The organism is Paenibacillus hubeiensis, assembly GCF_032334105.1.
GTDB lineage: Bacteria > Bacillota > Bacilli > Paenibacillales > Paenibacillaceae > Paenibacillus > Paenibacillus hubeiensis.
Genome location: NZ_JAVYAE020000006.1, coordinates 1 through 230,686 on the forward strand (window position 1 = coordinate 1; position 230,686 = coordinate 230,686).

At 50.7% G+C, this 230,686-nt stretch carries 188 protein-coding genes, 6 pseudogenes, 2 riboswitches and 1 other annotated feature (1 of these 197 cut by a window edge); of the genes and pseudogenes, 73 read left to right on the plus strand and 121 right to left on the minus strand.

Features of this window, described 5'->3' with window-relative positions; translation table 11 throughout:
- Positions 1-125: 125 nt before the first annotated feature.
- From RSX24_RS16940 to RSX24_RS16955, 4 genes are all read right to left on the minus strand, one after another.
- Positions 126-1,307 carry an NAD(P)/FAD-dependent oxidoreductase gene (locus tag RSX24_RS16940; RefSeq protein WP_236413361.1) on the minus strand — a complete coding sequence of 394 codons (1,182 nt, stop codon included), beginning with the start codon at positions 1,305-1,307 and terminating at the stop codon, positions 126-128.
- A gap of 24 nt (positions 1,308-1,331) precedes the next feature.
- Positions 1,332-1,769 (minus strand): DUF1641 domain-containing protein, encoded by a 438-nt coding sequence (locus RSX24_RS16945; protein WP_236413362.1) that lies wholly within the window; start codon positions 1,767-1,769, stop codon positions 1,332-1,334.
- Positions 1,770-2,466: 697 nt separating this feature from the next.
- A complete protein-coding gene (locus RSX24_RS16950) occupies positions 2,467-4,287 on the minus strand; it encodes an RNA polymerase sigma factor (RefSeq protein ID WP_343261261.1) in 1,821 nt (606 codons plus the stop codon).
- A gap of 50 nt (positions 4,288-4,337) precedes the next feature.
- Complete coding sequence (locus RSX24_RS16955; protein ID WP_343261262.1) at positions 4,338-5,270, minus strand: YobF C-terminal domain-containing protein; 933 nt, start codon at positions 5,268-5,270, stop codon at positions 4,338-4,340.
- A 199-nt stretch (positions 5,271-5,469) separates the two neighbouring features.
- Here RSX24_RS16955 and RSX24_RS16960 point away from each other — a divergent pair, with 199 nt between their 5' ends.
- The gene (locus RSX24_RS16960) at positions 5,470-5,643 is read left to right on the plus strand and encodes a CsbD family protein (protein ID WP_339275189.1); all 174 of its coding nucleotides are present in this window, start codon (positions 5,470-5,472) and stop codon (positions 5,641-5,643) included.
- A 169-nt stretch (positions 5,644-5,812) separates the two neighbouring features.
- Here RSX24_RS16960 and RSX24_RS16965 read toward each other — a convergent pair whose 3' ends face one another.
- Positions 5,813-6,811, minus strand: a complete 999-nt coding sequence (locus RSX24_RS16965) for an NAD-dependent epimerase/dehydratase family protein (protein ID WP_339275190.1) — start codon at positions 6,809-6,811, stop codon at positions 5,813-5,815.
- Between the two features lie 155 nt (positions 6,812-6,966).
- Here RSX24_RS16965 and RSX24_RS16970 point away from each other — a divergent pair, with 155 nt between their 5' ends.
- Positions 6,967-7,485 (plus strand): cupin domain-containing protein, encoded by a 519-nt coding sequence (locus RSX24_RS16970; protein WP_343261263.1) that lies wholly within the window; start codon positions 6,967-6,969, stop codon positions 7,483-7,485.
- 54 nt (positions 7,486-7,539) lie between these two features.
- Here RSX24_RS16970 and RSX24_RS16975 read toward each other — a convergent pair whose 3' ends face one another.
- The 4 genes from RSX24_RS16975 to RSX24_RS16990 all read right to left on the minus strand — a co-directional run bounded on the left by RSX24_RS16975 (position 7,540) and on the right by RSX24_RS16990 (position 11,983).
- The gene (locus tag RSX24_RS16975; protein ID WP_339275193.1) at positions 7,540-8,196 is read right to left on the minus strand and encodes a TVP38/TMEM64 family protein; all 657 of its coding nucleotides are present in this window, start codon (positions 8,194-8,196) and stop codon (positions 7,540-7,542) included.
- 209 nt (positions 8,197-8,405) lie between these two features.
- Entirely contained in the window at positions 8,406-9,620 is a 1,215-nt protein-coding gene (locus tag RSX24_RS16980; protein WP_343261264.1) for an HNH endonuclease, read from the minus strand.
- A gap of 489 nt (positions 9,621-10,109) precedes the next feature.
- Positions 10,110-11,285, minus strand: coding sequence for an acyltransferase (locus RSX24_RS16985; RefSeq protein WP_236413371.1), 1,176 nt, complete (start codon positions 11,283-11,285; stop codon positions 10,110-10,112).
- A gap of 215 nt (positions 11,286-11,500) precedes the next feature.
- Complete coding sequence (locus tag RSX24_RS16990; RefSeq protein WP_236413372.1) at positions 11,501-11,983, minus strand: GyrI-like domain-containing protein; 483 nt, start codon at positions 11,981-11,983, stop codon at positions 11,501-11,503.
- A 141-nt stretch (positions 11,984-12,124) separates the two neighbouring features.
- Here RSX24_RS16990 and RSX24_RS17000 point away from each other — a divergent pair, with 141 nt between their 5' ends.
- Positions 12,125-12,847 carry a GyrI-like domain-containing protein gene (locus RSX24_RS17000; RefSeq protein WP_438286851.1) on the plus strand — a complete coding sequence of 241 codons (723 nt, stop codon included), beginning with the start codon at positions 12,125-12,127 and terminating at the stop codon, positions 12,845-12,847.
- 132 nt (positions 12,848-12,979) lie between these two features.
- Here RSX24_RS17000 and RSX24_RS17005 read toward each other — a convergent pair whose 3' ends face one another.
- A complete protein-coding gene (locus RSX24_RS17005; protein ID WP_236413373.1) occupies positions 12,980-13,405 on the minus strand; it encodes an SRPBCC family protein in 426 nt (141 codons plus the stop codon).
- A 136-nt stretch (positions 13,406-13,541) separates the two neighbouring features.
- Positions 13,542-14,576, minus strand: coding sequence for an NADH:flavin oxidoreductase/NADH oxidase (locus RSX24_RS17010; protein WP_343261265.1), 1,035 nt, complete (start codon positions 14,574-14,576; stop codon positions 13,542-13,544).
- A gap of 224 nt (positions 14,577-14,800) precedes the next feature.
- On the opposite strand from RSX24_RS17010, the gene pepT reads away from it, so the two are divergent.
- The gene (pepT, locus tag RSX24_RS17015) at positions 14,801-16,039 is read left to right on the plus strand and encodes a peptidase T (protein WP_236413377.1); all 1,239 of its coding nucleotides are present in this window, start codon (positions 14,801-14,803) and stop codon (positions 16,037-16,039) included.
- 153 nt (positions 16,040-16,192) lie between these two features.
- On the opposite strand, the gene RSX24_RS17020 is transcribed toward pepT, so the two are convergent.
- The gene (locus tag RSX24_RS17020) at positions 16,193-16,885 is read right to left on the minus strand and encodes a Crp/Fnr family transcriptional regulator (RefSeq protein WP_236413378.1); all 693 of its coding nucleotides are present in this window, start codon (positions 16,883-16,885) and stop codon (positions 16,193-16,195) included.
- A 276-nt stretch (positions 16,886-17,161) separates the two neighbouring features.
- Here RSX24_RS17020 and RSX24_RS17025 point away from each other — a divergent pair, with 276 nt between their 5' ends.
- Positions 17,162-18,004 (plus strand): methyl-accepting chemotaxis protein, encoded by an 843-nt coding sequence (locus RSX24_RS17025; RefSeq protein WP_339275202.1) that lies wholly within the window; start codon positions 17,162-17,164, stop codon positions 18,002-18,004.
- A 111-nt stretch (positions 18,005-18,115) separates the two neighbouring features.
- Here the strand turns inward: RSX24_RS17025 and RSX24_RS17030 are convergent, their stop codons facing one another.
- Positions 18,116-19,558, minus strand: coding sequence for an alanine/glycine:cation symporter family protein (locus tag RSX24_RS17030; RefSeq protein WP_236413380.1), 1,443 nt, complete (start codon positions 19,556-19,558; stop codon positions 18,116-18,118).
- A gap of 401 nt (positions 19,559-19,959) precedes the next feature.
- Here RSX24_RS17030 and RSX24_RS17035 point away from each other — a divergent pair, with 401 nt between their 5' ends.
- Positions 19,960-20,892 (plus strand): response regulator, encoded by a 933-nt coding sequence (locus RSX24_RS17035; protein ID WP_236413381.1) that lies wholly within the window; start codon positions 19,960-19,962, stop codon positions 20,890-20,892.
- Positions 20,893-21,024: 132 nt separating this feature from the next.
- On the opposite strand, the gene RSX24_RS17040 is transcribed toward RSX24_RS17035, so the two are convergent.
- Entirely contained in the window at positions 21,025-21,210 is a 186-nt protein-coding gene (locus tag RSX24_RS17040; RefSeq protein WP_236413382.1) for an aspartyl-phosphate phosphatase Spo0E family protein, read from the minus strand.
- Positions 21,211-21,741: 531 nt separating this feature from the next.
- Positions 21,742-26,937: a rhamnogalacturonan lyase family protein gene (locus tag RSX24_RS17045; protein WP_343261266.1), complete on the minus strand. Its 5,196-nt coding sequence runs from the start codon at positions 26,935-26,937 to the stop codon at positions 21,742-21,744.
- A gap of 444 nt (positions 26,938-27,381) precedes the next feature.
- On the opposite strand from RSX24_RS17045, the gene RSX24_RS17050 reads away from it, so the two are divergent.
- The 6 genes from RSX24_RS17050 to RSX24_RS17075 all read left to right on the plus strand — a co-directional run bounded on the left by RSX24_RS17050 (position 27,382) and on the right by RSX24_RS17075 (position 34,185).
- Positions 27,382-28,005, plus strand: a complete 624-nt coding sequence (locus RSX24_RS17050) for an acetate uptake transporter (RefSeq protein ID WP_236413383.1) — start codon at positions 27,382-27,384, stop codon at positions 28,003-28,005.
- Between the two features lie 322 nt (positions 28,006-28,327).
- Entirely contained in the window at positions 28,328-30,106 is a 1,779-nt protein-coding gene (locus RSX24_RS17055) for a cache domain-containing sensor histidine kinase (protein ID WP_343261267.1), read from the plus strand.
- On the plus strand, positions 30,081-30,872 hold the full coding sequence (locus RSX24_RS17060) for a response regulator transcription factor (protein WP_343261268.1): 792 nt from the start codon (positions 30,081-30,083) through the stop codon (positions 30,870-30,872). Before RSX24_RS17055 ends, RSX24_RS17060 begins: the two co-directional genes overlap by 26 nt.
- Positions 30,873-31,024: 152 nt before the next feature.
- Positions 31,025-32,320, plus strand: coding sequence for an extracellular solute-binding protein (locus RSX24_RS17065; protein ID WP_343261269.1), 1,296 nt, complete (start codon positions 31,025-31,027; stop codon positions 32,318-32,320).
- 90 nt (positions 32,321-32,410) lie between these two features.
- Positions 32,411-33,292 carry a carbohydrate ABC transporter permease gene (locus RSX24_RS17070; protein ID WP_236413388.1) on the plus strand — a complete coding sequence of 294 codons (882 nt, stop codon included), beginning with the start codon at positions 32,411-32,413 and terminating at the stop codon, positions 33,290-33,292.
- A 14-nt stretch (positions 33,293-33,306) separates the two neighbouring features.
- Positions 33,307-34,185, plus strand: a complete 879-nt coding sequence (locus tag RSX24_RS17075; RefSeq protein ID WP_339275212.1) for a carbohydrate ABC transporter permease — start codon at positions 33,307-33,309, stop codon at positions 34,183-34,185.
- A 104-nt stretch (positions 34,186-34,289) separates the two neighbouring features.
- On the opposite strand, the gene RSX24_RS17080 is transcribed toward RSX24_RS17075, so the two are convergent.
- The gene (locus RSX24_RS17080; RefSeq protein ID WP_343261270.1) at positions 34,290-35,903 is read right to left on the minus strand and encodes a glycoside hydrolase family 43 protein; all 1,614 of its coding nucleotides are present in this window, start codon (positions 35,901-35,903) and stop codon (positions 34,290-34,292) included.
- Between the two features lie 270 nt (positions 35,904-36,173).
- Here RSX24_RS17080 and RSX24_RS17085 point away from each other — a divergent pair, with 270 nt between their 5' ends.
- A complete protein-coding gene (locus tag RSX24_RS17085; protein ID WP_343261271.1) occupies positions 36,174-37,019 on the plus strand; it encodes an AraC family transcriptional regulator in 846 nt (281 codons plus the stop codon).
- Between the two features lie 412 nt (positions 37,020-37,431).
- Here the strand turns inward: RSX24_RS17085 and RSX24_RS17095 are convergent, their stop codons facing one another.
- On the minus strand, positions 37,432-38,508 hold the full coding sequence (locus tag RSX24_RS17095) for an anthranilate phosphoribosyltransferase (protein WP_438286852.1): 1,077 nt from the start codon (positions 38,506-38,508) through the stop codon (positions 37,432-37,434).
- Between the two features lie 19 nt (positions 38,509-38,527).
- Positions 38,528-39,121, minus strand: coding sequence for an ANTAR domain-containing response regulator (locus RSX24_RS17100; RefSeq protein WP_236413393.1), 594 nt, complete (start codon positions 39,119-39,121; stop codon positions 38,528-38,530).
- 479 nt (positions 39,122-39,600) lie between these two features.
- Here RSX24_RS17100 and nirB point away from each other — a divergent pair, with 479 nt between their 5' ends.
- The 3 genes from nirB to cobA are packed head-to-tail and all read left to right on the plus strand — an operon-like array spanning position 39,601 to position 43,221.
- Entirely contained in the window at positions 39,601-42,045 is a 2,445-nt protein-coding gene (nirB, locus tag RSX24_RS17105) for a nitrite reductase large subunit NirB (protein WP_343261272.1), read from the plus strand.
- Between the two features lie 16 nt (positions 42,046-42,061).
- Positions 42,062-42,379 carry a nitrite reductase small subunit NirD gene (gene nirD, locus RSX24_RS17110; protein WP_236413395.1) on the plus strand — a complete coding sequence of 106 codons (318 nt, stop codon included), beginning with the start codon at positions 42,062-42,064 and terminating at the stop codon, positions 42,377-42,379.
- Positions 42,380-42,432: 53 nt separating this feature from the next.
- A complete protein-coding gene (gene cobA / locus RSX24_RS17115) occupies positions 42,433-43,221 on the plus strand; it encodes a uroporphyrinogen-III C-methyltransferase (protein WP_343261273.1) in 789 nt (262 codons plus the stop codon).
- Between the two features lie 28 nt (positions 43,222-43,249).
- On the opposite strand, the gene RSX24_RS17120 is transcribed toward cobA, so the two are convergent.
- On the minus strand, positions 43,250-43,888 hold the full coding sequence (locus RSX24_RS17120; protein ID WP_343261274.1) for a TetR/AcrR family transcriptional regulator: 639 nt from the start codon (positions 43,886-43,888) through the stop codon (positions 43,250-43,252).
- A 198-nt stretch (positions 43,889-44,086) separates the two neighbouring features.
- Here RSX24_RS17120 and RSX24_RS17125 point away from each other — a divergent pair, with 198 nt between their 5' ends.
- On the plus strand, positions 44,087-44,854 hold the full coding sequence (locus tag RSX24_RS17125; RefSeq protein WP_236413400.1) for an SDR family NAD(P)-dependent oxidoreductase: 768 nt from the start codon (positions 44,087-44,089) through the stop codon (positions 44,852-44,854).
- A gap of 142 nt (positions 44,855-44,996) precedes the next feature.
- On the opposite strand, the gene RSX24_RS17130 is transcribed toward RSX24_RS17125, so the two are convergent.
- The 3 genes from RSX24_RS17130 to RSX24_RS17140 all read right to left on the minus strand — a co-directional run bounded on the left by RSX24_RS17130 (position 44,997) and on the right by RSX24_RS17140 (position 47,361).
- Positions 44,997-45,281, minus strand: a complete 285-nt coding sequence (locus RSX24_RS17130; protein ID WP_343261275.1) for a hypothetical protein — start codon at positions 45,279-45,281, stop codon at positions 44,997-44,999.
- Positions 45,282-45,391: 110 nt separating this feature from the next.
- The gene (locus RSX24_RS17135; protein WP_343261276.1) at positions 45,392-46,684 is read right to left on the minus strand and encodes a sensor histidine kinase; all 1,293 of its coding nucleotides are present in this window, start codon (positions 46,682-46,684) and stop codon (positions 45,392-45,394) included.
- Positions 46,684-47,361 (minus strand): response regulator transcription factor, encoded by a 678-nt coding sequence (locus RSX24_RS17140; protein WP_236413405.1) that lies wholly within the window; start codon positions 47,359-47,361, stop codon positions 46,684-46,686. Before RSX24_RS17140 ends, RSX24_RS17135 begins: the two co-directional genes overlap by 1 nt.
- A 300-nt stretch (positions 47,362-47,661) precedes the next feature.
- On the opposite strand from RSX24_RS17140, the gene RSX24_RS17145 reads away from it, so the two are divergent.
- The 3 genes from RSX24_RS17145 to RSX24_RS17155 are packed head-to-tail and all read left to right on the plus strand — an operon-like array spanning position 47,662 to position 51,522.
- Positions 47,662-48,480 carry a polyphosphate polymerase domain-containing protein gene (locus RSX24_RS17145; RefSeq protein ID WP_236413407.1) on the plus strand — a complete coding sequence of 273 codons (819 nt, stop codon included), beginning with the start codon at positions 47,662-47,664 and terminating at the stop codon, positions 48,478-48,480.
- Complete coding sequence (locus RSX24_RS17150) at positions 48,473-49,153, plus strand: DUF4956 domain-containing protein (protein WP_343261277.1); 681 nt, start codon at positions 48,473-48,475, stop codon at positions 49,151-49,153. The genes RSX24_RS17145 and RSX24_RS17150 overlap by 8 nt, the downstream gene beginning before the upstream one ends.
- A 38-nt stretch (positions 49,154-49,191) precedes the next feature.
- Complete coding sequence (locus RSX24_RS17155) at positions 49,192-51,522, plus strand: carbohydrate-binding domain-containing protein (protein ID WP_343261278.1); 2,331 nt, start codon at positions 49,192-49,194, stop codon at positions 51,520-51,522.
- Positions 51,523-51,643: 121 nt separating this feature from the next.
- Here the strand turns inward: RSX24_RS17155 and RSX24_RS17160 are convergent, their stop codons facing one another.
- Entirely contained in the window at positions 51,644-52,219 is a 576-nt protein-coding gene (locus RSX24_RS17160; RefSeq protein ID WP_343261279.1) for a class I SAM-dependent methyltransferase, read from the minus strand.
- A 33-nt stretch (positions 52,220-52,252) separates the two neighbouring features.
- Complete coding sequence (locus tag RSX24_RS17165; RefSeq protein ID WP_236413410.1) at positions 52,253-52,933, minus strand: FHA domain-containing protein; 681 nt, start codon at positions 52,931-52,933, stop codon at positions 52,253-52,255.
- A 179-nt stretch (positions 52,934-53,112) separates the two neighbouring features.
- On the opposite strand from RSX24_RS17165, the gene RSX24_RS17170 reads away from it, so the two are divergent.
- Positions 53,113-53,253: a hypothetical protein gene (locus RSX24_RS17170; protein ID WP_236413411.1), complete on the plus strand. Its 141-nt coding sequence runs from the start codon at positions 53,113-53,115 to the stop codon at positions 53,251-53,253.
- Between the two features lie 204 nt (positions 53,254-53,457).
- On the opposite strand, the gene RSX24_RS17175 is transcribed toward RSX24_RS17170, so the two are convergent.
- From RSX24_RS17175 to RSX24_RS17190, 4 genes are all read right to left on the minus strand, one after another.
- Positions 53,458-56,055: a DUF2339 domain-containing protein gene (locus RSX24_RS17175; protein ID WP_343261280.1), complete on the minus strand. Its 2,598-nt coding sequence runs from the start codon at positions 56,053-56,055 to the stop codon at positions 53,458-53,460.
- A gap of 248 nt (positions 56,056-56,303) precedes the next feature.
- Positions 56,304-57,620: an MFS transporter gene (locus RSX24_RS17180; RefSeq protein ID WP_236413413.1), complete on the minus strand. Its 1,317-nt coding sequence runs from the start codon at positions 57,618-57,620 to the stop codon at positions 56,304-56,306.
- 269 nt (positions 57,621-57,889) lie between these two features.
- On the minus strand, positions 57,890-58,534 hold the full coding sequence (locus tag RSX24_RS17185; protein ID WP_236413414.1) for a bifunctional 2-keto-4-hydroxyglutarate aldolase/2-keto-3-deoxy-6-phosphogluconate aldolase: 645 nt from the start codon (positions 58,532-58,534) through the stop codon (positions 57,890-57,892).
- Between the two features lie 72 nt (positions 58,535-58,606).
- A complete protein-coding gene (locus RSX24_RS17190; protein WP_236413415.1) occupies positions 58,607-59,404 on the minus strand; it encodes an IclR family transcriptional regulator in 798 nt (265 codons plus the stop codon).
- Between the two features lie 288 nt (positions 59,405-59,692).
- Here RSX24_RS17190 and RSX24_RS17195 point away from each other — a divergent pair, with 288 nt between their 5' ends.
- Positions 59,693-60,277 (plus strand): P-loop nucleotide/nucleoside kinase family protein, encoded by a 585-nt coding sequence (locus RSX24_RS17195; protein WP_236413416.1) that lies wholly within the window; start codon positions 59,693-59,695, stop codon positions 60,275-60,277.
- Positions 60,278-60,372: 95 nt separating this feature from the next.
- On the opposite strand, the gene RSX24_RS17200 is transcribed toward RSX24_RS17195, so the two are convergent.
- Positions 60,373-61,428, minus strand: coding sequence for an LCP family protein (locus RSX24_RS17200; protein ID WP_236413742.1), 1,056 nt, complete (start codon positions 61,426-61,428; stop codon positions 60,373-60,375).
- 115 nt (positions 61,429-61,543) lie between these two features.
- On the opposite strand from RSX24_RS17200, the gene RSX24_RS17205 reads away from it, so the two are divergent.
- Positions 61,544-62,521 (plus strand): aldo/keto reductase, encoded by a 978-nt coding sequence (locus RSX24_RS17205; protein ID WP_343261281.1) that lies wholly within the window; start codon positions 61,544-61,546, stop codon positions 62,519-62,521.
- Positions 62,522-62,632: 111 nt separating this feature from the next.
- Here the strand turns inward: RSX24_RS17205 and RSX24_RS17210 are convergent, their stop codons facing one another.
- Together RSX24_RS17210 and RSX24_RS17215 are read right to left on the minus strand one after the other, a co-directional pair.
- Positions 62,633-63,106 (minus strand): MarR family winged helix-turn-helix transcriptional regulator, encoded by a 474-nt coding sequence (locus RSX24_RS17210; protein WP_236413419.1) that lies wholly within the window; start codon positions 63,104-63,106, stop codon positions 62,633-62,635.
- A 216-nt stretch (positions 63,107-63,322) separates the two neighbouring features.
- On the minus strand, positions 63,323-64,000 hold the full coding sequence (locus tag RSX24_RS17215; protein WP_236413421.1) for a TIGR00266 family protein: 678 nt from the start codon (positions 63,998-64,000) through the stop codon (positions 63,323-63,325).
- Positions 64,001-64,306: 306 nt separating this feature from the next.
- Here RSX24_RS17215 and RSX24_RS17220 point away from each other — a divergent pair, with 306 nt between their 5' ends.
- Entirely contained in the window at positions 64,307-65,152 is an 846-nt protein-coding gene (locus RSX24_RS17220) for an aldo/keto reductase (RefSeq protein ID WP_343261282.1), read from the plus strand.
- A 150-nt stretch (positions 65,153-65,302) separates the two neighbouring features.
- On the opposite strand, the gene RSX24_RS17225 is transcribed toward RSX24_RS17220, so the two are convergent.
- The 6 genes from RSX24_RS17225 to RSX24_RS17250 form a co-directional block, all read right to left on the minus strand.
- Positions 65,303-66,346, minus strand: coding sequence for a pectinesterase family protein (locus RSX24_RS17225; protein WP_343261284.1), 1,044 nt, complete (start codon positions 66,344-66,346; stop codon positions 65,303-65,305).
- A gap of 52 nt (positions 66,347-66,398) precedes the next feature.
- Positions 66,399-67,367 carry a LacI family DNA-binding transcriptional regulator gene (locus RSX24_RS17230; protein WP_343261285.1) on the minus strand — a complete coding sequence of 323 codons (969 nt, stop codon included), beginning with the start codon at positions 67,365-67,367 and terminating at the stop codon, positions 66,399-66,401.
- 21 nt (positions 67,368-67,388) lie between these two features.
- Entirely contained in the window at positions 67,389-68,981 is a 1,593-nt protein-coding gene (locus tag RSX24_RS17235; RefSeq protein WP_236413427.1) for an extracellular solute-binding protein, read from the minus strand.
- 58 nt (positions 68,982-69,039) lie between these two features.
- Entirely contained in the window at positions 69,040-69,921 is an 882-nt protein-coding gene (locus RSX24_RS17240; RefSeq protein ID WP_339275224.1) for a carbohydrate ABC transporter permease, read from the minus strand.
- 77 nt (positions 69,922-69,998) lie between these two features.
- Positions 69,999-70,916 carry an ABC transporter permease gene (locus RSX24_RS17245; RefSeq protein ID WP_236413429.1) on the minus strand — a complete coding sequence of 306 codons (918 nt, stop codon included), beginning with the start codon at positions 70,914-70,916 and terminating at the stop codon, positions 69,999-70,001.
- Positions 70,917-71,220: 304 nt separating this feature from the next.
- Positions 71,221-72,063: an AraC family transcriptional regulator gene (locus RSX24_RS17250; RefSeq protein ID WP_343261286.1), complete on the minus strand. Its 843-nt coding sequence runs from the start codon at positions 72,061-72,063 to the stop codon at positions 71,221-71,223.
- Positions 72,064-72,179: 116 nt separating this feature from the next.
- Between RSX24_RS17250 and RSX24_RS17255 the strand changes: the two genes are divergently transcribed.
- Together RSX24_RS17255 and RSX24_RS17260 are read left to right on the plus strand one after the other, a co-directional pair.
- On the plus strand, positions 72,180-73,409 hold the full coding sequence (locus tag RSX24_RS17255; RefSeq protein WP_343261287.1) for an MFS transporter: 1,230 nt from the start codon (positions 72,180-72,182) through the stop codon (positions 73,407-73,409).
- A gap of 125 nt (positions 73,410-73,534) precedes the next feature.
- Complete coding sequence (locus RSX24_RS17260; RefSeq protein WP_343261288.1) at positions 73,535-74,317, plus strand: ABC transporter ATP-binding protein; 783 nt, start codon at positions 73,535-73,537, stop codon at positions 74,315-74,317.
- 240 nt (positions 74,318-74,557) lie between these two features.
- Here RSX24_RS17260 and RSX24_RS17265 read toward each other — a convergent pair whose 3' ends face one another.
- The 5 genes from RSX24_RS17265 to RSX24_RS17285 form a co-directional block, all read right to left on the minus strand.
- Positions 74,558-75,853 carry a glycosyltransferase family 2 protein gene (locus tag RSX24_RS17265; RefSeq protein WP_343261289.1) on the minus strand — a complete coding sequence of 432 codons (1,296 nt, stop codon included), beginning with the start codon at positions 75,851-75,853 and terminating at the stop codon, positions 74,558-74,560.
- The gene (locus RSX24_RS17270) at positions 75,846-75,989 is read right to left on the minus strand and encodes a hypothetical protein (protein ID WP_236413438.1); all 144 of its coding nucleotides are present in this window, start codon (positions 75,987-75,989) and stop codon (positions 75,846-75,848) included. The genes RSX24_RS17265 and RSX24_RS17270 overlap by 8 nt, the downstream gene beginning before the upstream one ends.
- 20 nt (positions 75,990-76,009) lie before the next feature.
- Positions 76,010-76,885 carry a diguanylate cyclase domain-containing protein gene (locus RSX24_RS17275; RefSeq protein WP_343261290.1) on the minus strand — a complete coding sequence of 292 codons (876 nt, stop codon included), beginning with the start codon at positions 76,883-76,885 and terminating at the stop codon, positions 76,010-76,012.
- 125 nt (positions 76,886-77,010) lie between these two features.
- Positions 77,011-78,114 (minus strand): glycosyl hydrolase family 8, encoded by a 1,104-nt coding sequence (locus RSX24_RS17280; protein WP_343261291.1) that lies wholly within the window; start codon positions 78,112-78,114, stop codon positions 77,011-77,013.
- A 104-nt stretch (positions 78,115-78,218) separates the two neighbouring features.
- Complete coding sequence (locus tag RSX24_RS17285; RefSeq protein WP_236413744.1) at positions 78,219-78,686, minus strand: MarR family winged helix-turn-helix transcriptional regulator; 468 nt, start codon at positions 78,684-78,686, stop codon at positions 78,219-78,221.
- 445 nt (positions 78,687-79,131) lie between these two features.
- Here RSX24_RS17285 and RSX24_RS17290 point away from each other — a divergent pair, with 445 nt between their 5' ends.
- A complete protein-coding gene (locus RSX24_RS17290; protein WP_236413441.1) occupies positions 79,132-79,572 on the plus strand; it encodes a GNAT family N-acetyltransferase in 441 nt (146 codons plus the stop codon).
- 156 nt (positions 79,573-79,728) lie between these two features.
- Here the strand turns inward: RSX24_RS17290 and rlmN are convergent, their stop codons facing one another.
- The 3 genes from rlmN to greA form a co-directional block, all read right to left on the minus strand.
- On the minus strand, positions 79,729-80,814 hold the full coding sequence (rlmN, locus tag RSX24_RS17295; protein WP_343261292.1) for a dual-specificity RNA methyltransferase RlmN: 1,086 nt from the start codon (positions 80,812-80,814) through the stop codon (positions 79,729-79,731).
- Between the two features lie 239 nt (positions 80,815-81,053).
- Positions 81,054-82,409 carry a sodium-dependent transporter gene (locus RSX24_RS17300; protein WP_236413443.1) on the minus strand — a complete coding sequence of 452 codons (1,356 nt, stop codon included), beginning with the start codon at positions 82,407-82,409 and terminating at the stop codon, positions 81,054-81,056.
- A 396-nt stretch (positions 82,410-82,805) separates the two neighbouring features.
- Positions 82,806-83,285, minus strand: coding sequence for a transcription elongation factor GreA (greA, locus tag RSX24_RS17305; protein ID WP_236413444.1), 480 nt, complete (start codon positions 83,283-83,285; stop codon positions 82,806-82,808).
- 163 nt (positions 83,286-83,448) lie between these two features.
- Here greA and RSX24_RS17310 point away from each other — a divergent pair, with 163 nt between their 5' ends.
- Complete coding sequence (locus tag RSX24_RS17310; protein WP_343261293.1) at positions 83,449-84,153, plus strand: 4'-phosphopantetheinyl transferase family protein; 705 nt, start codon at positions 83,449-83,451, stop codon at positions 84,151-84,153.
- An 83-nt stretch (positions 84,154-84,236) separates the two neighbouring features.
- Here RSX24_RS17310 and RSX24_RS17315 read toward each other — a convergent pair whose 3' ends face one another.
- The 9 genes from RSX24_RS17315 to RSX24_RS17355 form a co-directional block, all read right to left on the minus strand.
- The gene (locus tag RSX24_RS17315) at positions 84,237-84,473 is read right to left on the minus strand and encodes an MbtH family protein (RefSeq protein WP_343261294.1); all 237 of its coding nucleotides are present in this window, start codon (positions 84,471-84,473) and stop codon (positions 84,237-84,239) included.
- Between the two features lie 106 nt (positions 84,474-84,579).
- Positions 84,580-91,785 (minus strand): non-ribosomal peptide synthetase, encoded by a 7,206-nt coding sequence (locus RSX24_RS17320; RefSeq protein ID WP_343261402.1) that lies wholly within the window; start codon positions 91,783-91,785, stop codon positions 84,580-84,582.
- A 35-nt stretch (positions 91,786-91,820) separates the two neighbouring features.
- Positions 91,821-92,828, minus strand: a complete 1,008-nt coding sequence (locus RSX24_RS17325) for an isochorismatase family protein (protein ID WP_343261295.1) — start codon at positions 92,826-92,828, stop codon at positions 91,821-91,823.
- A gap of 60 nt (positions 92,829-92,888) precedes the next feature.
- Positions 92,889-94,523 carry a (2,3-dihydroxybenzoyl)adenylate synthase gene (locus RSX24_RS17330; RefSeq protein ID WP_343261296.1) on the minus strand — a complete coding sequence of 545 codons (1,635 nt, stop codon included), beginning with the start codon at positions 94,521-94,523 and terminating at the stop codon, positions 92,889-92,891.
- A gap of 2 nt (positions 94,524-94,525) precedes the next feature.
- Entirely contained in the window at positions 94,526-95,857 is a 1,332-nt protein-coding gene (dhbC, locus tag RSX24_RS17335; RefSeq protein WP_343261297.1) for an isochorismate synthase DhbC, read from the minus strand.
- Between the two features lie 25 nt (positions 95,858-95,882).
- On the minus strand, positions 95,883-96,668 hold the full coding sequence (locus RSX24_RS17340) for a 2,3-dihydro-2,3-dihydroxybenzoate dehydrogenase (protein ID WP_343261298.1): 786 nt from the start codon (positions 96,666-96,668) through the stop codon (positions 95,883-95,885).
- A 136-nt stretch (positions 96,669-96,804) separates the two neighbouring features.
- Positions 96,805-97,665, minus strand: coding sequence for an alpha/beta hydrolase (locus tag RSX24_RS17345; RefSeq protein ID WP_343261299.1), 861 nt, complete (start codon positions 97,663-97,665; stop codon positions 96,805-96,807).
- 320 nt (positions 97,666-97,985) lie between these two features.
- Complete coding sequence (locus RSX24_RS17350; protein WP_343261300.1) at positions 97,986-99,035, minus strand: ABC transporter substrate-binding protein; 1,050 nt, start codon at positions 99,033-99,035, stop codon at positions 97,986-97,988.
- A 49-nt stretch (positions 99,036-99,084) separates the two neighbouring features.
- Entirely contained in the window at positions 99,085-100,299 is a 1,215-nt protein-coding gene (locus RSX24_RS17355; protein WP_343261301.1) for an AraC family transcriptional regulator, read from the minus strand.
- A gap of 393 nt (positions 100,300-100,692) precedes the next feature.
- On the opposite strand from RSX24_RS17355, the gene RSX24_RS17360 reads away from it, so the two are divergent.
- The 5 genes from RSX24_RS17360 (at position 100,693) to RSX24_RS17380 (ending at position 105,612) form a co-directional block, all read left to right on the plus strand.
- Positions 100,693-101,070 (plus strand): MerR family transcriptional regulator, encoded by a 378-nt coding sequence (locus RSX24_RS17360; protein ID WP_236413458.1) that lies wholly within the window; start codon positions 100,693-100,695, stop codon positions 101,068-101,070.
- Between the two features lie 283 nt (positions 101,071-101,353).
- A complete protein-coding gene (locus RSX24_RS17365; protein WP_236413460.1) occupies positions 101,354-102,097 on the plus strand; it encodes an SDR family oxidoreductase in 744 nt (247 codons plus the stop codon).
- 634 nt (positions 102,098-102,731) lie between these two features.
- Positions 102,732-104,186 (plus strand): MocR-like pyridoxine biosynthesis transcription factor PdxR, encoded by a 1,455-nt coding sequence (gene pdxR, locus RSX24_RS17370; RefSeq protein WP_343261302.1) that lies wholly within the window; start codon positions 102,732-102,734, stop codon positions 104,184-104,186.
- A gap of 50 nt (positions 104,187-104,236) precedes the next feature.
- On the plus strand, positions 104,237-105,157 hold the full coding sequence (locus RSX24_RS17375; RefSeq protein WP_236413464.1) for a D-alanine--D-alanine ligase: 921 nt from the start codon (positions 104,237-104,239) through the stop codon (positions 105,155-105,157).
- Complete coding sequence (locus tag RSX24_RS17380; RefSeq protein WP_343261303.1) at positions 105,154-105,612, plus strand: GNAT family N-acetyltransferase; 459 nt, start codon at positions 105,154-105,156, stop codon at positions 105,610-105,612. Before RSX24_RS17375 ends, RSX24_RS17380 begins: the two co-directional genes overlap by 4 nt.
- Positions 105,613-105,676: 64 nt before the next feature.
- Here the strand turns inward: RSX24_RS17380 and RSX24_RS17385 are convergent, their stop codons facing one another.
- From RSX24_RS17385 to RSX24_RS17395, 3 genes are all read right to left on the minus strand, one after another.
- Positions 105,677-107,131, minus strand: coding sequence for a GNAT family N-acetyltransferase (locus RSX24_RS17385; protein ID WP_343261304.1), 1,455 nt, complete (start codon positions 107,129-107,131; stop codon positions 105,677-105,679).
- Between the two features lie 240 nt (positions 107,132-107,371).
- Positions 107,372-109,060 (minus strand): copper amine oxidase N-terminal domain-containing protein, encoded by a 1,689-nt coding sequence (locus RSX24_RS17390; protein ID WP_343261305.1) that lies wholly within the window; start codon positions 109,058-109,060, stop codon positions 107,372-107,374.
- Positions 109,061-109,086: 26 nt separating this feature from the next.
- Positions 109,087-109,215, minus strand: a complete 129-nt coding sequence (locus RSX24_RS17395; RefSeq protein WP_290371420.1) for a hypothetical protein — start codon at positions 109,213-109,215, stop codon at positions 109,087-109,089.
- Positions 109,216-109,312: 97 nt separating this feature from the next.
- Here RSX24_RS17395 and RSX24_RS17400 point away from each other — a divergent pair, with 97 nt between their 5' ends.
- Complete coding sequence (locus RSX24_RS17400; protein ID WP_343261306.1) at positions 109,313-110,584, plus strand: vWA domain-containing protein; 1,272 nt, start codon at positions 109,313-109,315, stop codon at positions 110,582-110,584.
- Between the two features lie 124 nt (positions 110,585-110,708).
- Here the strand turns inward: RSX24_RS17400 and RSX24_RS17405 are convergent, their stop codons facing one another.
- Entirely contained in the window at positions 110,709-111,767 is a 1,059-nt protein-coding gene (locus RSX24_RS17405; protein WP_339275255.1) for an LLM class flavin-dependent oxidoreductase, read from the minus strand.
- 190 nt (positions 111,768-111,957) lie between these two features.
- A complete protein-coding gene (locus RSX24_RS17410; RefSeq protein WP_236413473.1) occupies positions 111,958-112,299 on the minus strand; it encodes a zinc ribbon domain-containing protein YjdM in 342 nt (113 codons plus the stop codon).
- A 279-nt stretch (positions 112,300-112,578) separates the two neighbouring features.
- Between RSX24_RS17410 and RSX24_RS17415 the strand changes: the two genes are divergently transcribed.
- Positions 112,579-113,736 carry a VanZ family protein gene (locus RSX24_RS17415; protein WP_339275258.1) on the plus strand — a complete coding sequence of 386 codons (1,158 nt, stop codon included), beginning with the start codon at positions 112,579-112,581 and terminating at the stop codon, positions 113,734-113,736.
- A gap of 179 nt (positions 113,737-113,915) precedes the next feature.
- Here RSX24_RS17415 and RSX24_RS17420 read toward each other — a convergent pair whose 3' ends face one another.
- The 3 genes and pseudogenes from RSX24_RS17420 to RSX24_RS17430 all read right to left on the minus strand — a co-directional run bounded on the left by RSX24_RS17420 (position 113,916) and on the right by RSX24_RS17430 (position 116,476).
- Positions 113,916-115,373, minus strand: a complete 1,458-nt coding sequence (locus tag RSX24_RS17420; RefSeq protein ID WP_343261307.1) for a carboxylesterase/lipase family protein — start codon at positions 115,371-115,373, stop codon at positions 113,916-113,918.
- Between the two features lie 234 nt (positions 115,374-115,607).
- Positions 115,608-115,814, minus strand: a pseudogene (locus RSX24_RS17425) (hypothetical protein); the annotation flags it as partial.
- 89 nt (positions 115,815-115,903) lie between these two features.
- Positions 115,904-116,476 carry a hypothetical protein gene (locus RSX24_RS17430; RefSeq protein ID WP_236413478.1) on the minus strand — a complete coding sequence of 191 codons (573 nt, stop codon included), beginning with the start codon at positions 116,474-116,476 and terminating at the stop codon, positions 115,904-115,906.
- 99 nt (positions 116,477-116,575) lie between these two features.
- Here RSX24_RS17430 and RSX24_RS17435 point away from each other — a divergent pair, with 99 nt between their 5' ends.
- A complete protein-coding gene (locus RSX24_RS17435; protein ID WP_236413480.1) occupies positions 116,576-117,490 on the plus strand; it encodes a phosphatidate cytidylyltransferase in 915 nt (304 codons plus the stop codon).
- A 216-nt stretch (positions 117,491-117,706) separates the two neighbouring features.
- Here the strand turns inward: RSX24_RS17435 and RSX24_RS17440 are convergent, their stop codons facing one another.
- Both RSX24_RS17440 and RSX24_RS17445 read right to left on the minus strand, forming a co-directional pair.
- Positions 117,707-118,285 (minus strand): hypothetical protein, encoded by a 579-nt coding sequence (locus RSX24_RS17440; protein ID WP_343261308.1) that lies wholly within the window; start codon positions 118,283-118,285, stop codon positions 117,707-117,709.
- 240 nt (positions 118,286-118,525) lie between these two features.
- On the minus strand, positions 118,526-118,897 hold the full coding sequence (locus RSX24_RS17445) for a LysM peptidoglycan-binding domain-containing protein (RefSeq protein WP_343261309.1): 372 nt from the start codon (positions 118,895-118,897) through the stop codon (positions 118,526-118,528).
- Positions 118,898-119,146: 249 nt separating this feature from the next.
- Here RSX24_RS17445 and RSX24_RS17450 point away from each other — a divergent pair, with 249 nt between their 5' ends.
- Positions 119,147-120,226 carry a bifunctional transcriptional activator/DNA repair enzyme AdaA gene (locus RSX24_RS17450; protein ID WP_343261310.1) on the plus strand — a complete coding sequence of 360 codons (1,080 nt, stop codon included), beginning with the start codon at positions 119,147-119,149 and terminating at the stop codon, positions 120,224-120,226.
- Between the two features lie 56 nt (positions 120,227-120,282).
- Positions 120,283-121,053, plus strand: a complete 771-nt coding sequence (locus RSX24_RS17455) for an isocitrate lyase/PEP mutase family protein (RefSeq protein ID WP_343261311.1) — start codon at positions 120,283-120,285, stop codon at positions 121,051-121,053.
- A gap of 147 nt (positions 121,054-121,200) precedes the next feature.
- Here RSX24_RS17455 and RSX24_RS17460 read toward each other — a convergent pair whose 3' ends face one another.
- The 6 genes from RSX24_RS17460 to RSX24_RS17485 all read right to left on the minus strand — a co-directional run bounded on the left by RSX24_RS17460 (position 121,201) and on the right by RSX24_RS17485 (position 126,338).
- Entirely contained in the window at positions 121,201-121,899 is a 699-nt protein-coding gene (locus RSX24_RS17460) for a hypothetical protein (protein ID WP_343261312.1), read from the minus strand.
- Positions 121,896-122,771 carry an ATP-binding cassette domain-containing protein gene (locus tag RSX24_RS17465; RefSeq protein ID WP_343261313.1) on the minus strand — a complete coding sequence of 292 codons (876 nt, stop codon included), beginning with the start codon at positions 122,769-122,771 and terminating at the stop codon, positions 121,896-121,898. The genes RSX24_RS17460 and RSX24_RS17465 overlap by 4 nt, the downstream gene beginning before the upstream one ends.
- Positions 122,768-123,148, minus strand: a complete 381-nt coding sequence (locus RSX24_RS17470) for a GntR family transcriptional regulator (RefSeq protein ID WP_236413492.1) — start codon at positions 123,146-123,148, stop codon at positions 122,768-122,770. Before RSX24_RS17470 ends, RSX24_RS17465 begins: the two co-directional genes overlap by 4 nt.
- Positions 123,149-123,280: 132 nt before the next feature.
- Positions 123,281-123,463, minus strand: coding sequence for an aspartyl-phosphate phosphatase Spo0E family protein (locus RSX24_RS17475; protein WP_236413493.1), 183 nt, complete (start codon positions 123,461-123,463; stop codon positions 123,281-123,283).
- 248 nt (positions 123,464-123,711) lie between these two features.
- Positions 123,712-125,094 (minus strand): helix-turn-helix domain-containing protein, encoded by a 1,383-nt coding sequence (locus tag RSX24_RS17480; RefSeq protein ID WP_339275267.1) that lies wholly within the window; start codon positions 125,092-125,094, stop codon positions 123,712-123,714.
- 326 nt (positions 125,095-125,420) lie between these two features.
- A complete protein-coding gene (locus RSX24_RS17485; RefSeq protein WP_343261314.1) occupies positions 125,421-126,338 on the minus strand; it encodes an aldo/keto reductase in 918 nt (305 codons plus the stop codon).
- Positions 126,339-126,700: 362 nt separating this feature from the next.
- On the opposite strand from RSX24_RS17485, the gene RSX24_RS17490 reads away from it, so the two are divergent.
- The 6 genes and pseudogenes from RSX24_RS17490 to RSX24_RS17515 all read left to right on the plus strand — a co-directional run bounded on the left by RSX24_RS17490 (position 126,701) and on the right by RSX24_RS17515 (position 137,739).
- Positions 126,701-128,215, plus strand: a complete 1,515-nt coding sequence (locus tag RSX24_RS17490; RefSeq protein WP_339275269.1) for a leucine-rich repeat domain-containing protein — start codon at positions 126,701-126,703, stop codon at positions 128,213-128,215.
- Between the two features lie 241 nt (positions 128,216-128,456).
- Positions 128,457-129,794: pseudogene (locus RSX24_RS17495) on the plus strand (glycoside hydrolase family 30 protein).
- A gap of 426 nt (positions 129,795-130,220) precedes the next feature.
- Complete coding sequence (locus RSX24_RS17500) at positions 130,221-131,378, plus strand: 7TM diverse intracellular signaling domain-containing protein (RefSeq protein ID WP_343261315.1); 1,158 nt, start codon at positions 130,221-130,223, stop codon at positions 131,376-131,378.
- Between the two features lie 27 nt (positions 131,379-131,405).
- A complete protein-coding gene (locus tag RSX24_RS17505; RefSeq protein ID WP_343261316.1) occupies positions 131,406-133,415 on the plus strand; it encodes an ATP-binding response regulator in 2,010 nt (669 codons plus the stop codon).
- A gap of 269 nt (positions 133,416-133,684) precedes the next feature.
- The gene (locus RSX24_RS17510) at positions 133,685-135,493 is read left to right on the plus strand and encodes an AbfB domain-containing protein (protein WP_343261403.1); all 1,809 of its coding nucleotides are present in this window, start codon (positions 133,685-133,687) and stop codon (positions 135,491-135,493) included.
- 158 nt (positions 135,494-135,651) lie between these two features.
- Positions 135,652-137,739, plus strand: a complete 2,088-nt coding sequence (locus RSX24_RS17515; protein WP_343261317.1) for a CAP domain-containing protein — start codon at positions 135,652-135,654, stop codon at positions 137,737-137,739.
- Between the two features lie 190 nt (positions 137,740-137,929).
- Here RSX24_RS17515 and RSX24_RS17520 read toward each other — a convergent pair whose 3' ends face one another.
- The gene (locus RSX24_RS17520) at positions 137,930-141,091 is read right to left on the minus strand and encodes an S-layer homology domain-containing protein (RefSeq protein ID WP_343261318.1); all 3,162 of its coding nucleotides are present in this window, start codon (positions 141,089-141,091) and stop codon (positions 137,930-137,932) included.
- Between the two features lie 601 nt (positions 141,092-141,692).
- Here RSX24_RS17520 and RSX24_RS17525 point away from each other — a divergent pair.
- Complete coding sequence (locus RSX24_RS17525) at positions 141,693-142,565, plus strand: GNAT family N-acetyltransferase (protein WP_343261319.1); 873 nt, start codon at positions 141,693-141,695, stop codon at positions 142,563-142,565.
- 98 nt (positions 142,566-142,663) lie between these two features.
- On the opposite strand, the gene RSX24_RS17530 is transcribed toward RSX24_RS17525, so the two are convergent.
- The 3 genes from RSX24_RS17530 to RSX24_RS17540 all read right to left on the minus strand — a co-directional run bounded on the left by RSX24_RS17530 (position 142,664) and on the right by RSX24_RS17540 (position 144,562).
- Positions 142,664-142,951, minus strand: coding sequence for a hypothetical protein (locus tag RSX24_RS17530; protein WP_343261320.1), 288 nt, complete (start codon positions 142,949-142,951; stop codon positions 142,664-142,666).
- Between the two features lie 248 nt (positions 142,952-143,199).
- On the minus strand, positions 143,200-143,463 hold the full coding sequence (locus RSX24_RS17535) for a CD3324 family protein (RefSeq protein ID WP_339278503.1): 264 nt from the start codon (positions 143,461-143,463) through the stop codon (positions 143,200-143,202).
- Between the two features lie 196 nt (positions 143,464-143,659).
- The gene (locus RSX24_RS17540) at positions 143,660-144,562 is read right to left on the minus strand and encodes a helix-turn-helix transcriptional regulator (RefSeq protein WP_343261321.1); all 903 of its coding nucleotides are present in this window, start codon (positions 144,560-144,562) and stop codon (positions 143,660-143,662) included.
- Positions 144,563-144,632: 70 nt separating this feature from the next.
- On the opposite strand from RSX24_RS17540, the gene RSX24_RS17545 reads away from it, so the two are divergent.
- Positions 144,633-145,175, plus strand: a complete 543-nt coding sequence (locus tag RSX24_RS17545; protein ID WP_438286855.1) for a dihydrofolate reductase family protein — start codon at positions 144,633-144,635, stop codon at positions 145,173-145,175.
- A 79-nt stretch (positions 145,176-145,254) separates the two neighbouring features.
- Here RSX24_RS17545 and RSX24_RS17550 read toward each other — a convergent pair whose 3' ends face one another.
- The 4 genes from RSX24_RS17550 to RSX24_RS17565 form a co-directional block, all read right to left on the minus strand.
- A complete protein-coding gene (locus tag RSX24_RS17550; RefSeq protein ID WP_343261323.1) occupies positions 145,255-146,097 on the minus strand; it encodes a TolB-like translocation protein in 843 nt (280 codons plus the stop codon).
- Positions 146,098-146,131: 34 nt separating this feature from the next.
- A complete protein-coding gene (locus tag RSX24_RS17555; protein WP_343261324.1) occupies positions 146,132-147,253 on the minus strand; it encodes an SGNH/GDSL hydrolase family protein in 1,122 nt (373 codons plus the stop codon).
- A gap of 48 nt (positions 147,254-147,301) precedes the next feature.
- Positions 147,302-147,799 carry an SRPBCC family protein gene (locus tag RSX24_RS17560; RefSeq protein ID WP_343261325.1) on the minus strand — a complete coding sequence of 166 codons (498 nt, stop codon included), beginning with the start codon at positions 147,797-147,799 and terminating at the stop codon, positions 147,302-147,304.
- Between the two features lie 206 nt (positions 147,800-148,005).
- Positions 148,006-149,319 carry an ATP-binding protein gene (locus RSX24_RS17565; RefSeq protein WP_343261326.1) on the minus strand — a complete coding sequence of 438 codons (1,314 nt, stop codon included), beginning with the start codon at positions 149,317-149,319 and terminating at the stop codon, positions 148,006-148,008.
- A gap of 307 nt (positions 149,320-149,626) precedes the next feature.
- On the opposite strand from RSX24_RS17565, the gene RSX24_RS17570 reads away from it, so the two are divergent.
- Entirely contained in the window at positions 149,627-150,994 is a 1,368-nt protein-coding gene (locus RSX24_RS17570) for a DUF2252 domain-containing protein (protein ID WP_343261327.1), read from the plus strand.
- A gap of 184 nt (positions 150,995-151,178) precedes the next feature.
- Here the strand turns inward: RSX24_RS17570 and RSX24_RS17575 are convergent, their stop codons facing one another.
- From RSX24_RS17575 to RSX24_RS17590, 4 genes are all read right to left on the minus strand, one after another.
- On the minus strand, positions 151,179-151,889 hold the full coding sequence (locus RSX24_RS17575) for an SDR family oxidoreductase (protein WP_236413519.1): 711 nt from the start codon (positions 151,887-151,889) through the stop codon (positions 151,179-151,181).
- A 31-nt stretch (positions 151,890-151,920) separates the two neighbouring features.
- A complete protein-coding gene (locus RSX24_RS17580; protein ID WP_343261328.1) occupies positions 151,921-152,472 on the minus strand; it encodes an NAD(P)H-dependent oxidoreductase in 552 nt (183 codons plus the stop codon).
- A 68-nt stretch (positions 152,473-152,540) separates the two neighbouring features.
- Entirely contained in the window at positions 152,541-153,119 is a 579-nt protein-coding gene (locus tag RSX24_RS17585; protein WP_236413521.1) for a TetR/AcrR family transcriptional regulator, read from the minus strand.
- A 271-nt stretch (positions 153,120-153,390) separates the two neighbouring features.
- On the minus strand, positions 153,391-154,068 hold the full coding sequence (locus RSX24_RS17590) for an HAD hydrolase-like protein (RefSeq protein WP_343261329.1): 678 nt from the start codon (positions 154,066-154,068) through the stop codon (positions 153,391-153,393).
- Positions 154,069-154,239: 171 nt separating this feature from the next.
- On the opposite strand from RSX24_RS17590, the gene RSX24_RS17595 reads away from it, so the two are divergent.
- Positions 154,240-154,911 (plus strand): class I SAM-dependent methyltransferase, encoded by a 672-nt coding sequence (locus RSX24_RS17595; protein ID WP_343261330.1) that lies wholly within the window; start codon positions 154,240-154,242, stop codon positions 154,909-154,911.
- A gap of 292 nt (positions 154,912-155,203) precedes the next feature.
- Here the strand turns inward: RSX24_RS17595 and RSX24_RS17600 are convergent, their stop codons facing one another.
- Positions 155,204-156,088, minus strand: coding sequence for an AraC family transcriptional regulator (locus tag RSX24_RS17600; protein ID WP_343261331.1), 885 nt, complete (start codon positions 156,086-156,088; stop codon positions 155,204-155,206).
- Between the two features lie 222 nt (positions 156,089-156,310).
- On the minus strand, positions 156,311-158,428 hold the full coding sequence (locus tag RSX24_RS17605) for a TerD family protein (RefSeq protein WP_343261332.1): 2,118 nt from the start codon (positions 158,426-158,428) through the stop codon (positions 156,311-156,313).
- Between the two features lie 352 nt (positions 158,429-158,780).
- On the opposite strand from RSX24_RS17605, the gene RSX24_RS17610 reads away from it, so the two are divergent.
- Positions 158,781-159,860, plus strand: coding sequence for a hypothetical protein (locus RSX24_RS17610; protein WP_343261333.1), 1,080 nt, complete (start codon positions 158,781-158,783; stop codon positions 159,858-159,860).
- A gap of 103 nt (positions 159,861-159,963) precedes the next feature.
- Entirely contained in the window at positions 159,964-163,074 is a 3,111-nt protein-coding gene (locus RSX24_RS17615) for a hybrid sensor histidine kinase/response regulator (RefSeq protein ID WP_343261334.1), read from the plus strand.
- Positions 163,075-163,099: 25 nt separating this feature from the next.
- On the opposite strand, the gene RSX24_RS17620 is transcribed toward RSX24_RS17615, so the two are convergent.
- Positions 163,100-163,936, minus strand: coding sequence for a DUF6597 domain-containing transcriptional factor (locus tag RSX24_RS17620; RefSeq protein WP_343261335.1), 837 nt, complete (start codon positions 163,934-163,936; stop codon positions 163,100-163,102).
- Positions 163,937-164,311: 375 nt separating this feature from the next.
- Here RSX24_RS17620 and RSX24_RS17625 point away from each other — a divergent pair, with 375 nt between their 5' ends.
- On the plus strand, positions 164,312-164,761 hold the full coding sequence (locus RSX24_RS17625) for an SRPBCC family protein (protein WP_343261336.1): 450 nt from the start codon (positions 164,312-164,314) through the stop codon (positions 164,759-164,761).
- A 113-nt stretch (positions 164,762-164,874) separates the two neighbouring features.
- On the opposite strand, the gene RSX24_RS17630 is transcribed toward RSX24_RS17625, so the two are convergent.
- From RSX24_RS17630 to RSX24_RS17675, 10 genes are all read right to left on the minus strand, one after another.
- Complete coding sequence (locus tag RSX24_RS17630) at positions 164,875-168,876, minus strand: collagen binding domain-containing protein (protein ID WP_343261337.1); 4,002 nt, start codon at positions 168,874-168,876, stop codon at positions 164,875-164,877.
- A gap of 280 nt (positions 168,877-169,156) precedes the next feature.
- A complete protein-coding gene (locus RSX24_RS17635) occupies positions 169,157-169,957 on the minus strand; it encodes a transglutaminase-like domain-containing protein (protein WP_339275306.1) in 801 nt (266 codons plus the stop codon).
- Between the two features lie 13 nt (positions 169,958-169,970).
- A riboswitch (cyclic di-GMP riboswitch) is annotated at positions 169,971-170,059 on the minus strand.
- Positions 170,060-170,120: 61 nt separating this feature from the next.
- Positions 170,121-170,208, minus strand: a riboswitch (cyclic di-GMP riboswitch).
- 245 nt (positions 170,209-170,453) lie between these two features.
- Positions 170,454-171,968: a malate:quinone oxidoreductase gene (locus RSX24_RS17640; RefSeq protein WP_339275307.1), complete on the minus strand. Its 1,515-nt coding sequence runs from the start codon at positions 171,966-171,968 to the stop codon at positions 170,454-170,456.
- Positions 171,969-172,223: 255 nt separating this feature from the next.
- Positions 172,224-172,589, minus strand: a complete 366-nt coding sequence (locus tag RSX24_RS17645) for a dihydroorotate dehydrogenase (quinone) (RefSeq protein WP_343261338.1) — start codon at positions 172,587-172,589, stop codon at positions 172,224-172,226.
- Between the two features lie 101 nt (positions 172,590-172,690).
- Positions 172,691-173,512 carry a ribonuclease toxin immunity protein CdiI gene (gene cdiI, locus RSX24_RS17650; protein WP_343261339.1) on the minus strand — a complete coding sequence of 274 codons (822 nt, stop codon included), beginning with the start codon at positions 173,510-173,512 and terminating at the stop codon, positions 172,691-172,693.
- Positions 173,513-173,888: 376 nt separating this feature from the next.
- Entirely contained in the window at positions 173,889-175,616 is a 1,728-nt protein-coding gene (locus RSX24_RS17655; protein WP_343261340.1) for a diguanylate cyclase, read from the minus strand.
- A gap of 298 nt (positions 175,617-175,914) precedes the next feature.
- Positions 175,915-176,697, minus strand: coding sequence for an AAC(3) family N-acetyltransferase (locus RSX24_RS17660; RefSeq protein WP_343261341.1), 783 nt, complete (start codon positions 176,695-176,697; stop codon positions 175,915-175,917).
- A gap of 148 nt (positions 176,698-176,845) precedes the next feature.
- Positions 176,846-178,270, minus strand: a complete 1,425-nt coding sequence (gene araA / locus RSX24_RS17665; protein WP_343261342.1) for an L-arabinose isomerase — start codon at positions 178,268-178,270, stop codon at positions 176,846-176,848.
- A 66-nt stretch (positions 178,271-178,336) separates the two neighbouring features.
- Positions 178,337-179,032 (minus strand): L-ribulose-5-phosphate 4-epimerase, encoded by a 696-nt coding sequence (locus tag RSX24_RS17670; protein ID WP_236413539.1) that lies wholly within the window; start codon positions 179,030-179,032, stop codon positions 178,337-178,339.
- 1 nt (position 179,033) lies between these two features.
- Complete coding sequence (locus tag RSX24_RS17675) at positions 179,034-180,650, minus strand: xylulokinase (RefSeq protein WP_343261343.1); 1,617 nt, start codon at positions 180,648-180,650, stop codon at positions 179,034-179,036.
- A gap of 439 nt (positions 180,651-181,089) precedes the next feature.
- Between RSX24_RS17675 and RSX24_RS17680 the strand changes: the two genes are divergently transcribed.
- Both RSX24_RS17680 and RSX24_RS17685 read left to right on the plus strand, forming a co-directional pair.
- The gene (locus tag RSX24_RS17680; RefSeq protein WP_236413541.1) at positions 181,090-182,181 is read left to right on the plus strand and encodes a GntR family transcriptional regulator; all 1,092 of its coding nucleotides are present in this window, start codon (positions 181,090-181,092) and stop codon (positions 182,179-182,181) included.
- Positions 182,182-182,185: 4 nt separating this feature from the next.
- Entirely contained in the window at positions 182,186-182,530 is a 345-nt protein-coding gene (locus RSX24_RS17685; protein ID WP_343261344.1) for a hypothetical protein, read from the plus strand.
- Here RSX24_RS17685 and RSX24_RS17690 read toward each other — a convergent pair.
- Complete coding sequence (locus RSX24_RS17690; RefSeq protein ID WP_339275320.1) at positions 182,497-183,720, minus strand: ATP-binding protein; 1,224 nt, start codon at positions 183,718-183,720, stop codon at positions 182,497-182,499. The genes RSX24_RS17685 and RSX24_RS17690 overlap by 34 nt on opposite strands.
- Positions 183,721-184,098: 378 nt before the next feature.
- Positions 184,099-185,712 carry a class I adenylate-forming enzyme family protein gene (locus RSX24_RS17695; protein WP_343261345.1) on the minus strand — a complete coding sequence of 538 codons (1,614 nt, stop codon included), beginning with the start codon at positions 185,710-185,712 and terminating at the stop codon, positions 184,099-184,101.
- Positions 185,713-186,189: 477 nt separating this feature from the next.
- Here RSX24_RS17695 and RSX24_RS17700 point away from each other — a divergent pair, with 477 nt between their 5' ends.
- Complete coding sequence (locus RSX24_RS17700; RefSeq protein WP_343261346.1) at positions 186,190-186,699, plus strand: sigma-70 family RNA polymerase sigma factor; 510 nt, start codon at positions 186,190-186,192, stop codon at positions 186,697-186,699.
- A gap of 19 nt (positions 186,700-186,718) precedes the next feature.
- Positions 186,719-188,140 (plus strand): hypothetical protein, encoded by a 1,422-nt coding sequence (locus RSX24_RS17705; RefSeq protein WP_343261347.1) that lies wholly within the window; start codon positions 186,719-186,721, stop codon positions 188,138-188,140.
- An 83-nt stretch (positions 188,141-188,223) separates the two neighbouring features.
- Here RSX24_RS17705 and RSX24_RS17710 read toward each other — a convergent pair whose 3' ends face one another.
- Positions 188,224-188,577, minus strand: a complete 354-nt coding sequence (locus RSX24_RS17710; protein WP_339275323.1) for a winged helix-turn-helix transcriptional regulator — start codon at positions 188,575-188,577, stop codon at positions 188,224-188,226.
- Positions 188,578-188,714: 137 nt separating this feature from the next.
- On the opposite strand from RSX24_RS17710, the gene RSX24_RS17715 reads away from it, so the two are divergent.
- Together RSX24_RS17715 and RSX24_RS17720 are read left to right on the plus strand one after the other, a co-directional pair.
- Entirely contained in the window at positions 188,715-189,074 is a 360-nt protein-coding gene (locus tag RSX24_RS17715) for a DoxX family protein (RefSeq protein WP_343261348.1), read from the plus strand.
- A gap of 341 nt (positions 189,075-189,415) precedes the next feature.
- Positions 189,416-190,264 carry a P-loop NTPase family protein gene (locus RSX24_RS17720; RefSeq protein WP_343261349.1) on the plus strand — a complete coding sequence of 283 codons (849 nt, stop codon included), beginning with the start codon at positions 189,416-189,418 and terminating at the stop codon, positions 190,262-190,264.
- A gap of 150 nt (positions 190,265-190,414) precedes the next feature.
- On the opposite strand, the gene RSX24_RS17725 is transcribed toward RSX24_RS17720, so the two are convergent.
- The 4 genes from RSX24_RS17725 to RSX24_RS17740 form a co-directional block, all read right to left on the minus strand.
- Positions 190,415-191,332, minus strand: a complete 918-nt coding sequence (locus RSX24_RS17725) for a phosphotransferase family protein (RefSeq protein WP_343261350.1) — start codon at positions 191,330-191,332, stop codon at positions 190,415-190,417.
- A 73-nt stretch (positions 191,333-191,405) separates the two neighbouring features.
- A complete protein-coding gene (locus RSX24_RS17730; protein WP_343261351.1) occupies positions 191,406-191,930 on the minus strand; it encodes a hypothetical protein in 525 nt (174 codons plus the stop codon).
- A gap of 115 nt (positions 191,931-192,045) precedes the next feature.
- Positions 192,046-193,074: an SMI1/KNR4 family protein gene (locus RSX24_RS17735; protein WP_438286853.1), complete on the minus strand. Its 1,029-nt coding sequence runs from the start codon at positions 193,072-193,074 to the stop codon at positions 192,046-192,048.
- 65 nt (positions 193,075-193,139) lie between these two features.
- Complete coding sequence (locus RSX24_RS17740) at positions 193,140-193,499, minus strand: MerR family transcriptional regulator (RefSeq protein WP_343261352.1); 360 nt, start codon at positions 193,497-193,499, stop codon at positions 193,140-193,142.
- Between the two features lie 120 nt (positions 193,500-193,619).
- Here RSX24_RS17740 and RSX24_RS17745 point away from each other — a divergent pair, with 120 nt between their 5' ends.
- On the plus strand, positions 193,620-194,258 hold the full coding sequence (locus RSX24_RS17745) for a nitroreductase family protein (protein WP_236413553.1): 639 nt from the start codon (positions 193,620-193,622) through the stop codon (positions 194,256-194,258).
- A 12-nt stretch (positions 194,259-194,270) separates the two neighbouring features.
- A pseudogene (locus RSX24_RS17750) lies at positions 194,271-194,414 on the plus strand (exosporium protein C); the annotation flags it as partial.
- Between the two features lie 140 nt (positions 194,415-194,554).
- Here the strand turns inward: RSX24_RS17750 and RSX24_RS17755 are convergent.
- Both RSX24_RS17755 and RSX24_RS17760 read right to left on the minus strand, forming a co-directional pair.
- Positions 194,555-194,848 (minus strand): annotated as a pseudogene (locus RSX24_RS17755) (MmyB family transcriptional regulator); the annotation flags it as partial.
- 121 nt (positions 194,849-194,969) lie between these two features.
- Positions 194,970-195,953: pseudogene (locus RSX24_RS17760) on the minus strand (FAD-binding oxidoreductase); the annotation flags it as partial.
- On the opposite strand from RSX24_RS17760, the pseudogene RSX24_RS17765 reads away from it, so the two are divergent.
- Positions 195,951-196,325: pseudogene (locus tag RSX24_RS17765) on the plus strand (SDR family oxidoreductase); the annotation flags it as partial. The pseudogenes RSX24_RS17760 and RSX24_RS17765 overlap by 3 nt on opposite strands.
- Before the next feature lie 158 nt (positions 196,326-196,483).
- Here the strand turns inward: RSX24_RS17765 and RSX24_RS17770 are convergent.
- Positions 196,484-198,283, minus strand: a complete 1,800-nt coding sequence (locus RSX24_RS17770; protein ID WP_343261353.1) for a response regulator — start codon at positions 198,281-198,283, stop codon at positions 196,484-196,486.
- A 202-nt stretch (positions 198,284-198,485) separates the two neighbouring features.
- On the opposite strand from RSX24_RS17770, the gene RSX24_RS17775 reads away from it, so the two are divergent.
- Genes RSX24_RS17775 through RSX24_RS17785 form a run of 3 tightly spaced genes read left to right on the plus strand, consistent with a single transcriptional unit; the run spans position 198,486 to position 201,084 of the window.
- Positions 198,486-199,397 (plus strand): ABC transporter ATP-binding protein, encoded by a 912-nt coding sequence (locus RSX24_RS17775; RefSeq protein ID WP_339275347.1) that lies wholly within the window; start codon positions 198,486-198,488, stop codon positions 199,395-199,397.
- On the plus strand, positions 199,394-200,329 hold the full coding sequence (locus tag RSX24_RS17780) for an ABC transporter permease (protein WP_343261354.1): 936 nt from the start codon (positions 199,394-199,396) through the stop codon (positions 200,327-200,329). Before RSX24_RS17775 ends, RSX24_RS17780 begins: the two co-directional genes overlap by 4 nt.
- A 44-nt stretch (positions 200,330-200,373) precedes the next feature.
- Positions 200,374-201,084, plus strand: coding sequence for a DUF4097 family beta strand repeat-containing protein (locus RSX24_RS17785; RefSeq protein WP_236413561.1), 711 nt, complete (start codon positions 200,374-200,376; stop codon positions 201,082-201,084).
- Between the two features lie 203 nt (positions 201,085-201,287).
- Here the strand turns inward: RSX24_RS17785 and RSX24_RS17790 are convergent, their stop codons facing one another.
- Positions 201,288-201,734: a MarR family winged helix-turn-helix transcriptional regulator gene (locus tag RSX24_RS17790; RefSeq protein WP_236413562.1), complete on the minus strand. Its 447-nt coding sequence runs from the start codon at positions 201,732-201,734 to the stop codon at positions 201,288-201,290.
- 175 nt (positions 201,735-201,909) lie between these two features.
- Here RSX24_RS17790 and RSX24_RS17795 point away from each other — a divergent pair, with 175 nt between their 5' ends.
- The 4 genes from RSX24_RS17795 to RSX24_RS17810 all read left to right on the plus strand — a co-directional run bounded on the left by RSX24_RS17795 (position 201,910) and on the right by RSX24_RS17810 (position 205,388).
- The gene (locus RSX24_RS17795; RefSeq protein ID WP_236413563.1) at positions 201,910-202,662 is read left to right on the plus strand and encodes an SDR family oxidoreductase; all 753 of its coding nucleotides are present in this window, start codon (positions 201,910-201,912) and stop codon (positions 202,660-202,662) included.
- A gap of 57 nt (positions 202,663-202,719) precedes the next feature.
- A complete protein-coding gene (locus tag RSX24_RS17800; RefSeq protein WP_343261355.1) occupies positions 202,720-203,640 on the plus strand; it encodes an alpha/beta hydrolase family protein in 921 nt (306 codons plus the stop codon).
- Between the two features lie 291 nt (positions 203,641-203,931).
- Positions 203,932-204,669, plus strand: coding sequence for a glycosyltransferase family 2 protein (locus RSX24_RS17805; protein ID WP_343261356.1), 738 nt, complete (start codon positions 203,932-203,934; stop codon positions 204,667-204,669).
- Positions 204,669-205,388 carry a glycosyltransferase family 2 protein gene (locus RSX24_RS17810; protein ID WP_236413567.1) on the plus strand — a complete coding sequence of 240 codons (720 nt, stop codon included), beginning with the start codon at positions 204,669-204,671 and terminating at the stop codon, positions 205,386-205,388. The genes RSX24_RS17805 and RSX24_RS17810 overlap by 1 nt, the downstream gene beginning before the upstream one ends.
- 88 nt (positions 205,389-205,476) lie before the next feature.
- Here RSX24_RS17810 and RSX24_RS17815 read toward each other — a convergent pair whose 3' ends face one another.
- Positions 205,477-206,418 (minus strand): helix-turn-helix transcriptional regulator, encoded by a 942-nt coding sequence (locus RSX24_RS17815; protein WP_343261357.1) that lies wholly within the window; start codon positions 206,416-206,418, stop codon positions 205,477-205,479.
- A gap of 125 nt (positions 206,419-206,543) precedes the next feature.
- On the opposite strand from RSX24_RS17815, the gene RSX24_RS17820 reads away from it, so the two are divergent.
- Positions 206,544-207,317, plus strand: coding sequence for an alpha/beta fold hydrolase (locus RSX24_RS17820; protein WP_343261358.1), 774 nt, complete (start codon positions 206,544-206,546; stop codon positions 207,315-207,317).
- 55 nt (positions 207,318-207,372) lie between these two features.
- On the opposite strand, the gene RSX24_RS17825 is transcribed toward RSX24_RS17820, so the two are convergent.
- The 7 genes from RSX24_RS17825 to RSX24_RS17855 form a co-directional block, all read right to left on the minus strand.
- Positions 207,373-208,044, minus strand: coding sequence for a YdeI/OmpD-associated family protein (locus tag RSX24_RS17825; RefSeq protein ID WP_343261359.1), 672 nt, complete (start codon positions 208,042-208,044; stop codon positions 207,373-207,375).
- A gap of 161 nt (positions 208,045-208,205) precedes the next feature.
- On the minus strand, positions 208,206-209,870 hold the full coding sequence (leuA, locus tag RSX24_RS17830; RefSeq protein ID WP_236413575.1) for a 2-isopropylmalate synthase: 1,665 nt from the start codon (positions 209,868-209,870) through the stop codon (positions 208,206-208,208).
- A 79-nt stretch (positions 209,871-209,949) separates the two neighbouring features.
- Positions 209,950-210,214, minus strand: a binding site (T-box leader).
- A 62-nt stretch (positions 210,215-210,276) separates the two neighbouring features.
- Complete coding sequence (gene mle / locus RSX24_RS17835) at positions 210,277-211,128, minus strand: alpha/beta fold macrolide esterase (RefSeq protein WP_236413577.1); 852 nt, start codon at positions 211,126-211,128, stop codon at positions 210,277-210,279.
- A 521-nt stretch (positions 211,129-211,649) separates the two neighbouring features.
- Entirely contained in the window at positions 211,650-212,426 is a 777-nt protein-coding gene (locus RSX24_RS17840; RefSeq protein WP_343261360.1) for a class B sortase, read from the minus strand.
- A 19-nt stretch (positions 212,427-212,445) separates the two neighbouring features.
- On the minus strand, positions 212,446-218,862 hold the full coding sequence (locus RSX24_RS17845) for a DUF7601 domain-containing protein (protein ID WP_343261361.1): 6,417 nt from the start codon (positions 218,860-218,862) through the stop codon (positions 212,446-212,448).
- Between the two features lie 720 nt (positions 218,863-219,582).
- Positions 219,583-220,152, minus strand: coding sequence for a YdeI/OmpD-associated family protein (locus RSX24_RS17850; protein WP_236413753.1), 570 nt, complete (start codon positions 220,150-220,152; stop codon positions 219,583-219,585).
- Between the two features lie 98 nt (positions 220,153-220,250).
- Entirely contained in the window at positions 220,251-220,715 is a 465-nt protein-coding gene (locus tag RSX24_RS17855) for a VOC family protein (protein ID WP_236413579.1), read from the minus strand.
- 100 nt (positions 220,716-220,815) lie between these two features.
- On the opposite strand from RSX24_RS17855, the gene RSX24_RS17860 reads away from it, so the two are divergent.
- Entirely contained in the window at positions 220,816-221,724 is a 909-nt protein-coding gene (locus RSX24_RS17860; protein WP_343261362.1) for a helix-turn-helix transcriptional regulator, read from the plus strand.
- Positions 221,725-221,742: 18 nt separating this feature from the next.
- On the opposite strand, the gene RSX24_RS17865 is transcribed toward RSX24_RS17860, so the two are convergent.
- The 3 genes from RSX24_RS17865 to RSX24_RS17875 all read right to left on the minus strand — a co-directional run bounded on the left by RSX24_RS17865 (position 221,743) and on the right by RSX24_RS17875 (position 224,218).
- Entirely contained in the window at positions 221,743-222,342 is a 600-nt protein-coding gene (locus RSX24_RS17865; protein WP_343261404.1) for a uracil-DNA glycosylase, read from the minus strand.
- Between the two features lie 206 nt (positions 222,343-222,548).
- Positions 222,549-223,094, minus strand: a complete 546-nt coding sequence (locus RSX24_RS17870) for a 50S ribosomal protein L25 (protein ID WP_339275374.1) — start codon at positions 223,092-223,094, stop codon at positions 222,549-222,551.
- Between the two features lie 221 nt (positions 223,095-223,315).
- Positions 223,316-224,218, minus strand: coding sequence for an AraC family transcriptional regulator (locus tag RSX24_RS17875; RefSeq protein WP_343261363.1), 903 nt, complete (start codon positions 224,216-224,218; stop codon positions 223,316-223,318).
- A 217-nt stretch (positions 224,219-224,435) separates the two neighbouring features.
- Here RSX24_RS17875 and RSX24_RS17880 point away from each other — a divergent pair, with 217 nt between their 5' ends.
- Together RSX24_RS17880 and RSX24_RS17885 are read left to right on the plus strand one after the other, a co-directional pair.
- Positions 224,436-224,690: an Atu4866 domain-containing protein gene (locus RSX24_RS17880; RefSeq protein WP_236413585.1), complete on the plus strand. Its 255-nt coding sequence runs from the start codon at positions 224,436-224,438 to the stop codon at positions 224,688-224,690.
- A 26-nt stretch (positions 224,691-224,716) separates the two neighbouring features.
- A complete protein-coding gene (locus RSX24_RS17885) occupies positions 224,717-225,454 on the plus strand; it encodes an SDR family oxidoreductase (RefSeq protein ID WP_343261364.1) in 738 nt (245 codons plus the stop codon).
- Positions 225,455-225,695: 241 nt separating this feature from the next.
- Here RSX24_RS17885 and RSX24_RS17890 read toward each other — a convergent pair whose 3' ends face one another.
- The 3 genes from RSX24_RS17890 to RSX24_RS17900 all read right to left on the minus strand — a co-directional run bounded on the left by RSX24_RS17890 (position 225,696) and on the right by RSX24_RS17900 (position 227,904).
- Complete coding sequence (locus tag RSX24_RS17890; RefSeq protein ID WP_343261365.1) at positions 225,696-226,163, minus strand: PAS domain S-box protein; 468 nt, start codon at positions 226,161-226,163, stop codon at positions 225,696-225,698.
- 1 nt (position 226,164) lies between these two features.
- Positions 226,165-227,004, minus strand: coding sequence for an alpha/beta fold hydrolase (locus tag RSX24_RS17895; protein WP_343261366.1), 840 nt, complete (start codon positions 227,002-227,004; stop codon positions 226,165-226,167).
- 261 nt (positions 227,005-227,265) lie between these two features.
- Positions 227,266-227,904: a TetR/AcrR family transcriptional regulator gene (locus tag RSX24_RS17900; protein ID WP_236413589.1), complete on the minus strand. Its 639-nt coding sequence runs from the start codon at positions 227,902-227,904 to the stop codon at positions 227,266-227,268.
- A gap of 194 nt (positions 227,905-228,098) precedes the next feature.
- Here RSX24_RS17900 and RSX24_RS17905 point away from each other — a divergent pair, with 194 nt between their 5' ends.
- On the plus strand, positions 228,099-228,857 hold the full coding sequence (locus RSX24_RS17905) for an SDR family oxidoreductase (protein WP_343261367.1): 759 nt from the start codon (positions 228,099-228,101) through the stop codon (positions 228,855-228,857).
- Positions 228,858-229,014: 157 nt separating this feature from the next.
- Positions 229,015-229,875 (plus strand): SDR family NAD(P)-dependent oxidoreductase, encoded by an 861-nt coding sequence (locus RSX24_RS17910; RefSeq protein ID WP_343261368.1) that lies wholly within the window; start codon positions 229,015-229,017, stop codon positions 229,873-229,875.
- A gap of 324 nt (positions 229,876-230,199) precedes the next feature.
- Here the strand turns inward: RSX24_RS17910 and RSX24_RS17915 are convergent, their stop codons facing one another.
- Positions 230,200-230,686, minus strand: the 3' portion of a protein-coding gene (locus RSX24_RS17915; protein WP_343261369.1) for a helix-turn-helix domain-containing protein. It continues 419 nt past the right edge of the window; 487 of the gene's 906 nt are visible here — the last part of the coding sequence; the start codon falls outside the window, past its right edge; the stop codon is at positions 230,200-230,202.

The window sequence follows — 230,686 nt, forward strand, 5'->3', positions numbered from 1 at the left end:
CCTTCAATCCCTCCACCCGCATAGCAGGTGGTTTTTTGTTTCGCGCGTTTCACGCACTCAACTGGCTAAAGCCATAATCAAAAAGGCGCTCCCGAGGAGAGCGCCCTGTTGCATTGCTACGGTTATTAGTACGCCAGTGCGAACAAACCGTGAATATGGGACAAGTAACGGATGTTACTTGCTTCTTTCATCATTGTTGCAGGCAGGCCTTTCAGGCGAGTCTGGTTGCCGCCGATCATGCCGACAGCGTCTTTGCGACCCAAGCTTCCCAGTGTTCCGGAGAATACCGGCGTGAAGCTTTCCATTGCGCCACCTTTGAACATTACGCCCAGGTTGTGACCGATGGTTTCACCCATTTGCCAAGCCAGTTGTGCTGTTGGAGGGTAAGGACGAGCACCTTCGCTAGGGAAGACCACTGCGCTGTCGCCGGCAACAAACACGTCTTTGTGGGATGTGGATTGCAGAACTTCCGTAACTTTCGCACGGCCGCGATCCACTTCGATTCCGCTGTTGGCAACAACTGCATTACCTTGGACTCCGCCTGTCCATACAAGCGTATTCGTAGGAATGGAGCTGCCGTCTTTCAGCATTACTTCGTTTTCTTTCATTTCGGTGATCGCAACACCGATAATGAAGTTTACGCCGCGTTTTTCCAAGCTTGTTTTTGCACGCTCAACCAGCTCTGGCGGGAAACCGGCCAGAATGGAAGGACCTGCTTCGACCGTGTAGAGGGAGATATCTTTGAAATCGATACCTTTCTCTTGGCATACGCCTGGCAGAAGGTCAGCGAATTCGCCGACAAGCTCGATACCCGTCAAGCCGCCGCCACCGATAACAAACGTAGCGTCTGCTTTGTTGCCGGATTGTTTGTAAGCATCCAGACGCGCTTCAACGTGTGCACGGATGCGGTTTGCGTCGTCAACGGATTTGAGCGTGAAGCTGTGCTCTTGCAATCCAGGAATTCCGAAGAATGCCGTTTCGCTGCCCAGGGCAACGACGAGTGCATCGTAAGAGTATGTGGAACCGCTAGCCATCAGCACTTTTTTCTCGTCAGGTTTGATGCTGTCCACCGTATCGATTTTCAGGTTCACGTCTTTGCCGCGCAGCAATTTCTCCAATGGAAGGGCAACCGCCTTTTCGGCGATGCTTCCGGCCGCAAGACGGTGCAGCTCCGTAATGATTTGGTGCGTAGGGAAACGGTTAACGACCGTAATAGTCGCTTCTTCCGGGGTCAAGTATTTGCGCGCAGTCAGCGCAGTCAACAAACCGCCGTAGCCGCCGCCCAAGATCAAGATTTGCTTCGACATATCCATCCTCCGTTCTTTCTAATCTTAACGCTGTTGTTGACGCTCGTTCAGAACACTCAGGAAAGCTTGAGCGAAACGAAGCGATTTTTGTACGTTTGGATCTTTCAGCATTTTAAGCATACCGAACAGACCGACCGTCGATTGGTCGACTTGTGCACGATCTCCTGCTTCGATGGCAGCGGAAGCTACACCTTTTGCAGTGTTCACTACAGGTTTGGCAAATTCGCCCATTGCGCTCATCGTATCGCTGATCAGAACTTTGTCCGTGGCGATGCTTTGTGCGAAATCGTAAGCTTTGGTCATTACCGTAACCATTTCAGCCAGTTTAGGCAGGTTCTCTACCAGTACGGTAAGGGACTCCTGTACCTCAGGCTTCATCAGTTGATCCAGCACGTCCAGGGACTGTTGCTGGTCGGCGCCTTCTGTTACCGGCACCTCTTGTTGAGTAGGCGATTGTGACATAAGAGAAAGTCCTCCTTTACTTTGGGATAGAAGTCCGCGACTTTCATGATGCCTGTCAATCAGAGCCGAACCAGGAATACAAACGATACAATACCAATGTACCAAATTTCACACAATAGAAAGAGCGCAGCCCTTTGGCCACTCTCACATTATGCATTGTATTTAGGTCAGCATTTTGCATCCTTTCTCTCCAAACGTGGATGGACGCAAAATACATAGGTCTATTGCGGACAACAAGTGTTGACACACAAAACGACAAGCAGGCCGAAATCGAACTCTATATCCTTATATTACACCTCTTGCACATGAACATGAAAAAGAAATTTTTTACACTTGTGAAGATATTGTGAACATTGTAACAAATCCGATTTTTTTGTCAAGTATTGCGGCTCGCCGGGCGGTCCATTTACTTCCATATGCTGCCTTTCACCCTACCATATATGGTATTAGGACAAGCTCCTATATGACCATATGTACGAAGCATCACACCGGTCACGATTTTTTTGAGGCTGATAAGAAGCCCTTCTTCCAAAATCATGGTTTTTCATGCAACGAAATGCGTCACTGTGGTTATTATGCAGCGCGCCTTGCCCGCTTATTCTTCGAAGTTTCCAACAACGTCTCACCAGGCAGAAATAAGGAATGCACGGCGCGCATTCCTTATGCCAATGACATGAATAATCAAGGTTCCTGCCTCTCATTTTCCCCCAAGCAGCTTTCGAGGTCCCTGCGTCAGCTGTTTCGCCCGCCATTCCGCCAGCATGTTCTCCAATACAGCGATGGCGGACCTTTCAAGCGCCTCAACCTGGTCAAGCAGCCTCATCGCCTGATTCGCGTTCATTTCGTCATTCGGGCGTCCGCCTTCAGGAAAAGGAAACAGGCTTGCAAGCCCATCCAGCCTGTCGGTCATCGTGCGGTAGATTCCCTCTGCATCCAGGCAGAGGGCACTGAAGTCGGCATATTCTGGTTCACTCGCCCACTTTTCGGATAGCGTTTTGAGATATTCAGCCGCATAATACCGCGCATCCTGCAGAACGGCCAGATTATAGGCATTGCCATTGGGTTCGATCCGCCCGCAGCGAAAAGCGTTCCGCCAGGCTTCATAAGCCTCCAGACCGCTAACCGTATCCTGCAAAGCATAAGGGTCCTCTCCGCGGTAGTGAGCCAATGCAGCTTCCAGGGCCCCGCCTACGTCCAAAATTCCATTCGAGCCCGCGGCATCGGCCGCCAGCACGAAAATTTCCTGGTTCAATCCACGCCCCAAATGGTCGACCGGATAAATGCCAGCACGAATGTAATCCGCGCCATATAAAGTATGATTTGAACTGTCATATCCGTAGATGAGCCCGAACTCCGGAATATTCAAATCCCAGACAACGGCTGGAACACCACGGTCAATCGAGTAGTGGATCAAGGAAACGGCACTGGCCAACCGCTGGTCCAGGGGCCTTTTTTCCTTCGCTTTGCCTTCGCGCAGCGCCGGATCAAGCAGGTTGGCATTGAGTCCCGCTCCGGTTCCCACCCCCTCGACGGAATGTGAAGGAAACCCCATGAAGCGTAAGGCTCGCGATAGCACTTCTTTGAAATTATATGCGGTTGGACCGGCGATATGGATATCCTGCGGGAAAAGTGTCAATCGAAACGCCAGTCCGCTCATCCCCATCACCGTGGGCAAGGACAAGGCTGAGCCGGTGTACAGCAGCATTTCATGCAGCGTTTCAGCGGCTGAGCTCCAGGATTGCGGGCTGCGAAAGAACCCAGGCTCACGCAAAATGACCTGTTTGCTGCCATAAGGCGCCCGTTCGGCCAGTACATCGTTTAACGAAAGACGGATATGGCGCTGAGCCAGCTTTTTGCGCCCCCGGGACAACAGCTGATACGTGTTGGCGAGAGTGAGGTCCAACGCGGCAGCAATCTCTTGCGGTGAACGCTCCTCCATAAGATAAGCATGCATGACGCCGCGTTCCTTGCCGCTCAGTCCATGAAGCAGTTCGTGAAACCGTCTGAGCTGCTCGCGCTCTGCAAGCCTTTGCTCCGGGTCGGCATCGCCGCTGGTGATGACAAACGAATCGCAATTCGCCCCGTCCCCCCTCCCGTTCCTGTTCCAACAGTGCGGGGGAGCGCCCTCATTGGGCAGGAAGGCCTCCGTTAATGCCGACAAACTGTACTCCTTCTGCCGATCCTGCCGCCGCATCCGGGAGTACGCCTGATTTCGCACGATGCGCTGTACCCAGGCCGAGAACCGTTCCGCATCCTGAAGCTGCTCCAGATAGACAAAAGCCCGAATCAACGACTCCTGCAAAATATCCTCAGCGAGATATGCATCCCTCACCAGGGAACGCGCATAGCCGAATAGCCGGACCCGGTAACGTCGCACCAGCTCTTCGAATGCAGCCGAATCGCCAGATTTCGCCTGCTTGATGAGAACAATATCCTCAAGCACGGATAATTCTGTACACTGCGCATGCGCTTCCCTGTCCAAATGATCCATGGATCGCTTCAGCGTAGATTTGTTCACGTCGATTCTCTCCTTCCCAAGATGCATGTTTCAGACTGGATACAGCAAGGCTACAGCTGAAGCAGAGCCTCTTCGATGGCAGCCTCCGTCTCGGCCAGTGCTTCCATCGCATCTGCCGCCGCTTGCCAGTGACGGGCAGCAAGGCGGGATTGACACTCGCCCAACTGTCGGGATTGCTTGTACTTCAAGCCCGATAGCTGACCATGATTATTTTTGAAAAAGGAGCCGTAATCATGGGCCCGCCGCGCACCGACAGGCAGGGCAAAATATACGTAATGACTCCATTCGTCCATATCAATCGCGCCATCACGGATCTGGTTTGCCTTATGCAGTATTGCCTGTTTTCCTGTCCGCCCGGATTCCGCGGCTTTGGTCTGATACTGATTTTGCATCGTTTCCCTGAACCAGCTCAGCACGCGCTGATGCAGTTCCTTGACGTCAAGTTGCTCAACCCGCTCAGGGCCTGACCAAAAACGATAGGCACCCGGACTCCAAGGAAATACGCCTCCCTTCCATGCCTCGTTCAGCTGTTCCAGTGTCAGGCAGACATAAGGAAAGCCTGCGGGGTCATGGAGCCAGACTTCATGCTCTCGTATCTCCAGCGCCAGCACATAATGGTCGCACCCGCCAAGATTGTTATGGTTCGGGTTATACACCAGTTTGCCCATATCCAGAGGCCCAAGCATAACCGGGCCTTGATCCAGCGCCTCTCTTAGCTCATACAGAGGTAGTGCAGTGCCCTCCTCCTGTACCCGATGCTGCACGCGGAAGCCCAGCAGTTCCATCGCCCTCGTGATGCCCGAATCCGGAGTTTCGGAGCAATTGTCAAAAAAGAGCAATCCACTGGGTATCAGATGCGCTCCCAGCGAGAAACCACTGGCCACTTCGAGCAGTCCCGGCTCAATGGTCTCTCCCTTGGCCGCCAGCATCATGGCTGCCGAGTTGGCGTAGCAGTACGCTCCATTTCCGATATATGCATTCATATCATACCATCCTCCCTTGAAGTTGAAGAAGCACCGCCATTCAGTGCCTATACTTGATTGACTCCGGAAGGGATCGATTTCTGACAACTTTTTCAACAAAAAGACGTACGAAGTGAAGAAAGGTTTCCACGCTCGGCGTTTAAAACATGCGCATCCCGGTTAATAAAGGACTACACTTCCGATGAAGGAGATGATCGACATGAGCAATTCGGCTAGCGACAAGATCAAGGCAGGCGTGAACAAAGCCAAGGGCGAGATCAAGGACCAGGTCGGCAATGCAACGAATGACAAATCCCTTCAGGCAGAAGGCAAGATGGACAAAGCCAAAGGGGCGGTCCAAGACAAAATTGCCGATGTAAAAAAACATCACTAACCGTTCGCCAAGAGGGCGATATCTAATCGTTGCGATTCATCCAACAACAGGATGAGGGCATCCCGGTCCGTTACTACATGTTTTTCGTCCGTAAGTACGGTGCGGACACGTTAAAAAGCCAAGGAAGGCGTTCGGATCCATCGACCCTTCCCTGGCTTTTTTGCTTTTGTCAGACGGCAACAACTCCGTATCTCGCCATATCCACAAGAAAATCGCGGTTCTCTCTGGAGCAACCATACTGCTTTGCGAACTGTCGCACCCAATCCTTATGTGTTTCATACCAAACGAACGTCCGCTCAAGACCTTCTTCAAGCATCGTTTGCGGCTCCCAGCCCAGTTCGGCGCGCAGCTTGCCGGAATCGATAACCAGGCTTGACCCTCGGGAATTGGTCGGCTCTTCTTCAGACAGATTTACCCGTCCTGACGGTTTCAAATTTTGAAGTTCCCGTCCGATCTCTTGCATGGTTGTGCCCACGCCCGAAGAAATATTGTAGACATGGCGCTCCCGCCCATGATGGAGAATCAATTCGATGGCACGCAGCGCATCCTCTATATACAAGAAATCCCGGACGGCAGAACCCTGTATATCCAAAGGAAGGCCGGCGATCATTCTGGCCATGTTGCGGGGCACGACCCGGTCAGGCAATTGCCACGGCCCGTAGAGGTTGGTGAGTCGAAAGACTTTTACGGAAAGCCCGTAACATTGGGCATAGGATTGAGCCAGCATTTCGCAGGCTACCTTGGAGGCGGAATAAGGGGATACCGGCGCATACTCATCCGATTCGCGGTACACCTTCCCATGCTGCCCGCCATACACTTCAACGGAAGAAGCAAGGATAACCGGAATGCGATGATCGGCTGCGTGCTGCAGAACGGACTGAGTGCTTGCCGTATTGTTTTGAAACACTTCAACGGGCCGGTGGTACGAGTAATCGACATGAGGCATTGCCGCAAGATGAATGATGCAATCTGTGTTTTCAGGCCATTTCAAACCGCCGCTTATCAGATTATGAGCGATAAGATGCATCGTTGAGCTGTTCGATCCCATGGAGAATCGCTGGCAATAATCATCGAGATCGATCAAAGTAAGGCCATGTCCCCGCTCCGCCAAATAACGGGCGAGATTGAATCCAACAAATCCGGAAGCACCTGTAATGACAATGTTCACCAGTTCATCCCTCCTAGGCCATCATTGTATGCTTGAATCGTACATGCAATGATTATACCTCAAAACGATACAATTCGTATCGTTTTTTCATGCGTTTTCAGAGTTCTTTGTCCGCAGCGTCGGGAATGGGTAATACTTAGTGAGGTGATGCATAGATGAATTCAAAAGAGGCTGGCGTGGATACCCTGTATTTCAAGGATGACGGGATCATTCCAAACAACCCCATTTTGCCTGTTCTGCTGTACCGGCATGTTTGGGCAGCCCAACCGGTTGAAGCCGAACATCTCCTGAACAGGAACGGTTGGGGAAATAGCTGGACCAACGGCGTATTTGATTTTCACCACTACCATAGCAATACGCACGAAGCGCTTGCGGTCATCCAAGGATCAGCAAAGCTCTTGCTCGGCGGAGAGCATGGGCAGCCCGTTTGGGTTGAAGCAGGGGATGTCATCGTGCTGCCTGCCGGGACAGGTCACAAACGCATGGAAAAAAGCCCTGACTTTCGCATCATCGGGGCTTATCCGGAAGGAATGAACTACAATCTTAAGACTGGCGAACGATCTGAACGACCAGCGGTGCTGCATGAAATTCGGGAAGTGCCCTTGCCTCTTACCGACCCCGTGTACGGCAGTGGGGGCCCGCTGGTAGAGCATTGGGGCAAATTGCGGGGATAGGGGCCGCAAGCAGCCGGCATGGCGCGCGACCTCCTTTGTTTAGGGGATATCCCCTCAGGAGGAAATCGACTCGCCTGCCGGCGGATCCAGCTTGCTCATATCCTCGCGTTCGGAAGAACGGGTAAAGTGGCGTTCCAGCTTGCGGCTGGCCCACAGCGAAATCGCAATGAACAGCAGTACGCCCAGCCAGCGCACGGGATGCTCAAGGAACTGTTCCACGTTTGAACCGATATATGTCACGCAGAAGATCATGATCGCTTTCCCCAGCCCGACTGCCACCAAAAAAGAGGCCAGTCTCATTCTTGCGATGCCTGCAGCCACATTAATGATGACAAACGGGCCCACCGGGAAGATGCTTAGCAAAAACACATATCCCATGGCATTGCGCCGGATCCATACCATGCTTCGCTGTACTCGCGGTTTGTTGGACCAGCGTTCCACGAACCTGGATTTGCCGACTTCCCTGACCAGCAGGAACGTCACCGTGCAGCCCAGCACGATTCCGATCCATGAATACAGGAATCCGGCCCACAATCCGTACACGGCTCCGTTTATCCCCACGATCAGCAAGGTCGGCAACGGCGGCACGAACGACTTCATAAATGTCAGCAAAATGCCCGGCAATGGTCCGAGCGAGCGAAACTTCTCCATCCAGAACCGGATGTTCTCTTCCGTGATGTACGACATGATGTCCAAGGTCGTCAGAGTCATGCTCTCCCTCCATCCGTCAGTATTCAAACCTTTATTCGAAGGCGTTGATTCTCATAAATGCGCTCACCCAAGTATAACGTAGAAGCCAGTCCCGAATGGATGTTAATTTGATGAAATTTTAGTTCTTGGCGTGTTTACGCCTGGCATTAGCGAACCGTTTTTTTATGTACTTGCTGTTTAGACAAAAAAAGAGCCTAATGGCCCTTTTCTCATTCCATGATCACATTCATTTCTTCCTCTATCGTGTTCATCTCATCCTGTATCGCGTTCATCTCTTCCTGATGGGCTGCATTCCATTCGGGTATGCCGGAGCGCATGAACTCGTCCGCATCCATCGCCGCCTTGGACTGGTTGCACAGATTGCAGGCGCACACGCAGTTCATCGGCGTGGTATGACCGCCCTTGGCCCGAGGGAGAAGGTGATCGATCGTGTCTCCATAGGAACCACAGAAATAACAGGTATATCTGTCACGATTCAGAATATATCGTTTGAAGTCCTTGTTGCTGAACAATCGGCGAATCGTATATCGATTGACGACGACGGCGGCCTTCTCCTTCACCAGCGTCACTGCAAGCTCCATCTCCACTTCCTGATGCCAGCGCCGCCCCTTGTCCGTCTTGCCGCGCATGCGTACCAAGCCCTGCCTGTTCGTACGCAAAAACGAAGGGTCTTCCGGGTCCAATACCGAAGGTTTCGCCGCAGCATGGCGACGCGGGCGACCATCCGCGACGGCACTTCGGTTGCGATTGGCATGGGCAGCTGCCGGACGTTTGCCGTCACTCGCATCTGCCGATTCCTTTCGTGCGGGGAATGCTTCTTGACGCCCGCTCTCCACCCGAACCAACGGGCGTGTGCCTGCCTCATCACCTGCAGACTGTTCGGCTATCGCCTGCAGTTCCGGACGTTTGCTTTTGCGTTTGCGCCTTCTCCGCTTTCGTTTGACGGTTGCGGAATCAGCAGCAACAGCAGCTGCAGGTATGCTTGCCGTCCCGGAACCGGGTTCGGTTGCGGGACCTTCCGTGATAACCGGGGATCGTGCAGGCTTCGGAGATGCAGCTGTTGCACTGTCGAAAGCTGCGGTTTTGGCACGTTTTTTTCGCGGTTTGCCGATGGCGGACGCGTCCGATAAATCCTTGGTCTCAGATGAAGCTCGCCCTTCGTCTCGAGCCTGAAGCGCTGCGGCATCCACACTTCTCTGCCCTGACCATGCCGGTCCGCTTGCCAGCCCGGCCATCGGCTCACCCTTATTCGCGCCAAGTTGGCGACAATTGCGGCAGGCCCCGCGTCTGGAGCCGGCACCAGCCCTTTTTCCGGTTCTGCGCCGAAAAGCGGACAACGGGTAGGTATGTCCGCAATATGTACATGTTTTGGTCTGTCTGGCCTCATGTTCTGTCATGCTGTTCCGGAAAGGGGCTGTGCCCATCTCCATGATGTCACCTCGATTCCGTATGAATCCGGTTTCTTTCCATTGTATCACATCCGATAAGAAAACCTCTAACGGAGGCATTCAGGGAGTCAGACTGCTTTTCGAAGACGGATCGGATTAAGATTGCATCGTTAAGCCCTGCCGAACGGTCTAATTCCGGCAATCCTTATACCAGCACTCCTGTGCGATTTCCGGACCGTTCTCCGTTCCGTTTCCCTGCGCTCGTCCGCATTCGCGCAATATATGTTCCACATACTCAAGTATATCTTCGACTGCTTTTCCGCATTGTTCGCATGTCTTCATTCGAATCACCTTATTTCCAAAATTGGTTTCATGTCCACACCCTTCTTACCCATTATACACCAGAACGAAACACCTGTTCTCATTTTTTTTCGAAAAAGGCTGTACAAAGCGTAAACAAAAAAACCGTATCCCTAACCCTAAGGTCGACAAGGATACGGTTTATTATTCCATGCAGGATAGACGTTAACGAACGTCCACCTGTCCCGGATTGCTTTGAGGTACCAAACGCGGTTTGGGCTTCGGCAGATTTCCGAAAATGACCCAAGCGAACGGGATGAACCTCGCTGTCAGGGCAACCACGATCCACGAGGCAACGAGTGCGATGCCGAAACCTCCCGCATACCACAGATGCACCAGCCAAGATGTTCCCGTTTGCGGCGGAAACTCGCGATAGACCAGCAGGAAGAATGGATGAATCAGGTAGATGCCGAACGACAAAGCCCCAAGCGAGCTCAGCGGCTTCACGAGGAATTTCGGACCCTTGCGGTACAGCAGGTAAGAAATCTGGATGAGCACCAGCGCGCAGGCAAAGGTGTGCACATTCCACAACAGCTCATAATACAGCGTATTGTACGTAGCTATTTTCATGCGAAGCAGATAGTAGATGTATACATGGCCGAGACCTGCCCCGATCCATACAATCCACAAGGCAATCCATGAAGCTACGCGGCCTGTGGTCGCATTTTCGCGGCTAACGATAAACCACTGCTTGATCTTCGGAAAATACACCCCGATGAATGCTCCTAGCATGAAGTAGGAGAAGTAAGAGAATGCCCAGCTTCCTTTGTTCGGTACCTGGAATCCGTATTTGTTGCTTACGATGAAGGCCCATTGAATAAGCAGCCCGATCGGCACGGACCATTTAACGACGGCGGGATATTTCTTGAGCAGCCATAATACCAACGGAAAGAGCAGGTAAAACTGCATGTTGATAAACACGAAGTACAAGTGCGTGTAAGCTTTGCCCGTAAACAACTTGCTGATGAAGCTGATGGCCGATTCCCCGAACGGACGCCCCTGATAATGCGTAACGTGAAGAATCACGAAGTAGAACAGGGAGAACAGGAAATAAGGCAGCAAGATATACACGAACCGTTTCTTGTAGAAGTTGCCGATCAACTTCTTGTCGAGCGGACGGGAATAATAGTTATAGAACAGCACAAAGCTGCTCAGAAAAATAAAAGAAGGCGTACCATACTTCATGAAAATGTTAATGAAATTGTACAACCAGTAGTATCCCGATTCCGTCATGTCAACAGTGGCATATGAAGTCGAGTGCACGCACAGAACGCCGATAATGGCCATGGCGCGGACCAGATTCAACTCCGGTATTCGTTCTCTTTTGATCGTTTCTGTCATGTTTTGCGTTTCTCCTTAATTATTTCGTCAATAACGTATTGCGATAATCTCAATCTCTATTAAAAAGCATATAGCTTAATAAGGGTAGTCCAACTTCTTAAAAATTCCTGAATTTTCAACTTTTTTTGCCATCATAAAATTTCACCAAATGCAAAAAAGACCGCAACGACGCGGTCTGGAGGAATAAAGCGGAATCAACCTGTATGCCAAAAAAATTATTGGCTGACGGGGATGAATATGGAAAACTCAGGTTCAGGATCGTACGGGTCCTGATCCATCGGGTACACCTCATAATGGGTAAACGGCTCGTTCAACGCTTTGAAGCCTTGTTGCTCGATCCAGGCATAAATATGGTTGTAGGATGCCTCGATGCTCTGTCCTTTGACATGACTGCATGTGGCATAGGTCTGTGCAGGTACATCCATGCGCAGCATGCCTTCGGGAACCGAAGCCTCTTGTTCCGCTTCAACCTCGACAGCGACAAGATGCGAAAAATGAGTTTCCGTCATATGATAGGACAGACCTAGCAGTTCCTTTGGATGGAGAACACCTTCAATTTCCGGCAATCGCCGTTTGAATTCCATCTGCACGGCTCGAATGCCACCGGCACCCGCCTCCGCAAATGTTCCCTCCCACTTCAATCCGATGACTACCGCGGCATCCTTATGCAGAAGCATCGCTTCGTTGACCTGATTCATCGTTCTCCTCACCCTTTCAGCGTTTGTTCGTTGTTCACGCATGCTGTCTTTGTTGTCGCTAGCCTGACTCTATTTTATACTAATATAATGACAAATTCTGTCACAATAAAAAACATTTCTTCTTAAGGAGCGACCGGTATCATGACCAAAACCCAGCGCTTGATCGAACTGATGATGCGGGTATATGAGAAACGAACCTTTACCGTGGAAGACATGGCCTCCGAGTTCGGCGTATCCTATCGGACCATGCTGCGGTATTTGCACGAGCTCAGCGGCATGGGGGTACCTTTGTATGCAGAGGCCGGCAGGGCCGGAGGGTATTCCTTGCTGCCCTCTGCTGCACGAAAAGGAATCATGACCGATTCCATACAGCCGGCCGCCGATCCATTCCGGCGCGTATTACGTCCCGAGATCCACATTGTCGGCATCGAGTTCCAAGCCCCCTTCACAGCCGTGTATATGGCCAAGGTCATGATCCCCAGGTTATGGTCGGAACTGGAGCGCAGGCGGCGTGAAATCGTTCGTCAAAAGCAAGCAGGGAGCAGTACGGGCGTTACGCTGAGCCGTTCAAAGATATATCGTTACGTGGCCGGGGTGGAGGTGTCGCACCTTCACGAAATACCGCAGGGTATGGTCGGCTTGACCCTTCCTGCGTGCGAATATGCCGTTTACACCCACCAGGGCGGCTCCGACCGGGCTGAAACCGATCAAACCTTCTTATGGTTGGCAGAAAAGCTGAGACAACGCGGGTTGGAGCCGAACATGACAGCTTACTCGTTGGAATCAAGGCATTCCGGCGATGCGCAGTCCATGGACATTTACATCCCCTTACTCGATAACGCTGCAGAAGGCGTAAGCCCATAATCCGTTCATAAACCTCGTTAGCTCCCTGCCGCGAAGTCTAAGGTTCTTATAAAATACAAAAACCACAGGATTCTCCCGGCATTCCGTCGGAGCATCGCTGCGGCTTTTGACATGCTATCGTTCTATTCGGAATCAGGCGTGGCCTTCCACGACCCGACCGAGCTTCTGTACAATTCCAGTCCAGCCCTGAGACATTTTCTCTCGTACGATGGCGTGAGCCTGCCCAAACTCGGTCAGCTTGTCCGCATCCCAGCCGTCGTGAATCAACGTGAAGTCCGTGCTCTCCCCATGCGCTTCAAGCTCGAAGGTCAGCGTCCAATCTTTCCCCCAACGAAAAGAGAGCTTATGCAGCGGCTGCACTTCGGTGACCTCACAAGGGGATTGACCAAATGGTCCTGCTTCCAAAATGAACTTGTGGCCCACCACAGGCTCCAAGTTGCTGGGCATGAACCAGGAAGCCATGCCTTCGGACGTGGACACGATATTCCATACCTTCTCCGCAGGGGCCTGCAGCGTGAGTTGTTGCCGGATTGCCGGCAATGCACTTGATGATTCCATATCTTCGCCTCCTTGGCAAGGTTATTGTTCTCTGTACACTTTGTTTCAAACGTTGCTCCTACCACTATATCCGGGGATCGTGCAAATATGCAAATAAGCCGGTGCATGGCATCTCCATGCATCGGCCCGGCCTCAATCAGTATCCACGCGTATATTGCTGCGCAATGGCTGCCTGCTTGACGTCCGCACCCAACTTCAGTGCGGCATGGTTGGCCCAATACGGATCACGCAGCATGCCTCTGCCTACCGCCACGAGGTCGGCATCGCCGTTGCCGATCACGGCTTGAGCAAGGGAGGCGTCATCCAGCAAACCCACGGCAATGACCGGGACGCCGAGCTCATCTCGGAAACGGCGGGCAAACGGAACCTGGTACCCCGGATAATTGCCCGGCTTCCGCGTTCCAGACGGGCCCTCGCCGCCGGAACTGATGTGGAACATGTCGACGCCCGCTTCCTTGTATGCCCGTGAAATGTCGAGGGTATGTTCGATATCGTAGCCTCCGTCGGCGTATTCCACGGCGGAAATGCGCATAATAAGCGGCATGGTATCCGGCATCACCTTTTTAGCCGCACGAATGATTTCGCAGCCGAAGCGCGACAAATCTTTACCGTATTCGTCCTCGCGATGATTCATCAGCTTGGAATGGAATTGGTGGATCAGGTATCCGTGCGCCCCGTGAAGCTCAATCGCGTCCACACCCGCTTGAACTGCTCGCCGTACGCCGTCCGCGAATTTTTGCACCATGACCTGAACCTCTTCCGTGCTCAGCGCACGTGGAGTCTTGAAGTTTTCGCCAGGGAACGTCACTACGGAAGGAGCCACCGGCTGTTTGGCATCCTCTGCTTTTCGCCCTGCATGCGCGATCTGGATCGCCACTTTGGAGCCATATGCATGCATTCCATTCACAAGCTTGGCAAAAGCGGGAATATGCTCATCGGACCAAATGCCCAGGTCATTGTCGGTAATGCGCCCGTCCGGTTCCACATCGGTCATCTCAATGATGATCAGGCCGGTTCTCCCAACCGCCCGGCTCACGTAGTGAACGTGGTGCCAATCGTTGGGAATGCCGTCTTTCGCCGTTACGGAGTACTGGCACATCGGTGCCATGACCACGCGATTATTCAACTCGAGCCCCTTGAAGCGATATGGCGAAAACAAAGATTCTGTCATTTTCTCATCATCTCCTAAGTAAATCGTTATTTATTTCAATGTCCTGAAACACGATCGGAAAACAACCCATTCGTCATTCAATATCTTATTATGAACCTGATCAGCATAATTACAAGTACGGACATTTTTTACCGCTCTACTCTTTTTATACTTAACCCGGCCCGCGCGAACCCCATCCAAAACATGGTATGATATTTGCAAACCGTTCTGAAGGAGTGATACGGATGAAAGATATTTTAATCCAAAGACTGACCACCTATGCCCAAATGGACACCCAATCCGACGAAAATAGCGAAACCTGCCCTTCCACGCCAGGCCAATTGGAGCTCGGCAAACATCTGGTCGAAGAATGCAAAGCCATCGGTCTGCAAGACGTCACCATGGACGAGAACGGTTATGTCATGGCAACGCTGCCTTCCAACACGGATAAGGACATCCCGGTCATCGGCTTTCTGGCCCACCTGGACACCGCAACTGACTTTACGGGCAAAAACGTCAAACCGCAAATCCTTGAAAATTACGATGGACAAGACATCGTCCTTAATGAAGAATTGGACGTTGTTCTGTCCGTCGCCGAGTTCCCTGAGCTGCATGAATACAAGGGGCATACATTGATGACGACGGACGGCACCACGCTGCTCGGCGCGGATAACAAAGCAGGCATCGCCGAAATCATGACGGCCATGGCTTATCTGATCGAGCATCCGGAGATCAAACACGGGAAGATCCGCGTTGCCTTCACGCCGGACGAGGAGATCGGTCGGGGACCGCACCGCTTCGATGTGGCAGCATTCGGGGCCAAGTACGCATATACGGTCGACGGCGGTCCGCTTGGAGAATTGGAGTACGAGAGCTTTAACGCCGCAGCCGCCAAAATTACGATTCGCGGCACCAACGTGCACCCCGGAACGGCAAAAGGCAAGATGGTGAACTCGGCCAAAATCGCGATGGAGCTGAACAGCCGTCTGCCGATCAAAGAGGCTCCCGAGTTTACGGAAGGCTACGAAGGTTTCTATCATTTGTTATCGATTGAAGGAGACGTGGAGCAGACCCGAATGAGTTACATTATCCGGGACTTTGACCGCAACAGCTTTGAAGCCCGCAAATCCACGATGCAAACGATTGTGGCCGAACTCAAAACCAAATATGGCGAAAAGATCGTTACGCTCGAACTCAAGGACCAGTATTTCAATATGCGGGAAAAGATCGAGCCTGTGAAGCATATCGTGGATATTGCCCATGAAGCGATGACGCGGCTGGACATCGAACCCGTCATTCGTCCGATTCGTGGCGGAACGGACGGATCGCAGCTCTCCTATATGGGCATGCCTACGCCGAACATCTTTACCGGGGGCGAGAACTATCACGGCAAATTCGAATACATCTCGGTCGACAATATGGTTAAAGCAACGAAGGTTATTATTGAAATAGCGAAGCTGTTCGAGGAACAAGACGCGAAGTAAACAACGTCCTTCACTTTCTCGGCAGTGCACGCCTCACGCCGCATGCCAGCTAGCAAGTCAACGCAACCTGCAAAGAGCACCCTCAGCAACGATCGGGGGTGCTTTTATGCATGGGCATCGCTCACGTTGCTCCCGTTTATCCGTTTCGGTCCATTATTCGTACATGTTCCCCCCGGCGATTTCCCGCAGCTGCTCAACATCCCGAACCACGATCTTTTTCTGTTCTTTGCGGATGATGTCCCGCTCGCACAGATCCGAAATGACGCGGTTTAAATGTCTGTAGCTCGTACCCAACAGATCGGCAAGCTCCGTCAAACGGGAGGTCTGGATCTCCTCATTGACTTGTCCCCCTTGCTCCATCGTGGATAACATGTAACTGGCAAAGCGGCTTTCTACCGGATATAACAAGTTCAGGCTCGAAAAATTGGAGAACGTATAAAGCTTGTGGGTTATATGGCCAAGCATGAAATGGAGAAATTTTGGATTGCTGGCATACGTGCTTTGCAGGAAATGGTAGCTTATACCAAGCAGCAAGCTTTTGCTCACCGTTTGCACCGTGTTTTTGGCCTCCTTGCCATTAACGAGCTCCAGATCGCCCACCAAAGCAGGCGGAGTGGAGAAACGAAGCAGCAACGATTTCCCGTTAGGCGACGTCGTATAAATCTTAAGCTTGCCTTCGACGAGAAAATACAGACGATCGGGCCGTTCGCCTTTGGAACAAATGATTTCTCCCTTGGAAGCTTCCAACAGCCTTAACTCGCCAAGGGCAGCTTCATTCAACACCTGATCCAGACCATGCTCTCTCGCAAGCCGACGAACCTGTTGAAAGTCCAATATTTCTTTCATACCGAATAACCTCCTGCGTCATCTTTTGAAGGCCAGTCATGGACACATGTCCTGTTTTTGATATATGTACATAGGAATATCTTGATATAAAAATAGTTACTATTAGAACTTATATCCAGCACCACGATATAAATGGATGTTTCACTGAAAATATTACGTTAAACATTCACAAATTTATCTAAAATACAGTTAATGATAGCGCACTCTTATCCGATGATATATACAGTTTGTTCACCTTTTGTAGACATCACTCCAGCCAGGAAAGGAACATCAGCCATGAATATTATAGAAGCTCTTACGAAATCCCTGCCTTACATCAGCCGAATTCTTAGAGAACCCGTCGGCCTTTCATTATATGATCATGAAAAGGTAGTCGACGTGATCACCAACGAGAAGTTCAGCCTTGGTTTCAAGCCGGGCGAGCCGCTCCTCGATAACTTCAAAAACTTCTCCGCTTTGGTGAATGGTCGGGAAGCCTCGCTTACCAAAGTGCCGGCAGAAGTGTACGGATTCGAAATGGACGTGCTCAGCATCCCGATTTTTGACGACGAAAATAAGGTCGTTGCCGTGTTCTCCGCATCCTACGATCAGTCCAATCAAAATCATCTTGAAGCCATTATCCAAGAAAACCAAGCGATTAACAGCCATCTGGTGGACATGGTGCAGCACGTTGCCGCTCATGCCGAAGAATTGCAAGCGACCAGCGAGCAAATTCTCGAGAACACACGCCTGGCCGTGCAAAATTCGAGTCAGATCAACAAAGTCGCCGGCTTTATTCGAGAGATTTCGGAGCAGACCAACCTGCTTGGCTTGAACGCCGCCATCGAAGCCGCCCGCGTGGGTGAAGCAGGTGCAGGATTCGGCGTTGTGGCGTCCGAAGTCCGCAAGCTCTCGATCGATGCCAAACAAGCCACGACGGATATCGATGCCAGCCTGAAAGACGTGCAGCATGTCATCAAACAAATGGAGGTTGAGGTATCGCAGATCGCGGCTTCTTCCCAAGAACAAGCAACGCTTGTACAGTCTTTCACGGATGTGATCGAAAAGTTGAACGCAACCGGGGAGCGCATGAAACTGCTCGCAGACCAACTCATCAGCTACACGGTTGAAGCCAAGTAATCCGTTATGCAAACAGGACTTCCAGGAAAACTACGTAAGTAGGATCTCCTGGAAGTCTTGTTTACTTTATTTCAATTTATAGAAAACGCATGAATCAACCACGCTAGGCCACTACGAGCGCAGTACCATCTTCCGATCGCTGTTGTCCGCAGATGGCGATTCCGGCTCCCAACATTCAACCTCGCCCGGAATGCGGATGCGGTCGCGGGTGAAGACCGGGTCCCGCCCTTCTGCCTTTTGCCTCTTGTAATCCTTCAACGCTTCAAACGTTACTTTAGACAGCATCAGGATTGCGATCAAATTCACCACAACCATCAGCCCCATGAACAAGTCGGCCAAATCCCATACCAGCTGCACCTTGGCAACGGCACCAAACACGACCATCGCAATGACGCAAACGCGGTATAACCAGAGCCATCCTTTATTGGACTTCAGGAATTCGATGTTTGTCTCCCCGTAATAATAATTGCCGATAAGCGTACTGAAAGCAAACAGAAACACCATAACAGCCAAAAAGCCGGAAGCCCATGATCCGATATGCACGCTTAATGCCGCCTGGGTAAGCTCAATTCCGCCCAAATTCGATCCTTCGTACAATCCGGACATCAAGATGATCATGGCCGTGCTTGTGCAAATGATGAGCGTGTCGGTCAATACGCCAAACGCCTGAATGAGCCCCTGCTTGACGGGGTGCGAAGTATCGGCCGTTGCCGCAGCGTTCGGCGCGCTCCCCATCCCCGCTTCATTCGAGAACAAACCGCGTTTGACGCCATTCATGAGGGCAGCACCGAGCGTCCCCCCCGCCACTTGCTCGAACCCGAAGGCATTTTTGACGATCAACGCAATCATTGCAGGCAGTTCCGTGACGTTCGACAGCACCACGAAGGCAGCCACGCCGATGTAGAGCACGGCAAGCACGATGACGATGTATTCGGAAGCTTTGGCGATGCGTTTGACCCCGCCCCAGATGATCGCGGCGAATATTACCGCCATGATGATGCCCACCGTCAGACGATCCGTGCCAAACGAATTTTGAAAGGCAACGGTGATCGTGTTGGACTGCACCGCATTAAACACCAAACCGAACGAGAGAATGATCAGGACGGCAAACAGCGCACCCATCCAGCGTTTTCCCAACCCCCGTTCCATGTAATAAGCCGGTCCTCCCCGGAAACCGCCGTTGTCCCGGACTTTATAGATCTGGGCCAGCGTGCTCTCCACAAAACTGGAAGCCGCACCGATGATGGCGATGATCCACATCCAGAACACCGCCCCCGGACCACCCAAAGCGATGGCCAACGCAATGCCCGTAATATTGCCCGTGCCCACGCGCGCAGCCATGCTGATGCAAAACGCCTGAAACGGCGATATGGTGCCCGGCTTCTTGCTCTTCGGCTCGGTAAGCACCTTCACCATGTCTCCAATCATGCGAAACTGCATGAATCTCGTTCTCGTGGTAAAATAGACCCCGCACACGACCAACAAAATAATCAATAACTTGGACCATAGAAAATCGTTGAAAAACATGACGATATCTTGTATTGTTTGCTCCATCAGCACTGCCCCTTATCTTCTATAATTCATTCGAATCGGCGATCTGCCCGGCTCTCGGGCTTTCATATACACATCCTGCACTGCCGTTTGCATCATTTCGCATATGCTTAAAGTAACGATGTTACTTATAGTACGGGAACATCTACCGAAATCGACATTTATCTACGTGTGATGGGCAAAATTTTTGTTATAAAGTGATATTCGGCCATTTGTTGTGACTTTACTTGACACGATGAGGATGATAGGCGCAATGACCGCCACTCATCAGAAATGTATGCATGTTTCTGAGACACACCGCCAAAACAGGGCATACTGTGGGCAAAGATAGGATGGGGAGACATCGGATTTTGTGCAAGCCGTTCGCAAATAGGTCGCTTGTGATCAAGAAAGGAGGAAGAAGGTTGAGGTATTTTATCGTGGATGACGATCAAGGAATCCGTTCCATGCTCGGTGATATTATAGAGGATGAAGGACTGGGTGAAATTGCCGGCGAATCCGAAGACGGGATGCACGTACACGCGGAGCTGCTTGAGCTGAACAAAGTGGACATCCTGCTGATCGATCTGCTTATGCCGCAGCGTGATGGTATTCAGACGATCCGCGCGCTTGGAAACCGTTTCGGCGGGAAAATCGTCATGATTTCGCAAATCGAATCCAAAAGCATGATCGGGGAAGCTTACTCGCTTGGCATTGAATACTATATTACTAAACCGCTCAACCGCCTGGAGATCGTATCGGTACTCCGCCTTGTCAACGAGCGGTTGAGAATGCAGCAGTCGATTCAGGAAATCCAGCGCACGCTTCAAGGATTGACAGGGATTCAAGGGTCTGAGCGCCAAAGCGGACAGGCCGCCGAAAAAAACATTACGACCGCGGGACATCATCTGTTATCGGAAATGGGCATGGTGGGGGAAGCGGGCAGCAAAGACCTGCTCGACATGCTGGAGTTTCTGGAGGAAACCGAAACGGAAGAGCATAAGCTATCCCCGTACATGTTCCCTTCCCTTAAGGATGTTTTCCATAACGTTGCCTTGCGCAAACTGGGAGCAGACGCGTCTCCCGCTGAGATCAACAAGGAGATCAAGGCTGCCGAACAACGCGTTCGCCGCGCCATTTTCCAAACGCTCAGCCATGTTGTTTCGCTCGGGCTTACAGACTATACCCATCCCAAGTTCGAAAACTACGCATCAAAGTTTTTTGATTTTACCGAAATCCGCAAAAAAATGCTGGAGCTGCAAAACAACGTCGAGCCATCCTTGTCCCAAACAAGGATCAACACCAAAAAATTCGTTCAAGTGCTGTACCTTGAAGCGAAACGCCTTCTGCAGCATTGACCGCCACATCCACAAACAATGCGGACATGTCCTGACCGGAAGTGCACAGCGCTATCGCTGCCTGCTGCTCCCGGCCATTTGCATGTCCGCATTGGGATAAAGCTATATGAAAAAGAAGATTAGCATGAGAAATTAAATCGGCCTGACCCCAGCCTTGCTTCCATGTTTTCGATGATATTCGTTGATCAGCTCGTCCAATGCCATGGACTGCCGAATGACATCCGGATGCCCTAGCCCACCTTTGTTATGTTCCACCAGCATGTGCAGGTTATGTCTCGCTTTTTCGATTTGACTTTTCAGATCCAAACTCATTACCATCACCCGAGACCTCCTTAATACTGTGATATAGTTTAGGTTTTGCTGTCAATCTTCGGTTGGATTAACATATGGCATCATCGGCTCGGGTGCGGCTGCATCACCCATTTTTTGAGATTCTTTACGGATATAGTAACACATTAAGGCACAATTTGACTCTATAATATCAAAAAATAATGACGAAAAACCCCAAATCCCCCCTCATTCATAGCCATATATGGGATCACATCGTTAATAGGCGTCTATATATTGTGTTCTAGTACAACATGAATCGAATGCTGCAAAATACTAGAAATGGAGTAATAACCCGATGGATTACGATCACAAATTCCAATGTGACTATACTGTGAATATTACCCACTTGTCGCTTTTTATGACATCACATTTGCAAGAAAAATGAATTTCTAGTCCATGCAGACAAAAAAGCACCCCTCTGTCGAGATTCGACCCGCATGGGCCGACCCAGATTGCAGAGAGGTGCTTCTCCTCATTTGCCAACCGATCAATTCGTTATCGCTTTGTGATCTGGATTATTCAAGGTCTGACGGTTACCTTCAAGACATCACTCTTTACCGATCCACTTTCATTGATCCATTCCACAACATACTCATATTCCCCCGGAGCTCTGTCCGAGATCGTCACCTTCGCCTCTTGGGCATTAGGCGTGGCTGCCGTCAGCGTCTGTGCATCGATCTCTGCTCCGTTCTCATACAGGCGATATGAGGTAGCATTGGTGCCCCACCACATATTGATGGTAATGATGTAATTGCCGTCGCCATCCCAATTGTCGGATGAAAGCACAGGTTGGCCTGGCGATGCATCCGCAACCGTCACGGTGAGCGGCGCACATTCGGTCGTCCCTTTGGCATTTATCAGCTCACACGTGTAAACATATGTGCCGTTGACTCGTCCTGAAATGTCCGTGACCGCCTTCTGGGCCGATGGCGTCGACGCAGCAAGCTGCTGGGTATCGATCAGCTCGCCGTTCTCATACAATTTGTATTCGGTACCGTTGTTTCCCCACCACATGTTCATCGTGATCGTATAACTTCCATCAGCGAGGCCGCCTCCATGCGTGTTATTATCGGACAACACCGGCATTCCCGGTGCCCCGTCTGCCTGATCCGCAGTCACGACCGTCACTTCGACCGACAATTCGGTGGCCAGACCGGCTCCATTCACCGCTCGTGCAGTGAACTTGTGCTTGCCGACCAGACCCTTCAGACTGATTTCGTCACCCTGTTTCACCAGCTCCCCATCCCAGGTCAGCACCAGTTGGGTAATGCCCGATTCGGGATCTTCGGCTTGGACGTCCACCTTCAATACTTCATCTTCCTTCATTTTCTCTGCAGGCAGTCCGGAAATGACCGGAGGGGTTGTATCCTCGGGGGCTTGCGGTTCACCGACATAGCGGATGCTCGGTGCTGCAGGCTGTTCCATGCCTACGCCAAGATGAAAACCCGTATGCGGCGGTTGGTTATAGGCAACATTTTGCCATGCTACGCCAAGACGATACACCGGGTCATGCATCAGCGTGCGAATTCTCACGTCCGTCTCATCCGTTGTCGTGTAGATGCGGAGCTCCGAGCTGTCCTCGCTGCGCCACATCACTTCCTCGCGCCAATCGCCGAACAGGTCAGCCTGCAAGCTCGGATTGGCTTTGGTGCCGTTATTGGAGGCTGATCCCGCAGCCGTGAGCAGGTTCACCGTGGTTTGATTTTCGTAGTCCCATTTGTCGACTCGAATACCGTCCTGCAGCTCGCGCAGCAGGTCCCCGTCCCACCAGATGCCGAAATTCGTGGAAGAAGGAATATTCGCGGAGATCAGTTCCCCCTGCGCATTGTACAGACCGGTAATCGGGATATGCTGTTCATTCGTAATGGTTGCAGCCCATACTTCCGATCCCGGGTAATTCGGATCGATGTCTGCCGCCATACCGCGTCCGGTATCCATGCCGGTGAATACGCCCCAAAGCACTTCTCCTGTCGCTGCATCGCGCATTTCCATTCCGTACTGCGAGCTTTTGTTCTCGTGCACGCCGAACACTTCCAATCCCGAACGCGTCGGATCCAGATCGCTTAAATGCATGGCATCCCCGTGGCCGAGCTTGGTGTTGTACAACGGTTTGCCGTCATCATCGATCGCCATGGCACCAAACGTAATTTCGTCCTTGCCATCTCCGTCGACGTCGGCAACCGACAAATTATGATTGCCTTGACCGGCATACTCCGCGTGCCCGTCATCATTGGAATCGAAACGCCATACCTGGCTGAGTTTGCCGTCGCGGAAGTTATAGGTTGCAAGCACGGTGCGCGTATAATAACCGCGGCTGAACATGGCGCTTGGACGTTCCCCGTCCACATAAGCTACCGCTGCCAGGAAGCGGTCTACGCGATTGCCGTATCCGTCTCCCCATGAAGCCACGTCCCCACGCGGCGGATCATAGTCCACCGTATCGAGAGCAGCTCCGGTCTTGCCGTCAAACACGGTGAGGAACTCGTCGCCGAGCAAAACATACCCCGAGCTGTTGCGGTGGTCGGCATCGGCGTCGCCAATCACCTTGCCCTGCCCGTCGACGGTGCCGTCGGCAGTACGCATCATCAGCTCTGCCCGGCCATCGCCGTCAAAGTCGTATACCAAGAACGGAGAGTAGTGAGCCCCTGCGCGAATATTCCGCCCCATGTCGATGCGCCACAGCCTGGTTCCGTCCAGCTTGTAAGCGTCCATGTACACGATGCCCGTGTATCCGGCCTGGGAGTTGTCTTTAGCGTTAGATGGATACCACATCAGCACGATCTCGTACTCTCCGTCACCGTCCAGGTCACCCACGCTGGCATCGCCAGCATGGTACGTATATGGCTGACCATCTTTCGTATAGGCATCCGCTGGCTTCTGCAGCGGTATCGGCAAATACTGCTCCTGCCATACGCCGAACTCCTTGGTCGCCGCTTTTTCAATGCCATTCAACACACTTGTAATGCGGTATTTGGAATTCTCCGTTCCTTCCGCATCGGTATAGTTCGTGCTATTCGCGATCGGCTCCTCATTCAGCTTTTCTCCGTCGCGATATACGTTGAATGCAATGGATTCAGGGTCGAGGCCCAGCATGCGCCAGCCGAGATAGTTGCCGTTATCCGTCCGAACCGCTACCGGTGCGCGATCCAAATACTCCATCTCGCGTTCCAGCTTCGTTGCGACAGGCGTCTCAAGGACGGCCGACAGCTCCGATACGCCGCCCGCATTGACGGAAGCGACTTTGTAGTAATAAGGAATCGTGCTCAGAATCGTGGAATCCGTATATGCCGTTTCTTTGGTTCGACCGATCAGGTCGTAAGGTCCGTCTGCCTTGACCGCGCGATAAATCTGATATGAACGTGCGCCTGCAGCTTCATTCCAGCCGATGGTGGCATCGTTCTTGTTAATGTTCTGCAACGTTAAGCCGGAAGGCACTTCGGCTTTGTCGACGGTGGAATCAATGGTCGATACGGACAAGGCATTGGAAGTTACCGATTCCGTCCCCGTGCTGTCCACGGCTGTAACCGTGTATACATATTCTCCGCCCAGCTCCACTTCGTTGTCCACGTAGACGGTCTCTGCCGTCGTAACCAGCAGCTCGGCCTTGGAGGCTCCGCGGGATTGGCGATACACCTTGTACTCGGCCGCATCCGCCGCCGCTTCCCATGAAAGGGCAGCCGTAATCGGATCGGCGTCGAGGTTCAATTCATCCAGCTTCAGGTTTGCGGGAGCCGTCAATACGGGCGTGATCTCGATCCCGTTCAAATGCGCCGTTTGTCCGCTGAACACCAGATTCATCTGTCCATCCTGAACCGTGACTTGGTTGAACACCTTTTCGGCAATATTTTGGGCTCCGGAGGAGACGGTACCGTAATCTTTGCCTTCGATGTTAACGTTCGTTCTGGCCGATCCGATCCAGTCGCCCGTATACGTCTTCACCGAGTACGTTCCGTTCGGCAAATCCACCTTGAATTCGTACGACCCGCCGAAATAAATGACGAAATCGCGGCGCAGGTCATCGGTGGCGCTGCCACGGTCCCGATCAGCCATATTGGCTGAAGAGGTCAGGCCGTAACCCCGTTCCTGCGTATAAATCGTATTCCGATTGACCTCGGTGTACCCTGCAGCTACCGGCGAGCCGACCGGGCCGAAATCATAACGGTAATTGGCCGATTTGGTCGTAAAGCCGACTTCATCCGAAGCTTCCGATTCGCCGCGTCCGTTCACGGCAGTAACTCGAACGGTGTAGGATTGTCCTTCGGCCAATCCGCTAAGCGTAAGCGTAGGCACGGTGGCCGTTCCTGCCAGCTTGTAGGCTGATTCCGGCTCGGATGCCAGTTTCCGGTACACTTTGTAAATATCAGCGGCGTCATCAGCCGTCCATTTCAACACAGCCCCTGCGTTGCTGATGCTGCCTGCTCTAAGATCCTGCGGTTTGGCCGGCACTTCGGCCGGAACCTGCGCATCCTTGACGGCGGCGGACAACGGAAGGTCCAGCTCACGGATGGCACCGGCAACAAGCCTTGCGATCTGGATCGCTCCGTATTCCTGGAAGTGGGTATTATCCGTTGCGCCGTTCGGGAAGGCCTGGTAGATACCCGCCGGCACATGAAGGAATACCGACAAGGTCGCCTCCGGCCCGATGGAATCGTAATATGCGATGCTAAGCGCGCTGAGATCGATCAATTTCACGTTTTTCTCGGCCGCGACTTCCTTCATCGCCTGCACGTATTCAGGGAAGGACACATTAAATTTGCCCGTATCCGCGTTGAAATCGCGGCGTCCCATCGGCGTCACCAGAATTGGCGTAGCACCCCGCTGCTCCACCCCGTCTATGTAAGTTTTCAGGTAGTTTTTGTAATCGGCGGGTGAGGCGTAGCGATCGGGAACGCTGATCGTTGCGTCGTTATGCCCGAATTGAACCAGTAGGTAATCGCCCGGACGAATGGCGCGCAAAATTTCATCCAGCCTGCCTTGGAAAATAAATGACTTGGAGCTGCGTCCGCCGATGGAATGGTTTTTGATCTCCACGGCATCACTGAAGAACGATGGCAGCATCTGGCCGTATCCGGCTTGAGGTTTCCAGTACGGGTCATACGTCTGCATGGTGGAATCGCCCGCAAGGTACAGCACCGGTTTGCTCCCGGCCTCCCGCTCAGGCAACCTTTCAATCGTAAGCGCATTCAATTTGGCGGCCGTTCCGGCGAACTCAAAGTTCATCTGCCCGTCCACCAGCGCAATGTCGAAGCTCATCTCCAAAAATTCACCAGCCGCTTTGGCCGTGGGCAGCACCTTATCCATGCTCTCCACCTTGATGGCAATGTCCGTATTCCCTTGCGGGTCGCCCGCCACCAGGGAAACGGTGTAATCGCCATTCGGCAAATCAACCTTGAAGCCTGCTCCTTCGGCCAGCAAGGCAAAGTCCGATTTGATCGGATCTTCCGTGCCCCGATCCTGTACCGTAACTTTAGACAGATCCGTGAAGCCGTAACCCGCCCCGGCAGAATAAGCAGCGCTCGCGTCAACCGCCGTATATCCGTCTGCCGTCCCTCCCGAACCGAAGTCGTATTTATGAAAGATTGCATCGGCAGCATCCCCTTCGGAAGCAGCCGCACTTACCGTTGTCATGCCAAACATCGTCCCCCAGCCTATGCTGGAGATGGTAAACACCCATATGAGCAAGATCAAGCCGATTCGTCGCGTCTTCGCGATCATCAATACCCATCCTTTCGTCATCTCATGATTGAATGATTACAGACAAATTGATGAAACCACTAAACAAGTAAGCGCTTGCAATATGTCGTATCCAACGTTTTTCTTCTCTGATTTATGTCATTTCCGGGCCCCGCATCGGCCCTCCCGCTTCCCTCCCCATACCAAAAGTAAATTACTTTCTAGATACTATCCTTTCTCCCAGGGAATGAACATGTAATTTTCCGTCTTCTTCCATTAAAAAACCGATTTTTTGATGTATTACCCTTGCTCAAAACCGTTTCAGTGGATCAGCACCGCCATAGCGATAAATGTCCTTTTCAATCATCAACCATTCAGTTACAATAGGGCAATGTGTGTCCGGACCCGGCGGATACAAAATTAAACCATTCAAGGATGTATGCTTCGCACCATCCGATTTGAACCATTGGAGGCTTATCAACAACTATGCAAACCGATTCACGCACTCAAGTCAAAATCATAAACGCCGATCCCAGCGCGATGGGATTATTCGGGCTGGCCATCGTCACTTTGGTCGCCTCTTCCCAAAAGCTCGGCATCACGGAAGGGCTTAGCTACGCGATCCCATGGGCGATTTTCCTCGGCGCGTTCGCGCAATTGTTCGCTTGCATTCAAGATTCGAAAAGAAATAACACCTTCGGTACAACGGCCTTTGGCGCATACGCATTTTTCTGGTTTGCGATGGGGGCAAACTGGCTGATCAAAATGGGCGTGTTCGGCTCCACTCTTGCGGAACAAACCGATGGCAAGCAGCTCGGATTCGCTTTTGCCGGATATTTGATCTTCACCCTGTTCATGACGCTGGGCGCCGTGGAAGCGAACAAGGTATTGCTGATCATTTTCATTCTGATCGATTTCCTGTTCCTGGGCCTTACCTTCGACGCCTTCGGCATTGCCCCGCATATTTTCCATACCATTGCAGCCTATGCCGAGCTGTGCATCGGAATCGTATCATTGTACGGTACGGGAGCTTCGGTGCTGAACGCCCACTTCGGGCGAACGTTCCTGCCCGTTGGTGGACCATCCGGCATTTTCAAAGCCAAGGCTTAATAATATAGAAACCGTATAACTAAACCACACCAGGCTACTGCGATTGCAGTACCATTTTCCGATCGCTGTTATCCTTTTCGAAGGGGTGTCCCGAAAGTCATCATCGATGACTGAGGGACGCCCCTCTTTTGTTCAATGCTCGAACATTTCCCCATTTCATTCAAGCACTTTTCCTTTTCAAGCATCGGGAAGATGAAGGTATTGTCGAACGAAGAAGAACGAATTAGAATTTGAGAATGTGCAGCTGACGTCACATCGAAGTTAAAAGACCGCTAACAATTAAAATGTAAGCACTTACAGATTGAAAGGAAACGTGAACCTCATGATCGATTCCCGTAATTTAAACACACTTCGCAATCAAATTTTTATCGGGTCCCTATTTGTCATGATGCTTGTTCTCGGCTCCATTGCTTTTATTCTGTATCAGCAGGTTTCCGTTCTGCTTAGAAACAATGCGGAAAGCCACATTGAGCAGACCGCTATTCAGACAACAGGCAAGCTGGAGGCTTTAGTGAGCCAAATTGATACCTGGACCTCTCAAGTCGCGACGGATCCTTCTGTCCAGCTTTACTTGGCTCAGGAGTCCGCAGGCAGGACACTCAGCTTTACAGAGAGACAAAACCTGCAGGAAGAGGTGCGCAAGCTGGAAGCTTACGCAGCCTCCATCCGCTCCATCGAAATTTACACGAAGGAATACCGTAGACTTCTGCCGCTGGATGATGTGCAGCTGGATCAGCGCGTAGAACACGGACTAGTGGATGAAGCAGATCGAGCACAGGGCAGACTGGTCTGGTTCGGCATTGATCCGCGGGATTCTCACAGTGTCGTTGCGATCCGCAACATCAGACTGATCAACCAGTCGTTTGAGGCAGCCGGTTATTTGGTCGTACGTATCGATAAAAGCTACTTTCAGCTCACGGATACCCAATCCAACAGCAATCGGCCGCTGGAGTACATGAATCTGTTCGACGGAGCCGGCAAGCCTATTTCGATCGCTCCCATGCCAGGCATCAGCGCGAATATTCAAGCGCACCAGCTTCAATCTTCCATTCAGCTGGACGGTAAATCGTATATCACGGTGACGAAGCCTTCGGAAAAGACAGGCTGGAACCTGGTCATTTTATCCCCGGCAGATTACAAGGCAGAGGGCATCAGCCTGCTTCAAACCGTCATTATCGTTTCAGGCATTGGAGGCGCCCTGCTGTTCATCATCCTGTCCTTTTTTCTATCTACAATGATTACGAAGCCCATTCTGAACTTGATTAAGGTGATGCGGAATTCCAAATTCGGGACGTTAAAGCCAAGTACAGTTACCTCTGCCACACTTGAAATACGGGAGCTGAACAACACATACAATCAGATGGTGGACAGAATGAATGAGCTCGTAGAGGTCGTGTATCAAAAAGAAATTTTGCAAAGCCGTACAGAGCTTAAAGCGCTTCAGTCTCAGATCAACCCCCATTTCTTGTTTAACACGCTGGAAGCCTTCTACTGGGCGCTTGACGAAAAAGGAGAGGATGAGCTGGCTGAGAGTGTCATTGCGATGTCCGGTCTGTTTCGCTATGTCATTAACCGGGGGGATGAGGACGAGTGGGTGGCTATAGATCATGAGCTGACGCATGCTGAGCGTTACTTGACGATTATGAATATCCGGATGGGAGACAGGCTCTCCTGGAGTATCACATGCGATCCTTCATTACGATCTGTTCCTATACCCAAGCTGCTGATTCAGCCCCTTGTCGAAAATGCCATTCTACATGGAATTGAACAGCAAGTCGGCCCAGGGAGCATTGAGCTGACGGTTTCTCCATCAGAACGTCCGGGATATACGCAGATTATAGTCAAAGACAGCGGACCGGGAATGGACGACGAGAAGATTCAATCCCTATACACGGCCATGAAAGAAGGACGTTCGGCTTCTTCAAAAGGAAAGGGCATCGGCATTGCCAACATCTACGGAAGATTAAAGCTTAGCTACAGCACCAAGGAACCTGAAATGCGTATAACGAGCCAAGCAGGAAAAGGAACCGTCATTGCACTTACGATACCAAATGAACCGGGAGGGTCTTTTTATCATGAAGACAATACTCATTGTGGATGATGAACCGAGAACCAGAGAAGGCATACGGAAAACGCTAGAATCTTGGTCATCCGGACAGCACACGATCCATATTTTATCGAGTGCAGTAGAAGCATTGGCATGGCTGCAGGTGAATCATGCCCATCTTGTCATTACCGATATTCGCATGCCGGAAATCAGCGGGCTCGATTTGATTGAACAAATCCATTCGTCCCCCTCCCCTCCTGTCGTTATTGTCATTTCAGGGCATGCCGAGTTTGATTACGCCCAAAGAGCGCTGAAATACGGTGTAGTCGAATATTTACTCAAGCCGATCGACAAGAAGAAGCTCGTTGCGGCGGCGGAGCTGGCTCTTAAGCGTTATGAGGACCGGAACCAAGTAGAGCAGATGAAAAAGCTGGTCGATCCAAAATTGATGGAGACCGCTCAAGAGAATCGTATGTACAGCACATCGATTCGGGAAGCGATGGATTACCTTGATCAGCATCTGAACGAGCCGGTATCCCTGCGTGATCTGTCCCGGGTGCTTCATATGAATACAAGCTATCTTAGTTCCCTGTTCAAGGAGCAAACCGGCCTTACCTTCAGCGATTATATGACTCGCAAGAGACTTCAACGCGCCAAGGAGCTCCTCGTGAATACGAGACTTTCCATTAACGAGATTTCGGAGCTCGTCGGATACCAGACTCCGAAATATTTTGTGAAAGTGTTTCGAACAGCGGAGAATGTAAGCCCGGGCAGGTATAGAGCGAATCTGCAAACCAGCTCGGAGGAGAAAATCCAATAAAAGTGGTATTACACCCAAAGCCTGTTACGTTATGCGCTTACAAAAGCTTTGCTACAATTCAACTAGAGTCGATAAAGCGGTTTCACAACCGACCAAGATCAATAAGCAAAGGGGATGTAAACGTGTTCAAATCTAGTAAAAAGTGGACGTTTATGATCATGACGCTATGCTTCGCCATCGCGCTTGCCGGCTGTGGCAGCAGCGGCAGCAATGGCAGCGCAAATGGAGATGAAGGTGTCTCGGACGGCGATAAAACAACAATCAGCTTTATGCATCTGTGGCCTGAGGGTGTATCTGCCGGACAAAATAAAATCGTAAATCAAATTATTCAAGATTACCAGACAGAAAACCCGAATGTAACGATCAAGACAGAAGTGCTGGACAACGAACAGTATAAAAACAAGCTGAAGGTACTCTCTGCTTCCAATGAATTGCCTGATGTCGGCATTACCTGGGCTGCAGGCTTTATGGCCCCTTATGTTGAAGGCGGACTGTTCACTCCGTTAGATGATCTGCTGGACGGTGATTTAAGCGGAAAATTTGTAGAAGGAACAACGGAAGCCTTCAATATCGATGGCAAGACATACGGTCTGCCGCTGGAGTTTAACATTACCCCTGTTTTCTACAACAAGGCTATTTTTGAACAGTATGGACTGGAAACACCGCAATCGTATGATGAATTGAAACAGGTTATTACTACTCTTACCGACAACGGTGTTGCTCCCATTGCGCTCGGCAATAAGGACCGCTGGACAGGATCTCTCATTTACATGTTCCTTGCTGAACGCTTTGGCGGACAAGAGGCGCTTGCTAAAGCGATTAACGGCGAAGGCTCCTTCTCCGATGAAGGCTTGCTCAAAGCGGCAGCTGAAGTACAGTCACTCGTAGACAGCAACGCTTTTATTAAAGGCTTTAACGGGCTTTCCAATGAAGAAGCCAAATCCGAGTTCCTGAATGGAAACGCAGCAATGTACATCATGAGTACTTGGGAGCTTCCTAACTTTACAACGAACGAGGAAATCCCTCAGGAATTCCGCGACAGCGTCGGTTTCTTTAAATTCCCTGCAGTCGAAGGCGGCAAAGGAAGCGTTGACAGCTGGGTAGGCGGACCCGGCGTAGGATTGTTCGTATCTGAGAATTCCAAAGTCAAAGAAGAAGCAAAGAAATTCGTAGAGTATTTTGTAGCTAAATGGGGTGAGCAATCTGTTACCGGCGCAGGTGTGATCCCGGCAACTAAAGTAGACACTGCTTCACTTGAGCTCCCTCAGCTGTATATTGACTTGTTCAACGAAATGAACAAAGCAACCAGCATTACTTTGTATGCCGATGTGCAGATGCAGGCATCAGCGGCTGAAACCCATCTGAATCAAATCCAGGCATTGTTTGGCAAAGCGGTGACTCCTGAAAACTTCGCTGCCGAGCATGACAAGGCTATTTCCGGGAAGTAACCAACAAGAAAACCATCAAAATCAGGTGAGCTGGCCCGGTTCTTGCACCGGGTCAGCTTATTATGCAGAACGGAAAGGAGTTTGACTCAAATGGATAAGGTAATGTCTAACAAGAAGATGATCGCACTCTACGTCCTTCCATCCCTGCTGTTAATTTTGGTGCTCGTTTATATCCCGATTCTGTTAACTGGATATTACGGCCTGCATGAATGGAACGGAATAGGCGCCATGAAATTTATCGGATTGGATCACTATAAGGAGCTGCTGCAGGACAGCGTATTTTGGAGCAGCGCTTGGCACTCCCTCTTGCTCGCTTTCTTCTCAGGCTTAAGCTTGATTATATATCTGGCTGTGGCTATGGTTGTAGCGGGTCGCATTAAGGGAGCTAATCTGTTCCGCAAAATCTATCTCGTCCCCATGCTGCTGTCCTCTGTTGCTATTGCACAGTTGTGGCTTCGGATGTACCATCCGACAAACGGGGTTATTAACAGCTTTCTGACGTCCATCGGCTTCGAGGACCCTCCTGCATGGCTGGCAGACCCTTCACTTGTACTGATTGCGCTCTTTATTCCCATCCTATGGCAGTATGCAGGTTTCTATATTCTGATCTACTACTCTGCACTGAAGAACATCCCGACATCGCTTGAAGAAGCGGCAAAAATCGACGGCGCTACAGGCATACAGATTGCCCTTAGAATCAAGCTTCCGCTTATTATGGAAGTCATTAAGGTTACCATCGTGCTATCCCTTGTGGGTTCGCTTAAATATTTTGACTTGATCTACGTCATGACAGGCGGCGGGCCAAACGGCTCAAGTGAAGTTATGGCCTCCTATATGTACAGCGAGGCATTTAAATCCTACGACTTCGGATACGGCAGCGCCATCGGCTTTTTCCTGCTCATTATCTGTCTTGTCGTGACCTGGATCATTCGTAAATTAACAGCGACCAAAGATACGATTCAATACTCATAAGGAGGTAACGCATCATGATGGAAAGCACTGCCCGGCTTGGCGGATCTGCGCAATCCGGTTCCGGTATACTAAAAAAGACCGGATATTCGCTTCTATACATTATATTGATCGGGGTTGCAGCATTCCAGCTGTTTCCACTCGTATGGCTGCTGCTCTTCTCGCTCAAAAATAACCAGGAGGTATTTAACCTGCCTCCGCTGTCTCTACCGGCAAATCCGAAGTGGGAAAACTATGCAAAGGTATGGAACTCAGGCAATATTGATGTTTACTTTTTCAACAGTGTTTGGATAACCGTGGCAGCAACAATCATCACCGTGGTGCTTGGAAGCCTAGTGACCTTTGCCATCACCCGGATGAAATGGAAGGGCAGCTCTCTTGTCCTCGGCCTGTTTATGGTCGCGATGATGATTCCTGTCCATTCCACATTAATTCCGTTGTTCAGCATGTTTAACAAGATCGGCCTGACGGATCATCCGCTTTCACTGGTGCTCTCCTATGTCGCCTTTAATATGCCGATTACGATTATGATCCTGCTGGGTTTCTATTATGCGCTTCCTAAAGAGGTCGAAGAAGCGGCCGTAATCGACGGATGCAGCGTTAACCGAATGTTTTTCCGCATCGTTCTTCCGATGACAAGCTCTGTTATTGCCACAACAGGAATCATCAACATGATTTATAACTGGAATGAATTCATCTTCGTAAATACGTTTATCAGCTCCGATCAATATAAAACACTGACCGTTGGCGTCCAGAACTTTATCGGCCAGTACACAACCGACTGGGGCGCCATCGGTGCGACGCTGATGATCAGTATTCTGCCGATTCTCGTTGCCTACATGTTCCTCAGCGACCGGATTGTTGAGGGAATGGCGGCCGGAGCCGTAAAAGGCTGATGTAGAACAGGCTGTCTATGCGATTAATACAAGAAGCTCCGAACCTCTTGCGCAGGATTAATCCTTTGCGGAGAGACTCGGAGCTTTTTTAACACATGTTTAGATTACGCTTCGTTGCTCTTGTAGATGAAGTAATCAAAGTCGGCAGGCAGGCTTTGGCCTGATGTGTCTTGAGAACGCATGCCCACAAATGCGCCGGTGAAGAAGCCGCCGCCTTGAATGTAATCATCCGACAGCTTGTGAGATTGGAACTGTACTGGAATAGTCGACCAATTCCGGCCATCCCAAGAATAAGAATACTCGTAAATGTCGTACTTCACATCGACACGCAGGTATACGTACTCCGCTTCGTCCGGGATAACAATCTCCTGCCCCTGCAGAGGCTGGGAGAACGTGAAGTTATCACATACTGCAAGCTCCAGCACCCTTCCCTTTTCCTCATTCCAGGTAATCTGGCAGGAGGTCCAGTTCTGGGTATTGTAGTAGTTTGCAAGTCCTGCTGATTGCTGGAAAGTCGTTGGATTAAACGCAACTTTCGTCTCTGCTGTAAAGCGGAAATGCTGCCAGCGTCTTGCGATGAAGGCCTGCGTAAACTTGGACGAGAAGGACTCTTTGCCGTACAATCTCAAATGCCCCGGGCGATCCGTCAATGAGAGAACCGAGCTGCCAAGCGGAATACGCAGGCTTTGGAAATGCAGATTCAGCTCTTCGCTGTCAAAATCGTCTTTTTCCGGGAAGTCAGGATCCCACTTGACCTCTTCCATATTCGGACCTTCGATCTGAAGGGAAGGCTGGTTGCCGCCGACGACGTAAGGCCATCCGTCTCTCCATTCAAGGCGTTGAATCGCTGTTTCACGACCGAGCGGACAGTATCCTCTCGGATCAAGGAGCGGATGTCCTTCTCTCGAAAGAGGTCTTCCTGTCAAATGGACAAGGAACCACTCGTCGGTGTGCGTATGCACGATGGAAGAGTGCCCCGCCTTTTGCAGCGGATTCCTCGGATGTGCAAAGGACGAAATGAGTGGATTCTCCGGATGCACTTCATAAGGTCCGCGTAGATCTCGGGAACGGGCCAGCGTGGAGCAATGATCATACTTCGTTCCGCCTTCCGCAGTGAGCAGGAAGTAAACACCGTCAATTTTGTACAAATGCGGAGCTTCTGTCAGCTTGATACTGGTTCCTTTAAAGATAATCTCTGCTTTGCCCACCAGCTTCTGCTGTACCGGGTCAAATTCCTGCAAAGCAATTCCGTAGAAAGGGTGATTTCCAACACGCTGATCCCAAACCATATTGACAAGGTACTTTCTGCCGTCCTCGTCGTGGAACAGGGAGGGATCAAAGCCTGAGCTGTTCAAATAAATCGGTTCAGACCATTCTCCGTCAACGGTGTCACAGGTAACCAGGTAGTTATGAGAATCTTTCCACTGTCCCTCCGTCACTTTAACATCCGTGTAAATAAGCCAGAACTTCCCGTCACGGTAAGACAATGCTGGCGCCCAAATGCCTCCTGAATCGGGATTTCCCATCATATTCAGCTGGCTTAGACGATTTAAAGGCCTTGATACGAGCCTCCAGTTCTTCAGGTCTCTTGAATGATAGATTCCTACACCCGGAAACCATTCAAATGTCGATACTGCAATATAGTAGTCCTCCCCGGCACGGCAAATGCTTGGATCCGGATTGAACCCAGTCAAGATCGGATTCTGAATAACAGCCATCGTTTTGCTCCTTTGCATTACGGATAATCCTGTCTGCTGGCACTATATTTACCCTTCTTCTTCAACAGGCAGAAATCCGTGAAAATTTAGTAGTATACTGTAATCATAGCAAAGTTATTTATACTTACCCATATCCAGAAGAAGTCACTATTTACCCAAATCAAGCAAAAGTTTGCTGACCTATTGGAAGGTGCATCGATTATGGAACGCAGAGAAAATGTGATAAGAGATCATAGGGGGAACAAAGAGGAATATAAAGGAACTGAGTTTATGCTGCCTGATATGAATTCAACCTTCCGTGTCTTTGCTGCCCATTACCGCACCGTAGATCATCATTGGAGCTATCCTGTTCACTCCCATCCCTTCTTCGAGGTAAACCTCGTTTTATCCGGTACTCAAGAGATGAAAGTGAATGGGCAGCATTTTACACAACAGCCAGGCGACCTGCTGCTCCTTATCCCGGGAGAGGAACACGAAAGCTATGCGGCCGCTCACCGAGGCATGACTTATTACTGCATTCATTTTGATGTAGATGAACCGGATTTCAGAGAGCTGCTATGTGCCAGGGTCAGTCCTTTCTCAGCCTCAGACAGCGAGCTTAGCAACGCGATTCGTCCCGCACTGGACAAACTGATTATGCTTACGCTGGAGGGAGCTGGCGTGAGCGTCCAGTCCCGCATGATAATCCTGTCCGCCTTGTTTGAGCTGTTCGGAACACTCAGCCATGTCCTGTCTCAGGAAGGGCACGGCATCTCGTCGCAAATATCCCCCACCGCTTCCTATGTTGCCTCCAGGCTGGAGCAGATCGTCGGCGACATGGACAGTGAGGAGGGGGAAATTCGAACCCATGAAACGATTGAGTCCATAGCACAAGACGTCGGATACAGCACATCTTCAGTCAATCGCATGTTTACCCGTTCATTCGGCTTATCGCCAAGACAGTACATGTCTATGCTGATGCTCAAAAAGGCCAAGTTGCTGCTCATGAATCCCGAGACGTCCATCAAGGAAGTTTCCTCTAGACTGGGCTATAAAAATATCGCCCATTTCAGCAGGCAGTATAAACGCTGGACCGGGGAATCTCCAAGCCAATTCCGCGACAGATTCCACAAATAATGGACCGCTTACGCACATGGCGAAGACAGGATAGACTAATTCCGGAAGACCGAGGCATTCGGCAGCTTCAGCGGTCGACATCCTGTTTCCGATCGATCGTCGGACTCGGTAATGCTGGGATCTGTTCGCAACCTGGACGGGCCGGAGTTCGATGAAAATATTCGTGTAGGTGATTCGCGAGGATCTGAAGACAGGGGAAAAGAAAATCGCCGCAACGGCCTTTCTTACCTTTGTGGCTTTGACGAAAATAAACGCAAGCTGATCGTACCCAGGATCAATCCGGAAACGGAAGAGGAGAAAAAACGATATGAAACCGCCCCTGCACGGGCAGTCATGAGAAGGCAGCGGCGGGAAGAGAGCAACAAATTTTGCCGACTTCCTGACCGTTAGCTGCCCTTGGGAATAATGCTTCCTATGTGGTCGAAGCCGGATATGTGGACAGCGTTCTGCGATCCGGCAGCTCCCCGCCCATAGCCAGGCACCACTGCCGATAAATGCGGTATGCCGATCCATCCTCAAGCAAGCCCTGACATGTATAAATGCCTTCCTCGATGGAACTGACGCGTCCCATCGCATACAGGCGAAAACCTCCATTAAGCGCAACCTGGTTGATAAAAGCAACATGCGCTTCACCGCTCAATACCGCTTCGGCAACCTCCAGCTGCTTCTTCGCCGTCCACGCCAGCTCGGGTGCAGGGATATCCAAATCGTACGCCGCTGGGTCCACGAGCTCCAGCTGCATCTCCCCGTTTTCCACGCCGTATACCCGCGTAGGCCGATCAATATACAAGTCCTCGGAGCCTTCCATGCCCTGAACGACATAAGCGCGGCGGTACCGGAATCGGGTAAGAAGCTTGGCGATCCGGTCCAGGAACGTATTATGGAACACGCCGAACACGAGATAAGGGGAGTGGTTGAAATCAATCAGCTTCTCCGCCGTATTGAACACCGTACGGAATCCCAATTCCTCCCGGAGCGGTCTAAGCTTACGCAGCGGCGCGCACCAGTCCTCGGACGATACATACATGACCCCGGTCCGCAGCGCAGCTTCCCTTGCATCCTCGCGATCCATCTGCCGCGGATCAATCCCGGCTTCCCGCAGCAGTACCGGCAAAGTCACCCCCCACTTGGGAGGCAAAGGCTCGCTGCCGTGCAGCGTGACCCGTGCCCCTGAAGCGGCAAGCACAAAGGCGGTCGGATACGTCGCCATGAACGATTTGGTTCGGCCGTCATACGGACCTGCGCAATCCAGCCCGTCTTCGAAGACGGCCATTCGCTCCGCGCCGTTACGGCAGGCATGCACAAACGCCTCCAACTCTTCCACGTTCTCCATTTTCATGCGCTCGGCCATCAGGAAGGCGGCTGTCTGCACCGGAGATACTTCCCCATTCAATATTTTACCCGCAACCGCAAACGCTTCTTCGTAGTTCAAATCGCGCGCACCCCGTTTGCCCCGTCCAACCTCTCTAAGTATGGCAGACATATCCACAATGAATCCCCCTTCCGAATTAAGACTGAAGCAACTGATGGGCCTTCACGATTGCCTTAGCCACATCCACCATCCGTTTCCGTTCATCCATCGCTTTCCTGCGCAATTGATCATAGGCTTCCGATTCGGAGATATGCCTCATCTCACACAGAATGGCTTTGGCCATATCGATCCATTTCCGGTCCTCCAGCCTGGAATGGAGCTGCTGGCGTTCCCGTTCCCACTGCTTGCGTTCCATATAATGCCTGGCAGCAAAGTGGAGCGTCCAATGAATCTCCGCCCCCGCCATGGAAGGGGTGAGCATTCCATCGAAGGCAACACCGACCTCGCAAACCTCAGCGGATGTCGAAACCGTATCGGGGGCACACCACCAGAGCAGCGGTGTTCCCGTTTTGCCCTTTCCCAAGCAATCAGCCCAATGTTCTGCCTCGGTCAGAGGTAAATGTAGAACAGAAGCATCCACTTCGCCGGCCAACTTGAGAGCATCTTGCTCATTGCTCGTAACCTGAACATGATACCCGTTAGCCCCCAGCAACTTCTCCGGTGTCGGAGGGATCATGTCGGATGAGGCGAATGGAGGCGGCGACACACGGATGACCAATATAGAACGCATGGCGGATCAATCCCTCCCACTACTTAATCGGAAATTTGCACAAAATCGCAATGTAAGCGTTTCAATCGTTAATTTATGTCACATCGGATGACACTTTTCACTTCAATCGCCTTCATGTAATTCGAGACGAGCTTTTCGTTCAACGACCGATTCTGACGCCTAGGCAGCTCGCTTCATAGAAGCAAACGACCGGCTGATACACCCAATGTAAACATAATTAACTTCAAATTTCAATTACTTTTTTGTGTTAACTATGTTGACATATTGAGATGGATATTCTATAGTTAGCCATAACAACACCATATGATATCGATCACAGTTACAACGGCGTAGCTGGTGAAAACGGCAAAGAAGCCTGTTTTGCAATCTCGGAGTCAAGGGATGCGCATGTATGCGCACTCCTCCGGGGCATGACAGGCTTTTTCTATTTCAGGCAAGGCTGCAGGAATCACGCAGAATGGACCAAGGGGGTTATCGACATGAGTACAATGAAAAAACTGGTGCTGGTCGGCAATGGCATGGCGGGCATCCGCACAATTGAACATATCCTCAAGCTTGCACCGCACGCTTACGAAATTACCGTTTTTGGCGCGGAGCCGCATCCCAATTACAACCGGATCATGCTCTCCTCCGTACTGGCCGGCGGAACGAGCATTGAAGATATCGTCATCAACGACTGGAGCTGGTACGAAGAACATGGCATCCGCGTCTATCCAGGCGACCCTGTCATTCACATCGATGCCGATCGCAAGGAAGTGTTATCCCAAGCCGGCGTGCGGGCGAGTTATGACGAACTGATTCTGGCAACCGGTTCCCAAGCATTCATCCTGCCCATCCCGGGCTCCGACAAAGAAGGCGTCATCGGCTTCCGTGACATCAAGGATTGCGAAACGATGATGCAAGCGTCTCAAAGCTACCGCAAAGCTGCCGTCATTGGCGGCGGACTATTGGGCCTGGAAGCGGCGCGCGGATTGCTGAATCTCGGGATGGACGTTACCGTGATTCATATCAACGGTCATTTGATGGACCGGAACCTCGACCTTCCTGCAGGATTAATGCTGCAGCGGGAGCTGGAAGCACAAGGCATGAAGTTCCTGTTAAACAAACAGACCGAGGAAATTACGGGCAAAAAACGGGTTAAAGCGCTGCGTTTCACTGACCAATCGGTCCTCGAAGCCGATCTTGTAGTCATGGCCGTCGGCATTCGGCCGCAGATCGATCTTGCCCGTAATGCGGGAATCGAGGTGAATCGCGGCGTCATCGTCGACGATTACATGAACACCAGCATCCCGGGCATCTCGGCTGTAGGCGAATGCGCAGAGCACCGGGGCATCGCCTATGGACTTGTCGCTCCCTTATACGAACAAGGGACGGTGCTCGCGAAGCGGCTTGCCGGCGCGGCAACCCAGGGTTACGAAGGGTCGGTGACCTCCACCAAGCTGAAGGTGTCCGGCGTCGATGTGTTCTCGGCAGGTCAATTCAAGGATTCGGCCGATACCCGCAGCATCCGGATCCAGGACGACGTGGACAATGTCTATAAAAAGATGGTGATCAAGGATGGCCGGCTGATCGGAGCCGTACTGTTCGGCGATACGACCGACGGCGCCTCCCTCTTCTCCCTCATCAAAAGCGGGGAGAACATCGGCGGCCGCGAGAAGGAAATTCTGCTCGGCGTGCCTGCTGGAGGCGGATCAGGCAGCGGCCCGTCCGCAGCCGAGCGCATGGCGGCCATGCCGGATGACGAGATCGTCTGCGGATGCAACGGAGTCACCAAAGCGGCCATTGGCGATGCCGTGCTGAACAAAGGCTGCAATACACTTGGCGCAATCAAATCGTGTACCAAAGCCTCCGCTTCCTGCGGCGGGTGTAAGCCCATCGTGGAATCGCTGCTCGTACACTTTGCAGGAGATGCCGTCGGTGAACAGGTGAAAGAAGGCATCTGCGGATGCACCTCCCTCGATCGTGACGAGATTGTCGCAAGCATCAAGGAGATGGGCCTCAAGAGTGTCAAAGAGGTCATGAACGTGCTCGGCTGGAACGAGCCTGAAGGCTGTTCCAAATGCCGTCCGTCCCTCAATTATTACCTCGGCATGATCTGGCCGGGCGAATATGAAGACGAGCGGGTATCGAAATTCACGAACGAGCGGTACCATGCCAACATTCAAAAGGACGGCACATACTCCGTCATCCCACGTATCTATGGCGGCGTCACCTCTCCTGCAGAGCTGATTAAAATTGCCACCGTAGCCGAGAAATACGACGTTCCGATGGTCAAATTCACGGGCGGGCAGCGTCTCGACCTGCTCGGCGTGCAAAAGGAAAACCTGCCGAAAATATGGGAGGAACTTGATATGCCTTCCGGCTTCGGTTACGGTAAAGCGCTGCGGACGGTCAAAACATGCGTAGGCTCCACCTTCTGCCGTTTCGGCACGCAGGATTCCATCGAAATGGGCATCCGCCTGGAGAAGAAACTCGACAAAATGGTGGCTCCGGCCAAAGTTAAACTGGCCGTATCCGGCTGCCCGCGAAACTGCGCGGAAGCCACGATCAAGGATCTCGGCGTCGTGGCGATCGATGGCGCATGGGAAATCCATGTCGGCGGCAACGGCGGCGTCAAGGTTCGCGCGGCCGAACTGTTATGTACGGTGAAGACCGATCTGGAAGTGGAAGAATGGACGTATGCCTACTTGCAATATTACCGCGAGAACGCTCGCTGGAACGAAAGAACGGCAGCCTGGATCGAGCGGGTCGGACTGGACCACGTGAAGGAAGCGCTGGCGGACCGGGACGTGCGGCTGGCCTTGATCGAAAGACTGGAGCTGACACTGGGACATACCGTTGATCCTTGGAAGGAAATTATCGAGAACGACGAGCTGCGCAAAAACTTCACGCCGCTGGCCAACGTGCAGCCTGCAGCCCACTAGAGAAGGAGGAACAGCAATGGATCGATTGCGAATTGGACATCTGGCGGACATCGAGGAAAAGGGAGCTCGCACCTTCATGATCCGCGATACGGAAATCGCCGTATTCAAGCTAAGCGACGGCAGTCTGCATGCGGTGGAGAATCGGTGCCCCCATAAAGGCGGAAGGTTATCGGAAGGCATGGTATGCGGCACGGCCGTTCACTGCCCGCTGCATGACTGGAAAATCGACCTGCGGAGCGGCAAAGTATATGAACCGGACGATGGGTGCCTGAACACGTACAAAACCGAAGTGGATAGCAGCAGCGGCGATATTTACATTACGATTGCAGGATAAGCGACAGCATGGTCGGAAGTAATGGCCGACATTTCATCAAGGAGGAATGGCTCATGAACCAAAGCAACCGAGGCTCCCGGGGGATCGTCAGCATCATCGGAGCGGGCCCTGGCGATCCTGATCTGATTACGGTCAAAGCGCTGAAATGCATTCAAAGGGCCGATGTCATCCTGTATGACCGTTTGGTAAATGACCAGCTTCTCGCCGAAGCGCCGGAGGATGCCTTGCGCATCTACTGCGGCAAAGCTCCTGGCTTGCACTCCATGACTCAGGAGATGATCGGACGCATGCTGGTAACCCATGCCCTTGAAGGAAAAAGGGTCGTGCGCCTCAAGGGAGGCGATCCGTTTGTCTTTGGCCGCGGCGGCGAAGAGGCTCTGGCGCTCGCCCAAGCCGGCATCGATTACGAGATCGTGCCCGGCATTACTTCGGCGACGGGCAGCTCCGCGTCCTCCCAAATCCCGCTCACCCATCGCGGACTCTCCTCTTCGTTTGCCTGCATCACCGGAACGGGCAGCGATGGCAGAGCTTCTTCCGTCCGATGGGACCTGCTCGCGCACGGCGTCGATACGCTGGCGATCTATATGGGAATAAGCCAGCTGCCCCATATTCAGCAGGAACTGCTTCGGCACGGCAAAAGCGGCTCCACTCCGGCCGCGTTGATCGAACGAGGCACCACGTCAGCCGAACGTGTCATTACCGGTACGCTGGCCGACCTGCATATGCTGGCCGTATCCGAAAAGATCAGCAACCCGGCGCTGATCGTCATCGGCGAAGTCGTGAAGGTTCGCGAACAATTGCTGCATCTGCAGTCTTCCGCGGAGTCCTCCATGACAGGTTAAGGTATAGCCCTCACTCCCCTCGTGCTCATTAATCCGACAATATGCGCTCGTGAATCGTCCGACCCTTCTGCCCTGGCTCGATCAGCAGACGGGTCGGTTTGATGTTGATCAGAGCCGTCAATTGTTCTCCCATATAGTGCGCCGAATATTTGAATCCCGTCTCCGCCCAGTGCATGATGACGCCCACAGTAGCCGAAACGAGATAGCTCAACATGATGTCATAGTTGATCGTCTGCTCGCTATCCTCGGTCACCAGCACGAAATCCTTGGTCAGATACGTTCTGAACATGCTGCACAGTCGCGAATTCATGTCGTTATGCATCGTCATGAGCGCCCGAAAGATGTCCTGATGGGCCTCGATATATTCAAATACAGGCATGGTGGAAGGCAGCATAGCCGTCATGTCCACCTCTTTCAAATTCATATACGGTTCGGCATATGCCCTCCCCACGCCTTGCATGAAATCCTCCAACATAAACTCAAGCAGCTCGGGTTTGCCCGGAAAATGCAAATAAAACGTGCCGCGATTATAATCTGCGCGTTCCGTAATATCGCGAATCGTTACCGCATCTACCCCTTTTTCCAAAATCAAAGACACGGCCGCAGCGATAATTGCATCCTGCGTCCTGCGTGCCCTCCGATCCTGAGGATGGTGTATAATCAACATTTTCGCCTCCTTTGTCCATTATTGCAGCCTAAATGAACACCGCTTACATGAATGTACGATAGCGGACATTTTCATCGTCAATGATTATTGTCACAACTTTGTGTATATCTTAACATTAAGACAGGAAGTACAGATGACCATTTGTACCATTCATCAATAGGCCCACCAACCATTTTATACACAAGGAGAGATTTAATCATGAGCACATCCTATACACAAACAGCCGTCATCACAGGAGCAGCCGGAGGCATCGGCAAAGAATTGGCACGTCGTCTCGCCGAACGCAAAATCAACCTGGTTCTCGTCGATTTGAACGAAGAAGCCATCCAACAAACGATTGAAGAACTTCAACTCGACAAAGAACATGTCATCGCGGTCAAAGCGAACGTATCCCAAGAAGAAGACGTTAAAAACTACGTGAAACAGGCGGTTGACAAGTTCGGACGCATCGACTACTTTGCCAACAATGCAGGCATCGAAGGCCCTACCGGCCTGATCGAAGACCTGAGCGTCGAAGCGCTCGACCTCGTGTACAACGTGAACGTACGCGGCGTGTTCCTTGGACTGCAGCATGTCATTCCGGTCATGAAACAACAAAAATCCGGCGCGATCCTGAACACATCTTCCCTCGCCGGCCTGATGGGCGCACCGGCAGTATCGCCATACATCATGTCCAAACATGCGGTCATCGGATTGACTCGTACGGCAGCCAATGAGCTTGCATCGTTTGGAATCCGTGTCAACGCCGTTCTGCCGGGTACAATCAACACACGCATGATGCGCCAAATCGAAGCTAATTCCGGCGACGTGGAAGGTTATCAAGATGCGACAGTAGCCAGCATTCCGATGGGACGTTACGGCGAACCGGAAGAAGTGGCTGCCGTCATGAACTTCCTTCTGTCCGAAGAAGCTTCTTATGTAACGGCCTCGTTGTACACCGTCGATGGCGGGATGATGGGGCAATAAAATAATAAGATAGATCTGCTTGCCTGGAATCCCTCAAACCAAAAGACCTGTATCAGCATCGCCCGCGCGGTGGTGATCCAGGTCTTTCGTTTTCTTTTGGGCATGTGACGACGGCCTCAACACGCCAATTCCTCACAGCTCCTTAATCCACGTATCCGGCGTGTCCTTTCTCGATCAGGTAATCCATTTCGGCATCGAGAATGCTCTCCACCGTCAATTCGTCCAGCTTGACATCCTTGCGGCCAACAATGTAGTCGGCCAAATCGTCACCGTCAATGTCCACGTCGCCTTTGGCGTTCTGATGGGCGCGGTTGATATATTCCTGCTCATGCTTCAGGACAAGCGCGATATCCGCTTGGCCGGCCTTTGTTTTGTTTGCGATATATTGCATCATTTCCTGCTCGTTGATTGCATTTGATTCTGACATGTTATGTTGTCCACTCCCTCGGTTCTTTTCCATCTGCTATTGTAGCATAGCCATGCCCCAAGCAGGCATGCATTATGCCTGCTTCGCCAATTTCGCCGCCATGGTGCTGCTTATTGCGGCAACCGGACATAGAAAGTAGCGCCTTCGCCCACAACGCTTCGGGCAAAGATTTCGCCCCGATGCTGTTCTACGATGGAACGCGCGATGGCCAGTCCGAGTCCATGGCCACCATGCTTTCGAGCCCTGGAAGCATCTGTCCGATAGAAGCGGTCGAAGATTCGCTCCAGATGTTCTGGCGCGATCCCCTCACCGGTATTGGACACGGCAAGCTGAGCGCCGTGATTATGGTATTTTTTCAGCGTCAGATTCACCGCCCCCCGGGGACCGGAGTATTTCACGGCATTATCGAGCAGAATGAGAATGACCTGCTGGATCTGCTCGCTGTTGCCATTCACCATGAGTTCAGGCTCGACGCTGTAATCAAGGGATATGTTTTTTTCGAAAATAACGGCCTCCATCGTCAAAATCACGGTCTCCACCACCTCGCTCAGATTAAAGCGGGCATGGATCATGTTTGCTCGGCTATCATCCATTTCGGTCAGGTACAGCAGGTTGCTCGTCAACCCGGCCATCCGTTCCGTTTCCGATTTGATGTAATGCAGCCATTTCGATTGGTTGGCAATCGTATCTTCGCTGTTGGCCAGCAGTACGTCGGTATTGGTATTAATGATGGCCAGCGGCGTTTTCAACTCATGGGATGCATCGGCAATGAACTGCTTCTGTTTATCGAAAGCTTCTCTTACAGGGGCAATTGACCGGTTCGCAAAATAACGACTCAGGAAAAAAATGACGATCAACATCACCAATCCTACAATGGCAAATGTATAAACCAGGTTCGTCAGAATGCCTTGCTGCGCCGTAACGTCCATAAATACGATCATGTTGCTTGCACTGCCGGAATCGACGACGTACGCCCACTCCGTTCCGTTCAGCGAAAACTGTCCGACTGCACGGCTCGACCGTTCGGAACGGTCGACTTTCGCGAGCGCCTCTTCATAGAAGCTGTCTTCCGCCTCGAATCTGGACTGCTTCTCCGTCATGTTCCACTGGCTGTCCGTCTTTACCATGAACGACAAGGAACGCGAAGGCGGAGAATTGGGGTCGTCCATGGGGCCTCCCCCGAACCCCGGCGAACGCATGTCTCCCAAGCTGCTGTTTCCCTGTCCGTTATGCGACATTTTGGGCGCATGATAGAAGTCGGATACTTTGTACAGCTCCATGTTCGTATCCCGCTGCACGTTCTGATACGTGATCACATAGATGGTCGCGAAAGCAACCAGCATCATGATGGAGATGGATACCAGATTAACGACCAGGAATCGGTTCCGAAGCTGCCGGAACATCAGGAAGTCTCCTCAAGCACATAACCTACGCCCCGAATCGTATTGATCCGAACTTCGGAGTGCAGAAACGTCAATTTTTTGCGCAAAAAGGAGATGTACACTTCGACGTTGTTGTACTCCACGTCGGAGTCGAAGCCCCACAGCTTCTCGATGATCTGTTCCTTGGAGGTAATCGCCTGCTTCCGGGTGATCAGCAGTTCGAGCAGCTCGTTTTCCTTCAGGTTCAGCTTGATCTCTTTGCCTTGTACCTTCAGCTTCAGCTGCGCGGTGTTCAGTTCGATGTCCCCAAACTTCAACGCATCCTCGGGTACTACCTCGCCCTTCCGCCTCAGCGCCGCCCGAATTCGGGCCAGCAGCTCCTCTGTCGCAAACGGCTTGGCGATATAATCGTCTGCGCCGTAATCCAGTCCGGCAACCTTGTCCGAAATTTCCCCTTTGGCCGTCAGCAAAATGACCGGAGTATGATTTCCTTCTGCACGCAGCTTCTTAAGTACGGTAATGCCATCCATTTCCGGCATCATGATGTCCAGGAGCAGCAGATCGTAAATGCCGCTGAGCGCATTATCCAAACCCGATCTTCCATCATGTACGATATCCACGGAGTAATTGTGTTTTTTCAATATTTGCGACACGGCTTCTGCCAGGTGAACCTCATCTTCCGCAATTAATATTCTCATCGTCTTTCCATCCCTCTGCATGTGAATTGGTTTCCTATGTTTTCTTCTATTATACCTGCTCATTGTATCCTTCCAACCTTGAACCAACCTTAATTCGGAGACTCTCCCCCCCTTATCAATAACCGGGTTTGGCCCTTGTTCCAAATTTTTTTCACACAACTATTATAGGAAGGTAAAGAAATGTTAACGGAATGTAAAACCATTTAAGATTCATTCAAGGTTGGCGCTCTAAGATACAGACATAACAGCAAGACATGATGCACCACAACATACAAAACACAGCGAAAGGAATGACATGAAATGGCGATTGAAGTATTCAACCGGTACGAGAGCAAATATCTCCTGACGGATGAGCAATACGAAGCCTTCTACAACGACTTGCTGCACTATATGGAACTGGACGAGTACAACAAAAAACACGAGTTCTACTCCATAAGCAACCTCTACTTCGACACGCCGCAGGATTCGCTGATCCGTGCCAGCCTCTCCAAACCGAAATACAAAGAGAAGCTGAGGCTGCGGGCTTACGGCGTACCCGAACAGAATGCCAAGGTATATCTGGAGATCAAAAAGAAAGTGTTCGGCCTGGTCAACAAACGGCGTACCGCGTTGAAGCTGGACGAGGCTTATGAATTCGTCCGCACCGGACAGGCGCCTGACCTGGCTGATTACATGAACAAACAAGTCGTTGAAGAAATCAAATATTTCCTCCGCCTGTACGACCTGGAGCCTAAAGTTTATCTGGCTTATGAACGCAAGGCGCTGTTTGACAAAAACAGCCGCGATCTCCGGATCACCTTTGATACCAACATCCGCAGCCGCCGATATGACCTGAAACTGGAGCAAGGAGATTACGGCGAACCGCTTGTCGAGGATGGGCGATGGCTGATGGAGGTCAAAGCGGAAAAAACCGTTCCGTTCTGGCTGTCGCAGCTGCTGTCCGAGCACGGCTTGTACCGTGTCGGGTTCTCCAAATACGGCAACGAGTTCAAACGACTGGCGAGAACCACCAACTTGAATTACCAAGGCGAGCGCATGCTCGTACCCGGCACGGACTTCAATCCGGCCATGCAACCAAATCAAAAGATCAGAGAAAGAGAGAGTGTAGTATATGCTTGATTCCATTTTCAGTTCCGCCCTGACCGATACCACGCTGACATTCAGCAGCGCCGTACTTACGATTGGCCTGGCCATCCTGATGGGGGCCATCATCAGCCTCACATACATGAAGACCAACGCTAACACATACTCGCAAAGCTTCACCTTGACCATGGTCGTGCTGCCCGTCATCGTCGCCATCATCATCCTGCTCATCGGCAGCAACGTAGCCCGCGCCTTCAGCTTGGCCGGCGCCTTCTCCATCATCCGGTTCCGAAGTGCGCCCGGCGACCCGAAAGACATTGCTTACGTCCTGTTCACCATGGCTTCCGGTCTTGCTTGCGGCGTAGGCGCATTCGGATATGCAGTCCTGTTCACCATCATCTTGTGTGTATTGATGTTTGTCCTGAGCCACTTCAAATTCGGCGCCAAGAAGAGCCAGCAAAAATTGCTTAAAGTCACCATTCCCGAAAATCTGAGCTATGAAGAAGCTTTTGACGAAGTCTTCAAACAATTCAATGTGCAGTATCAGTTGAACAAAGTGAGAACGACCGAACTTGGCAGCTTGTACGAACTGGTTTACCTCGTCCACATCGGCCAAAACGTCAATCAAAAGGAATTCCTCGACGCCGTTCGTACACGCAACGGCAACCTGGACATCTCCCTGAACATGGCCCCGACGCCAGAATATTAAGCACCACACATTTCTAATAATGAAGGGAACGATATTGTATGAATAAGAAAACATGGATGGCAGGAAGCAAATTATGGTCCGTCGTCATGATTGCCGCCATTGCTACGGCATGCGGCGCCCCCGCAGCAACCAATACCAGCGCCAGCGCGGCAACCACATCAACTGCGGTGACAGCTTCCAAATCGGTTACCGCCAATGAGCAAACTTCCGTTAAATTCGCCGACCTCGTCTCATTGGATGCGGATGACACCAATGTAAGCTGGAGCGAATCCGATGCCACAACCATCAAACTGAACGGCACGACGGCAGCCATTACCGGTTCGGGTGCCAAGGCAGCGAACGGATCGGTGACGATCTCCGAAGCCGGAACTTATGTACTGAGCGGCAAACTGACAGACGGCCAGATCATCGTCAATGTGACCGACAAGGAGACCGTGCACATCGTGTTGAACGGCGTAACGATCCATGACAACGACAGCTCTGCCATCTACATTCAGGAAGCGAAAGGCAAAGCCGTCATTACGCTGCAGGAAGGCACCGTGAACACCTTGTCCGACGGCAAAGAGTATGTATATGCCGACGACGCCACGGATGAGCCTGATGCAGCCGTCTTCAGCAAAGGCGACCTGACCTTTAACGGAACGGGCACGCTGAATGTCACAGGCAACTACAACGAAGGCATTACGAGCAAAGACGATCTGAAAATCGTCAGCGGTACATTTAACGTTAAATCGGTAGGGAGCGGCATCAAAGGTAAGGACATGCTGGCTATCAAAGACGGCAATATTACCGTGGATGCCGGCGGGGACGGTATTAAGTCCAACAATGACACGGATGCGGACAAAGGATTCGTAGCCATTGCAGGCGGTACATTCAACATCACCAGCGCCAACGACGGCATTCAAGCAGAGACAATGCTTGTCACGGATGGCGGTACATTCAATATCGTCACCGGCGGCGGCAGCGCCAATGCACCCGAGAAAGTGGAAGAAGGCCCTGGCGGGGGCGGCTTTGGTGGAGGACGGTTCGGCGACGGCATGACCCCTCCGGATAGACCTTCGGGCGATGGCAGCTCGACTTACGGAACACCTTCATCGGGATCGGCTTCTACCAGCTCCAGCGGTTCGGCAACGGCAGCCCCAACAGCGCCGCCAACCAGCCAAAGCACAATGAAAACGGACACCACTGGCAGCTCCACCGATGCGAGCACGACGGAAACGACGGATACCACCGAAACCGAAAGTACAAGCGCCAAGGCGCTCAAAGCAGGAACCAACATTGTCGTGAATGGCGGTACGTTCACCATCGACGCGATGGATGATTCCGTACACAGTAACGGCAACGTCACCGTGAACGATGGCAAACTATCCATCCTCACTGGCGATGACGGGCTCCATGCCGACCTTACCCTTACCATTAACGGCGGTACAATCGACATCGACAAGAGTTATGAAGGCCTTGAAGGCAGCATCATTAACATGAATGGCGGCGACGTCGATCTGATCGCTTCGGATGACGGCGTGAATGCATCTGGCGATGGAACCGCTGCTACAGCGACAACGGACGCCGCGACAGATACTTCTACAGACACAAGCACGGATGACGCTGCTTCCACAGAAGCAACAGACAGCACAACAACAGCAGATTCCGCAACAGACAACGGCGCTCCACAAGGCTTCGGCGGTCCTGGCGGCGGCGGAAACAGCAATAACGAGCTGAACATCACCGGCGGTACACTGACTCTTGATGCTGGCGGCGACGGGCTGGATTCGAACGGTTCGATCACGATGACGGGCGGTACAGTTATCGTGAACGGCCCGACAACGGACGGTAATGGGCCACTCGACTATGACGGTACCTTCGAAATGACGGGCGGATTCCTCATCGCTGCAGGCAGCGCAGGCATGGCTCAAGCTCCTGGCGACACATCGAGCCAGTATTCTATCGGGATGACATTTACCGATACGCAAAAAGCAGGCACGCTCGTTCATCTGGAAGACAGTGAAGGCAATACGATCATGACCTTTGCACCAAGCAAATCCTATCGCTCCGTCGTCATCAGCTCTCCGGATCTGAAAGAAAACGGAACGTACACGTTCTATACGGGCGGTACATCGACAGGAACCGAAACAGACGGCCTGTACACCGACGGCACTTACTCGGGCGGTACCAAAGTAGTTGAATTCCAAACGTCCAGTGTCATTACCTGGGTCAATGAATCCGGCGTAACGACTGCTCCATCGGGCATGGGCTTTGGCGGTGGCGGTCGCGGCATGGGCAGACCGGGAAGCAGCACCCAAACTCAAGGCGGAACGACGGAAACGACGGGAACCGTCGTGGATAACAGCACGACAAGCTCCGAGAAGTAAGCGCGCCTCCCGGCAGCACAGGATAAAAAACAACCTAAGTCCACCAATATGGGCTTAGGTTGTTTCGTTGTCGGATCATTGTGCGGCCATGTTGTGGCCAATATCAGCCCGAACAAACCTTTTAAAATACATACACGTATACCTTGGTGCGCTGCGCATCCCTGCACGTAATCGTACGCAGCGGCTTCTTGCCCGGCAGCGCAAAACAGACGCTGATCACCCGCGCTCCCGGAGGAAGCTCCTTGCTGAACTTGTCCATCAGCCGTTCCATCGCGCCAGGGAACAAATAACAAATAACCCCGTCGGCATGCTCGTAGGAACTGCTGTAGATATCTCCCCGCAGGAAACGGAGGCGCCCTTCCAGCGACTGGCGCTGGCCAAGCATTCGGCGTAGCCGGATACTCAGGAATGCCAGCAATCGGGACGACCATAGCGGCACAAGCGAGTTTTCGATGCCCAATAACCGTTTGCCCGGACAATGCCGAACGACGTCAAGGCTTAGCGTCCCCCAGCCCGAGCCTGCCTCAATCAAATCGCCGTAACCCGGAATGCGATTGACCTCCCGGATGACCACCCTTCGGACCACCCCGGACGTCGGCATGGGCGAAATGCCGTTTTTCCAACTATAAAGTACGATGGATATGACCGCCAATAACACGATAACAGCCATAATCCACGGGAGAAAATGAATGGCCAAAGGAAACCCTCCCCGGCATGTATTCCTATTCCGTCAGCCGATCGCATTTTGAACATGCGATTTCATGTACACGCCTTTTTTGTACACCGACTTGATCGTGAAATGCTCTCCCAGCTTCCGGTTCGTCCGGTAAATGAGCGAGTTGATCTCGTCGATCCCCACCGGATCGCTCTCGACGATGCTTCGCTCGGGCCATACTTGGCTGACGATCTGCTCCCGGGTCACAAAATGATCGAGCTGGCTGTACAGCAGCTTGAACAACTGGAATTCCTTTTTGGACAGCGGAATCTCCAGCGTGCCCACCTGCACCGTCTGCAAATGATCGTGTACCCGCACACCCTCGCCGAACAAATCCGCGATCCGGTATTCTCTCGTTTCCTCGATGTCGCTCTCGGCGCGAAGCTGGATGAGCCCGTTCACGAGCGTAATGCTGTCCCCTTCGGCAAACGGATATTTCTCGAAAGGAACGAGCCGCTGCCCGTTCAGCTCGGTTCCGTTTTTACTGTCCAAATCCTCAATCCACAACTGATGCAGCCCATCGTAATGAATCCGGCAGTGCAATTTCGATATCAATTGATTGTATACGGATAGGTCCGATTCGCCGCTACCCGTGTATCGCCCCACCGTAATGGATCGGTTCTTGGCAACGTAAGCGAAAGAACCGTCGCTCTCCTGGCCGGGCGTGCGAATGACGATTTTGGCCGTCTCCCGCATGACTGATTCCCCCTTTGAATAGGGCTTTTCCTCTGCCTGGCTTGTCCAATGACAGCTTCATCAGATTTGTTCCATTGTTTGCACGCATTGCGATATTTATAGTGTATACAGGCACCCTTCAGGCCTTTTCCATTTTGGCATTCGCAAACTCAAGCATATCCACCAGAGAGGTACCCCAAATGAAAAAAAAGAACGTTTTGATCTATGTGCTGCTGGCATTTGCCTTGTCCATCACGTTAACGGTATTGTCCCACATGAACGGAGATGACGGCGAGTCGCTCCAAATCACTCCGGCTGCCGAAACGTCCTGGATCAAGTAACCCGTCCATCGGCGCATTGGCGTCAATCCAGCCCACATGCTTTCATTCCATTCTATTATAACGCGAAAAGCGCAAAAAGCGTTTCATTAATGTCATGGAGACGAAACAGGCCCCATCGACTGCCATACGGCAGCCAGGGGACCCGAATCATGTCACTCCGCCATTTCGTTTGATAACTTACGAGGCACGGCCTGCCTGAAGAAACTAAGGAGCAATTCCCCCGTCGCGATCAGACGGCCCCTGCGCAGCATCCCCATCAGGCTTTGCTTTGTTCGGCTGGGCCTCTTCCATTCGGCTCGACACTTTCTGATACAGGTAGGAAATGCCGAGCAACAACACTCCAAAGCTGAAATAGGCGATGATTTTGCTGCCTGCAGTCAACAGGCTAACATCGTAGAACACCATTTTCCCGGTAGACAGCAAGGTTAACCCCAGTCCCAAACGGCGAATCATCACGTATCTTCTGCGGAAACCGTAGGCAATGTACAGAATAGCCAGCAGCAGGTAGACTAGGCTGAACAGCAGGCCCACATCCCCCCACTGGAATTGTACTGTCAAAAATACCGTAATGATGCCCAGCAAGTACACCCCGGCAATCACGGGATACCACTCTATGCTTTTGAACTGTCCGCGTATTCCCGATATCAGCAGATCCCTTCCTGCAAAAAAGACACCTGTATTGAAAATGATGAGCACGATCAATCCCACGATTTCCGCTGCCGTGTGGTGCTGCGTATCCGGCTGAAGCGCCGGCATCGTCAACGTCACCGCCAGGGCCATAAAGCAGCCTACAATGTGTAAAAAGTTCGTATAATACCGCACCCAGCGATCCTGCAGCAGCTTCACTTTGTTCAATCCGTAAGCAAGGGCAATCGTCAGGGCGGCCAACAGGATCAGCTTGTAGAACATGTATAACACGAACGACGCATCCACCGCACGCACATATAGCTCATTCGATTCGTACAGAACATAGAACCAAAGGTTTACAAGCGAGGCATATTTGAATGCAGCCAGCGCCCCGGCTTCGAAAGCGCCGTAGCGCCTTTTTTCCCGAGAGAACGCCCCACGATCTGCCAGCGCGTAATATACCGTGATCCATATCGCCCCCAGCGTGACGCACGAATATTTCAGCATGAAATAGGACCTGTCACCGATAATGAACTGTGCCAGTACGTCATAGTACACAAACGTAAAGATACACAGCAATGTCACGCCCCAACCGGCCCGTTCCACGGCTCTGAACCGTTTCAGATGCCCGAACGTCACGAGCAGGACACCTTCGATGAGCCAGCCCATGGACAACCATTTGGCTCCAAACTGGAACGGAATGATCAGAATGGCAAAGGTTAACGAGGTCACGTAAAACAGCAGCGTAGTCTGTTTCTCTTGAACCATGCTGCGCTGCACGAATCGGGCCAGCCCGAAGTAAACGAGACAAAATACAAGTGCCAGCACACCATGAGCGTCTTCCCAGCCTTGCGCGCCGAAAAGCAGGTACAGCATCAGACAACTGATGCTCGTATTCAGGGCCAGCAAAGCAAAATCCCACCAGGTCAATTTCACCTTGTGTTTGAACGGGTAGGCCAGCGTGATGCCCAGATACAGGGCAAACGTCAAGATGGAATAGCCCATGGCCATGATATGGCTTGGCGAGAGCCACAACAGAATCAGCATGCATGGCGTATTGAACAAAAAGCTGATGTAATGCACGACGGGCCACCGTTTACCGAACGATACCCATGCAATAATGCCGTTTAACAGCAGCAAATAAACCATCGCTGCATACACCGCGTTCCCGTGAAATCCGAAATAGCCCAAATACGAGAAAAACGGCAAATATCCGCCCACCAGGCCGAGCGAACAAATCGTTCTGGATTGGTACCTCAGCGATAACAGCACTGCTGCGGCCGATACCAGCACGGATAGTCCAAGTGCCGGGTACAGCCCTATGATGCCCAACAGGAAATAGCTGTAGAAGATCGAACCAAACAGCACCGAAATACCTCCACCGAGCAAGCCCATGGCAAAGGTTTGCCGTTTGCGCCGGAACAACCACTCGCCGCCCCCAAGCATGAGCAGCCCAAGCAAAAAGAAGGCAGCCCCCTTCATGTGGTCGTTAAACCATGTGGCATACGAGTATCGGAATGCGGCCCCTACACCAAGGATGATGAGCAGGATGGCTACCTTGTTGATCCAGCTCAGCCCGATTCGCATCTCCATCCGATTTTGGCGAATCCGCCGCTGAATCGTTTCTTCGCTCAGTTCTTCCTCCGCCATATGCTCGTATCCCCGTACCATCTGCTGCCGTACCGCTTCCTCCCTTTCCAGCAACGTTTGCCTGCGCGCATCGATACGTCTCTTCACCTCTGCAGCGAGATAAGCGATTCGCTCCGTGAGTTCGCCCGCTTCTTCCTGCAGCTCCCGCTCCGCGTGATGATACAGCCCGTTTAATTGCGCCCTGGTTCGGTGTTCGTGAGCGTCCAGACGATCGCGGTGCACGGCCGTCCTGCCGTGAAAATACGTCTCCATCTTCTCACGGGATACCCGGATCAGGTTGAGCTTCTCATCCAACATTTGCTCCGACAACGCCATCCGCAAGCGGGCGTTCTCTTCCTCCATGCTCCGCATTCTGGCTTCCAGTTGTTCTAACCTAAGCCTGTTGGCTTCATCCTTCTCCCTCAACTGTTCGTTTTGCAGAATCAAATCATCGGACTCATACTCCTGCAGCAGGGCGTTATACTCCCTTACCAGCTGCTTCTGTTGTTCATGGACGTGATGAAGCCGATCCTTAAATTCCCTCATGGACTTCCTCCATTGTTTGTCAAATGATGTTTTCCTTTATTTTACTATATCCATGTCAAAAAATGAGGTTTTAATGCTAACTTTCCATCCCATAGACATGGAGAGCCCACACAACTAATAGACGGATTATCATATAAAAAAGCATCAGCACTCCAGGTTTTTGAAATAACAAACGCCAGGAATATGCTGATGCTTACTTATTTAATCAATGTTGATTTATATAGAACTTATCTTTTCATTCAACAGCTTTAGTGAGCCGCTTTAGGGATAGGTTTTTTCAAGAATACCCCGTAGGATAGTGCACCCAAGAGCAGCAGACCTGCGCCCAGTAAAAATACATTATTAAAGCTGCCTGTCGTATCCAAAATGTATCCGGTTACAATCGGTGCAAGCGCAGCTCCCAGGAATCCGCCAAAGTTCTGGATCGCACCCAAGGAGGCTACTTGTTCACCAGGAGCAATGTCTGCGGCCAGCGTCCAAATCACGCCGGATGGCAGCTGCGAAGCAAAGTAACCCACGGATAACAATACGATGCTCACCACCGTACTATCGATGAACGGTATAGGTGCTACCGAAGCTGCGGCCAGAATGGCTCCGCCAACAATCGGAACCTTGCGTGAGGTGACAGCATTGACCCCTTTACGAATGAAAAAGTCCGAGATCAACCCGCCCAGCAGAACTCCGATAATTCCGGCTACGAACGGAATGGATGCAATCCAGCCGGTTTCTTTCAACGTAAAGCCCTGCTCCTTCTCCAGATAGCTCGGAAGCCATGTCAGGTATACCCAGATGGTAAACATAATACCAAAGTTTCCGACAATCATAAACCAGGTACTTTTATGTTTGAATAATGAACCCCAGTTTGCTTTGGGAGCTTCAACAGCGGCTTTGCCCTCTGTACCCGGGTTCTCGTCTGCAACAGCTTCCGGCCCTTTGATCATCTGCTTCTCGGCAAATGTCGGATCACGGTATACCTTGAGCCAGATCAGCATGATAATCAGACCAATGACGCCGACAAAAATGAACATACCTCTCCATGTCATGGTTAACATCAGAACAGTCAACAGCGGCGGTGCGATTGCGTTGGCGATCTGTGAACCGGTATTAATAATAGAAGTAGGCAGTCCCCGCTCACTTTTGGCAAACCAACGCTCGGTCACCTTCAGGCCGGAAGTGAAAAAAGGAGATTCGGATACACCAAGCAGCATCCGCATCGCGTATAACAGGGAATAGGTGTTGGTGAAAGCACTAAGTATGGTAGCAGTAGACCACAGTCCCGATGCCCATGCAAACATCTTTTTGGGGCCAAACTTGTCCACCAGCCAGCCGGCAGGCAAATTCGCCAATGCATAAGGCCATAGAAAGGCGGACAACAGCAAACCCATCTGAGTGGAAGACAGCCCGAATTCTGCTGCAATGGTTGTATTAGCAATGCTAAGGTTGGATCTGTCCAAATAATTTACAACTGCACCCAGCAGCAATAACAGAATAATTCCCCATCTCAAACCCACTTTCGGAGCTTGAGGTACCGAGGCAGGGGATGGCGATGTTTTTAACGTTGCCATTGAACTCACTCTCCTCAACTTATAAATATCAAATAACTTAAATTATATATAATGAATAAATATGGGAATAAAGGATTATAGCTAAGCCTTACTGCTCTCCAAAAATACGCAGCAGCCATTGAAGTATGCGTTTTCATAACAGTGTTAAAACTTTCGTTAATTCCAGCATTGCTTGCATTCCGTACCTATGCGTTCACAACGGTCAGCATGATTTCTGCCCTGATCGTTGTGAACCTCATTCGCACGGTAATGTATTTGCTTGAAGTTAATTAACGCGCGGCCGCTACTGCCTGCAGAAACTCTTCAGCCGCCTTCGTTACTCGCCCGTAATCACCGGAATCCTTGGCGGCTTTGGTGATATAACTACCCACACCAACACCAACACAACCGGCAGCGATCCATTCATGGACATTTTGCGGTGTTACTCCGCCAGTAGGGGCAATCGCGGCTTGAGGCAACGGCGCAGACATCGCTTTTACATATTGCGGCCCTACAGCTTCTGCCGGGAACAGCTTGACGATATCTGCACCTGCTTCAAGAGTCTCCACGATCTCCTTGGCCGTGAACGCACCACTGACCGTGACCGCCTGGTAACGATTAGCTATCTTGATCATGTCGGGATTAAGCTGAGGACTGACCAGCATCTCTGCCCCTGCCAATATGGCAGCTCGCGCCGTTTCACCATCCAAAATGGTACCTGCACCGATCAGAATACCTTTGGAACAATATTTTCGTGATAAAACCTTGATCACATCCAAAGCTCCCGGCACACTCATCGTAATTTCCAGTGCCCGAATGCCTCCTGCAATTGCCGCCTCTGCAACAGATAGCGCTTCTTCCTCATTATCCGATCGAATGATCAGTACAATTCCGGTTTCGGCAATTGTGTTCATATTCTTCAGCTTTCGCCACATATCTGTGCCCTCCTCATTCCATATGTCTATTGGTAATACCATGTGTATATTGGGTTTTGGGTTCGCTTCGACCTACTCTTGTGTTCGCGGATATAACCGATCACCGCTGTAACCCAGTTGAGCTGAAAGCTTCCATGCCGCTTCTTTGACCAGCTTTACAATGTTTGCTTCACGTTCCGCGGTCATGGTGGAATACATGCTGGCCACACTGATTGCAGCTACAGGTTCGTCCCACTGATCATAGACAGCAGAGCCAATGCAATACATCTCAAGATGATCCTCCCGGTCATCGATAGAATAACCACGCTCGCGAATCTCCTGCATGTCCTGCAAAATATCGGGAATGGTTACTTTGGAGTAGGATGTACGCGAAGGGATCTCTCCTTCTCCCAAAATCTCCAAAACCTTGCTTGTCGGGAGGGCCGCAAGCAGCGCTTTGCCCAGACCCGTAGTATGCATATATCGGCGGGAGCCCAGCTTGGCTGTCGGCCGCATCACCGAATAACTCTCCGCTTTGTCCAGGTAGACAATCCGTCCCTTATCCTCAATGCCAAGAAAGGCCGTGCTGCCCGTCTGACGATTCAGCTCTTGAAGCAAAGGTCTGGCCATGTGAGGAACACCCATGTTGGACAAATAAGCCATGCCTGTCTCAAACACCGCTATACCTAGGCGGTATGTTTTGAGACGCGCATCATCCATTTCAATAAATCCTTTGTGCAGCAAGGTTTGCACCAATTCGAACCCGCTGCTTTTGGGCATGTTCATCTGTTTGCAAATTTCATTCAGTGTTAGCGGAGTACCACTCTTGGCAAATAAAACGAGTAAATCTGCAACACGCTCCGCAGATTTATTCATGCGAATATTGTCCATGTTATCTCCTTCAAATTCTTCGACGTCGAAGTTCGCATATGTGAACTTATTTCACATCACCGAACGATGCCCTCATTATAGATCAGCCCCTCGGAAAATTTCAACCGCTTTCTTAAAACTTTTTTTGTTTATCCTTTTTCCTCAAAAGGGATTGTATTTCCGAGAAAAACAGTATACTCTAGAAGCGAATGTTCACCAACGCGAATCAGGTTCGCATATACGAACCAAAAAAACACAAAAAACACCCATGATCTAAATGGTCTGGGTATCTTTTTAGGGGGGAACCTCATGAAACCTGTTCTGATTTTTCTGATCGGCTCCGCTGGCTCGGGCAAATCCACGATCGGCAAAAAACTTGCCGCCGAGCACCATTTTTGTTATCTGGATAAAGATGTGGTGTGCAACACTTTCACAGGAAAGCTTCTGGAAGCACACGGCTACTCCCCTCACGAGCGCGACGGCAACACCTATTACCGGGATACTGTTATGGATCTGGAGTATGAAACGTTATTAAACGTGGCGAACGACAATCTGCAATTAGGCAGATCGGTCATTCTTGACGCGCCTTTTGTTGGATATTTTCATAAAAGCGATTACATTGATGGATTAATCTCCAAGTATGGCTGGGAAGAGGTTATTCCTGTCGTGTTACGAGTTGATGTGAATGCAGATGTTCTTCAGCAGCGGATCAGAAGCCGTGGCCTGGAGCGAGACAAGTGGAAACTGGAACACTGGGATACCTTTGTCCAAGGAATACAGGCGAATATATGTATGTGGGAAAATATTGATCTCATCGCCGTAGATAACAGCTCAGAGGATTTTGATCTGAGGCATCTGGCTTCTCAGCTGCCTTTATCTGTCGTGCCATCTTGATGTCATAACGAAAAAGTACACGGAACGCGTTAGGCTTCCGTGTACTTCCCTATTTTCATAATGTAAATAATGAAGAGCTTGTTGCTTCTTACGTTCTAGCTCTTATCCGTCGCGCCGGTTTCATCCGTTGATTCCGGTTCAATGACGGTTTCAGCATTCGGGTCCAACCAGCTGGCAATCATGCCTCTCGCATACTCCAGATCACTCTCCGACAGGTCATAGTACCATGTACCGCTTCGCATTGCCCCGTCGCCTTTCAGCATATAATTGCTGATGGCAGGAATGCTGTCCTTCATGTACAACATCTCGGCAAAATCGATGATAAAGTCCGAATTCATGTTGGTCGTAAAATTGCTTCCGGCAATTTTGATGACGTCCGGGATTTTGGTCAAATTTTTGACTTCAAGCGCACGATTCATGAATGCACTCAGAAATATGCGCTGCCGCATCGTCCGGTTGAAATCCGAATCCTCGCGATAACGGACGTACCCGAGCGCCTCTTCCCCGTTATAGATCGGTTTGTTCGCTGCCACAAATAATTTCTCGTGGGACTTTAACTTGTTTTCGATGTCTTTTTTGATCGGCAGCTCCACGCCACCTACGGCATCCACGATATCCTTGAGTCCGTTGAAATTGATCGCGGCATAGAAATCGACCTTGTTTTGCAGCAGCTGCTCCACCGTGTCTATCGCCATTTTGGCTTCACCGTGGGCATATGCCGAGTTGATCTTCGATTTCACGTCCCGGCCGACGATTTCCGTATAAGAGTCTCGCGGAATGGATAACAACAACACCTTATTGTCTTCCGGGCGCACGACAGAATAAATGATGGTATCCGAACGGCTTGGTTCATTATCCCTCTGATCGATGCCTAAAAGCAGCAAGGAAAATGGGTCGGTATGTTTCACCACAGGCTCTTCTTCCGCATCTCCCACAGGTTTGAAGGACTCGTCCAGCACATCTTTAACGGTATCCGATGCGAACAGTTTAAACCCCAGCAGGACCAGATCTTTCCTAAACACGAATCCGAGGCCCCCCAATAAAATCAAAACGCTGAACGCGATCAGCAAGGGTTTCTTCCATGACTTCTTCGGTTTTTGCGGCTTCTTTTTGCGGTCCATCCGGCTTAGACTTGCGATACTGTTTTCCATCATATCTCCTTTGTATACGCGTTAATAGAATCATTTAACTACAATAGTAACGTGTTTTCAACAAAATAAGTTATAATCGGCTATACAACCGTTGACATAAAAAGGAGCGATACCCATGCAATATCGACGTCTCGGAAACAGCGGCCTGCGCGTATCGGCCATCGGGCTGGGCACCAATGCCTTCGGCAAACGGTCGGACGAGCAGACCTCCATTCGCATTATTCATGCCGCACTGGATCGCGGCATCAATTTCGTGGATACCGCCAACATCTATGCCGGAACCGAATCGGAACGCATCATCGGACTGGCGCTGGAAGGCCGCAGAGAGCAAACCGTGCTCGCGACCAAAGCGGGCTTGCCTCGGCATGACGGCCCCCATGGACGCGGCTCTTCCCGTCTCCACCTCCAGCAGGAGCTTGAACAAAGCCTGCGCCGCCTGAAAACCGATTATGTAGACCTCTACCAGATCCATACGTTTGATCCATATACGCCTTTGGATGAAACGCTGCGTACGCTGGACGACATGGTTACTTCCGGCAAAGTGCGCTACATCGGGGCTTCAAACTACGCGGCCTGGGAGCTGATGAAAGCGCTGGCCACGAGCGAATCGAAGGGATACGTACGCTATATTTCCACGCAAACCAGCTATTCGCTGGCAGACCGGACGCCGGAAGTGGAACTCGTTCCCCTTTGCCTGGATCAGGGCGTAGGCATTATTCCGTACTTCCCGCTGGCCGGCGGTATCCTGACCGGCAAATATAATTCCGAATCCGGCGTGCCGGTCGGCTCAAGGGCGGATACGGACCCTTCCTTTAACCGCTTTTTGCAGGAACGGAACATCACGCTCGGCCAGCAGGTCAGCGAAAAGGCCGCCGAATACGGATGCTCGCCAAGCGTCCTTTCCCTGGCCTGGCTGCTGAACCGCCCGGCCGTATCCACCGTCATCGTCGGGGCTACGCGTACCGAGCAGCTAGAGCATAACCTGAGCAGCCTGGAATTGGAACTCACCGATGAAATGATGGACGGGCTGGATCAACTTAGCCAGTCTTTCCGCCATGCCGAACCGTTCGCGACCTATCGCATCGATGGATGACACTTCGCAACCCGAAAAACCCCTTCTGGCTCATTTCAGGCCAGAAGGGGTTCTTCACTATAAGGAAACCCGGATATGCAACCACGCGTCATTAATGATTGAGCCGATCAGTTATTCGGAGGATTCGGTGAACGATGAATGATTGATGAATTGCTGCAACGTTTTCATGAACTCTTCCCTGCGCTCGCCCACCCGACCAAAAAATTCCCGATCCGCGGCCTCTACGACCTGAATTGCCTCAAGCGCCAGCTTCGCTCCCGCCTCTGTCGTGTGAATAATGTTGGCACGCGTATCGGTATGGTGGCGTGACCGCGTGATCAGCCCTCTTTTTTCAAGCGTACGCAGTACTTGCGAGGTTACGTTAACATCCACATTGGCAAATTGGGCAATCTGAACCTGAGTGACTCCCTTTTCTTCGTGATCCCGTTCATTGAGCCATGAAACGGCATGCAGCAATACAAATTGGGGCTGCGTCAGGTTCATGGGCTCCAGCACCCTGCGAATTTCCTTTTGCCACATCGTCGTCACTTGCCACAGCAGGTGTCCGGGACTTTCTTGTGCATTTTTAAACTGTGAGCCTGTCATTTCATCTTCCTCCATCATTGATACTTGGGGCCTGACCGCCATCGCTGTTCGCGTATCAAAACATCACCATGAAAACATGCTTTCAGCATCATTCGTGCCATCCTTCGGCACATAGACTAGGGCGCAGAAGCCTTGGCGATTGGATCCGGGTCCATGTAGTGTAATAACGCCTGGATATTGAAATCCGTTGCAAACCGTATGCGTATTCATCATTTCCTAACGCGAAGGAATGAACTGCTTCACCCATTGCCCGAATCCTTGAGGGTTTCGGCTCTGGATCAGGACGATACCTTCTCCGCGGAATCGGCATACAAGGCCTTCCCCGCTGGTTACGCTGGAGAACCACCCTTGCGAAGCTTTTTCAATCCGGTAGTCCATGTACTGGGGCCACGCCACCAAATGGGCATTGTCCACGATCACTTCCTCACCCGCCGCCAATGGAAGGGCATGAATGGCCCCGTATGACGACAGAAATACCGTGCCCCGGCCGCTGATCTCGACGATAAAGAAGCCCTCGCCCGAAAATAGCCCCTTTTTCAGGTTTTGCATCTTGCTGTGGACTTGAATGCCCTCCGTGCCTGCGAGAAAGCCGTCTTTCTGCACATATAGGGAATACGAGCCGTCCAGTTCGACCGCTTCCACGCTTCCTATGCTGGAGGGCGAAAGCAAAATTTCGGCGGGACCGCCGACTGCAGTTAATTCCTGAAAGAAAAACTTCTCTCCGCTAAGCATCCGGCCAAAACCGGCGAGCATGCCGCCTTCCGCAGAACCTTTCAATTCGACCGTCGGCGTCATGGATACCATAGCGCCGCTTTCCGCCTTGAATCGTTCCCCGCGCTGCAGACGAACGCGAAGCATCGCAAACGCACCCTCATGCAAAATTTCGTAATTCATCGTTCCTCAGCTCCTTGGATGAAATGCATTAGAATCGGTTCCAACAATCATATAACGTCGGTGGAATAAGTACCGAAAGAATAATTCATAATAGCATCTGCAGGGAACAAAAATCCACTGAACGAAAACCTGCGGTCTGTACCCTAGTCTCTTCCAATGTTATATAAACTTTAATTTCGTATTTTACTATATTATAATATATTGAGTCCAATTCAATCTATATAGATTCAATCGGATCATATTTAAATTATTCATCCATATCCCTTTGTTTAGGGTTGGATATATCAATCCAGAGGAGGTCATTCCATGACAGCACAACATCTACAATCGACGGTAAACTTACATAATGGCGTTCGTATGCCTTGGTTCGGCCTGGGCGTATTTCAGGTAAACGAGGGCTCCGAATTGATTGCAGCGGTCAAAAAGGCCATCGAGCACGGCTACCGCAGCGTGGATACGGCCGCCATCTATGGCAACGAAGCCGGCGTCGGCCAGGCGATTGCCGAAGCGATGAAGGAATACAACGTGAAGCGTGAGGAATTATTCATTACGTCCAAAGTATGGACGGCTGATCTCGGATATGAGGAAACGCTCGCTGCCTTTGACGCAACCATGAGCAAGCTGGGGTTGGAATATCTGGATCTGTACCTGATCCACTGGCCAAAAGCTGGCAAATATAAAGGTGCCTGGAAAGCGATGGAGGAGCTGTACAAAGCCGGCCGCATCAAAGCGATTGGCGTCAGCAACTTCCAGATTCATCATTTGGAGGACTTGCTGCAGGATGCGGAAATCAAACCGATGGTCAATCAGGTCGAATACCATCCTCGCCTGACCCAGGTAGAACTCAAAGCCTTCTGCGACCAACACGGCATTCAGCTTGAGGCCTGGTCCCCGCTCATGCAGGGACAACTGCTGGATAACCCGGTCCTGACCGAGATTGCGGCCGCCAAAGGAAAAAGCGTGGCCCAGATCATTCTGCGCTGGGATCTGCAAAATGGCGTCGTCACCATTCCGAAGTCCACCAAGGAACACCGCATTATCGAAAATGCGTCCATCTTCGACTTCGAATTGACGAAGGAAGAAATGGATCGCATCTCCGGGTTGAACGAAAATGTTCGCGTCGGTCCCGACCCGGATAACTTCAACTTCTAAGCCGCGCTAATCAATCACACTAGGCAGCTAGACCAAACAAGCCAATGGATTGCCCGCTTTTCGGGAAGTCCATTGGCTTGTTTGGCGCATCAACCCATATCGCAGTGAAAGAACCCGCACCCCGGCCTTCTGCATCCGTCGATAACCGAATTACCGAGCAAAGGGCCGCCAATGATCCTCTCCTGCCACAACCAAGGCATCTGCATATTCTGCCGCCTCTTCGTCGCTCAGCACTTTGGCCCAGGGCACGCGCTCTCCGGCCTTGGCTGCTCCGGGTCCGCTGCTTTGATATTCGGCGTAGAGCACGGTAGACTCGGCCTCGCTTTTGTTCCAATTATGCCATCCTTCACGCCTTAGATGCGGGCCCATCCAGCAGTGAAGAAAACATGTTTTGGCATCGTTGCGCCATGGCCGACCCAAATAAACGGATTGGGGCGGGGCGTCGCCGGTAAGGCGGCAATTGCTGAACACATAGCCGTACCGGACTCCCTCCGGCGTGGAAGCCGCCGTGATCCAACCGTTCACTTCCCCCTGCGGCATCTCTTGGCCCGAAAATCTGTTCTTGGAGAAGATTTCACACCCTTGAAATAACGCCGTCGCCGAACCGAAAATGAAATCAACGTCCCCTTCGATGTAACAATCCTCGTAATATTGACGAAGCTTGCGCCGCTCCAGCCCATCGCGAGGTCCGCCGAAAAAACTGCGATCCATCGGCTGCTCCGGCAGCGGTCCGGTAAAGAGCGTATCCTGATGTCCGATGAAATTGCAGCGCCTGAACGCGGCCCGGTCTCCATCGACGTAAGCGGCGATGGCCTGACCGACCTGCTTGCCCGGGCCAGCCGCGTTCACGAACGAAATGCCTTCTGCGATAAAATCGTCCGCGGCAATCAAAACGGTATATGAATGGAACGTATGGTAGAGCTCGCCGTTCGGAAAACGTTTAAGTGCGTAGTCATCATAAGTAATGACCGTGTTATCCGCCCCTTCGCCGACAAGGCGAACGCCCTGCCTGTCGATGGTCAGCTTCTCTTTGTACACCCCGGCTCTAATGGATATGACCGCCTCCCCGGAAACATCGGCCGGAATGGCATTTAACGCCGACTGAATAGTGCGATAATCTCCGCTTCCGTCCATGGCCACCGTGCAACGGTATGCCGTCTGCCCTGATCCGTCCATCGGCTGAAACGTCGCCATCCGTTCATCCTCCTTCATTTCATTTCTACGCCATGTTCCTGAGAGTGAAGCCTCATCCCAGGCATGGCCCCACCGAGCTGCGATGGTACAGCCTGGGCTGGATCACGACCGGAACATCCACCTCTTCGTCCCGGATCAACGCTACGATCAACTCCGCCGCTTGCACAGCCAGTTCATCCAGCGGAGGGCCGATCGTGGTCAGCGCCACTTCCGCATACTGCATGTCCGGCAGATCGTCATAACCAATAAGAGAAACGTCCCCCGGAACGCTATAGCCCGCTTCGAGCAGCGCGCGCAGCGCCCCCCGAGTCACCAGGTTGTTCAGACCGATGAAAGCCGTTGGCGAATTCGAATCGAACGCATGCTTGCGGATCGCAAAGTACCCGTCTTCCCAGGAAGAGTGGGCTGGCAGCACATGGCCCGGATTGAACGCCAGACCGGTGCGCTGCATGGCCTCGCGATACCCCTCCAGCTTGATATGCTGGGAGTTTCCGATAAATCCGATGCGCTGGTGCCCCAATCCCTTCAAATGTTCCACCGCGCGGAAAATGCCCTCTTTGCGATCAATTTTAATGTAGGGGGAATTGGGGGTCTCATCCGTGCCCAGCACGAAGCAAGGCATGTTCAGGGAAGCAAAACCTTTCCAGAACGTCTCCCGGTTGTTCAGTGCAAAATCCCACAGAATGCATCCATCCACACGAAGCTGGCTGAAGATGTCCAGACCGTCGTCGGCTACGACGAGAATCATCTGATACCCCCGCTTTTTCAGCTCCGCATGCAGATTCCCCGAGATTGTAGAGAACAAAGGATTGCTAAGTTCGTCCAATACAAAGCCGATAATGCTGCTCCTGCCTGTCGAAAGCTGGCTCGCAAGCATGTTTTTGCGGTAATGATGCTTCTCCGCGATAGCGAGCACTTTCTGTCTCGTCTCATGTTTGATGCGGGGGTCGCCATTCAGCGCCTTGGATACGGTGCTGTAGCTCACCCCCGCCAATTTGGCAATGTCCTTGATCGTTATCAAACGTCCTACACCTCAAAAGGGTTATTTTTGTGCGGCCATGTAGCGGTCATATTGGGCCTGCCTTCCGGCAATGACCTGCTCGACGTTCATGTTTTTCAACGTTTCGATGTAACTGTCGAACTGATCCAGCCCCAGCTCACCGCTGATGAATTTGAAATTCATCTCTTGTACATACGTAGTAATGTCAGGCATGGTTGTGCTTTCAATTGAGGCTTCGTCCGGCAGCGCGTACACAAACGGGAACGGTTCATGCACGTACTTCTCCAGTTCTTTGTCCAAGCTGGAGTGCCACTCCGGCACAACCGCATCGGCTGAGTCGGTGGACTGAATGTTCGGCAGATTCACCGGACCGATGCCCAGCTTCTGAATGTATTCGTTGTCCTTGCCTTTGTCCGTGAATTTCTTCTCGCCATTCTCTTCCGTATACGTATCGTCTTTGATGCCCCAGGTATACATGGTCTGGGCTTCCTCACTGACCCCGTAATCGAGGAATTTGAAGGCGAGATCCGGATTTTTGCTGTTTTTCGAAATGCCGAAGATGCCGCTCACCGGCGTGCGCCCAATGTAGAACTGATCCCCATGCGGTCCCTTCAGCGGCGCGATGCCCTTGAATACAGGCTCTTTGGGATCATAATCCTTGAACAGCGGGCTGTATACCATCGACTGGTACCAACTGAAGTTGAACGTCACCCCGGTCACGTCCTGCGAAATGCGGGAAGTCACCTGATCGCCCGTCGTGCTGGCATAATCAACCGTCAGCAGTCCTTCTTTATAAAGACCGTTCAGATACGCCAAATACTCCTTGTATGCCGGCTCGTAATAGCTGAAATGCACCTTGCCTTGATCATCGGCATAGAAGTTGTTGGACAGATCGAGGCCAAAGGCCGGCCCAAACGCCATCGGAATAAACTTGGATTCCATGGAAAGCGGAATTTCATCGGCTTTGCCGTTTCCATTCGGGTCCCCAGCCTTGAACGCGCGCAGCATGGCGGTAAATTCGTCCAACGTCGTTGGCTCCTGCAGATTCAGCTTGCCCAGCCACCGCTGGTTGATCATGAATAATGGCATATAGTTCCGGGTCAGCGTTTGCTGCGGCACATAATACATTTTACCATCCGGCGTGGTCAGACTTGCCTTAATGGACGGTGATTTTTCATAAATTTTCTTCAAATTGACGCCGTATTTCTCGTACAGCTCATCCAGCGGGAGAAAAAGGCCGCTATTGATATACTTCATTAATTGGTCCTGATCCGGCAAATAAACGATATCCGGCAGGTCCGATCCGGCCGCCAGCCGCGGGCTGACCGCGTCGGCGTAGTTTTGCGGCGGAATGAGGTCCCAATCGACCGTGACGCCGGCATTTCCTTCGATCTTTTTGACGATTTCAGCTGTGGAAAGGTCCACGTTCGTTGTCCAGGCATTGGTCGCCAGAATCGACAGCCTGGCATCCGGCGTGTCGGTCACCGGGCCGGCTCCCGTGTAGTTATAGCTCGACTCTGCTTCCGCCGAAGCTCCTCCATCAGCGCTTCCTCCCGTCCCCCCGCTGCTGCAGCCTGCCAAACTGATCGCCAGCCATGCAAATAATGCGATTTTGCTTGCCCCTTTGAATTTCATCCGTCGACTCCTCCCTTTTCATGAACAACACATGATTAGATATGGCTTGCGGGTAAAGCTATCCTTTCACGGCTCCAAGGGTGATGCCCTTGACGAAATACCGTTGGATAAAAGGGTAGATCATGACGATGGGAACGATGCTGACCACAATGGATACATAACGCACTTGGATGGTGGATACCGCCAGTGCATTGCTGGTCATCGCGCCGCCCATTTTCTGCATGACCTCGGGGGAGGCCATGACAAGCACCCTGCGCAGAAACATCTGGAGCGGCTGCATATCCTGTTTCCCCAAATAAAGCAATGCGGTAAAAAAATTGTTCCAGTGAAACACGGCATAATACAGTGCCAGCACGGCCAACGTAGGCTTGATGATGGGCACGGCCAGCCGGTACAGCATCGTAATCTCATTGGCCCCGTCAATACTCGCGCTTTCGAATATTTCATTCGGAATGCCTTCCAGTGCGGAGCGGCAGATCATAACGTTAAACGTAATGACCAACACGGGCAGTACCATCACCCAACGGGTGTTATACAGGCCCAGCGAGTTAATCAGCATGTATGCCGGAATCAGGCCACCGGAGAAATACATCGTGAATGCGATGAAAAAGTTAAGTTTCCTGCGCAGAAAAAATTGCGGCCGGGATAACGGAAATGCAGCCAGACATGTGGCCACTACATTAAGCAGCGTGCCCACCACGGTATACCAGACCGTATTGTAGAAGGACACCCACAGTTCACGGTATTGCAGCACCATCTTGTATCCGGACAGCGTAAATTCAACGGGGAACAGAAACACCTTCTGTTTGTCGATGGCATCGACGGAACTGAACGAAATGCTGATCACATATAGAAAAGGATACAGGGTGACCACCACGGCAAGAATGGTCAAAATGTGAACCAGAACGTAAAATAACCGGTCGCTTGCGGAAATCTTCATGTTTCGCCTCCTTTGAAGTTAGAAGCTGCGACGAAATCAAGTACCGCTAAGTTTCTCGCAGCTTCTTAATGATGGGCTTACCATAAGGACATCTTGGTCAATCGTCGCGTCAGCGTATTGGCTGCCAGGACGAGAATAAACGTCACGATGGAGTTGAAGAGGCCGACGGCGGTCGCAAATCCGTAGTTTTGTCCGATAATTCCCATACGGTAAACATAAGTGGAGAGAACATCAGCGGTATCGTATGTAGCGGGATTGTAGAGCAGGTACACCTTTTCGAAGCCTACATTCATGATGCCGCCCAACGACAGCAATAACAGGATCACAATCGTGGGTTTGATGCTCGGCAGCGTCAGGTGCCACAGCTCCTGAAATTTGTTGACACCGTCGATTTTGCCGGAATCGTACATTTCGGAGTCGATGCCCATGATGGCAGCGATATAGATGATCGAGCTGAAGCCGAAGCTCTGCCAGATGTCCGAGCTGGTGAAAATGGTACGGAACCACCCCGGCTCCATCATGAAATTGACGGGATCCATGCCAAGCTTCATGATCAGCGTGTTGACGATGCCATCGGTCGGAGAGAGAAAGTTGATGATCATGCCGGCGACAACCACGGTCGAGATGAAATGGGGAAGATACGTCACGGTCTGCGCGAAACGTTTGAACACCCGGTTTTTGATTTCTACAATGCAAATCGCGAACAGGATCGGAATCGAAAACCCGAAGAGAAGCGGAAGGAATGCAAGCAGGAACGTATTCCGCAGCAGCCTCCAGAAATAGATGGAATGCACGAATTGATCAAACCACTTCAGACCCACCCATTCTCCGCTGAACACGCCCTGACCCGGCATAAAATTCCGGAAGGCCAGCAGAACCCCGGGCATTGGAACGTACATAAACACGACGTAATACAGAAAGATGGGCGAGAACATCAGCAGCAGGTATTTGTCGCGCCGCATCAGCTTGAACAGCGCCTCCCATCGTCTTTTCACCTTGAATCAGCTCCTTCCCTTCATAAATTACAACGTTTGAAATTTCGAACAAATGTATAGATAAACCAGATGGAATATCTCATAATTAATAGGATACTCACAAAAATTATGCTGAATGTTTATAATTACAACGTTGTAATTTTATATTAAATGAATACGCTTACATAACATTTTACCCATCATAGCAGAGCCTCCACAATTTAGCAATAAACAAATCCGTCGGAAGCCACTATTTTTTTTGTACAACTAGCCTCTTCAAATCACAAAAAACGTAATGCCTTACGCTCCTTCTACAGGGCAGGCATTACGTCTGACGCCGGTATTCGGTGGGTGTTAAACCCTTGAGCCGCAAAAAGGCCCGATAAAATTGGTCGATGCTTGAGAATCCGCACTGCGCACAAATATCCGTCACTTTTGCCTGCGTTCGGCGCAATAACATCGAAGCCTGTTCCACCCTCAGCCTCAACACATATTGATGCGGGGTCGATCCGGTCATCGCTTTGAACGAACGCATGAAATGATACCTGCTCTGATGCGCAACGGCAGCCATCGAATCAATGTTCATTGCACCGGATGTATAACTGTCGTGAATATATTCAAGCACCCGGGTCAAATGTGTGTCTGCGGTCCCCAGGAAAAAACCGTCCACTCGCGCAGGCTTAGCCGAAAGCAATCCTTCTTCCCGGGGGGAATGCTCCCGCCCCTTCAACAAACCGTCCAGATACCTTTGCACCTTGAATTCAAGCTCCTGCATTTGAAGCGGTTCCGGTGCATCCTCCAGCAGAATGGCGCTACAGCTTCTGAACAACGTGTTGATCTCCCGCGTATCGAATACATGCAGGCTCTTCACCTCCTGCTGCCGATGTTCCCGTTCTCCATCCTTCCCACCGGCCGCAGGAAGGCTGCGAAATTTGATGACGATAACGCTCGTATCCGAATCCATCTGAAAAAAGTGCTCGGTTTGGGGATGCGCCACAATGGCCTTTCCGGCAGCGAGTTGATAGGCACGGCGTTCCTGAACGAAATCGCATATTCCGCTCACGGGCATCGTGACCTGATACCAGTCGTCATGGACATGCGGTTCATTGGCAAAACGGCCCGAAGCTTTCCATAGTTCCAGATCGTTCATCATTATGTTCAATTCCATATTGTTCTCACCTGCTGACATTATAGCAAAAAGTGCGTACTTTCCCAGCACTTTTCGCAAAGACAAACCGTTTGCGATCTTCTATGATGAGTAGAAAAATCTTCGAGGTGATTTCCATGGCCCAGACGGCCTACATGAAATTGCAAGTGAACCACGCCGCAAACTGGGCACTGGCCGGCGTAAGCTTCGCTCATCTGCTCAACGACGCGATGCAGACGGTCGTTCCGGCATCGTTCCCGCTCTTCCAGCAAACGCTGCAGCTGAGCTTTGCGCAAATGGGATGGATCGCGTTTATGCTGAACATTACCGCATCCGTTCTGCAGCCGTTGATCGGCTATATGTCGGATCGCAAACCGATGCCCATTCTGCTGCCTGGGGGCATGCTCTGCTCGTTGCTCGGCATGCTGGGATTCGCGCTATCCACCGAACTGTGGATGCTGCTTGTGTCGGCAGCCCTGCTGGGCGTAGGCTCTTCCGTGCTCCATCCGGAATCTTCCCGGGTTGCGCACATGGCAGCAGGCAAAGGACGCGGGCTGGCCCAGTCGATCTTTCAGGTTGGAGGCAATACCGGGCAAGCTTTGGCGCCACTGGTCGTTGCTTACCTGATCCTGCCGCGCGGGCAGCACAGCTTCCTGTGGCTTATTGGTCTGGCCCTGGCGGGCATGCTGATTCAGACCTATGTCAGCCGGTGGTACAAAGACAGGCTGGCCCTGCAGCAGGCGAGCTTTGAAGCGAAGCGGTCCGTTAAGCGCCAGGAACAGGCCGGAGGCTCTGCAGTATACAGCAAAACGTTCATTGCCTTTACGCTGGGCATTCTGATCCTGCTCCTCTTCTCCAAGTTCGTCTATTTGGCAGGAATGACGGGATATTATTCGTTTTATTATGCCGACCATTACGGCGTATCGTTGTCCCAGGCGCAGATTTGCCTGTTTATCCTGCAATTTGCAGGCATGGTCGGCACTCTGATTGGCGGTCCTTTGGCCGACCGATTCGGACGTAAGCCGATGATCTGGTTTTCCATTGCAGGCACGGCCCCTTTCTCGATCCTGCTCCCCTATGCGGGTCCGATCTGGGCCATGGTGCTTTGCGCATGCATCGGCATCATCCTGATGTCCGGATTTAGCGTAATTATCGTCTACGCGCAAGAACTGCTGCCAAATCACATCGGTACGGTATCCGGCCTGTTTTTTGGACTTTCCTTCGGCATGGCGGGACTGGGGTCCGTCGTGCTGGGCTCCCTGATGGATGCCACCAGCGTCGCTTGGGTCATCCAGTTGTGTTCTTTCCTGCCGCTGCTGGGCGTATTCGCCATCTTTCTGCCCAAAGGAAAGCAGGCAACCGCCTGATTGCGGTTGAACATTGGCGCGCATTCGGTCTACAATGTACAAAAGCTGACATATAAGCATGGATCGCAAAGACGGCATTTTTCAGGATATCGAGGAATAGGTCAATGGAAAGAAGGGTAACTGACATGATGATTGATGTGCAGCATGTAACGTGGAAAAGAGGGCCGCTCACCTTGCTGAACGATGTGACCTGGCAGGTGGGCGATGGCGAGCACTGGGCCCTGCTTGGCCTCAACGGGTCGGGCAAAACAACGCTACTCAACATGATTACCGGTTATTTGTGGCCGACCGAAGGCAGCATCTCGGTGCTGGGGCACACGTATGGAGACGTCGACTTGCGTCAACTACGAAAGTCCATCGGCTGGGTCAGCTCCTCCCTGCAGGAGAAGCTGCACGGAACGGATCGTACGCAATACGTCGTGATCAGCGGCAAACACGCCACGATTGGGCTGTACGACAAGTTGGATGATAATGACCTCGATCAAGCCAAGCATTGGATGAACACGCTCGGCTGCGGGCATCTCTGGGACCGCGAATACCGCACCTGTTCGCAGGGAGAGAAGCAGAAGCTGCTTATCGCCCGCGCGCTGATGGCCAATCCGCGCATTCTGATTCTCGACGAACCGTGCAACGGCCTCGATCTGTTCTCCAGGGAACAGCTGTTGAACAGCATCAGTGCATTGGCTGCCAGGGAAGATACGCCTTCGCTTATTTATGTCACCCATCATACGGAAGAGATTCTGCCGGCTTTTCGGCACAGCCTGCTGCTGCGCAGGGGCGAGGTGGTGGAGCGCGGACTCACCAAAGACCTGATGGACGTGGATGTGCTGACCCGTTTTTTCGAAGCTCCGGTAGAAGTCGACTGGCACGGCGAACGCGTGTATGTCCGTGCCGCGCAGCCATCGTAACCCAAGCCATTTATCCATACGATGTGTACAACCTGTGCAGAAACTCCTTTGTTATGCCCCGAATGATTTATCCACATGTGGATAGATATCGGGGCTGTTCCCTTTTCAACGGTTATCCCCACAAATTGTGCATACCTCTCCCGTAAATGTGCAAAACGTCGCGCAGTATGGTACGCCTAACGCAAAAAGACCGTCCCCGGAATCAACCGGAAAACAGTCCTTTACGTTTAACAAGCGACATCAGCCAAAGCGCTGGGTTTTGTACCACTTTGTTTCCCTGCGGAGAATTTTGTCCCCGATCAGGGAGATAAATGCCTTCACGGAGATGATCAGGAATAACTGAGCGTACGTGAAGTAGGATATACATGCCACGATAAAATTCCGTGTGTTCAACTGCCCGATATCGGCCGAAAGCGCCAGCGTGATTTGCAGAACATAAATGTAATACATAAGTGCCCAGGCAATCACGAGATATACGTATACGTCTCCGGCAAACTGGAACGGCGAGACGACATCAGGTTTGAATAACGCAACAATCTGATAGATGATGTTGGATACAAAAATGATGTCCGATACGAGAATGGCGATCATGAACCAAAAATAGCTTGCCGCATAATAAAGCACGTGCAGCTTGATTCTCCAACTGGTACGGTCAAACAGGTGTTTCACATTATCGATGACCACCTGGTAGTTGCCTTTGGACCAACGCTGTCTCTGTTTCATGTAAACCTGCAACTGCTCCGGCTCCTGCTGATAGGCCTCGGCACGCGGAGCCAGCGCGATAAGCTGCCCACGCGTGAGCACATCGAAGGAAACCGCCGTATCCTCCGTAATCGCGTCCGGGTCCCAGCCTCCGATTTCCCTGATCAACTGGGATTTGATGATATAGTTGGTTCCGGGAATCGTACCCAGCTTGAACAGTTCCCACAATCCGGTATGGTGGACGCGCTGCACGGTCACAAGCTCGAGATTGATACAATGGGAGAGAAAGTTCTGTCCACGATTGCGGGCTTTGTTCCGGCCAAAAACAGCGCCGTGCTTCTCCGGGTTTTCGAGCGCTTTTTGCACCAGAAATAACAATGCGTTGCGTTCAGGCGCGGCATCGGCATCATATACGCAAATCCATTCGCCCGTGGACATTTGAAGAGCGTCATTCAACGCTCCGGATTTGCCGCCCGCGCCGGTTCGCTCAAGAATCGTGAAATCCCGCTCGGCATAGCTCGTATTGGCCTTCAGTTTTTTCAAGCGTTCGGCCGTATCGTCCGTGCAGTTGTCAGCAATGACAATGACCTGCACCTTATGCTCAGGATAATTCAAACGTAGAATATGCTCCACGGTAGACACAATGACAAGCCCTTCGTTATGGGCGGGCACCAACACCGACACCGTTGGAAAGTGATCCATATTCACGGGAATTTCGATGGGTTGCTTTTCCTGGCGATGAATGAATCGAATGGCCCCGGCCATGATGATAATGGCTTCGGTCACGGAGATCCAGATGCTGAGAATGGACAGCAATAACACGGTATCAGCCATTCATTCTCCTCCGATCATATTTTCTGTTGATCCGTTCCCGGAAACGCAGCGTAGCCACGGTCAGTATAAGGATCGAGATGATAAAAAAACTGCTTACCGCAATGCAAAGCGGGATAAACCAGGATACATAATCCATGGATGATCCTCCCCTTCAGTCTAGATGTATTCTCCAATAAGGTCCGTTTCCGTGTTGCGCTCAAGAGCGGCGATTACCGCATCGACATGTTCGTACTTGTCAAACTGCTCTTTTTGGAACACCAATGCCCCGGACTTGATCACGGTTTGCAGCTCGTTTCCTTTTTTGTCGATAAACTGGAGGTTCATCATGGCATCTCTGATTCGCTTCGTCATCTCCGGCAAAAAGTCCGCATTGGTCATCGGACATAAAATAACGAAACGTCCGCGATCCACGTAAAACTTATAATCCTCATACCGGATCTGCTTCTGAATCGTATTCGATAGTTCCTGCAAAAATTGGGCATAACGGACGGAGCCGAGCGATTCCTGTACCAGCGACAAAAACTCGATTTTGAACATGGCCATGCTGAAGCCGTATTGGTCCGAGTAACGCTTCGCCAAATTGCTCTGTTTGATGACCGTATCGGCAAAAGCCTCGCGATTTCCCAGCGACGTATCGAGGTCAACCTCGGGATTGCGGTCCTGCAGCTCCTGCAATCGCTCCATCACGCGTGCGCTGCGTACGAGCCCTACCTTGATAAAGGCTACCACAGCCACGTTAGCCGGAATGAGCAGCCACCAGGAAAACGAGATGACGTTCACATCGGCATACGTTACAAGCCATACAAAATAAGACACCAAATAAATAAATCCAATGACGACAGAGACGCCTACCGGTATGACGAAACCAACGACCAGCGCGCCAAGGGCAGCGATGCTGAATACAACATCAATAAGAGTGTAGCTTTGATTGAGATACAGCTTGAGATAAACGAGCAGCTGTTGAATGACCGCTAACCCGATCAAAATGGCATAACCCCAAGCCATGCGAAGGATGGGCGCTTTGTTTCTCATGGTTCCCTTCTTTCCAGACGTTTTTCCAAACGTTATTTCGCTAATTTATGACACCGTTTGACAATTATATACTAGCATAAACAATCGTAATTGAAATGAAAATTTTTATATACTATTTTCATATACTATTTCAAGAAATGATACAATTTCGTCTCCCCGAGCAAAGCGACGAGGTTATCAAACATATGCGTATTCCCGCCCGAAACGTATCCTCCCGGATAGCGGGAGTCTTGATCCCGCAATTTCACCATCTGTTTGTACAGCTGCTTCGCCCACTTGGGATCGTCTGCCCGAATGGCTAGCTCGATGGCAAGACCGTAAACGGCAGGCGACTCATAAGTAACGGAAGGCGTGCGCTGGGTACGGTTGTACTGGCCCGGAAGGTAGTGCAGCCGGTTCATTTCCTTTTTCAGAAAAGTGATCAGTTTGTCGGGTTTGCGCGGGGTCTCCATCAAATGGTTGGCAATGATCAATTGGTCAATCAAATTTACCGTATCGCTATATGCAAATTGTTTGGTCGATGGATCAAAGGTTTTGGCATAAAACACGCCATCATCAGGCATGCTTTGAAGCAGGCTTTTGTATTTGCCATAGGTCCCCGGCTGCAGCATTTCATGCGACTCCATCGCTTTCAGGGCAGGCAGATCCACATAGACCAGGCTTAATAGATCCGACGAATAACCATTGGAGAAATCATGGAAATCGACATAGTATCCATGCTGCTGCACGAATTCCGTCAACACGCGAGAGATGGCGGCTGCCGTTTGCAGCTTGTCCTCTCTCCCGTCGGCCCACTGGTCGGCTGCGGCCAACAAGGCATTCACGATGCGGAAATCATCGCCAAGCGCATTGGTCGTCACATGCGATGTTCCATCCGCATCCAGCTTCCAGGCTATGTACTTTTGCGGCATGAGAAAATACGTTTTTAACAATGTATAACTCTGCTCAAACATGGCCTGATCATTTTTGGCCACCGCATATTGCATCCACAGGCCGATCGACTCGGACAGTGCTTCACGTCCTGCGACGATATCGGGATTCTCCGAACGCGCGTCCTGTAAATAAGAGGCCAACGTGCCATTGGGATTGGTCATATGATTTTGGATAAACGATGCCGTGGGGGAGTTTTCGTTCATCACGAATCTTTCCTTTAACATAAAAGTCACCGCCACCAGCACAACGGTTGCCACCACCAATGCTGGAATCCAGATTCGCCATGTACGTTTCATACTTTCCTCCTGATTCTGAATCTCGTGTGCCGCCTTCTGATCACGAGCATCCCCGAAACAAGTTCGGCGCACGCCCAAGGGATGTAATTCAGCATGTGTAGGCTTCATTCGGTGGAATCCATGTAGGCTCTTCGGCCGCCTTTCTTGACGAACTTCCAATCCACTTCAATATTGTGGCGCATCCGGCGCAGCAATCGGACCGCTGTTTCGATCTCTTCAGGCGTAAATCCGGCAAGCGTAACCTGGTCCGAATGCACGCCTTCCCGGCGAATGAATTCCCAAGCTTCCAGTCCCGCCTCGGTGGGATACAGCAGCTTGTTCTTTTTATTGCCCTGCTGAGGCTTCTTGACGATAAAACCGTCCGACTCCAGTTTACTGATGGCCCGGGCAGCCGTCGTCCGGTCAACCTTGATCAGCTCGGCCAGCTGATTGGGGATAATGCCGGGATTTTCGCAGATGCGATAAAGATAAAGGTACTGCCCCCGGGACAGGTTCAGGTGCTGAAACTCGATGTTGCTGATGGAATCGAGACAACGGGCAATCATGCCGATTTCGCGCAAGACCTCTTTCAAGCTCATTCACGCCCTTCTATGCTTTTTGTTGCATTCGCAACATAGTTGGTGTTATAACTAAAACATCCGATTGATGCAATTCTCAGGAGACAGACCACGCTTAGCGGTTGTTTTACTTGCAATATCAGGATGCATAAGCCCCGATGTCGATTCTTGCTGATATTATAACTAAACATCTGATTGATGCAACTCACAGGAGACAGACCACGTTTAGCGGTTGTTTTACTTGCAATATCAGGATGCATACGCTCCGATGCCGATTCTTGCTGATATTATAACTAAACATCTGATTGATGCAACTCACAGGAAACAGACCACGTTTAGCGGTTGTTTTACTTGCAATATCAGGATGCATACGCTCCGATGTCGATTCTCGCTGATATTGCAGGACAAGTTCAGTGTACCATGCCGAAAAGGGTTATTACCGACCAAAGGGGACATTTTCATGAATACTACGGTGACAGAAGTTCAAAATCAGGAACAATTGGAAGCCTGCTTTGCCATTCGCAAAGCCATTTTCGTTGAAGAACAAGGGGTGCCGGCAGAAGACGAGTTCGACCAGTACGATGCGCTTCATACGGAAGCCCGTCACATCCTTGTACATGTCGATGGGGAGCCTGCCGCCTCGGCCAGACTGCGCGTTGTCGAGCAAACGGCCAAGCTGGAGCGAATCTGCGTTATGATGGAATATCGCAAGCACGGTCTTGGAAGAGTGCTCATCGACAAGCTGGAACAGATGTCCTTGGATCAAGGGCTGGTCAAAGCGAAACTTCACGCTCAGGTACAGGCCTCCGGCTTCTACGAACGACTTGGATACGCCCCGGCTTCGGACGTTTTTCTGGAGGATGGCATTCCGCACTTGCTCATGACCAAAACATTGAATTAGGGCTGTTCGCGAGCGAAATCGCCACAATACGCCCAAAGATAACGCAAAAACGCCTATGCACCTACTTCTACAAAGTGGAGTGCATAGGCGTTTTATTCGCTTTAGTGCCTTTGCAGTAAGCCCGCAGTCACAGCTTCATTGGCATGCGCCCAGACACTACTGCCCCAGCGCCAGTTGACCTGGCTGCTGTTTTTTCATCTGTTTGCTGCGCAGCTGTCCGCAAGCGGCGTCAATATCTGTGCCGTGCTCCATACGCACCGTTGCATTGATGTTGTTTTTCTTCAGCGTATCATAGAATCCGAGAATCGATTCCTCCGTACTTCGCTGATACTGGCTGTGTTCATCGACCGGGTTGTACGGGATCAAGTTCACGCTCACCATGCTCTTCCGGCTGGAAAGCAATTCGGCCAGCTCGGCCGCATGCTCGCGTTGATCATTGACATCGCGCAGCAAAATATATTCGAACATGATGCGTTTGTTCGTCGTTTGCAGGTAATAATCCACGGCGTCCATCAGCTGCTCAATCGGGAACGCACGGTTGATCTTCATGATCCGTGTCCGCAGCTCGTTGTTCGGCGCATGCAATGAAATCGCCAGATTCACCTGCAGGCTGCTGTCGGCAAACTCCTTGATTTTGTCCGGCAGTCCGCTTGTGGAAACGGTAATGCGTTTCGCCGCAAGCGCAAGACCCTTCCGATCCTTGATCACTTCGATAAAATCGGACATGTTCTGGAAGTTGTCGAACGGCTCGCCGATGCCCATCACCACGATATTGGTGACGCGTTCGCCTTTGCCGGCCGCATCCAGATGACGCTGCACGTGCATGACCTGTTCAACGATCTCTCCGGCAGACAAGTCCCGGCTCTTCTTGATCAGGCCGCTCGCGCAGAAGCTGCAGCCGATGTTACAACCCACCTGCGTGGTTACGCAGACGGTCAAGCCGTATTTTTGCCGCATCAAGACCGTTTCGATCAGATTGCCGTCATAAAGGCGGAGCAGAAATTTGACCGTGCCGTCGGCCGACTCCTGCTTCACGTGTTCGCTGACCGAATTCATCGTAAAATGCTCGGCCAGCACGTCAAGACACTCCTGGCGCACATCGGTCATATCCGTGAAATCGCGAGAGCGCTCCTGATATAGATGTTCCCAGATCCGGGAAGCACGGGATTTCTTCTGTCCATGCTCCGGCAGCCAGGAACGCAATTGATCTAAAGTTAATCCATAGATGGATGGTTTGTTCATTATGCTATCCTCTTTTCGCAAAAAGCATATGGTCTATTGATGAACCGCAAGCCAAACGTCTTTCGATAAACTTCCTAATATGGAGACAGACTGCGCTTCGCTCAAAAAACCTCTACACCTTATTGTCCCAAAATTGCAAAGGGAACACAAGGCCTTTCGCTTTTCTTCCAAGAGGTTTTATGGTTGGTAAAACTGAACAATACATGTCCAGGGTGCGGGTGAATTGCCCGCCCTTGGTTTTAAAAATGAATGATGCCTGAAGTATGCAGCAATACCAGGAACACAAGAACGGGCGCTACATACCGAAGCATGAACAGCCATACTTTGAACCAGCCGGCGTTCAAGCCGGAAGCTTCGGCTGCATTTTTCCAGAAGTAACCTGCAAAAATGGTCACCAGCAATCCGCCAATGGGCAGCAGGATGTTGGAAGCAACAAAGTCCATCCAGCTGAACACGTCCGTGCCATTGATTTTCAGCTCCGGCATAAGTCCCATCGACAATGCGGCCGGAATGCCTACGATAAAGACAGCGAGGGAAAGCACCCAAACGGAGCGGCTGCGGCTCCACGACAGTCTTTCCATAAAGTATTTGACCGGCACCTCCAGCAGCGATACAGCCGAAGTCAACGCCGCAATGGCCAGCAGCACGAAGAACAGTCCGCCGAACAAGAAACCCAGCGGCATCGCCGAGAAAGCCGCAGGCAAAGCGATGAAGATGAGCGATGGTCCTTGGTCAGGCGCAATGCCGAACGAAAACGTCGTCGGGAAGATAATCAGCCCTGCAATGAAGGCATATAACAAGTCACCCGCGCCGACGGCGACGGTAGCCGCTCCAAGGGATTGATTCTTGTCTACATAAGAGCCGTATGTGACCAGGATCCCCATCCCCAGCGACAGGGAGAAGAAGGCATGTCCGAGTGCCACAAGCGCCGATTCGGTCGTTAATTGCGAGAAGTCGGGGTTCAGGAAGAACGATGCTCCCGCTCCTGCTCCAGGCAATGTCAATGCGCGAACCATCAGCACGAGCAACAATACCAGCATCGCCGGAATCAATACTTTGTTGAATTTCTCGATCCCGCCGGATACCCCTTTGGCAACGATCAAACCGGTAATGAGAACGGACACGAGCTGCCAAACGATCGGCAAGTATCCGCCCATAAAGGAACTGAATTGCCCGGCAAAGTCCTGATTGTTGTACAAGGCTCCGCTAAAGGATGTTACCGCGTAATGCAGGGTCCAGCCTGCAATGATGAGATAAAACGACAAAATGATGAACGGCGTCAGCACCTGCAGCAATCCTGCAGCCAGCCATCCCTTGCCTCCGCCTGCCTTGATGAAAGCCGTGGCGGCGCTTCCGCGGCCGCTGCGTCCAATCGCAAGCTCAGCCAGCAGAACGGGCAGACCGATCAACAGAAGACAGACGATAAAGAGCAGGAAGAATGCCGCTCCCCCGTTTTCCCCCGTGATATAAGGGAACTTCCACATATTTCCCAAACCCACCGAGCTGCCGATCGCAGCCAGGATGAAACCTGCGCGTGAGAAGCGTTCCCCCTTGCCGGAGCTGTTTGGATCCAAATTGGAATGACCTAAATTCATGTATCTACTCCACCTGTCCTAAATTTATTTCGTTATTATATACTACTCTCCGTGTCAGGTCATTCAAAAAATCGAAATAAGTCAAAATGTTATTTTATTACAATGACTTGGCACAAAAATATGCTGCCTTGCCCTCTATTCAGATTAACCAAATTTGGCCATGATGCGCTTTTTGCGACTCATTTTCTTTTCCCCATGGTCAAATACAATCCGTTTCCTCCGGGATCGTGTTTCGTTCTCGGAGAGCAATATGGAGTCTCGTTATGTTCCCTCTTCAAAAGCAGTGTGGGTCAATGTCCTTGCCTTTAAACAACAAGTTGCCGCGAATGTAACCAAACCACAATAAAGAAGGGGCGAACAACCAAAGAGATGGTCGTTTGCCCCCAAGAAGTCAGGTCATACCGTTTTGATTTCAAGCAGCTCGTATTTGATGATGCCCATCGGCGCATTGACGTGAATGACGCTTCCCACTTCTTTGCCCATTAATTCCTTGCCGAGCGGGCTTTCATAGGAAATTTTGTTGTCCGCCACGTCCGCTTCTGCCGGACCGACCAGTTGGTACTCCAGTTTTTCCTTAAACTCGATGTCATTTAATACCACGGTAGAACCGATGCCCACCCGGTCCGAATTCAGGTTGTCGGCCGAAACCACCCGCGCCTTGGTCAGCATCTTCTCCAACTGCAAAATCCGAGTTTCCATAAATGCCTGATCGTCTTTGGCTGAATGATACTCACTATTCTCCTTCAGGTCACCGTAACTGATCGCAAGCTTCAGACGCTCAGCCAATTCCTTGCGCTTGACCGTCTTCAATTCCCTCAGCTCGTCCTCCAGCTTTTGCAAACCTTCCTGCGTCAAAATAACTTCATCATTAGCCATATTTCACATCTCCTAATCGTGCATTCTTCTTCTATTCTAACCTATATCCATTCCAAACGGGTAAAATACCCGTGAAAAAGAATTTAGGCCGTGTAAAACGGAGGGCATTTCCTTAAAGGAAAGCCGCTTCCGTATGCCGAATACAACCGTTAGGTGATGACATATGACAATGACGATGAACATGCATATTCTCTCTGTCCCAGCGGTACTAAACGAAGAACATTGGAACCTGCTTCTCTCTCAAGTCTCTTCCGAACGACGGGAAAAAGCGGCCCGCTTCGTGCATCGGGTCGATGCGTACCGCTCTGTACTCGGGGAAGTACTCGCAAGGGTCACGCTGGGACAAAAGCTTGGGCTGCGACCGGATGAATTGTCCTTCACGCAGAATGCCTACGGCAAACCGTCCCTGCTGACCCGCGATCCGGATGGCGATGTGCCGTTCAACCTATCCCATTCCGGCAGCTGGATCGCACTTATCTCGGGCGGCCGGGCTCCGCTTGGCGTGGATGTAGAGCAAATCGCGCCGATCGACATGCACATTGCGGAACGTTTTTTCTCTAAAGAAGAGAACGGCTATTTGGCCACATTGCCTGCAGCGGCTCGGCTGGAAGCCTTTTACCGGTTATGGACGCTTAAAGAAAGCTACATCAAAGCCGTTGGCACAGGGTTGTCCATGCCGCTGGAGTCGTTCTCCATCCTGCCCGACGGAGCCGGGCATTGGCATTGTCCCCAAACCAGGGCGTATCGCTTCTTCAGCCAGCGTCTGGATGACAATCACATGCTGGCAGCCTGCTCGACCGCGGGAGAGCTTCCGCAACAACCGGAGATTGTAACGATGGAAGAAATCCTTGAGAGACTGGTGCGTTGATATGCGCATCGTTCCCCTGGTTCATATTGAACTTCACATCGTTCCATTGCCGATAGCGAATCAAATTCCTCGTGGCGCGCTTCTCAATTCACCCCCTCGTGTACCATACCAGGCGCGCCCTGCTCGTCAAATAGGCTGATCGGCTTCAGATCGGTCCACTGCTCGGCGATATAGTCCAGGCAAACCCGCCGTTTGGCCTTGCCCAGCATCATCGTCCAGCCCGCCGGAATCTCAATGGATGCCGGCCAGAGCGAATACTGGCCCTCGTCATTCATCAATACCACGTAGTTGCCATCCTCCCGTTCAAACGGGTTCGTCATAGGTGTATCCCCCTTTAAAGCGTATAAAAGCAAATGGATCGGATTCAAAACGCAAAGCTTTGCCCCGCCCGTCCAAGGGGCGAGCGGAGATCCGCTTCGGCTGAACTTAGCCGTCGCTGCGTTTGCCCAGTGCATCGAGTTTGGCCGCGAGTGTGCGGCATATCTCCGTAAGCGGCCCGGGCTGGCACAGGTCCTTGTGCCTGCAATGAATATCGTGGCGCTCCATGCCGCCGCCGACATATTCGTTCCACATCTCGGGATCGATGGGGTCGAACCAATCGGGAATGATGGTGGAACGGAAGAAAAGCAGCTCGCCATCGAAGCGCGACGGCTTGTATTTGCCCAGGATGCGCACGGAATTTTCGTATGTCCTGCGCAGCTTCATGATCGTTTCCTCGTCGAGGCTGGCCAGCGCACTGCCCTCGCTGCGCAATATGCGCATCGCCGTAGACATGTCCAGCGGCGCATCGCCGATGCTGTCCGGATCGTATCCGCCCAGTGCCAGCAAGGCGGTCAGCGCCTCTTCCTCGTCCGGTTCGCCCCGGATCGGCAAGTAATGGCTCGGATACGAATCGAGCATGGCCAGCAGCTCGACTTCCTCTCCCTCAGCCTGCAGCTGCACGGCCATGGCTTGGGCGACATTGCCGCCCAGCGACCAGCCCAACAGGCGATATGGCCCTTGCGGCTGGATGGAACGAACGTGGCGGATGTAATCCGCCGTCATCGCATCCAGCGTGGCCGGCAGGTCTTCGGCTTGGGCGATGCCGCGGGCCTGTAACCCGTAAATCGGAACATCCATGCCAAGATGCTTCATCAACCCGGCATAACACCAGCTAAGTCCCCCGGCAGGATGGATGCAGAACAATGGCGACTGCTCCCCATGTGGTCTGAGCGGCAGCAGCACTTGAAGCGAACCCGTGCCCGATTCGCCATCCATTTTCAGCCGCTCCGCCAAACCTGCCACGGTCGCCGTTTCGAACAGGATGCCGATGCCCGGCTCCTTGCCGAGCGCTTCCCGAATCCGGCTCATAAGACGCACGGCCAGCAGGGAATGCCCGCCCAGTTCGAAGAAGCTGTCGTCGATGCTTACACCGCGAAGGCCCAATACCTCGGCGAACAGGTCGCAAAGAATCTCCTCCTGCGGATTACGCGGTGCCCTGCCGCCTGCGGCGAGCTGCATCTCCGGCATCGGCAGGGCTTTGCGGTCCAGCTTGCCGTTCGGCGTCAGCGGGATCGCCTGCATGACAACCACTGCCGACGGCACCATGTAGTCCGGCAAACTTGCCGATGCATGGCGACGCAGCGCAGCCCACTCCGGCGGCGATGCGTTGTCCGCTGCGGGCACGACATACGCGACGAGGCGCTTGTCTCCAGGCTGATCCTCCCGCACGACGACCGCTGCCTGAGCAACGCTCGCATGGCGGGCCAGTACAGCCTCAATTTCGCCCAGTTCGATCCGGAAACCGCGAATTTTCACCTGCTGATCCGCGCGGCCCAAATAATCGAGCGATCCGTCATGCAGGCGTTTCGCCAGATCGCCCGTCCGGTACATCCGGGCTCCCGGCGGTCCGTACGGATCGGCGATGAATCGCTCTGCAGTCAACTCCGGCCGGTTCCAATATCCGCGCGCAAGGCCGGCTCCGGCTACATACATCTCGCCCGCGACTCCGGTCGGCACCGGTTGCAGCCGCTCATCCAGCACGTACACCCGCAGATCGGGAATCGCGCAACCGATCCAGCTGCTCGCCCCTTCGTCCGCGCTGCCCCGATGCAGTTCCTTGTAGCTCACATGTACCGTCGTTTCGGTAATGCCGTACATGTTGATCAGCTTCGGCGCATCGTCGGCATGGCGTGCGTACCAATCGTCCAGCCGTCCCAGTTCCAGCGCCTCGCCGCCGAAAATGACGTAACGCAGCGACAGCTCCCTTCCGATGGCAGGCTCCTCGCGATCCGCCTGCATCAGCTGGTAGAAAGCGGACGGCGTCTGGTTCAACACCGTTACCCGCTCTTCGGCGAGCAAACGAAGGAATGCTGCGGGCGAGCGGCTGATTTCGTGCGGAACAACGACAAGGCGTCCGCCGTGCAACAAAGGCCCCCAGATTTCCCAAACGGAGAAATCAAAAGCATAGGAGTGGAACAGGGTCCACGTATCGCTTGCATCGAATTGATACCAATGCTGCGTGGCATCCAACAGCCGAATGACATTGTGCTGGGGTATGACCACGCCTTTTGGTTTGCCTGTCGATCCCGACGTATAAATCATGTAGGCCGGGCTGAACGGCGACATGCGGCCGTTACGCTCGTCGTCAGACACATTACGAGCTGGTTGGGCGTTCAATCGTTCAACAGTTTCCTCATCGTCCATGAGAATGCAGGACACCGATTCGACGTTCGGAAGCAGCGCCCTTACCCCGCCGATGGCAATCAGGACGCGGGGATTCGCGTCGGTCAGCATGTGAATCAGCCGGTCTTCCGGATAATTCGGATCAAGGGGGAGGTACGCGCCCCCTGCCTTCAGGACGGCGAGAATGCCGACCACCATATGGATGGACCGCGGCAGCGCAAGCGCAACCATCTGCTCGGGAGCGACGCCCTCGGCGATCAAAAGCCTCGCGAGCCGGTTGGCACGATCGTTCAGCTCCTGGTATGAGATGTGCTGCTCCCCATGAATCAGCGCGACATGGTCCGGATGAGCGGCCGCCTGCACCTCGAAACGTTCGGCAATGGTCGCTTTTGCTTGCTCCGTTTCATCGATTTGGCTCGCCCATTCTTGCTGGAGCGCAGCCCTCTCCTTCGGTGTGATCACCGGGAAGGAGCCGATGGCCGCATCCGCGTGCCATGCGGCATGATCCAGCACTTGCCGCAACCGTACAGCTATTTCTTCTGCCGTGGAGCGGCGGAACAGGTCGGTGCTATACTCCAGCACGCCCGATATGCCAGCTGGCGAGCCGTCATGCCCGCGCTGCTCCGTCAATTCGACCGTCAGATCGAACTTGGATGCGCCAACGCCATGCACCAGCGTTTCTGCCGTAACTCCCGGCAGATCAAGCGGGGTGTCCGGCGTATTTTGGAGCACCAGCATGATTTGGAACAACGGATGTTTGGCGCGGGAACGCGGAGGATTGATTACTTCCACCAGCCGCTCGAACGGCAGATCCTGATGCTCGTATGCCCCCAGATCCACGGTACGCACGCGTTCCAGCAATTCGCGGAACGTTGGGTCACCCAGAGTGCTGGTACGCAGGACAAGTGTGTTGATGAACATGCCGACCACCTCGTCGAGGGCATCGTCGTTCCTGCCGGCGATTGGCGTTCCGATCACGATATCCGTGCCTGCACCCATGCGGGTCAGCAGCACGTTCAAGGCGGCATGCAGCACCATGAACAGGCTGACCTTATTCTCGCGTGCCAATGCCATGAGCTGGCCGTGAAGCTCAGGGCCGATGGCAAACGGAACCGTATCGCCCTCATAGCTGGATACGACCGGACGGGCATAATCGGCAGGCAGCGTCACCTGCTCCGGCAGACCGTCAAGATGATGTTTCCAGTAGTCCAGCTGCCTCGCGATCAGGCTGTCCGCACGCTGTTCGTCGCCAAGCAGCCTGCCCTGCCATGCCGCATAATCGGCATATTGAATGCGCAGCGGGCTCCATGCCGGCGCTTGTCCCAGCAGCCTTGCCCGATATGCTTCGGATACGTCCCGCAAGAGCGGCGATAGCGACCAGCCGTCGCCTGCGATATGGTGGAGCAGCAGCAGCAGCACATGCTCCTTTGGAGCGATCTTGAATAGCATTGCGCGGAGGCAGGTTTCCTCCGACAGCTCGAAGCTGTAACGCGAGGCTTGCAGCAGCAAACCTGGCAGCGTATCCTCCTTGGCCGAAACGGTCTCAAATCGAATGCGGGTACGCTCGTCGGTTTTCGGCAAAATGCTTTGGCTCGCTGCGCCCAGTTGTCGCGGATATAGCGTTCGCAGCGGCTCATGCCGATCGATGACGTCCTGCAGCGACGCACGCAGGACGGCTTCATTCAGAACGCCCGACAACCGCGCCACAAGCGGGATATTGTAGGTCGGGCTGGGTCCTTCCAGGCAATACATGAACCACAACCTTTGCTGCGCAAAAGACAGCGGAATGCTGCCCTTCCGGGAAATCGGCTGAATGGATGGCCGTGCCGTCTGGGCATGATCTAGCCTTCTTGCCAGGGCGGCCGCCGTCGGAGACTCGAACAGAACGCCGATGTTCAGCTCGACGCCGAATATATCACGCACGCGTGCCGTCACTCTTCCCGCGAGCAGGGAGTGGCCGCCAAGCGCAAAGAAATCGTCGTCGATGCCGACTCGGGCAACGCCAAGCACTTCCGCGAACAGGCTGCAGATCATCTGCTCCTGCGGCGTCCGCGCGTCCCTGCCTTGGGATGGGGACAGGACGGATGGAATTGGCAGGCGTTTGCGGTCGATCTTTTTATTTGGCGTCAGCGGCATTTCAGACAGCTGCATCCATGCAGCCGGTACCATGTAGTCAGGCAATGCCTCGGCCACGCGGCTGCGCAGCTCGGTCAGTTCCACATGCCCGGAGGCCTCGTCCGCAACGACATAGGCAGCCAGCCGTCGCTGCCCGGGCTGATCCTCTCTCGCCATGACCGTGACCTGGGCGATGCCCGGAATCCTTGCGATCACCGACTCGATCTCGCCAAGCTCGATGCGAAAGCCGCGAATTTTAATCTGATGATCCGCGCGTCCCAAATAATCGATCTCCCCATCGGGAAGCCATCTGGCCAGGTCCCCCGTACGGTACATCCGGCTGCCCGGCAATCCGTACGGATCGGCAACGAAGCGCTCGGCCGTCAGGTCCGGTCTGCCCAGATAACCGCGAGCAAGTCCATCTCCGGCGATGTACAATTCACCGGCTACGCCCGGCGCCGCTGGCTGCAGCCCCTGATCCAGCACGTAAAGGCGGGTATTCCCGACCGGACCGCCGATCGACGGTTTGCCGGAATGCTCCGGCTTCATGCGTCCTGCCGTGGAGTAGATCGTCGTTTCGGTTGGGCCGTACTGGTTGTTGACCTGACAGCCCATCTCCTCCAACGCTTGCTTCAGCTCGGCCGTCAACGCCTCGCCGCCGGTAATGACCGTCAATCCGTCAAATCGTCCGGGACGGCTGTTCACCAGCGACTGCCATAACGTCGGGGTTGCCTGCATGATGGTCGTTCCCTGCTCCCTCATTTGCCGGGCAAGGGCAGCCGGGTCAAGAATCGTTTCCTTCTGTGCCAAGTCGAGCCGCGCGCCTGTAACCAGCGGCAGGAACACCTCCATGACCGAGATGTCGAACGCAATCGTGGTAACGCCCATCCAGCGATCATGAGGACCTACCTTCAGGCGGCCACGCATGTCCTGAAGCAGGTTGGACAACCCCCGATGGGTCACGGCTACGCCTTTCGGCTTGCCGGTGGAACCGGAGGTATAAATGATGTATGCCGGATTCTCCAACGATGCCGGAACCGTCCGATCCTCCTGCTCGGGATTACAGTCGGGCTGCTCTTCCAGCTCGGCCTGAACGGCAGGATCATCCAATCGCATGACAGACACTTGCATATCGCGCAAACGGTCTGGCATACTGTGCTCCACCGTGATCAGGCATGCCGGTTCGGCATCGGACAACATGTAGTTCAGCCGATCTATCGGATAATCCGGGTCAAGCGGAAGATAAGCTGCCCCTGTTTTATGAACCGCCAGGATTGCTACGACCACATTCAGCGATCGGGGAAGGGCAATAGCCACGATTTTCTCCGGACCAGCCCCGAAACGGCGGATCAGCGCATGTGCGAGACGGTTGGCCTGTTCGTTCAATTCGGCATACGTCAGCGTATGGCCCTCGCAGGTTACGGCCTCCGCGGAAGGCGTCCGGCGAACCTGCTGCTCGACCATGGCTGCCGAATGCAGCTGGGGAACGCCCTGATCGGTCGCATTCCACCCTTCAAGCACTTGTTTCCGCTCTGCCGGAAGCAGTACATTCAGATTGCCGATCGGCTGGTCTGCGGCGTTCTCTTGAACAATGGTGTCGAGCAAGCGTAAATATCGGAGCTGATGCGACCGCAGCTCCTGCTTGCCATAGATCAACGGATTGGCATCCATATCAACGCGCAGTCCATGACCATGCCCCTGATCCACCACATGGATGGCCAGATCGTCTACGGGCCCTGTCGATAGATTGTGGATCATGCCGGGTTGCCCGGCAAAGTTCAGCTCATGATGAAAAGGCATCACGTTGATCATCGGGCCGAACAATCTGCGATGTTCTCCGAGAAGTCCCAGGTCCCTGCGCAGGTCCTGATGACGATATCGCTGATGCTTGCGCACGTTGCGGATCTCCTGCACGATCTGCTTCAAGAGACTGTCCAGCCGTTGTTCCGGCTCCACGTTCAGGCGAAGCGGCAGCACGTTCATCACCATGCCGGGCACCCGCAAAGATGACGTTCCCAAACGGCTCATGACAGGCAGCGCCAGAACGACGTCTTGCGTCCCGGTCATGCGGTGTACGTAGACGGCGGCCGCGGCTACGAGCAGATCCGGCCAGGTTACGCCGTACCGCGAAGCCGCGGACTGCAACCGTTCGCGATCCGCGTGGGACAACACGGCACTCTCGCGCAGGAAGCTGTCGGCCGTTCGCGGCGCGCCTTCGCCGAGACTCACGATGTCCGGCGCATCGGCGAACCGTTCCAACCAGAACTGCCGGTCCCGCTCCCTGGCGTCGGATGAATGATAGGCGGCATCCTCGTCCAGAACGGAGCATAGCGGGCCAAAAGAAATTCCAGTCTGCACGGCTTCATCGTTTGCCCTGCCGTCCACCATTGCCGTGTACAGCTGGGCCACCCGCCGTGCAAGGAGCGAGACGCCATAACCGTCGATCGCGATATGGTGCACGCGCTGATACCAGTAATAACAGTCGTCCGAGATGCGGAAGAGCGCCTCCCCGAAAAGCGGACCGACGGCGAGATTGACGGTCTGTTCCATATCCCGTTTCATCCAAGACCATGCCGCCTCGTTCGGTTCCGGTTCGTTCCGTACGTCGATGACATGGAATGGCCATTCCTCTGAGCCGCCGTTCGGCGCCTGCCAGGGTCCCTGCTCATTTTCGCCAAACACCATGTTCAGCGATTCGGCCTCGGCAACCGCCTGACGCAAGCTTGCCTCGAAACAAGCGGCATCCACATGCCCTTGAATCACGACGTATTCGCCGGTGTTGTACATCGGATTATCCGGGTGCAATTGCTGCGCATACCAGATGCCGGCTTGGGCGGAGGACAACGGCATCATGGCATTGCGGCGGGGAGAGAGCTTCGCAGCCCGGCTCAAAAGTAGTCTCCGTTCGGCAGTACTTTATGCGGCGCTCCCGCATTCATCAGGCTTGCCCATGCTGCCAGCGTCGGGGTTTCCGCCAAATCCACGAAGCTCACGTCTCTGCCCGCCATGCGGAAGCGCTCGGCCAGGCTCATCATTCGAATCGAATCCAATCCCCACACCTGGATCAGGTCGTCTTGGTCGCCAAGGTGCTCCGGCTGCTCCTGCAGCATTTCCGCTACCTGGCTCCGCAGTTCATGCAGCGTCGCCGATGCCGCCGCATGTACGTCCAGAGCCTCGGCGTTCGCAATGGGCGGCTCGCCTGCCAGTCCGCTCTGTCCGCTACCCTTGCTCGCCCCGGTACCGTAAACCGTGCCGGCGGATGAGCCCAGCGCAGCGGCCGCTTTCTGCGTGGTCAGCGTGACCGCGCAGCGCTCGGCAGCATACGTCAGTGCCATGCGATGCTTCTCCGCGGAAAAATCGGCGACCGCATCCGCCACCAGAAACGCCTGGATATCTTTCATGAATGCCTCGCAGGACGTCATCAGGCAGCCGATATGGGCATATATGCCGCAGATGATCAACTGATCGCGCCCCTGCTCCTGCATCCATTCCAGCAAGTCGGTCTTCTGGAAAGCGCTATAACGCCACTTGGTCATCAGCGTATCCTGCGGAGCAGGCGCCAGCTGTTCGATGACCTGCTTTTGCACCGGACCGCCGTCGATGCCCGCCCCCCAGAAATCGAGCTGCAAGCCGCGCTGCTCCGCCGTCTGTCCGCCAGGCTGGGCCGAATACACGACAGGGATGCCGAGCTCGTGACACTTCGAGCGAAGCTGTGTTATATGCTCGATCAATTCGGTAACGGGAGAAGCCCCGGCCGTAAAAGCATCCACGAAATATTGCTGCATGTCATGAATCAGCAGCACTGCGCGTTTCGCATCCGGCGTCCAGGCCACCTTGTTGACAGGAAGCTCCGATTCAGTAGGCATGGCATATGGCTTAATCACTGGTAGTCCCATGAATATCCCTCTTTTCAGCATAAATTTGGATTCATCCATCCATGATCGCATGACCAACGTTTAGGATTGGACAAAGGAAGATGGGTGCAATAACCGCTCGCGCAGCGCCTTTTTGCTGACTTTGCCTACGCCCGTCTTGGGGAAAGACTTCACGAATTCGAAGCGGTCGGGAATTTTGTAGGCAGCCAGCCCGCGTTCACGCAAGAATGAACGTAATTCTGTCGCTGTCGGCATGGCCCCATCTTCTCCGTTCGGAACGATAAAAGCGCACGAGCGCTCGCCCAGATAATCGTCAGGCATGGCTACCAAGGCAGCGTCGTGAACCCCTCCATGCGCCAGCAGGTGATTTTCCACTTCCTCCGCAGCCACTTTGTCGCCGCCACGGTTGATCTGGTCCTTCGCGCGTCCCTCGACCACGAGATATCCATCCTTCGTAAAGCTGGCAATATCCCCGGTCCGGTAGAATCCGTCCGCCGTAAAAGAACGGGCATTATGATCCTCGGCTTTGTAATATCCGCGTATCGTGTAAGCTCCCCGTGCCAACAAATGCCCGGATTGCCCCTGTTCTACCTCAACGTCCTCGTCATCCACGATTTTCACCTCGTCGTACGGCGACATCGGTTTGCCCTGGGTATGGATAATGACGTCCTCGGGATCGTCGAGCCGCGTATAATTTACCAGCCCTTCGGCCATGCCGAACACTTGCTGCAAGGTGCATCCCAGCACCGGTTTCACACGTCCTGCCACTTCAGCGCTGAACTTGGCTCCGCCCACCTGCAGTACTTGCAGCGAAGGGAATCTCTTCCCTCTAGCGGACGCGGCGTTAAGCCATACGAGCGCCAAGGGAGGCACGAGGGCGGTGATCGTCACCTGGTGCCTGTCAATCAGCGGAAAAGCCTCGTCCGGACTGGAGCCGCGGGACAGCACGATCCGGCCTCCGGCATAGATCGTACCCAGAATACCCGGCGAGCTGAGCGGATAATTGTGGGCGACCGGCAGTACGGCCAAATACACGCTGTCCGGGCTCAAACCGCACACCTCCACGCTTCTGCGCAGACTGTAGATGTAATCGTCGTGCGTGCGAGGGATCATCTTGGGCAAACCCGTACTACCGCCCGACAACTGCAGGAAGGCCACATCGGAACTGAGCGGCCGCTCCGCTTCCGGCAAAGCGACCGGTTCAACGTACAGATCGGATAGCGCCGTGTATGGGCCGGCCTCTCCGGCAACGATGACATGCCGAAGCCCGGGTACTTCCGCCTGAACCTCTCCGGCCAGCCCGCTGTAATCATAACCGCTGTCGATGTCCGGAATGACATATGCCTCCGCTTCGGCAAAGCGGGCAAAATATGCGATTTCGCTTTTCCGATGCAATGGAAGAGCAAATACGGGCAATGCTCCCAACCGAAACAACGCAAATATCACTTCAATAAAAGCCGTGATGTTGGGCAGCTGCACGATGACCCGATCCTGCTTTCGAATACCCGTCGCATGAAACCCTGCGGCGAGCCGATTCACCCGTTCATTCAACCCTTCATAAGTTAACGCTCCATCGTCGCCAATAACGGCTACCCGATTGCCATATAATGCCGCCCGCTGATGCAGCATCTCGCCAAACGTGATGCCTTCCCAGCAACCCGCCTGGCGATACTGTTCCGCGAGTTCCTCCGGCCAACCCTGAAATCCTGGCAGCATGCTCATTCCTCCCCTGTAGCTCCTGCTGATTGCAATCCCATCGCACGCAGCATCGTGCCAAATTTCGCCGCAGTCTCCGCAAGTTCTGCTTCCGGCGTGGAGCCAGGGACAATTCCAGCTCCTGCATACAGCCGGAGCTGATGACCCTGCACTTCGGCACACCTGATCGCAACGGCCCATTCGCCATCGCCCCTGCTGTCGCACCAGCCGACCATTCCGGTGAACAGCCCCCGGTCAAACGACTCTTGTGCCTGAATTTCATCGCGTGCATCTTCCACGGGCGTGCCGCAAATGGCCGGCGTCGGATGAAGGACAAAAGCCAGCTCCAACGATGTTGTGGCCCCATCGGCAAGCTCTCCGTAAATATCCGTGGAGAGGTGCCACATGGTACTCGTCTGAATGAGCGATGGCTCCTCAGGCACGGTTAGCTCTTTGCACAGCGGGCGCAATGCAGCAGCAACCGCATCAATGACGACGGCATGCTCGTGACGATCCTTGGCTGACGCCAGCAAAGCTTCGGCACGGCGTCGATCTTCTTCCGGGTCACCACTGCGTGCAGCCGAACCCGCCAAGGGATTGACTCTCACCCGCGTTCCGCTCCGGGTGACCAGAAGCTCCGGACTTGCTCCGAGAAACGTCCGTGGTTTGTCTTTTTCGCCCACACTATTGACGTGATTATCCGTTGTTACTATACTTTTTGATAATTGCGATTTACGCATCGGGACGGCAAATGTGTAACCATGCGCATTATCCCTGAAGAGGTTACGCAGCAGTTGATGCGTATCCACCTGCGTCTCCGACGTCACGCACAGGGTGCGTGCCAGAACGATTTTGCTCAGTTCTCCCGCATTCAGACGGGTCAGGACGCTCCGTACGCTTTGTTCATAGACCGCCGCGGCCGGCTCTTCTTCAATGCTGCAATTCCCTGCTGCCGGCAGCCTCTCGCGCATGCGGTCCGAGTCTGCAGGCGGCTCCGCCCACTGCACGCTTTCGGGAACATACAGTTCCACGTCAGCACGCCGCGGATTGAAAGGGATGGCTCCAACCGCAACCGGGTTTACTCTCCCTGCCTGCTTCGCCTCGTTCAGCAGCCCCTGAATCCGATGCAACAGACCTTGAATCGGCTCGTCATACCGCAAGCCGGGATTGGGCTGTTCATCCGTATCCAGAGCATTGCCCCCTATTGACGAAGATGGTGCATCAGACAACCTTTTCCATTCCCCTTGAGCCAGCATCGTATGCAGCGGCGATGACCAGAAAAAGGATTTTCCTTCTTCGTATTGCTCCAACAGGCGAAGCGCGGAAGTCGCAGCAACAGCACTTGCTTTGGACATTCTCATCATCTCCTTGGATTTGGTTTCAAGCACCAAGTGTGGCGCCTCCATCGATGCGCATGTCATGCATCGTGATATGTCTGGCCTGGTCGGATGAGAGGAAAAGCACCGCATCGGCAATATCCGCCGGATCGGCCAGCCTGTTCAGCGGAATGCCTAATCGATACGCATCCAGCGAGCCGGCAATGGCCGCTTCTGCGCCATGCTCGTCCTTCCACAATAAACGCTGCATCTCGGTATCGGTCGAGCCGGGCGACACCACATTGCAGCGGATATGGTCCCGTGCATGTTCCAACGCAAGGCACTTGGTAAACTGGGTGGATGCCGCTTTCGAAGCCGCATACGCCGACATGTGCATTCGCGGTACGGCAGCGGCGTTGGACCCGACAGTGACGATGCTCCCGCCCCGCCTTGCAGCCATTCTGGCCACAACGGCGCGCGATACGTAAAATACGCCATGCGTATTCACCTCAAAGGTTCGCAGCCACTCCTCATCGCTAAGTTGGCCCACTCTGCCCATGTGCAAAATCCCCGCCGCATTCACCAACATGCCAATCGGCCCGAGCTCCTCTTCAATGCAAGCAACGCCATTCTCCACAGCTATACGATCGGAGATATCCATTGGATAAGCGGCTGCCCGGCAGCCTTGAGCACGCAGGTCGGTAACCGACAGCTCAAGCCGTCCTGCCTGAAGGTCAACCGCCGCCACGACTGCTCCCTGTGCAGCGAACGCCTTGGCTACGGCCTCACCGATGCCTTGGGCTGCTCCGGTAACCAATACCACTTTGCCCTCGATTCCCGTATAACTCACCAGACATCCTCCATTTCTCTGTATCGATTCAGCTTCCCGCTCTGATTTGCAGCCCTTATCCCTGCTCGTGCTCCCTCTTCATATCGGTTCCTTCATTTGCGTGTATCTCTCCGCCACTCTCCATCCGCCGCAATTCTCACCTCTCCGGGCTGCAGGCAAAACGGATCGTACGGCTAATCAGAAACGGAAGCACCGAAACATGGTTTTCATCCTCGAACTCGGTATATCTAATCTCCAGCCCCGTGAGCTTTAACGAGGATAAGCGGTCGGCAAGGCTGGAGGCCTTGTCGTTGTTTCGCGCGGGATGGGTTTTCTCATGCTCCCCCATGCCGATCCAGACCCTCGCGTCGACCGGCTCCTCCTTCATTCGTTCAACGAACCTTCGCTCTTCCGACTGCATCACCTCTTGGTTCCAATGGAGCGATGGGCTGCCTGCAATGTAGTACCGAAACGCACCCGGCCTCGTAAACAACGCATGGATCACGAAAAGCCCGCCAAGCGAATGGCCGAAAATGGCCTGCCTGTTGCGATCGATCCGGTACTGCTGCTCAATGTCCGGCTTCAGCTCCTGCTCGATAAAATTCAGAAACGCATCCGCGCCCCCCTGTTCCGGAATGGGCGTCCCATCCGACTTGTGGGTGTACGCCGTCGTCGCCTGCGGCGTGAAATCGTAGTACCGATGCGGAGAAAACGGACCTGCCGTCTCGTAGCCGATGCCTACGACGATCGCAGGAAGGGCTCCGGTCTTTTCCGGCCTGCGGCCTTGGATGCGTACCGCTTCAACCATCGTGCCGAACACGGAGTTGGCATCAAGCAAATAAATGACCGGATAACCATTTGGCGGCGGCGGTTCTGCCGGTTGGTGCACCATGATTCGGTAGGCATGCCTGCCGGATTGCGATGTCATGGTCCATTGTTCGGAACGCGGTACGAGTATGGTACTGCGGGCAATCGGGTTAAGGGTTCCGGTAAGGGAAGAGTCGGGTTGAAACGTCATTGCAGGTGGTTCCTCCTTGTGATTCGGCTTATATAAGACAACGATCGTTTATATGAGATTGATTCTCATTACCAATTATAAGAGAGTCATGCAGGTGCTCCCATGGACGATATCCAGAAATGATTTTGACTATCTCCATATCTTGATCCGATCGATTCAAATGCGTGCCTTTTACTTGCATGAAAAAAAGCCCGGCCACAGGCAGACAGAACGGAACATGCCTTCGTTCCCTCTGCTGTGGGGGCCATTGGTTGTATACCTTGCGATGCTAAGGTCCACGAGATCTCTTGGACCAATCCGAACTTAAGCTCTCCTGATGGTTACTGCTGTGTGATTGCTTTCAACGTTTCGTCAATGACGTGACCGTAAGCAATCAGCCCGCTGCCAAGCCATGGCGCAGGATCGACGTTGTACACCTTTCCATCTTTGACTGCGGGCATGCTCTTCCAGACGGCGGTATCGGTCATTTCCTTCATGCTGCCCACGCCTTGTTCCACGGTGAAAATGTAGTCGGCATCGATTTCCGGCAGCACTTCCGTCGATACGATCGCGCTGTTCTCCGTTTCGACCAAAGCAGGCTTACCCAGACCAAGCTGCTGATATACAACGTAGCCGCTGAAATAGTTTCCGCCCATCATGCTGATGCCGCGCGGAGCAAACCGAATGATCGCCGCCTTTTTACCTTCGGCCACTTTGGCGATCTCGGCTTTGGCTGCATTCACCTTGGCATGGTACGTTTCGATGGCCTGCTTGGCTTCAGCCGTCTTGCCCAGCAGGTCACCAATGATCTCCAGCGATTTTTCCACATCGCCCGATGCATTGTTGAACACGTAGGTCGGCGCGATTTTGGAATAGCTCTCATAAACGCCGTTCTCCGCATAGTTGGCCGTATGCAAAATGATGAAATCCGGATTGTACGCCATGAGCGCTTCCGGCGAAGGCAATCCGCTGGAGAAATCGAGGGTTGGCACCCCGCTTAACTGATCCTGCAAATAAACGTGCCCCTGCGTACCTGCCGCCCATTGGGCTACCGGTTTGACGCCGAGCGTCAGCAGCGAGTCTTCAAGATAGGGGGCAAACACACGCTCCACCTTGGCAGGTACTACGACATCATGCCCCAGTTCATCCTGCACCGTTCGTTCGCTGGCCTTTTCTGCCGGCTGTTCTTCCTCCACAACCGTCTCCGTCGATGCCGGGGTGGTTGCTTCCGCGGTCTGCTGCTCCTTTCGGGTCTCGCCCGACTCGGAACCCGAACCGCAAGCAGCAAGCAATCCTGTCATTAAAATCAACACCAGCAACATCAGGATTCGGGTGCTGCAGAAGGTGCGAGCACCCGACCGATGAACAGGTTTTTTTCTCTGTTGAAACATTGGACATCCCCCTTGATAAACATTCTCATTTAGATAGAAGGATTATATGTCATGTCGCCCGGGAATCGCCATGGACGGTATCCAGATGCCGATTTGGACAATATCCCGTAAACATCAGCAGAGCTTCTTCCAGCATACGCATCACCCCGACCGCAGAATAATCAAGCCAGGGGTCGCCTGCGATCAGGTGTACTTTATACTGACGCACAGCCTTGAGCCCGCGCCATGCAGGAGCATGCTGCAAACTGAGCCAATGTGCACGTGAAGCCGCCTCGGGGCACACCATCACCATAATCCGGTCCGGATTCAGCTCTGCCAGCTGCTCTAGCGTCAAAGGGGCGTTTGCCCTTACGTCAGGGAATGTATCTAAACAAAGATCGTGGTACAGCACCTCTCGGATGCCGGGATTGCTATAGAAATATAAATACTGTCCGTAAACACGGATGACGGCGACCTTTTCGCGGCCTACCTCCTTTTGTACGGCTTCGCGTGCCTGGCCCACCCTGCTATCATAAAGTTCAATCCATTGCTTGGCCTGTTCCTCCCGCTCAAGGAACGAGGCAATCGTGCGTAGTTCGCCGCGCCAATCCGGGTTGTTTCTGTGCACGATGCAGCATGGCGCAATTTTCCTCAATTTGTCCTGATCGGCCGCGCTGATCTGGTCCGTGCCGATAATAGCATCCGGACGAATGTGGACCAACCTTTCGACATTGGCATCGAACCGCCAGCTCGTATACGGGTCTGTCAGCTTAAGATGGCACTCGATGTCTGTGCGATGCGCATTATAATAATAAGCCGTCCACTTGGGATCAATGGGTGCGGCGACAGGCATGATTTGCAGGGCAAGCAGTTGTCCCGTCACGCAGGAGGAGCAGATTGCTATCCGTTTGCGAGCCGTCTTGGCATAATCGGAAGGAGACACGCCCACTTCTTTCTTGAACTTCCGGCTGAAATAGAACTCGTCGCTATACCCTACCTTGAGCGCAATGTCCCGCAGCTTGTGGCCTGATTCCTTCAAATAACGTTTGGCCCGGTTGATCCGGAGATCCGTCAAATACTCCATTGCACTCTGCCCGTACGTCTTTTTGAACAGATCCACGAAATATTTCGGGCTGATGCTGGCTTCCTGCGCCAGATCGGCAATCGTCAGCGGTCGGTCGAAGTGCTCATCCATATATGCTTTCACCTTGGCAAGATCCGTCTTGGGGCTGCGGCCGGCAGCAGGCACGGAACCGTCTGACCGCGAACCATCCTCCAGTAACATGTGGCCACTCCTTTCGATCTGCTTGATGAGTATGAAGATTCGATAAAACTGTGATATCATTCATAACGAAAATGATAATCATTATCAATAAAATTATCATATTCTTTTCATCTCAGTCAATCCATATATGGAAAAAATAACACACCTGATGGCATCAGCATCAGAAGCTTACAGGAAAGGGGGACGCGCTGATTTCATCCTCCACGGCTTCATTGTTCTGTGAATTTTGTATTGAATACATATTAATCCATACAGTAAACTCCAAGGTGAACGTTTGTTGAATTCGCCATTAAATGAGAATCCCTTTAATAATCTCAGCTATTAATGCCAGTAATATGGAAATGAATGAAGGAAAAAGGTTAGAGTTTACTTTGATGACTGGAGGAGAAAGCGATGTCCACGATTAAAGAAATTTCGGAGAAAACCGGAATTACCCCATATACTCTTCGATTTTATGAACGGGAAGGAATTCTGCCATACGTCAAGCGCGATTCGAGTGGCAATCGATTGTATGACGAAGAGAGTATGGAATGGCTGAATTTTATTTTGGCGCTGCGAGCGACGGGCATGCCGCTTGCCGAGATCAGGAAATACGTGGATTTATACCAAGAAGGCGAGAGCACCCTTGAGATACGTAAACAAATGATGCTTATGCACAAGGAAAAAGTGGAGAAGGACCTCTCGGAAACCATTAAATATTTGGAGCAAATCAATTACAAACTGGCACTTTATGACATGCAGGAAAAAGGATTGGCCAAGATGCTGCCCTAGATGTTGGTTTGCAGCATTTCACTCTAAAATGGAGCGCGTTTCCCCGATGGGGACGCGTCTTTTTTGGTGCTTATATTAGAGTAAGCTCTAATATATTTTGCGCTTTTATCCCCTTAAAATTTCCATTTTATGTCCTGTATCATCAAAAATACCACGAATTTATGGGAATTCCGCCTATTCAAATTATTTAATATTCGAGACTTGACTTATATTAAACTCTAATTGATAACCTTGAAGCAAGCCAACGATAAGTGGCTAAACCAAGAACAAAGGAGAAGTACATATGAACACAAAAGTAGCAATCATTACAGGTGCAAGCAGCGGAATGGGAGCGGCCACGGCGAAACTTCTCGCTCAACACAACATTAAAGTCATGCTTGCCGCTCGCCGGGAAGACCGATTGCAGCAGCTGCAAGAAGAAATCCGTAACGCTGGAGGTGAAGCCAGCTACAAGGTGACTGACGTCACTTCGCGTGTTGATCTGGAAGCATTGGCGGATGAAACGATTAAAGTTTATGGACAAATTGACATTTTGATTAATAATGCGGGGATCATGCCTCTTTCGTTCTTCAAAAATTTGAAAGTCGACGAATGGGAGAGAATGATCGATGTGAACATTAAGGGCGTCCTCTATGGGATGGCGGCAGTGTACAAACATATGGAAGAACGTAATGAGGGACATATCATTAATTTCTCGTCCATTGCGGGACATATCATCTTCCCTTCAAGCTCTATTTATAGTGCGACCAAGCATGCTGTACGGATCCTAACAGAAGGTATGCGAACCGAATTGGGATCCACACAAAATATTCGGACAACACTCATCTCCCCCGGTGCGGTGGAGACCGAGCTGTACGATACCATTACTGATAACTCCATTTATCCGGCATTGGAGAAATTGGGCAGCCAGGAATGGAGCCAACTTGACCCAAGCGACATTGCGAGAACGATACTATTTGCAATCCAGCAGCCGACTAACGTAACTATTAACGAACTGATTGTACGCCCAACGTCTCAAAGCTTATAACATTGTCGCCGATCGCCAAGAACATGTCATTTCATAGGATAAAGAGTCAAAATTCACGCTAATTTCAATTTTTGCGACAAAAATTTCAAAATAGTGGTTAACTTCCCTGATTTAAAGTGGTACTATAGGGGTATGAGGAAGAAATTGGGCACTATGACACATGTTTTTTTATCAACTTCGTTCATTTGAACTAACCAGGTTGGCCCTCTTTTTCATACTGAACGCTGTGAAAAGCGCGCATATCGGTCGTTCAGTGATAGTTTTTCAGATTTCCCATCCATTCGACAACAATTGGAAGACCCATTAGAACGAATGTAGTAGTACCATAGATTTACCATAGCAATGCCACATTCCCTTAGCAAGCAAGATTTAAGTTTCAATATAGCCATCCATGTAGCACGAATCAGAGGGACAGATAGCTATCGAATCCAGATCATGTAGCCTGATAACGAGAAGTGGGAATTTATAGCGTTAGAATTCTAGAAATAAGGAAGCAGTCGTCATCAGCCCGGCAGAAGCCAGGGCTTTTTGTCGTGCCTGTATAACCTGGACCACTCCGGCACAGAATCGGAGGTATCGTGGTTCTTTCTGGCGGGTTTATAATATGGCAAGATACCATTAAGGGAGTGATGGGATGTATTCCGATCTGCAGTTGACTTTTGACCGCCCTGTATATATACAAGTCAAGGATTACATGAAACGGTTGATGCTCAAAGGCGGCCTGCAGGCGAAGCAAAAGCTTCCCTCCACCCGTGAACTAAGCACCCTCATGAAAGTGAGCCGCAGCACCGTCCTGCTCGCCTATGCCGAGTTGGAGGAAGAAGGGCTGATCTATGCGGTCAAAGGAAAGGGCAACTACGTCAGTCCTTCCATCGGGACCCCGGAAACGGAGACGCCGCCCTGGGAACCGGACTGGTCTGACCGTGTCAGCGACTACGCCGTTCAAGCTGAACAGCTTGACCTGATGAAGCACGGATCCGGAGCGGAGCGAGGCGAAATTTCCTTTACCAGCATCGCCCCGGACGAGAAGCTGTTCGACCTGCATAACGTGAAACGGGCCTTTCTCGACCGCATGTCGCTGGAAGGGGAAGTTCTGCTTAATTACGGGTATGCCAAAGGCTATCGCCCTCTGATGCAATATTTGCTCAGGTACATGGAAAACAAAGGCGTCGATTTGGAAGGCAAAGATATTTTGATCACCAACGGGTTCACCGAGGGTTTTGACCTTGTGCTGAGCGCTTTGCGCAAACGAAGCGGCCGGGCATTATGCGAAAATCCGACGCACCATACGGCCATTAAAAATCTCAGGCTCCATCAGTTTGAGCTCACAGGCGTCGATATGGAATCCGATGGGCTGAATTTAAAGCAATTGGAAAACAAGCTGGCCTCGGATGCTTACGACCTGGCTTATCTCGTGCCGTCCTATCACAATCCGACCGGCATCGTGACCTCACCGGCCAAGCGGGCCGAGATTATCCGGCTCATGAACCAGTACAAGGTGCCGGTCATCGAAGACGGGTTCAACGAAGAACTGCGCTATTCCGGATCGCACGTTTCCCCGCTGATTACAAGTGTTGGCAAGGGCTCTGGACTGATCTACCTGGGCAGCTTCTCGAAGGTGCTGTTTCCGGGGCTGCGAGTAGGCTGGATAATCGCTGATCAAGCATTAATCGACTTTTTGGAGAGCATGAAGCGTGCGCGAAGCATCCATACCTCGACGCTGGATCAATCATTGCTTTATCAATATTTAAGCAATGGCCATTTCGAGAAATACCTGAAACGGGCACGCACCGAATACAAACGCAAATACGAGCTGGTCGTGCGCTGTCTTAAGCAGCATCTGCCCATGTGCAGAATATCCGGGGAAGGCGGACTTCACTTGTTCGTTCAGTTCCCTGAGGCGTTCAGCACGCGAGAGCTGCTGGAAGCATGCAAGGCAAAAGGGGTTACCTTTATGCCGGGCGATACTTTTTACTTGGAGGAAGGCCAGGGACAGAACACCATGCGTCTCGGCTTCTCCAGGGTGAGCGACGAAAACATACGCAAAGGCATTCGCATTATCGGTGAAATAGCGGCCAAATGGCGCTGATCCGACATGGGTGCAGAACATGCACCCGAAATCATAAGGGAGGGCATTACATGAAAGTGGGCGTGATTATGGGCGGAACATCTTCGGAGCGGGATATTTCCCTGCTGACCGGAAAGGAGATGATTGCCCATCTCGACAGGCAAAAATACGAGGTCGTCCCGGTGGAGATTAACAGCAAACGCGATCTCATTGACAAAGCAGCCGGTTTGGATGTGGCCTTGCTTGCTCTCCATGGAAAATACGGGGAGGACGGCACCGTACAAGGCACGCTCGAATCGCTCGGCGTACCCTATACGGGATGCGGCGTGCTCGCAAGCAGCCTGTGCATGGACAAAGACTTGTCCAAACGTATTATCCAACATGCGGGCGTAACCACCGGAGCATGGCTGCAAGTGAGCAGCCTGGATGAACTGTCCGGGCCTTCGGTACAACAGCTGTCGTACCCGGTCGTCGTCAAACCCAATTCGGGCGGCTCCAGCATCGGCACGCAGATCGTGCGTGAAGAAGCAGGACTGCGCTCTGCGGTAGAAGCAGCTCTGGCTTGGGACGAAACGGTGATGATCGAGCAATATATCGAGGGCGACGAGATCACCTGCTCCATTCTTGACGGCCGTATGCTTCCGGTCCTGTCCATTCGCACGAACGCAACGTTCTTCGATTATGAAGCCAAATACAGCGACGGCGGGGCCGTCGAACAGGTTATCGAACTTCCGGCCGATCTGCATCAGCGCGTGGAAGCGGCGGCTCTCGCCTGTTACCGGGCCTTAAAATGCAGCGTCTATGCACGCGTCGATATGCTGATTAGGGACGGCATCCCTTATGTGCTTGAAGTGAATACCCTCCCTGGCCTTACCAGCAACAGTTTGCTTCCCAAAAGCGCGGCAGCGGCCGGTTTATCGTTTGCGGGTTTGCTAGATTCCATTATTGATTTATCGTTGAAACAACGGGCGAAGGAGGCTGCATTGGCATGAGCCTGGATGTCAGCATACGGCACAGTACGGAAAACGATATACAGGACATGGTTATTCTCATGGATCAACTTGGTTATCCAACCACCTATGCCGAAATGAGCGAGCGTTACCGCCATCTTGCGTCAGACGCCAACTTTACTACGCTGGTCGCCGAAGTACGGGGACGCGCCATTGGGCTAATCGGTCTGCAAACCTCGTATATGTATGAAAAAAACGGACGCCATTGCCGCATCATGGCACTGATCGTGCATGATCAGTTCAGAGGTTCGGGCATCGGCACCCGGTTGATTCAAGCCGCTGAGCAATGGGCAGCGGAGCAGGGCGTATTCTCCCTGTCCCTGAACAGCGCCAACCGCGAGGAGCGCCAGGCTGCCCACCGGTTTTATCGCGCGATGGGATATACAGACGGCAGCACCGGCTTCAGCAAAACACTGCGAGTTCCGCAGCACGTTTAACAAATGGATCTTATCCTATTGAAAAGCCCGCTCCCGCCATCATGCCGGAAACGGGCTTCTTTTTTCAATCGTTTTTTTCACCCGATTTGCATCTCTCATAAGCCGCCAGCAAATCCTCCACAGCTACCCCGTCGATCTTCATGCCTTTCACGCTGCATCCGTCCAGCTGCACGCCGGACAGATCGCAATCCCGGAATACAGTACCGGCAAGGTCGCAGCGCTCCCACTGCATGGGCCTTCTCTCTGCGCCAAGATGCGTATCGCGAAAATGGATGCCATCCAGCGCACCCCATTCCACCACGCTTCCGCTTAAACGCAAATCTGCTAGCAGCATGTCGGTCATGTTCAAATTCGTAAACCGGCTGCCGCTCAAATTGCAATCCGTGACGCGCAGGCGGGACAGATTGCTGCTGCTGATTCTTCCCTCTTCCAAATGAGCCTGTATCCATTCGACGGAGCCTTCATCCAACATGGGTTTCGGAACAGACCGATGCAAACGTTTCTCATACCCATACTCATCCTTGGAGCTATATAACCGCTCATACCCCATCTTCTCGTAAAAGTGGTGATTGTTCGGTTGCCGCCCGGACGTCTCCAACCTCCATACCGCAACCTCGGGATATGCGGCCTCAATAAGTCTCACGACCTGAGCCCCGACTCCCCGGCCCTGCCACGCGGGATCGATAAAGATTTTGTCGAGCCGCGCATAAGCACGCCCCAACACCTGTACGCTCACTCCCCCGATCAGGCAATCACCCAGTTCGACCGTAAAGTAATCCCACTCGCGAATGACGTAACGATGCATGTGTACCGACGAATAGCCGGGCGGACACAGGTTGGGGTCCAGATCATCCGGCCCTTTGGACCATTCTTTCATTGCTTGGTCAAATGCGCGGGTACAAGTCTCCGTCAGCATGGCGGCGTCTTCCATCTGGGCTCGGCGCAGACGTACCCGTGCTGGCGGTTGATCATTGCCTGTCTGGCCTGATTCCTTGCCGATCAGTTCAAAATAATCATAATCCGCTCCATCGGCCAGCCTTCGGCGTGAAACCAATCGAAAGCCCGCGTGCTCCAGCACCTTGCGGGAGGCCATGTTAAATGGTTTGACGATGCCTACGATTCGTTCCAAACTCGTATGCTCGAACAGATGTCGGCTGATGGCCCGAACCGCCTCGGTCATGTATCCCTTGCTCCGATGATCACGGGAAATCGCATACGCGACTTCACGGTCGGAAGCGTCCAGCATGTCGTTGGGAAATACGCCGCACCAGCCGATCACGCGTTGATCCACATTGTGAACCACGGCCAGCAGTACACGCACATCTTCCGGATCAAATTGCCCGTAACTCCCGATGACAAACTGCAGGAAGCCTTCCAGTTGCTCGGCAGTCATCTTCCACTCTGGCAGAACATCCGTAATCTCCGGTTGGGCAATCAGGCACATCAGCTCAGCTTGATCTTCCATGGTAAACGGGCGAAGCGAAATACGGCTGCTCTGGATAAACAAACGATGGTTCATATACAAACACCTCTGGGGATTATTTTGGTGATGACGCAAAAAAGGCACCTCCAATCGAGGTGCCCCTTCGTTTCATCGTTTCAGAAACGCCGAAGTTCCTCGCAATGGATAAAAAAGGACACACGTATCCCGTAGACCCATCCACGGAATTTTTTAAATGTGCTCTTCATCACCATTACAAGAAATCCGGCATATTCCGAGATCCCCTTTCATGAACATCATTGCAAATGAAATCAAATCTTACTTGCGTTCGATCCAAAGCCAACCTGCATCGTCCTCCGTCACTGTTGCACCAAGCGATTCGGCTGCAAACTGGAGCGGCACATAGGTTTTACCATCTCTGCCTACAAAGGCAGATCCCGTCATTCTCACTTCTTTCCCCGCTACGGTTGCCTGATCCGAATTCAGAGTCAAGACAACCTCATTCCCGGTAATGTCGTCGATGACGACGATTCGATCCGATCCTTTGGTCCACTTCACTTCGGCATCCAACTGCTCGGACAGGTAACGAACGGGAACAAACGTGACTCCGTCAACGTCGACTGCACCCGAATATTCGTCATCCGTTTGGAGCATAACCGTTTTGCTTGTAATGCCTGCTTCGTTTTTGAGCAAGTCATAGATGACGGAATCCGACTCGAAGTTACGCAGGAATTGGCCTGGCGTAATACCCGAATCTTCCACATCGATCACACCGTTCGTTGTATCGACCGCATTGACCGCAACCGCTCCGCCAATGTTCCACATCTCGCTCACGCTCGACAATGTCGCGGATTTAATCGGCAGGAACTCGGAAGCCGGCAGCGCCACTTTCAAGTCAAGGCTTTGCTTGCGGATGTTCTGCGCACTGTCCAGATAGAGGTCCAGCTTCAGTACGGTGTCTTTGCCAAGCACCGTCTTCAGCTCAGGCGTGTCCGCGAGAAGCTGCTTCAGCCCCTCATCGTAACTTGCGAGCAATTCATCCAAGCCTGCTTTTACCATGCCGTACATTGCCGTTACTGCCGCATCGCGGGATTCGGGCACAATCGCAGCAAATGCGTCATCTTCGGCGCCCTCCACCGTATTCACGGCTTTAACCAATGGATAGAATACGTCATACAGGTCTCCAATCAGACTTTTGAGTCCTTCTTCATCCTTCGCCACACTGGTGAGGAACGGCTTAACCAGCGCCAGCAGTTCTTCACCGTTAATCTCCACGTGCAGTTTGGAAAGGCTGAGCGATTCCCCGTGAACCGTTTCCTGTACAGAATTCACGGAAATGTTTGTTGGATTGGACAGATGTTTCAGCATAAATGCCAGCAATTTCGGAGAGAGCTCCTCGATTTGCTTCTCGAACGCGGCCGTATCCAAACCGAGCAGGGCATCATTGCCTGCAAGCGATATGTAGAGCGGCTTTTTCGCGCCATCTACATCAAACACGATGGCCGACTCGTCCATCGACAGATGGAAAGGCAGCTTTTTGTCCTGAATGCTCAGCGCGCCCTCAATGGAGGCCGTCTTGGAATCTTTCAATTTGGCATCCGTAATATTCAGGGATAACGAATTAATCAGTTCTATCATCTCAAGGTCATCGTCCGAATCGATCCATTCGGATGCCGGTTCGAGCTTTATGTTCAGCGTTTGATTGGATTCAGCGGATTTCACTGTTGCATTGTTCTCAATGGCTTTACCAACGTCAACCCCACCTACGGCTTGGCACCCCGTAAGCGTAACCATAATCAAAATGAGCGGTATGGCGATCCATTGCGCAAATTTGCGGTTAATAATACGATCTCCTCCTTTTTCATGGGCGAAATGTCGTTCATTTCTATTATGGAGGCAGAGGTAATTGTTGTAAATGATATTGATGCAAAAATTCCAAAAAAAGTTAAACATCCGGCGATCATGTGAACGAATCGGGATAATACGCAATGGATCAGATCCATTCATCAGGGATCTCCCATTTAACACAGACGTCAAAGTACTGCATGTGTCGGAAGATACCGCATCCATTGCAGCTCATTGACGGCAGGACGTTCATCCGCCTCGGGATAGAGGGTGGACCACAATGTGGTTTGTTCGACCACAAGTCCCGCTTCGTTCATTCCGCCCCTCATAAAGGCGCATTGACTTATGGAAACATCTGTATGAGAATCTAAATAGTCCAACCTTTTCAACCTAGCCTATAAAAGGAGAATGCATATGATGTCATCCCCCAACATTCCATTAAGCACCGGGCAGAACACAGCCATTCCGTCAGCCGCCCAACTGCAAGTAACGATCCAATGCGATTCGGGGCCATCAACGCTCGATGTCAGTTGTTTCATGGTCAACGAGCGGGGCCATGTTCCTTCCGACGACTACTTTGTATTTTACAACCAGACCTCGGACCCTCATCGCAGCGTAGAGCTGCAACAGATGGAGGCGCGCAAAACTACTTTTGCAATCGACACTGACAGACTTCGCCAGGCCCCCGTCGAAAAGTGCGTTTTCACCGCTACCCTGGATGAAGGCGGCACTTTCGCTCAGGTCCGCAACTGCCGGGCCATTGTACAAGCAGGGCAACAGCAAATTACATATGAGATTACCCAGGCAACCGCCGAAACGGCATTGATTTTCATCGAAGTTTACAAACATAACGGCGAATTCAAGGTACGCGCCATTGGACGTGGCTTCTTCGGGGGGCTTAAACCACTCGCTGAATCGTTCGGCGTAGAAGTGGAAGGCAACCCTGGACCTGAGGTGGCTGCTGCCACAGAGATTCCTGTACCGCCTGCTGCCGAACCTGAGCCAGCCCCGTTAAACCTGACCAAAATCGATTTGCTTAAACGAAAAGTGAATTTGTCCCTGCAGAAGAAGCAGTCCGAACCGATTCGGGCACGCGTAGCGGTTGTATTCGACGCCTCCGGCTCCATGTACCACCTGTATCGCAACGGAACCGTGCAAGAAGCGTTCGAACGCATTCTGGCCATTGCTGCAGCCTTTGACGATAACGGCGAACTGGATGTTTGGTTTTTTGCCAAAGACTTCTTGCGTGCACCGAGCGTAACCGCGCAGGATTATGAAAACTACATCAATCGCGCATATACTTTGGGAAGCAAAGGTGGAACCAACAATGAGCCTCCTGTAATGGAAGACGTCATCCGCAAATATACGGTGGAGGAACCCAATGTGCAGATCCCAACGTATATTATCTTTTTCAGCGATGGGGGCGTAGGCAACAAAGGAAAAATCACACGGTTGATCACCGAAAGCTCTACCAAAAATCTGTTCTGGCAATTCGTTGGCTTGGGGCGAGCCAATTACGGCATTCTTCAGAAGCTGGACGACATGCCCGGCCGATTCATCGATAATGCCAACTTTTTCGAATTGGACGATATCTCACGGATCAGCGATGAAGAATTGTATGACCGCCTGCTGGGCGAATTCCCTGCCTGGATTAAGGAAGCTCGTGCCAAAGGCATTCTGGCTTAAAGATGGAGCCTTGCAATCATAGGTACATCCCCTAAGTCCTTTTCAAATTCGATATCACCAAAAATAACTGCAAAAAAGACGCTAACCATGAAGTAACCACGGTTAGCGTCTTTTGGCGTTTATGTTAAGCTTGGGCTTGCTCCGCTTCCCAACGTGCGATTTCGGTCCGTACTTTCGGCGCAACTTCTTTGCCGAGCAGTTCGATCGCTCTCATGACATCGGCATGAGGCATCGTGCCGAGCGGGGTATGCAGCATGAAACGGGTAATGCCCACTTGTTTGCGCAAATAAATGATTTTTTCGGCTACGGTATCGACATCTCCGACATACAACGCGCCTTCAAGCGAACGAGCGGCGTCAAAGGTCGCCCGACTGTAATGTCCCCAACCGCGCTCGCGTCCAAGAACGTTCATGACGGCTTGCGTTGGCGGGAAAAACTTCTCTACTGCCTCTTCCGTCGTATCGGCAATGAAACCATGCGAGTGCGAGGCGACCGTCAGCTTGGATGCGTCATGTCCGGCATGTTCCGCCGCTTTCTTGTACAGCTGCACCAGTGGCGCGAATTGGGTTGGGCGACCGCCGATGATGGCCAGCACAAGCGGCAATCCGAGCAAACCTGCGCGCACGACCGACTCCTGGTTGCCGCCGCTGCCAATCCAGACTGGCAGTTTTTCTTGTACCGGGCGCGGATAGATGCCCAGGTTGTTGAAAGAAGGACGATGTTTGCCTTCCCAGGTTACTTTTTCGGAGTCCCGCAGTTTCAGGAGCAAATCCAACTTCTCGTCGAACAGTTCATCATAGTCGTTCAGGTCATAACCAAACAGCGGGAACGATTCGATGAACGAACCACGTCCGGCCATAATTTCCGCGCGCCCGTTCGAAATGCCGTCCAGTGTGGCAAAATCCTGATACACCCGCACAGGGTCATCCGAGGACAATACCGTCACTGCACTTGTCAGGCGAATACGTTTCGTTTGGGATGCTGCCGCTGCCAAAATAACGGCTGGAGAAGATGCCGCATAGTCCACGCGATGATGCTCGCCTACTCCGTATACGTCCAAGCCTACCTCATCCGCAAGAACGATCTCTTCCACGACTTCGCGAATGCGCTGCGCATGGCTGATCACCTCTCCCGTTTTGACGTCCGGCGATGTTTCTACAAAGGTACTGATTCCGATTTCCATGCCTAATTCCTCCCTTATGATTAATGTTCCGTATTTACTGCTCATCTATTTCTAACGTATTGTAAGCTAATAACATTTCGTTAATAACTACTCTAAACGATTTGAGATAAAAAAACAAGTGCCCTCTGCTCAGGTACGCAGAGGGCTTTGCAAGGATCTACCACGCAGATTGTTTAGCTGCTGATCCTGCCTAGATTTTTTTCACAAACTCCGACTTCAGCTTCATTGCGCCGAGGCCGTCGATCTTGCAGTCGATGTCATGGTCGCCTTCGATCAGGCGGATGTTTTTAACTTTCGTCCCCATTTTGACGACGAGCGAGCTGCCTTTCACCTTTAGTTCCTTAATGACGGATACGGTATCCCCGTCCTGAAGCACATTGCCGTTCGCGTCGCGGACGACCTTTTCCTCTTTCCCGGCCGTTTGTTCGGATTCCGGATTCCATTCATGTGCGCATTCGGGACATACCAGCATGAAACCATCCTCGTACGTATACTCGGATTTGCATTGCGGGCAATTTGGCAAATTGGACATATGTATTTAGCTCTCCATTTCTATGATGGCTTCCTCGCAAGTATACGGGAATATGCGCCGTTGTTCTACCTCTGGATCGAAGGTTAATGGAAAGAAGGAGTACTTGCCATCCGGGAACAAGACCATCTGGCTCATCGTTTAAACTAAATTTAAGGTTGGCACGTTCCTTGATTTAAGGTAAACCGCTTATGATGGAGATCCGGAACAACTTTCCATGTTAATATTGTAAGCATGCAGTCAGAACATATATGATTTTTTCAGAAAAAGGAGCTTCCCTGTATGACACCCTATGTGTTTCCCGTTAAAACCGCTTTTTTCATTTTTCTTATCGCTGCCATGTTTTTGTTGATTCCTTGGCTCATTTACGGCTATCGCAAGGACGGTTTTTTTAGCTGGTCCCGCTTTGCGATCAGTTTTTCGTTTGTTTTCTATATGCTTGCCGCCTACTGCCTCGTTATTCTGCCGATGCCCGAAACCCGCAACAATTGCGCACAGCAGGCGGCGGACGCCGTTTATTACAACCTGATCCCGTTCACCTTTATCAGCGACATGTTCAAAGAAACGCCGATGAACTGGTCGCAGCCGTCCAGTTATATGGCAATGATCCGCAGCAGAGCTTTTTTGCAGGCCCTTTTCAACGTATTTCTGCTCATGCCGCTCGGAGTATATATCCGTTATTTCATGCAGCAACGATCCCACTGGAAAAAGGCGCTGATCGCCGGATTCGGACTCTCCCTATTTTTCGAACTCACGCAAATTACGGGTCTGTATGGCTACTTTGCCTGCCCTTATCGGCTGTTCGATATCGATGACCTGATGCTGAATTCGTCCGGCGCCGTGCTTGGTTTCCTGATTGCGCCTATTTTGCTGGCCATGTTCCCTTCCAGGGCGCGCCTTCAAGCCAAAACCGAGCAGATTGTCGAGCAGAATAAAGTATTTCCGGTAGCACAGCTGCTTGCGTTAATGATCGATGCGGCAGTCATCGCGCTGTTATCCAACCTGTTTTCCATATTCAATTTGGCTTCAGGCAGCAATGTTGTCACCGGGGCCGTCAACACAACGCTAGCCATGATGATCCTGCTCTTTTTCGTTCCAATGGCACGGGGTGGCAAAACGCCAGGATCCGCATTTATGCGCTTCCGTTACGTCAATATCAGCACAGGGCAGCCTTCCTTCAAAACGTTGTTCAAAAGATGGCTGGCACTGTATATTCCCTGGCTCATTCTTAGCGCGATCCGAATCATGAACGAGTATGCAGTCATCCAAAATGCATATATCCCCGAAACCTATCAGGTGTGGATATCGGTCGGCATATATGGCCTGTACATGCTTGCCTGCATCGTTCTGGCTTTCCATCTCATACTCGTCCTCTTCTCGCGGGGTAAACGCAACTTCTATTTTGATGAAGTGTCCGGCACGAAACCTTCGCGTAAATAGTGTACTTGAGTAAAAAACGCCTCCGTCGTAAAGACGTGAGGCGTTTTGCGCATTTACTCCATGCTAATCATACTTTATTTGATTTGCGGCTATATGGGGACAAGAGCGATCGAAAGATGATTCTGACCACGTAGTGACCTATTGTGATTGATTAGAGCGTTTTCTAAAGATCAAATCACCTAGACACCCAACCGTTTACGTTTCTCCGCTTCCGGATCGTGTTCGAGCTTGATCTCGTGATTAAAGATCATCGTTGCACGATCCTGTTCATACGTCGGCCATTCCATGCCGGCTACTTGAGGCTGACCCGTTTTGGCAAAAGCAATCCATGCATCCTGCACCCGAAGCGCGAGCGCGGCGGCAGCCGCGTCCGGCTCGGCCTTCATGAATTTCAATGCATGCAGCGTATTGAAGACAAAGAACATTTCGATGCTGTGAATCGCTTTTTTGAGAAGCGGGTGCTCCGGCATGACCCAATCAAAACGATACATCCACACCGGTGCATGCTTCTGCTGGGCAGCAGCATATTGGAGCGATGAACGCCAGAAGAACATATCGGTCATGGCCTGGGCCTGTCCGTCCGCCGTTTTGGGATAGCTGTCGGCAATAGCCTTGCGATCGGCAAGGTCCGGCGCCATGAAGTCGACTCCGCGCACCATGTCGATCTGCTCGGAAAATGGCGTATCGGGCTGGATAAACAGCGAACCTTCATCGAGCGTCGTACCGATCAGCACCGAAATATCCCGGGCTGACCCTGCGGCAACGGCCTGAAGCGGAGGTTGCGGAAGCGTATCGCCATCCAGCACCGGCTGAAACAGCAAGGCCATTCCTACACCGCTTTGCTCTTTGAACCTCTCGGCAGCTTCGACGATCCGCTCCGCCGGGATGTCCTGCAGCTTGTTCAGCTCGTCCGCACCGATGCCAAGCATCTTCAGCACGCCTTCACGCACCGCGTTAGCCTGCTCGGCAGGCATGAACTGCGATGCGCCGCTTTCCATAATAGCGCGCCGGAACAGGCCCTTGGCCGCAGGCATCGCCATCAGGGCAGCAATGCTCATGCTGCCCGCCGATTCACCGAATACGGTAACGTTGGCCGGGTCCCCTCCGAAAGCGGAAATGTTATCCTGCACCCATTGCAGCGCAGCGACCTGATCCAGCAATCCCGCATTGGTGGCGTACGATTCGCCGAGCGGCGACATATGCAAAAATCCGAGCGCCCCGAGACGATAATTGATCGTGACTACGATCAAATTGCCTCGTACGGCCAAGGACGTGCCGTCATATACGGGTAAGCTGCCCGAACCGGTAACGAAGGCACCACCATGAATCCACACCATCACCGGGAGGGGTTGATCGCTTTCTTTTTCCGGAGCCCAAACGTTCAGATACAGGCTATCCTCGGATTCCCGAATCGCTCCCTCAGCTTCTTTCAGGTGAGAACTGCGCGGCTGAATGTTTTCCGGCCCGTAAAACCGGGCTTCGCGCACGCCTTCCCATGATTCCGGAGGAACCGGGGCTTTGAAACGCAGTTCATCCACTGGCGGCTTGGCATAAGGAATGCCTTTCCATGCGTTCGCTCCATGCGAATTTTCGCCCTCCACAATCCCGTAGCTGGTCATCACTTGAAGTTTTCTCATTCCGCGTCTACATCCTCTCTATTGAGTAGTGTTCCGACATGTATCGGTACGATCAACTTGCAGCAATCCATGGAAAATTTTATCTACCTTTTGAGTATAGAACGCATATGTACCCTTTTACAACTTTCCCCAATTCACGCTTCATCCAACGTTTCACGTGGAACTTTTTATGACACCGGCCCTTCGTGCGCACGATTCCATGTGATCCAAATGATGATCACGAGCGATTTTAGTTCAAAGTCTGCTGTCCCTCAAATAGTTCACCGTCAACTCAGCGCCCTCAATCCAGCTCCCTTTCACGAAGTCCCTGCCCTTCACGACGACGCGATCCGCATAAACCTCCACATGCAGCCCTTGGCTTCCTTCCAAATGTTCATCATCGTCCGTCCACAAATAGGCGACAGAGGAGGCGTTGAACATCGTTGGCATGTGATCGCCGCCTTAATAAAACGAGATTTTTTTATCCTGTTTTTTTTGCTGACGTATAACTTCGATGATCCGAAAGGCTTATTCCGAGTTTTGGCGCTCCATCATTTTGAGCCGGGATCGGCATGCTCCTGATCTTTACGCGGTCTATAATCCCGCAGCAGCCCCTCATAGATCAACTCCAGCCGCTCGTTTTGACGAAAATCATCCGGCGTCACCAATGCAGGCAGCTTGTTCCACAGCTTGATCCCCGATCGCTGCAAAATTTCAGCCACAAACTGCGAGCAGAAATACGAGTTGCTGAACTCCACCGGTTCTTTAAGCGTGATGCCAATGACGCCGAGCAGATTGTACATGAACTTCTGGCGGCTGCGGATGAAGATGTGCAGCACGCGTTTCATTTTTTCCACCTCGCGCTCGGTCACCTTCAGCTCATAAATGACACAAGTCGTGTCCGGAAATTTGCTGAACGTGCCCTTCTGGATATCTTCTTTCACAAAGCCGCCGCTGAGCGGATTGTTTGGATGTTTGCGCCCAAAGCTGTATAACTCGGAAAGTTCCCGATTGAATGAAATGGATGCATGATTATAGGGTGCGCGCGTGTAAGTCTGAATCATTTTGGTAAACAAAGTACCTGTATTAGTCAACAAAATATAAACCGAACGATCCGGTGTCATCGCAAAATTACCCCTTATCAAGTGTCGAGTATTCCTTCATAATAACATAGGAACCCTATAATGGAATCTCACATCCCGACAAGCAGGTGATATCGCCAAGTGAATAGCACGCTTTTTACGCTTACGCTCATCTTTTCAGCATTACTACTCGTACATATCGGTTATAAAACCGTGTCCCGACTTCAACCGGACAAGGATTACTCGGGCATCGGCAATAAAATCAAAACCTGGTGGGGCATGTTCGTTATTTTTTGTCTCGCCACATTGTTCAACCCCATTGTCTCCCTAATATCGCTCATGGTACTGGCGTTTTTTGCGCTCAAGGAGTATTTCTCCATGATTCGCACGCGCAAAGCGGACCGCCGATTGTTTCTATGGGCATACCTGGCCATACCGGTGCAATTTTACTGGATCTACATCGGATGGTACGGCATGTTTATCGTATTTATTCCGCTGTATGTCTTTCTCGTGCTGCCGCTGCCGAGGCTGATCAACAAAGGCACGGTCGGTTTCCTTCGCAGCGTAAGCTCGACCCAGTGGGGCCTCATGTTGATGGTGTTCGGGTTAAGTCATCTTGCGTACTTTCCCTTTGCCACGCCGGAATACGGCTCCAAGCTCGTATTGTTTCTGGTTGTGTTGACGCAGCTGAACGATGTGGTGCATTATTTGGCTTCTCTCTATTTGGGCAAACGCAAAGTGGTGCCTACCGCCAATCCTTTTTTGACCTGGGAAGGGTTCCTCTGCTCCTTCGTTGTGACCACGGCCGCATCTTACTTTATTCACCCATATATGACACCGTTTAATTGGGAGTTCTCCATTTTTATCGGTATACTGATCGCGCTCGCAGGATTTTTCGGCAGCTTGACGGTATCCGTGTTGAAAAGGGACCTGTTGATCGGCGACGACACCAAATTCGACGCATTGAAAAAGAGTTACCTTAGCCGGGTCGACAGCTTGACCTATACGTCCCCGGTCATGTTCCATGTCGTTCGTTATTTCTTTGACTTCATGTAGCGTTGTGAAATCATATCTCGTTTATCAGCAACGTTCGGACTTGATGATAAAAGCAAAAGCAGCCCGCCGGGCTGCTTTTTGCATGCGCTTTTCGGTACAATCTCGAAGCTTTTTGGCCTCCCTGACCGCCTTGAATGTGCCGACAGCGACCGTCTTTTGGCACGACCGAACGATGCACATCACACACTGGCAATCATCTGAATAAGGCTCCCGCCGTTAAAGAGGCAATGCCACTTCGGTTTCGACCCGGACCTCATCGCTGCCTTGACCATCCGTATAAACCAGGGTCACTTTTCCGCTTTCCCCTTTCATTTCGCCCGTGTATCGGAAGCCTGAGATCTGACGCTTCTCGTCAATATAAAAACCCTCTTTACCGCTTTTGGCGTGCTGAACCGCTTGTCCGTAATTATCGATGACCGTAATCTGGTTGGATGTCCAACGCAGTTCGGATAGTGTATACCCTTCAGGCACCTGTCTGACCGTGAATTCGAAACGCTTGTGTTTGGCCAGTTCGTCCGTCTGATGAAGTTCAATGGACATCAACGAGCCGACTCCTTCCGAATCGTTGGCCTCGGCAGACAGCCGTCCTTCTTCAACCGCTTCCGGGTTCTTGTTTTTGGCAGCCGCATTCGGAACCGAGTTTGGACCCGCTTGCTCAATGGGCTTTTTCGATTGGGGATACGCGTGTTCCTGCACCGACTCCTTATTGTTTATGGCGCCGCATCCGCTGACCAGCAACGTCGATCCCAGAATCAGCACGCCAAGTGCGTTGATGTTGAACCTGCTTTTATTCATCTAAAGCTCCTCCATCCTGTCTGTAATCCTTTCGTCGTGGCAACAAGCCAAACGTTCCCTATATTCATTCAATACCCATATCATTCCTCATGAAGCTCCTTGATATGTAAGCAGAAGAGACATATGCTTTTCCGCGCAAAAAAAACCGGCTATCCGGCAAAATGGCGATGATGCTCCATCTTTCGGATAACCAGTAGTATATTTGGACTATATGTAAGTTAATTGCTCATGCTGTTTCGATCAGGGTAACGTCAGAACTTGTCCAACCTGAATGGAGCTGGAAACCAGTTCATTGTATGCTTTGATCTCTTCAATGTAATCTCGCGTATCCATATCATCCGGCTTATACTTCACTGCAATATTCCAGAGCGTGTCGCCCTGAGATACGACGAGTTTGCCTCCAAGTGCCAGACGGTCCTCTTTGCCTCCAGCAAATACATTCAATACCGTGCTGCATCCGATGAGGATGATCAAAAAAACGATCAAGCTTTTTATCAAAACTGTGGGCATTTTCATACGCGGCCATTTCCTTTTGAAATCGCCTATGCCAGATTGGGCCGTTTCCGGGTTTACCGATTCGTAAATGCTCTGATACGTGGAATATCTCATCATCCAACCAACCTCCAAACCTTTGTTTCACAATGGCGTTAATAAACGTGGATCGAATCCCCAAGGGCACATGGACCTAACCATTTTCTTTTTATAGGTCTATAATACCATCTGCATCTCAACAAATTCTAAACAACGACAGGAAGCGTCAAATCGCTCGACAAAAAAATCCGTGCCTGAATTTCGGCGATGCAAAAATCATATTTGGGTATAATCGAGATACAAACTTCCCGGTAAGGACGTGAAAGCCCGATGCTCGACTTCGAAAAGAAAAAAATTTATTATCAGGCCCTGCTGGCCAAGGATACGGAATACGAAGGACTGTTCTATGTTGGCGTCAAAACGACGGGCGTGTTCTGCCGTCCCACTTGTCCGGCTCGCAAACCCAAGTTCGAGAACTGCGAATTTTTCGATACTGCGCAGCAAGCGTTGTTGGCCTCATATCGCCCATGCCAGCGTTGTCGTCCGTTATCCCATCCCAACCAGGTGTCGGACATTGTCCGCCTGCTGGTGGAAGCGGTCGAGAACAATCCGGAGAAACGTTGGAAAACCGAGGATTTCAGACAACTATCCATAGATGAATCCACGGCAAGGCGACAGTTCAAGAAGCGGTTCGGCATGACTTTCGTGGAGTATGCTCGCGCCCGCCGTATGGGGCTTGCCCTGAAAAACATTCGTTCAGGGCGACCCGTGATCGATGCGCAGCTGTCCACGGGTTACGAATCGAGCAGCGGCTTTCGGGATGCCTTTTCCCGAATCATGGGTGCTCCACCCACACAAATCGATGACGAGCATGTATTAAAGGCGGCCTGGCTGGATACCCGGCTTGGTCCCATGATGGCGATTGCCGATGACGATGCCTTAGTTCTGCTGGAGTTCGTGGATCGCCGGGGATTGGAACGGGAAGTGGAGCGATTGCGGCTGCGAACGAAACGCGCCATCGTTCCCGGCGTTACCGGCCCCATTATGTCGATCGAGAAAGAGCTCGAAGAGTATTTTGAAGGTACCCGCACCGAGTTCCACACCTCGTTGTCCTGTTTAGGAACACCATTTCAAAAAAGCGTATGGGAGCAGCTGGTCGCAATTCCATCAGGAGAAACACGTTCCTATCAGGATATTGCCGTCATGTTGGGCAAACCGTCCGCATGCAGAGCCGTCGCCCAAGCCAATGGAGCCAACCAGCTGGCCATCGTCATTCCATGCCATCGCGTGATTAACGCCAGCGGCGATTTGGGTGGATACGGGGGCGGGCTGAATCGTAAAAGCTGGCTGCTCCAACATGAAAAACGGATGGAAGAAACGATCCGAGGAATAGATCGGGGACAAGCATAATCCAACGTAAAACACACTACTCCAAAAAACGCAGCATCAAAGGAGAGAACACATTTATGAATTCCGCCGCAGAGCAAGCATTGTCATTTCGCAGCATGCACGTCAAAGGAGATCCGCTTATCCTGGTCAATGTATGGGATGCCGGAAGCGCGGTCGCCATTCAATCAGCCGGAGCCAAGGCTATAGCCACCGGCAGTTGGTCTGTTGCAGCAGCTCATGGCTCGCAGGATGGTGAAGCACTGCCTTTCGAACTGGTCATTGCCAACCTGAAGAGGATCGCGGCAAGCGTAGATCTGCCTGTTACGATCGATATTGAGGGAGGGTATGGAAGGTTTGTGTCAGAAATTAGCGAAAATGTGCAGCATACGGTCGAATCCGGTGCCATCGGCATTAACCTGGAAGATCAAATTCCGGGTGGGGAGGGCCTATATACAATACAAGAGCAGCATCTGCGATTAAAGGCAGCCCGGGACGGTGCCGATCAAACCGGTGTGCCCCTGTTCATCAATGCCCGCACGGATGTCTTTCTCCAAGCTCCCCCGGCTAGTCATCGTGAATGGGTCGCAGACGCCATAGAGCGGGCTTACGCTTATGAACAAGCCGGGGCGGACGGATTGTTCGTGCCCGGACTGCAAGATCCGGATTGCATCAGGAAGCTGTGCGAGCAGTGTGCCCTGCCCGTCAATATAATGCTGACTTCACGCAAGCCAACACCTGCTCAACTTGGTGAATTAGGCGTTGCCCGCGTCAGCTACGGGCCTTATCCTTACCAACACATGATGGAGGAACTTTCAAGGTTGGGCCAAGAACTTTTATTGCACCGCTAAACTCGGATATCCCGTCCACCATGTATAATTAAAGCGAAAATAAAGCAGCCCGGTATGGACTGCTTTATTTCCATTTATATTTTATGAATCCAGTGTTTACCTAACGGCAATTTCCTGCAATCGTTTTATACGTTCCATTTACCAGTGTCAGCTTTTACGCCCCTTCATCACAAGCGGAGCATTCTTCATCATGGGATAGGTCGCGAGCATCATCCCTAGACCCAAAACGCCGCTCACGATGAACAATACCGTTTTATTGGCTTTCATGATCCATTCAACAAATAAGCTCCAATCCACCTGCGTAAGTACAAGCGTTAAGACCACACTCAGTCCAAAGAACAAAATCAGAAAATTGCGCATCCCCAATCGGAGCCAGCCTACCGTTATAAATAACGATAATCCCAGCAGGAAAAATCCAACCATTAGATCGGTCCACAAGTAAGGAAAGAAGTGAAAATCTTTTACGTACAGAGCCCCAGCACTATAAAAGGTGACGCCCAACGAGCCGTATTGATGAAGCAGATCCATAATCAGATAGATCAGGTTTAACGTCGTAATGGCGACAACAACCATCCAGACCGAGATCAAGTAGAACGACTTAAGAAATTGAGTCCGCGTGCTCCCCATGCCAATCGCAACCGGGTACACGTTAACGATCCCCACGATGGCAAATGCAATGATTCCTCCATACATCGGGCCGAAAAGCGTTGTCGGGAAAGCAGCACCGAAAATGTATCCTATCGCAAGATAGATGGCCGTCAGCGCAAGCGTGATGTACGCAAACATTTTATAATGCCACACCATGTCTTCCATGATCATGCGATTCGTGCCTTTTGCAACATTCATGGACGAACCTCCTCATGCTTTCTGGTTACGTTAACCAGGTAATCCTGTATTGCCGCCTTTTCGATGGTTACCCCATATTCGCTGGCCTTTTCTCTCAAGGCTCCAGAGTACACTGCGTCGATCATGACTTTGTGCGTGCTGCCCAGCCGGGATGATTCCAGGACAGGGGAACCCACTGCAACTCGTTCAACAGCGCCAATATCCCCTGTTAGAAGAATACCTCTCTCGCGCATTTCCTCCATGGATTGATGCAGCAATATGTTGCCCCCATGAAGAACGATCAAGGATTCGCATAAAGGCTGAATTTCCTCAATATGATGGGATGACAGCAGCATCAATCGCGGCTGATCCTCGTACGTTTCCAGCAAAGCGCGATAGAAAAACTTCCGCTTCTCAGCGTCCAAGCCATTGGTGGGCTCGTCAAGAATCGTAATATTTGCGCGGCTGGATAATCCAAGAATGATCTGGGCCGCCGTTTTCATGCCTTTGGAAAATTTAGCGATTTTCCGCTTCAGCGGCAGTTCAAACATATCCACCAGTCGCTCTGCCAGCTCCTGATCCCATTCGGGATGAAAATACTGGCCGTATCGCATCAAATCAACCATGCTCCAGTTTCTCCCGAAAGGATGATTCTCCTGGACATAACACAGATTCTCCTGTGCAGCCAAATTGTCGTACGGCTCATGACCCATGATCCGAATCGTTCCCTGCTCCGGCCGCTGCTGGCCTGCAAGCAAACTCATCAGCGTCGTTTTCCCTGCGCCGTTCCTCCCCCACAATGCACTGATGACCGGTTCGTCTTCCCGCAGCGTGAGGTTCTTCAAAACAGGCGTTCCCTGGTAACCGTACTCCACTTGTTCCACGTGTATCATGACTCACTCTCCTTATCGCTCTTGCCTTTGATCAGGTCGATGATTGCTTCTTCACTCATGTGAATGCGTTTGGCTTCCTCAAGCAAAGGTTGAATGTATTCCTCGTAAAAATGCTGCCTTCGTTCTTGAAGCAAAGTATCCCGCGCTCCTTTTGCGACGAACATGCCCAGTCCCCGCTGTTTGTAGATAATGCCTTTGTCCGCTAACGACTGCAGCCCTTTCCGCGCCGTAGCAGGGTTGATATTGTAAAACCGCGACAGCTCATTGGTGGAAGGAACCTGTTCCTCAGCCTTTAAGCGGCCTTCTACGATGTCATCCATAATCATCAGGGCGATCTGATGAAAAATGGGCTGTGATTCGTCCAGATTCGATTTCATGCAAATCCAACTTTCATCATTGAATTATTGATTCAGGCCAAGTTAATCGGTTAGTTACTCATGTAACTAACCATACTACAAAGAAGCCACGATGTAAATAGTCCTTTTTCTTAAACGCGCCCATTTCTTTCGCTACGTCTGCGGTTTATGGATTGGACTTTTTTTCGTGGCACGATAATATTTATTCATCAGCTCGTCCAGCACTATAGACTGCCTTATCACTTCCGGATGCTGGAAACTCCCGTACTCCCGTTCCTTCACGTACAGCAGTTCCCTGGCAAGTTCAATCTCCAATTTCAATTCCGTACAATCCATAACCTCCTCCTTCTGTCACATTTTAACGGAATCTGTCGATCGCAAGATTGTACGGGATATCGCATACTTATTCTTCCAACAAAAGAAAAAAACGTCCCCTGGCAAGCTGAGGACGTTTTCTGCCGGCATACGTTTTTTACGATCCGAATCCATGGTCTGCGGTGCGCATAATATCCGGATTGGACGTCGTCAGACCTCGATCAGGACCATCAGATTGAGCACCAGGAGCTACAATGGCAATAACAATGCTAAACATGACTATCAGCGAAGCAAACTTCCTCATCATTGAGTTTCTGCACCTCACTAATCAAATTTTTGTATTGCTGCATTGCTTCATCGGTCGCATAATCCCTATACTGTTCAAACAACCCGATACTTTTAAGCATACCCCGGCCATCATGAATTTCAAGAGCAAACTTCATACTATTCAAGGCATACTGTAAACCTTTGATAAAATCGTCCTTCCGTAAATAATATGAAGCTAATCCTCCCATTAGACGAACATAGCGATCATCGGTAACCTGTTTGCTCACTTTGCCGATCCGGTTGCTTTGCTCCTGATATGACAAATGTGATTTAAACTTTTCAAGCACGAAATCGATGTTCATATCGTAGCGGTTGGCGGCCGTCACAATGTCGCAAAGCGCCGGAAAGACTTCATTTTCCCTGTTGGAGATGTACCCTACATAATCGGGCAGCACCTCGAAACGACCGGCCATCAATTGATATACATAGCGATTGCCCTCAGCCCATTCCTGGAATTGATGCATTACGATTCGTTCTTCCTCATCAGGCTGCTTCACCCAACTGCTGTCTGCGTAACGAGAAACGAAATCAAGCGCCCTGTCGTACTCCTTAAGATGATAGAACGCGCTTCCTGCAGCCAGATCGGAATATAAAATATAAAAAATAATCGGTTTTTTCGTTTCTTCCTGCTTGTTTCTCCCATTCAGTTCATAATGAACCTTAGCCTTCACCTTTAATTTTTCGGACAATTCCTGGACCTTCATCCAGCGGTGCAGCGCTCCGAACGCATTGATCAATTCGTTCAGCGCATCCAGTTGATAGCGTTCATCCAATCGATCGACGTAATACTCGAACCTGGAAGCGATAATAAGGTTCTTCTGGCGGTCTTTGCCAAGGCCCAGCTTAAATAGGCGATATTGGCAGAGTGCAAGCCGTTCCGAATGCTGCATTTTTTCACTTTCGGCAATCGTTTCGTACAAAAGAACGGCCGCTTTGAATTTTCCGCCACCGTAAAACTCCTCTGCGACTTCAAATAACAAAGGTATATAGGACAGATTATCCATCATCAACCGGATAACCTCTTCAATGCAATTCAATTTGTCCAACTCTGCACATCGATGGAGGAATGGACCAAGCCTGCGCCAGTCCGGCGTGGAGTGAACGAAACACTCTTCGATGTACAGTTCGTAATAGTAGCCCTCATCCAGCTGCATGGCCGCCGTAATACGGTCCAGCTGCTGCATCGAGATCGGGCGGTTTTTGTTTAATATGTTGCTAAGCGTGCCTGAATTGATGCCTGACAGCTCGGAAAACAGACTGATCGACATCCGTTCCCTTTTCAAGTATGATTCCAAATGATCGCGTATCGTGGTTGCCGACTCCAAACGAACACCACCCTCCAAAGTAAGCAAAACGCCTATTGACGTACATTTAAAGAAGACAGACCGCGACTTGCGGTTCTCATAAAAACCATAAACAGGATCAACGACATTTCAAAGTAATTATATGTAGGAATTGATCGAGGGTCAATAAGTTTCCTTTCAACTAATTTGTATTTATTACAATTTAATCCTTTTAAATGTACAAATCTCTCATTCTATTTTATACGCTGGAAACTACGGCAATCAATATCAAAACCAAATGAAAAACACGAGCAAAACATGCCCGTGCTTCCCATGTTATTCAAGTATTCTACATCCACGAATCTCGCTTACGGCAAAATGTTGCCTGCTGCGCGATAAATGTCATACCATTCCTGACGGGTAAGATCGATCTCGCCGGCCTTGATGCAGTCTTGCAAACGGCTAACGGTCGTCGTTCCCGTCACCGGCTGCATTTTGGCCGGATGACGCAGCAGCCAGGCAATGGCAATCGTTGTATTGGTCACACCGTATTTCGCGGCAATTTCGTCGATCTTGGCATTCAGCTCCGGGAACTTCTCGTTGCCAAGGAATACGCCTTCGAAGAATCCGTATTGGAACGGGGACCATGGCTGAATCGTAATGTCGTGCAGACGGCAATAATCCAGCACGCTGCCATCGCGGTTGACGGCGGCGTCGTTCTCCATATTCACGTTGATCCCGCTGGAGATCATCGTTGTATTCGTAATGCTCAATTGAAGCTGGTTGGCAACCAGCGGTTGTTTCACATATTTTTTCAACAGTTCGATCTGGTTCGGATTTTGGTTGGACACCCCGAAATGGCGCACTTTGCCTTCGCGCTCAAGCAGATCGAATGCTTCGGCCACTTCCTCCGGCTCCACCAGAGCATCGGGACGATGCAGCAGCAAAACATCGAGATATTCGGTTTTGATGCGTTTCAAAATACCGTCCACCGAATTCAGGATATGTTCTTTGGAGAAGTCGAACATGCCCTTGCGAATGCCGCATTTGGACTGGAGAATCAGATTTTCCCTCACTTGGGGATTCATCTGGACAGCTTCGGCAAAAATCTCTTCGCACGTCCCTGCCCCGTAGATGTCGGCATGATCAAAGAAGTTTGCGCCCGCTTCGATGGCCGAGTGGACGAAATGCTCCGCTTCCTTGCTGCTCAGTGCATTGATTCGCATGCAGCCCACGGCTACAACCGGCACCTCAAGCGAGCTGCTTCCAAGCTTTATCGTTCTCATGATGATTCCCCTCCATATCAAATCGTAATGATCCTATGAACTACCAGATGGCTTGCACAGAAGATGTTCCTCTATGATTGTGACATATATGCGCAACCGTTTTCAATGGATTTATGGAAAACTTATATGGAATAATGGACGATTTACGGCGAATGAGGCCTGCAACGCATTTTTTTGCGGCAAGGTTCAAGAAGTGTGCAGGCGGGGGCTGGTTTCGTATAGAATAGAAATGTAGAAGACGGAACGCTTTTCGGGGCTGTTCCTTTTCCGTGGAGCCTGGTTAATAACTAAGAAGTGATTTTTACATAGACCTTGCGTGTTTGCTAAACGAATCTTGAATTCAGGCGGAGGGAGTTCATGCAATGAAAAGAATAGCTCTTTTATTTGTCATATTGATCCTCTCGATCGGAGGAGCCGGACAGGCGATGGCCTACCCCATGTCCGAGCAGAAGAATAGTATTGTGGAAGATTCCGCATTGGAAACCGGGCTCAAGCTCATTTTGAATAAACCCGTCGATGCCAGCCTGACCCCGTCCGACCTTCAGCAATTGACCGTAGTCGACCTGAGCAACATGGGGATCCAGAGTCTCGCCGGGCTTGAGTATGCAACGAATCTGACGCATCTGCGCTTGTACGGCAATGAATTGAGTGACCTCACGCCAGTTGCCCATCTGACGAAATTGCGGGAAATCGACGTGCGCAACAACTATATTACATCGATTGATGCTCTTGGCGAATTGCAGAACCTTGGACGGCTGTACATCAGCAACAATTCGGTGACTTCCATTGCCGTTGTTCGGGCTTTTCCGAGACTACATACATTCTTCGCCAGCGGAAACGGGATAACGAGCATTGCGCCGCTGGAACATGCGCATGATTTGAAACGGGTCGAGGTTGCCAACAATCAGCTCACAGACCTTTCGCCCATTAGCGGCCTTACCAAATTGCAATCCCTTAACGTTGCGAACAACCGGATTGGATCATCCGGCTCCTTGTCCGAGCTTCCGGAGTCGCTGCTCCAACTCAACGTCGCAGGCAATGATATCGTTGATGCCGAACCGCTCGCCCATTTGACCAACCTGCGGTCGCTGGACGTATCCAACAATCGGATCGAACAAATCGAGGCCTTCGGGGCATTGAACAGCCTGAAGGAGTTGAACGCGGAATCCAACCAGATTTATGATCTCCGACCGCTCGCAGCGCTGAAAAAATTGCAATCGTTGAAGCTTGCAGATAATCGAATATGGGATCTGAGCCCGATTGCGAAGCTGAATCTATCCCCTGGACTGACGAATGGCGTGCAGGATATTTCTGCCTCATCATCCGCCATAGGCTCTCTCGTCCCGATCAATGAAATCGAGCCTGCACCATTGACGATTCAGCATAACTACCTGGACATTTCCAGCGGCAGCCAAACCATGCAAATGCTGAACCAGCTTAACGTTCGCGAGCAGAAACGTTCTCCGCAGGGCAGTATTCAAAGGTTGACCGAAGGGTCGACCACGGCATACGTCGGAGAAAAACCCTATGCATTGGATGCTGCCCCTTTCATCGATAAAGGCAGGACTTACGTTCCACTGCGCTTTGTTTCCGAGCATCTGAACGCAAGCGTGGACTGGCATCCCGCCACAGAAGAGGTCATTATTTCTCAGGGCGATCAGGTCATTCAATGGGCGGCTGGCCACCGGCAAGTGAACGTGAACGGCAATACCATCGTAAATGATGCCCCATTGCTGATTCAAAACGGCAAAGCGTTCGTTCCGGTCCGGTTCATTTCCGAGCAGCTGGAAACGACGGTCGGTTATCTGGCCGACAGCAGAACCATTCTGATTTTCGCAAACAAACCACCGGCGCAGCAGCCGGCTTTGCAACCTTAATCATAGGCGCAGCAGCCGGCTTTGCAACCTTAATCATAGGCGCAGCCGCGTACCCGTTTATTTCAATATCAGTGAACTCCCTGCCAAGCTTCGTTTTGGCAGGGAGTTTGGTTATCCATCCAAAAGCATAACCGTGGATTTGGGTAAATTTCACGTGGTTTGGCACATCCTTTTTTGATCAGCTAACTGATATACTGACTGTATTGAAACATACTATGGTTCTCGCGAGGAGGAACTGGACATGTCCCTGAAGGTGCGCGCGTATTCGACGACGCCGGATACCCCGTGGAAGGAAAGTGTATTAAAACCAACAAATGAAAGCGCTAACTTAAAAATGTCGAACGAACTTTACCAGGAGGTGGAGGGGTTTGGCGGATGTTTTAACGAGCTTGGGTATATAGCCCTGTCCCATCTGAACGAAGAGCAGCGGCACGAACTCTTCCACTCCCTGTTCCACCCTGACGGTGAACATAAATTCACGATTTGCCGACTGCCCATCGGTGCAAGCGATTACGCGGCAGAATGGTACAGCCATAACGAAACCGATGGCGATTTGGCCATGGAACATTTTTCGATCGAACGAGATTTCAAATATTTAATTCCTTATATCAAAGAGGCCTTATCCTACAATCCGAACCTGCAGCTATTCGCTTCTCCATGGAGTCCGCCGACCTGGATGAAAACGCCGAAAGCCTACAACTACGGCACGCTGCGCTGGGAAAAGGATATTTTGGATGCATATGCGCTGTATTTCGTGAAATTTGTGCAGGCGTACCAAGAAGCCGGGATAACCATCCATCAGGTCCATGTGCAAAACGAGGTTATCGCGGATCAGAAATTCCCTTCCTGCAAATGGACGGGCGAACAGCTGCGCGAATTCATTGCGGAGCACCTTGGGCCTGCATTCGAAAAGCACGGCCTGGACACGGAAATCTGGCTGGGCACGATCAATGCCCCCGATCCCTAGGAAGAGCTGATCCACAAAAAAACGAACGATTTCGACGAGTATGCCGGGCTTGTCCTTAGCGATCCCCAGGCATACTCCTACATTAAAGGCGTCGGTTATCAATGGGCGGGGAAACACGCCATACAACGCACGGTAGCGAGCTATCCCGAACTCCGGTACATGCAAACCGAAAACGAGTGCGGCGATGGAAACAACTCCTGGATGTACGCCAAGTACGTATTCAACCTGTTTCAGCACTATTTCGCCAACGGAGTGAATGCATATGTGTACTGGAACATGGTTCTTGAGCCCAAAGGTCGCAGCACATGGGGATGGGAGCAAAATTCCATGGTTACCGTCGATCCGGCAACCCAACGGCTGATCCGCAATCCGGAATACTACGTCATGAAGCATTATGCCCACCACATCGTTCCCGGTGCGCGCCGCGTCGGGCTATCCGGCCCCTGGAGCGGCAAAGCTACGGCTTTCCGCAACCCGGATGGGAGCCTGGTCGTTGTTATCAACAATCCGTTCAGCGATAACCGGGAGCTGCTGCTTGCCCATGCGGGCCAGACATTCCGAATTGAACTGGAAGCCGAGTCTTTTAATAGCATCGTCCTTTCGAATTCTTGATACGGCGCTGCCATATTCGTCAATAAAAAATGGAACCAAAAAACAACCATCATCGGCCCGAAAAGGCATCGAAATGGTTGTTTTGTATGGTTTCGATATTGACTCCGCTTGTCCCCAATGTCCTTTCGCATCATCAAAGTCCTGCGGACTCCAATTGACGGACCAGGACGCTTGGGGATGTTCCTCATTGGATTGCTATTTGCCAGCCCCTCCTCTCATGTTGTTATTTAGGGAATTCAACACTTTAATTCGAGGCCATGGAAAATAACAAAATTCTCCATATCAATTAATACTATATCATCGGCGCCTTGACAAAAAATAGACGAATATCGACAGTTTGCTGTTGTCGTTCTTTGGAGTAATGTGTAAATTGCGCAAGCGATTCAGCAGGAAACACAGCGATTTTTGTCGAAAGTAACACCCACTATGAAAAAATCAAACACGTCCACTCATCTCAAAATGAAATATATATGGATCATCTTGATGACCTTTACGGTGTTAGTCGGCATGCGCTGGTTCTGGACCCAGCAAATGTTCCCCATTCTGCGAGATCATTCTCCTGTAAACGGCGAGCTTGATTTGCGAAATGTCGATTTGGGCAGCACACCGTTGATGTCCCTGAACGGCGAATGGGATTTCTATCCTCATCAGCTGCTAACCCTTCAGGAAATCCGATCCGGAAAATACGATTCCATCCCTATACAGGTGCCCGGAGACTGGGGAGATGCGCTTAACAACAGCGATAATACCTCTTACGGGTACGGTACTTACAGGCTGCAAATTCGGATGAACCCGATTCCGCAGCCCGTTTCATTTTGGTTCAAGAAACTCCAGGCATCGTCCGAAGTGGAAATCAACGGCGAAACCGTATCTGCACTAGGTACAATCGGCGATACCCCCGAGCAATACAAACCCAACAGTCTATCATTCACCCCTTCTTATGACGGGAACACAACGAAGATTGACTTGGTCGTTCGGATTGCCAACTTTGATAGCCCGCATAAAGGAGGGATCATGGTGCCTGCCTATTTCGGATCACAGGCCGCCATGGACTTTTCCCGCTGGTATTCGATCGGCTTTCAGCTCTTTATATTTCTCGTGTTGATGCTTCACGGGATCTACGCCGGCATCCTTTTCTTGATCAACCCGTGCGAAAAATCCTTATTATACGCCTTGTTGGTTACCGTATCGGTAGGTATAGCCATTTTGTCCGCACACGATAACATTCTGATGCTGTGGTTGCCGCTCAATTACACATGGGGACTGAAAGTTCACCTGATTGCTCTGTTAGCCCTAAGCATGTTCATTATTTTATTGTTCCGAAAATTCACGACGCGACGTTCACCCAGCCGCTGGACCCGCATATACCTTGCCATGCTGCTTGCCATGATGATCCTGACTACCGTTTCGCCGGCGTCCTTCATTTACGAAATCATCCATTATCGTATCTTTGATTGGCTGTATTGCACCGCATTCGTCTGGTTTATAACGCTCTCGGTCAAAATGGTCGGACAACAGCAGAACGACCAAGACATCATTTTCATACTGGTGTCCGCTTCCTGCATCATTTCCAACCTGTTATGAAGCTTTGCGGAACTGTCATTTAACGTCATGACGGTCTTCTATCCGTTTGATTTGGTCATGGCCCTCGCGGGATTCTCGACGTATTGGTTCAAAAAATACTTCCGCAATGCCAGATTGAACGTCGAGCTGAATGAACAGCTGATCAAAGCGGACCGCATCAAGGATCAGTTTCTGGCGAATACGTCCCATGAGCTAAGAACTCCCTTGCACGGCATCATGAATATCGCCCACAATGTCGTCTCGCAAGAGAAAGGCCGGCTGCATCCCGGCAGCCTGCAGGACATGAATCTGCTGATCACGATCAGCCGCCGCATGTCGCATCTTATTGGCGATCTGCTCGATGTCGTCCGGCTCAAGGAGCACCGCATCAAGCTGCATCCCGAGCCGATCCGGGTTCAGTCCATTGTGCCCGGAGTCATGTCCATGCTGCAGTTTATGACTGAACGCAAAACCATAACATTGCATAACGACATTCCCGATTCGCTGCCCGCTGTCATGGCGGACGAGAAACGACTGGTGCAAATTTTGCACAATCTGATCCATAATGCCTTGAAATTTACGGAGACCGGCATGGTGACTCTCTCTGCAGAGGTACGGGAAACAAAGGCGATCATCCATGTTTCGGACACGGGCATCGGCATGGACAAGGAGACCCTTTCGCGCGTTTTCTCCCCATACGAACAAGGCCTGTCCGGAGATGGCCATGAACAGGGCATTGGGCTCGGGCTGAGCATCTGCCAGCAGCTCGTTGAACTGCATGGCGGTACGCTGAGCGCTCGCTCCGAACCTTCCAAAGGTTCAACGTTTACGTTCAGTTTGCCGCTGGCCAATACGGATCTCAGCCAGGTACGACCGGAAATACGGATGGAGCCGTGGGAAGAAGCATCCTCTCCCTCCACGAAGCTCTCTGCCGCGGCGAAATCAGGTTCAGAAACCAATGTGGCCGAATGGTCCGAGCAGAACACGAAGGCAGCTCACGCCTCACCTGCGGTTCTTCCTTTGCTGCAGGAAAGCCCGATTCACATTTTGGCCGTCGATGATGATCCGATCAACCTGAAGGTACTCGTCAGCATGCTTTCGTCTGAGCCTTATACCGTGACGACGGCCCATTCTGCCCGTGAAGCGTTGGAGCTGCTGGACACCCGACAATGGGACCTGCTGGTCACCGACGTGATGATGCCTCAGATGTCCGGATACGAGCTGACTCAAAGAGTACGTGAACGCTACTCCGTCTCCGAGCTGCCCATCTTGTTGTTAACGGCTCGCAGCCAGCCTTCGGACATCTATACCGGTTTCTCGTCCGGAGCGAACGATTACGTGACGAAACCAGTGGATGCGCTGGAACTGAAATACCGGATTAAAGCGCTGATCGGGCTGAAACAGTCCATCAACGAACGGCTTCGGATTGAAGCTGCCTATCTGCAGGCCCAGATCCAGCCTCATTTTCTGTTCAATACGCTGAACTCGCTCATTGCATTAAGCGATATCGATACAGAGAAGATGCACAAATTCGGGGATGCGTTTGCCTCCTTTCTAAGAATCAGCTTCAACTATCTCAATACGGGAAAACTGGTGGAACTCCCTCATGAGCTGGAGCTGGTTCAGGCCTATCTGTACATTGAACAGGAACGGTTCGGGGAACGATTGTCCATCATCTTGAATATAGAGCCTGGCCTGAACATCTTGCTGCCTCCGCTTTCCGTTCAACCCTTGGTCGAGAACGCCGTTCAGCATGGGTTGCTGGGCAGGGCGTCGGGCGGAACGCTAACCCTCACCATTGCCCGTGAGAAACAGAGTCAGGCCGTGCGGGTCGAGGTTCACGACAATGGCGTCGGCATGGACTCCCAATTGGTCAAGCAGCTGCTGGACGTTTCGATGCAAGGGAAACAGGGCATCGGGGTTGCCAATACGAACCGCAGGCTGATTCAGCTCTACGGACAGGGGCTGACCATTCGCAGCGAACCGGGTGCAGGTACATCCGTCTCGTTCGTTATCCCTTATCAACAGCCTGAATCCCATGAACATGCCAGGTCTTGACCATGACAAGACCGGAAACCTGCCCCCTTCGTCAAGAAGGGGGTTTTTGCGCTCTCCAGCTGCCCTTGGGAAGGCGCTCTTCCCGCTGCAGCTCGCCCGAACCAGATTTAATTCACTCCGGCGAGGAATGTTCACTTGCCTATTTGGCCATTTTTTGTAAAATAATTTATGTAAGCGCTTTATTTCAAACTCTTGGGGAGGTGCTTGAGATGGGAAACAGGAAGACGGCTTGGATTCTGGCTTTCGCTTTGACTCTCACGCTGCTAGGCATGTATGCCGAACGAACGGAAGCGGCAAGTGCAACGATCACCAACGGTACCGATTGGCTTGATACCGCAGGCAACCCCATTCACGCCAACAGCGGCAACATTCTCAAAGTAGGCAGCACGTACTACTGGTACGGCGAACACGCCGTGAGCGGCAAGTTTGACAGTGTTAATGTATACACATCCACCGATCTGAAAAACTGGACGTTTCGGAACGCCATCCTGACCAAAGACTCGGCAACCGAACTGGCTTCCAGCAAAATCGAACGTCCCAAAGTGATCTACAATCCCTCGACGGGCCAGTATGTACTATGGGCACACTACGAAAACGGCACCGATTACAGCCTGGCCAGGGTTGCCGTAGCCACCAGCAGCACGCCGGACGGCAAATTTACGTATGAGGGCAGCTTCCGCCCCATGGATCTTGAATCCCGCGACATGACCGTATTCGTGGATACCGACGGCACGGGTTACCTCTTGTCGGCTTCTCGCAAAAACGGCGGGGCTAACGATACGATGGCCCTGTTCAAAATGAACGACAGTTATACGGGCGTGGATTCCTTTGAGGGCTGGCTGTTCGAGAACGCCTACCGCGAAGCCCCGGCCGTCGTCAAAAAAGGCAACCGCTATTACCTCTTCACCTCCCAAGCCTCCGGCTGGTACCCTAATCAGGGTGCATACGCCACAGCAACATCCATGTCGGGACCCTGGTCAACGCTCACGCCTTACGGAAATCCTTCTGCCTTCGGATCGCAAATCCATGATATTGCCACCATTACAGGGAGTACGACAACGACCTACATCTACATGGGTGACCGCTGGAATCCGCTCAATCTCGGCGAACACAAGCATATATGGTTGCCACTCACCTTGAATGATAACAATGGAACTGCCTCTCTGGAATGGAGCAAAGAATGGAGCATCGATGCGGCCAGCGGAGTCGTGACCCTGCCCAATCTAGTCAATCACGCCCAAGGCAAAACAGCCACAGCCAGCTCCGTCGCTTCCGGCTCTTCTGCTTCAAATGCCAGCGATGGCAATTACCAGACTTCATGGGCGGCATCGTCCAATACGTGGCCAGCCTGGTGGCAGGTCGATTTCGGTTCACCCCGAACGATTACCGAAATCGACATCTCCTGGTTCATGTATAAAGGTTCCGAAGGATACTACAAATATAAAATCGAAATCAGCAACGATGGCATCAACTACTCCACCATTGACCGCACGACCAATACAACATACGGCTTCACCACGGACGCAGTCCATTTTACGGCCCGTTACGTGCGTATCAGCATGGTTAATGCTGTTCTGTGGAACAACCCGAGCAACTGGTACACACCGACGCTGCACGAAGTGAAGATGCTGGGCCCATCCACGCCCGATGCCGTCAACTACAGCCGTTTCAGTTCCCAGAACTATCCTGACCGGACCATCCGCCATGCCGATTTTGCGGCCCGGATCGATGCAAACGTCTCGCCCGAACTCGACTCCCACTTCAGGGTAGTACCTGGGTTAGCCAGTTCCAGCGGCGTATCCCTGGAATCGATCAATTATCCGGGCTACTTCCTCAAGCGCAATAACAGCAACAAAATCGTGCTTGAAGTTTACAGCGATACCGCTGAATACAAAGGCGACGCCACCTTTCTCATCCGTCCGGGCTGGGCCGATCAAACGAAGGTATCGTTCCAATCCTACAGCCAGCCTGGCAGCTACATTCGGCATTACAATTACGTGCTGCAACTCGACACCGTGACCGCGTCCAGCAGCGCCACGTTAAAAAGCGATGCCACTTTCGCAAGAACGGACTTCTAGGACACCATATTCGCCACATAAATAAAAGGTCGCTTCCGACCCGGATTCAGGGGGAAGCGGCCTTTTATCCATGATTCCCATAAACTGTATGGATGGGCGGATAGTTGTGCTGTATAATTTTCCCCAAACCATAATGGAAGGAGATGTTGTATTTTCTAATGAAAACGAAAAGTTCCACACCGAGGAAAAGACGTTTACCTGCAATCCTTGCTTATAGCTTCGCCGTTCTTCTTTTAGTATCAGGCACGCTGGGAGCCTTTGGACCTTCCAACCTACCCAAGGCATACGCGGACGGCAGTGTCACCACAGGATACTCCAAAGATCAGCTGGACGCGTTAAATTTTCTGAACGAGATCCGCGCCAAGGTCGGCGTGCCGCCCGTTCGTTTGAATCCGTATGTCACCCAGGCAGCGGAAGCCCATGCTTCATACTATAATAGGAACCATGCCCAGCATCCCAATCTGAGTGCCCACTCGGAGCAAGCGGGAATGCCTGGTTTTAAAGGCGTAAATATCAAGAACCGCATCGAGGCGGCCGGATTTGTCGCCCAAAATCGCGGATTTGCCTATGGCGAGGTCATGCATTACCATCAGAAAAGCAGTTCCCAAGCCGTGCAGGGATGGCTGGATACCGCTTATCACCGCAAAATCATACTCGATCCCAGTTATGACGAGGTTGGCATCGGTCTGGTCGACGGCACGGCCGTAATGGATTTTACGGGTTCAGGTTCCCAGCCGGACAATGGAAACATGTCAGTTTACCCCTATGACCGTCAAACCGATGTACCCGTTGGTTTCTATGGGTTGGAAAGTCCGAATCCATTACGGCAGTTCAATGTGGAATTCTCGGGCTACATTATCTCTGCGTCTACAGCCGCAACCATTAACCGTTACCAGGCAAAAATGACTGACCAACAAGGAAACGAGGTTCCTTTGCATGAAGAATTGTACGGGAGCACATTATTTCTGTATCCAAAATCCGTTTTGAAAGGAAACCACACCTACACCGTAACGCTTGAGCTTTTGAGCGGTAAATCAGTGGAAGCGCTGCGCAAAACGTGGTCATTCACTACCGGAAAAGGTCATAGCTTGACCGAACTTGGTCCATATATGAAGGAAGTCACTCTGAACCAGGGAGAGCAGCTTCAACTAAAATGGAGAAGTTTTTATGATGATGGATCATGGGAAGATGCAGAGACAGGAATCAGCTACATAACGAGCAATCCCAAGGGGCTTAAAGCATCCGCAAATGGCATGATTCATGGCATATTGCCTGGCGAGTACACGCTGAAGGCTACGCTCGAAGGGAAGTCAGCGCAGGCTAAAATCAAAGTTTACCCCAAATGGAAGACTAAAACGTACAGCAAACCAATTAACAAGCTGCCTTCCGACATTCAGGGACATTCCCTTCAGGAAGCATTGGAGTGGGGATTGCGCTCAGGCATCGTGAGCGTTGATGGCCAGGGACAACTCAAGCCTGATTCAACCGTAAGCGAGTCGGAATTCTGGATCATGTTGCTGAAAACGTATAACGTCGACATTCAGTCTTATCAGAAGGGAAAAGAAAGCCTTGCCGACACTGCTTACCGAATCGCCAAAGACCGTAATTATCCGCTGCTGGGCCTCAAAACGGCTTCATTACGCGACAAACCGATCAATCGCCAGCGCATTGCCGAGATCGTGTCCGCTGCAGACGGCATGCATTTCATCGGCTCCAACGCGGTCAGGTACGTGCTAGCCAAGGACTACGTCCGCGGAGTCACGGAATTGTCTTACTCGGGATATGAGAGCGAGAGCACGGTAACCCGAGCAGAAGCGTTGAACATTCTGAAACGCCTTCAGAGCTCCCTGGGCACATTGAAAGGCAGACCGGCGGAACCGACAGATCAATTGGCTCTGCCTAAATTGCCGGAAAAGGTAATGTATGTCAAACCGGCCGTTTTCGAGGAACAAAGCTTGTTTGCCCAATATGACAAAGGTGGAAAGCTGATTGTGGAAGGCCAGTTTTCACAATTGAAAGACAGAACGATCCTGTTCAAGGTTCAAGAACACACCGTTACCGGTTCCCAACATATTGAGGATGTGCAGGTTACCTTTGATAGCAAAGGATACTTCCATATCGAGCCTGGCACGTATTCTCCGGACCAGCTTAACCTTTACTTGTATGCACCGTCCGCCACCTTTTTTATATCTGTGAAAAAGGACACGATGAATCTGTCGCAATATTCTACGTCGGCAGTCAATTAAAACGAACGAAAAGACGATTCCTATATCGATAGTGTACAGGAGTAGAGAACGGTTCCTTCCACTTCTTCTGTTGTTCCCGGCCTGCCTCCTTAATCCAGTCTAACCGGGCATATTTGATAGAAGACAGGGGAAAAGAACGACAAAAACAACCACTGACGGTTTTAGTCAGTGGTTGTTTGAATAAACTTGCTTACTTGTCAATCAAATTGGTCGTTTTCAGCAATCTTGCGATCAGCGCCGTCACTTCCGCACGCGTCATCGTTGATTTCGGGCTGAGGGTGGTGCCTTCGCCCTGAATGATCCCTGCTTCGATCAATTGCGCCACATCCGCCTTGGCCCAGTTCGATACGCTCGCACCGTCTTTATATCGGGACAGAGCAGAAGTATTCTGACTAGCCGCAGCTTCGGATTTAATCAGGCGATACGCACGGGCTACCATCGCGAAGCCCTGCTCTCTCGTAATTGGCTGGTTGCCGTAGAAGTTGCCATCATCATAACCGCGAACGATATCAAATTCATCCGCAATCGCGAGGGCATTTCCGTACCAGGCGGAAGTCGGTACATCCGGGAAGTTAATCTGCGACGCTTCCTGACGCATCAGACCCAGGCCGAGGACCACGATCTCCGCGAACTCGGAACGGGTTATGCTGCGATCCGGCGAGAACGTGTTATCCCCGTTCCCCTTCAGATCCAGTCGTGCGGCAACGTTATTCACATCCGCTTGACCCCAATGGGTTTTCACATCCGTGAAATCCTGCGGATTCCAGATTACCGAGTACGTACCGCTGCTGCGCAAATCATGGATTTGTGCATAATAACGATTGCCGATCTTCGTTACAACGGTTGGCAGGTGATATACGCTGCCGTCCGGATTCACTACAACGCCTGTCGTAATCCGGTTCGGATCGATGCCTTCCGGCAGGGCGATGTATTTGGCCGCATATCCGTTCAATTGGCCGGATCCTACGGTTTTACCGCCATGGTTAAATGTCAGATTCAGATCAACCGGATCAACCAGCAGCTCATAACCTCCCGCCGCTGCCTTGTTTTTCGCAGCTGCAATCAAGGCATCCGAAGAACGCTTGATATCGATGCGAACCCCGATATCGCTCAGCGCTGCATTGCCCAATTGACCAGCGACGGAATTCAGGTTCATTTTTCCGACAGGTACCGGATAAATGGCCAGCGGGTTGCTGATTTTCAGGTTTGCGCCCTTATCGTTCAGTTTCTTCAAGATGTCCGCCGTCAAGCCGTCAACCGTCATATCCCCTTCATTTGGCGAGTGAACCGTCAGATCCTGGCTTGTACCTTCCGATACAGCTTCACCCAGCTTGTTCGGGTCTACCTTAACTGACGTTGTCGTACGGCCGTCTGAGGTTGAAGTTGTGCCTGTTGCAAACGGATTGTCTTTGCCGTTCAAAGTTACGTCCAGATTGCCTTTTGGAGCTTCAGGCGTACTTGGTGTTGCTGGAGTAGTTGGCGTTGTTGTTGGAGTCGAGCTTCCGCCACCTCCGCCTCCACCACCGGTGTTGCCGTTATTTCCATTATTGACTACACGGAAGACGGTCAGCGTATAGATCTTCTCCCTACCATTAACGGTAACCTTGACATTAATCGTGTTGCTGCCTTCATTCAAAGGCAATTCACCGTTTTCTTTACCGCTCGTCGCGTCCGTCCAGGCACCATTGTTGAGCGAAAACTCAATTTTGGCGTTCGGATCCAGACCTGCAAGCGAATCCAGTGTTGGTGTGAAATATACACTGTACGTTGCAGTAGTCGCGGTGTAATTGTACGTGTTCTCAGCAAAAGCCGGTGACAGAGGTATCGAAGTTTTATCATTGGCGTTCAGCTCGAGACCGACAAGATACGATTTTTGAGCAGAATCGACTACGATTGTTTTGGATTGTTTGGTTACTTTTCCATTTCTCACTGCCGTTACATCAACCGTATATTTTCCATCCGGCAGTTCTTTCGATGGGGTAAAGCTCCAGTTTCCATCTTGATCCGCTTCCACTTCCCTTGTTTCAATCACATTGCCGTTCTCATCCTTCAATTCAACGGTGACTTTCGAATCCTGGTCTGCCACGCCTTTGAGTTCAGGCTTGGACACGTTTACCAGCCCACCGCTCGGCTCGGTGATCAACAAAGGCTTCAGAAGCTCACGCGCTGCCTTTAATTCCTCAAATGCTTTATTGACTTCTTCTTGTGTTTTGTTTTTGTTGTCAAGCACGGCTTTGGCGTCTTCCAGAGCTTTTTGATACGCTGGCCATTCCTCTGCCATATAATCTTCCTGGTTCAGTTGATTCCCTTCTTCAACGGCCTGCTTAAGATCGGTAATGTTAACAATGGTAACGGATTTCTCGGCGATGATATCCAAATTTTCGTCGTCCTGCATGCCGCCGTATTCAATGACGTAGCCTGTAACATTAGGGTTGGTAGGGGCATAATCATTCCATTGTCCCGAATTGGTGTTACCTGGTCCAAAAATATGGGCTACTGATTCTGTACCACCCGTATCGTTGGGTTCGCGAGCTACCCAGTTTGAATACTCGCCATCTATTGTTTGATGAGCGATTACATAATAACCTTGATAGAATTTATGACCGTTCCCGTTATCCTCCTGACCTTCCGGTCCGGTTACCCAACGCCAGTCACCTGTGTTTCTCGGTTCCCCATTTTTACGCTCGATATCTTGCGCGCCAATCCAGCCAACGCCCAATGTTTTATCTTTTACAAACTCGTTCTCTTGTGCATCCGTAATCGTGACCAGATATCCTTCACGTCCAAAATAATTAGATTCTTCAGCATCTGCTTTCGCAGCATCCCAGGTAATACCAACTTTCTTATCAACAAATTTATAAAAATGACCATTAGCATCATATGGAATGGCATCACCCAAGGCAAATCTAACGGTTCTGGCAGACGTATCGCTGGAAGTGGTTGAGAACTTGACGCTGGACAATACCTTCATGTAATCTTCCGCCGAAGCAATCCCTGTCAATGTCAAGATACCATTCTTCGCTTCATAATTTCCTTGAATTCCTGCCACTGCGGTATATGACAACAAATCCCCTGCCTGAAAATTTTCAATCATCACGGTGGCAGCGTTCAAATTGGTTGTGTAAGAGGAATCCTGAATCTGAATTTGAGGATCAATAACTGAGCCTGACGATGTCTCTCCGTCAACAATATCGTAGCTGGTTGTACCACCAGATGTGGAGATTAAAGCTTCGCCTGCATCAGCCGCGCTGACATTCGTCGGGACTACCGGTAAACCGCCAACGGTCAAAGCAGCTGCGAGAACTAATGCTCCATGCTTTTTCTTAAGAGACTTTTTGCTTTGTTTGGACACGTTCTTTTCCCCCAATTCCTTTATTAGACTGTTCGATATGGATGAATTTTTTTTTGACACCTTTCTATGGGAAAACGTTTTTCTTTTTCGCAACCTCCTTATTTTTTTTAACGTTTAATCTGGTTGTTTTCAGGGTTGGGATTGCAAAAATAGAATTCTATTCTCATAAATCCCTATTCAATTTACCTGGGATCCTATGGTCGGCAATCCCGCAGTTTCTGTAATTCCAATTATAAAGACCCAGTCTATACAAAAACTATACAAATCATCTAAAGCGTTAAAACAAAGAAGCCGCCATTTTGGCGACTTCTTGAGCGACGATGATCTTGTCTCTAAGGCAGTTCCTGCAGCAAGGCAGACGAACAACCGACTCTATCGGTTTTTAAACAAAATCGTTTGTTTCCTGGCATCCTCATCAAGAACATTGCGAGTTTTAGATGTGAACACGGAGCCGGGAGCGTGTATAATAAACACAACCTGTAATGCTCTGGAGGAGATAAGATGACAACATTTCTGAACCTGACTGGACCCATTCTGGAAGGATAGCGCTTGCCCGGTCCGTAAACTGCGTGTTTCCTTCATGAACGAAGGTGCAAAACTCATGATTCATCATCAGGTTATTCCCATGAAATACGACAATGGTGCCCAAATTAACGATATCGTCGCGCTGGAGCAGCAGTGCAAGCAGCTCGATTCCGCTTACCTCAAGGCCGATCTGGAGCATCTGACCAAGGAAGACGGCGACCATGGGCTTTTGTGCTATAACAACGGTCAATTGGTCGGACTTCTAAGCTGGTATCCATCGGAAGGCACAACAGGAAGCATCAATGCTGTGGTTCATCCACAATACCGACGACAAGGCGTCTTCCATAGCTTGCTTGAACGAGCAAGGGAGGACATGCGACCTCTCGGCATCCATCAGCTAAGCTACCGCGTGCCGCAAAGTCATCCGGCTGGACCGGCTTCCGCTCACGCACTTGGCGCAGCATATGACCGTTCAGAATATGCGATGAAGCTCCAGAATGATGCGCCTGCAAAACAAAGTCAAACGGTTTTGTCTTCCGGGCTTGCTCTGACCACCGCAGAACCAGAGGATTTGGAGTTCATGATCGCCTGTTCATCCGCTGCGTTCGGCGATCCGGAAGATTGGACGCGCGGCTATTTCAGGCACACGGATGAACCGAGCCGGCCCACCTATGTGATTCGCAAAGAAAATGAGCGCGTAGGACTGATCCGGGTCAACGTCATCAACGATTCGACGGGGTTCATTCACAACTTCTGCATCCTGCCTGCGCGTCAGGGAGAAAAGCTGGGACGCGCCGCGCTCACTTTGATGGTACACCGATTGCTGGAGCAAGGTTATGCGGACATTCGGCTTTCCGTCGTAACGGAAAATGAACGTGCCCTAAGCTTGTACCGGAGCGTCGGATTCGACGTGACCACGGAAAATAAATATTTCATCGGCCCGATCTGAACGGGCACGGAAAGGAGATGTTCATCCCGCTAAGGGAGGACATCTCCTTTTTTCACAATGACCCGAAGTTTCCGAAACGAAAGGCCAGCTTCTCTCCGTCAAAAGTATGCTCCTGTATTTCCTCTCAAAGCAAATCCGGCAGGGAGATCATCTGCGGTGATGAGAAGCGGATATAGGCAACCTTTTTTCTCCCACCACACATTCTGAACGTCATACTGATCCTGCAATGTTCTGTATTCATTGCTGCTCTCGAAAATACCGTGACGATTCGGCATATGGCCTGCAGCGCCTCCGTAATGCTCGGACAGATCGTGCAGATATAATGGATACATGTTTTTGATGATGTGCGCCTCGCGCTCCCCGGTTAAAAGCGTTGCTACGTTCATTAAGGAAGCCCTCCTTCTCTCGTTATGCATGTACGCTGTGTTTGCAAAACTGCATCACCCTACGCATCCATTTTATCGGCCCCTCTGTTTACCCTATAGATAACAATCGATTCATAGCCAACCTTTACGCCTTCAGGGGTGACAAAAACCTTAAAAAACCGCATCGGGTTTAACCGATCCGGTTTAAATAGTGCCAATTATGGTGGAATGATCGTGCAGGTTCATGCTTACAGCATGAATCGGCTTGGTCATGTTTCCTTTTTGCCGTACACGATTTTGCGGATGCTATCGTCCGAAAGGCAAAACTGTCCGGCCAGGTCGGCCATGCTTGCACCGTCCGCAAATTGGGCGCGAATCTGCTCGTTTCGTCGTCGGACCAACGCCCTGGCGCCGGAGTTCTCGCCCCATTTTCGATGCATTTCCTTCGGTTTCGGAATATAGATCAACCCGCCCGGAAAATGCTGCTGCACCAGCTCCACAATTTCCGCAGGCAGTACGGTATGTGCATTCACGTATTTCAATTCGCTCCACTCCTTAAAATAAAGTTTTAAGGGAGCAGAGTCCTGAAATGAACGTTTGCCGCTAATCAGGCTTGGCGGTGGTGTTTATTAAGCTCCATGCAAAACAGCCGCCGCTGTTCATCCTGTGGACTCTGCATGGAGCGGCGATCCAATCTTCTTATGGGTTTTACCATGGTATCCCCCCCTTCTACAAATATTGGTTCAAGCTGCTCGCGAGCAGTTCCTTGACGGCTTCCTTCAGCCCATCCGGGCGAATGACCTCCACCTCAGGACCGTAGGATAGCAGCCTGCGAGCCGTGTACGGCATCTCTTCATGCGGCACCCGTCCGCGCCACGTATTCCCTTCAACGGTTTGGAACAATGGATCGGACCCGGCCAAGCGTTGGCCGAAATCGGTAAAACGAAGCACCACCTCTTCGCCAGAACGCCCATCTTCGGCTCGAAGCCATGCTTGCAAATGCGGAACCGTGTCATCCGTCTGCTCAAGCAGCCGGAGCGCCTTCATGCGATCCGTTCGGTACAGCAGCACCCGCTCGCGTCGCCGGGCCGGCATATACCAATACCCGTCATCGAAATAGATGCCGAGCGGGTACGCCTCGACTGTTTTCTCTCCGTTCCGGGAGTGATAGGTAAACGCAATGGCCCTCTTTTCCACCGCCGCTTGCAAAACGCCAGTCGTCACCGCTTCGGGCGCAACCGAGGGACGCTGCATAAACGTGATATGCCGCCTCATCCGTGCGATCAGTTCCTGCACATCTTCGGGCAAACTGCCGAAATATTGCTCGGCCAGATGCTCACGAATGGAACCATAAGGGAAGTCCGGAACCCGTTCCAGATACTCCAGCATCATGAACAACCCGAGCGCCTCGGTTTGCGTCAATTGCAGCGGGGGCAGAATGCGGTTGGGGAGCACCCGGTACCCGCCATGAACGCCTACCTCGGCGTACAGGGGAAAGCCCAGCTCCTGCAGATCGTTCAGGTCGCGTTGAATCGTCCGGACGGACACTTGAAATCGCTCCGCGAGTTCGCGGGCGGTAAACTTTTTGCGCGAATCCATCAGACGCATGATGGCCAGTTGCCGATTATTCATTTTACCCCGCCTAACTACGTCATCTTATGTCGTAATTATAGTTTACCATAGTGTTATATCGAAAGGAGTGATCAATACTATGCCAAAACGTAAAACGATTCTGTACATTGCCGCAAGTCTCGATGGATACATCGCCAAACCGGACGGTTCGGTGGATTGGCTGCACGACGTAGAAGGAGATGGCGGGGATAACGGCTATGGGGCCTTTTACGCCAGGATCGGAACGGTGGTTATGGGGCGCAGCACCTATGAAGAGGTGCTCACGCTTACGGATGATTTCCCTTATGTGGGTAAACCGACATATGTCCTGTCCCGTACGCCTCAGCCTCCCTCTCCGCATGTGCAATTTACGGGCGAAGACGTCGCGACCCTCATCCCGAAGCTGCAGCAAATCTCCGAAGGCGATGTCTGGATTGTCGGGGGCGGAAAGCTCGTACAGACGATATTGGAAAAAAGACTGCTGGACGAGATGGAAATTGCCATCATCCCGAAAATTTTGGGCAATGGCATCCCCTTGTTCCCTGTGGGTACCCTCCCCAGCCACTGGACGATGGTCGGCACGCAAACGTTGGGACAGATCGTATCGGTCCGGTATCAATCGAAGGCAAACTAGGCGGGGAATCCCGCCTTTTCGTTGGGGAATACATCCGTGCCGCGCTACGTCCAATCCATCGATCTCGGGGGGCGCCAGATCAAAGGCTCGGATATTTATCCAGCTTAAGCCAATCGCCCATCTGTTTCCGGGTCAGCTTGCGCACAGGTTTAACCTTTTCGCTCTTCGCGTCATACCGGAACAAAATGAAGCGGTCAGACGGGTGCTCGCTAATAAAATCGAAGGCTTTCCCGTTCTTATGCCACAAAATCAGGCTTGTGCTGATATAGTTGGTCGTCCGTGGCAGCCGAAGTACGCTGTCTTTCGCGGCATCATAGATCGCAAGGGTGCTTTTGGACGGATCCCCATAGGAAAAGGCGATCTGCTCTCCCGTCGGGGACCATTGATATGCCGTAATGGTTTCGAGGGTTCCCTTCACCTCTTGTTGCAGGCGATCGTTCAAGACGACGCTTTCCCCCGTGTCCAGGTTAACCAGCAGCAATGATGCCCCGGCGCTGCGGCTTGCCTGAATGGCCACCCATCCCGTGGCAGGCGATTCGGCGACGCTCGCAAGGTCCAGCCAGGAATCGTCGTAATCGGCCGTGTCGAGCTCGTGCCGCACTGCGCCCTTCTGGATCACGATGGATTCGATGACGTTCTGTTCAAAGTCCGCTTTATCTTCCTTTACAACGGTATGCGCGGTTACGGTCAAGCCTTTGCCTGTCCAAACGATGCTTCCGGGTGCTGTTTTTTTGGCATATTGAGTTACGTTCTGGTACACCACTGACGAAGCAGCGCTGACCTGGGATACAGCCTGCTTTGACGTCTGCCCTTGTGCCGATGCCGCTAGCGTTGAATTAGGGATTGTCCCCAACACTCCCGCCATAACGACAGCTCCGCACAATAACAGCACCGACGCCTTTCTGATCGCCACGTATTTCATTGGCCAACTTCCTTTCTCCACCGAAATTATAGGTTTAGATGATGCCTTCGAGATAATCGCTTAACGCTTCGGCCGCCCTGCGATGGGACGACTCCCCTGGATGGCTTCTGGCTCCCATCGTTGCTTGCGTCGTGTCGGGAAGCTGGAAAATGGATACCTTGCGGTCTCCCGTCCGGTGGACATAACGATCCACAGCACGGTAAATCGCCGGCATCATCGGCGAGCCGAGCATGCCGTAAGCCCATACGATCCAGGCCTTGGCATTGTTGTCGCGCAGCTTGCCGAGAAACCGTTCAGCCGCCCGTTCGAACGCGGCCAGATCATCTTCGTTAAAGGTGCCGTCGTCATTCAATCTTTGCTTATGCACCTGCCCGGTCACCGGGTCCTTCCATGCCGGCGTCCGAAATGCGCCGCCATCGTTGCTGCCCAAGTTGACCACAATGACATCGGGCTGCCATGACGAAAAATCGTGAAGATTGGCTGCGCCCAGTTCCCGGTTGGTCTCTCCTGTGAGCAAGCCGCATACTTGCTCATAGTAATCCGGGATGTTGCCGTGCGGATTGTTGTCCCAACTCGTCATCACGCCCCACCCGCTCTGGGAAATGACCCGATACTCCGCATCCAGCGCAGCTGCGGTCAGGAACGTGTAATTTTGTATTGCGCTGAACCACATCGGAATCCAGTCTTCTTCCTGCCTGGCACCGATGGCACCCTCTCCGGAAGTGATGCTGTCTCCAATGAATTCGATCTTGCGCGGGCGTTCGCGCACCGGCAGAAATTCGCCATCCGTTCGCACGGCATGCATTTGCAGTACGCAGCCGGGATCGGCACTCATGGCCTGCACCTCCTTGACGATCCGCACGTTTGTCGCTTTGAGCGGATTCATTCCCCGAAAGAGGCAGATCCAATTCCGGCCTTCCGCCAGCATCTGCCTGCTGACCGGCACACCGTTCACCAGTACGCTGATCCAGGACTCGTATAGTTCATAACGCGACTCGACCTCAAGCCACAGCTCGCTTCCTTGCACATTCAATTCCAGTGCGCTTCCCGTCCAGAACAGGGTCAAGGGCGACAAATTTCCCGTCGTGCGGCCATGCACCTTGAGATGTTTCACTTCTGTTAGCTCGAAATGCTGCAAACGATCATTGGACTTCACGCTAAATCCTCCCGCCGATATGGAATCTGTTTCTATCATAGTGAGATATCATAATTCATTTTCATTCGTTGATATATAACGCTGAAAAAGCAGCTTGTACTTTTCATACCAGTGCTGCCATTCCTCTGTTCGAGGCTCTACCGTCCGCCCGTCAAGAAGCTCTTCAATGACGCGGAGGCAGACATGCCAGCCTGCAACGTCTTTGGGCGTATGGCTTGTCACACGGCCGATCGATTCCAGCAGCAAGAGGCGGCAGCCTTCCGTTTCAGGGTATAGTTCAAACCTCACCAGATCCTCGCCCCATGTAAATTCGAGCACCGAGTTCGCCTGGACTTCCGTAATCTTCATTTCCTCAAACGTGCCGTCCTGCATGTCAAACCGGATCACGCCGCCGGTATCCAGTTCTATGACCTCCAACTCGGGAAACCACCATTTTAGTTTGTCATTGTCCGTTAGATACGACCACACGTTTTGAACCGAATGCTTCCATAGACGTTCGAATCGAACAACCACACCCTTCAGAGTTTGCTCCACTTCCGCGATCATGATCGGCCTCCTTATTTGTATATTCGTATGGCATGTTCAACATTTGTTGAAATCGTACTTGCGAATGCTTCCACCCGCCAATATCATCCATATATTGGTGGATTTTGTTTGTCCTGATTGTTGCACAGCCCTGGCGTAAAAGCAATACAGCGCTTTCGGCCTTTCCGGAGCCCGTGACACCCCGCGATCTGCCCTGCCTGCCCTATCTACTCCGAACCAAACGTATCGTGCATCTCAGATGACTTCAGCAGCTTCGCCTTCGGTATGCATACATCGAATTTGGCCCCCTGCTCTCCTTCCACACCGTCGCTGACCGTGATGCTTCCACCCAGGGACTGCACGATATCCCTCACATGGGATAGACCGATACCGGTGGCCGCAATGCCTGCCTCATTGAACTTTGTCGTGTAACCCGGCTCGAAAATGACTTCGCGTTTGGCAGCGGGAATTCCCTTTCCGGAATCCATGACGGTGACATGCAGGTTCTCCCCCCGCTCCAGCACGCGGATGTCGATGGTGCCGCTTTTGTCGACGGCCTCTACGGCGTTCGCCAACAGATTGTTCACTACCGTCAGCAGCGGTATGTAATAGGCCGTCTCGCAATCCATCTGCTGCTGTACGCGGATCTGAATCCGTTTGCCCAACATTTCGCCGTATTTCCGGTTTCCCCTTATCGCAAAATGAATAACCTCGGACACGCTCATATGGACGGCTTTCCCGTTATCGTACAGTTTCAACAACCCCGCCAGTATGCGTTGCGAATCCTTCTTGACCTCATGAATCTGCTGAGCAATTCCCAGCATGCGCTGGCTGTACTGCCCCAGCCCCTGCTCACGCAGATCGCGATAAAGCTCATAGCTGTCCGCGGCGATGCTTTCGATCGTTTTCATCGACTTCTTAAGGTAAAACACTTCACCATACAGGCCCGAGTCCACGCTGAGCATCTGCTCCATCCGCTTTTCCTGCTCCGCATGGAGAAGGCGCATCTGTCGTACGGTGATGCTGCTATACAGACCAATCACGAAGTAGCTTCGCAAGCAGGCTACCACAAGCAGATACAGCCATCCGCGGATGGAAAATATATCCGATCCCACCAGCACACCTCGAAAAAGAAGCTCCACGAGGTTGGAGGAAAAGTCGATGACGGCAATCATTCCTCCCAGCAGAAGCGGCTGCAGCTCGTTAAAGCGATACTTGAGCTTGCTCAGCATCCACGCGAATACGATGTAATACATGCCGGCCCCGATATTGTTCAGCACGCCTTCCAGAATGGACCAGTCATGCTTCTGGAGCAGCCAATCGCCCGTCTGGAATGCAAAGCTGGCAGCCCCCGTCATGATTCCGGTCTTCAGGTAAGGCAGATTGGGCAGAATCATCAGCAGCAGCAAAAAAATGCTGACGCCCAGACCGATGCGAAACACATCTTCCCGAAAAGGGTAAATTCTGAATTGTGCGCCGACTGCCGTAGCCAAGGCTACCGCGCTCATCTGCACATTTTCGTTTCTGAACCAATTGCGCATAAGATCCTCCGACGATTTCTTGTTCCGCGCCGCTGTTTAACGCAGCGACTATGAGATTACACCATCTAATATACAGCAGTCTTAGCATGATCAAGCAAAAAATAAGTGCCGCGCATCGCGTAATCGTTAGAAATTTTCCGAAAACCTTGTTATGCTGCACAGGAATCGGGCTTCTTTTGTCCAATATTTCTCAATATCTGGTTTGCCTTCCGATTTCCCAGGTCCAAAAGAGCGTGTATGATGAAGGTAGAAAGTTTAGTTCAGATTCTCGGCTTAACATGTCCAGTTACATAAGGGAGAGATGAAGATGGTGCATGAATCGATTACAGAAGGTGTTATGCGCACGCGCAGCAAGCTGCGGAAAGATTTGCTGGTTTCGGTTTTTAACGAGTTCGACGAAAGCATGATGCAACTGGACTCTCTTAAACGAGAGGAGAAGTACCGCAAAATGTCGCTGTCTCCGTTTTCTTTTTTCCGGGGAAGTGCCTACCTGTTCTATTTCGATGCCACGCGGCAGTATTTCCCCTATCACACGCGGGCGGACCGTCCAACCTGGATTCAGGGCGACCTGCACTTCGAGAACTTCGGCGCGTTCCATATTCAAGGCAGGCAGATCGTATACGACGTCAACGACTTTGATGAAGGGTACCTGGGCAGTTATCTGTATGACGTGCTCCGCATGTCCAGCAGCGTGGCTCTTGTGGGCAGGCAGTTCGGTTATGCCGAGGCGGAGCAAAAGGAACTGATTCAAACCTATCTCCGCGCCTACGCGAAACAGATTCGCCGTTTTGCCGCCGGAAAGGACGACCCCGCCACCTTTATGATGAACGTACAGACGGCGAAGGGTCCTGTACGCAAGCTGCTGCGCAAATTAGAAAAACGCAAGCAAGCCCATTTTCTCGAAAAGGTTACGGCACAGATGCAGGACGGCCGCGCATTCCTGGAAAATTCCGAGCTGGTCGTGCCGGAAGCATCGGAACAACGCCGGTTGGAGCAAGCTTGGACCGATTATCTGGATACGGTGGCGGAGCGGCATCCCGACGATGGCCATTATGCCATTAAAGATGTTGCGGTCAAACACGGCTCAGGCACGGCTTCCATCGGCCTTGATCGGTATTATCTGCTGATCGAGGGCGAGAAGGGCCATAACGATGAGGACGATACGATTCTGGAGGTCAAAGAGGTTCGCGTGCCGGTTCCCGCCTATTTCCTGCCCTATTCCGAGTCATTCTGGGCGCATTTCGGACATCAGGGCAAACGTGTGGTTACCACCCAGCAGGCGATGCATCATCAGGCCGATGCTTATCTTGGCTATCTCACTGTCGAAGGCCGCGATTTCTATGTCCGGGAACGCTCGCCTTACAAAAAACGGCTCAAGCCGCAAAACATCCAGAGCATTCAGGATATGCGCCAGGTACTTCGAGCTATGGGCAAATTAACGGCCAAAATGCACGCCCGCGCCGACATCGATGTCGCGAGCGGCATTCTTTCTTACCATAGCGAGCAGGAAATCGCCCACGCCATAGGAAGCGATACAGATGCTTTTGCCCGCTATATCGCGGACTGGAGCTATCTGTACGCGAATCAAGTGGAGCGGGACTATGCCTTGTTTACCGAGTGGATTGAGGAACGGTTCGGCATTGCCAAAGAGGAGAAGCTTGTGCCTAACATGTAGGTTCTGTCATCTTCAAAAAAACAGTGGTTGCCTGTAGGAAGCGCTATGCCTCCCCGGCAACCACTGTTTTTTCATGATCATCCCGTATTTCCTAAGGCTCCGCAGGTCAATTCGGCAATTCGGGGCACCGGGACGTCAGCCCCATTCAGCACGGGAGGGTGCATTTACTGCAAAAGCATAATTATCACCACGGAAGCTCGTTATCCATATAGTAGAATCCGCCGGTAGGGCCGTCCGCAGGCAAGGTCGCGAGGCGAACCGCCGTTGTCGCCCCTTCCTCTGGCGACAATTCCGCTTTGTTCCCGCCCATCTGCGTTTTCACGAGGCCCGGATGTACAGAGTTGACCTTCACGTTGGTTTCTGCTGTTTTCTGAGCCCAGTAGGCAGTCAGCATGTTAAGCGCGGCTTTGGACGCTGCATAGGCCGGCGTGCCAATCCGCTGCACAAGCGCTTCCGTGGACATCATGCGGATGGAGCCGATGGCACTGCTCTGGTTGACGATTCTGCCCGCTTCGCTCTTGAGCAGCAAGGGGAGCAAGGCCTCCGTAATGTAATAGGGAGCGAACGCGTTGACTTCAAATGTATCCCGGAACGCATCCCCTGCGTAATCTGCATTTTCAAGCCATACCCCTGCATTGTTCACCAAAATATCGAGTCGGCCATACGTGCTTGCGATATGCTCGGCTAGCGCTTCGATATGGGCAGCATTGGTGACTTCAAGCTCTACTCCGCTCGCCGCAATTCCTTCTTCCCGGAGCCTGGCTGCGGTTTCGTCCGCCGCCGCTTGGGTTCGAGCCGCAACCAGTACCGTAATCCCTTGCTGTCCCAACTGTCTGGCCACCTCGTAGCCGATGCCTTTATTCGCTCCGGTAATTAATGCGATTTTATTTTCCATTTCAATCTCCTCCTCTATGGTTAACCACGTTTTATTTGTTGATGGTGATCAGACCGCCTGTTTGAACATGACGGACATGCTTTGCATAGGCGATTTGGCTTTCCTCGATCTGTTCGTCTGAAATGTGGTTGGCATTATGCACGGCAAAAGGCGGCAAATAATGTGCGCTCACATAGTTGGCCAGCGCCTCCATCGGCTTCGCGATATCGCGAATGGTGAACAGATTGTATCCTCCAGGCTGATATGAAGCCGCTGTGCCCGCCGTCGAGATGGCGATGCCGATTTCCTTGCCTTTCAAATGTTCTCCCTCCGGGCCAAAAGCCCACCCGTATGCCAGCACTTCGTCGAACCATTGCTTCAACAACGGTGGCGTGCTGTACCAAAACAACGGGTATTGGAAAATGATCCGGTCATGGCTGTCCAGCAGTTCCTGCTCACGTTCCACATCAATCTTCCCATCGGGATAAGCCGCATACAGATCGTGTACGGCAATGTCCGTTTCTTTTTGTATGGCTTCAACCAAAGCGCGGTTGACGCGGGAATGCTGTAAGTTCGGATGGGCAACGACAATCAAGGTGTTCATGGTTATCTCTCCTTCACATTTTATTGAGAATGATCATTCTAATTAGGCGAAAAAAAATTGGTCTCTGCTTATTTCTCTAAAATTCGCATAGCCTGATTGGCAATCCGCTCAATCTTTTCCTTGGAAACCGAGGTCCGAACCATCACCCGAATGCCGGTCATGGCATTGTGCAACGATTCAGCGAGTTCCTTTGCTTCATAATCTGTGGTGAATTCGCCGTTTTGCTGGCCCCATGATACGATTTCGGTGAGCAGCCCTTCCGACTTTTCGAATGCGCACACCGCTTTGGCATCCACTTCGCCATCCCGCATCGCCAGCTCTGCCGCAGAATTCACGATCATGCAGCCGGGCGGGACGTCTTCTTCGCCGTAAATCATGAAATCAAACACGAACCGAACCGCTTCCTTCGCCGTCTTCGACCGCTTTACCCCAGCCGTTAATCTGGCGCTAATACGCTCGTCGAATCGATCGATGGCTCTCAGGAACAACGTGTGTTTGTCCGTAAACGTGTCGTATAGGCTCCTGCGGTGAATGCCCATATGTTCGACGAGATCGTTCATTGACGTTTTCTCGTACCCTTGTTCCCAGAAAAGCTTCATGGCCTTATCCAATACGGCTTGCTCTTCGAACTCTTTGCTTCTGGCCATTTCATTTCCCTCCAGTGATCTCATCTTAGCATATTGGGAACGATCAGTAAAGAATTATTTTTACTGATCGTTCTAATATTGCACTCTAGCCGTTGGTGTCAGACTTTTACGTCTATATACGCCACACTATTTAATCACACAAGGCCACTGCGAGTGCAGTACCATCTTCCGAAGGGGAAAATCTGGTGATAAGCTATGCTTCCGATGCAGCTTTCTTTCAGAAAGCTTTTAGGCGAACGCTTCGCTTCTCCAGATTGGTTCTGCCTCTCCGTTAACGTGTGTTTTTTTGCAATTTATATAGCTTCGGCAAAACGGTGAGCAGTTCCCGCAAGTCATTGATCACAATGTCCGCTTGAGCCAACTCGTCCTCTTGGGCAAAGTCGAAGCTGCACCCAATGGCCGTCAGTCCGTTGTCTTTGGCGGCTCGGATATCCGATAAACGGTCGCCGACTACGGCCCCCTGTTCGATCTCGTATTTTCGCAAGATACTGCCTACCAGGTCCGACTTATTCAAGGATGGAATGCGCTCAATGCTGAACACTTCCGTAATCCAGCGAGTCAGATCATAGTGATCCACGATGGTTTTCAAGTATTTTTCCAATCCGTTGCTGGCTATAAAAATGGAATATTGCTGTGCCCGCAGGCCGCGGAATACCTCCTCGACATGGGGATACAGTTCTCCCTTGCCCGCCTCGATATTCGAGATTAACCTTTCTAGAAAAAAAACGTCCGTCTGGGCTCGTACATGCTGATCGTGCTCCGGCAACAATGTTTCCCACACTTTTGGCAGGGGAGCTCCCATGATTTGACGGTACTGATCGATCGGCGTCTCTCCAACCCATACACCCATGGAACGCAAACGTTCAAACGTGTCTTCCAAAGAACATTCCAGAATCTTATCGGTTTGAAACAACGTCCCGTCCATATCGAATATGATCGATTTCTTCATGCTGCTCTCTTCCCTTCATATGGATACGGATAAACGTATCGCTCACTATTTGGTGTTCATCATTAGATTATATTTTTTGATGATTTAGAAGATATCCCCATACTATCATTTAACGTAAATATACAAGGTGGATTTCAGAAAAAAATCATATGAAGCAAACTGGGACACCTGTTGGACATTGGAACAGGAACGGGAAAATTCATCCCCACCCTGCTGAATGCATTTCGGAATGATTATGCTCGAATTACAGGAATCGATACCGATATCCGAGCCATAGAACAGGCTAATCAGCAATACAGCGATGACGGTAACATCCATTTCCTCGTCATGGATGTGGAGAGTTTGCAGTTCGGCGAGCATACCTTCGACACCGTGTGTATATCGAACACCTTGCATCATTTGCCCACCCTCACAAACGCTCTGACCGAAGCCGTCAGGGTGCTTAAACCCGATGGCCTGATGTTGATCAATGAAATGTTCCAGGATCACCAGACGGAGGCACAACAAAATCATGTCCTGTACCATCATCTGGAGGCGGACATCGATTCGGCCCTGGGCATCTTGCATAGACACACCTACAAGAAGCAGGAAATTCTCGATCTGATCGAAACGCTGAATGTAACGATTATCGATACGATAGAGTACGTGGAGCCCAAATCAGACTTAAAAAATGAGCAGGAAATGACCATCGTGGCACATGCCTGCGACAACCATGTTGCTCGAACCATTCACCTGCCCAACCACGAGCATTTCAAACGACGGGGCGAAGAATTCAAAGCGAGACTCCGTGCATATGGCATTCTGCGCGCTACGCAGTTGGTTGTAATATGTACGAAACACTAAATAAGAGTTCGAGGGGCGACGCTGCACCTTGTCGCTGCGGGAACCTACGGTTCCGCTTATGAAAAGAAACGCCCATTCCTAAGGAATGAGCGTTTCTGCCGTGACCTTTACTATATAGATTGAACCGTAAATTTACACGATAACGAAGAGGGCAGAAAGAATCTGGAGAAGCGAAGCGGTCGCATTTATCACCGGATTTTCCCCTTGAAAAAGGGGATCAAAGAAATCAGGGGATAAGAGCGATCGAAAGATGGTTCTGACCGCGTAGTGACTCTGTGTAAAAATCATTGGTTCAACCTATATAGCTCTTTTTCTGTACAGGTATCCAAATCTCGCTTCGATATTGCGGCGAAGTCACATCCGGGTGTTCATTCCACAGCATTTCCGGTCCTTCCGCCAATTCAAAATTCGATGAAGGAAGCCATTCCGCAAAGATTCGCCCCCATACCTCCTGAAGCGTATCGGGAAAAGGACCAACGGCAGTAAACACCGCCCACGTTGAAGCCGGCACCTCCAATGCTGCCAAACCCTCCGGAGCTTCCAACGTCGTGGCCGCTCCTATGAAATGATCCAGCTCGCCCTTCTCCTCCATCCTTCCCTCACCAAAGTGAGAAGAAGCACTGATGATGCCTGAAGGTTCGATATTGGACAATCCCTTGATCGTGCTGATCAGCTCCGGCGTCAAGCTCTGGTACATTGCAGCGATATCCGGGTTCACTCCATGAAACACGATAGGTACCCTTTTGCTGATGCCCACGATGCGAAATGCTTCCTTTTGCTCCACACGGTAATTCATTTCTCCGCCTCCCTGAATGGTCAATTGAAATGTCATCCGCGGGAAGGCTTTGAGCGATGAACCACGGCCCCTAGCCTCGGAGGGCGTAACCCCATGCACGGCCTGAAAAGCTCTCGCAAACGAATCCGGCGAAGCGTATCCGTATTTGATCGCAACGTCAATAACTTTGCTGCCGTCCCGGCTTAGATCGAATGCAGCCAGCGTCAACCGCCGGCGCCGGATATATTCGGATAACGTCATGCCGCTGAGAAAGGAAAACATGCGCGTGAAATGGTATTCGGAACAGCAGGCAATCCGAGCCACCTCTTTCATATCCAGCGTGCTGTCCAGATTCTTTTCCACGTACTTCAAAGCTTCGTTTAATCGAGCCAGCATATCCATGCCCTCACCTCCCCGTACATTCAGCATAACAAAGCCATTCGCTGCCGACCCGACATTCCCTGCACCATTTTGCAGGCTGCACCGCTTTTGTTGCCGACTCAAACGGTATGAATAAACCAGGCGGATACAGAAAGACAGGCAAAAGAGCAGCCTTGCAGCAACGCCCGAATGCCTGTTTTGCCTTCGCAATGATTTTTGACAAATCTCAAATCTCTCGCAATTTCACATCAAATACTCTGCCATGATCCGCTCAATTTCAAATGGTGTGATTCCTTGATCCACCGCATAGACGGTATCGGCCTGATCCGCTGCATCCACCAGTTCACCCCGGGCCTTGGCATGCAGCATGAACAGCTGGTACAGGTCCGGCTTACGCAATGACGTCATCGCTTTGCCGATCAGCACCATACCTTTCTGGTTGCCTTCGACGTTGTTGGAATACTGGGGTTGGCTCGTCAGCGCCAGATCGGTCCAAATGACCGTTCGCTCTACCAGATCGAGAATGACGGGGATCGCAATCTGGGTGTCGGCTGCAACGTCGATTTTGTTCGATACCGTCTTCGGCTCAAACGCCTCGCCGGAACCCGGCTTTTTGCGCATCATCCAGCCCACGAAGCACTCCGGCAGGTCGCAATACGGATGGCTGGTGTACGAGAGCAAACTCGCCACGACATAACGCCCGCCATACTGGACGATCGAAGGAATATGCAGATCGATGAACTCGCACGCGCCATGTGGCGCAGTCACGATATCGCCGCTGTGGACCGCCTTGTACTTGGAGGAGCGCAGGTTCGTATATGAAATATGCTCGACGTAGTTCCACTGGTCGTCATACATTACCGCAGACAGGTCAATATCGACACGTCCGGTGTCCTGTCCATTGACCTTGCCTTCTTTCCACCAGCTGAAAAAACGGATGGTGTCCCCCTCAGCCATCGGCATCCGAGACCCGCGTACGACTGTGTGCAGTGCCTTGCTTGCGGATCTTTGAGAAAATGGCACAACATAATCATTCAGACGCGGATCAACATACGTCTTCCCAAGCGCAGGCAGGTCAGTGAATCGCCTGATCAGTGCCTGCTCGCACAACTCGACCACGTCCCGGCAGGTCTCCTCATCGATGACAGGCAGCTCATCCGGAATGGCAAACGCTTTGGCGACATTGCCTTTCGGGAAAAACACTCGTAAATCCTGCGGTTCATTCCTGCGCGCAAAATGCTCCTTCACCTGCAGCAATACAGGTGTCGATACCTGATGCACGACTTCACCAAACGCCAGCAGCACATACACCTTGTCTTCGGTTAACCGCAACAGCTGATCCAGTCTTCTCGCAAATTCGCCAGGGCGCTGCGACAGCAGGTCGATCAGGCTCCACACATTTTCATACTGGAACGCCAACTCCACACTACCGTTAAACGTGGTGAAAGGTTTATCGTTCCGCAGGACGTCAAAAGCCTCCTGACAGCGCGGATAACGATGCTTATACTCGGAAGGATGCAAAATCTCGCCGAGGCGAATCCAGCGTTCTTTATAACGAAGCATATCCTCGGTCATTGAACCGCATTGCTCCAGTAATCCAAGCAAAAAGCGCCGCTCACGGCGTTTGAATTTGCGAAAGCGCGAAGCCGAGGCAAGGCTTACGTCGCCATCTGACCAAGCAACGGCCAAGCGAAGAACATCCGTGGCTGTTTTAAAATAACCCCCGACGAGGTCCATGCTTGCCTTTTCGTGTCTCAATAATGCTGCTACGACGAATCCGGCGTTTTCCTTGAACGGGATCTCGTCAGGCAATAACGCCTGCAGCTGTTCGGGACCGGCTTGCTCCAGCACCGCATCAATGTCTTTTTTGTCCGTTTCCGAGATGGAGCCCTTTGCTTCGATCAACTGGCGGATCAGGCCAATGAAATGATGCTCGCTTCCCAGGTCGATGACTTTCAAGTCCACACGTTCCAACAATGGCAGCGGCTCTCGTTTTGACACCTTCTGTTCCGGCAGGATATTCGTCAGATAATGAAGGATGGCATTCAGGTATAACTCGGCTTCGTCCGCCTCCATGACTTGTGCCGGAAATCCGGCATACATCGGTTTGTACTTCACATGCGCTCCGACCATAAGCTTCAAATCGACGACAAGCTGCTTAACCAACGCTTCGAATTGATCCTGGGAAAGCTGGCGAACAGCCTGGATTAACCGATTCGAGAAGGTGAAACCAAGCGACTCGATATTTTTCAGGGCAGTGGCCAGCATGTCGTTTGCCACCCGGTTCTCCTTGTTCGTTTGTTCTATATACGGTTCTACAATAAGTTTTTTTGCTCTTCTTACATAAATGGTATTCATCATGATTAAAGAGTCCAGGAAAGCCATGTCCCTATCAAACATAAAGGTTTTGGGTTAGAAGGAAGGAACATGATAGCCTGGACGCCTCCTCTCTGAAACAGAATCTTCAGGAGACCTGCAACCCTAAATCTCCAATGATGTAGAAGGAAGGATCGCAATAGCCTGAAGACCAAAGACCCGAAGCTCGTGGTCCGAACCTTTGATGAACCCATCTTCCCATATTCCTGCAATTCCCAACAGGGCAAAAGTATTACGACTCGAAATGGACGCTCATGGTTTGATGACGATGAGGGATTCATGTACACTTTTAGATGTGATTTCCAATGAATCTGATAAGAATCGAGGATAAGATTCGATGCATATACAACATCTGTATCATAGTTATTTGAATATGAAATACAACCGGGCGCTGCCGTTACTGGAAACCCGACCATTCGAGTACGCTTTATGCGAAGACGGCGGGGCGGAACTGTTTTTCACCGATCACCCGGAAGAAACGTTTGCAGAGTGGCTGTCGGAGCTGCAGCCAAGAGATCCGAATTACGTTGCAAACCCGGATTGGAAGCCCATGCTTCATGAGCAATTTGCGCAACTGGACGTTTATGAGGAGCTGATTCTGTATTATCTGCTGTACACCATCAACGCCACAACGTCGATCGCCAGCCTGAATCCGTACAATGCCATGAACGACTTTATGAAAAACTATGCTTTCTTTCAACTCAACCCATTGACGGGCATAAGCAGACTCAGCGATGAGCAAAAAGGACAGTTAAGGGAATTTTTCTTCTTTTTCTATCTCTACGCCCATCCCGTAAACGAGGAGACGTTATACGCCTTTTCGTTCAAGGGGCATACACTCGTCCATAACAAGACTAATATCGAGGTAGAACGGTATATTTCCGCATTCCATGACCATTGCATCCACAACTTTGCGGATTTCGAAGACCGGCTGTCCGTTCTCCCGTCCAACATCAAGGCGTGCAAACAACTCACGCTGGAATTGCTGCGATCCATTGAAGGCCATGCGCCCAAGCTGACCATGCCGCCGGAAGAGGGAATCGAGACCATATTGCGCCTCATCAACGACGTCGATGAAATGCTGCGCATGCATTCGGAGAACAACGCCGAGTTGTTTGCGGTGATGCGTGATTTTATGGAGAACAACCCCGGCGCTTCAACTCCCTATTCCGAACACTGTTTCCGCATCCTGTTGCAAAACTATGTTTCGTACATCCTCTTTTTTAACTTCGATGCCATTCGTGATCTGGTGAAGTACTTCAAGGATGACCCGCTGTGGGGCAAAACGATCATCAACCATATGTTCACGGACGCGATTTTGATTCAAAAAATCATGCGGCAGCTCCGGATTGATCTTGCCTTCTACCCGGAGGTCACTGCATTGTTCGAGGAGCAGGCGCGCCGGATTTATTTGTGAGTCCGTCCTTATTCCTTAAAGCGCATTCCCTCCAAAAGACGTTTGAAAGGATGGCTCTTTATATGCAGGATTTTGGCTTATTATGTCGAAAAGCATGTGTACTATGAAACCATTAAAACGTATGCCCATCCCTAGATATGTAGTCTTGTCCATCCTGTTTCTAACCCTTTTGCTTGGATCCCGCTTCGTTTGGTCGGAAGGCTTCACCATGCCGCCATCGCCGCAGCCGATGAATGGCACCTTGGATTTGCGCGGCTGGGATCTATCATCCGCATCGCCTGTTTCGTTGGACGGGGAGTGGATGTTTTACCCGAACGCCCTGTTTTCCCTCCAGAAATTACTCTCGTCCCCCAATCCACCCCGATCGATTACCGTGCCCGGCGATTGGCAGAGCGAGATGTCCACCCCATCTTCGTCGTTCGGGTATGGAACGTATCGGCTGCGCATCCTTATCGACTCTTCGGTGAAGGACGTCGCCCTCTGGGCCCAAAAAATCCAGGCCTCCTCCATCGTGGAAATCAACGGGAATACCATCGCCGGATTCGGCCGTCCTGCCGTCCGCGAGCAGGACTACAAACCCGAAAGAACAGCCTTCACGGCAACTTACGCCACGAACGGAGCCACGGAGCTTGAGCTTCTCGTGCAGGCGGCGAACTTCGATGATCCGTATAGCGGCGGTTTAACGCGCTCGCTCTATTTCGGCACCCCGGAGGCTATTGCCCGCGATCACGGTCTCTCGGTCGATTTGCAGAAAATCACGTTTGCCATTTTGCTCTTGCATAGCTTGTATGCCCTTGCCATGTTTTTTTTCAATCGCAAACAACGCGCATTGCTGACATTTTCCCTATTGACCTTTTCAGCGGCGCTTACTGTCGTATCCGACCATGACGGCTTATTGCTGAGCTGGCTGCCGCTTAATTTTACTTGGATGGTCAAGGCCAAGGCGCTTTCCTATCCGTTGTTTTCGTTTTTCATGCTGCTGCTGGCCAGAAGCTTTTCCAATAGCTCCAAAGCCATTTCGATATTTCGCATGTATGCTGGATTGCTTGGAGCCCATTGTGCATTTTTGCTGGTTGCTCCGGTGCGCAGCATCTATGTCTGGCTCGAAACCGGAATATCCGATGTGCTATACCTGTTCCCGATCGCATGGTCGGTCGTTCTGTTCATGAAAATGGCTGCCGACAAACGGGATGACGCGACATTCCTTCTCTTTGCAGCGACAAGCAGTCTGTCCAGCGTGTTATGGGGAATGGTTAATTCGCATAACGAAATTACCAACGTCTACTATCCCATCGACGTCATCGCTGCCATATTCGGCTTTTCCGCGTACTGGTTCAAGAAGTATTTCCGAAACGCGTCGAAAATCCAACATTTATATGATCAGCTCAAAGAAGAAGACGCGCAAAAAGATCAGTTTTTGGCCAACACGGCCCACGAGCTCCGCACGCCGCTGCACGGCATGATCAACATTGCCGAAAGCATTGCCGGGGAGGAGAGGCGCCGTACCGGAAAAGCGCATTCGGAAGACATGAAATTGTTGATTACGATTGGCCGACGGATGTCGCAGCTGGTCGACGATTTGCTTGACGTTATTCGGCTCAGGGAAAAACGCATCGAGCTGCAGTATAAAGACGTGTCCCTTGCCTCGGTCGTTTCGGGCGTGGTCAGCATGTTCCGATATATGGCTGAGGGCAAGCCAGTCAACATCGTCATGGAAATTCCGGATACGCTGCCGCTTATTCAGGCAGACGAAAGAAGACTGGTTCAAATCCTGTACAACCTGCTGCACAATGCCCTCAAATTCACCGATGAAGGGACGATTACCGTTGCCGTCGAAGCAACGATGGGAGTACATGCAACCATGCGGGTCTCCGATACGGGCATCGGCATGAGCGAAGAGATGCAAAACAGGATATTCGACGCTTATGAACAAGGGACTTCCAGTGCCCGCCTGAGCGGAGGACTTGGATTAGGGTTGAGCATTTGCAAACAACTCGTTGAGCTGCACGGAGGGAGCATTGCGGTACATTCCGTTCTTGGACAAGGTTCTACCTTCGTCGTACATCTCCCATTGGGGCAACCGGCTGCTCAGATTATTCCACCGGGACAACGGCAAACGCCAATCCGCCATGAACCCACGGAGACCAGTAATCATTTGGATGATGAAAACACATTTCCCCAGCCCCACCCTTTCAACGCAGAATCCCATGAAAGGGCGGCAGCTCGAATTCTCGTCGTCGACGATGACCCCGTCAATCTGCGTGTGCTCGTATCCATGTTATCGAGCGAGTCTTATCTGATCCAGCCTGCGGCCTCTGCGCGGCAGGCCCTCGAATGGTTAGAGGGGAAACATTGGGATTTGGTCATTGCCGACGTTATGATGCCGCAAATGTCGGGTTATGAACTGACGGAGAAGCTGAGGGAACGATTCTCGGCTTCAGAGCTTCCAATTCTGCTGTTAACGGCCCGAAACGAACCAGCCGATATTTATGCAGGCTTTCTGGCAGGAGCTACCGATTACGTGACCAAGCCGGTAGATGCCATGGAGCTGAAACATCGTATCCGATCGCTGGTCGATTTGAAACAGTCCGTCGATGAAAGGTTCCGGATGGAGGCCGCGTATTTGCAAGCCCAAATCCAGCCCCACTTCCTGTTCAATACGCTGAATTCCATCATGGCGCTGAGCGACCTGGATACGGAACGGATGCAGAAGCTTGGCGATGCTTTTATTTCATATTTGCAGACGAGCTTTGACTTCCTGAATTCCGAAAACCTGGTTCATATCCAACATGAACTGGAACTTGTCCGGGCCTACCTGTACATCGAGAAGGAGCGCTTCCCTGACAGACTCAACATCGTATGGGACATACCGGATACCATTGACGTGCTCCTGCCCCCGTTAACGATCCAACCCCTCGTTGAAAATGCGGTGAGACACGGCGTTCTTAGCCAAGCAGAAGGCGGGACGCTCCGCATTCAAATGGAGGAGCAAAAGGACGGAATTCTCATTGAAATCCAAGATGACGGCGCAGGCATGGACGAGTCCCGGATTGCACAAGCGCTCACTTGGCCCACGTCAAGAACCGGGCAACCGGGCGGGATTGGATTAACCAACACGAATCGAAGGCTCAACCAGATTTATGGTCAAGGGCTTCATATCGTCAGCAAACCAGGGAAAGGTACGAAAGTTTCCTTCATCATTACGAATGGTTGAAATGTGCTCTCAACTTCAGATCATTTTAAAGCCTCAATGTCTGCTCCAATAAATACCGCTCAGGCGTTTTGCCGATCACAGTCTTGAAATCTTTGCTGAAATGCGCCTGATCATGATACCCCAGCTCCACGGATAAACGCGCGAGGTCGGTGACCTGTCCAAGGTCCATCGCCTCCGCTGCGTTCTGCAACCGAAACAGCCGAATCACCGACTTCGGGTTAACGCCAACGTATTTCGAGAATAGGCGCTGCAATTGCCGGAGGCTGATATCGAAGCACTGCCCCAGCTGCTCCACTTTCGTGATCTCCCGGTTTCCTTCCATATGGTCGATGATCTGGTTAACAAGCGTAATGTTCTCGTCATACCGCGGCACTTTGGCTGCGAAACAGTCATCCAACACCTTGACCATCCCCGCATCATTGGACTGTGCCAGTACCCTCTCTTCCAATTCGGAACCCTGGATTCCCAGTACAGCAACCACGTCGATGGGTTTCACGGTACATTCCGACATCTCCCTTTTTATATACGGGTAAAGCCCTCCCGGTCTGAATTTGGCACCAAAAACGACTCCTCTCCCTTCCAAACGCTGGGTGTATCGGTCCTTTGCCGGCCCATAGAAACACGTTTTCCCTTTTTCCACCACCAGGTTGGCGCAAGGGTTGGGGACAACATCTTGAAGGTGAGGCTGCTCCCCCTCCAAGTTCCATTCGACGATCCAGTAATGCTTGATGAATGGGGATATCGGTCCCGTAGCGGGATAACGATCCAAACGGAATTTGCCCCCGGCTCCGTAAAGTCCAAGAACGCCCATACTCGGGCGGGATTTCGAAATGCCCATGCTTTCTTCGCTCCGTTCCGTCAAGATTGTGATCCTTCAGTAATAGGGACAAGTTTCTGTCGCGTTTTTACAATACGTCTGCGTAAGGGTCAATTTATAATGAGTGTACCACACAGCCTCTGACAAACGCAGAAGTTATCTATATAAACCGCATAAAACAAACACACGTTAACGGAGAGGCAGAACCAATCTGGAGAAGCGAAGCGTTCTAAAAGCTTTCTGAAAGAAAGCTGCATCGGAAGCATAGACTGTTCACCGGATTTTCCCGTTGAACAAGGGAATCGAAAAAATCTGGGGATAACAGCGATCGGAAGATGGTACTGCACTCGCAGTGCCTTAGTGTGAATGATTAGTGCGGTTTATATAAAAAAAGTTGCACACTTAAGGAGGAGCATGATTATGGAATTACAGTACATTTTTTATATCGGCGCAACGCCAGAACACGTATGGAATACCCTGGTGAGTCCGGAGGGCACGCGCAGCACGTTTTTCGGCGCTGCCCTCAACACAACCCTGGAACCGGGAGCAGCTTTCCAGTATGTAGGCCCGGGCAACGACGGGGACGAGACGGTGCATGTCTACGGCACCATCCTGCAAGCCGTTCCCGGGAAGGTGCTCAGCTACCTTGAACATCCCGGAGCATCCTACCGTGAAAACCACGCCGATCTTGAATCACGGGTAACTTTTACCTTGGAACCCGTAGGCGGCTGCACCAAACTGACATTGACCAATGACCAATGGACCCCTGGGCACCCTTCCTTTGCCAATGCGAAGGAGCATTGGTGGATGATACTTAGCAGCATTAAAACGTATGCCGAAACGGGAAAAACGTTGGACTTCGGCTGGTAACGGACGGGATCAAACGTATTGACGCTGGACCGGCGTTGATTATGAATTAATACGCCAAAAAAGCCCCTATGTCCTGTCTAACAGAACAAAGGGGCTATATTCAATGCACAATGTTATGATTTCATAGCTTTTCGTTGAAGACCTAACCATGCTCCGATCAAAATCAGCCCCACACCCGCGAAATAAAACGGATATCTGCTTGCTTCGCCCGTTTGCGGAAGCGTCTTGATCGTAATTTCCGATGACGGTGTTTGTGGTATTGCAGTCTGCTGATCCGGCGTTTGCGGTTTCGCAGGCTGCTGATCCGGCGTTTTAGGTTCATTCGTCTGCGGTTCCGGCTCAATGCCGCCGCGCGGAATCTCACCCTCATCGATCTCGATGGTCGGTGTCTCCGGATCGTCCGTCGAAGGCGTTTCTGGTATCGACGGTTCACCTCTCGGGGTCTCTTCATCCGGTACGTCTACTTCATCAGTCGGCGTTCCTGGCGTTGATGGTGTCCCCGGATCCGGCGTATTTCCAGGAGTTCCGGGGTTAACCGGAGTACCTGGATCCGTTGGTGTGCCCGGATGGGTAGGATTCGTTGGATCTGTCGGATCCGTTGGGTCCGTTGGGTCCGTTGGATCCGTTGGGTTCGTTGGATCTGTCGGATCCGTCGGGTTCGTTGGATCTGTCGGATCCGTTGGGTCCGTCGGATCTGTTGGATCCGTTGGGTCCATCGGATCTGTTGGATCCGTTGGGTTCGTTGGGTTCGTTGGATCTGTCGGATCCGTCGGATCTGTTGGATCCGTTGGGTCCGTCGGATCTGTTGGATCTGTTGGATCTGTTGGATCTGTTGGATCTGTTGGATCCGTTGGATCCGTCGGATCAACAGGCTCTTCTTTTTCGTTCGTTACAGTTAATTTCACGACATTGCCCTTACTCACGATACTGGAGTCAATCTTGACGTCCCAAGTTGATTGACCAATCTTATATCCTTCCGGAGCCGCAAGCTCCTCCAACACATAATCATCATAGAGCAGTTTCGTAAACAGGATCTTTCCTTCTTCATCCGTCGTTTTCACCATTGGGGCGCGTTTGCCTGCTTTGTCGTAAAGCACGAATTTCGCTCCTGCCAACAATTTCGTATCGTCATCCTTATCCACCTTCGTCACTTCCAGGCTGCCTGTTACGCCGCCGCCGGAACCCGAACCCGAAGAGGTACGAACGATGATTTCTTTCGTCGTTTCCCGCATCTCCGTCTTCAGCTGGTCGCCTTCAAGTGCCACCTTATTTCGCACGGCTTCCTTGTCTGCGGCAATAATGAATGACTGATATTCCAGAATATAGGCTGAAGAGATATCGTTCTTGAATTTCAACTCGAATATTTCCTGATCGCCTTCAAGTCTCGTGAACGTTAACGTATAATCTTTTCCTTCAGTCAACTCTCCGGCTTTGACCGCTTCTCCATTCTTATTAACGGATGTTGCATACAAATGGAAAGAGTCCTCGATCAAGATCTGATTTGCACTCGGCTCGTCAATGATCTTGGCGTTTGAAATATGGGATTGGCCTTCATTGATACGAATCGACCAATCGATCTTATTTCCATTTTGGGCACCGCTTTTTGTTACATACTCACCGCCGTGAGGAACAGATACCTTAGCATTCCAGGTAGCGGCTTTGTCGCCACCATTCCACAGTTCGGCCGTGTTATTCATGTCTTTGGTGATCACTGTGCCTTGCAGCGACGTTTTGAACTCGATCCAATACGCCGAGGAGGTTGGACCCTTGAAATGAACGGACAACTCGTTGCCATTCGTTTCGGTAGGTTCGGTCACTTCATACTCGGAAGCCGGTACCTCGGCGCCTTTCGAAACACCGTTCCACCACCCCAGCAGCTTCATCTCGTATACTTTGACCGAGTTCGGGACAAGCTTTTGCCCATCCTTCAGAACATCCTTCACAATCGCATCATTCAACGTGTTGAGGTTGTAGTTCATCTTGATGTTCCATGTGATTTCCTTGTCGACAGGATTGTAGCTGCCATCTTTCCCGCCGTTGTTTTTGGTATATCCGTCGGAGGCAAAGCTCGCATCCCTTTGAATGGGTCCTTTATCCACTCCGTTTTCGCTCCAAGTCATTGAAGCCCTGTTCATGTAATCCAAATTGCTTTTCGTCAACCATTCAATATTAAACTTGGTTTTGTATTCAATGGTATATGTGGTCTTTATGGTATTGAGGAACTTAATGACAAAACCCTGACGAGCATTATCATACGCGACCTCATATTCACGATCGGAAACCTTGGTCCCATCCGCTTTAACGATCACCGAATCGGGAATAAATTCAAGACCGCCCTGCGGGAACGTATCTTTAATGACTACGTTTTCCATATGGTATTTGCTGCCGTCCGGTTTGCTGTCGCTGTTAACCGTAATCATCCATGTTGCCGTTTTGCTGGCAAAATCGATGTTCCATGTTCCTTTCGTCAGCGCACGGCTGCCTTGAGCCGGAACCGTCACTTCTTTAATCGAATCGCCGGAGGTGACTTTATTTCTGACCTCTTTGCCGTCGGCAGTCGAACGATCGACCGGTTGGGTTTGGTAAACGATAGTGTATGCGGAATCAACATCATTATTAAATTGAAGTTTGAATCCGTTCGTTCCCACGGGCACGGCTTTATATTCCGTCGATGCCAACAAATTCTTCGCGTCGGTAGAATTGCCGTTATACACTTTCAGCGAATCGGCAACCCATTCATGAACGTTGCTGAACTGATCCGTGATGACCGCCTGTTCTTGTGGAACGTGCTTTCCATTGAAATTATATTTGACCGTCCAAGTGATAACCCCTGTGTCGTTATTTTGCTTATATGTCTTATCCAGGAATTTCCCCAAATCCACCGTTACCGTTGCGGTCGCTTGGGCATCCTCGATGCCTTCGCCGGACAATACGGCCTTATTCTCAAAGCGGGCCTGTTCGCCGATTCGATTCGTCGTAAAACGAATTTCATACGCCTTGTTGATCGATTCGTCCTGGAATGCCAGTTCCAGCTTGGTGCCGCCGTTCGATTCAACCGTGTACTTTCCGGCGTCTACCTTGCCCCCTAGGACGGTCGACCCGTCACCATTCACCTGCAATTGATACACCTCGACAGTGTCGGGTGCAAGCTCCAGACCTTCAGGCATGACGTCGGTAACAACCGCATGGTTGATCTTATTCAACGATTTGTTGATTTGAACCGTCCAATCAATGCGATCTTTACCAACCGCTTTCCCCTGTTTCTCGATCAATTTGCCGCCTTGCGGCTTCAGGTTCACGATAATCGTCTGAACTCCGCTTCTGACCGGAATAGCGATAACGACCTCCGTGCTCCCTGTAAGAACTTCTTTTTTGAATTCCGTGCGGATTTCCAGTTTGCCGCTGATGTTGGAATGACTCTCGACGTATTCATTGAAAGTCATCACCACTTTGCCGCTCCGGTCCACCGTGAATCGGCCGACTTCGCCTTGGTCAGCAACGAGCGGTTCGTCGATCTCCGTGTAAATTTCGAACTGCTGCGGCAGATCAAACGTAAACGTACTGCCATTCTTATACCCGTGTCCGTTCGGGAGTTCCCATTCGTAACTCAGGTTTACCGCTGCGCCAATGTCCAAAGTGCTGTCTGGATTATACACTGCATCAATGACGGTACCGTTAATATCGGTTAGTACCAGTTTGGTTAAAATATCGTCTGAAACCGGAATTGTCGCATCGTCGTTGTTACCAGCTTCCGGTTTCTTGATTTCTTCATCTACCGCCTCGTCCGTATCACTGCCCGGTTCTGCGGCATCCACAGATCCCTCAGTGCCCTTGCTCGGATCTTCTGTTTCATCTACCGACTCATCGGTGCCCGTACTCGGGTCTTGAACTTCGTCTACCGATTCATCCGTACTGCTACCGGGTTCCTGATCATTGTCAACCGATGGTTGGACGCCTCCCGGTACTTGATCGCCATTTTCCAATTGCTGGGCCCCGACATCCGTTCCCTGCCCCTGCACGTTTTCCGCTGCACTGGCGATCCCAACAGATGCGCCAAACAGCGTTTGGATCATAAGCAGCAGTACCATTACGATTCCACTTACTTTTTTCTTCATAATCTCTCCCTCGGACTCGTCATTACCCTCGTTTTTTCGGTTCCAATCTCGCTTTTGGTGCGCAATTCGAGACATGTATCCAGTGAACTACATGCCTATAAGGGACGTCTGAGTCCATCACCTCCACCTCGTTCAATTGGCGCACGATTCAAATGGTGTCTATATTTTCGTTCAGAACCAAATGGGCTTCCTGCATTATAACGCCATCGCATAGACATTTTCTTAACAAACCCGAAAAAGCCTTGGACATGTGCGTCCAAAGCTTATATTCACGAGAATATTAGTAAATTTTCGATGCTGTGTAGTGCGAAGCGTCTTTAATCATTTTGAACGAAGTACCTTGCGTTTTCCAAGCGGCATCGACGGTAGTATCGATGGTGATCCACTGCCCGTTGAGGTAAACTTCATTCCATGCATGGTATACATCTACATAATCCGAAGTACCCATTACCAATTTGGTCGGTATATCGAGACTCCGCAGCATGGATGCAAGCAAGGAAGCATAATCGTAGCACATCCCTTTGAGATCCATGATCGTGCGGACGTTATCTGGAAGATAGTCCGTTAACTCTCTCGATGCAAGTACTTTGTCATAACGAATGTTACCGATCACATAGTCGTATACAGCTTGTACTTTTTCTTGGTCCGTTTTTGCAGACCGGGCTAACTTTTTAGCAAGCTGTGCAGCTTGTTCATTATCAGACCAATCAATATTCTGAATCGAGTTCAGATATACGTTGTTGCTGTCCTTCAGATGAAGCTTGACGGCTCCTTCTTGAACGACCTTGTATTTGGTGCCGCTGACTTGTTCCAACACAGTGATTGTATAGTCTCCGTTCCCCATTTGCAGCGGGAAAACGTCCCGAGACTTACCCGGCAGCAGCGTATATGTATATTTTTCCTGTCCTTTGGCGATCATAAGCTTAGTCTTTACATCGGATTTCACGTCATAATGGATGACAACTGCTCCGCGATCAAGCTGGTCCAAACCCAGCCAATCTTCAGACTGCGCAGCTTGTACAACCGGTGCGCATAAGAGTAAGACAAATAGTCCTACAATGGCGAACACAGCGTTACGCATGCTGTAAACCCCCTTCGGTAGCCAGGCTGCCATTTGATCATGCATCAAGAAGGCCCTATAGCTTTGCGTCCCTGCCTTTCGACAGGTTTGCCATTATCGTTATTGAGTTTTACTGCGTTTTAGTGGATATTTGTCCAATAAAAAAACAAAAAAAGCACTTTCGTTCGGTAGCTGGCTGCCATTTGACAATACGTCAAGAAGACCCTGTAGCTTTGCGTCCTTGCCTTTCGACAAGTTTGCCGTTATCGTGATTTGCTTTTGGTGATTACATCATATCAAATACCGCCCCATTCGACAAGTAGAAATCTTCCAAATCGCGCCGCTTTTGTCGAATAATCAAGGTTACATTTCGAACGTTCCCATCTCATAGACCAATGGTATGCTGCCAGGGAGGAATTGTTGGGAGATTCGAACCATTAATATAAAAAACAAAGAGCTAAGCGCGGCTTGAAACCGGCTTAGCTCTTTCCTTGTATATGCACTTCAACGACAACGGTTACCCGTTCATCACCGAACTGGAGCCCCTCTTCTCTGCCAGGCCTAGGGCTTTGGCGGTCGAAGCATGAATTCTGTTGAGCAATTCCACGTTCTCCACCAATGACTGGCCGTAGGAAGGGATCATCTCTTTGATCTTAGGCTCCCATGCGCTTATATGCTGCGGGAAGCAGCGCTGAAGGATTTCCAACATGACATGCACAGCAGTGGATGCCCCCGGAGAAGCCCCCAGCAAGGCAGCGATCGAACCATCCGACGCAGTCACTACTTCCGTACCGAATTGAAGCGTGCCTTTGCCGCCTTGAGCGGTATCCTTGATTACCTGCACGCGCTGGCCGGCAACGACCAAATCCCAATCCTCGCTTTTGGCATCCGGTACAAAGTCACGCAATTCTTCCATGCGCTGCTCTTTGGACAGCATCAGCTGCTGGATCAGATACTTCGTCAGCGAAATCTCCTTCACGCCGGCTGCCAGCATGGTCAACAGGTTATGCAGTTTCACCGAGGTGATCAGGTCAGTCATTGAACCGGTCTTCAGGAACTTCGGCGAGAAACCTGCAAACGGTCCGAACAACAACGACTTTTGGTTATCGATGTAGCGGGTGTCCAGATGCGGCACCGACATTGGCGGGGCACCTACCGAGGCTTTGCCATATACCTTGGCATGGTGCTGCTCGACGACCTTCGGGTTTTTGCAAGCCATGAAAATACCGCTTACCGGAAATCCACCGATGTGTTTGCCTTCCGGAATACCCGACTTCTGCAGCAAATGCAAGCTGCCTCCGCCCGCTCCGATAAAGACGAACTTGGCCCTGTGGCGCTCGGTCGCCCCGCTCTTGAGGTTTTTCACCGTCAATTCCCATAAGCCATCGCTCGTACGTTTCATGTTTTTGACGCTATGCTGATAGTGGATACCCACATTGCTTTTCTTCAATTGTTCCATCAGCATACGCGTTAAAGCACCAAAGTTAACGTCCGTACCCGAGTCAATTTTGGTCGCTGCAATCGGCTCGTTTCCGGTACGCCCTTTCATCATCAGAGGAATCCATTGCTTCAGCTTCGCCGGATCGTCCGAAAACTCCATGCCTTTGAACAAAGGATGGTTCGACAAGGCTTCATAACGTCTTTTCAGAAACTGGACGTTCTGCTCGCCATGTACGTAACTCAAGTGGGGAAGCGGCATGATGAAATCCTGCGGATTTCGAATCAGGCGGCTGTTGACGAGATAAGCCCAAAATTGCCGTGAAATCTGGAATTGTTCGTTAACCTTGATGGCTTTGCTTATATCTACGGAACCGTCCGGCCGTTCGACGGTATAATTGAGTTCACATAGCGCAGCATGCCCTGTTCCGGCGTTATTCCATTCGTTGGAGCTTTCTTCTCCCGCAGTGGCGAGCTTTTCAAATACCTTTATCTTCCAGTCGGGTGCCAATTCTTTCAGCAAGGTTCCCAATGTTGCACTCATAATTCCGGCACCAATCAAGATCACATCTGTACTCGTTTGTCCGTGGCTCATTATTAACCGTCCTTATACCCTAAGATTTGCCGAAAGGATGTAAGCGCTGTCGATATGGCATTGAAGCAAGCCGGTCTGTGGAGCTGGCTCACACCTTTTCTGTATAAATAATGCTCTACACATAGTGTATCAATATTATGGATAGAGTTAAATATGTAATTTGAAGATATTTGCTCTAATAGTCAGTATACTCTAATTTGTTCCCCTCCGCTAACCCGCTTATATCCCTGAAAGATTTCTTTTTTCAAGTGAAGCTTACTCATCAGCAATCCATACAGATTCGTTTGATTCCCAGGAGTTGGACAATATATTACAAAGCTCTACAAGTAAGTCCTTGGCCTCCGCATTCAAATGCTCGGTTTTTATTTCTTGTAGCTGTTTTAATACGATTTGTATATTTGGAATCTTCCATGGTTTTTCCCACCAAGGCTCTTCAACATGGTAATAATATGCCAAACCTGTCCACCCGTCTTGCTCCGGCTGTATTCCCCCCATTATTTCGTCAAAATAACCATCCCATATTCTTATTACATACTTATCTCCATTTGAGAGGTGCCTTATAAACTGTATTTCTCCTTCCCCCTCATAACCTTCATAATATTTACTGTTTATTATTTCCATAGTCCTATCTCCTTGTTACGATTGTTACATAAAGAAACCACAATACGGACGGATCGCCCATATTGTGGCTTGGCAAGTTGTTTGGACAAACTTTTGTTCGACTACATACCTAATCTGTTTTTTATTATTTCTAATGAAGCATTAACTTTATTTTTATCTTCTGGGTGCTCTTCAAGATGTCTTGCACTAAAAATCATTAAATAGTTATAAAATTCATCATACTCCATTACCGCCATTACATCTTCGTCATAAGCTGGCGGCTCCCCAATAAAGCATACCTTCTTATCTCCAATGTAGTATTCCTCATCTGACTCATGATAGGATGAAAATTGTAACTCTAGTGGACCTGATCCATACCCATGTCTCTCAACGTCCCCAAAATACTGCAGAGCTCTTAAGAAATCAACAACCCAGAAATAAGATTCAACCAGTTTATCAATTTCGTCTTTTTCTTTAAGTATTCTGTACATTTCTTTTTCTCCATCGATCGCTACGATTGTTTCGTTTATCCAATCTTCGAATAGTTCCGCATGTCCTTTATCCATGACGCCTCGGTGTCTTTTATATTGAACATTTCTCTTGGCCCACACAAGAATTATTCTCATGTATTCTACTGTATCAATAGTACACGTAGGATCTTCCACGCCTTCTTCAGCGAATATGTCTTCAAAAGTAGTGTACTTCGCATCAGAATGGATTAGGTTCACATTGCCACCACCGCCATATGAGGCTACTTTCCCTGTAAACAACTCGAGTAACCCCCTGATCTCTTCCTGAATAGCAGCAAGATCTCCAAAGATATCAGTCCCTAGCGAATTAGTGATCAGATAACCATTTTTTAATGACTTATCCAAACTAAAATCGAGTATCACTTCGTTGAAATGCTCATTATATTCAATACTGTATATATATCTAATATTCATACTCCCCCCAAAACCAAAACTCACCCTTTTAGTGCTTGTATTTTATAAAATAAAAAGTAAAACACGGGTAACTGACGCATCTCTAACTCTCGAATATTGGGCGCAATCTTTAGAATGTATAAGCTGCTGACCCTAATGGTATATCTGAGCGCTTTATTGATTCACCTAGACGTATGCCTCCTATTTTTTTGTCAGTTGGTGAGCTAGTGAGATGGGTAAGGCTCCTGAGACCGTCCCGTCTTGTCACAAGCATATTCTGATACAACGAAAAATACAGGCCAATTCTTTGACGAATGGCCTGTAAATAACAAAATAATGCTTTCATCACAGCGGCTTTATCACCATAGGCCACAGTCCCGTCGGCAGCCTTCACTTCTCAAGAGACTTCCGTCTCAGACGAACCATCTCCCGCTGCAATCCATTTCAACTCCGCAAATTCAACTCGATTTCGTCCGTTATGCTTGGCTTGGTACAAGGCTTTGTCCACGGCGGCGAACAATTGAACCAAAAATCCTTCCGGACTGTCAAGCACTTGAACGGTTTGGAAATCCTCCACCGATAAAATTCCCATACTCACTGTTATGGAAACCGGTTCCTCGTCCTCCCCCAGTGCCATAGGATTTCTTTCCACCGATAATCTCACGCGTTCCGCGACCTGTTTGGCCAAATTGCTACCTGCATGCGGAAGATAGATCATAAATTCCTCCCCGCCGTACCGGGCCAGAATATCGGTGCTGCGGATGGACTGTTTGACGATGAGCGCCATGCGATGGAGAACTTCGTCGCCGATGACGTGCCCGTGCTTATCATTAATCCCTTTGAAGAAATCAATATCAAAGAGAATCATTGAAAACGGGATTCTGTACTGCATGTTAGTGATCACTTCATGCGTCAACTGCTGGGTCAAGTAACGGCGATTATAACTGTCCGTCAAACTGTCCGTAACGACCAGTTCTTCCAGCTTCTGATTAGCTTTGGACAACTCGCTGCTAATGCGGTCCAATGAATGGTTTCGTTCTTGAAGCACTATGTTCTGTCGATTCAATTCTTCAACGAGATAACGCTCCTGCGAAACATCCTGAAACGTAAGGATATGTCCGATAGGGACAAGGCGCGAATCAACGATTGGCGAGGATTGCAAAATAAACCGGCGAACAAAGTCCCTCTCCACGATGATTTCGATTTGGGACAAAATGTTTTCTTTTCGTTTGTAATGTTCCGCAAACTCGCGGACCTTGCCCTCCGCCCGCACGGATTCCAAAAACGCATCCAAATCAAACGTATCGCCCACGTTCATATCCATGAATGACCGCAGTGCCTTGTTGACTTCAACAATGGTTTCGTTCTCGTCCAATACAAGAATTCCATGGGGAATGGTGTTAATGACATCCTCGTGCGCAATGGAGACGAGATCAAACACGTTGTATTTTTTAATGACATAGACAAAGAACAGCCCGGACAGAAAGATTCCCAAGGAGGTCAGTCCCGGAATAATCGGCAACCATGGTCTGAATACGACGTTAAGCAAGGCATCCAAACCGGCAAATGCAGCCAGCACGAAGAGACCCCACAATGTGAACACGACCTGCTTCTTGATCGCAGGCAGCGTCCGGGAAGAACGAAGCGCTCCGAACAAGACGGAGAGGGATGCCAGAAAGTAGCTCACGAGAATTGCAAGGATCACCCAAAACCATGGGCCGTAGGAACGTTCTGCATATCCGCCGCCCAGCGGCGTCACGAACCAGTTCCACGGATTCAGCACGACGCCTATAGCTCCAATGACCGCAGGGACGAACAAAAAGACGGTTTTCCTTTTCCTATTCCTTAATCGATCTGTTTCGCCTGTCAGGAAATAGGTTAGCAACAACCACCCGCTTCCGAGGAGCGATACGGCAACAAAGGAAAGCGTCACGTAAAACCATTGCAAGCTGAGATTGCCCGTCAGGTCAATGGCAAACTGGCAGAACGGCCAGATCATCATCAAACCGTGAAAAAGAAAGTACACCTTATGTAAGTTCGTAATTCTAACGGTAACAAAAACATAGACATATAACGCAAACAAGAGGACGAATAGAAAGAGATCATACCACGCTGATGGGCTCACAAATCTTCTCCTTTGTCGATTCAACAACTACGATATCATGGAACAGTATACTCCTTGAATCTGAAATGAACCTTTAATAAGACTTCAATAGCCTTCAGAAAGGATTGCCTCACAGTTGTTATTGGTTAATTAAACCACATCTTATCACACCGCAAAGAGACTGAGTAGCCCACACAATGGCAGTCCAGCCAACCTCTGAGCATTTCTGAAATCAATTCCGTGAAGTTTTGACGACTTTTGAACGTTTCAAACCAGGCTTGGCACACCCGGAGGAAATTCCGCGATTCATGGTCCTCCGTTACCGCGTATGGTCGTACAAATCGTCTTTCAGCGGTTCATTATCCGAGAACAGATCGGGATTTTCCCGCAGCATCCCTGTGATCACCTCTGCTACTTTTGCAGCATTACAAACCCTCACCACCGCATCGCCAAGTTTCCCTTTGTACATCGCCCCTTCTCGCTCCAGCACCTCGTCCACCTTCCAAAAGTGCTCTGACCAGGACAATCCGCAATGTCTGCGTGAAGGTACCTGTATCTTCGTTCCATCGGGCAGAACGGTGCATAACGGTTCATGTCCGTCCGTCAACCGACCTGGGATGTCCACCCACTCCTCAACGCCATGGATAAACGTATTCCGTTTCAGATCTACGCCCACCAAAATAATGGTCGCTTGCCGATCCAGCAGTTTGCCCCATGCCGAACCTCTCGCACAAGGCGTGTCGAACAGATGATCATCTTTCGTAAACGCTTCTGCATCCCGACCGAGAGCGGCTACCGAGTGCGTCGGATGCCATGAACGAACCACGCCAGGGCGTTTGCGGAAAAGCTCTGGCAAAATGCCGACGCAGCATGGCGATGATTCCACGTGGAACATTGGGTTACTCGCATTGATCGTGGACCACGTATGCGTGGGCAAAACGAGCAGTCCCTCTTTCATGTATTCGGTTAACGCATCAAGTACCGTGTCGGCTCCGCCCTCGACTTCACCTATGCTTTTCATGGAAGAATGCATGAGCAACGTGCCCTTGCCGTCGATGCCGAGCTGTTGGAGCTGCTGAAGCAAGCTTGCTTGGGTATGCATAACTATCAATACCTCCTTTTAAGTATTATAAAAGAAAACCGTTGACCGTTGTACAATGGAAGGATAAATTATCCAACCACATAAGAAAGGGCCGGAGGGTTGCCTCCGGCCGCTTCATAAGAAATCGTATGCGTGAATGATGGCCAAATTACTTAATGACCACGTACTCCAAATTAACCAGTTTGGCATAGGTCACGATTTGATCTGTCGTCAAATTCAGGGATACCACGGTATGATGACCGCCGCCATTTTCGATCCAGGCTTTGACCCCATCCTGGAAGTTCGGCTTCACGTTCCAAAGTACGCGGGCCACCGGCAGTTTTGGAGCCGGAACCGTCGGTTCGAAGGCAGAGACTTCGTTAATCAACAATTTGTAGTGTGTCCCGAAGTCAGCCATGGAAACAACTACGCCTTCGCCGGCTTTACCGTCAAATACGAGACGTGCCGGATCTTCGCGATCGCCAATCCCAAGTGGGGACACGATGATTTTTGGCTTGTTGCTCGCCAGCGTCGGATCAACTTCAAGCATGTGGGATTGCAGAATCGCTTCCTGACCTGCTGCCATCTCGTAGGTGTAGTCTTCCATGAAACCGGTGTTTTCGTTATGAGCCATCACTTTCAGCAAACGGTCAAGCGCAGCCGTTTTCCAGTCGCCTTCGCCGGCGAATCCGTAGCCTTGGGCCATCAAACGTTGAACGGCCAGACCCGGTAGCTGCTTCATGCCGTGCAGATCTTCGAAGTTTGTCGTGAAAGCGGTGTATCCGCCATCATCCAAGAAACGTTTGATCGCGATCTCGTAGCTCGCTTGCACGCGCACGCTGGCTTCCCAATCTTCTTTACTGTACGTGCCGTAGTCGAATTCATACAGCTCTGCATACTCGCTCATCAGATCGTCGATCTCTTGCTCGGTCACAGCATTCACGTACTGCACGAGGTCGCCGATGCCGAAGTAGTCCACGGTCCAGCCGAACTGGATTTGGGCCTCCACTTTGTCGCCTTCCGTAACGCCCACGTTGCGCATGTTGTCGCCGAAACGAGCCACTTTAATGTTGAAGCTTTCGTTATAAGCAACGGCTACGTCCATCCAATCCGCGACTTGCTTCTGCACTTCAGGACGCTCCCAGTAGCCAACGACGATTTTGTTTTGTTTTTTCAGGCGGGCATTGATGAACCCATACTCGCGGTCGCCATGCGCCGCCTGGTTCAAGTTCATGAAGTCCATGTCGATCGTCGCCCAAGGGATGCTCTCATTGAATTGGGTTGCCAGATGGAGCAGCGGCTTTTGCAGCAATTTCGTGCCGCGGATCCACATTTTCGCCGGGGAGAACGTATGCATCCACGTGATTACGCCCGCCACCTCGTCGCGATAGTTGACTTCCTTCATGATGCTTGTGATTTTGTCCGCGCTGACGGCCAGATCCTGCAATACGAGCGGGTATGGCAGAACGCCGCTTGCGTTCAGGGCATCCGCGATTTTTTGCGCGTTCGCTTTAACCTCGCCCAGCGCTTCTTCCCCATACAGATGCTGCGAACCTACGACGAACCAAAATTCTTTAGCTGCTGTTGCTGTCATATCGATCATCCTCTTTTCCATGGTTTATGTTTTTCAAGCATTGTTCCGCTTGTGCTGATGTCCGATTTATTTCTGCCCGTAATAGGCGTCTTTGCCGTGTTTGCGCAAATAGTGTTTATCCAGGATGCCTTGCGGCAGCTCCTTCGCAAAGTTGTTCAATTGACGGGCGTACAGATTCATTTTGCACACTTCCTCCAGCACGACACTGTTCACGACCGCCGACTTGGCATCTTTGCCCCAAGTAAACGGTGCATGGCCATGAAGCAGTACCGCCGGGATCGCCATAACGTCCAAACCGCGTTGTTCGAACGTTTCAATGATGACGCGGCCGGTTTCGGCTTCGTACCCGCGGTCGATTTCCTCCTGGTTCAAAAAGCGTGCGCAAGGCACGGGGCCATAGAACGTGTCTGCATGCGTCGTACCCATCACCGGCACGTCCAGTCCGGCTTGCGCCCAGATCGTCGCCCATGTGGAGTGGGTGTGCACGATACCGCCGATCTCCGAGTAATGCTTATACAATACGGCATGCGTCGCCGTATCGGAGGAAGGTCTCATCTCGCCTTCCACCACGTTGCCGTCGAGATCGACAACGACCATGTCGCTTGGTTTCATTTTGTCATAGCTGACGCCGCTCGGTTTGATGACGAACAGACCGCTTTCCCGGTCGATCGCGCTGACATTGCCCCAAGTGAATTTGACAAGGCCGTGCTTCGGCAATTCCAGATTCGCCTCGTAGACTTCCTGCTTCAGTTGTTCCAACATGTTAGTCCCTCCCGTTCTCTACCAGATGGTCGACAGCGGCCTGCTCGATGGCCAATCCCTTCCGGTAGCGCTCGATAAATGCTTCGAATCCTTTGACGTCGGATGCATCCGGCGCAACTTCCTCTCCAGCAACATCGCTGAACACTTTCTGCTCAAGGAAGACATCCAGGCTCTCTTCTTGATCCTTGTTGATCAGGTAGGAAGCCAGGAGCGCCATGCCCCATGCTCCGCCTTCGCCTGCGGTGGACATGACCGATACCGGCACGTTCATGGCCGCAGCCACGATGCGTTGTCCGACGACAGGCGTTTTAAACAGCCCGCCATGGGCCAAAATGCTATCAATGGCCACATTCTCGTTCTTCGTCAAAATGTCCATCCCGATCTTCAGCGCGCCAAAGGCGGTAAAGAGGTGCGTGCGCATAAAGTTCGCCAGGTTGAAGCGGCTTTCGGGCGAACGGACGAACAACGGACGGCCTTTGTCGATGCCCGTGATGTTCTCGCCGGAATAGTACCCGTAACTCAACAAACCGCCGCCATCCGGCTCTGCTTCAAGCGCCTTGTTGAACAGGACGCTGAACAGCTTGCCGGTATCGGCTTCGAATCCCATCGCTTCCGAAAATTCGCGGAACAAGCCGATCCATGCGTTGATGTCGCTCGAGCAGTTGTTGGCATGCACCATGCCCACAGGGCTGCCGTCCGGCGTCGTGACCATATCGATCTCGGGATATACTTTGGACAGCTCCTTCTCCAATACGATCATCGCAAATACGGACGTGCCGACCGAGATGTTACCCGTGCGCTTTCTCACGCTGTTCGTCGCAACCATGCCGGTTCCGGCATCGCCTTCCGGAGGACAGAGCGGAATGCCTGCCTGCAAATCGCCCGATGGATCGAGCAGCTTGGCGCCCTCCTCGGTCAAGTCGCCTGCACGTTCTCCGGCGAGATAAACTTTGGGAAGCAGATCCTCGACCTTCCATGGATATCCTTTGGCAGCAATCAGCTCGCTGAATTGCTTGATCATGGATGGATGATAGTCATGCGAGGCCTCGTCGATCGGGAAAATCCCCGAAGCATCGCCGATGCCGATCGCTTTGCTGCCCGTTAACAGCCAGTGGATGTATCCGGCAAGCGTGGTCAGGAAATCAATGCGAGGCACATGTTCTTCCCCGTTCAGGATGGCTTGGTACAAGTGGGCAATGCTCCAGCGTTCTGGAATGTTGAACTGGAACAGCTCGGTCAACTCTTTCGCTGCGGCGCCGGTCGTGGCGTTCCGCCATGTCCGGAACGGCACCAGCAGCTCGCCTTTGTTATCGAACGCCATATATCCGTGCATCATGGCGGAAAATCCGATGGAACCTACGGTCCGCAGGGTCACTCCATACTTTTGCTCGACCTCTTGCTTCATTTCGCGATAGGCCGTCTGCATGCCGGCGATGATATCTTCCTGGCTGTATGTCCAATATCCGTCTTTCAGGAGATTCTCCCATTCGTAGCTTCCGGACGCGACGGTTTCAAAACGCTCGTTGATCAACACGGCCTTGATCCGCGTAGATCCAAATTCGATCCCAAGCGAAGTCGCTCCCTTGGCAATCGCTTCTTTCATGTCCACATGACTCATGATCACGGTTGTCCCCTCTCTGATCGCAAGTTTTAAATCCGAAGGATGGCATCGCTAAAAAGCGCAAAAAATATATTGAATTCATGAATTCGTATCGAAAATAAGCGGCCTTTTACTCGAAGAACTTTTTCGTCCCCTTCAAGAAGGCGCTTTCTCCAACTGACAGCCTTAGTATATTTTTTGTACGTACATTTGTCAATAAAATATAATAGTTATACCTACATAGTCCGTGAAAATTGCCGCAATAGTGGACTATTCTTACATTTACCAGGCTATACTGTTAAGTACACATCCCTGTTTCACCCGAAAATTGTACGGTTCATTTCGAAAATGTGTACCTTTCGTTCCCATCCCGCCGCAATCATGATAAAATATGTACGTACAACTATTTCGATAACGACTTTTTATATATGAAACGACAATGAAAGAAGTGGATGACGTGAAGCCAAAGTATCAAATCATCATCGATGACATCAAAAGCGATATCCTCGCCGGGACATACAACGTGGGAGAACAAATCCCGACCGAGTCGGCGTTGCAGGAGAGCTATAACGTAAGCCGCCAGACCGTACGGAAAGCCATTTTGGAGCTGTCGAACGAAGGTTTTCTGCGAAGCGAAAAGGGCTCGGGGACCTATGTAAGCAACCAATACAGGCTGCGGTCCGGCGGCCACGCCTCGAAAAGAACGATCGGTGTCATCACGACTTATATCTCGGATTACATCTTTCCTTCCATCATCCGCGGCATTGAAAGCCGATTGAATGAAGACAACTATTCGCTGCTGCTTGCCAGCACCAACAATGATGTCGCCCAGGAGAAAAAGGCGCTTGAAATGATGCTGTCCTACGGCGTGGACGGTCTCATTGTCGAGCCTACCAAGAGCAATTTATACAACCCTAATATCGCGTACTATCTTTCTTTTAAAGAACAGGACGTGCCGTTTACGATGATTAATGCCTATTATGAGGAGCTGGAGGTGCCCTTCTTCTGTCTGGATGACGTGCAGTCCAGCTATCTCGCCACGCGGGAACTGATCGCCAAGGGCCACGCCCAGATCGGCATTATCGCGAAAATGGACGATTTGCAGGGGAAATACCGGATGAAGGGATATATCAAGGCCCTGGGAGAAGCCAAATTGCGTTTTCATCCCGAGCAGGTGCTTTCGTTCGATACCGCATCCAAACCGGATCTATCGACCAGCCTGGAAACATACTTAAGCGAAAACAGGGACGTTCTGACTGCCATTGTCTGTTACAACGACGAAGTGGGGCTGGAGGTGGTTCATACTTGCCGCAAACTTGGCATTTCGATCCCTGACGAGCTTTCCATCATCGGCCAGGACAACTCGTATATCGCCAAAAACGCCAACATCAAGCTCACGACGCTGACCCATCCCCAAGAGCAGATGGGACGCGACGCCGCAGACTGGATCATCAAAACACTGCAAGGCAAGAAAGACTTGGCCGCCCATACCTATTATCAGCCTGTGCTGGTCGAAGGGGAAACCGTTAAGGAAATCGAAGTGGAGTAACGCAGTGGCAAACGCCAAGGCGGATGAGTGGCAGAAAGCATGCATGATTGGTTGCGATCTGCAAGGGTGTTATCCCGCACTGCATGATACATTGGGATTCAGAGGGAGGGAAGCGGAATGGCATGGTTTGGACGGCAGCATCGACAAGCTCGTTCAGTCCACCGGACAGTTTGGCGAAACGGCAACCGAGCTTTGTCTGGTCAATGCCATTTGCGATTACCGTGAAGTGGAAGGCGAACATACCTTTCCGTATATGCTGTTCGCCCACAAAACCGACAATGACGGAGATCTCTGGGAGATCTCCTTTTTGGTTGGTTATGGGCGGCTCCCCTTTGCTGCAGGAAATTGAATCGTAACCGTGGTGCCACGCCCTTTCGCACTGTTATAGCGAATCTTTCCATCATATTTTTCCACGATGTTAAAACAGATCATCAATCCCAAGCCGGTTCCGCTGCTTTTCAACGAATAATAGGGCGTGCCCAGCGACCTTACCTCATCTTCGGACATTCCACTTCCTTCATCCATGACTTTAATCTCAATAAATTCATGCTCTCTCTTTGCCATCACCGCAACCGATTGTCCTGCATCGGAAGCTTCCAACGCATTTTTGATCACATTCATGAGCAGCTGCTTGAATTCGATTTCGTTGATGAAAATCAAGCAATCTTCCTCCGCTTGGATACGGAGGTGTTTGTCGGACAGCATCGCGTAGGAGCCGATCAGCCCCTCAACGCTCTCCACGACATCCTTTACATTTACCTCCTCCGGACGCTGGTCTACACTGGGCTTCGACAAGGTCAGAAATTGGGAAGTAATATGTTCCACCGTATTCAGTTCATCGATCATCAATTGAAATTTGTTCTTGGTTGACTCGGAGAATGAAGGGTCCTCTTTAAAAAACTGCAAGAACCCCCGGACTACCGTAACCGGGTTGCGAATTTCATGGGCAACGGCGGCCGTCAAATGCGCGACCATTTTCAGCCGCTCGGATTGTTGCAATTGTTCGTAATAGTGCTGCTGTTTCCGCATCCTCACGAAGGAGAGATGAAAGATCAGGAACATTAATAGTTGAATCGCCACGATGTTGATCAGATTGCCCACCACGTCCTGGTGCAAGTAGGCATAGGCATTGCGCTGATCCACCAAAAGGATGTACGAGAACGTGAAGGCGATTAAAATGCCGTTGACCGTGAACGAGAAATAGAACAGCTTGGAATCAAAAAACAGGATCGATAATGCGGGAAAGAGAGAAATGAAAATATACGTGGTCCACGTCTCCGGATACATAAAGAACAGGGTGTAGAAATAAGCAAACCCCGCCAGAATGATCACTTTTCGAAAAAAATGGGTCTCGCGCCTGGGATACATCCATAAACATGCCGATATTCCTGCTACGCACAACAAATGGATGATGTATCCGAGGTTAATCTCCTCCAGCTCGGTCGTAGACAGAATCAATCCGCCGAACATCAGCACGATGACGACAGACATGATGATATAATATGTTTTGCGGTTCACTTGACTGTAAAATTCCTTCATGAATTCACCACTTAACCCTTTTATTGATGTCCTTCCTTTGCAATGAATGAAAAGATCATCCATATAGCCCAGTTTCATCTTTGGTTGTGTACAATATAACAAGCTTTTTATTATTATGTAATTTTAATTTTTCCACAGCTGGGCAGGAAATACAGGGAGTTGCCATGAACCTCTTTATTATTACGAGTTGTCAGGAGGTTGTTACGTGCAAAAGGCATGGGGTTCAGTGTTATTTGAGCAAATATTCGGGGAAAACGTGAATCGGGAGGCCGGTCCATCCAAACTTGTGGAATTTGCCGAAACGATGCTGGCAAAAAATAAAGCGGGAGTTGGCAAACGCATAGCGTATTGGTTTGCACCCCCGCTTCAAACTATGTTTCAATGCAGGTCCACCTTCGAGGAAAATGAAGTTGGTTCTATTTCGGGCGTGGATATCGACCGGGAAATCAGCTCGCGAAGCCGTTTTTTGTCTACCTTGTCAACGATCGTTCGAGGCAACGTATCCAGAATGATCAGATGTGCCGGCCACTTGTGGCGAGCAAGGCTTTTTTCGCAGAACGCATGCAATTGTTCCAGACTCAAGCTGTCCCTCTTTTTCTGCAATACTACGCAAGCGACGAGAGCCTCTCCCTCCAGAGGAAGCGGGATTCCCACCACTGCCACATCAGCCACTTGGGGGTGAGCTAAAATCGCCTGCTCCACTTCGGCGCTGTATACATTGGAGCCGCCAACGATCACCATATCCTTCAGCCGATCCAACACATAGAGATACCCTCCCTCATCCACATAGCCAAGATCGCCGGTACGGAGCCAGCCGTCGATCATCGCTTCACGGGTGGCCTCCGGCTGACGCCAATATCCGATCATCGTCTGCGCGCCTCGAACGACGATTTCGCCGGGTTCATTCACTTGCGCCTCCCGCCCATGCTCGTTCACGATGCGTACTTCGAAAGCCTGCTCGCCTTGAAGTCCCAAATCTGCAGGACGTCCTACCGATTGAAGCCGGATCGGATCATGCAGATGTTGAGCGGGAAACAGCCTGCTGATCGACATGCCGCATTCGGCCTGCGAGTAGTTGTTGACCATCAAGGCGCCAGGAAACTTCGCAACCGAATCCCGCAGCGTTTCCGGTGCGATTATAGATCCCCCGCAGCCGATCACCTTCAGGCTTCGCCTATCTCGATCGGTCGCGGAGACCTCACGATTGAGGTCACGGAGCAGTTGTCCCACCGTGCTTAGATGTGTAATCTGGTCGCGTTCCACCGCTTCCAGGATGCGGTGTACATTTGCCGGATATTCATCCAAAAAGATAAGACATCCTCCTGCAGCCATAGTGGCCCATATCTGAAACTGGCCCACCAAATGCGAAATGTTGAGTACCAGCACGCGACGGCCAATGTCATATCCGAAACCGGCAGAAGGCGTGACCTGGTTCCAGGCAGCGATGCCGCGATGCGAATGCATGACCCCTTTCGGTCTGCCCGTCGTTCCCCCCGTATAGACCAATACGGCCACGTCGTCCTCACTTCGTCCGCAAGTGCTAACGGACGACGTTTCGATGCTGCTTTCGTTAAGGGAGTCCGCGAAAACAGCGACTGCTCCCTCCTCCGCGGTAATGAAGCGGGGCGGATTCGCCAGCAACGCTGCCGCCGATTTCGCAGCATCGGCATAGCGGCGATCGTGAATGACGATCTTTGGTTCGGCGTCCTTCAGAATGGCCGCAAGCTCTGGAGCCGTCAGTAAAGGGGATGGTACCAATGGGACGGCACCAATCCCTACAGCGGCATATAAGGCAATGACCAATTGAGGATCAGGGGTGCCCAACAAAGCGATGCGATCACCAGGCCGCACCCCCTCTGCATAGAGGACTTGGCCTACTTGTTCTGCATTTTGGTGAACTTCCCTATAATTCATAACTTTACCGTGCCTTAAAAGCGCTGGTTCCTCAGGGTATAGACTGGCTGCCAATGGCAGGCGTTCCGACAGAAGCATAGTACGGCCCTCCACGTATGGGATTGAATAACCGGATCAGGAAACTCGGTATTGCTCGAACATACCACACATAAGGAGTTTATAGGCATATATTGTTTTGATCGAATTGATTAGTAATTGAAATAAATGGTTTGGAATCCTATCTAGCACAGTGCTGAATAGCAGTCACGAGTGGAATTAGGTCCCTTCCCCTACGCTTTGTCCACTCCAAACCGTCATTTTACCCGCCATTTAATTGGACCAATTTTACATAAAGGTGAGCGATTTTCATGCAAACATATACTTCCATCGGCAGATAAGCCTCTGTTGGCCCGTCCAGCCACAGCAACCCATTCACCGTGAGGTGGGTCGTCCAGAGAAATACATTTTTTGAAAAGTTCATCGTTTTCCCGTGCTGACACGTCTTGCATATGAACAAAATTTCAACGGGTTTCTGCCGCATACCGGAACAAAAAAGACAGAAGGGGGCGGTGAGGGTTGGAAAACACGGGAAATCAATACGTAGAAGATACGCCATTTTCGATCATGGATGAAGATGTTTTTTTCGAACGCTTAACCCGAGAACAGCACAAGTTGTATTCCGTCGCCTACAGCTACATGCGGAACGAAGCGGATGCGCTGGAGATCGTACAGGAAGTGGCCTGCCGGGCATGGATGAAACGAAAGAAGCTCAAAAACGAACAGTCGTTTACGCCATGGCTGATCCGAATCACGACGAATTGCTGTATGGACGAGCTTCGACGCCAAAAGCGGGTTTCCCCGACGGATACGATACATGAGGAGGCCACCCAGGAAATGAAGCATAACGACCAGATCGATTTGGAGCGGGCCTTCGTGAAATTAAAGCCTAAGCACCGTCACGTCGTGATGCTGAAGTACTACCAGGACATGACGACCGCACAGATCGCCAAAGTGCTCCAAAGGCCCGAAGGCACGATCAAAAGCTGGCTCCGGGAAGGGCTGAAGCAGCTTCGAAAATATCTGTAGAGACAGGAGGCGTGTCCATATGTCGGAAAAAGAACAGCGCATGCTGGCGCAAGATTCCAGGGACGTACATAGAAAGGCACAGATTGCGGAGATCAAACTATCGACGGCGATCCGCAAAGGAATAGCGGAAGGCAAGAGACGCGAAATGAAACGACGCAGGGTTGCATACGGAGCCGGGGTCATTGCAGCCGCTGCGGCAGCCTTGTTCTTCACGACTTCACCGCTGGGGGCTCCCTCGAGTGAAAAAACGTATGAAGTGGTCCAAACCACAACTACGCAGCAGCCGATCGATGTCGAGCTGTTCCGGCCGATGGCCAAACAGGATCAAGGCATTGCAGCCGCGCTGGATCAGGGGCTTGTAAAGCCGATCAACCAAAGTGTGGAGAAAGACGGATTCCGCATCGATGTTGCGGGTGCGTTTACGGATGGACGTAAATCGTACATCATGTACAGCGCGCAAAACAATACCGATCATACAGCCTATCCCCTGATCGATTCGCTGGCCTTCGGCGGCGTCGAAGCCTCCTCCTTTAAAGCACAATCCATGCACGCCACGAGCAGCAGCGAGCTCCTTCCCGGCGAAACGGGTTACTACGTGTACACGGCCAACCTGGAACCTGCTGCTTCCTACAAGGAAGGTGCCACGATCGGCTTGAAAATTTGGGATGCCGTAAGCAGCGAATACCGGAGCCGTTTGAAGTTCACGATCCCGCTTGAACCTGACCTGCTTGAGGAAAAGGATCGAATTTATCACCCAAGGAGCACACTGGTCGTGGATGGGCAAAAAATAAACGTGAGCCAGGTTCAATTCACTCCACTGAATACGTATGTCGATCTCGAATATGACGCAAGCAATGACCATCAAATTTTCAAGCTGCTGAACCCTGTCCTGGTCGGCGAAAAGGGGGAGGAACGGGAGAAGGTATATTACCCGGACACCATGTTTTCGGACGACTCCAAGGTCACGCTTGTATTCAGAAGCAACTCATTCGATCACATGGACGGCGTTTCATTGAAGGTATCCGGCATTGCCGCGCTGCCTAAAGAAGAGATGCACATCGCCATCGACCTGGGTCAAAAACGGATCGTTGCGGCGCCGGACCAATACGTTCAAATCATCGAACCCGAAGAACCGGCGGCAGATGGAGAGATTTTGCTGTATTTTAAACGTGAAAAAGCGATGGCTGCCCAAAGCTTCGGCATGTCGCTTGAGCATAACTTCACGGATGCGGAAGGTAACAAGCACGATATGCTATCACCGGAAACCATCAAGCAAGGCGGGCATTCCGTGTCCACTACAGCCGATAGTTCCATTGAAGACTACTATGCCGTAAATTTTGGAAAAGAGGCTTTGGATTATCCGCAACCTTTAACGATTGCGATCGATCAATACTGGAATCCGATCATGGATTCGCAGTCTGTTGAACTGATTTCGAACTAAGAAAACATGTAACACAACAGAAAGGCATGATGGGGGGATTAATCTCTCATTCATGCCTTTTTCGGGTGCGCCGATAAGCGGCTTCATTCCGATTTCTTTTCTAAAGGATCGTTTTTATATAACTTGCTCATATGTTCAAGATGAGTGGCGCCCCAATCATTTAATGCCTGCAACACGGAGCTTAAACCTCTGCCGTACTCGGAAATGGAATACTCCACCTTCGGAGGAATCTGATTGTACACCTCGCGATGCACGATATCGTTGTATTCCAGCTCTCTTAATTGCTGAGTGAGCATTTTTTTGTTGATATCCGGTATCGCCTTTTGCAGTTCGCTAAACCGCATGGTGCCTTTCGAAATAAGCTGCAGCAAAATGACCGGTTTCCACTTTCCCACCAAAATGTTCAATGCCGATTCGAATTTACAATATTCTTCCATGGAACGCTTCACCCCTTATGTTTCATAAGGTCACTTTTTGTTAACCAGGTTTAGATAAAGTGCCTACTTCCTGAGTCTTGTCGTTAGGCTCTATTATACCTTGTGTAACGAATAAAGTGATCAGGAGGTCTATGTTCATGAATGTTGTATTATGGATAATTCAAGGGGCTGTGGCATTCGGCTTTGTTTACTCCGGGTGGTTGAAGGCGTTTCAGCATGAAAAAGCCAAAGCATCGTGGGGGTGGGTCAAAGACCTCCCCAAAGGTCTCGTCATCATGATCGGATTGGCCGAGTTATTAGGAGTGCTAGGCGTTATCCTGCCTCAGGCCACGAATATTTGGCCTGTTCTGACGCCAATCGCCGCGACTGCGCTGGCAATCATCGTTCTTTTGGGCGCTCTGCTGCACATTACACGCAAGGAATATCGGGAGATCGGCGTGAACGTCGTCTTTTTCGTCCTGGCTGCATGGGTTGCCATCGGTCGTTTTTTAGAATGATATGCCCTTCTGATGGCGAAAAGCATCGTATGAGCAGCGCTTTGATTGTTTTTACTGCGCTTTAATGGTAATCTGAACCATAGAGATGCAAATAAAGGAGCATATACCTTACCATGTGGACTACGCTGTAGAGATTACGAATTCAAAAGGATGCCACGAATTATGGGTGAATACACTCGTTGATTTGGCATGCTTGGAATTCATCTTGCAGGGTATGCAGGAAAGGTGCATCATACACCCATTCTGCGGATACTGACGGTATCTGCTTTTTATTTTTTGGGAAACCGCGTCTCTATGATTCTTGCCTGCTTATCCTCCCACCACGAAGGAGGAACTTGATTATGCAATCGAAATTAGTGCTCATCGAAGGGCTGCCTGGTTTCGGCAAAACGACAACGGCTGGGCTCGTCCATGAAATTTTAGCGGAAATGAACGTTGCATCCCGATTGTTTCTGGAAGGCAATTTGGATCATCCTGCCGATTATGATGGCGTTGCCTTTTTTATAGAGCATGAATTCATTGAATTGCTGCGTTCATATGGACCATTTCAAGATCTATTGAGCGATCACGCTATTCGAGAGGGTCATCATTACTTTTTGGAATATCGAAAAATGCAAAATAAATTCGGTGAGAGCTTGCCCGATGAATGGATGAAATCCATTTTCAAACACGATATCTACGAGCTGCCATTTGAACAGAACAGAAAGCTGATCACGGATCGGTGGAAAAGGTTTGCCGAGAGCGCGTGGGCCGGCCCCGATCCCTTTGTGTTTGATTGCTGTTTCATCCAAAACCCTGTAACGATCGGGATGATTAAGCATCATGCAAAGAAAGAAGACGTAATGGGCTATGTTACGCAACTGGCGCACATCGTGGAACGTTTGAATCCATTATTGATTTACGTGGAACAGCAGGATTTGGGTTGTTCTTTCAAGAAGGCCATACAAGAACGGCCGCGGGAATGGTCCGAGGGGTTTATCGATTATTACACGAACCAAGGGTACGGCAAACATTACAACCTCACAGGCCTGGAAGGCACGTTAAAGGTTCTTGAAGCACGGCGTGAACTGGAACATGACATATTCGCCGGCTTACATATAGCCAAGAGAAAAGTCGACAACTCGTCCTATGACATGGAGGAATACAAACACGCTTTACGCGAGATTTTGGTGGAACATTTTCATGGATAAATGATGTTTCCGTACATGATGTAGAGCCAAAACGTAGGGCCATCCTTTAGAGGATGGCTCTTTGTTTGAGAAGCGGATAATTTTATCACCTCCTTGTTGTACGTATACTGCTTGAAGGAATATGGAGGTAGGTTTGTATATGTAAAATGGTTATATATCTCCATGTAGTAAATGTCGTTTCTTCTGAAAGCCATCCACTGCTTTGCGCAAAGTTAAAATATTTTCCTCCAGAAACGTTCGATTTTTTTCGATCCCTCTGTTCTTACACCAAACCACTGCACTGAAAGCATCGTAAAAATCATAAAAGGGCAGCACCGTTTCCAGATCCAACATCGGTCGAATCGTTTGATAACCTTCGATGTACGACGCTTTTGTTCCCGGATTGACCTCCCAAATGTACCGATTAACCTTCGTAAAATCGATTTCCGAGGATCCGCCGCGAGCGCTCTCGAAGTCGATCATGCCAGCAACGTCGCTACCGTTCACCAATATATTGGCGGGTCTGAAATCCATATGAACAATGCATGGTCCATCAGGATCGGGCAAAGCTGAGAAAACGCGATCAAAGTGCAGAACACTTCTTTCGTATAATTCGGGGTCAAGCATTTCTTGGCATGGCTCTTTCCACTTTTCAAAATTGCTTTGGATATGCAGCCGCCAATCATTTGGATCAAAAACTTTAAATCCATCGGTCACATGGCAGCCGTACCCTGGCATGCTGACTTCATGGAGCATGGCATGATGCATCCCGATCTGAAAGGAAAGTTTCTCGTCAATGTTTTCTGTACAGGGCATCCCTTGAATCGCCGAAAGCAGCAATGCTCCAGTCATATGTTCATCCCCGGACCAAAAGTCCAACACTTCTGGAACAGGCAGCACGTTCTTCAACGTCTCAAGCATCTGAAATTCACGAAACAGTTTATTTCGGTTAAACGGAATTTTGACATAAACATGTTCACCGCCAGCAAGCGTAAGTTTGTACACTTCTGAACTAAACGAATCCGGAACGCCGTCGATGCTTAACACGTTCAATTTCATCTTTTCAATGACGTTCATAATGGAACTCATGGGGCACCTCCTGTTTAAATATAGCCTCAAAACGGAAAAGCCCCTTCCGTCTCCAAAGGGGCTGAGTATCGGACTATCCCTCTTGCTCTTCGTCCTGACTAGGCGGAGCCATCAGGCTTTGGACGGCACCCATAAACGGCCGGATGGACTTGATCATGCCATACCCCATCTTTACGACCGGGACGAATCGTTGAATCATGCCAAACAGCCGCATGCCGTTGCCAAGTAAGCCTCCAGCCGAAGCCGCACCGCCAAGTCCTCCGAAACCGCCGAACAGCGAACCGATCATGGGCATAAAAGACGAAACCTGCGCGCGCTGTGCCTTGCGCGAATGGGTTGGCATCTTGCGTATGCCGTTCACCCGTCCCCGGTTCTGCGAACGAGCGCCCTTGCTGCGTGAACCGGTCTTGCGCTTGGAAGAACGTGAACCCTCCCCTGTCGCCTTGTGCGGTAGCGTTCCCCCACCGGTAAGCACTACGCCTCCGTTATTAACGTCAGTGATATAACCGACGTATGTCTCGCCACTGTGAAGAGTGACGCAGACAGGCCGATTTTTGTACCGCTTAGCCTTTACGCGTATTGAGTTGGTTTTAGCCATGAAATCTCACCTCGCTCCACTGAAATCTAATTCAGTTTACGCGCTGGGTGGACTACTTGCCTGTGCGAATAGGACATCCGCATGCCGAAATGGCCGGGACAAGAGTAGTTCCGTCCTATCCAACATCATGTTCACAAGCCTCCAAGATATACCCTGCATAACGCAGCGTTTCCTGGTCCTCAACCCGGTCAAGCTTTTTTAAAATCACGGGAATAAACCCCGTCAAATCCTCGGTTTTACTGTACGCGTGCAGAATCCTTAAAGCTTCCAGAAAACCCCCATGCTCATCTGATTGCAATAGTCTCAAAAGATATTCTGAACCTGCACCAAAAGAAGTTTTGCAGATGAGCCGAATGGCTGTGGCGTGATTTTTGGAGCCTTGAGCCGCGATATTTTGCAAAAAACCAAGGGTTTCCTGAGAGACCTTCTTAAACTTGAACATTCCATCAAGCGCCTTAGCCTGGATTTCTTCGTTTGGAGCGGTTTCATAAATCCTAATCAACGCCTTCTCGTCACCCGGCATTCGGCTGCCAAACCACCCGATATCATAATCCAGAATAATTTCATCCAGCCAGCGCTCATACCAGTCCAGAAAGCTGTCCTCATAGACAAAGAAAAAGGGATGATCGGGATGGAAATCGGAAGTGTATACTACTTTCCCCCGGTGTTTTCCTTCAAGTACGAGATACATATCATATTCGCAGCCTTGTGTACCTATGCACAGCATGCCGCCCAGCACCTTATTACGGGTATCGTCGTATTCCTCATCCGAGATGTCCTCATCCTTGGTCAGAGGTTCAATCAGATCGTTCCATTCCTCCTTAGCCATCCCGGGATACAGCACGGATTTTGTAAGGAGAGCCTGACTTTCGGTATAGGAAGTCGCCTTTTCGATCGAATAGATTCCATAATAGGGTCCGGCGCCTCCATTGCCGACTTCTGTCAAAAACGATGCGAAGGGCTCTGGCAGGTTGACCTGATTACGGGCTTGCCATTCAGCCAGCTCTTTTGCTGTAAGCCTATCCTTCACTCTGTACCGATGTGAGGATGCCCCAAACACGGAGAACGATGTGTCTTTGCACATGGCTTGATTCAGTTTGTCTTTTATGCGCTCCAGCTGCGTTTCTGTATTCCCCAATCCCATCGATCGGCCCCCCGTTAACTAGCCTGTTTTCGTATTCATTTTCCTTTTCCTCTTATTCATCCATTTTAGCATTTGGTTTGGAAACTTGTTTTTCCTTCCAATGTGGCCTGCAGGAATTTTTTCGACTTTTTCAACCGCTTCTGAATCTCTTCAATTTCTTTGATTTTCTGTTCAACCAGCTCTTTCTTTACCTCATACGATAGATTGAGTTGTTGATCGACTAGTGAACGTAACTCTTCTACAGAAAATCCTACGGATAAAAGGGCCTTCACATCCTCTAGAAACTCAACAATATTCTCCGAATAGATTCGATAGTTATTTGCATCCCTCTTAACAAAGGTGTCTGGAATCAGGTTTTTCCGTTCATAAAATCTCAATGTCGATATAGGCAGGCCCGTTAATTTGGAAACATCATTGATTTTCATCCTATGGCCTCTCTTTATTGGTTTGCTATAAACCTAGGTTCATAGTCCATAATGCGAATATGATAACGAACGACATACTCAATGTCAAAAAAATTGGCCGTTATCCAAAGGAGAGATTTGATGTTTAACCACATTGTTAATAACGATTTCGCAAGTATAGTCAAGGGACGACGTTCTGTGCGTCATTATGATGAACATATTAAAATATCGAAAGAGGAGCTCAGCGAAATCATCTCGGAAGCTAGTTTGGCTCCATCGTCTGCAAATATGCAGCCATGGCGGATCGTTGTGGTTGAAACGCCGGAAGGAAAAGAGAAGCTACGACCTCTGATGCGTTTCAATACCTTACAAAACGATACTTCATCTGCCATGGTGATCATTTTCGGTGACACCCAGAGCTATTTACATGTTGAGGAAATTTACAATACAGCCGTGGAACAAGGAAAAATGCCAGCTGAAGTGAGAGACAGCCAACTTGAGACCATTCTATCGATGTATCCAACTCTCCCCCAACATATCAAAGTTGAAGTTGCAAAGATCGATAGCAGCCTCTTTGCTATGCAGCTCATGTTAGCAGCGCGCGCACATGGGTATGATACGAATCCAATGGCAGGCTTTGAAATGGATCAAGTCGCACAAGCCTTTGATTTGGATGGAGAACGCTATGTTCCCGTCATGGTTATTTCTATAGGTAAAGCCAAGGAGGAAGGATATGAGTCCGTTCGATTAAGTTCCGACAAGATTACTTTTTGGAGATAACCATCATCCTAAATCTATTTCCAGGCTGAAGATCGAAATGTCGAAGCAGGCACGCATGCGTACACAGTCACGGCCGAAAACCGTACTCCAAATACAAGAGTAGATGTCGTAGGACCCATATCATTTAGCGGGTTGGCGGTTAAAACCAGAAACTAACACCGCCTCTGATCCTCGACCTAGCTCTCAATATCTTTCTGCTGCTTAAGATGGTTCGAGCAGGAAAAGCAAAAACAGTGCGCCTCAATAGAAGGTGCACTGTTTTCCTGCTTCTTGTGGTATGGTTCAGCTTAATCCAATTACCTCATACTAAACTCTTGGGAAAGTTCAAGCTCCCCTGAATGCTGGCTCCGATAATCGAATAACAGGCGCTGCATTTTTTCTACGGTGCCGTCTCGATGGGGAACATGAATGGAAACAGTCAAATTGGAATCGTTTAAATATTGAAACGAAACCATGTCAAAATTCAATGTCCCGAGATTCGGACATTGGAGTGCCTTTGGGGCATCGATGGCATCCAGAACCTCATAGGATTCCCAGAATTCCCGAAACTCGCTGCTGGCTTCGCACAGCGCCTCGAACTGCTCTGACCACCAAGTCTCTTTGTAACTCGCTCTCTAGCGATACGTTTCACCGTAACAGGTCTCTCGACGAAATGGCCAGAGGAGCTGCGCCCGACAGCTCTTTTTTTAAATCGATCTGGTGTGCATATTGTTATTTTCTGACCTGTTTGCCCACTGGAATACTCTGAGCAAAACGAAACACATTATGAGGATCGTACTTTCGTTTCACGTGCTTCAATCTGCCAAAGTTCACGCCATAATATGCCTTGGGCCAATTCTTAATCTGCAGGTCGGGAAAATTCACATAGTCCCCTTTAACAAAGGGACGCAACGCTCTACGGAACCTTTTTACCCACTGAATATTCCGCTTCTGCTCCTTGTCGTTTCTCCAGCGGGCTGACAGTTCGTAGATTGTCTCCGCCTTCCGATGAGGATAAGCTGTTGCAGTAGGCGATACTCGACTCACCGCGCTTCTTGCACCACCCAAGCTTTGACTCCACACGCTAGAATGCCTGTTAGGTGCTTTGGATAAAAAGTCCCGTATAATTCGTATTCCTTCAGGCGGCAAAGGTTGGAACCCGTAGGCCCCGGTTATTTTAAATTTCGGTTCCAAGTTCAGGTCAGATTCGGCAAAGAATTTGGTTGCTTCAATAAAAGGTACAGTCTTCACCATCACCTTCACCGGCGTGCCTGCTCGCAAGAGCGGCCTAATCCATCGACGCAGCTCCTCTGTACCGCCAAGCAATTGCCCGGTAGATACAATGGTTCCTACCTGCTTGGCAGCTACCTCAATGGTTGAGGTTAAGCGGTTTGTAACCGATGGCGCCCAGCGCTGCCAAGCTGGTAACACTTTCTCAAGATCACTCCATTTCCACGTAATGCTGTATATAGAAACCGATGAAATCGGTCTAACCCGAAATGTATATTCTGTGGCAACGCCAAAGTTCCCTCCCCCTCCGCCTCGTGATGCCCACAACAGATCGGAATGTTTCTTTCGGTTTGCCACAATCGTCTTTGCCCCATACCGCCCCGAAGCTACGACCATCTTCACTTGTTTCAAGTTATCGCACGTAAGTCCATATTTGCGGGAAAGCAGTCCAACGCCACCACCCAGGGTAAGCCCAGCTACGCCCAGGCTTTGCCGTGGTTGAAGGACGGCGGGCGCATCATTAACATTTCTTCCCTCGTGACGCGGGCAGCTTCCCCGGGTGTCTTCACTTACAGCATGACAAAGGGAGCGATCAATACCTTTACGCTATTGCTGGCCAAACAATTGGGGAGCCGAAATATTACGGTCAACTCCATCTTACCCGGCATCATCAACACCGAGATGAATGAAGGAACGTTGAGCGATCCAGACGGACAGAAGTATGCGGCAGATCTATCCGTTTTCAACCGGTGGGGAGAACCCGAAGACGTTGCGGATATCGCCGCTTTCCTCACTTCTCCGGACAGTCGCTGGGTAACCGGTCAGTTGATCGATGCAAGCGGCGGTTCGCATCTGTAAAACACGGAAAACAACACGCGTGTATGTCACACTACGTGTTGTTTTCTTCGTTAGAATTGGACTACTCCAGTTGATCATATTGTTAGGCGCTTTCCACAATTAAACTCTTCGCTGTAACTTATGATACGGTTCCCCGTAACGGGTCGATCGGCCAAATTTTAGGGGGACCTGTTAAGCAGCAGAAATTCTGCCTTTACCTTCTCTACAGCCTCTTCGCGGCCACCTACCTGCAGTTTCAGGTAGATGGATGAGATATAATTCCGAATGGTTCCCTCCGATAGATGCAGTCTCTGCGCGATCTCCTTGTTACGAAGCCCTTCTGTCAGGCACCGGAGAACATCGATTTCCCGTTCAGTCAGCTCGTACGGATTCGGCGCTTTATCCCCCTTCTGGTTTTGGAATAATTGATGGGCTACATCTTGCGAGATAAACGTCCCCCCGCCGTATATGAGCCGGATGGTTGCTGCCAGCTCCTTAGGGTGTATGGATTTCAGCATATAGCCTTCCGCCCCGATTCGAAGCGCCTCCGACGCCAAAGAAATATCTTCAATCGTTGTGATCATAATGATCCGAATGTCCGGCCATGTCTCTTTAATGGACCTGGTAGCCGCGATGCCATCCATTTCCGGCATGTTGATGTCCATCAAAACAATGTCGGGACGATCTTTCCCGCATTGTGCAACGGCCTGCTTGCCGTCGCCAACAACCACGACTTCAAAATCCTTCTCTTCCCCTAACAGGAGCCTCAGGCTCTCACGGATCAACGGTTGGTCATCAGCCAACAGAATTTTGATCTTCTGTCCGCCTTCACGAGATGGATTGGGAATCGTGCAGGTGACCATCGTGCCCGCCTCCGCTTGCGAATGGATATAGAGTTGGCCTTGCAATGGGGCCAGTCGCTCCTTCATGCCTGTCAGACCAAATCCATATTGAAGGTTATCGTCGCCTTTGCCGTTATCCTGGACCTGCAGCATCACCTGCAGATGATCGTACTGAAGCAGGACTTGAATCGTGCTGGCTTGCCCATGACGGCTGGCATTGGTCAATGCTTCCTGGAGGCAGCGATACAAAACAAGCTTGACTTGCTTCATGACAGGGTAAGGCTCGCCCATCGTACGAAATACGACCCGAATCCCGGTGTTCTCCTTGAATTCGTCCAGCATCTGAAGCAGCGATCGATCCAAAGGCAGCGCCTCCTCAACCGGATCCATCTGATGCACCTGATGGCGAATATCGTCCAGCCCCGTTCTCGCCAGCTTGAGCATGCCCTGCAGCTTGGCTTCTCCCTCATCCGAATGAATATGGGACTTCAATGTCTCCATCCCCAAAATCAAGGAAGTAAAGGTGTGTCCAATGATATCATGCAGCTCGCGAGCCATGCGGTAACGTTCCTCCAGCAGCGTCATTCTTTCGATCTGCGAGGAATAGTGCTCCAAAATCGTATATTGTTCTTTGATTAACGCCAGCTTCTGCCTGATGGCATTGATCGCCAAAGCCCCCTTTTGCAGCGCATAACTGACACCGTAGAGGATCATCGCGTCGAATAAGCTTTGCCATATGACAGAGTGAGACAACGACGAAATGACGGAATTCCCCGCGCTCAGAACAAACAGCGCTACGGCTGCAGGCAGTGAGTACCAGTGAGCTCGCCTCCGGCTATAGAATGCAATCGTAAAGAGAGCAGGCGGGAACAACCTTATCAAACCAAGATCGTAAGCAAGAAATATGGATACTCCTCCAGCCAGCAAGCACTCCGCAATCAGATATTGGTGGTACTGGCCTTTCACAAAGAAAAAGGGGATAAGATTGCATAACAAAAGTGGAACAAACACCATCCAAAAAGGAAAGGCAGGCTGATCTTGATACATCAAAATGATCACGGCGACGACCCATAAGATGCGAATGGCAAGCATGGTCCAATCCTGCCATGACCACTGTTTTGGGATAAGAAAACGCATATGTACAACTCCGTTCACTCTTTTTGAATTGAGCGACAAAACAGCGGGACAGGCCCGATTTTACTTGTCATTCGAGAGTATGACTCCTTGTCACTCGGCTTTATGACAGCTGTTCTGTTACGTTGAGGGCGGTTGAGATGAATCCCCTAGAATACGGAAAATTATATCTCATTCCAATTGCCAATAAAAGGAGCTGGTTGCATTGTCGCTGCTGCAAATTCGCGAACTCACAAAAAGGATAGGAAACAAAGTCATTGTTGATCGGGTAACGCTGGGTATGGAAGAGGGGGAAATCGTGGGACTCCTCGGCCCGAACGGAGCAGGAAAAACGACGACGATTCGGATGATCGTGGGCCTCATGTCCAAATCGGGAGGTGAGGTTCTGATCAACGGTATGGATGCTCATACACATTTTGAACAAGCCATGAAACACGTTGGCGTCATCGTGGAAAATCCGGATTTATACAAATATCTATCAGGTTATGACAATTTGATTCACTTCTCCCGCATGACGCCGGGCGTGACAGAGGCAAGAATCCGGGAAGTCATCGCTCTTGTCGGGTTGGAGGTCAGCATTAATGATAAAGTGTCCACCTACTCTCTAGGCATGCGGCAGCGGTTAGGCCTTGCCATCGTTCTCGTCCATAAGCCTTCCCTGCTTGTCCTTGATGAACCAACTAACGGACTCGACCCGGCAGGGATCCGGGAGCTGAGAGGCCACTTGAAGCATCTCGCGCATAAAGAAGGCGTAGGCATTATGATCTCCAGCCACCTCATGTCCGAGATGGAAATGATGTGCGACCGGGTCGCGATTTTGCAAAAAGGGAAGCTGGCAGGCGTTCATCAAATATCGGATATGGCGGACGACGAACGAACCCAAGTCCGATTCGAGGTCGACCGGCCGGATTTAGCAGTACAGATCCTGCAAGCGATCATGGCAGGCGATGAAATAACGGCCGATCAACACCACATTCAAATCCGTATCGCCAAAGGGCATATCCCTGAGATTAGCCGAAAGCTGATGGAAGCCGGAATTAATGTGTATGGTGTGAGCACGATCAAGAAGACGCTGGAAGACAAGTTCATGGAGGTAACAGGAGGAGAACAACATTGATTCCACTCATTCGCAATGAAAACATGAAGATTTATAAACGAAAGCGTACGTGGGTGATGATTGCCATCGTTTTGTTATACGTGCTGCTTCAAATCGTGAATTTGAAGACCGCCGGAAGCGGCATGACAGGTGACAATTGGCGAGCACAGCTGGAACAAGAAAATGTGCAATACAGCCAGGAAGCTGCCAAGCCGGATGCGCTGAAGATTGAAATCAAACAGGCCGAGAAACATATCCTGCTGAATCAATACTATTTAGATCGCAACATCCCGCCTAGTACTAATGCCTGGAGCTTTGCAGTAGGCCAAGTGCAGAATATCATTTTTGCGGCTTCTTTAATTTCGGTCATTATTGCCGGCGAAATCGTTGCCGCCGAATTCGTATCCGGCACGATCAAGCTGCTGTTGACCCGTTCCGCCAGCCGCACCAAGATCTATCTGTCCAAGTACATCGCCGCCATTCTGTTCGCCCTGTTGTTATCTGCGGCCGGCATACTCTTGGCCACCATCTTAGGGGGTTTCATATTCGGTTTCGATGGATTAGCGGACAGCTATTTCTATGTCAAAGACCAAGCCGTAAGGGAAGTACCCACGCTGCAGATTTTGTTGGCTGGATATGTTCTTCATATTCCATTCTTGCTGATCGCAACTACGCTCTCTTTCATGATTTCCGCTGCTTTCCGCAGCACGACCTTCTCCATCGTGATTTCCCTGCTTGTTGCATTGGCTGGATTCGTAATCGCGATCGCGATGGACGGCTGGGCATGGACGAAATACTTCGTCTTCTCCCACACTGACCTAACACCGCTCCTGTACGGAAATCCTTCTGTTGATGGGGTAACGTTAGGATTCTCCCTTGTATTTATCGTGCTTCATCTCGCACTCATGCATTTGATATCATACCCCTTGTTTGTAAAGCGGGATGTAACCTAAGAGCAAACCTGTTTAAAAACCTCATTAAGAAAAGGGTGATATATATGAAAAGAACGAGATCAATCCAAGGCTTGATGATTTTAGCGGCATTATTGCTGCTGATAACAGCCTGCCAAGCAAAAGAAGAAGCGGAGAAAAAGACCCTGGAATTACCCGCAAACAATTTATCCAAGCTCGTCATTGACCATCGAAATGGGGAAATTCAGATTACAGGCAGCGCCGATTCGGATAAGATCGAAGTGATTGCTCTTGCTAAAGCAAAAGGAATAAGTATGGACAAATTGAAGTTTACACTGGAAGCGCAGCAAGAAAATGCTTATCTGGATGCTCGGTTTGGAGAGCAATTCCTTGCCATGGGGTCTGGAGCGGTCGATTTGGTCATCAACATTCCGGAACAACTCCAAGTGGACATTACTTCACATCGCGACGGAAATATTCACCTCTCGGATTTATCATCCAGCGCCAAGCTCGACAATATCAATGGCGATATTCACGTGTCGAACCTATCCGGGTCCCTTGAAATCGACAATCGCGACGGTAACCTGACCGTTCAAGATATCGGTTCAGATGTAATCATTCATAATATCAATGGACATATTCAGATCGATCGCGTAGATGGTTCAGCCGAGATACATGTCGGAGACGGCAGCCTGGATATGGATCACGTGATGAAAAATGCAACCATAAAGCAATCCGGTAACGGAAAAATCAACATCGGCGAGGTCAAGGGCGAAATCTTCCAAAATAAAGAATAGCAAATGAACCAATCTACTCCATATGTGGTTTATTTCCCGCCTGTAGAGGAAGGCGTCCTCATCACATAAAAAACAAATAAAAGGAGCTGCGTATGGCAGCTCCTTTTATTTGGATTCGAGATCAGTCATTCAGGGGTTTTCCTGATGAAAGCAAAAGCCCTCCGCCGTTTCGGGGGAAGGGCCTGTTCATATGTCCATCATGATCAAGGCGACGGGGCATTGCAAGACGAAGACTTTGTTTTTTCGGCCAGCCTGGAAATTGACTCGATGTCTTGCTCCGTTAATTGATCAAAAAAATGTCTGCGTATTGCCTTCGAGACGACGGGACGTGCATCATCAAGCGCTGATTTCCCTGCCGGAGTGATGGTGACTTGAACGCCACGATCCGTGTTCAGCGGTTTCCTCTTCACGAGTCCACGTTTCTCCATCCGCGTCAGATGATGTGACAATCGGCTCTTATCCCAACCCATCGAGTCGGCTAAATCCTGCTGGCGAAGGCTGCCTTCCCCTAACAGGTCTAACCGGTCCAAGACTCCAAAGTCCCCTTCGGATAGCCCTGTATTCTCAGACATGTCTTTGATTACGCGGCCGAAGATGGTCTGGAAGGAACCCTTCCACATATGCCATATTCTCATTTCTTCTTTGTTCATCTCGTTCTTATCCATGAAAACATCATATCATGGTTGACGCATCAACCACAACATGTTACAGTGGATACCAGGTTGACATATCAACAATAACAAATTCTGATCATCAAGTTGATACATCAACCTTAAGAAATTTACTAAATACACACTTCGATACACAAAAAAGGAGACGATTACGATGCAAAATAAACCGGTCGCCCTGGTTACCGGGGCCAACAAAGGAATCGGTCTTCAAATTGCAAAGGATCTCGCGGGGCACGGCTTTACCGTGCTCGTCGGATCTCGCAATCTCGAGAATGGAGAAACGGCGGCGAAGAGCATCGGAGCGGATGCCCGCGCCCTCCAACTCGACGTCACGAGTCAGGCCTCCATCGCAGCCGCTGCAGAGCGCATCGGCAGCGAGCTCGGCCGTCTTGACGTGCTCGTCAACAATGCCGGCATCTCTCACGCGGGCAAGCCAGGCCGGACGCTTGAGGAGATCGGGAATTCAGGTCGGCCTAGCGCTGCGTCTCTGGACGAGGTGCGGGCAGTGTTCGAGACGAACGTGTTCGGCGTGATCGCCGTCACGCAAGCGATGCTGCCGCTCTTGCTTAAGGCACCGGCTGGACGCATCGTCAACGTATCAAGCGGCGCAGGCTCGCTGACGTTGAACGCGGACCCGACCAATCCGCACCGTCCGATGTTCGGCGCCGTTTACAGCCCGTCCAAAACCGCCCTGAATGCGATCACGCTCGCTTTTGCCATCGAACTCGAGTCCACAGGCATCAAGGTCAACGCCGTATGCCCGGGCTTCACTTCCACGGACCTCAACAACTTCGAGGGTACGGGCAATGTCGAGCAGGCCGCACGTCAACCTGTGCGCCTCGCACTCCTCGATGAGAACGGCCCGACGGGTACGTTTTCGAACGAGAGCGGCCTGCTCCCATGGTGATACAGCCTGGACGTTATGACTTAAAACCAATTTCTCTCCAAGAAAGGAACCTTATTTATGAATATCAACGTTAATACGCCTACTCCGGTCATTTCAATAAAACCGGTAGTTCTATCCGCCCCGGACCGGGGTGAGGATCTGCAAGTGCGGGTATCTGCGCCCGCGACGGGACACAACCTGCCTATTGTGGTTTTCTCCCACGGCTTTGGCTCGTCGATGGACGGTTACGCCCCGTTGGCTGACTTCTGGGCCGCTCACGGCTTCGTGGTCATTCAACCCACCCACCTCGACTCCAGAACGCTGAATCTTCCTCCTGAAGATGCCCGAACACCACTGATCTGGCGCGTTCGAATCGATGATCTGAAACGCGTCCTCGACCAGCTTGACCAGATTGCGGCTTCTATTCCCGGCCTCAGCGGGCGCCTGGATCGAAGCCGCATCGCCGCAGCCGGCCACTCTTGGGGAGGCCAGACAGTGAGCACGCTGCTCGGCGCGCGGGTCCTCGATGCCGACGGCGAGCCGGGCGAAGACATGTCCGATCCGCGGATCAAGGCAGGCGTGCTGCTTGCCACGACGGGCAAAGGTGGAGCTGATTTGACCCCATTCGCAGCCGAGCATTTTCCTTTCATGAACCCGAGCTTCGAGGACATGAATACGCCGACCCTCGTGGTGGCAGGAGATAAGGACCAGTCCATGCTTTCCACTCGGGGACCGGACTGGTTCGCCGACCCGTACTTTCTGAGCCCAGGCAAGAAGAGCCTGCTTACCCTTTTCGGGGGAGAACACTCGCTTGGCGGAATCCCCGGGTACAGCGTCACGGAGACAACGGACGAGAGTCCCGAACGGGTCGCCCTGCTCCAACGAATCACATGGGCTTACCTGCGCAGTGCGCTGGGCATCGACGATTCCAGCTGGCAAGCAGCCCTGGCAGATCTTGAAGAGGACGACAATGCTCTGGGTCGCATCGAATCCAAGTAAGGGCCTGGCGGCTATACCGACTTTATGCAATGACCATGGAACATAGCAGATGCACCATTTCGAAGGTGCATCTGGCGAACTTTATATACCGTTTCCACGGGTACAAATCCAAAACAATACTCTTGAGCGGACACTCTTAAAGTGTTCGCTCTTTTATGCTTTTTCCTAATTGCTTTATCGCGCAGTCAAGCTTGAAGATGATTATCTACTAATAGCCGTTCCTCTTTTCTACCGTTCACATAGATTATAGGAAGATAGTAAACGATCATCACTGGTAAGGGGAGCGATAGGATGGGAACCCGCACAGGAAACACCATAAAACAGCAGGGAGTCTCTATTATTGCCTGCACGAAACGCCAAAGCTATATACGAAACTTGTTTAATAATTTCAGCCGGCAGTACCATGCAAAGAAAGAGCTTATTATTATCGTCAACAACGATAAGATCCCACTTGAACCTTATCAGACGTTAGCCAAAAAGCATCAAAACGTACAAGTCTATCGGGTTCCGGAACGCTCCTCGCTCGGTGCTTGTCTGAACTTTGCCGTCAAGAAATCAAAGTACAGCTATGTGGCCAAATTCGACGATGACGATTATTACGCTCCCTACTATTTGACGGAAAGCCTTGAGGCCTTTCAAAGAACCAACGCCGATGTGATCGGAAAGCGGGCGCATTATATGTATTTGCGTGGATCAAATACCCTGGTCCTTCGTTTCCCGCAGGATGAGAATCGCCCCGTAACCAAGCTCCCTGGCGCAACGCTTGTCATTAAACGGAACGTTCTTAACAACGTTCGCTTCCCGGATCGAAATGTCGGCGAAGACGATCTTTTTTGCTTAAGAAGCAAGCGGAAGGGGTACAACGTTTATTCTGCTGGAAAGCATAATTTTGTCGCCATTCGCAGGAAAAACTCATCCAACCATACATGGATCATCAGCGATAAAAAGATCCTCGCTCACAGCAGAAAAATTCCGCCTGTAAAAAATTACGAAAAGTTTGTGCAGAAAAAGCCAAAGGGTGCATTATAATGCCAAACCCGGATATTTCCCGTGAGAAGAATGCTGTTTCCATCATTACGTGTACCAAAAGGCAGCAGTGCATGGATACCCTTTTTCATAACTACAGCAGACAAAATTATAAGAATAAAGAGCTGATCGTCATATTAAATCAACGTAATCTGAAGGTCAGCGAGTATATAAAGGCGGCAAATCAACATCCAAATGTGAGGATCTACAGCTTGCCGGAGCATGTATCGCTTGGCCATTGCCTTAATTACGGGGCCTCTTTAGCTAAATACGGGCTTATTGCCAAATTTGACGATGACGACTATTATGCTCCCGGCTATTTAACGGACAGTGTGCGAACCCTGTTAAAGACCAACGCCGATATTGTGGGAAAGCGGGCCCACTATATGTATTTGAGCGGCAAAAAACTCCTCCTGCTTCGCTACTATAACAGGGCCAATCAATATGTTTCCCTCGTTCAGGGAGCAACCCTTCTCGTCAAACGGCATGTGCTAAGCCAGGTTGGGTTTCCCGATCAAAATCGAGGGGAGTGCGTAAAGTTTTGTGCCGACTGCCTTGCAAAGGGGTACAAGATTTATTCGGGCAGCCCATCCAACTTCCTCGCGATTCGCAGCAGGAACGCCCAAGACCATACATGGATCGTAAGCGAAAAAGAGCTTTTATCACGCAACGTTAAAATATTGAAAGCGAGAAACCCCAAAAAATTTGTATGTCAAAATTAAATTGATCGCCCTATTGGTGAAAAATACAAAAGGAGCTTGTCGCAACCCGACAGCTCCTGAAAAAACGCTCCATGATCGACGTGAATGTCTAGCTGTATAGCAACCGTATAGCCTCTGCTTTTTCCTGAATGTACGTTATCGCTTCGAGCGGCCCCTTTATTTTGACTTCACTGCCGAGATTCCAGATCAAGTCTACATAGAAATGCAAATCCTCCGTGGCGATCTGTACCGCTGCCGTTCCGCTCCCGTCTTCGTTGCGCTGTATGCCTGAAGCAAAACGGGGATTGGATTCCAGCAGCCATATCCCCTTCCGTGTCAGCTCCATATGAAGCGTCGTCTGATCCAGATGCCCTTTTTCCGGCTTATTCATCAAAGTCATCTTGCGGATGTCCTCCCGCGAAGGGACCGATTCGTTGAGTGATACAGAAAGGATCCGATCCGCCCTGAACTGGCGAATATCTTCCCGATGGAAGCAATAAGCCGGGCAGTACCAATAACCCGAGCTTGTATAGAGACCAATGGGCTGAACATTCCTCAGGCCAACCCCGCTGCCGGAATTGTACTCCAGGGTGACCACGCTGCCAACCATGATGGCCTGCAGCAGTGTTTGAAGAATCCCCTGGGCCATGGAACGGTACGGACTCCACAACATGATTCTCCCCTTCAGGCGGTCGATCTGTTCCTTAATATCGGCAGGCAGATAATGATAGAACTTGTGCAATGCAGACTCGGCCCCATCTCCAAAAGGCAGGGAACTGAAGAAATCCAATGACTGGCACGCAAAAAACATGGCGATGGCTTCGCTCTCAGAAAGGCTGATAGGCGGGAGCATTCTTTCTTGAAGCAGTTTATACCCTCCGCCTCTTCCTTGGATGGAATAGATCGGTATACCGAGCTCACTCAGTTCCTGCAAGTCCCGAGTAATGGTTCGGGTGGATCGCCCAAATTCATCGGCAAGTTCCTTCACGGTAAATGACTTTTTGGCATTGATCGCCATAATTAATTGAATGAGACGCTGGGGCTTGTGCATGGTCATCTCCTCCTCAAGGTTTTTCCATTATACCCTCCAAATAAGACATGAACTGTCTTATTTATGTGATACGCTCTTCACGTAAAGCATTCTCAACCATTAACCTGCGAGGAGAGTTAACTCATATGCATAAGCACACAAATGAAGAAATCGGTTTTGTATTCGTCCATGGTGCGGGATTAGGGAGCCAAATATGGAGCAGCGTCGTGAAAGGACTGGATCATCCTGCTTTGCTTCTTGAGTTTCCTCTTAGAGACAGCTCTGCGGATTCCGGGAGCAGTCTGACTTTAGAAGATTATGTGGTCCATATGAAAAAACAAGTGAATGAATGGAGCATTCCAAGGTTTGTTATCGTAGCCCATTCGCTTGGGGGAGTTCTTGCCCTGAGACTCGCATCGGAGTTCGCTGATCGAGTGGCGGGATTTATTGCTATAGGGGCGGCTATCCCCAAGAACGGCGGTTCATTCGTATCTGTCCTTCCATTCCCGAAAAGAATGATCATGTCGGCCATAATGCGCAGATGGGGCACAAAACCTCCCGAATCCGTAATCCGCGCGGGATTATGCAATGACTTGTCCGAGGATCAGACAACGGAAATCGTAAAAGGGTTCATCCCCGAGGCCGTACGCGTATACACAGACCGGGTTGATGCAGGCGTCCCGCTTGTTCCCAAGCTGTACGTCAAGTTAACGGAGGATAAGGAATTCCATCCTTCCTTTCAAAATAAAATGATCGCAAACCTTTCCCCGCAATCTGTCCAGCATTTGCAGGCCGGGCACCTGCCGATGATCAGCAGTCCGGATCATTTGAGGCAGCTATTGCGGTCTTTCCTGAACAGCCTGGATGAATCGCGCAGGCCCGCTGCCCAATCGTTCAATGCCCGTGAACAGCGAACGTAACCCTTTGCCCTGATCCGGAACCAACCGGCCTTATGCCTGCAACGGTCTTCCTGCTTTACGGGTGGTCTCTTCGGTAAGTATCGATGCTTTTGTACCCTTCGCCTAAAATCTTTTTCATTTCGGTTCGTCGTTTGGCCCGGGTTGACTCCTGTACGGCACTGTAGACATAACGGGCCCAATCCTTCCGGTATCCGGGAGTAAGGGATCGATAGAAAGCCAGTGCCTCAGGACGATCGCTCAAATCCTTTTCTATAGCAGGAATCAGCGCTGCATAATCATCCACGCGTTGACTTGGCTTAGAGGGTGCATCCTTCTTCTTTTGTGCCTCCGCTTTGAAACCCACAACGGTAAACACATCGTTCAAACCCACCATACGTGCAAACTTCAGGCTGCTCGTTCCAATGTAGCCGTCCTCATCGGCTCCCACCCCTTCAAAAAGACTGTCTCTATGAATATAGGTTGAGTACACTTTGTTCCCCTTCTTGGGGTAAGCTGCGTACAAATAGCCTCCTTGATTCAAGCTGTTCTGATCAATCACTTGATGGACGAGGTCCCGAAGCGATTCGATATTAAACACGTAAGCAAAAATAAGATCATAGGGTCCGCCCGTTAATTCGGTATCATAGTCAGATAACCCCGATAAGCCGTGTTCACTCTCCGGTCTGTACAACACTGCAACCCTCTTAAATTTATGCAGATTCAACTTTTCCACAATCGTTTTTGTCATGTACAAAGCCCCCTTCGTAAATATCTTGATTATACGAGATAGAAAATATGCATTCCAGTTAACTACCCCGACCTTTCCTTCATGGCAATGAATAAGAAAGAAAATCCCCGTCTGGACGACCAGACGAGGAAATTATGCGAGACGAATTTTTGTATTATTGGCTACGCATTACGGCTGAATTGATTCACTGCACTGAACAGGGCTTTTACGGATGAAGTCATGATATCAACGTCAATGCCGCAACCCCAGTATACGCTGCCGTCGGAAGCCGTGACCCCGATATACGAGACCGCTTGGGATTTGGAGCCTGTTTCCAGAGCGTGCTCCGTATAGGTCAAATCGCTATAAGCCGTTCCTAGCTCGGTTTGCAGAGCATTGCTGATCGCATCAAGTCTTCCGTTTCCGGTACCTGTAATTTCCTTGATTTCATCGCCGACACGGATCGTAACGATCGTTTGAAACTCCTCATCGTCCGCAGAGCGGTATTTGACAAACTCCACCGGGGTTTTTATGTTTACATATTCCTTCAAGAAAATATCGTATATTTCATCAGGCATCAGTTCCTTCTGCTGCTGGTCCGATACGTTTTTAACAAAGTATCCGAAATTTTCGCGCATTTTCGCCGGGAGATCGAGCCCGTATTTCAGCTGCAGCACATAACCGATCCCGCCTTTGCCGGACTGGCTGTTGATGCGAATAATGTCGCCTTCATACTCCCTGCCGATGTCCTTGGGATCAATCAGCAAATAAGGGACCGACCAATGCTGAGGCTCCTGTTCCTCGCGATGCTTCATTCCTTTGGCAATGGCGTCTTGATGAGAACCTGAGAAAGCGGTAAATACCAGCTCGCCTCCGTACGGATGTCTCTCGCTTACTTTCATTTTGGTCAGCCGTTCATAAACGGAGATGATCGCAGGGATATTCTCAAAATTCAGCTTCGGGTCCACCCCGTGAGAGTACATGTTCAGAGCCAGCGTCACAATGTCCACGTTCCCTGTTCGTTCTCCGTTTCCGAACAACGTGCCTTCAACGCGCTGGGCTCCGGCCAGCATGCCCAGTTCCGCGTCTGCGACACCGGTTCCCCTGTCATTATGCGGATGGACCGACAAAATAACATGCTCACGGAAGTTCAGGTGCTCGCTCATATATTCGATCTGGCTCGCGTAGACATGCGGCATCGACATGGATACCGTCGCGGGGAGATTGATGATCACCGGGTTCTCCGCCGTCGGCTGCCATATGTCCAGCACGCTGTTGCAGATGTCCAGCGCAAACTCAATTTCTGTGCCTGTAAAGCTTTCCGGCGAATACTGGAACTGGAAGTTCCCTTCCGTTTCCTCCGCGCACTGCTTCAACAGCTTGGCACCGTTCAATGCGATGTCGATGATTTCTTGTTTGGATTTGCGGAATACCTGTTCCCGCTGTGCCACGGATGTCGAGTTGTACAGATGTACTACGGCCTTTTTGGCGCCTTTCAACGATTCAAAGGTTTTGCGGATAATATGTTCTCTCGATTGGGTAAGCACTTGGATCGTTACATCGTCCGGGATCAATTCCTGCTCAATCAATGTGCGCAAAAAAGCAAACTCCGTTTCCGATGCTGCCGGAAATCCGACTTCGATCTCCTTGAAGCCGATATCTACAAGCAATTTGAAGTACTCCAGCTTTTCCTCCAGATTCATCGGAACGATTAATGCCTGGTTTCCGTCACGAAGGTCGACGCTGCACCAAATCGGCGCCTCTGTAATATACTCCTTCCGAGTCCAATTCAAGCTTGTCTCCGGCGGCATGAAATACCCTCTGGCGTACTTGTTAACATTTTTCATGGATATCCTTCCCTTCATCGATTTTCCTGTGCTTACCCGCCTAAGATGGAATGCGCAAAAAAAGCCTTTCATCTCTTTAAACAGAGACGAAAGACTTTGACATCCTACGCGGTACCACTCCGAATTCATGCCATCACCGGCATGCACTCTACGGATCCGAGGCTGCATAAACGAACAAACCTTGGTTCCTCCTGATGATAACGGTCAGGCTCCGGCTCCACCTACTTAACGGGTTCAGTGAGCAACTCCAAGGCGAGTTCCGATTTCCTCCACGGCTGTTTCACACCATCCAACAGCTCTCTGTTCGCTTGGAAAACCGTACTATTCCTTTTCAACGTAGTTTAATTATTAGGAATATGCTATATCACCTATACTCTGGTGTCAAGTGTTAATTGACAACGATCGGTTAGCTGAGCGAATTTGGAATTGAAGTAAGCTTTGAAATCGCATCGATAATTATTCCCCAGTCATCCTCATGTAGCTCATGCCCTGCACCTTCCAGTGTCAATAAAACCGCGCCCGGAATTTCACTCGCTATATGTTTTCCATGTTCATAAGGGATAATGGGATCTTCCGTACCGTGTATAATCAGAGCGGGTACATTGATTTCACTCGTCCTAACCAGATAAGATTCTCCACCAGTCACCAAGCCGTGATTGCTCATGCTGGCCATATTGTCACTTCTTGCGAACTCTTTTCCGGCCAACATGCCCACTTTCTTCTCATTAAAAATATGCTTTGAACCAACCAGGATTCGGGACCGATCAATCGCAAATTTGATTACCGATTCGCTGTTAGTCCAATCGATCGCCCCCATATTCGAGAAAAAATCCATAACCCTTTCCTCCATCGGGGGGAGATGAGGCGCAAAATTGGACGTTGCCAGGAGCGTAATGGTTAGAACTCTCTCCGGATGCCGTAAAGCGATCATTTGAGTCAGCATACCGCCCATGGACATACCCATGATATGCGCTTGCTCAATCTTGTAAGCATCCAGTACTCTAACGGCATCATCGGCCATATCTTCGAAAGAATAGCCCGGCTGACCCGGTTCGTAAGTGGTTGAACGTCCGACATCGCGGTTATCATAACGAATAACAAAACGCCCTGTGTCTGCCAGACGTTGGCAAAACTCTTCTTCCCACCAAATCATTGACGATTGAGCACCCATAATCAGCAAAATAGCCGGATTACTTGGCTCTCCAAAACTGTCTGTACATATATGAATTCCATCTACCTTTACGAATCGTTCGTTCATATTCGAATCCTCCAATGACTAAATTAAAATAAAAAAACACAGGCTATTGGCCTGTGCAAACTGTAATCGAATTAGAGAATTTGAAAATGAACGCAATAAGATCATATTCCCTCTGGAGGACCCGAAGTTCGGTCACGGGACAGATCGCAAAAGGTTGCATGACATGTTCTTCAAATTCAGTTTATATGACAAGAAGGAGGAATTATTCCCTACCTTCAATTACATATAACAATCCAGGTTACCGTAAGGCAAACCATTCTTCGATTACGATGCACACTAAATAGCCTTAAACCACCGTTTAATTCATTGTGCAAAGAATATCGAAGAATTAGTTCAACACACGTAACCCCTCCGTTCATATCGGTTAGGCTGATCCTAACATAGGGTACGGATCTTTGTCAATACATGGGAATCCACCCCGAGATAACATAGTCTGCCCAAAAAGAAGCCTAAAAAAAACGCGTCCTCCAAGGGAGAACGCGATATTAAAACAGCTTGTCGCCGGGTTTCAACATAGTCATTTACCGTTTTCGAGCGATCACTGCTAAACGACCGTTTTCGGTCGAGTACTCGCAGGTAGACAGTACAACAAGCTTGTCACCATATTGGGCATTTACGCCCGTGTCATAAAGAGCAAGTTTTTTGATGTTCTGAACATACGAATCGAACTCGGCGGGCGTATTTACATTCTCAATCTGGTAGTATTTAAAAACGTCGTCCGATTTTCGATAAACTTGGGACAAGATTACGGCAACAATCTCATACTCTTCCTTTTCGTAAAGCGTGCTGAACTGGAACGCAGCATGCTCTTTATAGAAGCTTTCGTTCTTGTACTTCATTAAATCTTTAAACATCCAGCCGCTTTTCATGTGGTGTCCATGAATCAGCAAAATGTCCGAACCGTTGACCCGGCTATGCTCGTCCAAAAAGGGGAGACCGCCTTTGTTTTCCTTTTGATCGAAATCATGATTGAGATAGTACCCCGCATCCTGCGGATTCTGCATAACCGGGTACTCAATTCGAGTGCCGTCAATCTTCAGCCAGCCGACAATGTCCGAGTTTCTCTCGTAAAGCGCTCGAAATTCGGGAAGCATGACCGGCTCATTCTCCGTATTGAACAAAAGGGAGGGGAATGCATCCCCTCCGCCTTTGTCAGACCCTTCCTCCCAAACCTTGGTCAACTCTTCGATTTTCTGTTTCTCCGCATAATCCCCCAGAAAGGTTCTTGCCAGATTAACGAGGGAAAATACCAACACAAGGGAGGAAACGGCGATAAGAATTTTTTTGGTTTTGCTCATTTTCTTACCGCCTTTCCGGTCATTGGATGTGCTTTCTCTTTTTGTTGCCGAGCAGACAGAATCCGATGATCACCATGGACATCAGCGCCAAAACCATATAGAAGATTGGCGATACGCTGTTGTCTCCGGTTTGCGGAGCATCGTCCAGCTCGTTATTTGCATTGCCCGCACCCTTATCGGCCAAGTCGCCGACATTACCAACTCCGTTGTCATCGTGATCAGCCACGTCGTCGATGTTGTTAGTCCCATTGTTGACGCTGCCAGGTTGGTCAGGAACAGGGCTGACAGGACCCGGATTCACCGGCTCTGGTCCAGGGTCAACTGGGCCCGGATTCACCGGCTCTGGAGCAGGGTTGACAGGGCCTGGATTCACTGGCTCTGGTCCAGGGCTAACAGGGCCTGGGTTCACTGGCTCTGGTCCAGGGCTAACAGGGCCTGGATTCACTGGCTCTGGAGCAGGGTTAACAGGGCCTGGATTCACTGGCTCTGGAGCAGGGCTAACAGGGCCTGGATTTACCGGATCTGGTCCAGGGTTAACAGGGCCTGGTACGCCGCCGGTGTTTATCGGCTTCATTGGCACGTCTTTTCTGACAATGTCAAAATCGACAGAAATCGTTTCACTCTTGTACGTCTCGTATCCGTCTTTCGTTACGATCAGATAGTAATCCGCTTCAGGAAACACCATGTATGCATAGAAGCCATTTGCGTCGCTATCCTGCTCCGGACTTTTGTTGTCGTGCGGCGCAAAATTCGGAACCGGAGGAAGCGTTACTTTCGTATCCGGAGTACGGCCTTTATCTCTATTCCGCTGCGTATCCGCATAGTACAGGGTAACTGTGGCTCCTTCAATTTTCTTGCCAGTGATGGCATCTCCTGTCGTTTCATCATAAACCGTACCGTAAGGGTCGACCAATGCCTCGGAAATATTCAGCTCTCCGTTAGCCTTCACGTTCAGCTTCGTCACGTTGAAGAGAAGTTCCTCGCCGGTCTCAGCTTGATAGCGAACTTCCATGGTGTACTGCTGCTCGCTTAACCCTTCCACGGAGAAGGTTCCGTTCGGATCCATCGGAAATGCCTTAGGAAGATAATTGCCGTCCTTGTCCTTCAAATAGATACGCATCTGGCTGGTAAACGAATCATTGAATAGCTCTTTGGTTCCATCCAGCTGCTTGAACAGAACGATCCCTACCGCCGTAATGTCCGCCGGAACGGTCTCGTCCGTCACGCCGTTGTTCACGTTTCCTTTTTGGGTGAACTCGACAGGGACATCCTTCCCGCCAACGTGATACAACTTCGTATATGTGATCGTATAGTTGGTATCCGCTGCGGCCAGGACCGAATATTCACCATTTTCGTTCGTCCAAATCGTTTGCTGTTCGTTGGTCTTCTTGTTCGTCACGATGATTTTCGCGTTCGGAATGATTTCGCCTGTGTTGTTGTCACGCAGCACGCCTTCCAGAACTGGAAGCTGACGGGTATTAACAAAGTGTGCTTCAGCCGCGCTTTTCGCCGGAATGGAGCCCGTGCGGACGAAACTTTCAGGATCCGTCACATAGCCGTCTTCCGAATAATCATCTTGGGTCACCTTGTACTCGAGATACGTTGGAAGTCCTTGCATAACGAGCGTCTGGCTATCAGTAAGCTCGAAGGTATCCCCGCTCTTAATCTTGCCCTTGGTGCCGTCCGACTTAACATAGTCGTAGGATTCGTCTGCTCCCTCGCCTGTGAAGACGACGGTGTACTTGAACACCTTCGTTTTGTCGCCGGCATTACCTTTAACCGCGTTGCTGATGAGCAGGCCGCCCTTCAAGACTCGCGTGTTCGTGAACGGGGCATCTTCATCAGTGCCTTTCATAACTCCGGTATGGTTCCGCTCCTGAGGAGTAGTCACGTACTCATCCGCTGTGTAGTCTTTCTGGGTAACCGTGTATTTCAGATTCTTCGGCAGACCCACAATTTCCAGTGTCTCTCCATCCTTGAGTGTGAAGGAGTCGCCAGACTTGATCGTGCCCGGTGTACTTGTCTCGCCATCCGACTTCGTATACGCGTAGCTTCCATCCTTGCCTGCATCCTCAAAAATGACGGTGTACTCGAATTCCTTCGTTTTGTCGCCGCCATTGCCCATGACCGTATTGCTAACGGTCAACTTGCTGACAGCCCGTTCATTCACGAAATCTGCCGTGCGATCGGCGCCCGCCATAACTCCCTCATCAGACAGCGCAGGAGTGGTCGCGTAGCCGTCGTTCTTGTAATCGTTCTGGGTAATATCATACTTCAGATTGTCGGGAAGATCCTTAATTATAAAGGTCTCACCATGCTTGAGCTCGAAAGTGGCGCCGGATGTGACCGTGCCCGTCGTGCCGTCTGAAAGCTCGTAATTGTAAGTTTGACCCTTACCTGCACCGTCAAAGGTCACGGTGTACTTGAACGGCTTGTCCGATTCTGCGCCGTCCCCGGTTACGGTATTGCTGACGGTCAGATTATAAACGTATCGTTTGTTGACAAAATCTGCTTTGTGATCACCTTTATTCTCGATCTTGCCTGACAACTCTCTCGTCTCCGGCTCAGTCGTATAACCGTCAACAGTCGTATAATCGGCCTCGGTTACGGTATAGACCAGACCCGCAGGCAATGTCGGAAATACAACAGATTCCCCGTTCTTGAGGATGATCTTATCTCCGCTCTTGAACTTAACAGCGCTAACTTCACCATCTGGCTTCTTAAAGGTGTACTCTCCGTCCTCGCCCTCTCCGGTGAAGTTCACGGTGTACTCGAACTCTTTGTTCGGATCGCTGCCGTTGCCTTCGACCTTATTGGTAATGGTCAGCTTGCCCTGGGCCGGCGTAGGCACGACCAGCGGACTATCAGAGGTTACTTTCACGCCGTCTACCCAGATGGGCTTCCCAGGCGTATTCCCCACATATACTTGATAAACTCTTGTAGTAGGCAGCCAAGTATTGGTGTCAATATAAGTTTCCTTCAGCTCATAATAGCCTGGATCTGGGAATAGGAGATTAAGTTTCCCTCCGCTATCGGTTGTTCCTTTGGCGATTTGAGTTCCGCTATCCTTCTTATAGAGCGTAAACTCTACGCCTTTTAGCGGATTGCCATTGGGATCTACCTTTTTCAGGGGCAGCAGGGCGTTGGAGCTTGAGCTGCCAGCTACGTCTGAATTGTCCAGCGTGCTTTCGCTTCTAGCACTGACAGATTTCAGATTGTCATCGCCCTCCAGTTTTACCTCGTTGCCCATTTTGTCTCCGGCTTTCGCTTTAGATGGGTCAACCTCTGTTTGGTACACAAACTGGTAAAACTTGTTAGGGTTTTTCATTTTGAATTTTAGAACTGTGGTGCCTCCTGCGCCTGGTGCAGCTTCTACCTGAACTTCAGCATTCGGATCGCTAAGATCCAGTGCTGCACCCTCCCGTTCCAGAGCACCGCTGGCAGTGAGTTTGGCAGGATAGACTGCCATACTAGGCGCTGTCAGCACAAGCTTTCCGTTTTCTTCATAACGCAGATTCATGCCTGCACCTAGAGTATCCTGCAGGTAAACGTCCTGCTTCATGTTAAATGGCGGGGTATAGTTTACCGTCCATTCAAGCACCCCTGGAACTGGCTTCGTTACCGACTTGCCCAAGGTCTGAATAGGTAAGATAATCTTACGTTGTTCGGTAAGAACTTTCTCCACTCCGCCCCATGTCATATGAAGGTCGGCTTTGTTATACAGCACCTGCTTGTCTGTGCCGTTGGTCGTGTACTCGTCCAAATATTCCGCCAAAGCTTCATTCGAAGGTCTTGCCTTTACCAAAATGACATAAGGACCTTCCAATTTAGAGAAGGTGAAGGTGCCTTCGTTGCCGCTATGGGAGAAGTTTACGACATGAGCAGGGTCGTTCGGCTCGATGATTGAAACAGCGTTGTTTCGAACCCCATAACCGGTGCCGCTGCCATTATCCGAAAAACCTTTCCAAAGCTCAAATTCCTTCTCCTCGGAAAACGGAACGAACTCCCATCCTGCCGGCAAGGTGTCCACCAGCTTCACATCGGTGATGACCCGGCTTCCACCACTTTTCGCCATTTCAACCGTGTTGTAGCCCGGCATATTGACGCTTAGACGGAAGGTGACCGTCTTGGTTGTTCGGTCATAACCAGCCAAGGTGTATTCGTCGCCGCTTGATGAACCATCATAACCGATATAACGGTTAACGTTGTTCGGAGTATACCAAGTGTCGGCCGTCCCGTCCTTCTTAATAGGATAGGATGCCGTAAGCATATCCTTGTTCAGCATACGCAGATGAAGATTGGTATTGTTTTCCGCTTTTTTTACGGCTTCGCCGTCAAATAGCAAAGCCCGATTCCAGCATGTTTTCTCTGTGTTGATATCCTGCCTGAAGAGGACATCCGGGTTGGTTTCAAGTGCACGGAAGCTGAAGGATGCAGCTTGGTCGGTGTATCCCGTCACCTTGATCAAATCTGCCACGACTTCTCCGTCCACCGTCAAAGGAATGGCTTTCATGGTCAAGCTGCTTGCATTGGTTACACCCTTCAAGGTTCCCGCATGATACTGCTTCCAAAGCTGAGCAGTATTGACATTTGCCTTGATTTTCGCAATCGTTTCCGCGCTAACCTCGCCGGTTGCATCCACTGCGTGATCCAAGACGTTCAAATCCCCGCCATGTACCAGCACGTCGTATACTACCGCATTTGGCAGAGCATACTGTGGCGCTAGATTGACAGTCCATGTGATGGCGCCGAGGTTGTAATCCTCCGTCGAAACAGCTCCGCTTTTTGTAAAAGTATGCGCACCGATCGTTACGATTGCCTCGTCAGTTACCGCGACAGGTCTTAATCCAGTTGTCGCATCATTGTTCTGAATACCGCCTGGCGTGTCTAAATTCCAGTTGGCACGAGGGTCGATTCTGAAGTCGGAGCCGCTTGTTACCTTACTCTTAATCACCAGTTCGACTTTACCATTAATATCCCCAAAGGAATAAACGCTGTTCTCATCCGGTGTAATTGGTTTTACCTCAGATGCAACGCCATCCACCCATGTCTGCCATTCAGCTGATAAAAAGTCCAGCCCAGCAGGTAATGCATTTGTGATGGTTAAGTCCTTTAACCCTTTTTTGTTATACTGGTTAACAGTGATTTTCCATGTGATTGTTTCATTAGGATTGTCATACGAGGCGCTGGCTTGAATCCAGTCGGGAGCAAAAACAATTTCCTGATTTCTATTCGCAAGCACAGCATTGCCATCTTTGAGCTCCACTTTGCCATTCATGTTCACAGCGCGACCAGGATCGCCCGATGGACTCCGATGCTCGTAATAGTAGCCTCCCTTTGGAATCCAGGTTTTATATTCGACCTGTGGATCTACACCCGTTCCCGGCGGGAAGACATAGCTTAGAGCGCCATTGGCATCGATGGTTGGTTCTACCACCTCATTATTTACTTTGAATGAACCTGGCACATAGATACCACTGACTCGATACGAAGATGAAGGCGAATCCATATTATAGGATGCAGGGTTCGTATAGAACGTCTTCCCATCCAACGGTAGTTTAATTGTATTATCAAACTGATCGGAAGCAGACACAGTAGACTGCCAAGTAATCGCTCCCGCTACAAAGAAATCGGGGTTAATTATGCGATAAGCCCAAGAACTATTTCTCATTCCCGGTGAGGTCAATGTGAGATTGTATTTCGCTGTAACATCCGGGTTCTTTAGCTCATACGCTCCCCCGAAAATCGAGATAGGCTTTGTATCGCCGTATTCTATCCCATTCAAATCCGAATTGGCAGTGGTATCAAAGCCGAAGGTAACTGCTACTCCAATACCATTGAAAAACGAATCATCACCATTAAATACAATCTTGATGCTGTCCGGAGTGAAATAGGCGGTGCCCAGCTGTTTCTGACCATAATCAGTTGTTGCCATCAAGGTTTTGGTAGCTGTCGGCAGCACCACTTCCTTGAAGTAGTCTTCTCTTTTCAGCTCGATTGAGTCGCCCTTCTGAATGTACTTGGTGGTGTCATTTTCATGCTCCGTATTGGCAAAATCGCCTCTCACCGGAACCTTGAGGCCCTCAGATTTGAGAGTAAATGCCTGTCGGCCCTGAATCGTACCGCCTGGGGCAATGTCAGTTCCCTGCGTCACCTTCAGCGGAAAGGTTGAATTAGCTTCCATAAACACCGCTGTTTTGTCCGTCGGAACTGCCGCCATCGCTACGAAATTGTTCGGCGCATCATACACTGCCTCAGGTACTGACAGCGGTTCGTCCGCGCTCGGCGAGGCAGATTCACTGACTGCTTCCGTCGCTGAATCGTTTGGCACACTCTCCGCATATGCGCCAGCAGAGAACATCACTGTCTGCAAGACAAGCAAGATTGCCATAAATAAAGACAGCAACGGTTTACCTATACTGCGTTTTTGTTTCAATACCGAAACCTCCTCCATTCCCTAAATCTCTGGAATACTTTGGTGACAACAAGATCATCTACACGATATAACGGCTAACACAAATAAATATATGCTGTTTGCCTAGGTCCAGCGCCCCTTTCCATCGTCGAAATCCCGAGGAGTTCGAATGAATGCCGGGGTGTGTAGGCCGTTGACCTTGCCTTAGTACTTTCTTCCCCCTTTCTTTCGACTCTTCGCCACGTACATACTGTAGTGGCAAAATACGCCCAATTTACAAAGCGTGCCCTTCTATTATATGAAGGAGGACCTATACAAAAAATAGACAATGCTCGACAATAAAGCGTAAAATTCGGTGTCCAATCTCATAATCGGAGCAGATCCGATCAACAACCAAGGGCAAAACGAGAAAAAAGCCCTAAATCCTGTCTATTCCCAGTCGGTCTATGCTCTTTATAGGCACAAAGAAACATTCAAAAACGGTATTCAGGGCCTATAAAATTTTCGCAAAAACGAACAAAAAGATAGGGATTATGGAGCCGTGCCATTATTTCATTCCGGGATTTACACGCTTAATGAATTTAAAGAGATGGAGGCATTCAAACTACAGTCCTCGGCTAAACGTTGTGGAGTTACGAAAGTGGAAAAAGCCCTCTAAATGTGGTCAAGCTTTTTAATCAAACTTTGTATAGTGTAAACGTTGCAATGTGTACAGTGTACGATCCCAACCTTGGGCATATATTAATAGTCTAATAGGCGGCCATCATCGTTCCATTGACCATACATTTTGTTTTCTCTCGTGTTGGATATAAATTTGTCTAATCTGCTCTTAAATAATTCCGGCTGCTTCTTATTGCTCTGTATCGTGTCGATCCGAACCCTTTTATAAAGATCTGGAAATGACAGAAAATTTTCATATACCTGCTTTTCCTCTCTTAGCCTGTGCTCTATAACCGGATCGATGCGAAAAGAATCGTAATCCATCTCAGGTAGAACCTTTCTCCCTTCGTCTGTCATCAACCCCAACTTTTCGAGGCGGCGGACACGCTCTTTATTCAACTCAGTCCATGAGCTTTTTTTGCTTCGAGGGGACAGTCTCTGAGCCAGCTCCGTTTCGGATATTTTCTTCTTGACCCCATCAATCCATCCAAAACACAAAGCTTCCTCGACCGCATCCAAATACAAGAGCGTATCCGATTTGGGCTTCATACGAACCAGGACCCAACAAGACTTTTCCGTCTTACAATGGTTCTGCAGCCAAATCCTCAAATCTTCTCGTGATTTTACCGGAATGATATGATCCATCTCCATATTTGAAAAAGAAGAATAGCTATTTTTCATAAATCGTGCCTCCGTCGGTGTAATATAAAAAATGGCCTTTAGTTACAAGACCATTTTTTAGAATGCGTTTATTTTTTATTTGAAATTACGCTATCCAGAAACTGATCTGCATCACGATTAAATTTCCAGCAGACTCCAAACTTATCCACCAGCATTCCAAAGCACGAAGACCAGGGAGTATTGGATAACGGCATGATGACATGGCCGCCAAGAGACAACTGGCTGAAGTATTGTTCCAATTTTTTCCTATCGTCGATGACCAGACTAATCAAGATATGATTCCCTTTCACCAGCTCGCCTGTTACCGCCTTCATCGAAGGCAAAATGTCCGACATCATGATTCTCCCGCCTGCGAATTCTATGGAAGACTCCATGATCATATTTAATTCATCTTCCGACATGGGGTGGTTTGGATCTTGCGGGATATCCCCGAATTTCACTTTTTTGACTTCAGTTGCGTGTAAAGCCTCAGCATAAAATTCAATCGCTTGTTCTGCAGTTCCATCAAAATTTAAGTATGCAATAGCTGACATAAAGTAGTCCCTCCCTCTTCTGATGAATGTAGTATAATTCATGATAGGTGACATATGTATGGCACCATTCGACGACGAGACAGAAAAATAAGGAGATCCTATGGAAAAGGCTGAGAGATTAATCTCGATCATCATGATTTTGCTGAAAAAAGATATCGTTTCCTCCAAAGAGCTCGCACAATTGTTCAACGTTTCCAAAAGAACCATTCTTCGCGATATGGAAACGCTGAGTTTATCAAATATCCCGATCTACTCTGTCAATGGAGTGCACGGCGGCTACGGTCTTATGGAGGAATACAAGGTCGATAAGCGTCTTCTGAACAGCTCTGACTTGGAGAATATACTAACGGCGCTCAGCGGATTGGAACAAATTCTAATTAGCGAGGAGGTTGGCGTGACGATCAAAAAAATAGAGGCAATGGTTAACCCACTTTCTCCGAAAGGTTCCATACAACTGTCGTTTTACGATTGGGAAGGTCGGTCCGAAATTCGCCAAACCTTGAAAATATGCCAGGAGGCCATAGCCAAGAGAAGATTGGTTTCATTTGACTATATGGATAAAAACGGCGCGAAAACACAAAGAATCATCGAGCCGGTTCAGCTTCATTTTAGTGAAATGAGTTGGTATTTAAAGGGGTTCTGCCTGCAGCGTATGCAATATAGGACCTTTAAATTGTCCAGGATCGATCATCTCGATTTGGATAAGAAAACCTTTAACCCTAGGGATGATTCATTAGAGCAAGAGCGCGAAGCCGATCATCCGCAACTAGTCGCTGTAAAAGCATTGATTTCGCCCGGCATAAAAGATCATTTCATAGAAAGGTATGGCCGAAAGAGCATTGAAGACTATAGTTCTGAACTACTCTTGGCAACAATCGCTGTTCCTCAAAACAGTATTGGATTTCAATTTTTATCCGGTTTCGGTACGAATCTGGAAATTGTGGAGCCCCAATCATATGTAAACGAATTTCGAGAGTATTTGCTTGAAATCGTAAATAAATATTCCTAAAAAGGATCCCTTTTATCATTAAAGGTTGGCGGGACCCTTACTAAGTTGAATCTCCTTCCACTTCTCCTTCAAGGCTTTCAAATCTTCTACGAAGAACCTGAGTAGATTGGGTCGTCTTCTTACTGCAAGCGGGTGATAAGTGAAGCTGATGGGCCTATCCTGCCACTCATACCAGCTGCCTCGTAACTCCTTAACAGTGGCACTCTCCATATCTGTGAATAATGTTTCCGATACGACATTGCCAAATCCAAATAATACAAGCGGCCTCTTCTGAAAGATCTGCAGTTGTAAGTGCGGGAGACAAGCCGCTCTAGCCCCGGGTTTATTGTAGGCGCGCATCGGTCGGCATTTCAGCAAATAGGTGACATATACATCGTTTACATCGATCCCCGCTTCTCTCATGCCGAATTGGAGCGTTTCTCGGGTACCGCATAAAAACGAATTCCCTTCCCGGTCCTCTCGGGCTCCGGGGTTATCCAGAATCAACATAAGCGGGGCCTTCGGATTTCCTTCCCCCCAGACGACACGATTCCGCTGTTTGGATAGTTCGCAAATTTCACAGTGCTCTATACCATGGGGCGCTTGTTCTTCAGGTAAGATTACATAAGGATGATCCATTTCCTTGTCGTGGCGTCTCCTTCCTTTTACACGTAATGAACCTATTATGCCCACTCAAAACAAAAACTTGCCCTTATTGATGATACGGTTCACCGTAACGGACCTACCGGCACAAAAAACAACCACTGACGACTTCATGTCATCAATGGTTGTTTGCATTGCTATATTCATGCACAAAAGGCCACCGATATACTGCCTCTATCTCATTAAGGCTTCGATACGGATACGAGAAGCTCGTTTCCCCCGGAGATGACCGTCACTTCAGGCGGCAGGATCAGGTCCTTCACGAAGCGTGTATCTCCGATTTCCATCGCACTGATGTCCAGTTCAACGGTAGACGGCAGGTCTTTCGGAAGGGCCTCTACTTCAACATAGGGATCCTGGATTTGCACAACGCCGGCCGACTTCGTTCCGATCGGAGTACCTACGAACTTCACCCCGAGCTTCGTACGTATGACCTCGCCTGTCTGAACGAACTGAAAGTCGACATGCACAAGCGCGCCGGTTACCGGGTCTCGCTGAAGATCCTCCATCAGCACCGTCATTGACCGCTCACCTTCCATCTGCAGCTCAATAAAGCCGGACGCCCCTTTTCTCAGCCATTTTTCAAATTGTTTAGCGGAAATATGAATGATTTCGTTATCAGCGTTTTTGCCGAACACAACCCCTGGCAAACGCCCCTTTTGACGTAAATGACGTAGTCCCGAAGAATTCAATCGTGGACGTCTTTCTGTATGAATGCATGCATCCATGCTCTACCTCTCCTTTACATGAGTGATCTTAGCGCGCTACAGCCGCCGTCGAACCTCCCCTGCCGGGGATCAATAGAGAAACATAGCATCCAGACCTCCATCCTTTTAGATAGATAGAAATACACATTAAATGTAAAAACCCACAAATATAGACGAAGGCACCCCACTCCGAAGAGTGGAATGCCTAATGGGTTTCATCTACTATATCATAGATTGGCTTGTCAAACCATAGAGCTCCGCAATCGACGTACGTCACGGATTGGCGGCATTCCAAACATCCGTGCATATTCCCTGCTAAAATGCGATGGGCTCTCGTACCCCACCTGGAACGCTGCCTCCGCCGCATCGATCGATCCAGAGAGGAGCAGCCGGCGCGCCTCCTGCAATCGGATTTGCTTTTGGAACCGGATCGGGCTCATGCCTGTGACTTCCTTAAAATAATCGTACAAAGACGAAGCGCTCATACGGGCCTCCGCTGCCAATTCATCCACTCGGAGGGGTTGGGCAAACTCGCGATTAAGCTTCTCAACGACCCCCGCGATTCGCTGTGCATGGCTTCCGACAACTGCAAATTGCATCAGTGATGCGCTGTTTTCGTTCTGAAGCACCCGGTAAATGATTTCCCGCATGGCATAAGGCGCAAGCACCGGGATATCCCGCGGCGTTTCGACCAGTTTCAGAAGCCGCAGCACGGCATCCAGAAGCGTATCGCTCACCCGGCTTACCTTCAACCCCCGGCTGGTCTCATTGCCTGGTCGGATGGCATCGCCGGATGCCTGAATGACATCAAGAATTTGGCTCATATCAAAAAGGATCTGCAGGCTCAAGTACGGCGCTTCCTTCGAAGCCTCTACCACTTGCCCCGTAATCGGTAAATGTACCGAAGCGGTTAAATAGCTGCTCGGGTCATACCGATACACCTCTTGTGCTAGCATGACCACTTTGGAACCCTGCGCCACGACGCAAAGGGAAGGCTCATAGACAGAGTATACCGGCTCGGATAACCGGGAAGAACGAATCAAGCGCAACCCGGGAACTTCCGTATCATGCGTACCGTCTTCCGGTGTGAACTTCTCGATGATGCTCAGCATTTCTCTCCTTTGTTTCTCGAACCATTCCTCCATCCCTTTCTCCCCCTTTTATCCATAAGATTAACTTAAATTTATCCTCTTCTGGAGGATTAGGCAATCATCGTGTTTGATCCGGCTACCGACTTGCTTCCCGAAAGAACGATAATGAACATGTAAGACATGCGATACACCCGGCACGGAGGTCCTAACCGCAGGAAACGAGTGGCGGGCAGGATTCAGTTTAGCATCACAAATGGAAGGAGAATATTCAATGAGTACTCAAAACGAACAATCCCATCCCTATGTCGGCATGTGGGTGACCAAAGATGGTTATATCCGGCATGAGCTGCTGCCGAACGGGCGGTATGACGAAGCACGCGGAAAACAAAAGAGCGCTTACCAAGGCAGATACACCATCGTAGGTGACCATATCGAATATGTGGATGATACAGGGTTTACAGCGGACGGCGATTTCCGTGATTCTGTGCTCTACCACGCCGGCATGGTTCTCTATCGTGAAAAATGAATCAAATTGAAAAGGGGAAATGTGCAATGTCTGAAATCCATGGAAAAGTCATTTTGATTACAGGAGCAAGCAGCGGAATCGGCGAAGCAACAGCGAAGCTTCTCGCCAGCCGGGGGGCCCATGTCGTCATTGGAGCCAGACGCGTGGAAAGACTGGAAGCTCTGGCATCCCTCATTGAGGCCGAAGGAGGCTCCATCGCTTATCAACAATTGGACGTTACAAATATCGATCAGATGCAGGCATTTGTCCTCTTGGCGCAAAGTCGGTTTGGTCGTGTAGATGTGGTAGTGAACAATGCCGGCGTGATGCCTCTCTCTCCTTTAGAGGCCTTGAGAATCGACGAATGGAACCGGATGATCGACGTCAATATCCGAGGGGTTCTCCACGGCATTGCTGCGGGTCTCCCCGTGATGAAAGAGCAGCAATCGGGTCACATCATTAATGTGGCCTCCATCGGTGCCTACGCAGTCTCACCGACGGCAGCGGTATATTGTGCGACCAAATACGCCGTTCGCGCCATCACGGAAGGTTTGCGGCAGGAGGTTGGCAGCAGCATCCGGGTAACGCTCGTTTCTCCCGGCGTGACGGAGTCCGAGCTCGCGGAGAGCATTTCGGACGAAGAAGCGAAGGCCCTCATGAAAACGTACCGACGCGACGCCCTCCCGGCTGCCGCCATAGCCCGTGCCATCGCTTATGCGATAGAACAGCCGACAGACGTCGACGTGAACGAGCTGGTCGTTCGGCCTACAGCCCAGCTTGCCTGACGCTATCCATTGATCCCACTAACCTGCCGCTCCAAAGCGGTTGATGTGGTTATATTTCGAAATTTAGAAAATACTTGCCGGAGCTGTCGTCCCTTGTGGTACGGTTCAGCCTTCGCGAATAAATCCCCTACTACGGATGTCTTCAAGGAAAAAGCCGCCATATCGGCGGCGGCTGCTCCGGTTATTTTCTAGAATTACTGACTTGCCTGAGTATAAGTGCATGAATACGAATCGATAAGAGTTAGACCCTGGGATTCAATAATGATGCAAGTTCCTCCTTCTTATCTTTCAGCTCCTGTTCAATCCGCTGCAGCTCACATTGCGCCTTCCGATAAGCACCCTCAGCTTGTTCAATCTGCTGTTCATACTCCTTCCTGCGCAATATGGGAATTAAGACACAGTCGTGGAACGATTCGTCTTCCCGTTCTCGAACCACCGCGTTTAGAAGAACGGGAAGTGTTCCGCCGCTGCCTGTTTTCATCATTAAATACATTTCATCCACGTGGCGATTCAGATTAATCAACGGCAAAAAGTAAATCCGAAAGAAAATTTGGCTGGACCGGGTTAGCAGGGATTCAAAGCTGGTGCCTATTACCCCTTGTTTTTCATATTGTAACAAGTGACAAAAGGTCGCGTTGACGGCGCGGATCGTCCGATTTTGATCCATCGATAAGTAACCGCAGGGAGCATGATCCAACCGTTCGTCCATTTTAGGTATGCAGCTCGCTTTCCTGTCTCAATTCCATTGAGGCGAAATATTCACGGATGAGACGAATGGTTTCATCCGGATGGCTCAGGTGCGGACAATGACCCGTTGCATCCATCAGTCGAAACTCGCTCCCCTTCATCTGCTGATGGACGTAAGCACCGGCTTCCAACGGAGCGATCATATCATCGGAGCATTGCAGGATCAACGAAGGCACCACGACCTTGCCGAGTTCCTTACGGTAATCAGAGAGAAAAGTGGCTTCCGCAAAATGGCGGGCTATCTTGGGATCGGTTGCGCAAAAGCTCGTTTCCAGCTCTTCGGATAGTTCCGGCCGGTCTGCATTTCCCATAATAACAGGTGCCAGATAATTCGCCCATCCTTGAAAGTTCAAATCCATCATATTCAATAAAGCCACCAAATCTTCCCGTTCAAACCCGCCGATGTAATCCGGCAGATCGTTCATATAACGCGCAGAAGGACCTATCAGAACAAGCCGCTCAAAGTAATCCGGCCTTTGAATAGATGCCAGCATACCGATCGTTGCACCGACGGAGTGACCTACCAGAATGGCATCCTGCAATTCTAGTGCTGAACAAATGTCCAAGATATCCTGGGCATAACCGTTCAGGTCATGATAACGAGATGGATCATAAGCTTGAATATCGGACCTTCCAGAACCCACGAAGTCAAACAATATCACCTTGTACTTCTCTTCGAAAGCAGGTGCGACAAAGCGCCACATATTCTGATCACAGCCAAAGCCGTGAGCAAATATAAGAGCCTTCGAACCATAGCCGGTTACCTTGACGTTGTTTCGGATGAGAATCTGCTGGCTGTCCATTGTCTCTTCCTCCTAGTTGCGATGAACTCTAGCTCTAAAAGTACATTATACCACTATATCAAGATTTACAATTTAATGCTAAAGCCCTATCCGTTGCTTGGCTCCTCGCGTGTACCCATCCCAACTAGTTGAATAAACATGGCGATCTCCCGCATCTGCCTCAAAATATATTATGATTTTGCTTTAGTTCCGGCCGCAGCAAAACGTTGCCCCAGAAATCGAACGATCCATTTTCCCCATTAGCCGATGGAGGCGACTCACTTATGAGATGGTTTGCAAAATATGAACGATTTGCCCCTCAATATTGGAATCGTCGATCATCTTGAGGTATTCAGGTTTTATCAATTGATACTGCTTCATGCGGTAGAAATCCATAATTGCTTGTTTCAAGGTGATATCATACTGAATCGAAAATGATGGCTCGATAAAGCGCCGCAGCACGGCGTCATCTTGAACCATAAACAGCACGGCATTCAATCTGTTGAAAATCTGCTGCTCCATTCCTGATTCAAAAAAAGCTTGTAAGTTTTTATTCCGATTTTGCAGGGCAGCTGACAGATTCTCAAAATGGTGGGGATAAAATTCCTTAAGATCTTGCAGGAACAAATCAGAGATATACATGGCACACATCAAAGATTGTAAAAACGTAATTTGAAACCGATCCAAAAAAGAGACGGACTCATCATTGGCCGTGGCGTCAGCTTTCTTCGAATAATCAATGTAATAATCTACAACTTGTTCGATGATGTCATCTTTGGAGGCAAAATACTTATATAGCGTCACTTTGCTGATATCCATATATTTTGCGAGATCGTCGACTTTCAGTTGGCTGAATTTTGTTCTTCTAAGGACAGGTTTTATTTTTTCTATATATGTCTCCACACTCACGGCTTTTCTCACGAATACATGCCCCTTCCTGTGATACGTATCAAATGCATTATAACAAATTTGCCGTCTTATTATTTACACCAATAATTAAATGAATTAAGTTAACTAATTTAGTTAAATGAGTTTACTTAGTAAACTCACTGTTGTATAATCGTTCCTGTACCTAATCATCCGATTGCGGATTATACAAAGGGAGGACGATTCAAATGGAACGATCCAGTAAAGGCAAATTCTCCGGCAAAAAAGTCGTGATCACGGGAGGCAGCAGTGGAATCGGCCTCGCGACAGCGAAGCTGCTCGTGGATGAAGGAGCACATGTGCTGATAACCGGACGTACTCAGGCGACGCTTGATGCGGCTCGCGAACAGCTCGGCAACAACGTAATCGCGTTCTTGAGCGATGCCGCCTCATTGAAGGATATCGCCGCGTTAGCCGATCGAGTGAAGGTTGAATTCGGAACGATAGATGCCCTGTTCGTTAACGCAGGTGTCACCGGCTTTGTCCCGTTCGAGTCAACAACCGAGGAAACGTACGACGAGATTTTTACGGTCAACGCCAAAGGGTCGTACTTTACCGTACAAAAACTCTCTCCACTTCTAAGCACAGGAAGCGGGGTAGTACTGACTACTTCAATCGTAAACGTTGTAGGTCTCCCGATGCTCAGTGCGTATGCAGCTAGTAAAGCGGCGCTGCGCTCCATGACTCGAAGCCTGGCACGCGAGTTATTGCCTCGAAATATTCGCGTCAACGCAGTCAGTCCTGGCGTCATTGACACAGGTATCTTAGAGAAGGCGATGCCGAAAGAAGCTGCCGAACAGACAAAGGCACAGATGACACAGCAGATCCCGATGCTGCGTTTGGGCGATCCCGTCGAGGTTGCCAAAGTCGTAGCATTCCTAGCATTTGATGCTACCTATACCACCGGGGCTGAGTTCCCCGTCGACGGAGGCGGCTCCCAGATCTAAGGAATCCAGCATCTAACCCTGTGACCATGCGGCCGGTTCGCTTCCGTGACTACGGGGAACCGGCCGATGTCTTGCGTTTGGAGAGTTGGCAATCCCAGAACTAGGCCCGGGACGCATACGCTTGAGCGTATTTTGAAATATGAGGGGGGGACATCCATTGAATACGAATCAACGGGAACATATCGCATTGATTACAGGCACGAGCCAGGGAATCGGCTTGGCACTAGCCCGAAAACTTCTATCGCAGAACTGGCAGGTCATTACTTTGAACCGTTCCGATTTACCGGCGGACGATATGCTCATACAAAATGCCCTCAAGAACGGATGGCTCCGAACCTATAAAGTGAAGGATCTCACCGATTATGGCAGCTTGAGACACACTTTGGAAGAAATCAAAAGCAAAGAGCAGCGGATCGATATGTTGTTCAACAACGCTGGAGGAGGCTTAAGTGAGCTGCGCTATTCGAAACAAGGCCGCGAAATGCATTATGAGTTGTTGACGGTCGTTCCTTATATCATTCTGATGGAATTGAAAGAGCTTTTGAAAAAAGGCAGTTTAAAAACGGTGATTAACACTTCATCGCAAGTGTTTAGATTTACGAAGGAGTTTTCGATCGAAAACTTGGAGCATCCCACAACCTTCCGCAAAATGTACGGCCCTTATGCAACTTCAAAGCTGGCTCTTTCGTTGTGGACCCAAGCCGTCGCACCACAACTTGCCAAGGAAGGCATCAAGATCCGCAGCGTTGATCCGGGAATTAATAACACGCTAAGAAAAGGGAAAGATTCCGGGCTGACCGGATCGTTTGGACTGTTTATGAAGCTCTTTGCCTCTCCGCCTACCCATGGCGCCAACCTGTTATTTGAAGCAGCCCTCGGTAAACACCGCAATGAAACCGGCGTGTTTTTGTTGAAAGATCGGGTGACCGACTTGAAGTTTACAGAGCACGCGCAGGGTGTGCTGGACAGAATCTCTGACATATATAGCCGTGAGTTTCTTGGTGGGAGCGTTCTTTAAGCCGAGCCGAGAAATATGCTCTGGCGCGTCTTCGAGGTAGAGGACAACAAGTCTCGGATCGTTAACTGGGAGAATGTCAATGACAGGGGCGAGGAGTTCGGAACGTTAGGGTGTTCATGCCACTTGAAAACTCGGGGACCGACGAACAGTTGGAAGAATTGCTAAAGTAAGTTCATGATCCCAAAACAAACATTTCTTTGCTGCCGCAGTTTTCTGCATGAAGACCCTATGTTATCGTGAATGAAAAAGTACCGCACATGCAAAAACCGCACAAATCCTGATCACGCTAGGTGGCCGGACTCGGGCGGTTTTCATTTTGAACAGCTAAATCTTCTTTTTTACCGGCCGTAACACTGCATAACCATATCCCTCTGGAAAATGCCGCTGGTAATCCTGTTTGATCTCCTCATCCCATTCATATCCCATTTCTTCGGGGTCGAATTTCGATGCAGCTTCTTCAACGGTTCTCATCACAGCACCATTATCCTTTAGGTAATCGAACGGCGGATGGAAAAAGACCAGGTACTCCGATTCCGGGATATCCCTGCATTCCATTCCTGCCGGAATGGGTCCATCGTACTCCGATGAAACAGGGATTCCATACAAGTATCCCTTCTGACCGTTCTGATAAAACCATCCTGCCGTCTGACCGAGCTGTCCGGGGAGGACGTGGTTCGACATACTCTCTAAAGTGCCACTGATTTCATCACAATTGTGGCCATTGTTCCAGAAATCTCCGTAGTTTTGTACACAAATGTCCCAGATGCCGATAAATTTGTGCGCCGGAATGAACTCGACTTTGATCCCAACC

Bases quoted from the DNA above. Each gene is read 5' to 3' on its own strand.
- RSX24_RS17405 (WP_339275255.1), bottom strand. From the start codon at position 111,767: ATGGAAATCGGAATCAGTACCTTTGTAGAAACATCGCCGGACGTCAAA.
- RSX24_RS16960 (WP_339275189.1), top strand. From the start codon at position 5,470: ATGAGCAATTCGGCTAGCGACAAGATCAAGGCAGGCGTGAACAAAGCC.
- RSX24_RS17385 (WP_343261304.1), bottom strand. From the start codon at position 107,131: ATGAACCATCGTTTGTTTATCCAGAGCAGCCGTATTTCGCTTCGCCCG.
- RSX24_RS17130 (WP_343261275.1), bottom strand. From the start codon at position 45,281: ATGTCAGAATCAAATGCAATCAACGAGCAGGAAATGATGCAATATATC.
- RSX24_RS17615 (WP_343261334.1), top strand. From the start codon at position 159,964: ATGAAACCATTAAAACGTATGCCCATCCCTAGATATGTAGTCTTGTCC.
- RSX24_RS17820 (WP_343261358.1), top strand. From the start codon at position 206,544: ATGCATAAGCACACAAATGAAGAAATCGGTTTTGTATTCGTCCATGGT.
- RSX24_RS17720 (WP_343261349.1), top strand. From the start codon at position 189,416: ATGCAATCGAAATTAGTGCTCATCGAAGGGCTGCCTGGTTTCGGCAAA.
- RSX24_RS17005 (WP_236413373.1), bottom strand. From the start codon at position 13,405: ATGGAATCATCAAGTGCATTGCCGGCAATCCGGCAACAACTCACGCTG.
- RSX24_RS17200 (WP_236413742.1), bottom strand. From the start codon at position 61,428: ATGGAAAACAGTATCGCAAGTCTAAGCCGGATGGACCGCAAAAAGAAG.
- RSX24_RS17125 (WP_236413400.1), top strand. From the start codon at position 44,087: ATGAGCACATCCTATACACAAACAGCCGTCATCACAGGAGCAGCCGGA.
- RSX24_RS17470 (WP_236413492.1), bottom strand. From the start codon at position 123,148: ATGAAATCGAATCTGGACGAATCACAGCCCATTTTTCATCAGATCGCC.
- RSX24_RS17195 (WP_236413416.1), top strand. From the start codon at position 59,693: ATGAAACCTGTTCTGATTTTTCTGATCGGCTCCGCTGGCTCGGGCAAA.
- RSX24_RS17895 (WP_343261366.1), bottom strand. From the start codon at position 227,004: ATGGACAGCCAGCAGATTCTCATCCGAAACAACGTCAAGGTAACCGGC.
- RSX24_RS17690 (WP_339275320.1), bottom strand. From the start codon at position 183,720: ATGAAGGAATTTTACAGTCAAGTGAACCGCAAAACATATTATATCATC.
- RSX24_RS17500 (WP_343261315.1), top strand. From the start codon at position 130,221: ATGAAAAAATCAAACACGTCCACTCATCTCAAAATGAAATATATATGG.
- RSX24_RS16985 (WP_236413371.1), bottom strand. From the start codon at position 11,285: ATGACAGAAACGATCAAAAGAGAACGAATACCGGAGTTGAATCTGGTC.
- RSX24_RS17165 (WP_236413410.1), bottom strand. From the start codon at position 52,933: ATGCGGGAGACGGCCAAAATCGTCATTCGCACGCCCGGCCAGGAGAGC.
- RSX24_RS17625 (WP_343261336.1), top strand. From the start codon at position 164,312: ATGGAATTACAGTACATTTTTTATATCGGCGCAACGCCAGAACACGTA.
- RSX24_RS17395 (WP_290371420.1), bottom strand. From the start codon at position 109,215: ATGAACGAAGCGGGACTTGTGGTCGAACAAACCACATTGTGGTCCACC.
- RSX24_RS16955 (WP_343261262.1), bottom strand. From the start codon at position 5,270: ATGAATGCATATATCGGAAATGGAGCGTACTGCTACGCCAACTCGGCA.
- RSX24_RS17785 (WP_236413561.1), top strand. From the start codon at position 200,374: ATGAAAAGAACGAGATCAATCCAAGGCTTGATGATTTTAGCGGCATTA.
- RSX24_RS17645 (WP_343261338.1), bottom strand. From the start codon at position 172,589: ATGGAAATAATAAACAGTAAATATTATGAAGGTTATGAGGGGGAAGGA.
- RSX24_RS17745 (WP_236413553.1), top strand. From the start codon at position 193,620: ATGTTTAACCACATTGTTAATAACGATTTCGCAAGTATAGTCAAGGGA.
- RSX24_RS17440 (WP_343261308.1), bottom strand. From the start codon at position 118,285: ATGAATAAAAGCAGGTTCAACATCAACGCACTTGGCGTGCTGATTCTG.
- RSX24_RS17010 (WP_343261265.1), bottom strand. From the start codon at position 14,576: ATGACAGAATCTTTGTTTTCGCCATATCGCTTCAAGGGGCTCGAGTTG.
- RSX24_RS17465 (WP_343261313.1), bottom strand. From the start codon at position 122,771: ATGATACACGTGGAACAAGTGGAGTACGGTTACCAGGGAACGCCTGTT.
- RSX24_RS17030 (WP_236413380.1), bottom strand. From the start codon at position 19,558: ATGGAGCAAACAATACAAGATATCGTCATGTTTTTCAACGATTTTCTA.
- RSX24_RS17400 (WP_343261306.1), top strand. From the start codon at position 109,313: ATGATGTCATCCCCCAACATTCCATTAAGCACCGGGCAGAACACAGCC.
- RSX24_RS17635 (WP_339275306.1), bottom strand. From the start codon at position 169,957: ATGCGTAACGCTGTGTTCGCCATTGTAGGACTATTTGTCTTACTCTTA.
- RSX24_RS17525 (WP_343261319.1), top strand. From the start codon at position 141,693: ATGATTCATCATCAGGTTATTCCCATGAAATACGACAATGGTGCCCAA.
- RSX24_RS17570 (WP_343261327.1), top strand. From the start codon at position 149,627: ATGGTGCATGAATCGATTACAGAAGGTGTTATGCGCACGCGCAGCAAG.
- RSX24_RS17860 (WP_343261362.1), top strand. From the start codon at position 220,816: ATGGAAAAGGCTGAGAGATTAATCTCGATCATCATGATTTTGCTGAAA.
- RSX24_RS17870 (WP_339275374.1), bottom strand. From the start codon at position 223,094: ATGGATGCATGCATTCATACAGAAAGACGTCCACGATTGAATTCTTCG.
- RSX24_RS17045 (WP_343261266.1), bottom strand. From the start codon at position 26,937: ATGATCGCGAAGACGCGACGAATCGGCTTGATCTTGCTCATATGGGTG.
- RSX24_RS17355 (WP_343261301.1), bottom strand. From the start codon at position 100,299: ATGTTACTGGAGGATGGTTCGCGGTCAGACGGTTCCGTGCCTGCTGCC.
- pepT (WP_236413377.1), top strand. From the start codon at position 14,801: ATGAAAGATATTTTAATCCAAAGACTGACCACCTATGCCCAAATGGAC.
- RSX24_RS17315 (WP_343261294.1), bottom strand. From the start codon at position 84,473: ATGACGAACCCGTTTGAACGGGAGGATGGCAACTACGTGGTATTGATG.
- RSX24_RS17070 (WP_236413388.1), top strand. From the start codon at position 32,411: ATGGATAAGGTAATGTCTAACAAGAAGATGATCGCACTCTACGTCCTT.
- RSX24_RS17840 (WP_343261360.1), bottom strand. From the start codon at position 212,426: ATGAGCAAAACCAAAAAAATTCTTATCGCCGTTTCCTCCCTTGTGTTG.
- RSX24_RS16945 (WP_236413362.1), bottom strand. From the start codon at position 1,769: ATGTCACAATCGCCTACTCAACAAGAGGTGCCGGTAACAGAAGGCGCC.
- dhbC (WP_343261297.1), bottom strand. From the start codon at position 95,857: ATGTCCAAAGCAAGTGCTGTTGCTGCGACTTCCGCGCTTCGCCTGTTG.
- RSX24_RS17790 (WP_236413562.1), bottom strand. From the start codon at position 201,734: ATGAACAAAGAAGAAATGAGAATATGGCATATGTGGAAGGGTTCCTTC.
- RSX24_RS17350 (WP_343261300.1), bottom strand. From the start codon at position 99,035: ATGTTTCAACAGAGAAAAAAACCTGTTCATCGGTCGGGTGCTCGCACC.
- RSX24_RS17275 (WP_343261290.1), bottom strand. From the start codon at position 76,885: ATGAGAAACAAAGCGCCCATCCTTCGCATGGCTTGGGGTTATGCCATT.
- greA (WP_236413444.1), bottom strand. From the start codon at position 83,285: ATGGCTAATGATGAAGTTATTTTGACGCAGGAAGGTTTGCAAAAGCTG.
- RSX24_RS17220 (WP_343261282.1), top strand. From the start codon at position 64,307: ATGACAGCACAACATCTACAATCGACGGTAAACTTACATAATGGCGTT.
- RSX24_RS17560 (WP_343261325.1), bottom strand. From the start codon at position 147,799: ATGATCGCGGAAGTGGAGCAAACTCTGAAGGGTGTGGTTGTTCGATTC.
- RSX24_RS17390 (WP_343261305.1), bottom strand. From the start codon at position 109,060: ATGAATGGATCTGATCCATTGCGTATTATCCCGATTCGTTCACATGAT.
- RSX24_RS17450 (WP_343261310.1), top strand. From the start codon at position 119,147: ATGCTCGACTTCGAAAAGAAAAAAATTTATTATCAGGCCCTGCTGGCC.
- nirB (WP_343261272.1), top strand. From the start codon at position 39,601: ATGAGTACAATGAAAAAACTGGTGCTGGTCGGCAATGGCATGGCGGGC.
- RSX24_RS17150 (WP_343261277.1), top strand. From the start codon at position 48,473: ATGCTTGATTCCATTTTCAGTTCCGCCCTGACCGATACCACGCTGACA.
- RSX24_RS17155 (WP_343261278.1), top strand. From the start codon at position 49,192: ATGAATAAGAAAACATGGATGGCAGGAAGCAAATTATGGTCCGTCGTC.
- RSX24_RS17865 (WP_343261404.1), bottom strand. From the start codon at position 222,342: ATGGATCATCCTTATGTAATCTTACCTGAAGAACAAGCGCCCCATGGT.
- RSX24_RS16940 (WP_236413361.1), bottom strand. From the start codon at position 1,307: ATGTCGAAGCAAATCTTGATCTTGGGCGGCGGCTACGGCGGTTTGTTG.
- RSX24_RS17590 (WP_343261329.1), bottom strand. From the start codon at position 154,068: ATGAAGAAATCGATCATATTCGATATGGACGGGACGTTGTTTCAAACC.
- RSX24_RS17050 (WP_236413383.1), top strand. From the start codon at position 27,382: ATGCAAACCGATTCACGCACTCAAGTCAAAATCATAAACGCCGATCCC.
- RSX24_RS17510 (WP_343261403.1), top strand. From the start codon at position 133,685: ATGTATGCCGAACGAACGGAAGCGGCAAGTGCAACGATCACCAACGGT.
- RSX24_RS17075 (WP_339275212.1), top strand. From the start codon at position 33,307: ATGATGGAAAGCACTGCCCGGCTTGGCGGATCTGCGCAATCCGGTTCC.
- RSX24_RS17325 (WP_343261295.1), bottom strand. From the start codon at position 92,828: ATGGGACTACCAGTGATTAAGCCATATGCCATGCCTACTGAATCGGAG.
- RSX24_RS17585 (WP_236413521.1), bottom strand. From the start codon at position 153,119: ATGGCCAGAAGCAAAGAGTTCGAAGAGCAAGCCGTATTGGATAAGGCC.
- RSX24_RS17670 (WP_236413539.1), bottom strand. From the start codon at position 179,032: ATGTTGGAACAACTGAAGCAGGAAGTCTACGAGGCGAATCTGGAATTG.
- RSX24_RS17270 (WP_236413438.1), bottom strand. From the start codon at position 75,989: ATGGATTATGTATCCTGGTTTATCCCGCTTTGCATTGCGGTAAGCAGT.
- mle (WP_236413577.1), bottom strand. From the start codon at position 211,128: ATGAACGAACGATTCGTAAAGGTAGATGGAATTCATATATGTACAGAC.
- RSX24_RS17250 (WP_343261286.1), bottom strand. From the start codon at position 72,063: ATGGAATTGAACATAATGATGAACGATCTGGAACTATGGAAAGCTTCG.
- RSX24_RS17145 (WP_236413407.1), top strand. From the start codon at position 47,662: ATGGCGATTGAAGTATTCAACCGGTACGAGAGCAAATATCTCCTGACG.
- RSX24_RS17530 (WP_343261320.1), bottom strand. From the start codon at position 142,951: ATGAACGTAGCAACGCTTTTAACCGGGGAGCGCGAGGCGCACATCATC.
- RSX24_RS17885 (WP_343261364.1), top strand. From the start codon at position 224,717: ATGTCTGAAATCCATGGAAAAGTCATTTTGATTACAGGAGCAAGCAGC.
- RSX24_RS17610 (WP_343261333.1), top strand. From the start codon at position 158,781: ATGCATATACAACATCTGTATCATAGTTATTTGAATATGAAATACAAC.
- RSX24_RS17800 (WP_343261355.1), top strand. From the start codon at position 202,720: ATGAATATCAACGTTAATACGCCTACTCCGGTCATTTCAATAAAACCG.
- RSX24_RS17065 (WP_343261269.1), top strand. From the start codon at position 31,025: ATGATCATGACGCTATGCTTCGCCATCGCGCTTGCCGGCTGTGGCAGC.
- RSX24_RS17290 (WP_236413441.1), top strand. From the start codon at position 79,132: ATGAATACTACGGTGACAGAAGTTCAAAATCAGGAACAATTGGAAGCC.
- RSX24_RS17855 (WP_236413579.1), bottom strand. From the start codon at position 220,715: ATGTCAGCTATTGCATACTTAAATTTTGATGGAACTGCAGAACAAGCG.
- RSX24_RS17185 (WP_236413414.1), bottom strand. From the start codon at position 58,534: ATGTGGCGAAAGCTGAAGAATATGAACACAATTGCCGAAACCGGAATT.
- RSX24_RS17120 (WP_343261274.1), bottom strand. From the start codon at position 43,888: ATGTTGATTATACACCATCCTCAGGATCGGAGGGCACGCAGGACGCAG.
- RSX24_RS17320 (WP_343261402.1), bottom strand. From the start codon at position 91,785: ATGATGCCGTTGTCCTCCGCCCAAGCCGGCATCTGGTATGCGCAGCAA.
- RSX24_RS17025 (WP_339275202.1), top strand. From the start codon at position 17,162: ATGAATATTATAGAAGCTCTTACGAAATCCCTGCCTTACATCAGCCGA.
- RSX24_RS17260 (WP_343261288.1), top strand. From the start codon at position 73,535: ATGATGATTGATGTGCAGCATGTAACGTGGAAAAGAGGGCCGCTCACC.
- RSX24_RS17170 (WP_236413411.1), top strand. From the start codon at position 53,113: ATGAAAAAAAAGAACGTTTTGATCTATGTGCTGCTGGCATTTGCCTTG.
- RSX24_RS17740 (WP_343261352.1), bottom strand. From the start codon at position 193,499: ATGAAAATCAATGATGTTTCCAAATTAACGGGCCTGCCTATATCGACA.
- RSX24_RS16990 (WP_236413372.1), bottom strand. From the start codon at position 11,983: ATGAATCAGGTCAACGAAGCGATGCTTCTGCATAAGGATGCCGCGGTA.
- RSX24_RS17705 (WP_343261347.1), top strand. From the start codon at position 186,719: ATGTCGGAAAAAGAACAGCGCATGCTGGCGCAAGATTCCAGGGACGTA.
- RSX24_RS17255 (WP_343261287.1), top strand. From the start codon at position 72,180: ATGGCCCAGACGGCCTACATGAAATTGCAAGTGAACCACGCCGCAAAC.
- RSX24_RS17240 (WP_339275224.1), bottom strand. From the start codon at position 69,921: ATGAAGATTTCCGCAAGCGACCGGTTATTTTACGTTCTGGTTCACATT.
- RSX24_RS17410 (WP_236413473.1), bottom strand. From the start codon at position 112,299: ATGTCCAATTTGCCAAATTGCCCGCAATGCAAATCCGAGTATACGTAC.
- RSX24_RS17140 (WP_236413405.1), bottom strand. From the start codon at position 47,361: ATGAGAATATTAATTGCGGAAGATGAGGTTCACCTGGCAGAAGCCGTG.
- RSX24_RS17235 (WP_236413427.1), bottom strand. From the start codon at position 68,981: ATGAAATTCAAAGGGGCAAGCAAAATCGCATTATTTGCATGGCTGGCG.
- RSX24_RS17135 (WP_343261276.1), bottom strand. From the start codon at position 46,684: ATGTTCCGGCAGCTTCGGAACCGATTCCTGGTCGTTAATCTGGTATCC.
- RSX24_RS17310 (WP_343261293.1), top strand. From the start codon at position 83,449: ATGACAATGACGATGAACATGCATATTCTCTCTGTCCCAGCGGTACTA.
- RSX24_RS17880 (WP_236413585.1), top strand. From the start codon at position 224,436: ATGAGTACTCAAAACGAACAATCCCATCCCTATGTCGGCATGTGGGTG.
- RSX24_RS17630 (WP_343261337.1), bottom strand. From the start codon at position 168,876: ATGAAGAAAAAAGTAAGTGGAATCGTAATGGTACTGCTGCTTATGATC.
- RSX24_RS17175 (WP_343261280.1), bottom strand. From the start codon at position 56,055: ATGAGGGAATTTAAGGATCGGCTTCATCACGTCCATGAACAACAGAAG.
- RSX24_RS17815 (WP_343261357.1), bottom strand. From the start codon at position 206,418: ATGCACAAGCCCCAGCGTCTCATTCAATTAATTATGGCGATCAATGCC.
- RSX24_RS17735 (WP_438286853.1), bottom strand. From the start codon at position 193,074: ATGGGATTGGGGAATACAGAAACGCAGCTGGAGCGCATAAAAGACAAA.
- RSX24_RS16970 (WP_343261263.1), top strand. From the start codon at position 6,967: ATGAATTCAAAAGAGGCTGGCGTGGATACCCTGTATTTCAAGGATGAC.
- RSX24_RS17360 (WP_236413458.1), top strand. From the start codon at position 100,693: ATGTCCACGATTAAAGAAATTTCGGAGAAAACCGGAATTACCCCATAT.
- RSX24_RS17550 (WP_343261323.1), bottom strand. From the start codon at position 146,097: ATGAAATACGTGGCGATCAGAAAGGCGTCGGTGCTGTTATTGTGCGGA.
- RSX24_RS17600 (WP_343261331.1), bottom strand. From the start codon at position 156,088: ATGGATATGCTGGCTCGATTAAACGAAGCTTTGAAGTACGTGGAAAAG.
- RSX24_RS17040 (WP_236413382.1), bottom strand. From the start codon at position 21,210: ATGGTAATGAGTTTGGATCTGAAAAGTCAAATCGAAAAAGCGAGACAT.
- RSX24_RS17280 (WP_343261291.1), bottom strand. From the start codon at position 78,114: ATGAAACGTACATGGCGAATCTGGATTCCAGCATTGGTGGTGGCAACC.
- RSX24_RS17430 (WP_236413478.1), bottom strand. From the start codon at position 116,476: ATGACACCGGATCGTTCGGTTTATATTTTGTTGACTAATACAGGTACT.
- RSX24_RS17415 (WP_339275258.1), top strand. From the start codon at position 112,579: ATGACACCCTATGTGTTTCCCGTTAAAACCGCTTTTTTCATTTTTCTT.
- RSX24_RS17020 (WP_236413378.1), bottom strand. From the start codon at position 16,885: ATGAAAGAAATATTGGACTTTCAACAGGTTCGTCGGCTTGCGAGAGAG.
- RSX24_RS17640 (WP_339275307.1), bottom strand. From the start codon at position 171,968: ATGAGCCACGGACAAACGAGTACAGATGTGATCTTGATTGGTGCCGGA.
- RSX24_RS17060 (WP_343261268.1), top strand. From the start codon at position 30,081: ATGAAGACAATACTCATTGTGGATGATGAACCGAGAACCAGAGAAGGC.
- RSX24_RS17215 (WP_236413421.1), bottom strand. From the start codon at position 64,000: ATGAATTACGAAATTTTGCATGAGGGTGCGTTTGCGATGCTTCGCGTT.
- RSX24_RS17485 (WP_343261314.1), bottom strand. From the start codon at position 126,338: ATGAGAACGATAAAGCTTGGAAGCAGCTCGCTTGAGGTGCCGGTTGTA.
- RSX24_RS17575 (WP_236413519.1), bottom strand. From the start codon at position 151,889: ATGGAAAATAAAATCGCATTAATTACCGGAGCGAATAAAGGCATCGGC.
- RSX24_RS17805 (WP_343261356.1), top strand. From the start codon at position 203,932: ATGGGAACCCGCACAGGAAACACCATAAAACAGCAGGGAGTCTCTATT.
- pdxR (WP_343261302.1), top strand. From the start codon at position 102,732: ATGTATTCCGATCTGCAGTTGACTTTTGACCGCCCTGTATATATACAA.
- RSX24_RS17085 (WP_343261271.1), top strand. From the start codon at position 36,174: ATGCTGCCTGATATGAATTCAACCTTCCGTGTCTTTGCTGCCCATTAC.
- RSX24_RS17715 (WP_343261348.1), top strand. From the start codon at position 188,715: ATGAATGTTGTATTATGGATAATTCAAGGGGCTGTGGCATTCGGCTTT.
- RSX24_RS17100 (WP_236413393.1), bottom strand. From the start codon at position 39,121: ATGCGTTCTATATTGGTCATCCGTGTGTCGCCGCCTCCATTCGCCTCA.
- RSX24_RS17695 (WP_343261345.1), bottom strand. From the start codon at position 185,712: ATGCTTCTGTCGGAACGCCTGCCATTGGCAGCCAGTCTATACCCTGAG.
- RSX24_RS17330 (WP_343261296.1), bottom strand. From the start codon at position 94,523: ATGCTGCCAGGATTTCAGGGTTGGCCGGAGGAACTCGCGGAACAGTAT.
- RSX24_RS17475 (WP_236413493.1), bottom strand. From the start codon at position 123,463: ATGGATTGTACGGAATTGAAATTGGAGATTGAACTTGCCAGGGAACTG.
- rlmN (WP_343261292.1), bottom strand. From the start codon at position 80,814: ATGAACAAACCATCCATCTATGGATTAACTTTAGATCAATTGCGTTCC.
- RSX24_RS17380 (WP_343261303.1), top strand. From the start codon at position 105,154: ATGAGCCTGGATGTCAGCATACGGCACAGTACGGAAAACGATATACAG.
- RSX24_RS17055 (WP_343261267.1), top strand. From the start codon at position 28,328: ATGATCGATTCCCGTAATTTAAACACACTTCGCAATCAAATTTTTATC.
- RSX24_RS17205 (WP_343261281.1), top strand. From the start codon at position 61,544: ATGCAATATCGACGTCTCGGAAACAGCGGCCTGCGCGTATCGGCCATC.
- RSX24_RS17080 (WP_343261270.1), bottom strand. From the start codon at position 35,903: ATGGCTGTTATTCAGAATCCGATCTTGACTGGGTTCAATCCGGATCCA.
- nirD (WP_236413395.1), top strand. From the start codon at position 42,062: ATGGATCGATTGCGAATTGGACATCTGGCGGACATCGAGGAAAAGGGA.
- RSX24_RS17180 (WP_236413413.1), bottom strand. From the start codon at position 57,620: ATGGCAACGTTAAAAACATCGCCATCCCCTGCCTCGGTACCTCAAGCT.
- RSX24_RS17565 (WP_343261326.1), bottom strand. From the start codon at position 149,319: ATGCGCAATTGGTTCAGAAACGAAAATGTGCAGATGAGCGCGGTAGCC.
- RSX24_RS17710 (WP_339275323.1), bottom strand. From the start codon at position 188,577: ATGGAAGAATATTGTAAATTCGAATCGGCATTGAACATTTTGGTGGGA.
- RSX24_RS17505 (WP_343261316.1), top strand. From the start codon at position 131,406: ATGACGGTCTTCTATCCGTTTGATTTGGTCATGGCCCTCGCGGGATTC.
- RSX24_RS17225 (WP_343261284.1), bottom strand. From the start codon at position 66,346: ATGGCGACGTTTCAGCCGATGGACGGATCAGGGCAGACGGCATACCGT.
- RSX24_RS17375 (WP_236413464.1), top strand. From the start codon at position 104,237: ATGAAAGTGGGCGTGATTATGGGCGGAACATCTTCGGAGCGGGATATT.
- RSX24_RS17825 (WP_343261359.1), bottom strand. From the start codon at position 208,044: ATGACAAAAACGATTGTGGAAAAGTTGAATCTGCATAAATTTAAGAGG.
- RSX24_RS17265 (WP_343261289.1), bottom strand. From the start codon at position 75,853: ATGGCTGATACCGTGTTATTGCTGTCCATTCTCAGCATCTGGATCTCC.
- RSX24_RS17890 (WP_343261365.1), bottom strand. From the start codon at position 226,163: ATGGACGAACGGTTGGATCATGCTCCCTGCGGTTACTTATCGATGGAT.
- RSX24_RS17455 (WP_343261311.1), top strand. From the start codon at position 120,283: ATGAATTCCGCCGCAGAGCAAGCATTGTCATTTCGCAGCATGCACGTC.
- RSX24_RS17445 (WP_343261309.1), bottom strand. From the start codon at position 118,897: ATGATGAGATATTCCACGTATCAGAGCATTTACGAATCGGTAAACCCG.
- RSX24_RS17210 (WP_236413419.1), bottom strand. From the start codon at position 63,106: ATGACAGGCTCACAGTTTAAAAATGCACAAGAAAGTCCCGGACACCTG.
- RSX24_RS17540 (WP_343261321.1), bottom strand. From the start codon at position 144,562: ATGAATAATCGGCAACTGGCCATCATGCGTCTGATGGATTCGCGCAAA.
- RSX24_RS17730 (WP_343261351.1), bottom strand. From the start codon at position 191,930: ATGGCTAAAACCAACTCAATACGCGTAAAGGCTAAGCGGTACAAAAAT.
- RSX24_RS17580 (WP_343261328.1), bottom strand. From the start codon at position 152,472: ATGAACACCTTGATTGTCGTTGCCCATCCGAACTTACAGCATTCCCGC.
- cdiI (WP_343261339.1), bottom strand. From the start codon at position 173,512: ATGAATATTAGATATATATACAGTATTGAATATAATGAGCATTTCAAC.
- RSX24_RS17605 (WP_343261332.1), bottom strand. From the start codon at position 158,428: ATGATGAATACCATTTATGTAAGAAGAGCAAAAAAACTTATTGTAGAA.
- RSX24_RS17000 (WP_438286851.1), top strand. From the start codon at position 12,125: ATGACCAAAACCCAGCGCTTGATCGAACTGATGATGCGGGTATATGAG.
- RSX24_RS17190 (WP_236413415.1), bottom strand. From the start codon at position 59,404: ATGGACAATATTCGCATGAATAAATCTGCGGAGCGTGTTGCAGATTTA.
- RSX24_RS17905 (WP_343261367.1), top strand. From the start codon at position 228,099: ATGGAACGATCCAGTAAAGGCAAATTCTCCGGCAAAAAAGTCGTGATC.
- RSX24_RS17875 (WP_343261363.1), bottom strand. From the start codon at position 224,218: ATGGAGGAATGGTTCGAGAAACAAAGGAGAGAAATGCTGAGCATCATC.
- cobA (WP_343261273.1), top strand. From the start codon at position 42,433: ATGAACCAAAGCAACCGAGGCTCCCGGGGGATCGTCAGCATCATCGGA.
- RSX24_RS17850 (WP_236413753.1), bottom strand. From the start codon at position 220,152: ATGGAGATGGATCATATCATTCCGGTAAAATCACGAGAAGATTTGAGG.
- RSX24_RS17490 (WP_339275269.1), top strand. From the start codon at position 126,701: ATGAAAAGAATAGCTCTTTTATTTGTCATATTGATCCTCTCGATCGGA.
- RSX24_RS16980 (WP_343261264.1), bottom strand. From the start codon at position 9,620: ATGGGCACAGCCCCTTTCCGGAACAGCATGACAGAACATGAGGCCAGA.
- RSX24_RS17770 (WP_343261353.1), bottom strand. From the start codon at position 198,283: ATGCGTTTTCTTATCCCAAAACAGTGGTCATGGCAGGATTGGACCATG.
- leuA (WP_236413575.1), bottom strand. From the start codon at position 209,870: ATGAAAAATGTTAACAAGTACGCCAGAGGGTATTTCATGCCGCCGGAG.
- RSX24_RS17515 (WP_343261317.1), top strand. From the start codon at position 135,652: ATGAAAACGAAAAGTTCCACACCGAGGAAAAGACGTTTACCTGCAATC.
- RSX24_RS17795 (WP_236413563.1), top strand. From the start codon at position 201,910: ATGCAAAATAAACCGGTCGCCCTGGTTACCGGGGCCAACAAAGGAATC.
- RSX24_RS17365 (WP_236413460.1), top strand. From the start codon at position 101,354: ATGAACACAAAAGTAGCAATCATTACAGGTGCAAGCAGCGGAATGGGA.
- RSX24_RS17345 (WP_343261299.1), bottom strand. From the start codon at position 97,665: ATGACGTTTCAACCCGACTCTTCCCTTACCGGAACCCTTAACCCGATT.
- RSX24_RS17675 (WP_343261343.1), bottom strand. From the start codon at position 180,650: ATGAGTCATGTGGACATGAAAGAAGCGATTGCCAAGGGAGCGACTTCG.
- RSX24_RS17300 (WP_236413443.1), bottom strand. From the start codon at position 82,409: ATGAATTTAGGTCATTCCAATTTGGATCCAAACAGCTCCGGCAAGGGG.
- RSX24_RS17660 (WP_343261341.1), bottom strand. From the start codon at position 176,697: ATGCATACCCAAGCAAGCTTGCTTCAGCAGCTCCAACAGCTCGGCATC.
- RSX24_RS17460 (WP_343261312.1), bottom strand. From the start codon at position 121,899: ATGAATGTTGCAAAAGGCACGAATCGCATGATCATGGAAGACATGGTG.
- araA (WP_343261342.1), bottom strand. From the start codon at position 178,270: ATGACAGCAACAGCAGCTAAAGAATTTTGGTTCGTCGTAGGTTCGCAG.
- RSX24_RS17420 (WP_343261307.1), bottom strand. From the start codon at position 115,373: ATGAGAAAACTTCAAGTGATGACCAGCTACGGGATTGTGGAGGGCGAA.
- RSX24_RS17810 (WP_236413567.1), top strand. From the start codon at position 204,669: ATGCCAAACCCGGATATTTCCCGTGAGAAGAATGCTGTTTCCATCATT.
- RSX24_RS16975 (WP_339275193.1), bottom strand. From the start codon at position 8,196: ATGACTCTGACGACCTTGGACATCATGTCGTACATCACGGAAGAGAAC.
- RSX24_RS17725 (WP_343261350.1), bottom strand. From the start codon at position 191,332: ATGAGTTCCATTATGAACGTCATTGAAAAGATGAAATTGAACGTGTTA.